The organism is Inquilinus sp. 2KB_23, assembly GCF_052115705.1.
Lineage (GTDB): Bacteria > Pseudomonadota > Alphaproteobacteria > DSM-16000 > Inquilinaceae > Inquilinus > Inquilinus ginsengisoli_A.
Genome location: NZ_JBFRHF010000004.1, coordinates 168,446 through 371,791, shown reverse-complemented (window position 1 = coordinate 371,791; position 203,346 = coordinate 168,446). Strand labels below are relative to the sequence as shown.

184 protein-coding genes, 2 tRNA genes and 2 other RNA genes are annotated in these 203,346 nt (G+C 69.2%); 96 read left to right on the top strand and 92 right to left on the bottom strand.

Annotation, left to right across the window (positions count from 1 at the left end; all coding sequences use genetic code 11):
- Positions 1-717: alpha/beta hydrolase (locus tag AB4112_RS07685; RefSeq protein ID WP_441718309.1), on the top strand; the 717-nt coding region annotated here is incomplete at its 5' end.
- Between the two features lie 103 nt (positions 718-820).
- Here AB4112_RS07685 and denD read toward each other — a convergent pair.
- The gene (gene denD / locus AB4112_RS07680) at positions 821-1,819 is read right to left on the bottom strand and encodes a D-erythronate dehydrogenase (protein WP_309792515.1); all 999 of its coding nucleotides are present in this window, start codon (positions 1,817-1,819) and stop codon (positions 821-823) included.
- Positions 1,820-1,956: 137 nt separating this feature from the next.
- Positions 1,957-3,462, bottom strand: a complete 1,506-nt coding sequence (locus AB4112_RS07675) for an amino acid permease (RefSeq protein ID WP_441718306.1) — start codon at positions 3,460-3,462, stop codon at positions 1,957-1,959.
- 330 nt (positions 3,463-3,792) lie between these two features.
- On the opposite strand from AB4112_RS07675, the gene AB4112_RS07670 reads away from it, so the two are divergent.
- From AB4112_RS07670 to AB4112_RS07645, 6 genes are all read left to right on the top strand, one after another.
- Positions 3,793-5,190, top strand: a complete 1,398-nt coding sequence (locus tag AB4112_RS07670) for a glutamine synthetase family protein (RefSeq protein ID WP_441718303.1) — start codon at positions 3,793-3,795, stop codon at positions 5,188-5,190.
- A gap of 129 nt (positions 5,191-5,319) precedes the next feature.
- Positions 5,320-6,096: an SDR family oxidoreductase gene (locus AB4112_RS07665; RefSeq protein WP_441718300.1), complete on the top strand. Its 777-nt coding sequence runs from the start codon at positions 5,320-5,322 to the stop codon at positions 6,094-6,096.
- Positions 6,096-7,001 (top strand): DMT family transporter, encoded by a 906-nt coding sequence (locus AB4112_RS07660; protein ID WP_441718297.1) that lies wholly within the window; start codon positions 6,096-6,098, stop codon positions 6,999-7,001. The genes AB4112_RS07665 and AB4112_RS07660 overlap by 1 nt, the downstream gene beginning before the upstream one ends.
- Before the next feature lie 87 nt (positions 7,002-7,088).
- Positions 7,089-7,607 (top strand): redox-sensitive transcriptional activator SoxR, encoded by a 519-nt coding sequence (soxR, locus tag AB4112_RS07655; protein WP_441718295.1) that lies wholly within the window; start codon positions 7,089-7,091, stop codon positions 7,605-7,607.
- Positions 7,608-7,717: 110 nt separating this feature from the next.
- Positions 7,718-9,052, top strand: a complete 1,335-nt coding sequence (locus tag AB4112_RS07650; protein ID WP_441718292.1) for an epoxide hydrolase family protein — start codon at positions 7,718-7,720, stop codon at positions 9,050-9,052.
- A gap of 68 nt (positions 9,053-9,120) precedes the next feature.
- Positions 9,121-9,732: a VOC family protein gene (locus tag AB4112_RS07645; protein ID WP_441718289.1), complete on the top strand. Its 612-nt coding sequence runs from the start codon at positions 9,121-9,123 to the stop codon at positions 9,730-9,732.
- A gap of 49 nt (positions 9,733-9,781) precedes the next feature.
- On the opposite strand, the gene AB4112_RS07640 is transcribed toward AB4112_RS07645, so the two are convergent.
- Positions 9,782-12,226 carry a GcvT family protein gene (locus AB4112_RS07640; RefSeq protein ID WP_441718286.1) on the bottom strand — a complete coding sequence of 815 codons (2,445 nt, stop codon included), beginning with the start codon at positions 12,224-12,226 and terminating at the stop codon, positions 9,782-9,784.
- A 4-nt stretch (positions 12,227-12,230) separates the two neighbouring features.
- Positions 12,231-13,094 (bottom strand): phosphotransferase, encoded by an 864-nt coding sequence (locus tag AB4112_RS07635; RefSeq protein ID WP_441718283.1) that lies wholly within the window; start codon positions 13,092-13,094, stop codon positions 12,231-12,233.
- A 237-nt stretch (positions 13,095-13,331) separates the two neighbouring features.
- On the opposite strand from AB4112_RS07635, the gene AB4112_RS07630 reads away from it, so the two are divergent.
- Positions 13,332-14,102 (top strand): DeoR/GlpR family DNA-binding transcription regulator, encoded by a 771-nt coding sequence (locus AB4112_RS07630; protein WP_309792526.1) that lies wholly within the window; start codon positions 13,332-13,334, stop codon positions 14,100-14,102.
- Here the strand turns inward: AB4112_RS07630 and AB4112_RS07625 are convergent.
- Positions 14,099-14,701, bottom strand: coding sequence for a TetR/AcrR family transcriptional regulator (locus tag AB4112_RS07625; RefSeq protein WP_309792527.1), 603 nt, complete (start codon positions 14,699-14,701; stop codon positions 14,099-14,101). The two genes, AB4112_RS07630 and AB4112_RS07625, sit on opposite strands and share 4 nt — an antisense overlap.
- Positions 14,702-14,781: 80 nt before the next feature.
- On the opposite strand from AB4112_RS07625, the gene AB4112_RS07620 reads away from it, so the two are divergent.
- From AB4112_RS07620 to AB4112_RS07610, 3 genes are all read left to right on the top strand, one after another.
- Positions 14,782-15,699: an alpha/beta fold hydrolase gene (locus tag AB4112_RS07620; RefSeq protein WP_309792528.1), complete on the top strand. Its 918-nt coding sequence runs from the start codon at positions 14,782-14,784 to the stop codon at positions 15,697-15,699.
- Positions 15,700-15,807: 108 nt separating this feature from the next.
- A complete protein-coding gene (locus AB4112_RS07615) occupies positions 15,808-16,296 on the top strand; it encodes an AAA family ATPase (RefSeq protein WP_309792529.1) in 489 nt (162 codons plus the stop codon).
- Positions 16,297-16,309: 13 nt separating this feature from the next.
- Positions 16,310-16,453, top strand: coding sequence for a hypothetical protein (locus AB4112_RS07610; RefSeq protein WP_309792530.1), 144 nt, complete (start codon positions 16,310-16,312; stop codon positions 16,451-16,453).
- A gap of 6 nt (positions 16,454-16,459) precedes the next feature.
- On the opposite strand, the gene hisN is transcribed toward AB4112_RS07610, so the two are convergent.
- Positions 16,460-17,236 carry a histidinol-phosphatase gene (gene hisN / locus AB4112_RS07605; RefSeq protein WP_309792531.1) on the bottom strand — a complete coding sequence of 259 codons (777 nt, stop codon included), beginning with the start codon at positions 17,234-17,236 and terminating at the stop codon, positions 16,460-16,462.
- 220 nt (positions 17,237-17,456) lie between these two features.
- Here hisN and AB4112_RS07600 point away from each other — a divergent pair, with 220 nt between their 5' ends.
- The 4 genes from AB4112_RS07600 (at position 17,457) to AB4112_RS07585 (ending at position 24,886) form a co-directional block, all read left to right on the top strand.
- Positions 17,457-18,839: an aldehyde dehydrogenase family protein gene (locus AB4112_RS07600; protein ID WP_309792532.1), complete on the top strand. Its 1,383-nt coding sequence runs from the start codon at positions 17,457-17,459 to the stop codon at positions 18,837-18,839.
- Between the two features lie 150 nt (positions 18,840-18,989).
- Positions 18,990-20,147 (top strand): iron-containing alcohol dehydrogenase, encoded by a 1,158-nt coding sequence (locus AB4112_RS07595; RefSeq protein WP_309792533.1) that lies wholly within the window; start codon positions 18,990-18,992, stop codon positions 20,145-20,147.
- 310 nt (positions 20,148-20,457) lie between these two features.
- The gene (locus AB4112_RS07590) at positions 20,458-21,717 is read left to right on the top strand and encodes an efflux RND transporter periplasmic adaptor subunit (protein WP_441718277.1); all 1,260 of its coding nucleotides are present in this window, start codon (positions 20,458-20,460) and stop codon (positions 21,715-21,717) included.
- Between the two features lie 22 nt (positions 21,718-21,739).
- Positions 21,740-24,886: an efflux RND transporter permease subunit gene (locus AB4112_RS07585; protein WP_441718274.1), complete on the top strand. Its 3,147-nt coding sequence runs from the start codon at positions 21,740-21,742 to the stop codon at positions 24,884-24,886.
- Positions 24,887-24,889: 3 nt separating this feature from the next.
- Here AB4112_RS07585 and AB4112_RS07580 read toward each other — a convergent pair whose 3' ends face one another.
- Positions 24,890-26,392, bottom strand: coding sequence for a M81 family metallopeptidase (locus AB4112_RS07580; RefSeq protein ID WP_441718272.1), 1,503 nt, complete (start codon positions 26,390-26,392; stop codon positions 24,890-24,892).
- Between the two features lie 111 nt (positions 26,393-26,503).
- Here AB4112_RS07580 and AB4112_RS07575 point away from each other — a divergent pair, with 111 nt between their 5' ends.
- From AB4112_RS07575 to AB4112_RS07550, 6 genes are all read left to right on the top strand, one after another.
- Positions 26,504-27,832, top strand: a complete 1,329-nt coding sequence (locus tag AB4112_RS07575) for a YbiU family protein (protein WP_441718269.1) — start codon at positions 26,504-26,506, stop codon at positions 27,830-27,832.
- Positions 27,833-27,881: 49 nt separating this feature from the next.
- Positions 27,882-28,469, top strand: a complete 588-nt coding sequence (locus AB4112_RS07570; protein ID WP_309792538.1) for a methyltransferase domain-containing protein — start codon at positions 27,882-27,884, stop codon at positions 28,467-28,469.
- A 254-nt stretch (positions 28,470-28,723) separates the two neighbouring features.
- Positions 28,724-28,900 carry a hypothetical protein gene (locus AB4112_RS07565; protein ID WP_309792539.1) on the top strand — a complete coding sequence of 59 codons (177 nt, stop codon included), beginning with the start codon at positions 28,724-28,726 and terminating at the stop codon, positions 28,898-28,900.
- Between the two features lie 214 nt (positions 28,901-29,114).
- Positions 29,115-30,296, top strand: a complete 1,182-nt coding sequence (locus AB4112_RS07560; RefSeq protein WP_441718266.1) for an efflux RND transporter periplasmic adaptor subunit — start codon at positions 29,115-29,117, stop codon at positions 30,294-30,296.
- A 5-nt stretch (positions 30,297-30,301) separates the two neighbouring features.
- Positions 30,302-32,260, top strand: coding sequence for a MacB family efflux pump subunit (locus AB4112_RS07555; protein ID WP_441718263.1), 1,959 nt, complete (start codon positions 30,302-30,304; stop codon positions 32,258-32,260).
- A gap of 97 nt (positions 32,261-32,357) precedes the next feature.
- Positions 32,358-32,870: a DUF1643 domain-containing protein gene (locus AB4112_RS07550; RefSeq protein ID WP_441718262.1), complete on the top strand. Its 513-nt coding sequence runs from the start codon at positions 32,358-32,360 to the stop codon at positions 32,868-32,870.
- Here the strand turns inward: AB4112_RS07550 and AB4112_RS07545 are convergent.
- Positions 32,860-33,840, bottom strand: coding sequence for a quinone oxidoreductase family protein (locus tag AB4112_RS07545; RefSeq protein WP_441718259.1), 981 nt, complete (start codon positions 33,838-33,840; stop codon positions 32,860-32,862). The two genes, AB4112_RS07550 and AB4112_RS07545, sit on opposite strands and share 11 nt — an antisense overlap.
- 30 nt (positions 33,841-33,870) lie before the next feature.
- A complete protein-coding gene (locus tag AB4112_RS07540; RefSeq protein ID WP_441718256.1) occupies positions 33,871-34,785 on the bottom strand; it encodes an alpha/beta fold hydrolase in 915 nt (304 codons plus the stop codon).
- 135 nt (positions 34,786-34,920) lie between these two features.
- On the opposite strand from AB4112_RS07540, the gene AB4112_RS07535 reads away from it, so the two are divergent.
- Positions 34,921-35,889 carry a GlxA family transcriptional regulator gene (locus tag AB4112_RS07535; protein WP_441718253.1) on the top strand — a complete coding sequence of 323 codons (969 nt, stop codon included), beginning with the start codon at positions 34,921-34,923 and terminating at the stop codon, positions 35,887-35,889.
- A gap of 124 nt (positions 35,890-36,013) precedes the next feature.
- The gene (locus AB4112_RS07530; RefSeq protein ID WP_309792546.1) at positions 36,014-36,436 is read left to right on the top strand and encodes a hypothetical protein; all 423 of its coding nucleotides are present in this window, start codon (positions 36,014-36,016) and stop codon (positions 36,434-36,436) included.
- A 195-nt stretch (positions 36,437-36,631) separates the two neighbouring features.
- Here the strand turns inward: AB4112_RS07530 and AB4112_RS07525 are convergent.
- From AB4112_RS07525 to AB4112_RS07500, 6 genes are all read right to left on the bottom strand, one after another.
- Positions 36,632-36,707, bottom strand: a tRNA-Lys gene (locus AB4112_RS07525).
- 67 nt (positions 36,708-36,774) lie between these two features.
- Positions 36,775-38,634, bottom strand: coding sequence for a penicillin-binding protein 2 (gene mrdA / locus AB4112_RS07520; RefSeq protein ID WP_309792547.1), 1,860 nt, complete (start codon positions 38,632-38,634; stop codon positions 36,775-36,777).
- 3 nt (positions 38,635-38,637) lie between these two features.
- Complete coding sequence (gene mreD, locus AB4112_RS07515) at positions 38,638-39,156, bottom strand: rod shape-determining protein MreD (protein ID WP_309792548.1); 519 nt, start codon at positions 39,154-39,156, stop codon at positions 38,638-38,640.
- On the bottom strand, positions 39,153-40,022 hold the full coding sequence (gene mreC / locus AB4112_RS07510) for a rod shape-determining protein MreC (protein WP_309792549.1): 870 nt from the start codon (positions 40,020-40,022) through the stop codon (positions 39,153-39,155). The genes mreD and mreC overlap by 4 nt, the downstream gene beginning before the upstream one ends.
- An 85-nt stretch (positions 40,023-40,107) precedes the next feature.
- On the bottom strand, positions 40,108-41,145 hold the full coding sequence (locus AB4112_RS07505) for a rod shape-determining protein (RefSeq protein ID WP_309792550.1): 1,038 nt from the start codon (positions 41,143-41,145) through the stop codon (positions 40,108-40,110).
- 150 nt (positions 41,146-41,295) lie between these two features.
- Positions 41,296-42,864: a hypothetical protein gene (locus tag AB4112_RS07500; RefSeq protein WP_309792551.1), complete on the bottom strand. Its 1,569-nt coding sequence runs from the start codon at positions 42,862-42,864 to the stop codon at positions 41,296-41,298.
- Between the two features lie 197 nt (positions 42,865-43,061).
- Between AB4112_RS07500 and AB4112_RS07495 the strand changes: the two genes are divergently transcribed.
- The 6 genes from AB4112_RS07495 to AB4112_RS07470 all read left to right on the top strand — a co-directional run bounded on the left by AB4112_RS07495 (position 43,062) and on the right by AB4112_RS07470 (position 46,755).
- Positions 43,062-43,625 (top strand): sigma-70 family RNA polymerase sigma factor, encoded by a 564-nt coding sequence (locus AB4112_RS07495; protein ID WP_309792553.1) that lies wholly within the window; start codon positions 43,062-43,064, stop codon positions 43,623-43,625.
- 5 nt (positions 43,626-43,630) lie between these two features.
- On the top strand, positions 43,631-44,386 hold the full coding sequence (locus AB4112_RS07490) for an anti-sigma factor family protein (RefSeq protein WP_309792554.1): 756 nt from the start codon (positions 43,631-43,633) through the stop codon (positions 44,384-44,386).
- Positions 44,387-44,432: 46 nt separating this feature from the next.
- Positions 44,433-45,149: a Bax inhibitor-1/YccA family protein gene (locus AB4112_RS07485; protein WP_374710594.1), complete on the top strand. Its 717-nt coding sequence runs from the start codon at positions 44,433-44,435 to the stop codon at positions 45,147-45,149.
- A gap of 3 nt (positions 45,150-45,152) precedes the next feature.
- The gene (locus AB4112_RS07480; protein ID WP_309792555.1) at positions 45,153-45,749 is read left to right on the top strand and encodes a DUF2076 domain-containing protein; all 597 of its coding nucleotides are present in this window, start codon (positions 45,153-45,155) and stop codon (positions 45,747-45,749) included.
- A gap of 63 nt (positions 45,750-45,812) precedes the next feature.
- Complete coding sequence (locus tag AB4112_RS07475) at positions 45,813-46,481, top strand: DedA family protein (protein WP_309792556.1); 669 nt, start codon at positions 45,813-45,815, stop codon at positions 46,479-46,481.
- A gap of 16 nt (positions 46,482-46,497) precedes the next feature.
- The gene (locus AB4112_RS07470; RefSeq protein WP_441718243.1) at positions 46,498-46,755 is read left to right on the top strand and encodes a hypothetical protein; all 258 of its coding nucleotides are present in this window, start codon (positions 46,498-46,500) and stop codon (positions 46,753-46,755) included.
- A 39-nt stretch (positions 46,756-46,794) separates the two neighbouring features.
- Here AB4112_RS07470 and AB4112_RS07465 read toward each other — a convergent pair whose 3' ends face one another.
- From AB4112_RS07465 to miaA, 11 genes are all read right to left on the bottom strand, one after another.
- Positions 46,795-47,052, bottom strand: a complete 258-nt coding sequence (locus AB4112_RS07465) for a hypothetical protein (protein WP_441718240.1) — start codon at positions 47,050-47,052, stop codon at positions 46,795-46,797.
- Between the two features lie 75 nt (positions 47,053-47,127).
- Positions 47,128-47,595 (bottom strand): GNAT family N-acetyltransferase, encoded by a 468-nt coding sequence (locus tag AB4112_RS07460; RefSeq protein WP_441718237.1) that lies wholly within the window; start codon positions 47,593-47,595, stop codon positions 47,128-47,130.
- On the bottom strand, positions 47,592-48,569 hold the full coding sequence (locus AB4112_RS07455; RefSeq protein ID WP_441718234.1) for a DUF4189 domain-containing protein: 978 nt from the start codon (positions 48,567-48,569) through the stop codon (positions 47,592-47,594). The genes AB4112_RS07460 and AB4112_RS07455 overlap by 4 nt, the downstream gene beginning before the upstream one ends.
- A 196-nt stretch (positions 48,570-48,765) precedes the next feature.
- Positions 48,766-48,969, bottom strand: a complete 204-nt coding sequence (locus AB4112_RS07450; protein ID WP_309792561.1) for a DUF1127 domain-containing protein — start codon at positions 48,967-48,969, stop codon at positions 48,766-48,768.
- Positions 48,970-48,979: 10 nt separating this feature from the next.
- Positions 48,980-49,843 carry an alpha/beta fold hydrolase gene (locus AB4112_RS07445; protein ID WP_441718231.1) on the bottom strand — a complete coding sequence of 288 codons (864 nt, stop codon included), beginning with the start codon at positions 49,841-49,843 and terminating at the stop codon, positions 48,980-48,982.
- A gap of 3 nt (positions 49,844-49,846) precedes the next feature.
- The gene (locus AB4112_RS07440; RefSeq protein WP_309792563.1) at positions 49,847-49,996 is read right to left on the bottom strand and encodes a hypothetical protein; all 150 of its coding nucleotides are present in this window, start codon (positions 49,994-49,996) and stop codon (positions 49,847-49,849) included.
- 97 nt (positions 49,997-50,093) lie between these two features.
- Complete coding sequence (locus AB4112_RS07435; RefSeq protein WP_441718227.1) at positions 50,094-50,939, bottom strand: helix-turn-helix transcriptional regulator; 846 nt, start codon at positions 50,937-50,939, stop codon at positions 50,094-50,096.
- A gap of 137 nt (positions 50,940-51,076) precedes the next feature.
- On the bottom strand, positions 51,077-52,096 hold the full coding sequence (gene ilvC / locus AB4112_RS07430) for a ketol-acid reductoisomerase (RefSeq protein WP_309792565.1): 1,020 nt from the start codon (positions 52,094-52,096) through the stop codon (positions 51,077-51,079).
- An 89-nt stretch (positions 52,097-52,185) separates the two neighbouring features.
- Positions 52,186-52,710, bottom strand: coding sequence for an acetolactate synthase small subunit (ilvN, locus tag AB4112_RS07425; RefSeq protein ID WP_309792566.1), 525 nt, complete (start codon positions 52,708-52,710; stop codon positions 52,186-52,188).
- 90 nt (positions 52,711-52,800) lie between these two features.
- Positions 52,801-54,573 carry an acetolactate synthase 3 large subunit gene (locus tag AB4112_RS07420; protein ID WP_441718223.1) on the bottom strand — a complete coding sequence of 591 codons (1,773 nt, stop codon included), beginning with the start codon at positions 54,571-54,573 and terminating at the stop codon, positions 52,801-52,803.
- A 116-nt stretch (positions 54,574-54,689) separates the two neighbouring features.
- The gene (gene miaA, locus AB4112_RS07415; RefSeq protein WP_441718220.1) at positions 54,690-55,655 is read right to left on the bottom strand and encodes a tRNA (adenosine(37)-N6)-dimethylallyltransferase MiaA; all 966 of its coding nucleotides are present in this window, start codon (positions 55,653-55,655) and stop codon (positions 54,690-54,692) included.
- 87 nt (positions 55,656-55,742) lie between these two features.
- Here miaA and serB point away from each other — a divergent pair, with 87 nt between their 5' ends.
- Together serB and murJ are read left to right on the top strand one after the other, a co-directional pair.
- Positions 55,743-56,642 carry a phosphoserine phosphatase SerB gene (gene serB / locus AB4112_RS07410; protein WP_309792569.1) on the top strand — a complete coding sequence of 300 codons (900 nt, stop codon included), beginning with the start codon at positions 55,743-55,745 and terminating at the stop codon, positions 56,640-56,642.
- Positions 56,643-56,644: 2 nt separating this feature from the next.
- Positions 56,645-58,183 carry a murein biosynthesis integral membrane protein MurJ gene (murJ, locus tag AB4112_RS07405; protein ID WP_441718217.1) on the top strand — a complete coding sequence of 513 codons (1,539 nt, stop codon included), beginning with the start codon at positions 56,645-56,647 and terminating at the stop codon, positions 58,181-58,183.
- A gap of 265 nt (positions 58,184-58,448) precedes the next feature.
- Here murJ and AB4112_RS07400 read toward each other — a convergent pair whose 3' ends face one another.
- The 3 genes from AB4112_RS07400 to hflK form a co-directional block, all read right to left on the bottom strand.
- Complete coding sequence (locus tag AB4112_RS07400; protein ID WP_374710603.1) at positions 58,449-59,981, bottom strand: DegQ family serine endoprotease; 1,533 nt, start codon at positions 59,979-59,981, stop codon at positions 58,449-58,451.
- A gap of 105 nt (positions 59,982-60,086) precedes the next feature.
- Positions 60,087-61,088, bottom strand: a complete 1,002-nt coding sequence (hflC, locus tag AB4112_RS07395; RefSeq protein WP_309792573.1) for a protease modulator HflC — start codon at positions 61,086-61,088, stop codon at positions 60,087-60,089.
- 1 nt (position 61,089) lies between these two features.
- On the bottom strand, positions 61,090-62,235 hold the full coding sequence (gene hflK / locus AB4112_RS07390; RefSeq protein WP_441718214.1) for an FtsH protease activity modulator HflK: 1,146 nt from the start codon (positions 62,233-62,235) through the stop codon (positions 61,090-61,092).
- Between the two features lie 114 nt (positions 62,236-62,349).
- Here hflK and apbC point away from each other — a divergent pair, with 114 nt between their 5' ends.
- The 5 genes from apbC (at position 62,350) to AB4112_RS07365 (ending at position 67,691) form a co-directional block, all read left to right on the top strand.
- Complete coding sequence (apbC, locus tag AB4112_RS07385; RefSeq protein WP_309792575.1) at positions 62,350-63,510, top strand: iron-sulfur cluster carrier protein ApbC; 1,161 nt, start codon at positions 62,350-62,352, stop codon at positions 63,508-63,510.
- 102 nt (positions 63,511-63,612) lie between these two features.
- Positions 63,613-63,945, top strand: a complete 333-nt coding sequence (locus AB4112_RS07380; protein WP_441718210.1) for a hypothetical protein — start codon at positions 63,613-63,615, stop codon at positions 63,943-63,945.
- A 103-nt stretch (positions 63,946-64,048) separates the two neighbouring features.
- Entirely contained in the window at positions 64,049-66,676 is a 2,628-nt protein-coding gene (locus tag AB4112_RS07375) for a S8 family serine peptidase (RefSeq protein ID WP_441718207.1), read from the top strand.
- Between the two features lie 9 nt (positions 66,677-66,685).
- Positions 66,686-67,037: a transfer-messenger RNA gene (ssrA, locus tag AB4112_RS07370) on the top strand.
- 105 nt (positions 67,038-67,142) lie between these two features.
- Positions 67,143-67,691 (top strand): SspB family protein, encoded by a 549-nt coding sequence (locus tag AB4112_RS07365; protein WP_441718204.1) that lies wholly within the window; start codon positions 67,143-67,145, stop codon positions 67,689-67,691.
- A gap of 112 nt (positions 67,692-67,803) precedes the next feature.
- On the opposite strand, the gene AB4112_RS07360 is transcribed toward AB4112_RS07365, so the two are convergent.
- Positions 67,804-68,496 (bottom strand): COQ9 family protein, encoded by a 693-nt coding sequence (locus AB4112_RS07360; protein WP_309792580.1) that lies wholly within the window; start codon positions 68,494-68,496, stop codon positions 67,804-67,806.
- Between the two features lie 9 nt (positions 68,497-68,505).
- Positions 68,506-69,039, bottom strand: a complete 534-nt coding sequence (def, locus tag AB4112_RS07355) for a peptide deformylase (RefSeq protein ID WP_309792581.1) — start codon at positions 69,037-69,039, stop codon at positions 68,506-68,508.
- Between the two features lie 320 nt (positions 69,040-69,359).
- Between def and ald the strand changes: the two genes are divergently transcribed.
- Positions 69,360-70,481: an alanine dehydrogenase gene (gene ald / locus AB4112_RS07350; protein ID WP_309792582.1), complete on the top strand. Its 1,122-nt coding sequence runs from the start codon at positions 69,360-69,362 to the stop codon at positions 70,479-70,481.
- A gap of 61 nt (positions 70,482-70,542) precedes the next feature.
- Here ald and AB4112_RS07345 read toward each other — a convergent pair whose 3' ends face one another.
- The 8 genes from AB4112_RS07345 to AB4112_RS07310 all read right to left on the bottom strand — a co-directional run bounded on the left by AB4112_RS07345 (position 70,543) and on the right by AB4112_RS07310 (position 78,850).
- Positions 70,543-71,754 carry an aminotransferase class V-fold PLP-dependent enzyme gene (locus tag AB4112_RS07345; RefSeq protein WP_441718199.1) on the bottom strand — a complete coding sequence of 404 codons (1,212 nt, stop codon included), beginning with the start codon at positions 71,752-71,754 and terminating at the stop codon, positions 70,543-70,545.
- 12 nt (positions 71,755-71,766) lie between these two features.
- Positions 71,767-72,234, bottom strand: coding sequence for a RidA family protein (locus tag AB4112_RS07340; RefSeq protein WP_441718196.1), 468 nt, complete (start codon positions 72,232-72,234; stop codon positions 71,767-71,769).
- 2 nt (positions 72,235-72,236) lie between these two features.
- Positions 72,237-73,244: an ABC transporter ATP-binding protein gene (locus AB4112_RS07335; RefSeq protein ID WP_441718193.1), complete on the bottom strand. Its 1,008-nt coding sequence runs from the start codon at positions 73,242-73,244 to the stop codon at positions 72,237-72,239.
- Positions 73,241-74,254, bottom strand: coding sequence for an ABC transporter ATP-binding protein (locus AB4112_RS07330; RefSeq protein WP_309792588.1), 1,014 nt, complete (start codon positions 74,252-74,254; stop codon positions 73,241-73,243). Before AB4112_RS07330 ends, AB4112_RS07335 begins: the two co-directional genes overlap by 4 nt.
- Entirely contained in the window at positions 74,251-75,411 is a 1,161-nt protein-coding gene (locus tag AB4112_RS07325; protein WP_441718189.1) for an amidohydrolase/deacetylase family metallohydrolase, read from the bottom strand. The genes AB4112_RS07330 and AB4112_RS07325 overlap by 4 nt, the downstream gene beginning before the upstream one ends.
- Complete coding sequence (locus AB4112_RS07320; RefSeq protein WP_441718186.1) at positions 75,411-76,280, bottom strand: ABC transporter permease; 870 nt, start codon at positions 76,278-76,280, stop codon at positions 75,411-75,413. The genes AB4112_RS07325 and AB4112_RS07320 overlap by 1 nt, the downstream gene beginning before the upstream one ends.
- Positions 76,280-77,221, bottom strand: coding sequence for an ABC transporter permease (locus AB4112_RS07315; protein WP_441718183.1), 942 nt, complete (start codon positions 77,219-77,221; stop codon positions 76,280-76,282). Before AB4112_RS07315 ends, AB4112_RS07320 begins: the two co-directional genes overlap by 1 nt.
- 105 nt (positions 77,222-77,326) lie before the next feature.
- Positions 77,327-78,850 (bottom strand): ABC transporter substrate-binding protein, encoded by a 1,524-nt coding sequence (locus AB4112_RS07310; protein ID WP_309792592.1) that lies wholly within the window; start codon positions 78,848-78,850, stop codon positions 77,327-77,329.
- Positions 78,851-79,078: 228 nt separating this feature from the next.
- Between AB4112_RS07310 and AB4112_RS07305 the strand changes: the two genes are divergently transcribed.
- Positions 79,079-79,876 carry an IclR family transcriptional regulator gene (locus AB4112_RS07305; RefSeq protein ID WP_309792593.1) on the top strand — a complete coding sequence of 266 codons (798 nt, stop codon included), beginning with the start codon at positions 79,079-79,081 and terminating at the stop codon, positions 79,874-79,876.
- 9 nt (positions 79,877-79,885) lie between these two features.
- On the opposite strand, the gene AB4112_RS07300 is transcribed toward AB4112_RS07305, so the two are convergent.
- Positions 79,886-80,122, bottom strand: a complete 237-nt coding sequence (locus AB4112_RS07300) for a hypothetical protein (protein WP_309792594.1) — start codon at positions 80,120-80,122, stop codon at positions 79,886-79,888.
- A 502-nt stretch (positions 80,123-80,624) separates the two neighbouring features.
- Here AB4112_RS07300 and AB4112_RS07295 point away from each other — a divergent pair.
- Both AB4112_RS07295 and AB4112_RS07290 read left to right on the top strand, forming a co-directional pair.
- A complete protein-coding gene (locus tag AB4112_RS07295; RefSeq protein WP_309792596.1) occupies positions 80,625-82,664 on the top strand; it encodes a calcium-binding protein in 2,040 nt (679 codons plus the stop codon).
- A gap of 160 nt (positions 82,665-82,824) precedes the next feature.
- Complete coding sequence (locus AB4112_RS07290) at positions 82,825-83,556, top strand: trypsin-like serine peptidase (RefSeq protein ID WP_309792597.1); 732 nt, start codon at positions 82,825-82,827, stop codon at positions 83,554-83,556.
- Between the two features lie 40 nt (positions 83,557-83,596).
- On the opposite strand, the gene AB4112_RS07285 is transcribed toward AB4112_RS07290, so the two are convergent.
- From AB4112_RS07285 to AB4112_RS07275, 3 genes are all read right to left on the bottom strand, one after another.
- Positions 83,597-83,839, bottom strand: coding sequence for a hypothetical protein (locus tag AB4112_RS07285; RefSeq protein ID WP_309792598.1), 243 nt, complete (start codon positions 83,837-83,839; stop codon positions 83,597-83,599).
- 299 nt (positions 83,840-84,138) lie between these two features.
- The gene (locus tag AB4112_RS07280; RefSeq protein WP_309792599.1) at positions 84,139-84,993 is read right to left on the bottom strand and encodes an NAD-dependent epimerase/dehydratase family protein; all 855 of its coding nucleotides are present in this window, start codon (positions 84,991-84,993) and stop codon (positions 84,139-84,141) included.
- Between the two features lie 44 nt (positions 84,994-85,037).
- Entirely contained in the window at positions 85,038-85,757 is a 720-nt protein-coding gene (locus AB4112_RS07275; RefSeq protein WP_309792600.1) for a glutathione S-transferase, read from the bottom strand.
- 293 nt (positions 85,758-86,050) lie between these two features.
- On the opposite strand from AB4112_RS07275, the gene AB4112_RS07270 reads away from it, so the two are divergent.
- Entirely contained in the window at positions 86,051-87,778 is a 1,728-nt protein-coding gene (locus AB4112_RS07270; RefSeq protein WP_309792601.1) for a peroxidase family protein, read from the top strand.
- A 59-nt stretch (positions 87,779-87,837) separates the two neighbouring features.
- A complete protein-coding gene (locus AB4112_RS07265) occupies positions 87,838-88,233 on the top strand; it encodes a hypothetical protein (RefSeq protein WP_309792602.1) in 396 nt (131 codons plus the stop codon).
- On the opposite strand, the gene AB4112_RS07260 is transcribed toward AB4112_RS07265, so the two are convergent.
- Together AB4112_RS07260 and AB4112_RS07255 are read right to left on the bottom strand one after the other, a co-directional pair.
- Complete coding sequence (locus AB4112_RS07260; protein WP_441718173.1) at positions 88,195-90,279, bottom strand: BTAD domain-containing putative transcriptional regulator; 2,085 nt, start codon at positions 90,277-90,279, stop codon at positions 88,195-88,197. The genes AB4112_RS07265 and AB4112_RS07260 overlap by 39 nt on opposite strands.
- Before the next feature lie 225 nt (positions 90,280-90,504).
- The gene (locus AB4112_RS07255) at positions 90,505-91,443 is read right to left on the bottom strand and encodes a DMT family transporter (RefSeq protein WP_309792604.1); all 939 of its coding nucleotides are present in this window, start codon (positions 91,441-91,443) and stop codon (positions 90,505-90,507) included.
- A gap of 153 nt (positions 91,444-91,596) precedes the next feature.
- On the opposite strand from AB4112_RS07255, the gene AB4112_RS07250 reads away from it, so the two are divergent.
- The gene (locus AB4112_RS07250) at positions 91,597-92,937 is read left to right on the top strand and encodes a YcaO-like family protein (RefSeq protein ID WP_309792605.1); all 1,341 of its coding nucleotides are present in this window, start codon (positions 91,597-91,599) and stop codon (positions 92,935-92,937) included.
- 43 nt (positions 92,938-92,980) lie between these two features.
- On the opposite strand, the gene AB4112_RS07245 is transcribed toward AB4112_RS07250, so the two are convergent.
- Both AB4112_RS07245 and AB4112_RS07240 read right to left on the bottom strand, forming a co-directional pair.
- Positions 92,981-96,160 carry a UvrD-helicase domain-containing protein gene (locus AB4112_RS07245; protein ID WP_309792606.1) on the bottom strand — a complete coding sequence of 1,060 codons (3,180 nt, stop codon included), beginning with the start codon at positions 96,158-96,160 and terminating at the stop codon, positions 92,981-92,983.
- A 106-nt stretch (positions 96,161-96,266) separates the two neighbouring features.
- Positions 96,267-97,139 (bottom strand): sigma-70 family RNA polymerase sigma factor, encoded by an 873-nt coding sequence (locus AB4112_RS07240; RefSeq protein ID WP_441718168.1) that lies wholly within the window; start codon positions 97,137-97,139, stop codon positions 96,267-96,269.
- A 136-nt stretch (positions 97,140-97,275) separates the two neighbouring features.
- Between AB4112_RS07240 and AB4112_RS07235 the strand changes: the two genes are divergently transcribed.
- Positions 97,276-97,629 carry a hypothetical protein gene (locus tag AB4112_RS07235; protein ID WP_309792609.1) on the top strand — a complete coding sequence of 118 codons (354 nt, stop codon included), beginning with the start codon at positions 97,276-97,278 and terminating at the stop codon, positions 97,627-97,629.
- Between the two features lie 7 nt (positions 97,630-97,636).
- Here AB4112_RS07235 and AB4112_RS07230 read toward each other — a convergent pair whose 3' ends face one another.
- A complete protein-coding gene (locus AB4112_RS07230) occupies positions 97,637-98,431 on the bottom strand; it encodes a helix-turn-helix domain-containing protein (RefSeq protein ID WP_309792610.1) in 795 nt (264 codons plus the stop codon).
- 183 nt (positions 98,432-98,614) lie between these two features.
- On the opposite strand from AB4112_RS07230, the gene AB4112_RS07225 reads away from it, so the two are divergent.
- Positions 98,615-100,873: a marine proteobacterial sortase target protein gene (locus AB4112_RS07225; protein ID WP_441718163.1), complete on the top strand. Its 2,259-nt coding sequence runs from the start codon at positions 98,615-98,617 to the stop codon at positions 100,871-100,873.
- Entirely contained in the window at positions 100,870-101,559 is a 690-nt protein-coding gene (locus AB4112_RS07220; RefSeq protein WP_309792612.1) for a class GN sortase, read from the top strand. Before AB4112_RS07225 ends, AB4112_RS07220 begins: the two co-directional genes overlap by 4 nt.
- On the opposite strand, the gene AB4112_RS07215 is transcribed toward AB4112_RS07220, so the two are convergent.
- The 6 genes from AB4112_RS07215 to AB4112_RS07190 form a co-directional block, all read right to left on the bottom strand.
- Entirely contained in the window at positions 101,540-102,265 is a 726-nt protein-coding gene (locus AB4112_RS07215) for a DUF72 domain-containing protein (protein WP_309792613.1), read from the bottom strand. The genes AB4112_RS07220 and AB4112_RS07215 overlap by 20 nt on opposite strands.
- Before the next feature lie 38 nt (positions 102,266-102,303).
- On the bottom strand, positions 102,304-102,822 hold the full coding sequence (locus AB4112_RS07210) for a MarR family winged helix-turn-helix transcriptional regulator (RefSeq protein WP_309792614.1): 519 nt from the start codon (positions 102,820-102,822) through the stop codon (positions 102,304-102,306).
- Entirely contained in the window at positions 102,819-104,417 is a 1,599-nt protein-coding gene (locus tag AB4112_RS07205; RefSeq protein ID WP_309792615.1) for an indolepyruvate oxidoreductase subunit beta family protein, read from the bottom strand. Before AB4112_RS07205 ends, AB4112_RS07210 begins: the two co-directional genes overlap by 4 nt.
- Positions 104,414-106,567, bottom strand: a complete 2,154-nt coding sequence (locus AB4112_RS07200) for an indolepyruvate ferredoxin oxidoreductase subunit alpha (RefSeq protein ID WP_309792616.1) — start codon at positions 106,565-106,567, stop codon at positions 104,414-104,416. The genes AB4112_RS07205 and AB4112_RS07200 overlap by 4 nt, the downstream gene beginning before the upstream one ends.
- 321 nt (positions 106,568-106,888) lie before the next feature.
- Positions 106,889-109,243, bottom strand: a complete 2,355-nt coding sequence (locus AB4112_RS07195; protein ID WP_441718158.1) for an oxidoreductase — start codon at positions 109,241-109,243, stop codon at positions 106,889-106,891.
- 127 nt (positions 109,244-109,370) lie between these two features.
- The gene (locus tag AB4112_RS07190; protein ID WP_309792618.1) at positions 109,371-109,997 is read right to left on the bottom strand and encodes a glutathione S-transferase family protein; all 627 of its coding nucleotides are present in this window, start codon (positions 109,995-109,997) and stop codon (positions 109,371-109,373) included.
- Between AB4112_RS07190 and AB4112_RS07185 the strand changes: the two genes are divergently transcribed.
- Positions 109,996-110,385 carry a hypothetical protein gene (locus AB4112_RS07185; RefSeq protein ID WP_441718155.1) on the top strand — a complete coding sequence of 130 codons (390 nt, stop codon included), beginning with the start codon at positions 109,996-109,998 and terminating at the stop codon, positions 110,383-110,385. The two genes, AB4112_RS07190 and AB4112_RS07185, sit on opposite strands and share 2 nt — an antisense overlap.
- Before the next feature lie 87 nt (positions 110,386-110,472).
- Here the strand turns inward: AB4112_RS07185 and AB4112_RS07180 are convergent.
- Positions 110,473-110,549 (bottom strand) — tRNA-Arg (locus AB4112_RS07180).
- A gap of 212 nt (positions 110,550-110,761) precedes the next feature.
- Between AB4112_RS07180 and AB4112_RS07175 the strand changes: the two genes are divergently transcribed.
- From AB4112_RS07175 to AB4112_RS07160, 4 genes are all read left to right on the top strand, one after another.
- Positions 110,762-111,199, top strand: coding sequence for a DUF4864 domain-containing protein (locus tag AB4112_RS07175; protein WP_441718153.1), 438 nt, complete (start codon positions 110,762-110,764; stop codon positions 111,197-111,199).
- Between the two features lie 86 nt (positions 111,200-111,285).
- A complete protein-coding gene (gene dapD / locus AB4112_RS07170) occupies positions 111,286-112,128 on the top strand; it encodes a 2,3,4,5-tetrahydropyridine-2,6-dicarboxylate N-succinyltransferase (RefSeq protein WP_441718150.1) in 843 nt (280 codons plus the stop codon).
- Positions 112,129-112,330: 202 nt separating this feature from the next.
- On the top strand, positions 112,331-113,509 hold the full coding sequence (dapE, locus tag AB4112_RS07165; RefSeq protein WP_309792641.1) for a succinyl-diaminopimelate desuccinylase: 1,179 nt from the start codon (positions 112,331-112,333) through the stop codon (positions 113,507-113,509).
- Between the two features lie 3 nt (positions 113,510-113,512).
- A complete protein-coding gene (locus tag AB4112_RS07160; protein WP_441718147.1) occupies positions 113,513-114,094 on the top strand; it encodes a hypothetical protein in 582 nt (193 codons plus the stop codon).
- On the opposite strand, the gene truA is transcribed toward AB4112_RS07160, so the two are convergent.
- The 9 genes from truA to AB4112_RS07115 form a co-directional block, all read right to left on the bottom strand.
- A complete protein-coding gene (gene truA, locus AB4112_RS07155; RefSeq protein WP_441718144.1) occupies positions 114,079-114,825 on the bottom strand; it encodes a tRNA pseudouridine(38-40) synthase TruA in 747 nt (248 codons plus the stop codon). The two genes, AB4112_RS07160 and truA, sit on opposite strands and share 16 nt — an antisense overlap.
- A gap of 8 nt (positions 114,826-114,833) precedes the next feature.
- Entirely contained in the window at positions 114,834-115,757 is a 924-nt protein-coding gene (gene fmt / locus AB4112_RS07150; RefSeq protein WP_441718142.1) for a methionyl-tRNA formyltransferase, read from the bottom strand.
- A 140-nt stretch (positions 115,758-115,897) separates the two neighbouring features.
- On the bottom strand, positions 115,898-116,221 hold the full coding sequence (locus AB4112_RS07145; protein ID WP_309792645.1) for a YbaB/EbfC family nucleoid-associated protein: 324 nt from the start codon (positions 116,219-116,221) through the stop codon (positions 115,898-115,900).
- Complete coding sequence (locus AB4112_RS07140; protein ID WP_441718138.1) at positions 116,218-118,053, bottom strand: DNA polymerase III subunit gamma/tau; 1,836 nt, start codon at positions 118,051-118,053, stop codon at positions 116,218-116,220. The genes AB4112_RS07145 and AB4112_RS07140 overlap by 4 nt, the downstream gene beginning before the upstream one ends.
- Before the next feature lie 88 nt (positions 118,054-118,141).
- Positions 118,142-118,234: signal recognition particle sRNA small type (gene ffs / locus AB4112_RS07135), an RNA gene on the bottom strand.
- 68 nt (positions 118,235-118,302) lie between these two features.
- Positions 118,303-119,088, bottom strand: coding sequence for an IclR family transcriptional regulator (locus AB4112_RS07130; RefSeq protein ID WP_309792647.1), 786 nt, complete (start codon positions 119,086-119,088; stop codon positions 118,303-118,305).
- A 23-nt stretch (positions 119,089-119,111) separates the two neighbouring features.
- A complete protein-coding gene (locus AB4112_RS07125) occupies positions 119,112-119,834 on the bottom strand; it encodes an SDR family NAD(P)-dependent oxidoreductase (RefSeq protein ID WP_441718135.1) in 723 nt (240 codons plus the stop codon).
- Complete coding sequence (locus AB4112_RS07120) at positions 119,831-121,132, bottom strand: MFS transporter (protein ID WP_441718132.1); 1,302 nt, start codon at positions 121,130-121,132, stop codon at positions 119,831-119,833. The genes AB4112_RS07125 and AB4112_RS07120 overlap by 4 nt, the downstream gene beginning before the upstream one ends.
- A gap of 49 nt (positions 121,133-121,181) precedes the next feature.
- On the bottom strand, positions 121,182-121,703 hold the full coding sequence (locus AB4112_RS07115) for a 2,4'-dihydroxyacetophenone dioxygenase family protein (protein WP_309792651.1): 522 nt from the start codon (positions 121,701-121,703) through the stop codon (positions 121,182-121,184).
- A gap of 262 nt (positions 121,704-121,965) precedes the next feature.
- On the opposite strand from AB4112_RS07115, the gene AB4112_RS07110 reads away from it, so the two are divergent.
- The 9 genes from AB4112_RS07110 to AB4112_RS07070 all read left to right on the top strand — a co-directional run bounded on the left by AB4112_RS07110 (position 121,966) and on the right by AB4112_RS07070 (position 130,465).
- The gene (locus AB4112_RS07110; RefSeq protein ID WP_309792652.1) at positions 121,966-122,679 is read left to right on the top strand and encodes a GntR family transcriptional regulator; all 714 of its coding nucleotides are present in this window, start codon (positions 121,966-121,968) and stop codon (positions 122,677-122,679) included.
- Entirely contained in the window at positions 122,679-123,542 is an 864-nt protein-coding gene (locus AB4112_RS07105; protein ID WP_441718128.1) for an ABC transporter permease, read from the top strand. Before AB4112_RS07110 ends, AB4112_RS07105 begins: the two co-directional genes overlap by 1 nt.
- On the top strand, positions 123,539-124,381 hold the full coding sequence (locus AB4112_RS07100; protein WP_309792654.1) for an ABC transporter permease: 843 nt from the start codon (positions 123,539-123,541) through the stop codon (positions 124,379-124,381). The genes AB4112_RS07105 and AB4112_RS07100 overlap by 4 nt, the downstream gene beginning before the upstream one ends.
- Before the next feature lie 52 nt (positions 124,382-124,433).
- Positions 124,434-125,480 (top strand): ABC transporter substrate-binding protein, encoded by a 1,047-nt coding sequence (locus tag AB4112_RS07095; protein WP_441718124.1) that lies wholly within the window; start codon positions 124,434-124,436, stop codon positions 125,478-125,480.
- A gap of 2 nt (positions 125,481-125,482) precedes the next feature.
- Positions 125,483-126,592 carry an ABC transporter ATP-binding protein gene (locus AB4112_RS07090; protein ID WP_441718328.1) on the top strand — a complete coding sequence of 370 codons (1,110 nt, stop codon included), beginning with the start codon at positions 125,483-125,485 and terminating at the stop codon, positions 126,590-126,592.
- 38 nt (positions 126,593-126,630) lie between these two features.
- Complete coding sequence (locus AB4112_RS07085) at positions 126,631-127,326, top strand: RraA family protein (RefSeq protein WP_309792656.1); 696 nt, start codon at positions 126,631-126,633, stop codon at positions 127,324-127,326.
- The gene (locus AB4112_RS07080) at positions 127,319-128,047 is read left to right on the top strand and encodes an HpcH/HpaI aldolase family protein (RefSeq protein WP_441718119.1); all 729 of its coding nucleotides are present in this window, start codon (positions 127,319-127,321) and stop codon (positions 128,045-128,047) included. Before AB4112_RS07085 ends, AB4112_RS07080 begins: the two co-directional genes overlap by 8 nt.
- Positions 128,048-128,061: 14 nt before the next feature.
- A complete protein-coding gene (locus AB4112_RS07075; protein ID WP_441718116.1) occupies positions 128,062-129,669 on the top strand; it encodes a 5-guanidino-2-oxopentanoate decarboxylase in 1,608 nt (535 codons plus the stop codon).
- A gap of 196 nt (positions 129,670-129,865) precedes the next feature.
- A complete protein-coding gene (locus AB4112_RS07070) occupies positions 129,866-130,465 on the top strand; it encodes a cation transporter (protein WP_441718113.1) in 600 nt (199 codons plus the stop codon).
- A gap of 102 nt (positions 130,466-130,567) precedes the next feature.
- Here AB4112_RS07070 and AB4112_RS07065 read toward each other — a convergent pair whose 3' ends face one another.
- The 4 genes from AB4112_RS07065 to AB4112_RS07050 form a co-directional block, all read right to left on the bottom strand.
- Positions 130,568-133,693 (bottom strand): efflux RND transporter permease subunit, encoded by a 3,126-nt coding sequence (locus AB4112_RS07065; RefSeq protein ID WP_441718111.1) that lies wholly within the window; start codon positions 133,691-133,693, stop codon positions 130,568-130,570.
- Positions 133,690-134,808: an efflux RND transporter periplasmic adaptor subunit gene (locus AB4112_RS07060; RefSeq protein WP_441718108.1), complete on the bottom strand. Its 1,119-nt coding sequence runs from the start codon at positions 134,806-134,808 to the stop codon at positions 133,690-133,692. Before AB4112_RS07060 ends, AB4112_RS07065 begins: the two co-directional genes overlap by 4 nt.
- Before the next feature lie 113 nt (positions 134,809-134,921).
- Positions 134,922-135,449, bottom strand: a complete 528-nt coding sequence (locus tag AB4112_RS07055; protein WP_309792662.1) for a MarR family winged helix-turn-helix transcriptional regulator — start codon at positions 135,447-135,449, stop codon at positions 134,922-134,924.
- Between the two features lie 161 nt (positions 135,450-135,610).
- Positions 135,611-136,468 carry a response regulator transcription factor gene (locus AB4112_RS07050; RefSeq protein ID WP_441718104.1) on the bottom strand — a complete coding sequence of 286 codons (858 nt, stop codon included), beginning with the start codon at positions 136,466-136,468 and terminating at the stop codon, positions 135,611-135,613.
- A 787-nt stretch (positions 136,469-137,255) separates the two neighbouring features.
- Here AB4112_RS07050 and AB4112_RS07045 point away from each other — a divergent pair.
- Both AB4112_RS07045 and AB4112_RS07040 read left to right on the top strand, forming a co-directional pair.
- Positions 137,256-138,209 carry an alpha/beta hydrolase gene (locus AB4112_RS07045; protein ID WP_441718101.1) on the top strand — a complete coding sequence of 318 codons (954 nt, stop codon included), beginning with the start codon at positions 137,256-137,258 and terminating at the stop codon, positions 138,207-138,209.
- A 201-nt stretch (positions 138,210-138,410) separates the two neighbouring features.
- Positions 138,411-139,109, top strand: a complete 699-nt coding sequence (locus tag AB4112_RS07040; protein WP_441718098.1) for a response regulator transcription factor — start codon at positions 138,411-138,413, stop codon at positions 139,107-139,109.
- Positions 139,110-139,198: 89 nt separating this feature from the next.
- On the opposite strand, the gene AB4112_RS07035 is transcribed toward AB4112_RS07040, so the two are convergent.
- From AB4112_RS07035 to AB4112_RS07025, 3 genes are all read right to left on the bottom strand, one after another.
- Entirely contained in the window at positions 139,199-140,104 is a 906-nt protein-coding gene (locus AB4112_RS07035; protein ID WP_309792667.1) for a carbohydrate ABC transporter permease, read from the bottom strand.
- A 19-nt stretch (positions 140,105-140,123) separates the two neighbouring features.
- A complete protein-coding gene (locus tag AB4112_RS07030; RefSeq protein ID WP_309792668.1) occupies positions 140,124-141,110 on the bottom strand; it encodes a carbohydrate ABC transporter permease in 987 nt (328 codons plus the stop codon).
- Positions 141,111-141,210: 100 nt separating this feature from the next.
- Positions 141,211-142,500 carry an ABC transporter substrate-binding protein gene (locus AB4112_RS07025; protein WP_309792669.1) on the bottom strand — a complete coding sequence of 430 codons (1,290 nt, stop codon included), beginning with the start codon at positions 142,498-142,500 and terminating at the stop codon, positions 141,211-141,213.
- Between the two features lie 303 nt (positions 142,501-142,803).
- On the opposite strand from AB4112_RS07025, the gene AB4112_RS07020 reads away from it, so the two are divergent.
- On the top strand, positions 142,804-145,674 hold the full coding sequence (locus AB4112_RS07020) for an ATP-binding protein (protein ID WP_309792670.1): 2,871 nt from the start codon (positions 142,804-142,806) through the stop codon (positions 145,672-145,674).
- Between the two features lie 23 nt (positions 145,675-145,697).
- Here AB4112_RS07020 and AB4112_RS07015 read toward each other — a convergent pair whose 3' ends face one another.
- The 4 genes from AB4112_RS07015 to AB4112_RS07000 all read right to left on the bottom strand — a co-directional run bounded on the left by AB4112_RS07015 (position 145,698) and on the right by AB4112_RS07000 (position 148,453).
- Entirely contained in the window at positions 145,698-146,420 is a 723-nt protein-coding gene (locus tag AB4112_RS07015; RefSeq protein WP_309792672.1) for an SDR family NAD(P)-dependent oxidoreductase, read from the bottom strand.
- Between the two features lies 1 nt (position 146,421).
- On the bottom strand, positions 146,422-146,928 hold the full coding sequence (locus AB4112_RS07010) for a VOC family protein (protein WP_309792673.1): 507 nt from the start codon (positions 146,926-146,928) through the stop codon (positions 146,422-146,424).
- A 111-nt stretch (positions 146,929-147,039) separates the two neighbouring features.
- Positions 147,040-147,504, bottom strand: a complete 465-nt coding sequence (locus tag AB4112_RS07005; protein ID WP_309792674.1) for a hypothetical protein — start codon at positions 147,502-147,504, stop codon at positions 147,040-147,042.
- Between the two features lie 109 nt (positions 147,505-147,613).
- On the bottom strand, positions 147,614-148,453 hold the full coding sequence (locus AB4112_RS07000) for an enoyl-CoA hydratase/isomerase family protein (RefSeq protein WP_309792675.1): 840 nt from the start codon (positions 148,451-148,453) through the stop codon (positions 147,614-147,616).
- Between the two features lie 355 nt (positions 148,454-148,808).
- Between AB4112_RS07000 and AB4112_RS06995 the strand changes: the two genes are divergently transcribed.
- The 5 genes from AB4112_RS06995 to tehA all read left to right on the top strand — a co-directional run bounded on the left by AB4112_RS06995 (position 148,809) and on the right by tehA (position 153,456).
- On the top strand, positions 148,809-150,038 hold the full coding sequence (locus tag AB4112_RS06995; RefSeq protein ID WP_309792676.1) for an epoxide hydrolase family protein: 1,230 nt from the start codon (positions 148,809-148,811) through the stop codon (positions 150,036-150,038).
- 38 nt (positions 150,039-150,076) lie between these two features.
- Positions 150,077-150,802: an SDR family NAD(P)-dependent oxidoreductase gene (locus AB4112_RS06990; RefSeq protein WP_441718089.1), complete on the top strand. Its 726-nt coding sequence runs from the start codon at positions 150,077-150,079 to the stop codon at positions 150,800-150,802.
- Positions 150,803-150,813: 11 nt separating this feature from the next.
- Positions 150,814-151,284, top strand: coding sequence for a RidA family protein (locus AB4112_RS06985; protein ID WP_309792678.1), 471 nt, complete (start codon positions 150,814-150,816; stop codon positions 151,282-151,284).
- Between the two features lie 26 nt (positions 151,285-151,310).
- Positions 151,311-152,213: an alpha/beta fold hydrolase gene (locus AB4112_RS06980; RefSeq protein WP_309792679.1), complete on the top strand. Its 903-nt coding sequence runs from the start codon at positions 151,311-151,313 to the stop codon at positions 152,211-152,213.
- Positions 152,214-152,454: 241 nt separating this feature from the next.
- Positions 152,455-153,456 carry a dicarboxylate transporter/tellurite-resistance protein TehA gene (gene tehA / locus AB4112_RS06975; RefSeq protein WP_441718086.1) on the top strand — a complete coding sequence of 334 codons (1,002 nt, stop codon included), beginning with the start codon at positions 152,455-152,457 and terminating at the stop codon, positions 153,454-153,456.
- A gap of 26 nt (positions 153,457-153,482) precedes the next feature.
- On the opposite strand, the gene AB4112_RS06970 is transcribed toward tehA, so the two are convergent.
- Together AB4112_RS06970 and AB4112_RS06965 are read right to left on the bottom strand one after the other, a co-directional pair.
- Positions 153,483-154,595, bottom strand: coding sequence for an MFS transporter (locus AB4112_RS06970; protein ID WP_441718083.1), 1,113 nt, complete (start codon positions 154,593-154,595; stop codon positions 153,483-153,485).
- 147 nt (positions 154,596-154,742) lie between these two features.
- Positions 154,743-154,970, bottom strand: a complete 228-nt coding sequence (locus AB4112_RS06965; RefSeq protein ID WP_441718080.1) for a DUF1127 domain-containing protein — start codon at positions 154,968-154,970, stop codon at positions 154,743-154,745.
- Positions 154,971-155,107: 137 nt separating this feature from the next.
- Between AB4112_RS06965 and AB4112_RS06960 the strand changes: the two genes are divergently transcribed.
- Positions 155,108-156,616 (top strand): winged helix-turn-helix domain-containing tetratricopeptide repeat protein, encoded by a 1,509-nt coding sequence (locus AB4112_RS06960; protein ID WP_309792684.1) that lies wholly within the window; start codon positions 155,108-155,110, stop codon positions 156,614-156,616.
- A gap of 15 nt (positions 156,617-156,631) precedes the next feature.
- Here the strand turns inward: AB4112_RS06960 and AB4112_RS06955 are convergent, their stop codons facing one another.
- From AB4112_RS06955 to AB4112_RS06930, 6 genes are all read right to left on the bottom strand, one after another.
- Positions 156,632-158,017: an amidase gene (locus tag AB4112_RS06955; protein ID WP_441718077.1), complete on the bottom strand. Its 1,386-nt coding sequence runs from the start codon at positions 158,015-158,017 to the stop codon at positions 156,632-156,634.
- 159 nt (positions 158,018-158,176) lie between these two features.
- Entirely contained in the window at positions 158,177-160,732 is a 2,556-nt protein-coding gene (locus AB4112_RS06950) for a hypothetical protein (protein WP_309792686.1), read from the bottom strand.
- 29 nt (positions 160,733-160,761) lie between these two features.
- Positions 160,762-162,828 carry a calcium-binding protein gene (locus AB4112_RS06945; protein ID WP_441718074.1) on the bottom strand — a complete coding sequence of 689 codons (2,067 nt, stop codon included), beginning with the start codon at positions 162,826-162,828 and terminating at the stop codon, positions 160,762-160,764.
- Positions 162,829-163,026: 198 nt separating this feature from the next.
- A complete protein-coding gene (locus tag AB4112_RS06940; RefSeq protein ID WP_441718071.1) occupies positions 163,027-164,535 on the bottom strand; it encodes a tripartite tricarboxylate transporter permease in 1,509 nt (502 codons plus the stop codon).
- Positions 164,536-164,538: 3 nt separating this feature from the next.
- A complete protein-coding gene (locus tag AB4112_RS06935; protein WP_309792689.1) occupies positions 164,539-165,000 on the bottom strand; it encodes a tripartite tricarboxylate transporter TctB family protein in 462 nt (153 codons plus the stop codon).
- Between the two features lie 57 nt (positions 165,001-165,057).
- Complete coding sequence (locus AB4112_RS06930) at positions 165,058-166,032, bottom strand: tripartite tricarboxylate transporter substrate binding protein BugD (RefSeq protein ID WP_309792690.1); 975 nt, start codon at positions 166,030-166,032, stop codon at positions 165,058-165,060.
- 91 nt (positions 166,033-166,123) lie between these two features.
- Between AB4112_RS06930 and nudC the strand changes: the two genes are divergently transcribed.
- Positions 166,124-167,089 carry an NAD(+) diphosphatase gene (gene nudC, locus AB4112_RS06925; protein ID WP_441718067.1) on the top strand — a complete coding sequence of 322 codons (966 nt, stop codon included), beginning with the start codon at positions 166,124-166,126 and terminating at the stop codon, positions 167,087-167,089.
- A 15-nt stretch (positions 167,090-167,104) separates the two neighbouring features.
- Here nudC and AB4112_RS06920 read toward each other — a convergent pair whose 3' ends face one another.
- From AB4112_RS06920 to AB4112_RS06910, 3 genes are read right to left on the bottom strand one after another with little or no spacing between them, the layout of a single operon-like run.
- On the bottom strand, positions 167,105-167,464 hold the full coding sequence (locus tag AB4112_RS06920) for a hypothetical protein (RefSeq protein WP_309792692.1): 360 nt from the start codon (positions 167,462-167,464) through the stop codon (positions 167,105-167,107).
- Positions 167,457-168,323 carry a prephenate dehydratase gene (locus AB4112_RS06915; RefSeq protein ID WP_309792694.1) on the bottom strand — a complete coding sequence of 289 codons (867 nt, stop codon included), beginning with the start codon at positions 168,321-168,323 and terminating at the stop codon, positions 167,457-167,459. Before AB4112_RS06915 ends, AB4112_RS06920 begins: the two co-directional genes overlap by 8 nt.
- Positions 168,320-169,087 (bottom strand): 3-deoxy-manno-octulosonate cytidylyltransferase, encoded by a 768-nt coding sequence (locus AB4112_RS06910; protein ID WP_441718063.1) that lies wholly within the window; start codon positions 169,085-169,087, stop codon positions 168,320-168,322. Before AB4112_RS06910 ends, AB4112_RS06915 begins: the two co-directional genes overlap by 4 nt.
- Positions 169,088-169,280: 193 nt before the next feature.
- On the opposite strand from AB4112_RS06910, the gene AB4112_RS06905 reads away from it, so the two are divergent.
- From AB4112_RS06905 to AB4112_RS06880, 6 genes are all read left to right on the top strand, one after another.
- Entirely contained in the window at positions 169,281-169,886 is a 606-nt protein-coding gene (locus AB4112_RS06905) for a c-type cytochrome (RefSeq protein WP_441718060.1), read from the top strand.
- Positions 169,887-170,034: 148 nt separating this feature from the next.
- A complete protein-coding gene (locus AB4112_RS06900; RefSeq protein WP_441718057.1) occupies positions 170,035-171,891 on the top strand; it encodes an extracellular solute-binding protein in 1,857 nt (618 codons plus the stop codon).
- A gap of 2 nt (positions 171,892-171,893) precedes the next feature.
- On the top strand, positions 171,894-173,762 hold the full coding sequence (locus AB4112_RS06895; protein ID WP_441718325.1) for an extracellular solute-binding protein: 1,869 nt from the start codon (positions 171,894-171,896) through the stop codon (positions 173,760-173,762).
- A gap of 58 nt (positions 173,763-173,820) precedes the next feature.
- Positions 173,821-174,930 carry a microcin C ABC transporter permease YejB gene (locus tag AB4112_RS06890; RefSeq protein WP_309792698.1) on the top strand — a complete coding sequence of 370 codons (1,110 nt, stop codon included), beginning with the start codon at positions 173,821-173,823 and terminating at the stop codon, positions 174,928-174,930.
- Positions 174,923-176,065 (top strand): ABC transporter permease, encoded by a 1,143-nt coding sequence (locus tag AB4112_RS06885; protein ID WP_374710597.1) that lies wholly within the window; start codon positions 174,923-174,925, stop codon positions 176,063-176,065. The genes AB4112_RS06890 and AB4112_RS06885 overlap by 8 nt, the downstream gene beginning before the upstream one ends.
- Positions 176,062-177,723: an ABC transporter ATP-binding protein gene (locus tag AB4112_RS06880; protein ID WP_441718053.1), complete on the top strand. Its 1,662-nt coding sequence runs from the start codon at positions 176,062-176,064 to the stop codon at positions 177,721-177,723. Before AB4112_RS06885 ends, AB4112_RS06880 begins: the two co-directional genes overlap by 4 nt.
- A 39-nt stretch (positions 177,724-177,762) precedes the next feature.
- Here AB4112_RS06880 and AB4112_RS06875 read toward each other — a convergent pair whose 3' ends face one another.
- A complete protein-coding gene (locus AB4112_RS06875) occupies positions 177,763-178,344 on the bottom strand; it encodes a biotin transporter BioY (RefSeq protein WP_309792701.1) in 582 nt (193 codons plus the stop codon).
- A gap of 81 nt (positions 178,345-178,425) precedes the next feature.
- Positions 178,426-180,201 (bottom strand): B12-binding domain-containing radical SAM protein, encoded by a 1,776-nt coding sequence (locus tag AB4112_RS06870; protein WP_441718050.1) that lies wholly within the window; start codon positions 180,199-180,201, stop codon positions 178,426-178,428.
- A 150-nt stretch (positions 180,202-180,351) separates the two neighbouring features.
- On the opposite strand from AB4112_RS06870, the gene AB4112_RS06865 reads away from it, so the two are divergent.
- Both AB4112_RS06865 and AB4112_RS06860 read left to right on the top strand, forming a co-directional pair.
- Positions 180,352-181,125, top strand: a complete 774-nt coding sequence (locus AB4112_RS06865; protein WP_441718047.1) for a LamB/YcsF family protein — start codon at positions 180,352-180,354, stop codon at positions 181,123-181,125.
- Positions 181,126-181,311: 186 nt separating this feature from the next.
- Positions 181,312-182,340, top strand: a complete 1,029-nt coding sequence (locus AB4112_RS06860) for a BMP family lipoprotein (protein ID WP_309792705.1) — start codon at positions 181,312-181,314, stop codon at positions 182,338-182,340.
- Between the two features lie 45 nt (positions 182,341-182,385).
- Here the strand turns inward: AB4112_RS06860 and AB4112_RS06855 are convergent, their stop codons facing one another.
- On the bottom strand, positions 182,386-183,648 hold the full coding sequence (locus AB4112_RS06855; RefSeq protein WP_441718043.1) for an RNA polymerase sigma factor: 1,263 nt from the start codon (positions 183,646-183,648) through the stop codon (positions 182,386-182,388).
- Complete coding sequence (locus AB4112_RS06850; RefSeq protein ID WP_309792707.1) at positions 183,645-184,004, bottom strand: YciI family protein; 360 nt, start codon at positions 184,002-184,004, stop codon at positions 183,645-183,647. Before AB4112_RS06850 ends, AB4112_RS06855 begins: the two co-directional genes overlap by 4 nt.
- 131 nt (positions 184,005-184,135) lie before the next feature.
- On the opposite strand from AB4112_RS06850, the gene dusB reads away from it, so the two are divergent.
- The 13 genes from dusB (at position 184,136) to AB4112_RS06785 (ending at position 196,837) form a co-directional block, all read left to right on the top strand.
- Positions 184,136-185,146, top strand: a complete 1,011-nt coding sequence (dusB, locus tag AB4112_RS06845; protein WP_309792708.1) for a tRNA dihydrouridine synthase DusB — start codon at positions 184,136-184,138, stop codon at positions 185,144-185,146.
- A 70-nt stretch (positions 185,147-185,216) separates the two neighbouring features.
- The gene (locus AB4112_RS06840; RefSeq protein WP_309792709.1) at positions 185,217-185,600 is read left to right on the top strand and encodes a cupin domain-containing protein; all 384 of its coding nucleotides are present in this window, start codon (positions 185,217-185,219) and stop codon (positions 185,598-185,600) included.
- Positions 185,601-185,685: 85 nt separating this feature from the next.
- Positions 185,686-186,141, top strand: coding sequence for a MarR family winged helix-turn-helix transcriptional regulator (locus tag AB4112_RS06835; protein WP_309792710.1), 456 nt, complete (start codon positions 185,686-185,688; stop codon positions 186,139-186,141).
- A 52-nt stretch (positions 186,142-186,193) separates the two neighbouring features.
- The gene (locus AB4112_RS06830; RefSeq protein ID WP_309792712.1) at positions 186,194-186,595 is read left to right on the top strand and encodes a hypothetical protein; all 402 of its coding nucleotides are present in this window, start codon (positions 186,194-186,196) and stop codon (positions 186,593-186,595) included.
- Between the two features lie 93 nt (positions 186,596-186,688).
- The gene (gene uvrB / locus AB4112_RS06825; protein ID WP_309792713.1) at positions 186,689-188,935 is read left to right on the top strand and encodes an excinuclease ABC subunit UvrB; all 2,247 of its coding nucleotides are present in this window, start codon (positions 186,689-186,691) and stop codon (positions 188,933-188,935) included.
- Between the two features lie 549 nt (positions 188,936-189,484).
- Complete coding sequence (uvrC, locus tag AB4112_RS06820) at positions 189,485-191,401, top strand: excinuclease ABC subunit UvrC (RefSeq protein WP_374710604.1); 1,917 nt, start codon at positions 189,485-189,487, stop codon at positions 191,399-191,401.
- A 48-nt stretch (positions 191,402-191,449) separates the two neighbouring features.
- A complete protein-coding gene (gene pgsA, locus AB4112_RS06815) occupies positions 191,450-192,070 on the top strand; it encodes a CDP-diacylglycerol--glycerol-3-phosphate 3-phosphatidyltransferase (protein ID WP_309792717.1) in 621 nt (206 codons plus the stop codon).
- Positions 192,071-192,082: 12 nt separating this feature from the next.
- A complete protein-coding gene (gene mobB / locus AB4112_RS06810) occupies positions 192,083-192,586 on the top strand; it encodes a molybdopterin-guanine dinucleotide biosynthesis protein B (RefSeq protein WP_309792718.1) in 504 nt (167 codons plus the stop codon).
- 3 nt (positions 192,587-192,589) lie between these two features.
- Positions 192,590-193,861: a molybdopterin molybdotransferase MoeA gene (locus AB4112_RS06805; RefSeq protein ID WP_441718037.1), complete on the top strand. Its 1,272-nt coding sequence runs from the start codon at positions 192,590-192,592 to the stop codon at positions 193,859-193,861.
- Between the two features lie 155 nt (positions 193,862-194,016).
- Positions 194,017-194,616 (top strand): hypothetical protein, encoded by a 600-nt coding sequence (locus AB4112_RS06800; protein ID WP_309792720.1) that lies wholly within the window; start codon positions 194,017-194,019, stop codon positions 194,614-194,616.
- On the top strand, positions 194,613-194,864 hold the full coding sequence (locus tag AB4112_RS06795) for a MoaD/ThiS family protein (protein ID WP_309792722.1): 252 nt from the start codon (positions 194,613-194,615) through the stop codon (positions 194,862-194,864). Before AB4112_RS06800 ends, AB4112_RS06795 begins: the two co-directional genes overlap by 4 nt.
- 1 nt (position 194,865) lies before the next feature.
- On the top strand, positions 194,866-195,315 hold the full coding sequence (gene moaE / locus AB4112_RS06790) for a molybdopterin synthase catalytic subunit MoaE (RefSeq protein WP_309792723.1): 450 nt from the start codon (positions 194,866-194,868) through the stop codon (positions 195,313-195,315).
- 109 nt (positions 195,316-195,424) lie between these two features.
- Complete coding sequence (locus tag AB4112_RS06785; RefSeq protein WP_309792725.1) at positions 195,425-196,837, top strand: MFS transporter; 1,413 nt, start codon at positions 195,425-195,427, stop codon at positions 196,835-196,837.
- 1 nt (position 196,838) lies between these two features.
- Here AB4112_RS06785 and AB4112_RS06780 read toward each other — a convergent pair whose 3' ends face one another.
- A complete protein-coding gene (locus AB4112_RS06780) occupies positions 196,839-197,732 on the bottom strand; it encodes a branched-chain amino acid aminotransferase (RefSeq protein ID WP_309792726.1) in 894 nt (297 codons plus the stop codon).
- Between the two features lie 79 nt (positions 197,733-197,811).
- Here AB4112_RS06780 and AB4112_RS06775 point away from each other — a divergent pair, with 79 nt between their 5' ends.
- The 4 genes from AB4112_RS06775 to AB4112_RS06760 are packed head-to-tail and all read left to right on the top strand — an operon-like array spanning position 197,812 to position 200,804.
- Entirely contained in the window at positions 197,812-198,336 is a 525-nt protein-coding gene (locus tag AB4112_RS06775; RefSeq protein ID WP_309792727.1) for a MarR family winged helix-turn-helix transcriptional regulator, read from the top strand.
- Positions 198,337-198,346: 10 nt separating this feature from the next.
- A complete protein-coding gene (locus AB4112_RS06770; protein ID WP_309793155.1) occupies positions 198,347-199,039 on the top strand; it encodes a response regulator in 693 nt (230 codons plus the stop codon).
- Positions 199,036-200,394: an ATP-binding protein gene (locus tag AB4112_RS06765; RefSeq protein WP_309792729.1), complete on the top strand. Its 1,359-nt coding sequence runs from the start codon at positions 199,036-199,038 to the stop codon at positions 200,392-200,394. Before AB4112_RS06770 ends, AB4112_RS06765 begins: the two co-directional genes overlap by 4 nt.
- A 26-nt stretch (positions 200,395-200,420) precedes the next feature.
- Positions 200,421-200,804 (top strand): VOC family protein, encoded by a 384-nt coding sequence (locus tag AB4112_RS06760; protein WP_309792731.1) that lies wholly within the window; start codon positions 200,421-200,423, stop codon positions 200,802-200,804.
- Here AB4112_RS06760 and AB4112_RS06755 read toward each other — a convergent pair.
- The gene (locus AB4112_RS06755; protein WP_441718029.1) at positions 200,741-201,709 is read right to left on the bottom strand and encodes a LysR substrate-binding domain-containing protein; all 969 of its coding nucleotides are present in this window, start codon (positions 201,707-201,709) and stop codon (positions 200,741-200,743) included. The two genes, AB4112_RS06760 and AB4112_RS06755, sit on opposite strands and share 64 nt — an antisense overlap.
- Before the next feature lie 147 nt (positions 201,710-201,856).
- On the opposite strand from AB4112_RS06755, the gene AB4112_RS06750 reads away from it, so the two are divergent.
- Positions 201,857-203,281 (top strand): MFS transporter, encoded by a 1,425-nt coding sequence (locus AB4112_RS06750; protein WP_441718026.1) that lies wholly within the window; start codon positions 201,857-201,859, stop codon positions 203,279-203,281.
- The last annotated feature ends 65 nt before the right edge of the window (positions 203,282-203,346 follow it).

Genomic DNA, 203,346 nt, shown 5'->3' with positions numbered 1-203,346 from the left:
GGCCCCGCCCGCGCCGCGACCCCGGCCGCGGCCCCGCGCATCCGCAACGTGGTGCTGGTCCATGGCGCCTATGCCGACGGGTCGTGCTGGCTGGACGTGATCCCCCGGCTGCAGCAGGCCGGCCTGAACGTGGCGGCGGTGCAGAACCCGCTGCAGTCCCTGGCCGAGGATTGCGCCTTCACCCAGCGCACCCTGGACCTGCAGGACGGCCCGACCGTGCTGGTCGGCCATTCCTACGCCGGCGAGATCATCACCCAGACCGGCGTCGACCCCAAGGTCGCGGCCCTGGTCTACTGCTCCGCCCGCGGGCCGGACGCCAATGAGGACTACACGGCGCTGGCCAAGACCTACCCGACCCCGCCGGCCAGCGCGGGCCTGGTCCATGCCGGCGGCTACATCCAGCTCAGCGAGGAGGCGTTCCTGCGCGACTTCGCCGGCGATGTCGACCCTGTGAGGGCCAGGGCGCTCTACGCCGTCCAGGGCCGCGTCTCCGAGACCCTGTTCAGCGCCAAGGTCACCCAGGCGGCATGGCGGTCGAAGCCGTCCTTCTACCAGGTCTCGACCCAGGACCGGACGATCAACCCGGACCTGGAGCGGTTCATGGCCAAGCGGATGAACGCCAAGACCATCGAGCTGCCCTCGAGCCATCTCGGCATCGTCTCGCACGCCAAGGAGATCGCGGATTTGATCATCGAAGCCGCGAACACCCCGGCCTGATAGGTCTCCGGCGGATAAGCCAGCCTGCGCAAACCCATTCCCATCTGTCATTGCCCGGCTTGACCGGGCATTGACAGCAAGGGGCAGATGACAGGTCGAGCCTTCAGTGCCTGGAGGGCAGGAAGTCCTCGATGTAGTCCTCGACCACCCGGTCGATGCTCTCGTCGATCGGCAGGCCCAGCGCCTTGGCGCGGTCCCAGCTGGCGTCGGTGGCCCAGCCGTCGACGATGGCCTGGATCACCGGGTCCGGCTTGGTGGTGATGGGCCCGAGCTTGATCTGGTACTTCTCGGCCACCCGCTTCACCGAGGCCACCATGTCCTCGACCGTGTAGGCCCGGCTGGGCAGGTTGACGGCGCGGTCATCGCCCAGCGCCGATGCCGGCGCCTCGTGCAGGCCGATGAAGCTGGCGACGCAGTTGCGGTAGCCCAGCATCGGCAGCTGCGCCCGGGTCACCGGCAGCACGCACTCCACGCCGTTCAGCGGCTCGCGGAACACGCCGGAGCAGAAGCTGGAGGCGGCGGAGTTCGCCTTGCCCGGCCGCACGAAGATGGTCGGCAGCCGCGCCGACCGGCCGTCGAAGAAGCCCTTGCGGCTGTAGTCGTTGATCAGCAGCTCGGTGATGGTCTTGGTGACGCCGTAGGTGGTCTGGCTGGTCTGCTTGGTGGAATCGGTCACCGTCTTCGGCATCACCGACCCGCCGAACACCGCGATCGAGCTGGCGGCGACCAGGCGCTGCGCCCCGCCCTTGCGCGCCCGCAGCGCCTCGAACACGTTCAGGCCGCCGTCGAGATTGACCTTCAGCGCCAGGTCGAAATCCTTCTCGCCGCCGCCGGACAGGATCGAGGCGAGGTGGAACATCGAGACGTCGTCGCGGTCGACCAGGCCGAAGACGGTGGCGCGGTCGGAGATGTCGCCGGTGACGATCGACACCCGGTCATCCAGCCCGTCCGGCCGCTCGTCGGGGGCGGCCATGTCGAACAGGGTGATGGCGTCGATCGGCTCCGGCCCACCGGAGATGCCGGTCAGCGTGCCGCGCTTCAGCAGCGCCCGCGCCAGGTTCAGCCCGACGAAACCGAGACCACCGGTGATGACGACCTTCATCCTGCGTTTCCTCTGATCCCGCTGCCTCCTGTGGAGGCAAGCGTATTGTATGACTTATAAGGTTTAGAGCGCCCCCAACCCGGCGGCAAGAAAAAGGGGCGCCCCGCGGAGCGCCCCTGTCCCGAAGTTCCGGCCGATCAGGCCTTGCCGGCCTCGCCCAGCGCCTGTTCGGCGGCGGCGATCTCGGCCTGGCGGCGACGCACCGCCTCGCCGACCGGCGGCCCCTGGAAGCGCCGGTTTTCCAGCGCGACCCAAAAGATGCCGAGCACCACGATCATCGCCACGGTGATGATCAGCACCTTGTCGTTCGGCGGCTGGATGCCGATCCAGAACAGGACGAAGGTCCCGATCACGGCCAGGAGGGCGATCGGCTTGTACGCGGCGCCCAGGCTGAACGGGCCGAAGGTGGTCCAGGTCTTGCCATGGGCCAGGATGCCGGCGGAGATCGGCATGGCGTAGGAGATGTAGAGGAACACGGCGCAGGCCGTCGCCAGGGTGGCGAAGGCCGGGGTGTAAAGCGTGACCAGCACCGACAGCACCGCCGTGGTCCAGATCGCGACCGCCGGCGTCCGGAACTTCGGGCTGACCGAGCGCAGCGCGTTCGAGAACGGCAGGCCGCCGTCGCGGGCGAAGGCGTAGGTCATGCGCGAGGTCGAGGTCAGGCCGGCCAGGGCGCACAGGTAGTTCGCCAGCACGATGCCGATGAACAGCAAGGTCCGGGCCCAGCCGGGCATCACCGAATCCATCAGCCAGTAGAAGACGTTGCCGCCCTGCGCTGCGCCGGCCGTCGGGTCCGGCATGGCCAGGACGAAGGCGCAGATCATGACGTAGCCGAAGATGCCCGACCAGATCACCGACTGCAGCATGCCGCGCGGCACGTTGCGGGCGGCGTCGACCGTCTCCTCCGAGGTGTGGGCCGAGGCATCGAAGCCGGTCACCGTGTAGACCGGCAGCAGCAGGCCGAGCAGGAAGGCGACGAAGATGCTGCTGCGCACCTCCGGGATCACGCCGCCGCCGAGGTCGCCGGTGTTGTTGGTGAAGGTGAACAGCCGGCCGAATTCGAGCGGGCCCGGGGCGTAGGCCAGCATGGCGATGGTCAGCACGATGGCGACGGCGAAGATCAGGTAGCCGCTGAAATCGGTCAGCAGCGTCGTCGCCCGGATGCCGAGATGGTTGAACAGCGCCTGGGTCAGCGTGATCAGCGAGATGCCGATGACCTGGTGCGTCACCGTCAGGGTGGCCGGGTCGATGCCGAAGATCGGGCCGAGGCCGTTCACGAACAGCACATAGGTGCCGACATTGACCGAGGCCACGACGAAGAGCAGGCCCAGCAGGTTGAACCAGGCCGTCACCCAGCCCCAGAACCGCCCGCCCAGGATCGAGCCCCAATGGTAGAGGCCGCCGGCGGTCGGGTAGGCCGAGGCGATCTGCGCCATGGCCAGGGCGACGATCAGGGCGAACAGGCAGCCCACCGGCCAGCCGATGCCGATGCCGGCGCCGCCGACGCTGCTGAAGGCGAGCTGGAACGACGTGATGCCGCCGGCCAGGATGCAGATGATCGAGAAGGAGATGGCGAAGTTCGAGAAGCCGCTCATCCGCCGCAGCAATTCCTGGGCATAGCCCATGCTGTGCAGAATCTTCACGTCGTCGGAGACGTCTTGCGCGCCTCCGGCCTGACGGTGACCGTCGTGGGACATGATGAACCCCCTGTTGCCGGTTCTGATGTGCTTCTTGGGCCGCCCCCTCGCGCGGCGGAAACGGGCACGATCCCACATCGATCGGCCCATATCTGGTAGAAACTGTCTCACCGAACCACAATCTCGGCAAGAGCGTTGCGGAAATGACAGTCGTGTGACGGCCGCCGCCGCGGCCTCTCTTGCCGCCGCTTCGCCGGACGTGCTCAGAATACCGCCGCAACGACCCAGCCGGCGCGAGCGGCGGGGTGACAGGGAAACGGGAGACTTCAGCACATCATGGCGCAACCGACCGCCCGGGGTCCGGCCCCTTCGACCAGGGCCCCCTTCACCGCCGCCGACGCCCGCAAGCTCGTGGAAGAGAGCGACTACAGTCATATCAAGGTGGCGCTGACCGATGTCGACGGCATCCTGCGCGGCAAGTACATCTCGCGGGAGAAGTTCTTCTCGGCGCTGGAGAAGGGCTTCGCCTTCTGCGATGTGATCGTCGGCTGGGACAACAACGACCAGCTCTACGACAACACCCGCTACACCGGCTGGCACACCGCCTATCCCGACGCGCCGGTGCGCATCCTGCCGGAGACGATGCGCCGGCTGCCGTTCGAGAACGACCTGCCCTTCTTCCTGTGCGAGCTGGCCGACCAGGCCGAGGCGGTGTGCCCGCGCGCCGTGCTGCGCCGCATGCTGGACAAGGCCAAGGGCATGGGCTTCAGCCTGAAGGCGGCGTTCGAATACGAGTTCTTCATGTTCGACGAGACGCCACATTCGGTGCGCGAGAAGAACTACCGCAACCTGACCAGCCTGACGCCGGGCTTCTTCGGCTATTCCGTGCTGCGCAACTCGGTGTGGTCGGACCTGTACCACGAGCTGCTGGGCACCATGCAGGCGATGGACTGCGAGATCGAGGGGCTGCACACCGAGACCGGCCCGGGCGTGCTGGAGGCGGCGATCGCGGTCGATGACGGCCTGGCCGCCGCCGACAAGGCGACGATCTTCAAGACCTTCACCAAGGTGATTGCCCAGCGCAACAACCTGATGGCCACCTTCATGTCGAAGTGGTCGAACGCCTGGCCGGGGCAGAGCGGCCACATCCACATGTCGCTGCTCGACGCCAAGGGCAAGGCGGTGTTCCACGACCCGAAGGACCCGCATGAGATGAGTGCGACGATGCGCCATTTCGTGGCCGGCCAGGTGGCGCTGCTGCCGGAGTTCCTGGCCATGGTGGCGCAGACGGTGAACGCCTATTCCCGGCTGATCCCGGGCTATTGGGCGCCGACCTCTTCGACCTGGGGGGTGGAGAACCGCACCACCGCGCTGCGCGTGATCAAGGGCGGGCCGAAGAGCCAGCGGGTCGAGTTCCGCATCGCCGCCGCCGACGCCAACCCCTACATCATCCTGGCCGCGGCGCTGGGCGCCGGGCTGTGGGGCATCGAGCACAAGCTGGAGCCGGGGGCGCCGGTGAAGGGCAACGCCTACGACAAGACCTTCCCGCGCAAGACAGAGCTGCCGCGCACCCTGTGGGATGCGTCGCAGCGGCTGAAGACCTCGAAGACCGCGCGCAGCCTGTTCGGCGACGACTGGGTCGACCACTACGCCGCCACCCGCGAATGGGAGGAGCGCGAATTCCGCAAGCACATCACCGACTGGGAACTGGCACGGTACTTCGAGATCATCTGACCCGAACCGTCATTGCGAGCGTAGCGAAGCAATCCACGGCCGCTTCCACCGGCCCGATGGATTGCTTCGTCGGCTTCGCCTCCTCGCAATGACGGTGGAGGGTCGGGTCCTGTCACAGAGGAACCACCCATGGATCTCGGCCTGAGCGGAAAGACGGTGCTGGTCACCGGCGGATCGAAGGGCATCGGCCTGGCTTCTGCCCGCGCCTTCCTGGCGGAGGGCGCGCGCGTCGCGATCACCTCGCGCGCCCAAGCCAATCTCGACCGCGCGGCGGCGGAGCTGCCCGGAGTCTTCGCCATCGCCGCCGACCTGATCGACGACGCCGCCGCGCTGCGGGTGGTCGAGACCGTTGAACGCGAATTCGGCCCGATCGACGTGCTGGTCAATTCCGCCGGCGCCGCGAAGCGGACCCCGGCCGAGGAGCTGACGCCGGCGGCGTGGCGGGCCGCGCTGGACGCCAAGTTCTTCTCCTACATCAACGTCATCGACCCTGTGGTGAAGCGCATGGCCGCGCGGGGAGCCGGTGTCGTCGTCAACGTCATCGGCAATGGCGGCAAGGTGCCGTCGGCGGTCCACATCGCCGGCGGCGCCGCCAATGCGGCGCTGATGCTGGCCACGGCGGGCCTGGCCACCGCCTATGCGGCGCGGGGCGTGCGCGTGGTCGGGCTGAACCCCGGCCTGACCGAGACCGAGCGGGTGGCCGAGGGGCTGCAGGCCGAGACCCGGCTGCACGGCATCTCGCTGGACGAGGCGCGGCAGCGGGCGATCTCGCGGATCCCGCTGGGCCGTGCGGCGCGGCCGGAGGAGATCGCCGACGCCGTGCTGTTCCTGGCCTCGGCCAAGGCCAGCTACATCACCGGGGTCAACATCACCATGGATGGGGCGCAGTCTCCGGTCGTGGTGTGATGAGCGGTGCGGCGTCGACGTCCCGGCCGGGGGTTTCGGTGCCGGGCCTCGGCCTGCTGCTGGTGACCAGCCTGATGTGGGGCCTGAACTGGCCCTTCGTGAAGTACCTGCTGACGGCGCTGCCGCCCTTCTCGATCCGCGCCGCCAGCGGCCTGATCGGCACCGCGCTGGTGCTGGGGATCGCCCTGGCGCGCCGCGAATCCCTGCGGCCGCCGGCCGGGCAATGGGGCCGGCTGTGCCTGGCCGCCGGCCTGAACGTCAGCGCCTGGATGGCGCTGACCACCCTGTCGCTGCTGTGGCTGCGGGCGTCGGAGACGACGATCCTGGCCTACACCCTGCCGATCTGGTCCGCGCTGTTGGCCTGGCCGCTGCTGGGCGAACGGCCGACCGCCGCCCGGGTCTTCGGCCTGCTGCTCGGGCTGGCCGGCGTCGGCCTGCTGGTGGCGCATGGCGCGCCCGGCGAGGCCGACCCCTGGGCCAAGCTGCCGGGCGTGGCCTTCGCCCTAGCCGCGGCGATGCTGTTCGCGCTGGGCACCGTGCTGGCCAAGCGCGCGCCGGTGGCAATGCCGCCGACGGCGCTCGTGGCGTGGCAGACCGGGCTGGGCCTGCTGCCGCTGCTGGTCCTGTGGATGCTGCTCGAACGGCCGGATTTCACCGGGCTGGACACGCGCAGCTGGCTGGCCCTGATCTATGGTGGGGCGCTGGCCTTCGGCCTGGCCTATGTCACCTGGTTCGCGGCGCTGCGCCGCCTGCCGGCCTCGGTCGCCACCATCGGATCGCTGCTGGCGCCGGTGGTCGGGGTGGTGGCCTCGGCCATGCTGCTGGGCGAACCGCTCGGCCTGCGCGAGGTCGGCGCCCTGGCCCTGACTCTGGGCGGCGTCGCCCTCGCCGCCTTCGCCCGCTGACCTGGTTTCGTGGGCCCGAGCCCTGGTTTGCCGTGACGCGCGAGGCGCGCTAGGATCTCAACCAATGTTGAGGTCTGGAGAAACGTCATGGCGCTGCCGGAACGTCCGATCATCCGCAGGGACCTGTCGGTGGGCGAGGTCGCCGGGCGCAGCGGCGTCGCCGTCTCCGCCATCCATTTTTACGAGGCCGAGGGCCTGATCGCGGGTTGGCGCACCGGGGCGAACCACCGCCGCTATGGTCGCGACGTGCTGCGCCGCATCGCCGTGATCAAGGTGGCGCAGCGCGCCGGCATCCCGCTGCGCGAGATCGGCGAGGCGCTGGCGACGCTGCCGGACGGGCGCAGCCCGACGGCGGAGGACTGGCGCCGGCTGTCGGCCGGGTGGAAGGCCAGCCTGGACGACCGCATCGACCGGCTGACCCGGCTGCGCGACCAGCTGGCCAGCTGCATCGGCTGCGGCTGCCTGTCGATCGGCGACTGCCCGCTGCGCAACCCCCTTGACTGGCTGGGTGAGGAGGGCGCCGGGCCGCGGCTGCTCGACCCGGTCGAGCAGCCGCAGGACGGACCGGACCGGCATGATGCACGGCCGGTACGGGAGGCGAGCTAACAACGCCTCACAACGGATATCGAGCAAGATCCCGGCCGCGGGATAAAATATAGTCCCGGCCAATCGTCGCTTCAGAAAGCCCGGTGAGCCTGACGCAAGGAGACTTGTCGATGCGCGAGACCGAACGCACGGACGCCGTCAACCAGGACCGGCGCAGGCTCCTGACCACAGCCGCGATGGGTCTCGCCACCGCAAGCGCGGCCGGCCTGTTCCCCTCGCAGTCGGCGACGGCTGCCGCGAGTCCGGCGCCGGCCGCCGCGGGCGACGCCATCCGCCCGTTCCGTATCGATGTTCCTGAGGCCGACGTCGTCGATCTTCGCCGGCGCATCGCCGCGACACGCTGGCCCGACCGGGAGACGGACCCGTCGCAGGGCATCCAGCTCGCGAAGCTGCAGCCGCTCGTCGCCTATTGGGGCACCGGCTACGACTGGCGGAAGGCGGAGGCGCAGCTGAATGCCCTGCCCCAGTTCATGACCGAGATCGACGGCCTCGACATCCACTTCATCCATGTCCGCTCGAAGCATCCCGGCGCCCTGCCCGTGATCATCACCCATGGCTGGCCGGGTTCGGTGTTCGAGCAGCTCAAGATCATCGGTCCGCTCACCGATCCGACCGCCCATGGCGGCGCCACCGCGGACGCCTTCGACGTGGTGATCCCCTCGATGCCGGGCTACGGTTTCTCGGGCCGGCCGACGGACACCGGCTGGAACGCCGACCGCATCGCCCGGACCTGGGCGGTGCTGATGCAGCGCCTCGGCTATGTCAACTACGTCGCCCAGGGCGGCGACTGGGGCTCCCCGGTCTCCAGCGCGATGGCGCGCCTGGCGCCGGCAGGCCTGCTGGGCATCCACATCAACCTGCCGGCGACGGTGCCGCCGGAGATCATCAAGGCGCTGGCCGATGGCGGCCCCGCGCCCACCGGCCTCACCGACAAGGAGAGCGCGGCGTTCGACACGCTCAGCACGGCCGCCAAGCAGGGGAACCGGTCCTACGCCACGATGATGGGCACCCGGCCGCAGACGATCGGCTACGGCCTGACGGATTCCCCGGCCGGCCTGGCGGCGTTCCTGCTCGGCCATCCCGGCTTCTCGAACTGGACCTACGGCAACAGCGATCCCGAGAAGTCTCCGGACGAGGTGCTGGACGACATCACCCTGTACTGGCTGACCAACACCGCGGTCTCCGCGGCGCGGCTGTACTGGGAGGTCGGCGGCCGCAGCGTCGTCTCCGCGGCCGCGGAGCAGACCGCCGAGATCGCGCTGCCGGTGGCCATCACGGTGTTCCCGGGAGAGACCTACCGGGCCCCGGAGACATGGGCCCGGCGCGCCTACCGAAACCTGAGCTACTTCCACGAGGTCGACAAGGGCGGCCACTTCGCCGCGTGGGAGGAGCCGGAGCTGTTCTCCGCCGAGATCCGGGCCGCTTTCCGGCCCTTGCGCAGCTGATCTGCCATGAAGCGGTCGGCCGGATGTGCGCTGCCCTTCCCAAGGCAGCCAAACCAAAGGAGCAAGACATGACCAGTGCGGACAACACCCAGGCAGCCAAGCCGATCGGGCTGAAGCTCGAAGTCGTCACCATCCCGGTTTCGGACATCGATCGCGCCAAGCGCTTCTACAGCGGCCTGGGCTGGCGGGTCGACGCCGACATCTCGGGCGACAATTTCCGGGTCATCCAGGTCACGCCTCCGGGCTCGCCGGCCTCGGTCATCTTCGGCAAGGGCAACGTGGTGGCGCCCTACTTCATCGTGTCCGACATCGTGGCGACGCAGGCCGCGCTCGCCGCCCGCGGCGTCGATGTCGGCGAGGTCTATCACTTCGACGGAACCGGACAGCGCCGCAGCGGGCCGGAGCCGACGCGGCGCAGCTACGCCTCCTGGGCCTCGTTCAAGGATCCGGACGGCAACCCCTGGCAGATCCAGGAGGTCACCAATCGCCTGCCCGGGCGCGTCGAGGCGGGCGACACGAAATTCACCTCTTCGACCGAGCTCGCGGCGGCGCTGCGCCGTGCGGCGGCGGCGCATGGCGAACACGAGAAGCGGAACGGCGGGCAGCACGATGCCAACTGGCCCGACTGGTACGCCGAGTACATCGTCCGGGAGCAGGCCGGCCAGGAGCTGCCGCTGTAGGCAACGTCGTCACGGGTAGCGACGGCATAGGGCCGGCCTCGGGGCGGCCCTATGCCTTCACTCGCGCCATGGCCGGATCGTAGAGCGGCTCAAGGTGCAGGGTGCAGGGCACCCGCTCGGCCGCGACCTCCAGCTCGTAGGTGCCGGCCCTGACCGCGTCCGGATCCAGCCCGGCGGGGTCGCGGACATAGCCCAGGCCGATCGGCTTGCCCAGCGTGTGGCCGAAGCCGCCGCTGGACAACCAGCCGGCCGGCTTGCCGTCGCGCAGGATGGTCTCGCGGCCGAGCAGCACCACGTCGGGGTCGTCGACGGTGAAGGTGGCGAGCAGCTTCTTAAGCGGCCGGCCGCGCTGCGCCTCCAGCGCCTCGCGACCGAGGAACGGGATGGCGGTCTTCAGCTTCACCGCCCAGCCGAGCCCGGCCTCCAGCGGCGTGTGGTCCGGCCCGATGTCGCTGCCCCAGGCGCGGTAGCCCTTCTCCAGCCGCAGCGTCTCGATGGCGCGGTAGCCGGCATTGGCGATGCCGAATTCCGCCCCCGCCGCCATCACCGCCTCATAGACCCCGACGGCGAATTCGGTCGGGATGTGCAACTCCCAGCCGAGTTCGCCGACATAGGTGATGCGCAGCGCGATGACCGGGGCGCCGGCCAGCGCCAACTGCCGCACCCGGGCGAACGGGAAGCCGGCGTTGGAGACGTCGTCGCGGGTCAGTTTCTGCAGCACGTCCCGTGCCCTGGGCCCCATCAGGCTGAGCACGGCATAGGCCGAGGTGACGTCGACCAGATGCGCGTCCGCACCCGCCGGCAGGTTGCGGTTGATCCAGTCGAAATCATGGGTGGCGAAGCCGGTGCCGGTGGTGATGTGGTAGCGGTCCGCCGCCAGCCGGGCGACGGTGAGGTCGCATTCGATGCCGCCCTTGGCGTTCAGCATCTGGGTGTAGGTCAGCGTGCCCGGCGGCCGCGACACGTCGTTGGCGCAGATCCAGGACAGCGCTGTCTCCGCGTCGCGCCCGACCAGCAGGAACTTGGCGAAGGAGGACTGGTCGAACACCGTCACCGCCTCGCGTGTCGCCCGGTGCTCGCGGCCCACCGCGTCGAACCAGTTCGGGCGGCCGAAGGTCGGGATCTCCTCCGGCGTCTCGCCCGCGGCGGCGAACCAGTTCGGCCGCTCCCAGCCCAGCTTCTCGCCGAAGCAGGCGCCCTGCGCCTTCAGCCGGTCGTAGAGCGGCGAGCGGCGCAGCGGCCGGGCGCTGGCATGCTCCTCGTTCGGCCAGGCCATGGCGTAGTGCTTGCCGTAGGATTCCAGCGTCCGCCTGCGTACCCAGTCGACATCGGCCTGGGCCCGGCCGAAGCGCCTGATGTCGACCGGCCACAGGTCGTAGGGCGGCTGGTTGCCTGCGATCCATTCCGCCAGCGCCTTGCCGGCGCCGCCGCCCGAGGCGATGCCGAAGGCGTTGAAGCCGGCGCCGACATAGAAGCCGCGCAGCTCCGGTGCCTCGCCCAGGATGAAGTTGCCGTCGGGGGTGAAGCTTTCCGGCCCGGCGATCAGTTCCTTGATCCCGGCGGTCTCCAGCGCCGGCACCCGGCCTATCGCCAGTTCGACGATCTGCTGGAAATGGTCCCAGTTGGGCTGCAGCAGCTGGAAATTGAAGCCTTCCGGGATGCCGTCGACCGCCCAGGCGAGCGGGTTCGGCTCATAGCCGCCCATCACCAGACCGCCGACCTCCTCCTTCCAATAGGTCAGCCGGTCGGGGTCGCGCAGCGTCGGCAGGCTGCGCGGCACGCCCGGGATCGCCTCGGTCACCATGTACTGGTGCTCGACCGACACCAGCGGCACGTTGACCCCGACCATCCGGCCGAGCTCGCGCGCCCATTGCCCGGCGCAGTTCACCGCCACCTCGCAGGCGATGCGGCCGCGGCTGGTCAGCACCGCCGTCACCCGCCCATCCCTGGTCTCGATGCCGGTGACCTCGGTGTCCTCCCAGATCGTGACGCCGCCCATGCGGGCGCCCTTGGCCAGGGACTGGGTGATGTCGGACGGGTTGGCCTGGCCGTCGGTCGGAAGGAAGGCCGCGCCGACCACGTCCTCGACCTGCATCAGCGGCCACAGGTCCTGAGCTTCCTTGGCCGACAGCAGGTGCATCTCCAGCCCGAAGCTCTTGGCCGTGGTCGCTTGGCGCTTCAGCTCGGTCCAGCGCGCCTCGGTGCAGGCCAGGCGCAGCCCGCCATTCATCTTCCAGCCGGTGGCCAGGCCGGTCTCGCGCTCCAGCTCGGTGTACAGCCGCACCGAATGGCCCAGCAGCTGCGTGATGTTGGCGTTGGAGCGCAGCTGGCCGACCAGGCCGGCGGCATGAAAGGTGGAGCCGGAGGTCAGCTTGTGCCGCTCGATCACCACGGTGTCGGCCCAGCCCAGCTTGGCCAGGTGATAGGCGGTCGAGGTGCCGACGATGCCGCCGCCGATGACGACCGCGCGCGCCTGGGTGGGGAATTCGCTCATCGGCTCATAGTCCTTGGAAATCGTCCCAGGCGGCTTCGAAGCGCCGCGTGTTGGCTTGGGTGTAGGCGACATAGTCGACGTCGAGGGTCGAATGGATCTCGGACACCATACCCCACAGCACCTCGCGCAGCGCCGCTGCGGCCTTCATCGCGGCATAGCGCCGGCGCAGCTCGGCCGAGGCCGGGGCGCCGAAATAAGCCTCCAGCATCACCGCTTCCTCCGCCGCGGAGAAGCCGTTGTTCGAGGCCAGGCCGCCGAGGTCGAACAGCGGGCTGTTGAAGCCGGCATAGTCCCAGTCGACCAGCCACAGCCGATCACCGTCATCGATGAAGTTGGCGGCCAGCAGGTCGTTGTGGCCGAACACCAGGTCGACCGGCCCGACCGCCGCCTCCAGCCGTGACGCCTTGTCCAGCAGCGCCGCCAGCTCGGCGGCCGGCTGTTTGCCCGCCAGAACGTGGCCGTAGTCGCGCAGCACGTGGAACACCCAGAACACCAGGGCCGGGCCCCGCAGATGCGACGGGATCTCGCGATGCACCCGGCGCACCAGGTCGAGCGCCCGCGGCAGCTCCTGCCGCACCCGGTCGGCCGTCAGGGTCTCGCCCTCGATGAAGCGGGTCACCAGGATGCCGGGCTGGGCATGCTCCACCGCCGGCGAGATGCCGGCCTCGGCTGCGGCGCGGCTGGCCGCCAGCTCGTTGAAGCGCAGGATGTGATGGTGCGGGATGTCGTCGCCCAGCCGCACGACATGGCGCCCGGCGGCATCGTCGACCCGGTAGTTGCGGTTGGTCAGGCCGCCGGCCAGTGGCGCGATGGCGATGCGCCCGCTCCAGCACCCCAGCCCGGCGATGATGTCCGACGCCTCCGGCATCCTGGTCCCCCCGCCCGGTTTCCTGGGAGTGTCGGCGGACAGGCCGCGGCCGTCAATCCAGAACCACCACAAAACCACGTATAGCCACGCGATACTGTGGCTCTGTGCTGCAAATCGACCCTGATGTGCGACAATCAGGTCCGTTTTGGCGGCCGGATGCGATCGAAGCTGGACACCGCGGCCGGTCCCGCCGATATGCTAGGCAACCCTAGGGACCGAGGAAACGCCGCAACGCCGATGTTGTCCAACCGTTGGCAGGGCGAGATCCTGCAGGCCGTGCGCGAGACCGGCAGCTGCAGCATCACCGACCTGGCGCGTCGCTTCGACGTCTCGACCGAGACCGTGCGGCGCAGCGTCAAGCCGCTGATCGAGGCCGGCGCCGTGATCCGCTTCCATGGCGGCGTGATGCTGCCCGACGGGCTGGAGGAGCCGCCGTTCCAGCGCCGGATGCAGCGCAACCGCGAGGCCAAGCAGGCGGTGGCCGCGCTGGTCGCGGCGCGGATCGCCGACGGCGACCCCATCATCCTCGACAATGGCACCACCTCCGCCTATGTCGCCCAGGCGCTGGCGCATCATTCCCGGCTGGTGGTGGTGACCAATTCGGCGGAGATCGCCTGCCGCCTGGCGCCGCGCAACGACAACCGCGTCTTCCTGGCCGGCGGCGAGGTCAATGGCGACGACGTCGCCGCCTTCGGCCCTTCTGCCATCGCCTTCGTGCGCCAGTTCCAGGTACGCTGCGCCGTGCTGTCGGTCGGCGGCATCAACGGCCGCGGCGAGCTGGTCGATTTCCACCTGTTCGAGGCAGAGTTCTCGCATGCCGCCATGGCCCAGGCGGCGGAGACCTGGGTGATCGCCGACCACACCAAATTCGGCCGCGAGGCGCCGGTGAAGGTGTGCAACCTGGCCGATGTCGACCTGGTCGCCACCGACCGACCGCCCCCGCCCGACTTCGCCCGCCGCTGCGAGACGGCCGGGGTCAGGATCGTGCTGCCGGGGCACAGTCCCTAGCCGAAAGACCGCGCGGCGACGCCCGCGACCACATCCTCGATGATCTCCTGCAGCTCCGCCGGCGTCGCGCCGTCCCGGGCCTGGATCGAGATGCCCTGCATGACCGCCGCCAGATGCCGGGCCAGGCGGCGCCCCTCCTCCGCATCGGCGAAGGGTCGCAGGGCCTGCGCGATCCGCTCGCGCGTGGCATCGCGCCGAACGGCGAGGTCGCGGGCCAGCGCGGCGTTGTCCGGATGGCAGGCGATCATGCCGCTGGAGACCATACAGCCGCGCTCGCGATCCGGATGGGTGACGGCCGCGGCCGCCGTCTCGAGCAGCCGCCGCACCGCCTCCGCCAGCGTCGTGGCCGAACCGATCGACGTCACGTCGACCGAGCCGAGGCCATGCTCGTAGCGGTCTAGCGCCTCGCGGTAGAGGCCGGCCTTGCTGCCGAAGGCCGCGTAGAGGCTCGGCGGCGCGATGCCGATGGCCTTGGTCAGGTCGCCGACCGAGACGCCTTCATAGCCATGCCGCCAGAACAACCGCATGGCGGTCTCGACCGCGCTGTCGCGGTCGAAGCTCCACGGGCGGCCGCCGCGCGATTTTTCATCCGGTTCCATATCGACCACTAAACAACATCTTGACGGCCGGCGTCAAATAAGTTGATTAGCGATCGATAAACAACATGGATGATGTTCTCATGGTTCCCTCACGACGCAGCTTCCTGGCCGGCGCGGCCAGCCTCGCCGCCCTGGCGGTGCAGGCCAAATTCGGCATCGCGGCGACGCCGGCACGGGAGACATTCTCTGTCCGGTCATCGGACGGGACGATGCTGACAGGAGACGCGCAGGGCGACCCGCAGGCGCCGGAGATCCTGTTCATCCACGGCCTGCGCCAGAGCCGGCTGAGCTGGGACAAGCAGTTCTCCGACCCGGCCCTGTCCGGCTTCCGCCTGGTCCGCTTCGACCTGCGCGGCCACGGCGATTCGGACAAGCCGCCCTCGCCCGATGCCTATGCTGATGCCGATCGCTGGGCCGACGACGTCGCCGCCGTGATCGCCGCCGCGAAGCTGCGCCGCCCCGTCCTGGTGGGCTGGTCGCTCGGCGGCTACGTGGCCGGCGCGTATCTCAGGAAATACGGCGGCGCGGGGGTGTCGGGGATCAACCTGGTCGACGCGGTCACCAAGCTGTCGCCGGACCTGCTGACGCCGCTGGCGGGGACCTTCGCCCGCACCACCACCTCGCCCGACCTGGCGGAGCGGACGGCCGAGACCGCGCGCTTCCTCGAGGCCTGCTTCCACCAGCCGCCGACCGGCGTCGAGCTGCAGCGCATGCTTGTCGTCAACGGCATGACCGCGCGCGCCGTGGCCGAGGGCTTCGTCAAGACCACGACGCCCGATCTCGAACCGGTCTTCCAGGCCTATGCCGGCCCGATCCTGCTGACCCATGGGGCGCATGACCGGCTGGTCCGCCTAGCCATGTCGGAACGGATCCAGGCGCTCCGTCCCGGCAGCCGCCTCTCGGTCTATGCCGACAGCGGCCACAGCCCCTTCTACGAGGAGCCGGCGCGCTTCGGACGCGAGCTCGCCACCTTCGTGACGGCCTCGGCCAGGGGTTGATCGCCGGTTAACGGCCGGGTGGCGCGCCTGCGCCATCCGGCAGGGCCCTGGGGCATGAACGAGCTCCGATGGTATAGATGCCTGCCGATCGGCCGGGGGGAGGCGAACATGAAGCGCGTGCTGATCACGGGCATGTCCGGAACCGGGAAGTCCGCAGTGATCCAGGAGTTGGCCGCGCGAGGCTGTCGGGCTCTCGATCTCGACACGCCGGAATGGTCGCATTGGGTCGACGCCGCCCCCCCGGACGGGCTGACCCCGGCCGAAGGTCAGGACTGGGTGTGGCGGGAGGACCGCGTCCGCGACCTCCTCTCCACGCCGCGGGACGGGCCCCTGTTCATCAGCGGTTGCGCCGAGAACATGGGCCGGCTGTTCCCCCTGATCGAAACGGTGATCCTGCTCTCCGCCCCGGTCGACACCATCATGGCACGGCTCACGGCACGATCCGCCGACGGCTATGGCAGCACCGCGAAGGAACGGCGGAAGGTCGGCGAGCTGATCGCGATGATCGAGCCGCTGCTGAGACAGGCCGCCCATCACGAGATCGACACCACCGGGCCGGTGCCGGCGACGGTCGATGAGATCCTTCGGCTGGCGTAGCGGAAGGTCCCCCATGCTCTTCCAGTTCGCCAAGCTGCTGACGCCACTGGCCACGCCCTGGGATCTGGTGGTCGCCGGTCCGGTCCACTTCGCCGGCTACGTCCTGCCCTGGGGGCAGCTCTCGTTCTGGGCGGCCCATCTGCTGCCCGGCTCGTGACCTGGCTCAGCCGTTCAGCAGCCCCAGCGCCTCGTCCAGCAGCTCCTGCGTCGCCGCGGCGATGACGCGGGGGCCGGAGGCGATGGTCAGCGGGCGCCCCTCCCAATCCGTGATCACCCCGCCCGCACCTTCGATCACCGGCGCCAGGGCCATGAAGTCGTAGGGCTGCAGCGAGGCTTCGATCACCAGGTCGCAATGGCCGGAGGCGAGCAGCCCGTAGGGGTAGCAGTCGCCGCCGAAGCGCCGGAACGCGGCCTTGCGGCTGAGCGCGTCGTAGCGCGGCCAGGTCGCCGCATCGAAGAAGTCCGGCGAGGTGGTGTAGAGCCGCGCCTCGGCCAGGCTGCGGCAGCCGCTGGCCCGCGCCGGCGCGCCGCCGAAGCGGGTGCCGGCCGCGGTGCCCACCCAGCGCTCGCCGGTCGCCGGGGCGTCGATCACGCCCAGCACCGGGCGGCCGGCATCGGCCAGCGCGATCAGCGTGCCGAACAGCGGCAGGCCGGTGATGAAGCTCTTGGTGCCGTCGATCGGATCGATCACCCAGGTGTAGCGGCCGGAGCCTTCCTGCCCCCGCTCCTCCCCCAGGATGGCATGGTCGGGATACGCGGCGCGGATGCGGGCCCGCAACTCGTCCTCGATCGCCCGGTCGGCGATGGTGACCGGGCTTTCGTCGCCCTTGCGCTCGATGTCGAGCGGGGTGCGGAACCAGTGCAGCGCGATCGGCCGGGCGGCGTCGGCCAGCTCCGCCGCGAAGCCCGCGGCCGCGTCGAGGTCGATGGTGTCGGACATCTGCGTCTCCCGGTTTTCCCCGCGGTAGGCCCGCCGGCGCGGATCTGTCAATCCGTCTCCCGCCGGCATGAGGGATTCTGTGGCATCGCCTGTGGCTTCATCCGGCCATGCGCCGCGCGCCGTGCACGCCATGCCCGGATCGCTCTTGGGAAATCCGGGGCGATGGCCCCAAGATGCGCGCCGCGCGACCTCGTCGAGATGACCGCCCGAGAGTGACTGAATGACCATGATCCTGAAGACCATCACGCCGGTGAACGGCGGCGTCTATGTCGAACGCCCCCTGGCGACCGAAGCCGAGGCGGAAACGGCGCTGGCCCGCGCCCGCGCCGCCCAGGCCGGCTGGCGTGCCGTGCCGCTGGCCGAGCGGGCGCGCCTGCTGTCGGCCGCGGTCGACGCCTTCGTCGCCGCCGGGCCGGAGATCGCGACCGAGATCACATGGCAGATGGGCCGGCCGATCCGCTACACCCCCGGCGAGGTCCGCGGCTTCGAAGAGCGGTCGCGCTACATGATCGGCGTGGCCGAACAGGCGCTGGCCGACATCGATGTCGGGCCGAAGGAGGGCTTCCGCCGCTTCATCCGGCGCGACCCGCTGGGCACCGTCTTCGTGGTCGCGCCGTGGAACTACCCCTATCTCACCGCGGTCAACGCGGTGCTGCCGGCGCTGCTGGCCGGCAACACGGTGATCCTGAAGCATTCGCACCAGACCCCGCTCTGCGCCGAGCGCTTCGGCGAAGCTCTGGCCGGACTGCCGGCCGGCGTGTTCCAGCACATCCATGCCGACCACCAGACCACGGCCAAGATGATCGGCAGCGGCGCGGTCGACTTCGTCGCCTTCACCGGATCGGTGCCGGGCGGCCGCGCGGTCGAGGAGGCCGCGGTCGGCCGCTTCATCGGCGTCGGGCTGGAGCTCGGCGGCAAGGACCCGGGCTATGTCCGCGCCGACGCCGACCTGAGGCATGCGGTCGAGACCCTGGTCGACGGCGCCTTCTTCAACTCCGGCCAGTCCTGCTGCGGCATCGAGCGGATCTATGTCCATGAGGCGGTCTACGATGCCTTCGTCGAGGGCGCGGTCGAGCTGACCCGGCAATACGTCCTGGGCGACCCGACCGAGGAGGCGACGACGCTGGGGCCGATGGTGCGGGCCGCCGCCGCCGATTTCGTGCGCGGCCAGACCGCCGAGGCGGTGCGCCAGGGCGCCCGCGCCCTGATCGACGCCAAGGGCTTCGCCGCCGACAAGGTGGGCACACCCTACCTGGCGCCGCAGATCCTGACCGGCGTCGACCATTCGATGCGGGTGATGTCGGAGGAGAGCTTCGGCCCGGTCGTCGGCATCATGAAGGTGGCGTCGGACGACGAGGCGGTGCGGCTGATGAACGACAGCCCCTACGGCCTGACCGCGTCGGTCTTCACCCGCGACGTCGACGCCGCCATCGCCATCGGCGACCGGGTCGCCACCGGCACCTGGTTCCTGAACCGCTGCGACTATCTGGACCCGGCCCTGGCCTGGACCGGCGTCAAGGATTCCGGCCGCGGCTGCACCCTGTCGGCGCTCGGCTACGACTACCTGACCCGGCCGAAGTCGTTCCACCTGCGGCTGCCCTGAGCGGCGCCCTCCCCTCTCCTGTCATGCTCGGGCTTGACCCGAGCATCCAGGGGCGGCAAGCACCGCTCTCAATGGCCCCTGGATCACCGGGTCAAGCCCGGTGATGACGACAAAGGGGGCTTTCACAACCAAGTCCGAGCGAGTCCACCGATGCTCAAAGGCAACTGGAACTACCCGACCGCGATGAAGTTCGGCCCCGGCCGGATCAAGGAACTGCCAGATCTGTGCAAGGCCTATGGCCTGAAGAAGCCGTTGCTGGTGACCGACCCCGGCCTGGCCAAGCTGCCGATGATCATCGACGCCGTCGCCGCCAACGAGGCCGCCGGCATCCCGACAGCGGTGTTCAGCGACGTGAAGCCGAACCCGACGGGCAAGAACGTCGCCGACGGCGTCGCGGCCTACCGCGCCGGCGGGCATGACAGCGTCATCGCCTTCGGCGGCGGCAGCCCGCTGGACGCCGGCAAGGCGGTCGCCTTCCACGCCGGCCAGTCCCGCCCCCTATGGGATTTCGAAGATATCGGCGACTGGTGGACCCGCGCCGATGCGTCGAAGATCGCCCCTGTCATCGCCATCCCGACCACCGCCGGCACCGGCTCCGAGGTCGGGCGCGCCGGCGTCATCACCGATGAAGACGCGCATGTGAAGCGCATCATCTTCCACCCGAAGATGCTGCCGGTCGTGGTCATCGCCGATCCCGAGCTGACAGTCGGCCTGCCGGCCAAGGTCACCGCCGCCACCGGCATGGACGCGCTGGCGCATTGCCTGGAGGCGCTGTGCGCCCCCGGCTTCCATCCGATGGCCGACGGCATCGCGCTGGAGGGCATCCGCCTGATCCGCGACTGGCTGCCGGTGGCGGTCAAGGACGGTCGCAACATCGAGGCGCGCAGCAACATGCTGGTGGCCGCCAGCATGGGCGCCACCGCCTTTCAGAAGGGACTGGGGTCGATCCACTCCCTCGCCCACCCGCTGGGCGCGCTGTACGACGCGCATCACGGCCTGCTGAACGGCATCCTGATGCCCTATTGCATGGTGCACAACCGCGATGCCATCGAGGACAAGATGGTGCGGCTGGGCCGCTATGTCGGCATGTCCAAGCCGGGCTTCGACAGCGCCCTGATCTGGATGCTGGACCTGCGCCGCGAGATCGGCATCCCGCACACGCTGAAGGAGATCGGCATCGGCGACAACCGGGCGGAGGAGATCGGCCGCATGGCCGAGGCCGATCCGTCGACCGGCAGCAACGCCAAGCCGGTCGATGCCGAGGGCCTGCGCGCCGTGTTCGTCGACGCGGTGAACGGCCGGCTGTAAGCCCGCCCTTCACGGCGCGAACCAGCCCTCGCACCTTGTCATGCCACGGCTCGACCGTGGCATCCAGGGGCGGCCAGAACAGCTCCCCGTGGCCCCTGGATTGCCCGGTCAAGCCGGGCAATGACAGAGGGGGAACATCGGGATACGGCTGCGCCGGTATCCCTTACTCGTGCGACACTTTGCATTCCGTCGAATGTGCCGCATTGAAAATTATTAACTGCAGTGCAGTGCACAAAAGCCGTACATGTCTTGCAGGCACCGGGGTGGGACACGATCTCCTGTGGTGCGCCCGGCTGCTGGGAAACAAGCCATGAAGCGCTCGGTTGTGGGGGTCGTCGCGGTCCTCGGCATTGCCATTGCTGCCGTTGCGTGGCAGCGCTTTGGCAACGCGGACGCGATCGAGCGCAGCGGCAGGACCGCCGACGCCGGCGGCAGCGCCCAGGCCGGGTCGAAGACCGCGGCCGGCGGCCGCGCCATCCCCGTCGTCACCGTCGCCGCCGTGCAGAAGCCGGTCGCCACCAGCATCGAGGAGATCGGCACGGTCGAGCCGATCTCGACCGTCCTGGTCACCTCCCGCATCGACAGCCAGGTGATGCAGGTCCATGTCGCCGACGGCCAGACCGTCCAGTCCGGCGACCTGCTGTTCACCCTCGACGACAAGCCGGCCAAGGCGGCGGTCGCCCTGGCCCAGGCCAACCTCGCCAAGGACCAGGCCGACCGCGACCAGACCGCGGCGGATGTCGAGCGCGACCGGCCGCTGGTCAAGACCGGTGCGGTGTCGCAGCAGGCCTTCGACCTGGCCATGGCCGCGTCGAAGCGGGCCGAGGCCAGCGTCGCGGCCGACCAGGCCAATCTCGACCAGGCCCAGCTGACTCTGTCCTACACCCAGATCAAGGCGCCGATCACCGGCCGCCTGGGCGTCGTGTCGGTGACCGCGGGCAACCTGGTCAAGGCCAACACCACCAACAGCAACGCCAACAGCGGCGCGGTCACCAGCCTGGTCACCATCACCCAGATGACGCCGATCCGCATCGCCTTCACGGTGCCGGAGCGGAACCTGGACGCGGTGCGCACGGCGATCACCAGCCCGACCCCGCCCAAGGTCGATGCCTTCGACAATGACGGCAAGACCCATATCGCCAGCGGCCAGCTGACCTTCATCGACAGCACGGTCGACACCAAGTCGGGCACCATCCCGCTGAAGGGCACCTTCGCCAATGCCGGCTTCGCGCTGTGGCCGGGACAGTTCGTCCGGGTCCAGTTGCAGCTCGGCACCCAAGACGACGCCATCACCGTCCCCACCGTCGCGCTGCAGGCCGGGCAGAATGGCGCCTTCGTCTTCGTCGCCCGGGCGGACGGCACCGCCGAGGTGCGGCCGGTGACGGTGGCGCGGACGGTCGGCGACACCGCGGTGGTCGCCCAGGGGCTGAAGCCCGGCGAGAAGGTGGTGACCGAAGGCCAGCTGCGCCTGATGGAAGGCAGCCGGATCACCGAGAAGGATGCCGCGGGTGCGGCGCATCCCACCACCCCGCCCGCCAACGGCGTCGCCTCGGCTTCCAGCCCGACCTGAGCCCGGCTCCGGAGATACGGCCATGAACCTGTCCGAGCTGTGCATCCGCCGCCCGGTGATGACGACGCTGCTGACCGCGGCGATGGTGCTGGCGGGGGTGTTCGCCTTCGGCCAGCTGCCGATCGCGGCACTGCCGAACACCGACTTCCCGGTGATCAACGTCTCGGCCAGCCTGCCCGGCGCCAGCCCGGACACCATGGCGAGCTCGGTCGCCACCCCGCTGGAGAAGCAGTTCGAGACCATCTCCGGCATCCAGTCGATGAGCGCGACCTCGACCCAGGGGTCGACCACCATCACCCTGGAATTCGACCTGAACCGCGACATCGACGCGGCCGCGGCCGACGTCCAGTCGGCGATCACGGCAGTGCAGCGCAAGCTGCCGATCGAGATGACCTCGCCGCCGAGCTACCGCAAGGTCAACCCGGCCGACGCGCCGATCATGCTGCTGTCGATCAGCAGCGACACGCTGCCGCTGTCGACCCTCGACGCCTATGCCGAGCAGGTGATCTCGCCCAGCCTGTCGACCCTGACCGGCGTCGCCCAGGTGCAGATCTACGGCAGCCAGAAATACGCCGTCCGCATCCAGATCGACCCCGACGCGCTGAACCACCGCGGCATCAGCCTGGACGACATCCAGAAGGCCGTCGCCGCCGCCAACGTCAACACCCCGGTCGGCACCCTGCAGGGGCCGCATCAGCAGCTGATCCTGCAGGCCGACACCCAGATGTACGACGCCAAGGCCTTCGCCGACCTGATCGTGGCATCGCCCAACGGCATGCCGGTGCGACTGGGCGACGTCGCCAAGGTCATCGATTCCGTCGAGAACGACCAGACCGCCAGCTGGTTCGGCCAGAACCGGTCGATCGTGCTGGCGGTCCAGCGCCAGCCCGATGCGAACACCGTCGCCATCGTCGACGCGGTCAAGGACCTGCTGCCGAAGTTCACGGCCGACATGCCGCCCTCGGCCAAGATCAACGTGCTGAACGACCGGTCGACCTCGATCCGCCAGGCGGTGACCGACGTCCAGTTCACCCTCGGCCTGACCATCGCGCTGGTGGTCATGGTGATCTTCATGTTCCTGCGGCGGCTGTCGGCCACCATCATCCCAACGGTGACGGTGCCGATCTCGCTGGTGGCGACCATCGCCGGCATGTACCTGTGCGGCTTCTCGATCGACAACATCTCGCTGCTGGGCCTGACCCTGTCGGTCGGCCTTGTGGTCGACGACGCCATCGTCATGCTCGAGAACATCGTCCGCTACATCGAGGAGGGCATGAAGCCCTTCGAGGCGGCGCTGAAGGGTAGCCGCGAGATCGGCTTCACCATCCTGTCGATCACCCTGTCGCTGGTCGCCGTGTTCATCCCGGTGCTGCTGATGGGCGGCGTGGTCGGGCGCATCTTCAACGAGTTCGCCGTGGTCGTGACCATGTCGATCGCGGCGTCGGCCTTCGTCTCGCTGACGCTGACACCGATGATGTGCTCGCGCTTCCTGCACACCCATGACGAGGAGAAGCCGGAGGGCCTGATCGGCCGGACTCTGGAGCGCGGCTTCCAGGCCATCCTCGGCGGCTATTCCCGTACCCTGCGCTGGTGCCTGGCGCACCGGCCGGTGATGCTGCTGGTGTTCTTCGGCACCATCTTCGCCACCTGGTTCCTGTTCACCAGCATCCCCAAGGGCTTCTTCCCGACCGAGGACCTCAGCCAGATCTCGGTGACCACCCAGGCGCGCCAGGACGTGTCCTTCGACGCCATGGCCGGGCTGCAGAGCCAGGTCCGCGACGTGTTCCGAAAGTCGCCCTATGTCCAGGACGTGGTATCCAGCATTGGCACCAACGGCTATGGCGGCACCATGAATTCCGGCCGGCTGTTCGTGCAGCTGAAGCCGAAGGAGCAGCGCCCGCCGCTGGACACCGTGATCTCGGACCTGCGCCGCCAGCTGGGCCAGGTCTCGGGCATCGACAGCTACATGGTGCCGGTGCAGAACCTGCGCGTCGGCGGCCGCTCTTCCTCCAGCCAGTACCAGTTCGTGATGCAGGGCCTGAACCAGCAGGAGCTGTACAACTGGGCCGGCAAGATGACGACCGAGATGCGCAAGTCCTCGGTGCTGCAGGACGTGGTCAGCGACCTGCAGCTCAGCGCCCTGCAGGCCACGCTGAACGTCGACCGCGACAAGGCGGCCCAGCTCGGCGTCACCAGCGACGCGCTGCGCTCGACCCTCTATGGCGGCTTCGGCACCGAGCAGATCTCGACCATCTTCACCGCGGTCGACAGCTATGAGGTGATCCTCGAGCTCGACCCCGCCTTCCCCTGGGCGGCCGACTCGCTCGACAAGATCTATGTCCGGTCCTCGAACGGCAGCCTGGTGCCGCTCGGCGCCTTCGCCACGGTGGCGCGCACCGCCGGGCCGCTCTCGGTCAACCAGCAGGGCCAGCTGCCGGCGGTCACCATATCGTTCAACGTCGCCGGCGGCAAGTCGCTCAGCGACGCGACGGCGCAGATCGACCAGATCATGAGCGAGATCCGGCTGCCGGTGACCATCACCACCGCCTATGCCGGCAACGCCCAGGTGTTCCAGCAGTCGCTGCAGAACCAGGGGCTGCTGCTGCTCGGCGCGGTGCTGACGATCTACATCGTGCTCGGCATCCTGTATGAGAGCTTCACCCACCCGCTGGTGATCCTCTCCGGCCTGCCCTCGGCGGCGATGGGCGCCCTGGGCACGCTGATGCTGTTCCGCACCGACCTGTCGGTGATCGCGATCATCGGCGTGCTGATGCTGATCGGCATCGTCAAGAAGAACGCGATCATGATGATCGACTTCGCCCTGAACGCGCAGCGCACCGAGGGCATGCCCGCGCGCGACGCGATCTACCGCGCCTGCACCCTGCGCTTCCGCCCGATCATGATGACGACGATGGCGGCGCTGATGGGCGCCCTGCCGATCGCGGTCGGCCAGGGTGCCAGCGCCGAGCTGCGCCAGCCGCTGGGCCTGGCCGTGGTCGGCGGCCTGATCGTGTCGCAGATGTTGACGCTCTACATCACCCCGGTCCTGTACCTCTATGTCGAGGACCTGACCCACGGCGCCCTGTCCTTCGGCCGCTGGGTCCGCCGCGGCGGCAAGGGCAGCGCCGTCAAGGGCGGCCCGGTCCCCGGCCACGCCCCGGCGGAATAGGCCTCAGCCCCGTCGGAACACCGGCCCCAACGGCCGCAGCCGGACCCCGTCGCGCAGCCGGGTGAAGGGCTGCGCCGCCGGGTCGGCCAGGTTCGGGCCCGGTGCTTCGACCACCAGCACCGCCTCGGCGATCGGCCCGAAATCGGCGCGGAAATGGACCGAGCTCTTCAAGGCCAGGATCTTCTGCGCCGAGGGCTCCACCCCGAGATGGCGGAACATCGCCTGGTCGGCCGCCTGCTGCTTGCGGCTGGACACCACCACCCGGACCCCGCCGGGATGATGCAGCAGCGCCATCGGGCCCAGCTGCATGCGGTTGCCGCCATAGAACGGCCCGGTGCCGGTGAAGCGGCCGTCGCCCAGCGCCTCGACCGTCCACCGCCCCTGCAGCGGCTGCTGGCCGCCATAGGCGCTGCCGGCGCCGATGCCGCGGTCCAGCACCGCGCCGATGCCGGCGGCATGCGCCGCCGCGGCCGTCGCGGCATCGGCCAGCACGCCCAGCACCGCGCCCTGCGCGTCGCCGCGGATCAGGGCGTCGAGCAGCACCACGCCGTCGGATTCGGCGCCGCCGCCGGGATTGTCCTGGGTGTCGGCCAGCACCACCGGCCGCCTTGCGCCGGCGGCAAGCCGCCGGGCCTCCGCCACCGCCGCATCGGGCGGCAGCAGGGCCGGCACGAAATCGGGCTCGGCCGCGGCGATCGCGGCCATCAGCTCATCGGTGGCCGCGGCCAGGGCGGCGGCATCAGCGCCGTAGCCGACCAGGCTGGGCCCGCAATCGGCGAAGTCGGCGGCCGGGAAGCCCATGGAGAAGCCGAGCGAGACGCCGTGGCGGTGCTCGAGATCGGCCAAGAGCTCGTAGAGGTCCCGGGCCGGCGCCGCCAGCGTGCACTGCGCCACCAGCGAGATCAGGAACTCCGTCTGCCGGAACGCCTTGCCCGGCCGCCATCCCGCCAGCATGCGGTCGAGCAGCGCCGCCGCTCGCGCCCCGGTCTCGGCCATGTCGACATGCGGATAGGTGCGGTAGGGCACCAGGATGTCGGCCAGGTCGACCATCCGCCGGGTGACGTTGGCGTGCAGGTCGAGGCTGGCCACGACAGGCAGGTCCGGCCCCACCACGGCGCGGATCCGGGCCAGGATCTCGCCCTCCCCGTCCGGGATGCTCTCGGTGACCATGGCACCGTGCAGGTCGAGATAGACCGCGTCGACCGGCCCGGCGGCGCGCAGATCCGCGGCCAGCATCGCCGTGATCCGCTCGAACGCGTCGTCGGTCACCGGGGCCGAGGGCGAGGCCGAGCACCACAGCAGCGGCGCGATGCTGTGGCCGGCGGCGGTGGCCGCGTCGAGGAAGCCGGCGGCCGGCAGGTTGATCCCGGCCAGCGCCGGCTCCAGCGCCGCGCCGCGCGACAGGCCGGGCCAGCCATCGGCGGTTTCGAACTGGGTGAAATCCGCCTTCACCGCGGCGAAGCTGTTGGTTTCGTGCTGGAATCCGCCGACCGCGATGCGCGCCATGATCCACCCTCCCCCGGACATGCAGCCCCCTTATAGACCGCCTCTTTACCCGGACGACAGCCGCGTGCAGGCTGCGCCGTCGATGGGACCCTCCGGCAAGGCAGTGGCAGGATGATCGAGATCGATGACGCCACCCAGATCCGCTCGGCGAAGCGGGAGATCCGGGCCGCGATCGGCGACGTTGCCGGGGTGTGGGCACGGCTGGACGAGGCGGTGCGGCGCGAGGCCGATGCGATCCGCGAGGCCGACGCCAAGGGGCAGCCGACCATCCCCGTCGTGCGCTTTGCCGACATCGTCGAGAACCGCGTCCCGGCCGCGCAGGTGGCGGATATCCACCGCCGCGGCGCCGCGCTGATCCGCGGCACCGTCGACCGCGACCAGATCGCCCGCTGGAACGAGGCCGTCGCCGGCTACATCGACAGCAACGGCTACGCCGCCCAGAAGGACGACGGCAACCTGCAGAAATATTTCGGCGGGCTGAGCGCCAAGACCCCGCAGATCTTCGCCATCTACTGGTCGCGGCCGCAGGTCGAGGCCCGGCAGCATCCGAACATGGCGGCGGCCCGGCGCTTCCTGAACCGGCTGTGGCGCTTTGCCGACACCGGCGACGAGGCGACGGCCGGCAAGCTGTTCTTCGACCCCGACCGCGAGGTCGCCTATGCCGACCGGGTGCGCCGCCGCCAGCCGGGCGACACCACGCTGGGCCTGTCGCCGCACATGGATGGCGGGTCGGTCGAGCGCTGGCTCGACCCCGGCTACCGTCGCGTCTACCGCCGCATCTTCGCCGGCGACTGGGAGCGGCACGACCCGTTCGACGGCGAGTTCCGGGTCGAGGCGCGCGAATTCCCGGCGCCGAACACCAGCACCTTCTTCCGCTCCTACCAGGGCTGGCTGGCGCTGACCGGCCAGGGCAAGAACGACGGCACGCTGCAGGTGGTGCCGATGATCAAGCATTCGGTCGCCTACCTGCTGCTGCGGCCGCTGCTCGACGACGTGCCGGAGGATGTGATCTGCGGCGCCGGCCGCGGCAAGGCGCAGGCGATCCTGCCGCAATGGCACCAGCCGCTGATCGACGCCCAGGTCTCGATCCCGCACGCCGAGCCGGGCGACACCGTGTGGTGGCACCCCGACTGCATCCATGCGGTCGGCGACGAGCATCGCGGCACCGACTATTCCAGCGTGATGTTCATCGGCGCCGGCCCGCTCTGCGCCAAGAACGCGGAGTATGCGGCGCGGCAGCGGGGCCGCTTCCTGGCGGGCGAGACCCCGCCCGACTTCTCGCCGGAGCATCGCGAGAAGGCCTATCGGGGCCGCGGCGGCGAGGCCGATCTGACCGATCTCGGCCGCCGCCAGCTCGGGCTGGAGCCTTGGCCGACGGATGGCGCCTCCCCCGCCCGAGCCACGCTGATCAAGGAATGCGCTGCGGCGGCGGCCGGCTGACCGCCTTGCGCCGTCCCGGACAGAAACCAGACTTGGAGGCCACGGGCCGATGGCGGATTGGGCGGAGGATCGCGATGGCGAGGAGCGGCGCCGGGCGACGATCGAGGCGGCGAAGCGGCGGGCCACGCTGATCGACCGCTGGGCGCAGGAGGATCTCGGCAAGCTCGACTCCTGGACCGAGCGGGCCCGCGCCGCCGTCGCCCATGCCCGCCCGGGCATGCGGGTGCTGGACATCGGCTGCGGCAGCATGGCCCTCGAGGCCCTGCTGCCGGAGGGCTGCGCCTACCTGCCGCTCGACTGCGTCCGCCGCGACGAGCGGACCATCGTCTGCGACATCAACAAGGAACCCTTCCCCGCCGTCGACGCCGACATGGCGTTCGGCCTCGGCGTGCTGGAGTACATCTACGACCTGCCCCGCTTCCTGCGCCGCCTGCGCCTGGCGGTGCCGCGCGCCCTGCTGACCTACCATCCGCAGGACCGCAACATCGGGCGCGACCGCTGGAAGCTGGGCTGGGTGAATTCGCTGAACTCGGTCGAGCTGGCGGCCCTGCTGCGCCATGCCGGCTTCAAGACGGTGCAGGTCATCCCCTACAAGCCCAAGCTGCTGTTCTACCTGGTCGACCGGGCCAAAGCGTAGAGTCACCGCTGGACGCCCTGACGGTCCGGCCTCGGGGTTGCGGTCCGCCCTCTCCGATCGTTCTTTCGGCAGCCCTGCCCGGCGTTCTCCGGACTCGACTCCGGCCGCCTTCTTGTATAGAACAAAGAGAGAACAAAAACCCAGCGAGAGCCCCGATGGTCGCGAGATACGCCGCGTCGATGCCGATGGATTCGCTGCGTCGAATCCCACCGCGAAGCAGTCCCCGTCCCGAAGCCAGAGGAGCCGTCCGCCCCATGCGTCCGATCCGGGACATCCGGTCCGAAGCCGACCTCGAAGATGCGGTGCGGCGCTGCGAGCTGCGCTGGCGGGCCCTGGAGCAGGGGCTGCGCGAGGAGGAGATCACCGCCCTGCTGTCGCTCGGTCTGGACCGGGCGGAGGCGCAGCTGTGGTCGCTGGGCCCGGATGAGTGAGGCGGGACGGGGCGCGGGATACATCGGGTTACAAAAATTCCGACTTCGGCAACGCTGAGACATACGCGAGCGTTCGATCCCGGATATAAGGGCCCGCCCACCGCCCGGCCTGCACGGGCCTTGTCACCGGATGCGGAGCGTACCCATCGTTACCGGCACCACCACGCCCCCGCCCCGCCCTCGCCGCAAACGAGGGCGGCTCGTCGCCATCGCCGTGGTTCTGGCCCTGCTCGCCGCCGGTGGCCTGGCGGCGCGGCACTGGCTGTCGCCGACGCCTGCCGCCCCCCAGATGACGGCGGTGGCCGCGATCGGCGACGTCGAGAATTCCGTGCTGGCCACCGGCACGCTGAAGCCGGCGCGGCTGGTCGCGGTCGGCGCCCAGGCATCCGGCCGCATCACCTCGGTCAAGGTCGCGCTGGGCCAGAAAGTGGCCAAGGGCGACCTGGTGGCGGAGATCGACAGCCTGACCCAGCAGAACGCGCTGCGCACGGCCCAGGCGTCGCTGGCCAACCTACAGGCGCAGCGCACCGAGAAGGAGGCGACGCTGACGCTGAACCGGTTGACCCTGGCCCGGCAGAAGGCGATGACCGCACAGCGCGCGGCGTCCCAGGCGGATCTCGAATCGGCGCAGGCAGGCGTCGATGTCACCCAGGCCCAGATCGAGCAGCTCGACGCCCAGATCGTCGAGGGCCAGGTGGCGATCGAGACCGCGCAGGTCGACCTCGGCTACACCCGGATCACCGCCCCGTCGGACGGCACCGTGCTGGCGATCGTCAGCCAGGAAGGGCAGACGGTGAATGCCGTCCAGTCCACCCCGACCATCGTCGTGCTCGGCGACCTCGACACCATGATCGTGCGGGCGGAGATCTCGGAAGCCGACGTCGTCGCCGTGCGGCCCGGCCAGCCGGTCTACTTCACCATCCTGGGCGACCGCGAGCAGCGCTACGAGACGACGCTGACCTCGATCGAGCCGGCGCCGGAATCGATCCGCAACGATTCCAGCTTCAGCACGACCACAACCTCGTCCTCCAGCAGCAGCTCGTCGTCCTCGACCTCCTCCGCGATCTACTACATCGGCACCTTCGACGTGCCGAATGCCGACGGCCACCTGCGCACCTACATGACCGCCGAGGTGCACATCGTGCTGGGCCGGGCCAAGGGCGTGGTGACCATCCCATCCGCCGCCCTGGGCGCCCGCGCCGCCGACGGCAGCCAGACCGTCCAGGTCGTCGGCGCCGACGGCACCACCCAGCCACGCCAGGTCCGGATCGGCCTGAACGACAAGACCATCGCCGAGGTGCGGTCGGGGCTGGCCGCGGGCGAGCGGGTGGTGACCGGCGGGCTGGAGCCGGCCGCCGCCGGCTCCTCCGGCCCTCCCGGCCCGCCCGGGGGTTGATCGCGATGGCCGAACCGCTGATCGTCCTGCGCGGCCTGTGGCGCGAGTTCCCGTCGGGCGACGGCACGATCGCGGCGCTGCGCGACATCGACCTGACCATCGAGGCGGGCGAGATGGTGGCGATCGTCGGCGCCTCGGGTTCCGGCAAGTCCACCCTGATGAACATCCTGGGCTGCCTCGACCGGCCCACCGCCGGCAGCTACCGAATCCGCGGCCGGGAGACCGCGGCGCTGGAGCCCGACGAGCTGGCGGCGCTGCGGCGCGAGCATTTCGGCTTCATCTTCCAGCGCTATCACCTGCTGGGCGAGCTGACGGCGCTGGGCAATGTCGAGATTCCCGCGGTCTATGCCGGCTATCGCGTGGGGGAGCGCCACACCCGGGCGGCCGCGCTGCTGGGCCGGCTGGGCATGGCGGACCGCATCGGCCACCGGCCGGGCCAACTGTCGGGCGGGCAGCAGCAGCGCGTGTCGATCGCCCGGGCGCTGATGAACGGCGCCGACGTGGTGCTGGCCGACGAGCCGACCGGCGCCCTGGACCGGCACAGCGGCGAGGAGGTGCTGCGCATCCTGGCCGAGCTGCAGGCCGAGGGGCGGACGGTGATCATCGTCACCCATGACATGGCGGTGGCCAGCCGGGCGCAGCGCATCATCGAGATCAGCGACGGCGCCATCGTTTCCGACAGCCGGACCCCGGCCGAGGGCACCGCCGCAGCAGCGCCCCGGCTGCGGGCGCAGGGCGCACCGATGCGCCCGTGGCGGGCCTTCCTGAACCGGCTGCGCGAGGCCTTCCGCATGGCGCTGCTGGCGATGAACGCCCACCGCCTGCGCACCGTGCTGACCATGCTGGGCATCATCATCGGCATCGCCTCGGTGGTCTGCATGGTGGCGCTGGGCCAGGGCACTCAAGCGCGGGTGCTAGCCGAGATCTCCAACCTCGGCACCAACACGCTGGAGGTCTTCGCCGGCAAGGATTTCGGCGACGTCCGGTCGGCCAAGGTGACGACGCTGGTGGTGGCCGATGCCGACCAGCTGGCGCGCCAGCCCTATGTCGCCGGCGTCACCCCGACGGTGTCGACCAGCAGCACCGTGCGCTATGGCGCGCGGGAATCCACCGCCCTGGTCAACGGCGTCGGCGCCCAGTACTTCACGGTGCGCGGCACCAAGCTGCTGCGCGGCCGGCTGTTCGATCCCGACGGCGCGCGGTCGCTGTCGCAGGACGTGGTGATCGACGAGGAGACGGCCCGGACGATGTTCCCGGACCCGGGCGAGGATCCGCTCGGCCAGATCCTGCTGATCGGCAAGGTGCCGGGCCGGGTGGTCGGCGTGGTCGAGACCCAGCAGGGCGGCTTCGGCGGCAGCCAGAACCTGTCGCTGTACCTGCCCTACACCACGGTCCAGGCCCGCTTCATGGGCAACACCTCGCTGCGCAGCATCACCGTCCGCGTCGCCGACGACGTGAGCACGGATCTGGCGGAGGCGGCAGTGACCCGGTTCCTGACCCAGCGGCACGGAACCAAGGACTTCTTCATCCTCAACACCGACGACATCCGCCGGACCATCAGCGGCGCCACCCAGCTGCTGACGCTGCTGATCGCCGGCATCGCGGTGATCTCGCTGATGGTCGGCGGCATCGGGGTGATGAACATCATGCTGGTGTCGGTGTCGGAGCGGGTGTCCGAGATCGGCGTGCGCATGGCGGTGGGTGCCCGGCAAGGGGACATCCTGCAGCAGTTCCTGATCGAGGCGGTTCTGGTGTGCCTGATCGGCGGCGTGCTGGGCATCGCCCTGGCCCTGGGCCTGGGTGCGCTGGTGAGCGCCGCCGTCCCGATCGTCGGGCTGATCTACTCCCCCGCCTCGATCGTTGCCGCCTTCCTGTGCTCCAGCCTGATCGGCGTCGTCTTCGGCTATTGGCCGGCCCGCAACGCCTCGCGCCTCGACCCGGTGGTGGCGCTGGCGCGCGACTAGGCCTCGGCGGGGGCAACGCGCCCGCGGCCCCCACGATTAAGGCAGGACGGCGCCGGGTGGCTGGGCTAAGAACGGCCGATCCCGATCGGAGACCGTCATGGCCGAGCCCGACCTGTTCATCGACCGCGGCGCCACCTTCAGCGCCTGCGGGCGCTATCGCACCCTGCTGTGGCGGCGCTGGGACCGGTCGGTCGCGCCGGCCAACTTCCTGCTGCTGAACCCGTCCACCGCCGACGAGATCAAGAACGACCCGACGGTCGAACGCTGCGAACGCCGGGCCCGGGCCATGGGCTATGGCGGGCTGATCGTCACCAACGCCTTCGCCCTGCGCTCGACCGACCCGAAGGCGCTCTACGCCGAGCCCGACCCGGTCGGCCCCGGCAACCCGGAGGCGATCGTGGAGGCCGCCCGGGCCGCGGCGCTGGTGGTCTGCGGCTGGGGCCGGCATTGCGAGGCCGTGCGCCCCGGCTGGGGCCGGTCGCTGCTGCGGATGCTGACGGAGGCCGGGGTGGTGCCCCATGCCCTCGCCATCACCGCCGACGGGTCGCCCAAGCATCCGCTCTATGTCGGCTACGCCACCCAGCCGGCGCCGGTGCCGGCTACATCCTGAACAGGCGCTTGCCGCGATCGGGACGGTCCCAGCTTTCGGCAATGGCCTGCCGGACATCGTCGAGCGGGTGGACGCCGCCGAGCGGGACCAGGAAGTCGGGCCGGCCGAAGACCTCGACCACCTCGCGCAGCATCGCCGCGTCGTCGGCGACCGGCGGCGAGAAGAAGTAGCGGTAGACGCTGGCCCTGATCGCCGCGCCCTTGAGCAGCAGGTCGAAATTGTGCAGCTCGAACCGCTCCGCGCTCATGCCGCCATTGACCACCACCTGGCCGCCGAAGGCGAGGCTGCGGATCAGCGCGCCGGTCGCCGGGCCGCCGACATTGTCGATCACGCCATGCAGCCCGGCCCCGCCGGTGATCGCCCTCACCCGCGCCTCGAGATCCAGGGCCGGTTCCGACAGGTCGATCACCGCGGCCGCGCCGAGGTCCCGCAGGTCCCGCCCGGAATGGATGCGCCGGACCACGGCGATGACGTTCGCGCCGCGCCGCCGGGCGAATTGCAGCGCCAGGGTCGAGATGGTCGAATAGCCGGCCGTGACCGCCAGCCATTGGCCGGGCCGGACGCCCGATTCCGTCACCAGGTCCCAGGCGGTGATCGGATTCATCAGCTGGCCGGCCCGCTCGGCCGGATAGTCCGGCGGCAGCGGGATCAGCCATTCCGCGGGCACCGCCGCATACTCCGCCCAGACCTTCTCATGGCTGAACGCCACCAGGGTGCCGGGCGCCAGCGCCACGTCGCGCCCTGCCGCCTCGATGATGCCGGCGCCGTGGTTGCCCGCGATCTGGCGCGGGAAGTGCGGCTTCTTCGGCTCGGGATAGAGGTTCTGGATGAACAGGAAGTCGCCGGGATTGATCGAGGCCGACACCATCCGCACCAGCGCCTCGCCGTCGCCGATCGCCGGCATGGGCACATCGGCCAGAAACAGCACCTGCTTCGGCGGCCCGATCTCGTCGAACACGATCGCCTTCATGGTCTTCTCCGCCAACGGGATGGGGGGTGGTCATTCGCCGTCGATGAAGCCGCGCACCAGCGCGACGGTTGCGTCGGAGGCCTCCTCCATCAGCCAGTGGCCGGTGCCCGGCAGCACCACCGCCTTCACATCGCTGGCGACGCTGCGCATGAAGGCGGCGGGATAGGCGCCGAAGGCCTTCTCCCCACCGACCGCCAGCACCGGCATGGCGAGCGTCCCCTGCCCCGGCATCGCGTTGTCGCGGGCGTCCTGGCCGAAGGCGGCGAACTGGGCGAAGGCGGCGCGCATGCCGCCCGGGGCCGCGTATTGCGCGGCGTAATGGTCGCGGGTGTCGTCGCCGATCTTCGCCGGGTCGGCGGCGAAGGCGTTCCAGAAATGGTCGAAATAGATGCGTTCGCGACCCGCCACCAGGCGCTCGGCGTCGGGCCCGCCGAAGTTCCAGTGCCACAGGGCCGGGATCGCCAGCACCTCATCCCAGGGACCGACGCCGGGGATCGGCGCCTCCATGAACACCAGTCGGCTCACCGCATCCGGATACCGCACGGCATAGGCATAGGCGACGATGCCGCCGAGGTCGTGGCCGACCAGGACGGCGCGGTCGAAGCCCAGTGCCTGGACCACCGCGCGGATATCCCCGGCCTGGGTCCGGGCGTCATAGCCGCCCGCCGGGCGCGAGGACCGGCCGAGGCCGCGGAGGTCGGGCACGATGACGGTGTGGTCCCGGGCCAGCACAGCGGCCAGCGGTCCCCACATGTCGCCGCTTTCGGGATGGCCGTGCAGCAGCACCACCGGATCGCCGGCCCCGCCGGACTGGACGAAGATCTCGGCGCCCGGGACGGCGATCATCCGGCTCTCGAACCCGGCCGGAAGCCCCGGCGGCTCGGCGGCGGCCGGCGCTGCGGCGGCCAGGGTCAGGGCGACGGCGGCAAGGGCGAACCTGGTCATGCGAACCTCGACAGGGGGACGGCCGGAGCCGGATGCCGAGACCCTAGGACGGTCGAAGACGTCTCTGAATTGGCAGATCTGACAATCTCCATGCTAAACTTGCCACCCTTCGCGAAGACGGGACAGCGGGCCGGGATGTCGAAATCGATCCATGTCGTGATCTGGCTACCCTCGACCTTCTATTCCGCGGTCGCGGCGACGCTGGTCGAGATGCTGGAGCTGGTGAACAGCCTCCGGCGGGCGCCAGTGTTCTCGGTCGAATTCGTGGCCCGGACGCCGGTCTCGACCGCCACCTCCGGCATCTCCTTCGCCACGGTGGCCGCCCCCTCGAAGCCGATCGACGTGCTGGTGCTGCTGGCGATGCCCGGGCTGGAGGTGCCGGCGCTGCTGCGCGCGCTGGCGGCGGAGAGCCCGGACGCCCAGCCCGTGATCGCCCAGGCGCTGCAGCAGGGCGCGATCATCGCCGCCCATTGCGGCGCCGGCTATTTCCTGGCCGATGCCGGCCTGCTGGATGGCCGGCGCGCCACCATCTCCTGGTGGCTGAAGACCGACGCGCTGCGGCGCTTCCCCCGGGTGCGCTGGGACCCGTCCCGGCTGCTGGTGCGCCAGGGCCGGGTCTACACCTGCGGCGGCGGCTTCTCGGGGCTGGAGTTGGCCAAGGCCCTGCTCAAGGATCTCGGCTTCGTCAAGGAGGAGCGGATCGTGCGCAAGCTGCTGGTCCTGCCGCCGTCACGTCAGTTCCAGAGCCCCTATGAGTTCCCGCTCGAGGACATCCCGCATACGGGCGAGCAGCCGTTCCGGGACCGGCTGGCCGCCTTGGCCGAGGGGAATTTGCCGACGCTCGACCTCGGTTTCCTCGCCGCCCGGCTCGGGCTGTCGCCCCGGACGCTGTCGCGCCGCTTCGTCGAGGAGCTGCAGACCACACCGGGGAAATGGATCCAGGACCGGCGGTTGGAGGCGGCCAAGGACCTGCTGGAGGGAACCAAGCTCGGCGTCGCCGAGATCTGCTACCGTGTCGGCTACCAGGACCCGGCGTCCTTCAGCCGCCTGTTCTCCCGCACCACCGGCCTGTCGCCCGGCGAATACCGGCGCCAGGGCGCCTGACCCGGCGGGCCAGCCCCCTCAAAACCCGAATGCGCGGACGGGCGGCGCACCTTACACTCCGACTGACGGCCGGGGGCTGTCGCTGGCCCGCCATCCCCTGCGGCGGGCCGATCGGGGGGGATCGATGCTTCAAGCGTCCAAGGACCGGCGCCCGCTGACCAGCCGCGACCCCGCCGAGGTGCGCATGCCCGGCCTGGCCGTCGCCCTGCACGCCATCGGGGCCATGCTGTTCATCGCGGGGGCGCTGGTCGGCTACGTCTTCGCCGCCCGGCTGCTGGGCACGGCCGACATGCTCGGCCAGTTCGCCGCCCTGATCCCCGACCGGCCCGCCGACATGCTGGCGATGCCGGACGCCCGGATCACGGCCCTCGCCGACATGATCGGCGACGGGCCGGGGCTGCGCCGACATCTGGTGGTCCAGGCCTGGACCATCGCCGTCGCCGCGGTCCTGTCGGGCCTGATCCTGTGGCTGCTCTGCGCCACCCTGGCCTCCGCGCTGAGCCGTCTGCAGCGCATCGAGGCGGCCCTGCAGCGGCGCCCCGGCTGAACCATCAGCGGACGCCGATCCCAGACTGGGAGTCACGGAGATCTGCTTCATGCCAACCCGATCGCGGTCCGGGCGCTGACCCTGGAGGAGATCGACCGCATCCGCGGATGCCGCTGCGGATCATCCGCGGCGGCACGAGACCCTGAAACGACGAAGGCCCCACAATCTGTGGGGCCCCGGTCATGTTCCGCAAGCTGGTGGGCGCAGTAGGGCTCGAACCTACGACCCGCTGATTAAGAGTCAGCTGCTCTACCAACTGAGCTATGCGCCCGCTTGCTTGGGACGGCCGGTGATATAGCTGCCGCCCGGCCGGGTTGCAACCCTTTCTTCACGAAAGCTCAGCCTTTGTCGTCGGCCTCGCCCGGCGTGCCCGAAACCAGCCGCCGTCCGGACTCCCGCTTCTGGCATTCCTGCAGGATGTCGCGGGCGATCGGCGCCGCGTATTCGCTGCCGCCGCCGCCATGTTCGACCAGCACCGAGCAGGCGTAGCGCGGCGCGCCCAGGGGAGCGTAGGCGACGAACCAGGCGTGGTGGCGCTGGGCCCAGGGCCAGTCGTCGCCGGTGGCGCCGGCGGCGCGCTCGGCCATGGTGATGCGGCGGACCTGGCTGGTGCCGCTCTTGCCGCCCATCTCCATGCCCTTCTGCTTGATCTGCGACCGCTTGCCGGTGCCGCGGCTCATCACCGCCACCGTGCCGTCGATCACCGTGTCGATATGGCCTTTGGCGAAGCCCATCGACGGGAAGTCCGGCGCCTCCGGCGTGGCGTTGGCGCCGATCCCCACGGTCAGCCGCGGCACCACCGCCTTGCCGCCATTCACCAGCCGGGCGGTCATGGTGGCGAGTTGCAGCGGCGTCGCCAGCACATAGCCCTGGCCGATGCCGGCGATCAGCGTTTCGCCCTGCTGCCAGGAGGTGCCCATGGCCCCTTCCTTCCACGCCTTGTCCGGCATCAGCCCGGGGCGTTCGTTCGGCAGGTCGATGCCGAGCCTCTCGCCGATGCCGAACTTGCGGGCGCCCTCGGCCAGCCGGTCGATCCCCAGTCGGCGGGCCATCTCGTAGAAATAGACGTCGCAGGACTGGGCCAGCGCATCGACCACGGTCATGCCGCCGTGGCCGCCGCGCTTCCAGCAATGGAAGCGGTGGTCGCCGAGATCGACATAGCCGGGGCAGTTGACCCGCTGGTCGGGGCTGGTCACCCCGGCCTCCAGCGCCGCGGTGGCCACCGCGATCTTGAAGGTGGACCCCGGCGGGTACTGGCCGTTGACCACCTTGTTGCTGAGGATGCCGTAGGGGTCTTCGACCAGCCGCCGCCAATCGGTCGAGTTGATGCCGTTGGGGAACAGGTTGGCGTCGTAGGACGGGTGCGAGGCCATGGCCAGCACGTCGCCATTGTGCACGTCCATGATCACGGCGGCGGCGCTGAATTCGGTCTTCAGCCGTTCCAGCACATAGCGCTGGAGGTCGAGGTCGAGCGTCAGCCGCACCTCCTGGCCCGGCTTGCCCTCCTCGCGGTTCAGCTCGCGGATCACCCGGCCGACGGCGTTGACCTCGACCTGGCTCGACCCGGCGGCGCCGCGCAGGTCGCCCTCATACTGCCGCTCGATCCCCGACTTACCGACCCGGAAGCCCGGCAGGCCGAGCACCGGCTCGCCGGTCAGGTCCGCCTCGGCCACGGCGCCGACATAGCCGATGATGTGCGCGGTCTCGACCCCGTAAGTGTAGCGGCGGGACTCGCCGACCTCGATCGACAGGCCGGGCAGCTCCGGCCCGTTGACGTCGATCCAGGAGACCTGCTCCCAGCTCAGATTCTCCTTCACCGTCACCGGCACGAAGGCGCGGCGGCGCTTGACGTCGCGGGTGATGCGGACGAAGTCGGCGTCGGTCAGCGGCACGCTCTGCTTCAGCCGGCCGAGCACGGCCTGGAGGTCCTTCGCCTCCTCCGGCACCATCACGACGCGGAAATTCTGGTCATTGACGGCGAGCGGGGTGCCGAACCGGTCGGTGATCAGGCCGCGTGACGGCGCGATCAGCCGCATATTGATGCGGTTGGATTCCGCCAGCACCTTGTAGCGGTCGCTCTGGTTGACCTGCAGGTAGTACAGGCGCCCGCCGAGCACGCCCAGCAGGCCGAGCTTCAGCCCGCCGAGGGCGATGGCGCGGCGGGTGAACCCGCGGGAGCGATCGGCGTCGCGATCCATCGCCTAATCCCCTGCGCGCAGGAAGCCGCGATGCACCTGGATGAACAGCCAGGCCAGCGGCGGAAACAGCGCGATGGTCAGCACGGTCCGGACCAGCACCGGACGGGCCGGCGCCACCGCGAGGTCGTAGAGGCCGGTGCCGATCCATTCGACCAGGCTGACGCCGACGGCGACGGCGGCATAGCCCCCCCACAGCACCACGAAGGGCCGCCCCACCAGGAAGCGGCGCTGGCGCAGCAGCACCCACTGGCACAGCAGCAGGATCGCGGCATGCAGCCCGATCGGCGAATCGGTCAGCACGTCGTGCAGCAGCCCGATGGTGAAGATCAGCCACATCGGCATCAGGTCGGGCCGGTGGACGCCCCAGTAGTAGATCGAGGCCAGCGGCAGCATCGGCGCGATCGCGCTGTAATAGGGCAGATGCGTCGGCGTCACCCCGACCAGCACCAGGATCATCGTCACCGCACCGGGGGCGGCGTGGCGGGCGGCGAGGTCGAGCTTGTGGAGGAGGTCGCCGGTCATTGCGCGAACCCCGGGGCCGGCTGCATCGCCATCCCGGGATCGAGCGCGTGGAAGTCGACGATCTTGACGTAGTTGACCGCCTCGAGCGGCTCGATCGGCTGGACCCGGATGATGCTGTCCTGGGCGGCGGCGACGATGCCGATCGGCAGGCCGGCCGGGAACATGCCGCCGCTGCCGGAGGTGACGATGCGATCGCCGACCCGGATCGACGCGTCGGGCGGCAGGTACAAGAGCCGCGGACGGTCGGTGTTGTCGCCGCCGATGATGGCGCGCTGCTGCGTCCGCTCCACCAGCACCGGGATGCGGGCGTTGAGGTCGGTGATCAGCAGCACCCGGGCGGAGTGCTCGCCGGTCTGCACGATGCGGCCGATCAGGCCGCGGCCGCCCAGCACCGCCTGGCCGTCGCGCACGCCGTTGTCGTAGCCGAGATTGATGGTCAGGCTGCGCACGAAGGCGCCGCCATTGTCGGCGACGACCCGGGCGCTGAGGAAGGAATGGGCCGAATCCGGGGTGTAGTTCAGCAGGTTGCGCAGGGTCAGGTTCTCGGCTTCGAGCCGGAAGGCGACGTCCTGGTACTGCTGCAGCGCCACCAGCTCCTGCTTCAGCCGGGCGTTCTCGCTGCGGATGTCGGACAGCGACTGGAACTCCGACACCAGCTGCGCCACGCTGGCGGCCGGGCGGGACATGGCGTCGAGGATCGGGGCCACGGCATCGACCACGCGGGCGCGGACGCCGTCGACCAGCACCGCGTCGATCTTGCCGACCATCAGCAGGCTGACGGCGGCGAACAGCAGCAGGCCGAAGGAGAATCGGTGCGCCACGGCCCTCAGCGCCGCGATGCGTACCGCCGGTCTGCTCCGTTGCATCACCCGCATGTCCCGTCCGTCGAAGACCGGATTCCCAGAGGGCGGAGAACCGCCCTTTTCGTTATCACCCCAATGCCGTAGCCGATCAATACATGTTGATCAGCACGTGCTTCAGAGTCTTCATCTCTTCGAGAGCGCGGCCGGTGCCGAGCGCGACGCAGGTCAGCGGGTCGTCGGCGATCGAGACCGGCAGGCCGGTGGCGTGGCGCAGCACCAGGTCGAGATTGCCGAGCAGCGAGCCGCCGCCGGTCAGGACGATGCCCTTGTCGACGATGTCGGCCGCCAGTTCCGGCGCGGTGTGCTCCAGCGCCACCTTGACCGCCTCGACGATCTGGCTGACCGGCTCGGCCAGGCTCTCGGCGATCTGGCGTTCGGAGATCAGCAGTTCCTTGGGCACGCCGTTCAGCAGGTCGCGGCCCTTGATCTCCATGTAGCGGCCCTCGCCATCCTCCGGCGGGGCGGCGGAGCCGATCTCCTTCTTGATCCGTTCGGACGAGCCTTCGCCAATCAGCAGGTTATGGTTGCGGCGGATGTACGCGATGATCGCCTCATCCATCTTGTCGCCCCCGACCCGCACCGAGCGCGAATAGACGATGCCGCCAAGCGACAGCACCGCGACCTCTGTGGTGCCGCCACCAATGTCGACCACCATGCTGCCGGTCGGCTCGGTCACCGGCAGCCCGGCACCGATCGCCGCCGCCATCGGCTCCTCGATCAGGTAGACCCGGCGGGCGCCGGCGCTCTCGGCCGATTCCTGGATGGCGCGGCGCTCGACCGCGGTCGACCCCGAGGGCACGCAGATGATCACCTCCGGCGCCGCGAAGCTGCGCCGGTTGTGCACCTTGCGGATGAAATGCTTGATCATCTCCTCCGCCACCTCGAAATCGGCGATGACGCCGTCGCGCAGCGGCCGGATGGCGGTGATGTTGCCGGGCGTGCGGCCCAGCATCTGCTTGGCCTCGTCGCCGACCGCCAAAACCTGTTTCTTGCCCCGGATATTGGCGATCGCCACGACCGACGGTTCGTTCAGGACGATGCCCCGTCCCTTGACGTAGACGAGCGTGTTCGCCGTGCCGAGGTCGATGGCCATATCGGCCGAAAGGAACCCGAAGAAATTGAACATGCGGCCGTGACTTCCTGTCAGCCAAGACTCGGCTGGGAGGCTCCAGAGCGAGAGGCGGAGACGACGGGCCGATCCCGCCGACGCGTTGCTTTAGACCAGCACGGTCCGAGTCTCAAGCGGAGAGTAGGCCGTCGGACGGGTCGCCCGATATCACATTCCGCGCTCGGCCATCGAGCCGCTGACGGTGATGTCGGCGGGCGGCGAGCACTGCCCCGGACGGCGGTAGAGGCAGATCTCGCTGGGGCAACTTTCCAGCCGGTACCCGGTGTTCGGCGGCATCTGCTCGGGACGGGCCATGACGTAGTTGAAGGTCCGGGCGGAGCGCCACAGCCGGCGGGTGTCGTCACCGAACCAGAACACCGGCACGTCGCGATGCAGGGTGGTGTAGCCGGGCAGGTCCCACCATGGCGTCAACAGGCCCAGGCCGCACAGCGCCTCGCGGTCGTGCAGCGCCGTGGTGGTGGCGATGCCGGGGGCGACCTGGAACCATTCCGGCCGCCAGCGGTCGCTGACCGACAGCAGGCCCGAGGCCAGCACCCAGGCGGCGCACAGCACCCCGAGCGCCGCCCAGCGCGGCCCCGGGAACAGTTCACCCAGGCGCCGGGCCAGCCGCTCGGTGCCCAGCGCCGCGAGGATCAGCAGGAAGGGCAGCGCCGGCAGGACGAAGCGGTATTCCTTATGGGCGACGAAGCTGTGCGACAGGATGATGGCGACCGGTACGGCGACCAGCATCGGCTGGCCGCGCACCCCCATCAGGATCAGCGCCCCCATCGGCAGCAGCCACCATGACCAGACCCGGGCGTATTCCTCGAAGTAGAAGCCCCACGGCATGACGCCGAAGCTGCGGCTCTTCTCCTCGACGATGTTGATCCAGAAGTTCTTCAGCACCGACTGGAACGGCCAGCCCAGCGTCGCCCAGTCGAGCAGCCCGTTGCACAGCAGGATCGGCGCCAGCCCTGCCAGCAGCATCGGCCGCAGCCGGCCGCGCCAGTCGCCCCGGCTGGCGACGACGGCGGCGGTCAGGATCGCCGGCAGCAGGTGGAAGCGGAAGACGAAGACCAGCCCAAACAGCAGTCCGGCGGCGATCAGGCGCCGGCGGTCGACCGTCTCGGCGGTCCAGGCCAGCCAGCAACCGATCAGCAGCAGGCTGGTGGCGATCGATTCGGTCAGCGCGGTCGGCGCGTAGTAGATCAGCTCGAACCACACCGTGGTGATGAAGGCGGCCGTCAGCCCCGCCGTCAGCCCCGAGGCGCGCCGGGCCCACAGGAAGGCGGTGACCGGGATGCTCAGCGACAGCGCCGACCACAGCGTCTTCGACACTCCGAGATAGGCGGCCGGGTCGTCGCTGACCCACGACACCGCCTTCATCAGCCCGGCAAGCATGCCCGGCAGCAGCCAGGAGCGGATGCCCTCGCGATACTCCCAGGGCACCATGCCCTGGCCGAAGGCCAGACGGTGCGCCTGCTCGTAGTATTGGAACAGCTCGTCGGCATGAGGAATGCGCGGGAAGGCCAGGCCGAGGGCGACCCGCAACAGCACGCCGAAGACGATCAGCGCGGCGAGTCCGATGGCCCAGCCGGGCCAGCGATCGAGGAGTCCCGGCCGGGACGGATAGGGCAGAGCGACCGAGGCTGCGGCGGCGCCGAGGGGGAGACCCGTGTAGCGATCGGACACAGACGGGTCGACCGATCGGCTTTGCTCCACAGTGTCGTCGGTCATGTCGATCCGAATCGCGGCGAGAAATAATGAAGTGTCGCTGCCTATAACACCGGCAGCGCGGCTTTCGTCTGAAAAAACCTGCCAAAAAGCATCATAACCACAATCTTGTTGAGACTTTGTCCTCATGCGCCGGAACGGTCACGTGCTTGTGCGGGAGGCCGTGGGATGAAAACCGGCATCGGCTGCGTATACTGATCATGAAACGCCGCAAAGACGATTTCGACGTCATCGCCGAGCTGCCGGGGCTGAAGCGCTATGCGCTGGTCCTGACGCGCGATGCCGCCGAGGCCGAGGACCTGCTGCAGGACACCCTGCTGAAGGCCTATGAGGGCCGGCGGAAATGGCAGCCGGACCGGGCGCTGCGCCCCTGGCTGTTCGCCATCATGCACAACGCCCATGTCTCGCGCCTCCGCGGCCGCCGCGCCGAGGACGCCCGCATCGTCCAGGCGACGCAGTTCGCGCCGCAGAGCGGGGCTCCGGTGCAGGATTCGCGCGTCCAGCTGGCCCAGGTGCAGCGGGCGATGCTGGGCCTGCCGGAGGAGCAGCGCGAGGCCCTGCTGCTCGTGGCGGTGGAGGAGTTCCGCTACCAGGAGGCGGCCACCATCCTGGACATCCCGATCGGCACGCTGATGTCGCGCCTGGGCCGCGCCCGGGCGGCGCTGCGCGAGGCCGCCGGAGCGGCCGCTGACGAGACCGCAACCGACCACACCGCACCCGGTCCCGGCGGCCCGGCCTCGCCGCGGCTGCGGCTGGTGGAGTGACGCCCATGACCCACCCTCCCCTCACCGAAGCCGAGATCCAGGCCTATATCGACGGCGAGCTGGACCTGCCTCGCCGGATCGAGGTCGAAGCCTATCTCGAGGCCAACCCGCCGGTGGCGGCGCAGGTGATGGCCGACCTGCGCATGCGCGACGCGCTGCGCCTGGCCTTCGCCGAGGATGGCGGCGTCCGCGTCGCCAGCTACGAGAACGCGAGGGCGCTGGGCCGCGCCGTGCGCTGGCGCCGCCTGACCGTGCGGCTGCGCCGGGTCGCGGCCGTGGTGCTGCTGGTCGGGCTGGGCTGGGGTGCCCAGTCGGTCCTGGGCGTGACCCGGATCGACCCCGCCGCGGCCACCATCCCGGCCTATGCCGACGAGGCCGGCGACGCCTACCGCACCGTGCTCTACCGCCACCTGGTCGACCCGGCGGAGCCCAAGGGCGGCATGCCCGCCGACGCCCTGGCCGAGGCGCCGATCTCGCTGCCCGACCTGCCGGCAGGCTGGTCGATCCGGTCGATCGAGGTGGTGCCCTGGGACGGCGGATCCGGCTTCGAGGCAACCATCGACACCGACCGGTTCGGGCTGGTGACGCTGTTCGCCGCCGCCAGCGACGGCTTCGACGTGCAGCAGCCGCAGGCCCAGCGGGCGAAGGACGTCACCGTCGCCTACTGGCAGGTCGGCCCGGCGGTCTACGCGCTGTGCGCCGAGGCGCCGGCCGCGGACCTGCTGGGCGCCGCCAACACCCTGGCCGAGACCCTCTACTGAGATTGCCTCCCCTCTTACTGACTTTGCTTCAAGGAGCGAGCAAGCCATGAACATGCAACAGTACCAGTGGCAAGGAACGGCGCGCGCCACAGCCGCCGAACTCGATGCCGGGCTGCGCCAGCACATGCTGCGCGTCTTCAACTACATGGGCCTCGGCCTGGTCCTGACCGGCGTCGTCGCCTATTTCGTTGGCAGCAGCCCGGCGATCTACATGCCGATCTTCACCACGCCCCTGAAATGGGTGGTGATGCTGGCGCCGCTGGCCTTCGTGTTCTTCCTGTCCTTCCGCATCCACGCCATCTCGTCTTCCACGGCGCAGGCGGTGTTCTGGGCCTTCTGCGGCGTGATGGGCCTGTCGATGGCGTCGATCTTCCTGGTCTTCACCGGGACCAGCATCGCCCGCACCTTCATGATCACCGCGGTCATGTTCGGCTCGATGAGCCTGTACGGCTACACCACCAAGGCCGACCTCTCGCGCTTCGGGTCGTTCCTGATGATGGGCCTGATCGGCATCATCATCGCCAGCGTGGTCAACATCTTCCTCGGCTCGACGGCGCTGCAGTTCATCGTCTCGGTCGCCGGCGTGCTGATCTTCACCGGCCTGACCGCCTGGGATACCCAGCGGATCAAGGAGGAATACGCCGAGCACTACGACAGCGAGAGCCTGAACAAGATGGCGGTGATGGGCGCGCTGTCGCTGTACCTGAACTTCATCAACATGTTCCAGCTGCTGCTGAACCTGACCGGCAGCCGGGAGGAGTAAGGCGTGTACGACACCGAAAAGAGCGCGATCGACGACCTGTTCGTCAAGCTGGCCCGGGCCGAGCGTGACGGCGGCCCGCGCGACGAGGGCGCCGAGGGCCTGATCCGCCGGCGCCTGGGTGAGCAGCCCGCCGCGCCCTACTACATGGCCCAGGTCATCCTGGTGCAGGAGCAGGCGCTGGAGGCGGCGCAGCAGAAGATCAACGAGCTGGAGCGGCGCGCCGCCCAGCCGGCGGCCGGCGGCTTCCTGGCCGGGCTGTTCGGCGGCGGCCAGCCGCTGCGGCCGCGGTCGGCGCCGCAGCCGGGCTGGGGCCAGGGCAACCCCGGCGGGCAGGGCTATGGCCGCCAGGGCTATGGTGGTCAGGGCGTCGGCGGCCAGGGCTTCGGCGGCCAGGGCGCCCCGCGCGGCGGCGGCTTCATGGCCGGCGCGATGCAGACCGCCATGGGCGTCGCCGGCGGCCTGGTCGTCGGCAACCTGCTGATGGACGCGTTCTCGTCGGACATCGGCCAGGTGGCCACCGACGTCACCCAGGGCGCCACCGACGCCGCATCCGATCTGGCGGCCGACGCCGGGTTCGATATGGGCGACGAAATCCTGTAAACTCGGGCCGGGGGCGTTCGCGCCTCCGGCCTCCCCCATTCCGTGAGCCGATCGGACCGCACGTTGGAAACCTTCGTCGCCCAGGTCACGCAGTTCATCGCCGACAACCAGGCCTGGGCCGGGCCGATCCTGTTCCTGCTGGCCTTCGGCGAATCCATGGCCGTGGTCGGCCTGTTCGTCCCCTGCACCGCACTGATGCTGGCCACCGGCGCGCTGGTCGGCGGCGGCCTGCTGCATCCGGCGCCGGTCATCCTGTGGTCGATCGCCGGGGCCGTGCTGGGGGACGCCGTCTCCTACTGGCTGGGGCAGAAGCTGGGCCCGAACGCCCGCAATGTCTGGCCGTTCTCGCGCGACCGGGCGATGATCGCCAAGGGCCGGCTGTTCTTCCGGCGCTGGGGCACCGCCTCGATCTTCCTCGGCCGCTTCCTGGGGCCGCTGCGCGCCGTGGTGCCGCTGATCGCCGGCATCATGCGCATGCGCCCGGTCCGCTTCCAGGTCGCCAATGTGCTGTCGGCGATCGTCTGGGTGCCGGCGATGCTGGCGCCCGGCTGGCTGGTGGCGCAGGGCGTCGGCGAGCTCAGCGGCATCGGCGAGACCCAGTGGATCCTGTTGACCGGCGGCCCGCTGCTGGCCGGGGCCCTGACCCTGGCCGCCTTCGCCAAACTGGCGTCGCGCCGAACGGTTCCTGCCCGGGCGCGCCGCAACCGTGCTACGGTCGGGGATCACGGCTGACCGAGGACATCCCGCCATGGGTTTGAGCGGCATCAAGCTTCTGATCATCGCCGCGGTCGTCGGGATCCTGTTCCTGCCGATGCTGCTGCGCCAGGCGCGGGCGATTCCCGCGCTGCTGGACCAGGCGCGCACCGCCTTCGGCGGCGAGGACGAGCCGGATCCGTCCGGCCAGCAATCCCGGCCGGCCCCCGCCCCACAGCCGGTGCCGCCCTCCAGCGTCGCCGAGCGGTTGGGCCGCGGCATCGGCCGGACGCTGCAGCGCCTCCGCCGCTGATCCCATCTCGATGGGGTAGCTGCGCCGACGTCCCGCCGCTCAGGCGTCCTGGGTCGCGTCGGCCTGGGAGCGGCGGTCGTAGAGGTCCAGCACCATGTCGCGGCCGGACGGTCCCAGCAGTTCGAACGCCGCCAGCGGGTGGCTGTAGGGCTGCGGCAGCTGGTCCAGGCGGTTCAGCAGCAGCGCCACCGCGCAGGCGTCGCGGGGCGAGAGCAGGCGCAGGTTGTCCGGGTCGGATGTCGCCAGCTGGACCAGCCGGGCGAGGTGGGCCACGTCGTCGTCGCTGTAGGTCGGCATGTCATGTCCCGGAGATGAGGTCGGCCGGCGCCGATCCTACGGCCAATGTTGACCTTGGACCAGGGAACCGCGGGATCAGGCGGTGAGCTCGGCCTTCATCCGCGGCAGCATGCGGCCGGGGATGGCGTCGGACGGCGCCTGGCCGACCGTCGTCGCCCCCATCGCCCGGTAGAACGGCTCGGCCCCGGGATCGGCGAGGATCCAGAGGGTGCCCGCCCCGCCGGCGCACGCCAGGGCGACGGCATGGCGGTACAGGGCGCGGCCGGCCCCCTGCCCCATCGCCGCCGGGTCGACGAACAGCAGTTCGAGCTCCGCCGTGCCGTCCGCGATGCTGACGCTGCCGATCCCCAGCGGCCGGTCGCCGCCGTCGACCGCGACGAAGACGCCCCCCGCGCGGATCGCCTCGGGCGTCACCCGCAGCACGTCCCGCACCTGCGCCATGAAGGCGGCGTCATAGCCCCAATGCGCCTTGGACCGCAGCACCAGCGCGGACAGCGCCGCCGCCTCCTCCGGCCGCGCCGGCCGGATCGCCGGCGCCGTCACTTCCCGCCCCCCTGGTCGCCGGGGATGGGGTTCGGATAGCGCCGGCCGGAGCACCGCACCGCCCCGTCGCACGCCCCGTATTTGTCGACGCATTGCTTCGTCGCCTTGGCCCCGGCGACGGCGGGGTCCACGTTCATCGCGATCTCGTAGACCGGCCGCTTGTCGCTCGGCCACGCCATCCCGGCGCAGCTGCTTTCGAAGGTTCCAGCGATCTTGCAGCCCTGGCATTTCGACAGCGCGACCGTCTCGGCGGCCCTTCGGCTGGGGTGGCCGTAGCTGGTCTGGATCTGGTCGCCGTCGGAGGCCAGGGCGCCCCAGTACTCCCGGTCGTCGAGTTCGGCGGACAGCTGCTCGATCTCGTCGACGGTCGCGGTCTTGGCGCTCTCGTTGTCGGCGGCGCTGTATGCCGGGCCGGAGCAGATCGGCGGCACCCAGAGGCGGCAGATCACATAGCTGTCGGCGCCCGCCTTCTCGCAGGCGTCGAGGGCCTGCCGCGCCGCACCGCGCCAGGAGGTGTCGTATCCGGCGGTCGTCTGCCCGTTCTGGGTGAGCGCGATGGCGCCGCATTGGTTGCCGAACCAGCCGAGCGACTGGCAGTCCTTTCCGGTCGCCTTGCCGCAGGCCTCGATCGCGCCGGCTTCGGCCGCCTCGTGGCTCTCGTAGAAGGTCGACCAGAACAGCTGCCGATACTCCGGATCGGTGGCGTAGGCCCCGTACTGATCCGGCGGCGGTGACGGCGGCGCATCGTCGGGGGCCGGCTCCTGATAGTCGGGCTGGGGATACCGGCTGCCCGGCATGCAGCTGGTCCTGAGCTGCAGGGTGCCGTTGGCGGGGTCGGTGAACTGCTCCTGGTAGGGCATCATCCCGTCCGGGCAGCCATCCTCCGCATGCGCCGGATGGCCGGGACCGAACAGCCCGATCAGAAAGACCGCCGGAATGAGGAAACAGCCCGCCAGCGTCCGGTGACCCACCATCCCCACCTCCTGCGCCATCCCGATCGGCATGGCGCCATGCGACATCGGGGATTCCACCTCCACCTACCGCGGGATCGTGGCCGACGGAAGGCATGTTCGCCCAAAAGAAAAGGGCCCCTCACGGGGCCCTCTTCGTTTCGCCGGACCGATCCCGGGCGGGGTCTTCGCCTTATGGTCCGGCGGTGGAGACGAAGCGTCAGCCTTTCCAGAACGGCCTGGCCGATTCGTGGAAGGCGGCGCTGCGATCCAGCCCGAGATCCCGCAGCTCGTGGTCGCTCAGCGTGTCGAGCCGGCGTCGGGTTCGCGACCGCCGCAGCCACAGCGCCGCGGTTTGCATCAGGCCCTGGATCAGGCCGGGGCGAAGGACGGAACCAGGACGTTCCAGAACGCGTGTCGACATCACCAACCTCCTACAGGTCCAGCCAGTGCGCGCGCAGTTCGCGATTGAACTCCTCCGCACGCTCCTCAGGGAAAAACAGCCGCGCGCCCTTCAGTTCGACGCGCCGGCGGGTGCCGGGGATCGCCTCGGCCAGCCAGTGCGACCATTGCACGCCGAAATAGATGTCGTCCGTGCCCCAGACGATCAGCGTCGGCGCCGTCAGCGCCCGCAGCTGTGCTTCCACCGCCAGCGTGTGCCGGCTGTCGAAGGCGGCCAGGAAACGCTGGAAGTCACGCGTGCGCTGCTCGGTGCTCACCAGCGGGCGCAGATAGGCTTCGATGGCGTCGTCCGGCAGGGTTTCGGGATGCTCGTAGGCCGGACCCAAGGCCTGGGCCGAGCGGTAGAAGCCCTTGTCCACCAGCATGGCGTTGAGCGCGCCGCGCAGCCCGCCGGCCGCCGCCATCTCGAGGAAGGGTTTGAACGCCTCCGGCGGCCAATTGTCCTGCGCATCGCAATCGGTGAGGGTGAGGCTGCGCACCCGGGCGGGGTTCAGCGCCGCGAAGATCTGGGCGATGCCGCCGCCGCTGTCGTTGCCGACCAGGTCCACCTGGTCGATCTGCAGGGCGTCGAGGAACTCCCGCAGCATGGTGGCGTTGGCGGTCACCGACACGTCCTGGTCCGGCGCGATCTCGGTGTCGCCATGGGCCAGCAGGTCGACCGCGATGCAGCGGCGCAGATCGGACAGCTGCGCCAGCTGGTGGCGCCACAGATGCCCGTTGAGCAGGACGCCGTGCACGAACAGGGCGACCGGGCCGGCGCCCGCCTCGGTGTAGCTGATGCGGCCCGACGGCGTCACGATGCTGCGCCGGGTCACGGCCGCGTGATCGAAATCCATCGCTCATTCCCCGCCCGAGGTCGAGGCGTCGGCTTCCCGCAGCGCTTGCGCGCAGTCGTCGCAGCACACCTCCACCGTCTGGCCGCCGATCTTCACCTTGATGGTCTCGGCATCCAGCTCGCAGTCGCAGGCCGCACAGGTTCTCTCGGTCATCGCGGACATCTCCTGATCTGCCCGACGTCCGGGCAGACACAGAAAGAGCATTTTCGCGATCGCGGCCGCTGTCGGATTCTTTAGTGACTTGAAGCCGTCAGCGCAGATGGACCGAGCGCTGGAACTCCGCCGGCGTGCGGCCATAGGCCTGCCGGAAGGCGGAGCTGAAATGGCTGTGGCTGGAAAAACCCAGATCCAGGCCCAGGGCGGTGAGGTCGCCGTATTCGCCCAGCAGGTCCAGCGCGCGCGCCAGCCGCAGCCGCAGCTGGTAGCGGTACAGCGGCATGGCCTCGACCTGCTGGAACACCTGCGTCAGATACACCGGCGAGACACCGACCTCCGCCGCGATCTCGGCCAGCGTCCAGCGCCGCGCCAGGTCGGACGACAGCACCAGTTTGGCGCGGTCCACCAGCTTCTGCCGGCCCTGGCTGGCCCCGGCGGCATGCGAGGTCCGCTCGCCCATAGCACGCCGCACCAGCGTCAGCGCCAGGGTTTCAGCTTCGAGCGTCTCGGCCGCCCCGCGGACCAGGCTGTGCCGCAGCAGCGCCACCAGCGCCTGGGTGCGGGCATCGACGCGCAGGCGCTGCCGGCGGAACGCCAGCACCCCGCCCTCGCGCAGCTGCGCCTTGGGCGCCAGCTCCTGCAGAAAGGTCTCGCCGATCACCAGATCCAGGCTGGCGTCGCCGCCCTCGACGGGATGGCTGACGCGATAGGCTTCCCCCTGGTTGAAGAACAGCACCTGGTTGGCCTCAGCCACCGCATCGTCCTGGCCCTGGTGGCGCACATAGACGCCGCGATAGGGAAACACCAGGTGGGTGGAGTTCGGGCATTCCTCGGCGCTCTTGTGCCGGCACTCGCCACGGCAGGCGATGTCGCGGATCGCGACGGTCCCGGTGTCCAGAAGCTGCTGAACGGAGAATTCCGCCGTGGAGTCCGCGGCCATCCGATGTCTCTCGACCCATTCTCCAGTCGCAGGCGCCTGCGCTGGCGCCCCATCATACCCTGTCGGACACCGCCCGCCGCACAAAAGAAAAGGGCCCCTCGCGGGGCCCTCCTCGTTTCGCCGGACGGGCGTCCGGATCAGTTCTTGGCCTTGTCGACCAGCTTGTTCTTGGCGATCCACGGCATCATCGCGCGCAGCTTCTCGCCGACCTTCTCGATGTCGTGCTCGGCATGGCGGCGGCGGGTGGCCTTGAAGCTGGCCTGGCCGACCTTGTTCTCCAGCATCCAGTCGCGGGTGAAGCGGCCCGACTGGATGTCCTCCAGAACCCGCTTCATCTCCTTCTTGGTCTCTTCGGTGATGATGCGCGGGCCGGTCGAGTAGTCGCCGTATTCCGCGGTGTTGGAGATCGAGTAGCGCATGTTGGCGATGCCGCCCTCATACATCAGGTCGACGATCAGCTTGACCTCGTGCAGGCACTCGAAATAGGCCATTTCAGGCGCGTAGCCGGCCTCGACCAGGGTCTCGTAGCCGGCGACGATCAGGGCGGTCAGGCCGCCGCACAGCACCGCCTGCTCACCGAACAGGTCGGTCTCGCACTCTTCCTTGAAGGTGGTCTCGATGATGCCGGCGCGGCCGCCGCCGATCGCCGAGGCGTAGGACAGGCCGATGTCGAGCGCGGCGCCGGTGGCGTTCTGGTCGACCGCGATCAGGCAGGGCACGCCGCCGCCCTTCTCGTATTCGGAGCGCACGGTGTGGCCCGGGCCCTTCGGCGCGACCATGAACACGTCGAGGTCCTTGCGCGCCTCGATCAGGTTGAAGTGCACGTTCAGGCCGTGCGCGAAGGCGATGGCGGCGCCTTCCTTCATGTTCGGCGCCAAGTCGCGGGCATAGATCTCGGCCTGCAGCTCGTCCGGCGTGCACATCATCAGCACGTCGCCCCACTTGGCGGCGTCGGCCGGCGACATCACCGTGAAGCCGGCAGCCTCGGCCTTCTTCACCGTGGCGCTGTCGGGACGCAGCGCGATGCGCACATCCTTGGCGCCGCTGTCGCGCAGGTTGGCGGCATGGGCATGGCCCTGGCTGCCGTAGCCGACGATGACGACCTTCTTCGACTTGATCAGGTTCACATCCGCGTCGCGGTCATAATAAACGCGCATAACTCTGTCCTCTCACACGATGCCGGGGCGGCCCGGCCTTTCCTACACGACGATGGGAGCGGCCGGTCAAGAGCCGGCCGCGATGGGAGTTAGTCGGCGTTCAGGAGCCCTTCGGGCCCCCGAGCGATGGCGACCACACCGGTCCGGCTGACATCGACCAGGCCGAGCGGGATCATCAGCTGAATGAAGGCGTTGATCTTCTGCGACGATCCGGTGACCTCGAACACGAAGCTCTCGGTCGTCGAATCCACGGCGCGGGCCCGGAACACGTCGGCGATGCGCAGGCTTTCGATGCGCTTGTCGCCGGCGCCGCGGACCTTAACCAGGGCGAGCTCACGCTCGACCGCCGGCCCGTCCAGGGTCAGGTCATGGACGCTGTGCACCAGCACCAGCCGGTCGAGCTGGGCCTTGATCTGCTCGATGATCATCGGCGTCCCTGATGTGACGACGGTGATGCGGGACAGGTTCCGCGCGGCCTCGACCTCGGCCACGGTCAGGCTTTCGATGTTGTAGCCGCGGCCGGAGAACAGGCCGATGACGCGGGCCAGCGCGCCGGGCTCGTTGTCGACCAGCACGGCGATGGTGTGGGTTTCGATATGGGTCTGCGGGGTCATGCGATGGGTCCGGGGGTCACGAGACGAGGGTCGAGGCCGGCCTCGGAAGCATAGTGCGAGCCGGCCTCGGCGAAGTGTGTCGTCCGCGACTTATACCAGCACCATCCCCTCCTCCGAGGTCGGCTTGGCGGCCTGGTCGGACGGCCCCAGCAGGATCTCGTTGTGCGCGGCGCCGCCCGGGATCATCGGGAAGCAGTTCTCCAGCTTCGAGACCTGCATGTCCACCACCACCGGCCCGTCGATCCGCAGCATCTCGCGGATGACGTCGTCGGCCTCGCCCATGCAGGTGGCGCGCAGTCCGGTCAGGCCGAAGGCCTCGGCCAGCTTGACGAAGTCCGGTAGCGCCTCGGAATAGCTCTCCGAGTAGCGCTCGCCGTGCAGCAGCTCCTGCCACTGCCGGACCATGCCCATCCAGAAGTTGTTGACGATGAAGATCTTCACCGGCAGCCGGTACTGGGCGATGGTCGACAGCTCCTGGATGTTCATCAGCGTGGAGGCCTCGCCGCCGACATCGATCACCAGCGCCTCGGGATGGGCGATCTGCACCCCGACCGCGGCCGGCAGGCCGTAGCCCATGGTGCCGAGGCCGCCGGAGGTCATCCAGCGGTTCGGCTTCTGGAACGGGATCAGCTGCGCCGCCCACATCTGGTGCTGGCCGACCTCGGTGGTGATGAACACGTCGTCGCGATCGGCGGTCAGCTCGGCCAGACGCTTGATCGCATATTGCGGCTTGATCACCGCGTCATGCGACTTGTCCTGGCTGAAGTGCAGGCAGTTGCGCGCCTGCCACTGCTTGATCTGGCTCCACCAATTGGCCAGCGCCTTTTCGCGCGGCTTCAGGCCGCGGCGCTTCCACGCCTCGACCATCGCCCGGATCACCTTGCCGGCGTCACCGATGATCGGCAGGTCGACATGTACGTTCTTGTTGATCGAGGACGGGTCGATGTCGACATGGATCTTGGTCGCACCCGGCGAGAAGGCGCTGATCTTGCCGGTCACCCGGTCGTCGAAGCGCGAGCCTAGCGCGACCATGAGGTCGGAACCATGCATCGCCAGGTTGGCCTCGTAGGTGCCGTGCATCCCGAGCATGCCCAGGAACCGCGGGTCCGAGGCCGGCAGGGCGCCAAGGCCCATCAGGGTCGAGGTGCAGGGGAAGCCGGTCAGTTCGACCAGCTCGCGCAGCGCCTCGGACGCCGCCGGGCCGGAGTTGATGATGCCGCCGCCGGTGTACAGGATCGGCCGCTCGGCCTTGACCATCAGGTCGATCGCCTGCTCGATCAGCGCCGGGTCGGGCTCGGTCCGCGGCCGGTAGGTGCGGTGCTCGACATGCTCCGGCGGGGTGTAGACGCCGTCGGCGAACTGCACGTCCTTCGGCAGGTCGATGACGACCGGGCCGGGCCGGCCGCTGCGGGCGACGTAGAACGCTTCATGCACCGTGCGGGCCAGGACGTTCACGTCCTTCACCAGGTAGTTGTGCTTGGTGCAGGGCCGCGTGATGCCCGTGGTGTCGGCTTCCTGGAACGCGTCGTTGCCGATCAGATGCGTCGGCACCTGCCCGGTCAGGCAGACGATCGGGATCGAATCCATCAGCGCGTCGGTCAGGCCGGTCACCGCGTTGGTCGCGCCCGGGCCGGAGGTAACGAGGACGACGCCGACCTTGCCGGTCGAGCGGGCATAGCCTTCCGCCGCGTGCACCGCCGCCTGTTCGTGCCGGACCAGGATGTGGCGGATCGCGTTCTGCTTGAAGATCGCGTCGTAGATCGGAAGGACAGCCCCGCCCGGATACCCGAAGATTACCTCTACGCCCTGGTCCCGAAGGGCGCGCAGAAGGATTTCGGCTCCGGTCAGCGTTTCTGTCGACATCGCATCCTCTGGTGCGGCCTCTGGGGCCGCGTCTCTGAATGCGGCCCCCTCCGGCCGCGGCGTTCAACGTTGGGGATCAACGAGGGTCGGCAAGCTAGACGGCGGAATCCGGGAGGTCAATCGGAAAGACGAAGAAAAGAGAAGATTTCAGCCGTAATTTTTTCCGAATATTGCGCGCCGGCGACATGGCAGCGTTGCACCCTTGCGTTCGGATCCACGGCGGACGCCACGGGCTGCTGGTTGCGGAACCAGGTGCTCTGGCGCTTGGCCAGGTTGCGCGTCGCCTGCTGCGCCCTGGTGATCGCCGTCTCCAGGTCGGTCTCCCCGCGCAGATGGGCCGCCAGCTCGGGCACCCCGACCGCCTTCATCGCCGGCAGCGCCGGGTCGAGGCCCAGCGCCAGCAGCGCCCGCGCCTCCTCCACCGCCCCGGCCGCGACCATGACCCGGAAGCGGCCGTCGCAGGCGGCATAGAGCGCGTCGCGCGGCGGCGCCAGCACCACCATGTCGAACACCATGCCCGGCGGCGGGCCGGACGCGGCGTCCAGCTGCCAGTCGGCCAGCGAGCGGTTGGTCGCCACCATCACCTCCCAGGCCCGGATCAGCCGTTGGGTGTCGCCCGGGGCCAGGCGCTGGGCGATCTTGGGGTCCCAGCGCATCAGCTCGGCATGGAAGCCCTCGCCGCCCAGGGTTTCGTGCAGCTCGACCGTGGCGCGGCGGATCTCCTCCGGCACCGGTGGGATCGGGCTCAGCCCCTCGGTCAGGGCGCGGAGATAGAGGCCGGTGCCGCCGACCACGATCGGACGCTTGCCGGCCTTCTGCGCCAGCCCGATCTCGGCCAGCGCCATGTCGCACCAGGCCGCGGCGGAGCAGCGCGTCGCCGCCGGCAGCACGCCGTACAGCCGGTGCGGCGCCCGGGCCAGCTCCGCGGGGCCGGGCCGGGCGGTGAGGATCGCAAGCTCGGCATAGACCTGCATGCTGTCGGCATTGATCACCACGCCGTCCAGCGCCTCGGCCAGATCCGTCGCCAGCGCCGATTTGCCGCTGGCCGTCGGGCCGCCGATCACGATGACGCTGGCGGTCATGGGCGCCACCCGCCCCCGTTCGCGCGTAGACAGAGGCTGCCGCACTGCGGCATAGACGGTCGCTGGGCCTCGGAGCTGCGCCGCATCATGGATCTCGTCCTCACCCTCACCACCGCCCCCGATCAGCCGATCCTCGACGATTCGCTGACCCGCCACCTGCGCAACGCGCTGGCGATCGCGGGCGGGTCGCCAGGGGCGGTCGATTGGCTGGCCCCCGGCATCGCCTGCGATATCGCATTCGCGGGCGCCGATGCCAAGGCGGCGCAGGCCGCGGCGCGGCTGGCGCTGGCCGGACAGCCGGTCGACGTCAATGTCGGGCCGGCCCTGGGCCGCCGCAAGCGGCTGCTGGTGGCGGACATGGACGCCACCATCGTCGAGGCCGAGACGCTGGACGAGCTGGCGGCGCTGGCCGGCGTCGCCGACCGGGTGGTGCCGATCACCGAGCGGGCGATGCGCGGCGAGCTGAACTTCCGCGAGGCGGCGATCGAGCGGGTGGCGCTGCTGGAGGGCCAGCCGGCCTCGATCATCGACCGTGCCCTGGCGGGGCTGCGCTACACCCCCGGCGGCAGGATCCTGGTGGCGACGATGCGGGCCAATGGCGCCTATTGCGCCCTGGTCTCCGGCGGTTTCGACGCCTTCACCGGCCCGGTGCGCGACGCGGTCGGGTTCGACCGGTCCGAGGGCAACCACCTGATCCTGGCCGACGGCAGGCTGACCGGCCGGATCCGCGAGCCGATCCTGGGCAAGGACGCCAAGCGCACCCTGCTGGAAGAGATGGCGGCCGCGCGCGGCATCGGCCTCGACGCCGCGGTCACGGTCGGGGACGGCGCCAACGACATCCCGATGCTGCAGGCCGCCGGCCTGGGCGTCGGCTTCCATCCCAAGCCGCTGGTGCGGCAGTCGGTGCCGGTGTCGGTCGACCATGGCGACCTGACCGCCCTGCTCTACCTCCAGGGCTACCGCGCCACGGAGTTCGTGACGGCCTAGGCATGTACAGAAAGATCGCCTCCGTCGGCGGGCTGACGCTCGCCAGCCGTGTGCTCGGCCTGGTGCGCGACCAGATGATCGCGGCCGTGCTCGGCGCCGGCCCGGTCGCCGACGCATTCTTCCTGGCCAACCGGCTGCCGAACCACTTCCGGTCGCTGTTCGCCGAGGGCGCGTTCAACATCGCCTTCCTGCCCACCTTCACCACCCTGCTGCAGCGCGAGGGCAAGGCCAAGGCGCTGCGGCTGGCGGAGCAGGTGCAGTCGATCCTGATCGCCAGCCAGATCGTGGTGCTGGTCGCGGCGCTGGCGGCCATGCCGTGGCTGATCGACCTGATGGAGCCGGGCGGCACCTCGGCGGCGCAGACCGCGCTGAAGGTCGAGCTGACCCGGATCACCTTCCCCTATCTGCTGTTCATGTCGCTGGTGTCGCTGCAGGGCGGGGTGCTGAACGGGCTGGGCCGGTTCGGCGCGGCGGCGGCGGCGCCGATCCTCTTGAACCTGTTCATGATCGGCGCGCTGCTGGGCCTGACGCCGTTCCTGCCCACCGCGGGCCATGCCCTGGCCTGGGGCGTGTTCCTGTCCGGCATCGCCCAATTCCTCTACCTCGCCTGGGACATGCGGCGGGCCGGGGCGCCGCTGCGGCTGGTGTGGCCGACCCTGTCACCCGGCGTGCGCCGCTTCTTCCGCGCCCTTGGGCCGGCAACGCTGGGCGCCGGCATGGCCCAGATCAGCGTCTTCGCCGACACCATCATCGCCCAGGCGCTGCCGACCGGCGCGCAATCCTACCTGAACTACGCCGACCGGCTGAACCAGCTGCCGCTCGGCGTCATCGGCATCGCCGTCGGCACCGTGCTGCTGCCGGAGCTGACGCGCCGCCTGGCCGCCGACGACGCCGCCGGCGCCCAGGCCAGCCAGAACCGGGCGATCGAGCTGACCCTCGCCCTGACCCTGCCCTTCGCCGTCGCCTTCCTCGTCGCGGCCGAGCCGTTGCTGGCCGCGATGTTCGAACGCGGCCGCTTCACCGCGCTGGATTCCCACCAATCGGCCCTGACCCTGACCGCCTACGCCTTCGGCCTGCCGGCCTTCGTGCTGGTGCGCTGCCTGCTGCCCGGCTTCTACGCCCGCGGCGACACGGCGACGCCGGTCAAGATCGCGGTGGCGACCGTGGCGCTGAACGTCGGGCTGAAGATCGCGCTGATGGACCAGCTGTCGCAGGTCGGCCTGGCCATCGGCACGTCGGCCGGGGTGTGGCTGAACATCGCCCTGCTGACCTGGGTGCTGCACCGCCGCGGCCAGTTCCGGCTCGACGCCGCGGCCCGGCGGCGGCTGCCGCGCATGGTGCTGGCCGGGGCGGTGATGGCGGCGGCGCTGTGGGGGCTGCTGGTGCTGGCCGCCCCGGCCCTGGCCGGCCGGTCGGACCTGCTGGCGGTGGTCACGATCCTGGCCGTTCTGGCGCTGGCCGGCCTGCTGTACCTCGCCGCGCTGTTCGGCCTCGGCGCCATCCGGCGCGAGGATTTGCGGCGGCTGCGCCGGCGGGGATGAGGGGCGGAGTGTAGGTTGGGTTCGCGAACCCGACCTAGGCACCACTTCCATTGTCATGCCACGGCTTGACCGTGGCATCCAGGGGCGGCCAGAACCGCCCTTGATGGCCCCTGGATTGCCCGGTCAAGCCGGGCAATGACAATGAAGCGGGCTGCGTGGGACGTAGGTTGGGCTCGCGATCCGTGAACCCCGCATCAGGCTCAAAGAAAAGGGGCGTCACCTCCAGGTGACGCCCCGACGCCCTTTACGATGATGCCTAGCGGCCTCAGCCCTGCCCGACCGGCAGCGCGACGAAGCGCAGGTCGGCACCGCTCTGGACCAGCAGCAGCACCGATTTGCGGCCGCCGTCGCGGGCCTCCTTCACCTTCTTGGCGACATCCGCCGGGTTGGCGACCTCGGCCTGGCCGACCTCGACGATGACGTCGCCGGCCTTCAGCCCCTTCTCGCCCGCCGGCGACCCGCCGGTGACGGCGGTGACGACCACGCCCTTCTGGTCGTCGGCCAGCGAGTACTGCTTCTTCAGCGCGTCGGTGATCGCCGACAAGGTCACGCCGAGCGCGTCGAGCGATTCCGGCTTGGTGGCCTCGCCCGGGCCGTCCGGCGTGTTCGACGCCAGCAGCCCGGATTCCTCGGCCGCCTCGAGATCGCCCAGCGTCACCGGCAGCTCCTTGCGCTGGCCCTTGCGCCAGACCACGACCGGGACCTGCTTGTCGACCGGGGTGTCGGCCACCACGCGCGGCAGGCGCCGGCTCTCGCCGATCGGCTTGCCGTCGAAGGTCAGGATGACGTCGCCGGTCTCGATGCCCGACTTCGCGGCCGGGCCGCCATCGGTGATGCCGGCGACCAGCGCGCCCTCGGCCTTCTCCAGGCCCAGGCTCTCGGCGATCTCCGGCGTCACCGACTGGATCCGCACGCCGAGCCAGCCGCGCTTGGTGCGGCCGAACTGGATGATCTGGTCGACCACGCCGCTGGCCAGCGCCGAGGGGATGGCGAAGCCGATGCCGACCGACCCGCCCGAGGGCGAGTAGATCGCGGTGTTGATGCCGATGACCTGACCGTCCATGTTGAACATGGGGCCGCCGGAATTGCCGCGGTTGATGGCGGCGTCGGTCTGCAGGAAGTCGTCATAGGGCCCGGCGTTGATCTCACGCGACCGGGCCGAGATGATGCCGGCCGTGACCGTGCCGCCGAGGCCGAACGGGTTGCCGATCGCCAGCACCCAGTCGCCGACCCGCATCTTGTCGCTGTCGCCGAAATCGACGAAGGGCAGCGGCTTCGCGCTCTCGACCTTGAGCACGGCGAGATCGGTCTTCTCGTCGCGGCCGATCAGCTTGGCGTCCAGGCTGGTGTTGTCGTGCAGGACGACGGTGATCTGCTCGGCCCCCTCGATGACGTGGTAGTTGGTCACGATGAAGCCGTTGGCCCGGACGATGAAGCCGGAGCCGAGCGCGGTGGCGTTGTGCGGCGTCGGGCGCTCGCCCTGGCCCTGGCCGCCCTGGCCACGCCGGTTGAAGAAGTCGCGAAAGAACTCCTCGAACGGCGATCCCGGCGGGAACTGCGGCATTTCCGGCAGGTCGGCGCCGTCCTCGACCTTCTGCGTGGTCGAGATGTTGACCACGGTCGGCAGCAGCTTTTCGGCAAGGTCGGCGAAGCTGTCCGGCGCCGGCGCGGCGCGGGCGGCGGCGGCGAGGCCCAGCAGCATCGCCGCGGCGATCAGCACCGTCGCGGCCCAGCGCAACAGGGCGGTCTCATCCCTGGCACGGGCCAGGGCGATCGGGCCGGAAGGACGGCGGGCCATCGGTCTGCTCACGAAAGCTCTCCTCGCTCAAAGCAGGACGCCGGCCCCGTGCGGGGGCCGGCGTCCGTCATCATACACGCGATCGCGGCGGCATTGTGGGCCGCATCAGCCCGGGCTGCCCGGCGCGGGCACGGGGGCCGGTGCGGGTGCCGGCGCCGGTTCCACCGGTGCGGGCGCGGGGGCCGCCGGAATCTCCGGCACCGCGCCTTGCGGCGTCGCCTGGGTCACCGCCGGCACCAGGCCGCGGCCGGTGGCGTCGTTGAAGTACTTGAAGAAATCGCCCTTGGGCGACAGCACCAGAGTGGTGCCGGTCGACCCCAGCGCGTTCTGGTAGGCCTGCAGGCTGCGGTAGAAGGAGAAGAACTGCGGGTCGGCGCCATAGGCGGCGGCCTGCACCTTGATCGCCTCGGCGTCGCCCTGGCCGCGCAACTCCTGCGCCTTGCGCTCCGCCTCGGCCAGCAGCACGGTCACGTCGCGATCGGCGCGCGACCGGATCTGCAGCGAGTATTCCTGGCCCTGGGCGCGGTACTGCGCCGCCTCGCGCTCACGCTCCGAGGTCATGCGGTTGTAGACCGACTGCACCGTGCCTTCCGGCACGTCAGCCCGCACGATGCGGACATCGACGATTTCGATGCCGAGCGGCTTGGCGTTGGCTTCGACGCTGTCGCGGATCGCCCGCATGATCGGCCCGCGCTGTTCCGACAGCACGTCGAGCTGGGTGTAGTTGCCCAGCACGTTGCGCAGCGCGTTGTTGACGAAGCTGTTGATTCGCGTGCCCGCGATGGTTTCGTTCCGCACCGACTGGAAGAACAGCAGCGGGTCGGCGATGCGGTAGCGGGCATAGCTGCCGACATCGAGGCGGCGCTGGTCGGACAGGATGACCTGCTCGACCGGCGGATCGACGTCGAGCACGCGCTTCTCGTAGAGCTGGACGTTCTGGACCAGCGGCAGCTTGAACTTCAGTCCCGGCCCGGACTCGATCTTCACCACCTCGCCGAACTGCAGGACCAGGGCCTGCTCGTTCTGGTTGACGGTGTAAAGGGAGTCGGCCAGCACCAGGCCGATGACGACGATCGCGGCGCCGAGGGCTGCGAGCTTGGCATTCATGTCACTGGCCCCCCTTCGTTGCGGCGGCCGGGGCCGGCCGGTTCATCAGCTCGTTCAGCGGCAGGTAGGGCAGAACCCCCTGCCCGCCGATAGCATCGTCGATCAGGATCTTGTTCGAGCCCTTCAGCACGCTCTCCAGAGTCTCGAGGTAGAAGCGCTCGGCCGTGATCTCGGGCGCCAGCCGGTAGGATTGCAGCACCGAGGTGAAGCGCGCCGCGTCACCCTGCGCCTTCGCCACCACCTGCTCGCGATAGGCTTCCGCCTGCTGCGAGATCTGCTCCGCATGACCACGGGCGGTCGGAACCACGCCGTTGCGATAGGTCTCGGCGTCGTTGCGCAGCTGGTCCTGGTTCTGGCGCGCGCTCTGCACGTCGTCGAACGCGGCGATGACCTGCTGCGGCGGCGCCACCTTCTGCAGCTGCACCTGGTCGATCACCACGCCGGCGCCGGGCTGGCCGGTCGTGCCGTAGCTGTCGAGGGTGGCCTGCAGCAGCACGCGGGCTTCCTGCTCGATCTTGCCGCGGGCCTCGTTCAGCGCCGGCTGGATCTCGGTCCGCCCGATCACCTCACGCATCGCGCTCTCGGCCGCGACCTTCACGGTGGCGTCCGGGTTCTTGATGTTGAAGAGGTAGGCGACCGGGTCGGAGATGCGCCACAGCACGACGAAATCGATGTCGATGATGTTTTCGTCGTTGGTCAGCATCTGGCTCTCGTCCGGGATGTCCCGGGGGACAGCCCGTCCCTCGCCGCTGGAGAAGCCGATCTCGATGCGGTTCTGCGTCGTCACCGACGGCTTGGTCACCGTCTCGATCGGCGCCGGCAGGTGATAGCGCAGGCCGGGCTGCTCGGTGCGGACATAGGCGCCGAATCGCTGGACCACGCCGAGCTCGTCCGGCTGGACCCGGTAGATGCCGGTCAGCAGCCACCCGATGATGATCACGACGATCGCGATCAAAATGCCCCGGCCGCCGCCGAAGCCCTTGGGCATGACCTGCCGGAAGCGGTCCTGGCCGCGCCGGATCATGTCTTCGATATCGGCTTGGCTTGGCCCCCCGCCGCGTCCCCAGGGGTTCTGCCCGCCGCCTTGCGGTGGACCGCCCCACGGGCCACCGCCGCCGCCGCCACCCCCTTGATTACTCCACGGCATCCAGATCCCTTCCCCATCGACCGCCCTGTCATCCTGGGCGCCGGATGCTATATCTCGGCGCGTCAGGCGACAAATGGAGCCTGTCATATTGGACAAAGGTCAGGAAGTTCAACCATGGCGACTGGGCGCATCACAGTGACCGAGGCCGCGGTGCTCGACGCGCTGCGCGGGGTTCGGGACGAGGAGCGCGGCGGCGACCTCGTCGCCCTCGGCATGATCACCGGCGTGACGCTGCGCGACGGCCACGTTCTGTTCTCGGTCGAGGTCGACCCCAAGCGCGGCCCGACGCTGGAGCCGCTGCGCCAGGCCGCGGAACGGGCCGTGGCGGCGCTGCCGGGCGTCCTGTCCGTCACCGCCGTGCTGACGGCGCATCGCGGCATGGGCCAGGGTGCGGCCCCGGCTGCGGCGCCTGCCTCCGGGCACGCCGGGCATGCCCATCCGCCGGCCGCGCCCGGCGGGGCGCAGAGCCGCAAGCTGCCGGTCACCGGCGTCGGCGCCATCATCGCCGTCGCCTCGGGCAAGGGCGGCGTCGGCAAGTCGACCACCGCCGTCAACCTCGCCCTCGGCCTGTCCGCCAACGGGCTGAAGGTCGGGCTGCTGGACGCCGACATCTACGGCCCGTCGGTGCCGCGGATGACCGGCATCACTGGCAAGCCGGCCTCGCCCGACGGCAAGACCATGGACCCGAAAGAGAATTTCGGGCTGAAGGTGATGTCGATCGGCTTCCTGATCGACGAGGAGACGCCGATGATCTGGCGCGGCCCGATGGTGCAGTCGGCGCTGTCGCAGATGCTGCGCGACGTCAACTGGGGCACGCTCGACGTGCTGGTGGTCGACATGCCGCCCGGCACCGGCGACGCCCAGCTGACCATGGCGCAGCAGGTGCCGCTGGCCGGCGCCGTGATCGTCTCGACGCCGCAGGACATTGCCCTGCTGGACGCCCGCAAGGGCCTGAACATGTTCCGCAAGGTCGACGTCCCGGTGCTCGGGATCATCGAGAACATGAGCTATTTCTGCTGCCCGAACTGCGGCCACCGCTCCGACATCTTCGGCCATGGCGGCGCCCGCGCCGAGGCGGAGCGGCTGGGTTGCGACTTCCTGGGCGAGATCCCGCTCGACATCGCCATCCGCGAGACTTCGGACACCGGGCACCCGATCGTGGTCTCGGCGCCGGACGGCGCCCATGCCGAGGCCTATCGCGCCATCGCCGCCCGGGTCTGGGACAAGGTCCAGGCCGGCTCCGGCCACGCCGCGCCGCGCATCGTCATCGAGTGACCGGCCACTGCGTCACCTCGTCGCCACAAATCGATCCGATAAGAAGGAAAATTGAGTGGCGCCCGGGCATGACCGGGCGCCACCCGACGGAGTCACAGATTGATGGYGCGTACCTGCCGGATCGCTGTCCTCGCCGCCCTCGCCGCGAGTTTTGCGGCCGGGGCCGCGGCGCAGGCATTGCCGGATTCGGTCCAGGTCCAGAACCGGCGGGCCAGCGCGATCGAGGATCTTCGCCTCTCGCCCGATTTCGAAAGCTCCTGGGGCTACAACCGGCTGCGGTCGACGCCGCTGCCGCCCGGCGAAACCGCCCGGATCCCGACCGACGACCTGCGCGGCGGCTGCTATTTCGACGTGAAGGTGCGTGCGCATGACGGCGCCGAGGCGGAGTATTGGAGCCTCAACCTGTGCAGCCAGCCGGTGATCGACCTGGATTGATCGGTGGCCTGGTCGCCCGCCGAATCTGCTCGACCTGACCGCAGAACAGCCTCAATTTTCCTGGTCACTAGAGGCTGCTCATTTCAGATCGGGATATTTCATCATGGCCGCACCGACCGATCCGCTCTACGCCCAGCAATGGCACCTCACCGGCCCCTGGGGGATCAATCTCGGAAATATCTGGGACGAGTTCACCGGCGACGGGGTGGTGGTGGCGGTCCATGACCAGGGCATCGATTTCAGCCATCCCGACCTGAACGACAACATCGACACCGCGCACAGCTTCAACGCCTATACCGGCGGCGCGGGCGGTGCGCCGCAGACCAGTGACGACAACCACGGCACCTCGGTCGCCGGCATCATCGCGGCCGAGCGCAACGGCGTCGGCGTGGTCGGCATCGCCTATGACGCGACGCTGCTCTCTTATTACGATCCGCTGTTCTTCGACACACTGCGGACGGCGGTGGTCGCAGCACGGAACCATGCCGCCGCGGACGCCGACGTCCTCAGCAACAGCTGGGGCTACGGCAACGCCTTCTACGACGACCCGAACTCGGCCTTCCTCGACAATTTCGCGGATGCCGGATTCGCCGCCGCCGGGACCGCGACTCTGAACGCCGCGGCCAACGGCCGCGACGGGCTGGGCACGGTCATCGTCCAGTCCGCCGGCAACACCCGGGACTACGGCGACGACACCAACCTGCACAGCTTCAGTGCCAACCGCTGGACCATCGCCGTCGGGGCGACCAACCAGGATGGCACCCTGTCCTCCTACTCCACGCCGGGCGCCAGCATCCTGATCGGGGCACCGGGCAGCCCGATCTCGGGCACCATCGTCACCACCGACCGGGTCGGCAGCGCCGGCTACGCCGCCGGGGACTACACCACCAGCTTCAACGGCACCTCGGCCGCCGCGCCGATGATCTCGGGTGTTGCCGCCCTGATGCTGCAGGCCAATCCGCATCTCGGCTGGCGTGATGTGCAGGAGATCCTGGCCTATTCCGCCCGCACCGCCCCGGCCGCCGCCGGCGACCAGACCAACGGCGCGACCAACTGGAACGGCGGCGGCCTGACGGTCAACCACGACATCGGTTTCGGCCTGGTCGATGCCCATGCCGCGGTGCGCCTGGCCGAGAGCTGGACCGGCACCGCCCACACCAGCGCCAACGAGGTCCACGTCTCCGCCTCGGCGTCGCCAAGCCTCGCCATTCCCGACGGCAACGCGACCGGCGTGACCACCACCCTGGCGATCGGCACCGGCATCGAGATCGACCATGTCGAGGTGACGCTGAACCTCAGCCACACCTGGATCGGCGACCTGCAGATCGTGCTGACCTCGCCGGACGGGACGCACAGCACCCTGCTGAACCGTCCCGGCCTGAGCAACCAGACCGGCGCCACCGACGGGTCGAACCAGGACGACATCGCCTTCACCTTCGGCACCATCCAGGATTGGGGCGAGAGCGGCCAGGGCACCTGGTCGCTGACCATCCGCGACCTCACGGCCGGCGACACCGGTACCCTGAATTCCTGGAGCCTCCACCTGTATGGCGACGCCGCCAGCCCGAACGACACCTATGTCTACACCGATGAGTTCGCCACTATCGGGACCGCGGCCGGGCGCCAGACCCTGGCCGATTCCGGCGGCACCGACACGATCAACGGTGCCGCCCTGACCGGCATCGCCCTGTTCGACCTGTATCACAGCTTCGCCACCGTCGCCGGCCGGCAGGTGACCTTCACGGCTGGAACCGTCATCGAGCACGCCATCGGCGGCGACGCCAACGACAAGATCCTGGGCACCAACGGCGACAACCACCTCAGCGGTGGGCGCGGCGCCGACATCCTGATGGGCCGCGGCGGGGCGGACGTGCTCGACGGCGGCGCGGGGATCGACGTCGCCTACTACAACGAATCATCGGTCGGCGTGACCGTCGACCTTGGCCGGGGCACCGGATCGGGCGGCAACGCCCAGGGTGACGTGCTGATCGCCATCGAGGCCGTCGTCGGCTCGCTGGGCAATGATTCCCTGATCGGGACGACCGGTGCCAACACGCTGTGGGGCCAGGCCGGGAACGACCTGCTCAGCGCCGGCGCCGGCAACGATGTCGTCTCGGGCGAGGACGGCAACGACCAGGTGCGGGGCGATCCCGGCAGCGACCAGCTGTCCGGGGGCAACGGCAACGATTCCGTGCTCTATTCCAACAGCACCGTGGGCGTCTCGGTCAATCTCGCCACCAACACTGCCAGCGGCGGCGACGCCCAGGGCGACCGGCTGTCCGGCTTCGAGAACGCGGTCGGCTCCGCCTTCGCGGACACGCTGACCGGCGACGGCCAGACCAACATCTTCTATGGCGGCCAGGGGAACGACGCGCTCACGGGCGGCGGCGGGCGGGACCATCTGCAGGGTGATGCCGGGGCTGACCGCTTCGTCTATCTCGCCACGGCCGACAGCACGGTGGGTGCCGGCGCCGACAAGATCCTGGACTTCAGCCACGCCCAGGGCGACCGGATCGACGTCGCAGCCATCGACGCCAATGCCGCCGTCGCCGGTGACCAGGCCTTCGCCTTCATCGGCGCGGCCCTGTTCAGCGCCGCCGGGCAACTGCATTTCGTGGTGGCGGGGGTGCAGACCCTGGTCGAGGCGGATGTGAATGGCGACGGCCAGGCCGATCTGCAGATCGCGCTGGTCGGCGCCATCGCCCTGGTCGCCGCCGATTTCGTGCTGTGATGGGGTTCAACCCTTCCATCCGGGGCGGCTTGCCACTACATTAGAAGGGTCGGGCAACCGACTATGATGATAAACGCCTTTTGGAATAGACGCAGCGGACCCGGGGGCGGTACCCGGCGCCTCCACCAAATCTCCGGTGTTGGACGGAGCATGGGGGCGAAATAGGATCGACGCGTGTAGTAAAGGAAAGGTTTTCATCCGGCATGGTTCCGCCGTTATCGGGCCATCGCAATAGTTGCCAACGACAACTTTGCTGAGGTTCGCGCGGCCGCGTAAGCGGCTTAGCGTCCTCTACTAAATCCCTCGGCGGTTAGCCCCGTCGAGGTGGGGCTTGGGGCACCCAGCAACAGAACGCCCCACTTTCCCTCCCCAAACGCGCCTCCTTCCGCCGAAGAATGTCGGATCGGACGGGGTTCCCGCATTCGTCTCCCTTTTCAACCCGCCGGGCCCGGTCTAGTGTGGCCGGATGGACGACGAACTTCGATACGACCGCATGGTCGAATCCGCCCTGCGGGGCGTGGTCAGGGAAGCTTTGACCCAGGCGGGCGAAACAGGCCTGCCGGGCGAGCACCATTTCTACCTGACCTTCATGACAAATCATCGCGGGGTCGCGATCCCCGAGTATCTCAGGCAGAAGTACCCGCAGGAGATGACCATCGTCCTGCAGCACCAGTTCTTCGGGCTGGAGGTGTGCGAGGACCGGTTCTCGGTCTCGCTCAGCTTCTCCAGCAAGACCGAACGACTGGTGATTCCGCTGGCGGCGATCACCACCTTCGCCGACCCGTCGGTCAACTTCGCCCTGCAGTTCCAATCCGCCAAGGAGGATGGGGCCGAGGACGAGGTGGAGGATGGCGAGGCTGCGGCCGAGGACGGCGCCGAGACGCCGCGGGCCGAGACTCCCCGCAACGACGCCGGCGGCAACGTGGTCCAGGGCCCGACCGGCCGCGGCCAGACCGAGAGCACGCCGGCCGAGGGCGGCAAGGTCGTGACGCTGGACGCCTTCCGCAAGAAGTAGCGGTCGCTCTCACAATAGGGTCCAGCTTGCCGTAGGTTGGGTTCGCAGCTGCGAACCCAACAAAAGCATTGGCATGATGTTGGGTTCGCGACCGCGAACCCAACCTACGAAGCTAGCCGGCGGCCGTCCCCCGCCCTTCACGCAACCGGGCGGCCAGGCGGAACGGCGCTTCGGCGAGGTCGCCCAGCCGCTTCAGCCCCGAGATCTGGCGGCCGATGGCCAGGACCTCGCCGATCCGGCGCTCGAGGAAGGCCTGTGTCGTCTCCTGCCCGTCCGACCGGTCGTCCAGCCAGACCAGCAGGGTCGAGGCGTAGACCCCGGCCAGCAGCCCGCGCTTGCTGTAGAAATTGAGGTCGGTCGACCGGTCGCCCGCCGCCCGCCACATCGCGTCGACCGTGCCGTAGAGCTGGCGCAGACCCCGCCGCGACAGCGGCCGCGCCGCCCGCCGCGCCAGGTCGCGGCGGACCGCGTCGCGATAGGGCAGCAGCAGGTCGAGCCGGGTCAGCACGGCCTGCGCGATCTTCTCGCGCACCCGCAGCCCGGTGAAGGCCTCGCCCTCCGCCGCCAGCCGCTCGACCATCGCCCGGTCGGCCCAGTCGTGCAGCAGGTCCGCCAGTTCGGCGACGCCGCCCGGCAGCAGCACCGCGACCTCGTCGGCGCCGAAGCCGGCCTCCTCGGCGCCGAGGCGCAGCGCCTGGCGCGTCCAGCCGTCGAACGCCACATGCGGCAGGGTGGCGAGCAGCAGGGCGTCGCGCTCGGCGGCCCTGCCGGTTCCGGACATGTCGGTCAAGCCGCGGTCGGTCATCGGTGCTCCCTAGACTCGGTCGGTGAGATAGCGGGCCTCGCTGTCGGAGGCCAAATCGTTCAGGTCGCGCAGCCGGTCGAGATAGAGCACGCCGTCGAGATGGTCGACCTCATGCTGCACCACCCGGCCGTGCAGCCCCTCGGCCTCACGCTCGATCACCTTGCCGTCCAGCCCGAGCGCACGATAGCCGATCCGCCGCCAGCGCGGCACCAGGCCGCGGAAGCCCGGGATCGACAGGCAGCCCTCGAGCCCGACCACCGTCTCCTCGTCCAGCGGCACGATCTCCGGGTTGACCAGAACGGTCGGCCCGTCGGGCGCCGGCGGCTCGCCCTCCTCCTGCCGCGCTGCCGGCACCTCGAACACGATCAGGCGCAGCGGCCGGTAGATCTGCGGCGCGGCCAGGCCGATGCCCGGCGCGTCCCGCATCGTCTCGATCATGTCGGCGGCGAGCCGCGCGATCTCCGGATCCGTGGGATCGGCGACCGGATCCGCCAGGCGGCGCAGCACCGGATGCCCCATGCTGACGATCTTCAACAGCGTCACGTTTCCGTCTCCCGATGAATCCCTCAACCCGGCTGAAGAAGATGCAGCGCCAAGACATCTTCCGGGAGATGAAGCTTCGTCGCAACCACGAGCCCCCGGAGAAGCGGTCCGTTAGCAGGTGAAGGCCGGACGATTCCGCAACCGACGAGCCGATTTGCAGCTCACCGAGGGCATGGCCCGCCTGCGGTGTTCTCGTTTGTGCGGGAGGCAGGACGGACCCGGCGCCGACAGATGGTGTCATTCCACGCGGGCTTGCGGTAGGAATCGGGGACAGGCTTCGCCCGCAGGGCGGACGCCAAGAATGAAAACCCGGGGGAACCATGCTCATCGGCGTGCCGAAGGAAATCAAAACCCACGAGTATCGCGTCGGCCTGACCCCGAGCTCGGTCCGCGAACTGGTGCATCACGGGCATAGCGTCATCGTCGAGACCCTGGCCGGCGCCGGCATCGATTTCGGCGACGACCGCTACCGCGCCGCCGGCGCCGAGATCGTCGGATCGGCCAAGGAGGTCTTCGACCGGGCCGAGATGGTGGTGAAGGTCAAGGAGCCGCAGCCCGACGAATGCCGCATGCTGCGCCGCGGCCAGGTGCTGTTCACCTATCTGCATCTGGCGCCCGACCCGCGCCAGACCGAGCTGCTGATGAAATCCGGCGCGGTCGCCATCGCCTATGAGACCGTCACCGACGCCCGCGGCGGCCTGCCGCTGCTGGCGCCGATGAGCGAGGTCGCCGGGCGGATGTCGATCCAATGCGGCGCCCATTGCCTGGAGAAGATCCAGGGCGGGCGCGGCATGCTGCTGGGCGGCGTGCCGGGCGTGCCGGCGGCGAAGGTGGTGGTGCTGGGCGGCGGCGTGGTGGGCACCAACGCGGCGCGCATGGCGATGGGGCTGGAAGCCCATGTCACCGTGATCGACAAGTCGCTGCAGCGGCTGAAGGAGCTGGACCTGCAGTTCGGCGCCGAGCTGAACACGATCTATTCGACCGTCGACGCGATCGAGGAATACGTCACCGGGGCCGACCTGGTGATCGGCGCGGTGCTGGTCCCTGGCGCCGCGGCGCCGCGGCTGGTGACTCGGGCCATGATCGCGAAGATGAAGCCGGGTTCGGTGGTGGTCGACGTTGCCATCGACCAGGGCGGCTGCTTCGAGACCTCGAAGGCCACCACCCATGACGACCCGACCTATGTCGTCGACGGCGTGGTGCATTACTGCGTCGCCAACATGCCGGGCGGTGTGGCGCGGACCTCGACCGTGGCGCTGAACAACGCCACCCTGCCCTTCGCCCTGGCGCTGGCCGACAAGGGCTATCGCCGCGCCTGCCTCGACGACGCGCATCTGCGCGAAGGCCTGAACATCCATTCCGGCCAGGTCACCAACAAGCCGGTGGCCGATGCGCTGGGCCTCAACTACGTCCCGGCCGAGGTGGTGCTGCGCGCCGCGTAGGCGGGCCCGGACGCGCGTGTCCCTCTCCCGCCACGCGGGAGAGGGACACATTCGAAAGTCTCTACCGCGGAAACCGCAGCAACGACTCCAGCCCCTTCTGCGCCCGGGCCGCCAGCCGGGCGCGGGCGTCGCCCTGGGGCGGGTCGCCGGCCGCGCCGCGCAGCACCGCCAGCAGCCGGTCCAGCACCACCTGCGCCTCGCCGTCATGCAGGTTGCAGGGGTCGAGATAGATGAAGCCGTGCTCGGCCTCGTGGTCGCGGATGATCACCGGCGGGTCGCCGGCGGCCAGGCGGTCGGCGACGTCCCAGGCGGCCAGGCCGCATTTGGCCGGATCGAAGGTCACCCGCAGCCGGTCGAGCGGGTTGTCGGTCGGGTCCGGCTCGATCACCGCCGTCACGCCCGACAGCCCGGCCAGGCCCTCGTGCCACAGTTTCAGATGGCCGTCCTCGCGGGCCCGCGCCGCGGCGTGGTCCCGCCGTTCCCAGGCGTCGAGCGCGGCGATGGCGCCGACCACGCCCTCCTTGCCGACCTTCATGCCGCGGCCGATGCCCCGGTTCTGCAGATAGGCGGCCCGCACCAGGTCCTCGCGGCCGGCGACGATGCCGGCGGTCGGCCCGCCCAGGAACTTGTGGGCGCTGTAGATCACGACGTCGCCGCCGCGGGCCAGGAAGCCGGTCAGGTCGTATTCCGACGCGGCGTCGACGATCACCGGCACGCCCTTGGCGCGGCAGATCGCGGCGAACTCCTCGAGCGGGATCTGGCCGTACTGCACGACGTGATGCGAGACTACATAGAGCGCCGCCGCCGTGCGCTCGGTGATCGCGCCGTCCAATTGATAGCCCGACGCCTGGGTGGCGGTGCCGACTGGCACCACCGTGGCGCCGGCCAGGCGCACCGCCTGGTCGACCGGGGCGCCATAGCTGACCATGTGCCCGACCTGCAGCAGCACCTCGGTCTTCGCCAGGCCCGGCGTGTCGGGCAGCCGTTCGATCGCCAGCAGGTCGGTGCCGGTCATGGCGCCGGCCACGGTCAGGCTGATCCCGGCCGAGGCCGAGGCGGTGACGAAGCCGGCTTCGGTGCCGCAGGACTTCGCGATGCGGGCGCTGGCCTTGCGCTGCAGGTCGTTGATCTCGACGAATTGCGGCAGGATCTCGGACACGGCCTGCACCGCCTCGGGCACCACGATCGAGGCGCCCAGCGAGGTCATGGTGCCGGACACGTTGATCACCGGGCGCAGGCCCAGGCGGCGGCGAATATCCTCGTTCGACTTCATCTCACAATCCTCTCAGCGCGCGAATTCGACGACGGCTTCGATCTCGACCGTGATCTGGCCGGGCAGCGACCCCATGCCGACGGCCGAGCGGGCATGGCGCCCGATCTCCGGCCCGAACAGGTCGACGAACAGGTCGGAGCAGCCGTTGATGACAGCGGGATGATGCTCGAACTCCGGCACCGCGTTGACCATGCCCAGCAGCTTGACGATGCCGGTGACGCGGTTGAGGTCGCCCAGCGCCTCATGCATCACCGCGATCAGGTTGATCCCGGTCAGCCGGGCATGGCGATAGGCGGCCTGCTGGTCGACGGCGGCGCCGACCTTGCCGCGGTGCTGGAAGCCATCCGGCTCGGACGGGCCCTGGCCGGACAGGAACAGCAGCTGGCCGGACACGCGGTGCGTCTCGAAATTCGCGACCGGTGGCGGCGCCTTGGGCAGGGTGATGCCGAGCGCGGCAAGGCGGTCGTAGACGTTGGGCATGGTCAATCCGGCTTCGGTTGGTCGTTCAGTTCGGCATCGCGGATGCAGGCGACGAAGCGCCCGGGCTCGCGTTCGGTCAGCGGCGGGACGGCCTGGGCGCAGGCGTCGACCGCCAGCGGGCAGCGGGTGCGGAAGACGCAGCCCGAGGGCGGGTTGATCGGGCTGGGAATGTCGCCCTTCAAGAGGATGCGGTCGCGCTTCGCCCGCGGGTCGGGCACCGGCGCGGCCGACAGCAGGGCCTTGGTGTAGGGGTGGCGCGGCCGGTCATAGACCAGGCGGGTCGGCCCCTTTTCCATGATCCGGCCGAGATACATCACCACGATCTCGTCGCAGAGATAGTCGACCACGGCGAGGTCGTGAGCGACGAACAGCAGGGTCAGGCCGAGGTCGCGCTGGATGTCCTGGATCAGGTTCAGCACCTGGGCCTGGACCGAGACGTCGAGGGCCGAGACCGGCTCGTCCGCCACGATGAAGTCGGGCTCCACCGCCAGGGCCCGGGCGATGCCGATGCGCTGGCGCTGGCCGCCGGAGAATTCATGCGGGAAGCGACGGCGATGGTCGGCGCTGAGGCCCACGCGCTCCAGCAACTCGCCGATGCGCTCGGTGCGGCGGCCCTTGGCCAGGCCGTGAGTGTCCAGCGCCTCGCCCAGGATCTCGGCCACGCTCATGCGCGGGTTGAGGCTGGCATAAGGGTCCTGGAACACGATCTGCATCCGCCGGCGCCAGGCGCGGAACGCCTTTTCCGGCAGGGCGGTGACGTCGGTGCCGTCGAACATGACGCGGCCGCCGGTCGGTTCGATCAGGCGCAGGATGGCGCGGCCGGTGGTGGTCTTGCCGGACCCCGACTCGCCGACCAGCCCGACGATGCTGTTGCGCCGGATCGACAGGCTGACATTCTCGACCGCGCGGACCACGCGGCCATGGCCGATCGGGAAATGCACCGACAGGTTCTGCACATCCAGCAGCGGCGCGGCGGGATCGATGTCCGGGCGGAGGGCGGCGGCGGTCATAGCTGGTCCGTCCTGCGGCAACGGGAGCGATGGCCGGCCTGCACCGCGGCGAGGTCCGGCACCGCCGCCTCGCAGGGGCCCTCGGTCAGCGGGCAGCGCGGCGCGAAGGCGCAGCCGGGCGGCAGGGCCATGACGCTGGGCACCGTGCCGGGGATCGGCTGCAGCCGGGCGTCGTCGTGCCGGCCACCGGTGCGGGCGTTGGGGATGCAGGACAAGAGGCCACGGGTGTAGGGGTGGCGCGGCCGGTCGAACAGGTCGAGCACCGGCGCCTCCTCCACCACCCGGCCGGCATACATTACGGCGACGCGCTGCGCGATCTCGGCCACCACGCCCATGTTGTGGGTGACGAACAGGATCGACATGCCGATCTCGGCCTGCAGCCGGCGCAGCAGGTCCAGGATCTGGGCCTGGATGGTGACGTCGAGCGCCGTGGTCGGCTCGTCCGCGATCAGCACCGACGGGTTGCAGGACAGGGCCAGCGCGATCATCACCCGCTGGCGCATGCCGCCCGACATCTGGTGGGGGTAGTCGTTCAGCCGCGACGCCGCAGCCGGGATCTCGACCAGTTCCAGCATGCGCTGGGCGCGCTTCATCGCCTCGCCCCGGCCGACATGCTCGTGCAGCTGCACCGACTCGGCGATCTGGTCGCCGACGGTGAACAGCGGGTTCAGGCTGGTCATCGGCTCCTGGAAGATCATTGCGATCTCCCGCCCGCGCAGCTGGCGCAGCAGCGTGGGCTTGGCATGGGCCAGGTCGTGGGTGGTGCCGGCGCGGTCGCGGAAGCGGATGGTGCCGCCCATGATCCGCCCGGCCGGCTTGGGCAGCAGCCCCATGATCGACAGGCTGGTGACCGATTTGCCCGAGCCGGATTCGCCGACGATCGCCAGCGTCTCGCCCCGCGCCAGGTCGAAGGACACGCCGTCGACCGATTTGGCGATGCCGTCCCGGCTGTGGAACCAGGTCTGCAGATCCTCGACCGCGAGGACGATGTCGCGGCTGCTGGCGCTCATCCGTGGACCGTCGGGTCGAACAGGCGGGCCGCCTTGACCGACCTGGTGCCGAGGATCGCGTGGCGCGGCGCGAACAGCCGGTCGAGGGTGGCGCTGTCGCCGGAGGAATCCGGCAGCGTCACCGACGCATCCTCCAGCTCGAAGATGGTGAAGTCGGCCTCGGCCCCCGCCGCCAGCCGGCCTTCGGCCGGCAGCCCGATCACCGAGCGCGGCCGGGTGCTGGCGGCGGCCACCACCTCGGCGAAGGGCATGCCGACGGCGAGCAGCTTCGACATGGTGGTCGCCATGTCCCAGACCGGGCCGTCGATCGAGCGCAGATGCAGGTCGGTCGAGATCGAGAACGGGAATAGCCCGCGTTCGATCCCGGCCCGCGCCACCTTGAAGGAGAAGGACGCGCCGCCATGGCCGACATCCAGCCGCACCCCAGCCGCCGCGACCTGCCTGGCGATGCCGAACAGCTCCTCATCCTCCAGGATGTTGCCGCCCGGCTTGCCGTGGAAGCAATGGGTCAGCACGTCGCCCGGGGTCAGGATCTCCAGCACCTCTTCCAGCAGCGGCGGCGGTTCGCCGACATGGACCATCAGCGGCAGTTTGGCGATCTTCGCCACCTTCTTGGCGATCTTGACCGGGGTGATGCCCCAGGCGCCGGTCACCGTGCTGCAGGCCCGGCACTTGATGCCGCGGATGATGTCGCGGTTGGCCTCGATCACCGCCAGCGTCCGGGTGATGTCGATCGAGCGCTGGTCGATCAGCTCGCTGACCCGGTTGCAGGCGACCAGTCCGATCGAGCCGATGTTGAGGAAGGCGACCACCCGCTCCGCCGCCGGCTCGGCGATGAATTCGCGGAAGCCGACGAAGTTGCCTTCGCCGGAGGAGCCGGCGTCGACGATGGTGGTGACGCCATGCGCCAGCCCGCCCTGGGCCGGCCGGATCGAGATGTCGGTGCCGCCATGGTAGACATGGGCGTGCAGGTCTGCCCAGCCGGGCGAGATCCAGGCACCCCTGGCGTCGATCACCTCGGCGCCGGCCGGGGCGTCGATCCCCTGCCCTGCGGCCGTGACGCGGCCGTCCTCGATGCGGAGGTCGATCGGCCGGTCGTCGGCGTGATCGGGGAAGCCGACCGGGCGGGCGGCACGGATCAGCAGCGATTGGGCCATTACAGCTCCTTGCGCAGGCGGGGGTCGAGGATGTCGCGCAGGCCGTCGCCGACCATCTGCAGCGACACCACGGACAGGACGATGGCGAGGCCGGGGAACACCATCATCCAGTCGGCCGAGCCCATATATTGCTGGCCGGAGCTGATCATGGTGCCCCAGGTGGGGATTTCGGGCGAGACGCCGACGCCGAGGAAGGACAGGCCGGCCTCGGCCAGGATGGCATAGGCGAAGATGAAGGTGCCCTGCACCAGGATCGGCGACCACAGGTTGCGCAGCACATGTGCGGTGACGATCCGCCAGGTCGACACGCCCAGCGCCCGCGCCGCCTCGACGAAGGGCAGCTCGCGGATCACTAGGGTCGAGGCACGGACGATGCGGGCCAGGCGGGGGGTGTAGACGATGCCCAGCGCCAGGATGACGTTGACCAGCGACGGCCCCAGCGCCGCGACCAGCGAGATCGCCAGCAGGATGTCGGGGAAGGCCATCATCGCGTCGATCAGCCGGGCCACCACCCGGTCGGCCGGCTTGAAGAAGCCGGCGACCAGCCCGAGGATCACCCCCAGCACCGAGGACAGGATCACCACGGAGAAGCCGACGAACAGCGACAGCCGGCCGCCATAGACGGCGCGGGTGAAGACGTCGCGGCCGAATTCGTCGGTGCCGAACCAATGGGCGCCGCTGGGCGGCTTCAGCCGGTTGACGATCGACAGCTTCTGCGGGGCGTAGCCGGTGATGTAGGGCGCGAAGGCGGCGGCCAGCACCAGCACCACCAGCACGATCAGCCCGATCAGCGCGGTCTTGCGGCGGACCAGCAGCCGGGCGAGCTTCATGCGCTCGCCGGCCACCGAGACGGAAGCGGTGGCGGCCATCAGTAGCGCACCCTCGGGTCGACGACGAGATACAGGAGATCGATGGCGAGGTTGACCAGGACGTAGAGCGCGGCGATCACCAGCAGCGCCCCCTGGATCACCGGATAGTCGCGCCGCAGCACGCCGTTGACGACCAGGTTGCCGACGCCGGGCAGGCCGAACACCGTCTCGGTCACCACCGCGCCGGAGATCAGCAGGGCCGTGGTCAGGCCGATCACGGTCAGGATCGGGATCAGCGCGTTCTTCAGCGCGTGCTTCAGCACCACCCGCCGCTCCGGCAGCCCCTTGGCGCGGGCGGTGCGGACATAGTCGTCGCCCAGCACGTCGAGCATGCTGGCCCGGGTGAAGCGGGTGATCAGGGCCGAGTTGACGATGCCGAGCACGCAGGCCGGCAGCACCAGATGGGTCATGCGGTCGAGGAAGCTGGCCCCCGGCCCGCCATAGCCCGCGACCGGGAACCAGCCGAGCTTGACCGCGAACAGCTGCATCACCAGCAGGCCCAGCCAGAAGCTGGGGATGCTGGCGGTGAACATCGACACGGTCAGCGTCGCCTGGTCGAGCAGCGATCCCCGCCACACCGCCGAGGCGATGCCGATCGGCAAGGCGATGGCGACGGCGATCAGCATCGACATCACGGTCAGCATCAGGGTGGGCTCGGCCCGGTCGCCGATCGCGCTCAGCACCGGCTGGTTCAGGAAGATCGACTGGCCGAGGTCGCCGATCGCGATCTGGCCCAGCCAAGTGACATATTGCACCGGCAGCGGCTGATCGAGCCCGAGCTTGGAGCGCAGCTCGACGATATCAGACGGCTGGGCGTCCGGCCCCAGCATCACCGCGGCAGGATCGCCCGGCGTGACCCGGATGATGACGAACACGACCGTCGCCACGATGAACATCACCGCGACCATGCCGATCAGGCGATTGACGATGTAGGAGAGCATGGGCGGCCGGTCAGTAGGTTGGGTTCGCGACAGCGAACCCAACGCAGTGCGGGGCGGCGAGATGTTGGGTTCGCGAATGCGAACCCAACTTACGGGTCGCCTTTGTCACTTCTCGACGTAGGCGTTCCAGAAATACGGCCACGGGGCCGGCGTCACGCCCTGCAGCGTCTTCGACTTCGCCGACAGGGCGTTGAAGTCGCCGACCTTGATCAGCGGCACCTCGTCGGCCATCACCTGCTGCACCCCGGCCCACAGCTTCACCCGCTCGTCCTGGGTCAGCGCCTGGTTGAAGGCGCCGACCGCCTTGTCCTTGGCCGGCGTGTCCCACCAGCCGGGCGAGCCCTTGGCCAGGGCGCCGATCAGCGCCGGCTCGGGCAGGAACGGGCTGTGGCTGATGTAGATGTCCCACAGCGCGGGGTCGGCGCGGCGCTGGGTCAGCGTCGCCCAGTCGGTGACGTCGAGGGTGACCTGGAAGCCGGCGGCCTTGAGGTACTCCGCCGCCACCAGCGCCATCTTGTAGTGGAACTCGTACTGCCGGCTGGTCAGGATCCGGATCGGCTTCTGCCCGTCATAGCCGGCCTCGGTCAGCAGCTTCTGGGCGCCTTCGGCATCGCCCTTGTTGTAGACCTCGGTGCCGACATCGGAGCGCCAGGGATAGCCCTCCGGGTACATCGCGCCGTCGAGGGCGTAGAAGTCGGTGCTGCCGAAGGCGGCAGCCAGCATGTCCTCCTCGTTCAGCGCCAGTTGCACGGCCTTGCGCAGCTTGAGGTCGCTGAGCAGGCCTTCCTTGGTGTTCATGACGAAGACCGGCCAGCCGAACGGCTTCAGGATGATCGGCTCCGACGCCCCGGCCTTGACCTTGTCGAAGGCTTCGACCGGCAGGGAATCGGTGTAGTCGAACTGGCCGGCGACGGCGCCTTCGACCCGGGTGTTGGCGTTCGGGATCGGCACGAAGCGGATCTCGTCGAGATACTGCTTGCGGGCGCCGCCATAGCCGTTGGGGTCGCCCTCGCGCGGCTTGTAGCCCTCGAAGCGGACCAGCTGGATGTACTGGTCGGGCACGCGGGCCTTCAGCATGTAGGGGCCGCTGCCGACGATGTCCTTCAGCTCCGGCGCGATCTTTTCCGACGGCAGGATCACGGCGGCGCTGTTGTTGAAGGCCAGCAGCGCCAGCAGCGGCGCGAAGGGCTGCTTCAACGAGATCCGGATGGTGAAGCCGTCGACCTTCTCGATCTTGTCGATATTGGCGGCGGCGAGCTTGCCGCGCGACGCCACCTCGGTCCAGCGCTTGAGCGAGGCCACCACGTCGTCGGCGTCCAGCGCCGAGCCGTCGTGGAAGGTCAGGCCCTGGCGGATCTTGATGGTGTAGACGCGGCCGTCGGCGCTGACATCGGGCATGGCGTCGGCGACCAGCGGGGTGACGGCCCAGTTGGCATCGAAGGTGTAGAGCGTCTCGAAAATGTGCTGGGTGATGATGCCGACCAGGTCGGCGGTGCTGACCATCGGGTCCAGCGTCGGGGGCTCGCCCACCGTCGCCACCGAGATCGATCCCCCCTTGGCCGGCGCGGCCACGGCCCCGGTCGCGCCCATCACTGTCGCCAGCGCGATCAGGCACAATGTCTTCAGCATTCCCCTCTCTCCCTGTCTTGAGGTCGCCGATATTCCATTATAAGGAAGCAACGTCTTCCGTTATGGAATACGCTAGTGCGATCGTCGCGGCGGCGTCAACCCATTCGATCGACCGCGACGGCTGGAATCGGCAGAGATTGACCGGAATGTCCGGGGGAGCTTAGCTTGGCTGGAATACGGGCTATACCACTCGGCCGGAACAAGGGCCGGGCAGATCGGGACCAGGACATGACGGCAGAAGCGGCAGCGGCCAAGGCCGGACCGGCGGGCGAGCGCAGCCGGGTCAGCGGCATCGAGCGCGCGGTGCAGATCTGCGACCACCTGCTGGCGGCCGGGCGCCCCCTCACCGCCTATGACGTGTCCAAGGCGCTGGGCGCGCCGATGTCGACGATCTACGGCGTGGTCGATTCGCTGCTGCGCCAGGACCTGCTGTCGCGCGACCGCGACGGGCTGCTGTGGTTCGGGCCCCGGCTCTACCATTACGGCTTGGCCTATGGCCGCACCCTGAACCTCTTGGAGACCGCGTCGCAGGAGATGCGGGAGCTGAGCCGGCTGCTGGGCGAGACGGTGCAGGTCTGCGGCCGCGACGACGGCCACATGGTGGTGCTGGCGATGGCCGAGCCATCGGGGCATTTCCGGGTGTCGTCCAAGGTCGGCACCCGGGTGCCGCTGAACTGGACCGCCTCGGGCCGGCTGCTGATCGGCCACCTGCCCTGGGCCGAGCGCACCGAACTGATGCGCCGGGTGGCCCAGCCCTCGCCCACCGGCATGGCCGAGACCGATCCGGAGGTGCTGTGCCGGGCCGGCGAGGCGGCGCTGGCCGAGAAGCTGGCGATCCAGCTGAGCGAATCCGATTTCGCCGTGGCCTGCATCGCCGCGCCGATCTGCACCCCCAACGGCGACTGCGAGGCGACGATCAGCGTGGTGCTGCCCGAGCAGAAAGCGCGGGACCGGGAGCGGACCTACAGCGTCGCGGTGCAGGAAGCCGCCAGCCGGATCGAGCGGCTGCTGGGCTGGACGGCCTGATCAGAGCGGTCAGCGGCGCCGCGCGGCCAGGTCGCGGGCGACCGGATCGACCGCATGAGGGAAGGCTGACGCCTCCGCCACCGCGGCCTTGAGGCTGCGCCGGCGCCCCACGACATAGGTCGCGCCGGCCGTAGGCAGATGGCCCGCTTCCGCCGCGCCGTCACGGCGAATGGCTCGTTGCACCAGGCTGGCCGCCTTCGCGGCGCCCCTCGCCCGCGCCATTTGGCGCCCGAAATCCCGATCCATGGTGATCACTCCCTAGGCATTCGGGACCGGCCGACGCGACGGCCCGGTCCCTGTCTTTTTTGAACGAAGCTGGTGGACCGAACAACGTCCGCACCATGCCTGCGGTTCCCGGCCAGCCCGAAATCGGCACCGCTGCGGCGGCACCGGCCCGCTTCTGTCGTGACAGTTCCGTCGCGTTTTAGGAAAATTTACATAGGCAAATAAGCTCAGAAATGTACAATAAAATGCGCAATAACAGATAGTTAATTTTGAAAGGTGGAATCAATCTCAGACAGGACCTAAGCCGCCTTTCGGCTACCCGAAAAACATATCGATAGTATTTTATTTTTCCAGCAAATTTATCAGAATATAGTCTTTTATCGGATGATAAATGTAGGAAAATAATCTATTTATTTCCATAAATCTGCGATTACTCGACGTAAGATCTGGATATGCCTATTTTTGTTGGACATCTTCTCAGGAACTGCCCAACTATGAAGCTCTCATTCTGGGGAGGATATTGATGGCTACTTTTACTGGTACCAACGGCGCAGAAATCCTGCCGAATCTCATCATTGGCCCTGTCCAGGGCATCGGAAACGACTTCATCGATGCCCTCGGCGGCGACGACATCGCGATCGGCTGGTCCGGCGATGACGTGATCCGGGGCGGCGCCGGCGCAGACGTGATCATCGGCGGCCTGCTGAATGCCGCCGGTGTCATCACCCTGTCGGGCACCGACGCGGCGGACTACACCACCTCGGTCGACGGCGTGACCATCGATCTTTCTGTGATCCTCAGCCTCACCCTGCCGATCCTGGGCATCAACGTCCAGTTGACCGGCGCGTCCCAGGGTTTCGGCGGCGATGCTCAGGGCGACTTTCTGGTTGGTATCGTCAACCTGCTGGGCTCCGATACCGGCGCCGACAACCTCTCCGGCAGCGCCGCCGCCAACACGCTGAACGGCCAGGGTGGCGACGACCGCCTCGATGGCCAGGGCGGCAATGACATCCTCCTCGGCGGTGCCGGAGACGACACTCTGATCGGCGGCGGCGGGGCCGATTCGCTGCAGGGCGGTGCCGGCACCAACGACACCGCGGATTATTCCGGCTCTGCCGCGCCGGTCACCGTCAACCTGACCACAGGCACCGGCACCGGCGGCGACGCCCAGGGCGACACCCTGACCGGGATCGAACGCGTGATCGGGTCGACCGGTGACGATTCTCTTACAGGATCGGCCGGCAACGACACCCTCGTCGGCGGTGCCGGGGCCGACGCCCTCACGGGCGCCGGCGGCATCGACACGGCCGACTATTCCGGCTCCGGCGCCGGCGTGACCGTCGACCTGATCGCCGGCACCGGCACCGGCGGTGACGCCGAAGGCGACACGCTGACCGGCATCACCAACCTCACCGGCACGGCCTTCATCGACCACCTGTTCGGGGACGCATCGGACAACACCATCCTCGGCCTCGACGGCAACGACACGCTTCGCGGCGGTGCCGGCGCCGACATCATCGACGGCGGCAACGGCTCCGACATCGCCAACTACCAGGGCTCGGCGGCCGGCGTGAATGTCGACCTGCTGGCCCACACCGCCTCCGGCGGCGACGCCACGGGCGACGTGCTGACCAACATCGAGAACCTGTACGGATCGAGCAACAACGACGTCCTGACCGGCGACAACAACGCCAACGTCCTGGGCGGCGAACTCGGCGACGACACGCTCAACGGGAATGGCGGCAACGATGCCCTGAATGGTGAGGCCGGCAACGACATCATCGACGGCGGCGACGGCGACGACCGTCTCGTCGGTGCCGCCGGCACCGACACCATCACCGGCGGCGCCGGCAACGACTCCATCGACGGCGGTGACGACAACGACACGGTCAACGGCGGCGACGGCAACGACGTCGTCTATGGCGGTGCCGGCGACGACACCCTGAACGGCAACAACTTCAACGACGTCCTGACCGGCGGCGTCGGCGCCGACCATCTCGACGGCGGCGCCGGCATCGACACCGCGGCCTATTCCAGCAGTTCCGCGGCGGTCAACGTCAACCTGCTGACCGGCGCCGTGTCCGGCGGCGATGCCGTCGGCGACACGCTGACCGGCATCGAACAGCTCAGCGGCTCGGCCTTCAACGACGTCCTGACCGGGGACGACGGTGCGAACCGGCTGTTGGGCCGCGGCGGTGACGACGTCCTCACCGGCGGTGGCGGGGCCGACACCTTCCAGGGCGGCGCCGGCAACGACACCTTCGTCTTCAACGCCGTCAGCGACAGCACCGTGGCGGGATCCGGCCGCGATGTGATCGAGGACTTCTCCACCGGCGACAAGATCGACCTGTCGCCGATCGACGCCAACGGCGCCGGGGCCGGCGACGGCGCCTTCACCCTCGGCACCGGCGCCTTCACCGGCGTCGCCGGCGAACTCCGCGTGCTCGCGCTGCCGAACGGCTACCAGGGCGTCTTCGGCGACACCAATGGCGACAAGGTCGCCGATTTCGCCATCACCGTCCTGTCCGACCACACCCTGACCGCCAGCGACTTCGTTCTCTAACTCTCTGATACGCCAACCCCACCCTGCGATCCGCAGGGTGGGGTCTTTTTTTGCTCATCCGCAGCCGCGGCGATATGCGCCCCTTGGCCTGGGCCGGAGCGGCGTCGATACTGGCGGGCGAGAGCGGCATGGCCCGGTCTCCGGGACAGGCGGACACAGGATGCGGCTCACATCAGCCCTGGTCGCGGGCATGCTCCTCGCCGCTGCCGCGGCGCCGGCCGCTCCGCCGCCATTGCCCGGCCTCGGGCTTGCAGACCGGCGCGTTCCGGTCGACGGTACGGAGGCGCCCTGGCGCAGCCTGGCCAAGGTGCAGACCAATATCGGCACCCGCTGCACCGGCGCCCTGATCGCGCCCCGCCGGGTCCTGACCGCCGCCCATTGCCTGTTCAACCCGCGAACCCGGCATTTCCTGCAGGCATCGTCGCTGCATGTGCTGTTCGGCTATGAGCGCGGGCAATATCTTGAGCACACCCTGGTCACGGATGTGATCCGGTCCGACGCCTACGACCCGCTGCGCCCGCGGGAGGAGTTCGCGGCCGACTGGGCGGTTCTGGTGCTGGCCGAGGATGCCCCGCCCCAGGCGCCGCCGCTGGCGGTCACCGATTCGGTGCCGCCCCCCGGCACCGCGCTGGTCCTCGGCGGCTACAGCCAGGACAAGGCCCAGATCATCACCGCCGACACCGACTGCACGGTGCTGGGCACCGACCGGGTGGCGAACGGGCTGGTGCTGGTGCATGACTGCAACGGCACGCGCGGCACCAGCGGCAGCCCGCTGCTGACATTGCGGGACGGACAATGGCAGGTGGTGGGGATCGCCGTGGCCGGCTCGATCGACCGCCTGGCGCTGAACCTCGCGGTACCGGCCACGGCTTTCGCGGACGCCCTGCGTTGAGAGCCGCCACTCCACGGGCAGAAGCGCGGGCGGCACAGGCTCAGGGCAGGCGTGCCTGACTTTGGGCGCGCTGCCGGTCGATGCACAGGACCTTGAGATAGCGGCCTTCGCCCAGTTCCGGGCCGAGCGCGGTGCTCGCGAGCATCGCCTGGCCGCCGAAGCCGCAGCCGAGAGGCGAGCTTGCCGCCGGGCCGGCGACGACATCGACGGCGGTGTCCCTGTTGCAGTCCCGCTGCGGCAGCGCCGCGGCGCAGACCAGAATGACGGTGGCAAACATGTCCATCTTCCGCTCCCTGGTTGCGCACAGTCCAGGGGCCCCTCCCGCAGGCCCGGCCGGACCGGCATGGCCGGCCCGAACGAGCAGAGGCTTTTTGCGATGCACAAATTCCGGAGTGCTGGCGGCATGCCGTGGAGCCAGACCTCCTGTGCGCACCAAGACTTTGTTCTATATTGAAAAATTTAGAACGCCAAGGACCGCCTCGGATGGCAGTATAGCGCGGAATTCTGTGCAGGCATCAAAAAATTGTGCGCCGCAACATGACGCTGCGGCGCGTGGCCCCAGATCGGCCTGCCGGCCGCGCCCTACCCCGGCTGCTGGCCGCGCCAGCTGTGGCGGGGCTCGTAGCCGAGCACCCGGCGCGCCTTGTCGATCGACAGCAGGGTCTCGTTCGGGCCAAAGCCGTGCTTGCGCGGCACGCCGGGGAAGACGGCATCGAGCAGCGCGTCGTTCGGTGTCGTCATCACCGTGTCGGCATTGGCGATGACGAAGACGTCGGCCCCGGTCAGCTTGGATTCGAGCGCCAGCCGGATCGCCTGGGCCGCGTCGCGCGCGTCGATGTAGCCCCACAGGTTCCACTTCCGCTTGCGCGGGTCGTCGTCGAAGCCGGGGAATTCGGCGTAGCGCTCCGGGTCCATCACGTTGGACAGGCGCAGGCCCAGGATCTTCGCCTGCGGGTCCCAGCGGCAGAACTGCTTCGCCATCTCCTCGCCCATCAGCTTGGACAGGGAATAGGCGCTCTCCGGCCGGCCGGGATAGTCCTCGTCGACCGGGACATAGGGCGGCGGCGAGTCGAAGGGCAGGCCCAGGACGGTCTCGCTCGACGCCCAGACCACGTTGCGGATCCGCAGCTGCCGCGCCGCCTCGAACACGTTGTAGGTGCTGACCGTGTTGGTGGCGAAGGTGACGTGGTTCGGCGCCAGGCCGGGGGCGCGGATCGCCGCGAGATGGACGATGCCGGTGACCTGCGACACCCGCTCGTCGATGCCGGAGAAGGCGGCCATGGTCTGGCCGAAATCGGTCAGGTCGACCCGGCTGTGCCGCACCGCCGGGTCGGCCGGCGGCGCCAGGTCGACCGAGGTCACGTCATAGCCATGCGCGATCAGGTCCTTCAGGCAGGCGCGCCCCGCCTGCCCGCTGCCGCCCGTGACGACGATCATGTGCTGTCCCTCCCGCGATCGATCCTATTGTCCGACAATATACGTCAGGGATCGAGCTCGGGATAGCGGCGGAAGATGCCGTCCTGGTTGAACGGGATGCGCCGGGGCGAGGCGAGATAGGCCTTGATCCGCGGCAGTGCCGCCACCCGGTCGTGCAGGGCCACCAGGCCCGGATGCTGCGGCTCGATCCGTGCCATCGCCTTGGGGAAGGCATAGCGCAGCCCGGCGATCATCTGGAACATCGAGAGGTCGGCGGTGGTCACGTCCTTTCCGACCAGAAGCCCGGTCCCGGCGGGGTTGCGCGCCAGCACCCGCTCGAAATAGCCGAGGAATTTCGGCACGCGATGGGCCAGGAAATCCGCGGCCCGGCGCTGCGCTTCCGGCTTCTGGTCCTCGTAGTACAGGCCGCTGCCGATCGGGTGGTGGGTGTCGTGCGCCTCGACCAGGAAGTCGGCGACGGTCAGGTCCAGCTGGTGGGTCCACAGCCGCCCACCCTCCTCCGCCGGCGCCAGCCCGTGGCGACCGCCCAGGAACAGCAGGATGTTTGCGGTCTGGCCGATCAGCAGGTCGCCGGCCTTGAGATAGGGCGGCGCGAAGGGCGGCTCCGGGACCGACTTGTCCTTCATGAAATGCATCAGCCCGGGCAGATCCTCGCCTTCGCCGCGGGCGACGTCGACGTAGTCGGCACCGGCCTGCTCGAGCGCCAGGCGGATGAATTCGCCGCGGCCCTGGATTTCCGGCCAATAGTAGAGCTCATAGGTCATCGGTCTGCCCTCTGATGTCTGGTGCAACCGGCCGCGATCGGGCCGTCCTTCAGGCAACGGGACCATTTCACGCTGGGTTCACGTCGCCCCCATACGGTGCGGTCGCCATCCTGCCCGGGATGGTGCGACCATCGAGCCCCCGCTTCGGCCCATAGCATGATTTGCCGGACTCCATCATCTTGCATTGTCGAACAGGGATTTCCGGTCTCGGCCAAAGCCGTCGGGCCGATGGGCAATCGTCGTATTCCGGGCGCGCGGTCGGGGCATGAAGCGGTGACAAGAAGGGTCGGATAATGGCGCAACATGGGGGGTTGGACTGCCCGTTCTTCTCGGGGCAGGACCGGAAGCGGCCCGGCTCGGGCGGGATGACCGGCGTGACGATGCAGGCGGCCACGACCGAGGGCTTCCGCAATTTCGGGTCGGTCACGCCGCCATCGGCGGACGAGATCCACAGCCGGGCGGAGGAGCCGCTGGCGGCGCAGATGCTGATCGGCAAGCTGATCCGGCGGATGAACGAGCCGCACCGCTACGACGACGCCAAGGCGCATGACGAGTCGCCAGACAATCCCAGGATTCCGGCCGGCTACACCTATTTCGCCCAGCTTGCCGGCCATGACATCGTCTATGGCGCCATGACCGCCATCAACCTGGCGAACGGCAACCTGCCGCGCGTCAACCTGCGGGCCCGCCCCCTGGTGCTGGACACGGTCTATGGCCGTGGCCCGACCGACGATCCGATCAGCTACGAGATCCCGGCGGCGCCTGGTGAATGCCGCGAGAAGCTGCGCCTCGGCCATATTAGGATCACCCAGACCCACCGCCCCAACCCGGCCTGCCCGGTGCACACCGCGCGCGACATCCCGCGCGCCCGGATCGAGGGGCTGAGCGATGCGGTGAACGAAGGCGCCGCCGACACGCTGCTGACCGATCCGCGCAACGACGACAACGTGAACCTGTCCCAGGTCACCACGCTGTTCCTGATGTTCCACAACGCCGTCATCGACATCCTGCGCGACCGCAACCCGTTCCCGGCCGAGGTCAGCGCCGCGACCGAGCTGCTGAGCTTCTCGCGCTTCGGCCTGGCGCGGCAGATCACGGCGGCGGTGTTTCGCGGCATCGTGGTGCACGACCTGCTGCCGCGGCTGATCCGGCCGCAGGTCTGGGCGCTGTACAACCAGGACCGGCCGCGGCCGCTGGCTGACACCCCCGACGGCCGGCTGCCGATCGAGTTCTGCGACGCCGCCTACCGCCTGGGCCATGCCATGGTGCGCATGAGCTACCGGATGAGCCGGCAGACCGACCTCGAAGGCGTCGCCGACGTGATCGCGACCTCGTCTGCCCGCCGCCCGCGCGAGACGCCGATCCGCGACATCTGGGTCGCCGAATGGTCACGCTTCTTCTCGATCGACGGATCCCGGCCGCAGCTCAGCCGCCGCATCGGCCCGTCCTTCAACCCGATCATGCAGAAGGACACCCTGTTCCGGAACGTCTATGTGCCGGGCACCCAGGACGGCAGCTGGGACACCAACCTGTCGGGACTGCTGTACCGCGACCTCGTCCGCGGCTCGCTGAGCGGCCTGCGCACCGTCAACTCCCTGGCCGAGCTGCTGCCGGCCGCGGTGCTGGACCAGTCGCCGCTGCTGGCCGACCGCGAGCACCGCACCGCCACGCTGCGCGCCTGGCTGGACGCCGGCACCACGGTCGCGTTCACCGCCGATGAGCGCGACGCCATCGCCCAGGACCCGCCGCTGCTGTTCTACCTGCTGTTCGAGGCGGCGCACGAGACCGACGGCAAGAGCTTCGGCACGCTGGGCTCGATCATCGTTGCCGACGCCTTCGCCGGGTCGCTGGAGCAGTCGCGCGACCTGATCGAGGACGGCATCGACCCGGTGGCCGGCATCACCACCGACCAGGCGGTGAGGCACGTGTTCGGCAGCACCGTGCCGGGGACGATGAGCGGGCTGATCACCTTCATCGCCAAGGCGCTCAAGCTCGAATCCGTCGAGCCGCCTTTCATCTGATCCACCCGATCGCCGCGCCCCCGCCGGGGGCGTCCGATGACCACCAGGAGGGGACGTTCATGCCGACTAAAGACGAACTGAAGCCGATGAAGATTCTGGACTACGAAGCGGCCGGCCGGAAGGTCGTGCTGTGGGCCCAGAAGCCGGAGACGCGGCCGGCCGACATGGCGGAGTTCCGCCAGCAGCTGAAGGGGCTGGTCGACATTCCCGAGCGCTACGAGACGCTGGAGATCTGCCAGGGCGACGACCACCACTTCATCCTGCGCCTGCCGCCCAACCGCCAGGTCTCGGAATCGGAAGCGCGGGCCAAGAAGCAGGCCAAGGAAAACCCGGGCGTCGCGTCCTACGACCCGCCGCATTTCTATCTCGACATGCTGACCGGCGAGAAGCCGTTCGACAATATCGAGTTCTACTACTCACGCATCTCGGATTACACGATTCGAGGCTGCCGCTGACCGCAGCGCCGGTGTGAACGGGGCGTCCATCGCCTGCCTGGCAACCAGGCCGGCGATGGCGAGCCCGCTTCGCAAAGCCTCCCAGACCTTGCGGTCGGCGATCGGAAAGCAATGCAGCAGCCAGTTCGCGATCACCGTCTCGTCCGGCTCGGGTTCGCCGAACCAGGAGCCTTGGACCATCTCGACGAAGCGCGCGCCTTCGGTCCGGGCTGCTTCGCGGTCGCCGGCAAGCGCATGGGCGGCCGCCTTCCAGCCGCCGAGATAGTAGAGAACATCGCCGGCATTCTCCGCGGCGGCGATCGCCCCGTCATAGTCGCCGAGGATGAAGCGCACGCCGGCCTGATAGCCCCAATGCAACCGCGAGATGCCCAGGCCGAGGTCCAGCGCCATGTCGGCGGTCGCCGCAGCCTGGGCCACGTCGCCGCAATAGGCGAAGCCGAGGGACGAGGACGCCAGGGTCAGGGGGTCGTTGGGATTGAGATCCAGGGCGAGCTGGTAGCTGAGCGGCGCCTTGTCGAAATGCGAGCTCATCGCGTAGGCCCAGGCCAGGCAGAGATGCGAGCGCGTGTCGAGCGGGTCGAGCTGGACCGCCATCTTGGCGAATTGCAGCGCCTCCTGGTGCCAGGCCGCCGTCCGGAGCGTCCCGGGGAAGATCAGATGGCGCGAGTTGAGGATCTGCGACAGGCTCGTATAGGCCGGCGCGAAGCTCGGCGCCTCCTCGACCAACGACCGGAAGATCGATTCGGCGCGCGCCTCGTCCTGGGGCCGCCACTGCAGCATCATCGCGTGTCCGCGCAGCCAGCGGTCATGGTGCGCCAGCGACAGCTCCGGGCTGCCGGAAATCTGCGTCAGCCGCTCGGTCGACAGGTTGATGTCGAGGGCGCCGGCGATACGGCGGATGATGCGCTGCTGCGCCGGCCGCCAGCCATGCTCGACGATGGTGAAGCGCTCGCTCCAGATGAAGCGCCCATCCGCGGCATCCTTGAGTGTCAGGATGAAGCGGGTTCCGGACTCGTCCTCCAGGGCGGTGCCATCGATACGAAAGGCGTTCGGCACCTGGGCCAGGGCCACGGATTCGCTGCCGTCGATGATGCTCCAGCCGCGGAACCGGACTAGCGAGGCGATGAGTTCGTGCCGGAACGCCCGAGCCATGCCCTGGTGGTCCTGGGCGATGTCCGTGGTGTCGAAATCGGTGACCACGATGGCCTGGCCGCGGCTGGCCAGGGCCGCCGGCAGGGACATCGACGAGACGGGCGCAGGGACCGGCGCCGAGGTTTCGCCCGGGACGCTGACCGCCTGCGCCGCGCCCTTCGCGTCGCCGAACTCCCCGCCCTTGACCCGCAGGATCAGGTCCAGGGTCTCCTGCGACGGCTCCATGCCGAATTCCTGGTCCAGCAGGTCCCACAGCTCGCGATAGGCGCGCAGAGCCCCGCCCATGTCGCCGAGGCGGGCGCAGGCCTCGATCACGGCGCGGCAGCCGACCTCATGGGTCGGGTCCAGGTTGACGATGGCGGTGCCGATGCGCTTGACCACGCGCGGGTCGGACGTGGTCGGCAGCCGGTCTTCGAGCTCGCGCAGAAACCGCTCCTGCAGGATCTGGCGCTGCACCAGCAACCAAGCGCGGAAGGCCGGGTCGATGTCGTCGAGCCCGGCCAGGAAGCTGTCCGGCAAGCGCTTCTCCGACAGCAGCACCGCGGGAATGTTGCCGGCCTCGAGATCCCTCAGGATGGCGAGGCAGTCGACATGCAGCTGGCTGAGGTCGACATTGATGGTCAGGCGGTCAGCCGAGAAGAAGGACGAGCCGTGGGTGGCGACGGCGCGACGCAGGTCGGCGATGGTCTGGCGCAGCGAGGCGCGGGCCTTCTCCTCCTCATACTCGCTCCACAGCAGCCCCGCCGTGCGCTCACGGCTTTCGCGGCCGTTCAGGGTGGTCGCCAGATAGGCCAGGAGCGCCTGGGACTTGCGGTTCGCGATGGTGATCGGCGCGCCGTCGGCACGAAGCGAGACCTGGCCCAGCGTGGTCAGGCTCACCCGGGCGTCGCTCAAGGGTCCTATCGGCTGTATTTCCATCACCCGCCCACGGACACGCGCCAATGCGCGACTTCATGTCTCAAAATGGCACTAAACCGCAACAAACTTGATGCAGATCGATACCACGATCCTGCCGCGGATGCCGCCTGTTGTTTTCCTGTCCTTGGGCCTCCCAAGGGCGGGCAAACAGCCGCAGGCCCGATGACCGCCGCCATCGGGCCACAGGCGGTTGCCGTCTTGCTATGGTGCGGACACTCGCAGCCGCCGGACCGGGGTCCGGCGGGGCCACGCCAGCACCGCCGGCCTCCCGGATCTGCGCCACTTCCCGAATGCTCTGTAGGCGCCGCTGGCCGCGATGAGGCCGGCCCCGACCAGCCCGGCGACGGAGAGGGTCTCCTGGAAGACCAGGACGCTGAAGGCCGCGGCCCAAGCGAAGATCGTGTAGTCGATCACCGCGACCTCCGAGACCCGGCTCATCCGCAAGCCCGCGATATACAGGATGTTGGCGACGCCCCCGGCCAGCCCCATGCCCAGGATCGGCCACCAGTCGCCCGCCGTCGGCCACACCCACCCGGTCGGAATCACCAGGGCGGCCGCGACCACCAGCATGGTGGTGTTGCCCCACAGCGCGGTCACGATCGCGGGATCCGACTGTCCCAGCCTCCGCGTGGCGACGGCGGCGAGCGCATAGAATACCGCCGACGCCAGCGCCGCCACGGCATAGAGGCTCAGGCTGTCGGCATAGGGGCGGACGATCAGCAGGCCCCCGACCAGGGCGATGGCGATCGCCACATACATCTCCCTGCTCGACGGCTCGCGCAGGACGTAGACGCCGAACAGCACCATCAGAAGCGGCGCGATCAGGGAGATCGCCGTCGCATCGGCCAGCGACAGCTGCGACAGGCTGAGGAAGAAGGTCGCGGAGGCGGCCAGCATCAACCCGCCGCGCAGCAGCTGCAGCCCCGGCGCCTGCGACCGGACCGCGCGCCGGCCCCTGGTCGCGCCCAGCTGGTACTGAACCAGGATCGGCAGGTAGCCGAGCACGGCACGCAGCAGGACGATCTCGACGATCGGATAGCCCCGGCTCAGATGCCGGGCGAAGGCGTCCATGGTGGCGAAGGCGCCGACGCCGAGCGCGTAGAACAGCACGCCTCGGATCTGGCGGCGAGAGGTCGACATGGGATGACACCTCCACAGAGGCCGGAAGACCTCGCAACCACCGGCACGGGAACCCTTTTGAGGTAGCGTCCGATTGCGGTTTAATCGCGCCCGGCCGCGGACCGTCCGTGGCGAATTGCGGCATCGGCGTGGTGGTTTCGAGGGAGTGCCTGCGTGCGGAACGGATGGAACGGCCCGCCCTATCTGGAGGCAGCCGAGGCCCTGGCCGGCGGCGATGCCGGGTCGTCGCCGGAGGCTGCGCAGTTCCTGGCCTCGCTGGGCTATGCCCGGGACCAGCTTTCGCCCGCGGAGATCGACAACCGGGCCGGGCTGCTGCGTTTCGCGGCGCGGATGGGCACGCTGCTGCCCTATCGCGGCCCCGATGCGCCCGGGCTGCTGTTCTTCCTGGGGATGTTCGATGCCCGCGCCATCGACGGCCGGGATGGCGAGGCGGCCCCGGTCAGCACCATCGGGGCGGCGCTGGAACCCGGCCGCGCCTTCGAGGCCAGCGTCGGAGAGGCCGTGGAATACGCCTCGCAACTCGAGCGCGGCGACGAGGCCCTCGCCCGCCCCGACCCGGCCATGCTCGAAGGCTTCACCCCAGCCGAACGATCGGCGCTGGCGGCCTCGCTGTGCCTGGACGACGCCTCATCGCTGGCAACGCTGCCCTGGCTGCCCGCCCGCCGGCTGGGCGACGGGGCCGCGACCATCCTGCCGGCCGATCTGTGCCTGCGCCGCCCGTCCTCGCCCGATGCCGCCCGCGCCGCCGCGCCGCTCAGCATCGGCTGCGCCGCCGCCCCGACGCTGGAGGAGGCGGTGCTGCGCGGCCTGCTGGAGCTGGTCGAGCGCGACGCGGCGGCACTGTGGTGGCATGGCGGGCAACCCGCCGCCGTCCTGCCGCTGGACGGCATCGCGTCGCTGCAGGCGTCGGAGCTGCTGCGCGAGATCCGGCGCGGCTCGGACCGCCGTGCGACCTGGCTGCTCGACGTCACCACCGAGATCGGCATCCCTTGCGTCGCCGCGCTGTCGGTCAACCGCGACGGCCGGCGGATCGCCTGCGGCCTGGCCGCAGCCCTGTCGCCGGACCGGGCCGCCGGCTCCGCCATCCGGGAGATGTGCCAGTACGAGCTGGGCTATCACCTGATCGACGTGAAGCGGCACGCCAACCCGGACCATGAGCTGAGCGAGCAGGAGATCGAGCAGTTGCGGCGCGGGGCCGAGATCCTGCCGGACACGCAGCCGCTGCTGCATTCGGCCCTGGGCCCGCGGCGGCATCCCGCGACAGATGAACTCGATCCCGCCGAGGCCGTCGACTGGGTCGTGAGCCGCCTTCAGGCCGCCGGCTTCCAGGCCCGCTTCGCCGATCTGACCCGCGCCGAGTTCGGGATCCCGGTCGCCAAGGTCGTGGTCCCCGGGCTGCAGCTGGACCCGTCCGACGCGATCACGCCGCGCCTGCGGGCGGCCATGCGCCGCAGCGGCGTGGCGGAGGGCGTGCCCCGGCTGTCACTGCATTGAGTGCATCGTAGGTTGGGTTCGCCCTTGCGAACCCAACATACGCCTAGAACAGGGTCAACTGCCGGTCGGGCGCGCGTCGTGGCGCCGGATCGGTGCGGCGATGGGCCAGCAGCTCGGCCTCGATCTCGCCGAGGAAGGGCGACGGCTCGAACCGGACCATGCCGCCACGCCAGCGCCGCTCGCGGGCCCGGCACAGGAACAGCCGGTCCATCGCCCGGGTCATGCCGACATAGAACAGCCGCCGCTCCTCGGCCACCGCCGCCGGGTCGGATTCGCCGAAGCGCAGCGGCAGCACCCCGTCCTCCAGCCCCAGCACGAACACCACCGGGAATTCCAGCCCCTTGGCAGCGTGCAGGGTCAGCAGCGAGATCCGGTCGGCGCGCGGGTCCCAGAAATCCGCCTCGGTCGCCAACGCCACTGCGGCCAGGAAGCCGGCGCGGTCGGCCTCCCGCTCATCCAGCCGCGCCGCGATCAGCGCCAGCCGCTGCAGCGCGGCGGTGGCCGAGGCCGGGTCGGCGCCCTCGTGCCGCAGCCGCTCCGCCGCCCGCTGCAGCTGCTGCGGCAGGTCCGCCTCCTCCGCCTCCTGCTCCAGCGCCGCGAGCAGCGCCCGCACCGCCGGGTCCTCGGCCAGCGGGGCCAGCGAGCTGCGCTTGAACGGCATGCCGGCACGGGCCAGCGCTTCGGCCACGACATCGGCCTGGGCATCGGTGCGGTACAGCACCGCGATATCGGCGAAGCCGATCTCGCCGCGGGCCGTGCCGTCCGACCGGCCGCTGTCGATCGAGAAGAAGCTGTGGCCGCCCAGCAGCGCCTCGACCTCCGCCACCACGAACTCGGCCTCGGCCTTGTCGCTGGGCGCGGCATGGGCGGAGATGCGGTCCTGCATGGCGCGGACGATCTCGGCGGCCGGCTCGACGCGCCCGTCGGCGCCGATGAAGCGGGAGGCGGCGGTGACGATGGTGCCGGTCGACCGGTAGTTGCGCTTCAGCCGGGCCACCGCGGCTCCGGGATGGTCGTGGTGGAAGCGGTCGAAACAGGAGGCGTCGGCGCCGCGGAAGCCGTAGATCGCCTGGTCCGGATCGCCGATGACGCAGAGATTACCGCCCGGCGGCACCAGCAGCGACAGCAGCCGCACCTGGCTGTCGTCGACATCCTGGAACTCGTCGACCGAGACGTGGCGGAAGCGGTCGCGATACAGCGCGACCAGGCCGGGATCGGCCTCTAGCGCCGCGATCGGCTTGCCGATCAGGTCGTCGAAATCGATCCAGTTGCGCAGGCCCAGCGCCTCATCGTAGCGCGCCAGGGCCTCGGCGGCATCGAGATCGGTGGCCGCGCCGGTCCGCTTGGTCCGCGAGATCGCGCGCAGCAGCCGCTCTGCCTTGCGCTGCGAGAGATCCAGCACTTCGACCAGCAGCGCGGTCCGCTCGGCCTCGCCCGCCACCTTGAAGTCGCGGTGCAGCCCCGCCGCCTCGCCATGCTCGCGCAGGATGGCGAGGCCGAGCGAATGGAAGGTGTGGATCGGCATCCGCCCGGCCCGCCCGGGCAGCAGCGCCTCCAGCCGCTCCCGCATCTCCGCCGCCGCCCGGCGGGTGAAGGTGATGGCGAGGCAGGCTGCGGGCGCCACACCGTGGTCGGCGACGAGATGGGCGATGCGATGGGTCAGGGTGCGGGTCTTGCCCGAGCCCGGCCCCGCGACGATCAGCAGCGGCCCATCCACCATCGCCGCAGCGGCGCGCTGGTTGGGGTCGAGGCGGTCGAGAAGGCCGGGGGCCAAGGTCGTTGCGCTGGGGACGCTTGGAACCTCTGCTCCCTTCCCTTCATCGTCATTCCCGCGAAAGCGGGAATCTTCCTCCGATTCAGCCGCCAGGAGATCCCCGCTTTCGCGGGGATAACGGGGTATGGGTTGGGACGAGGGCGTCGCCCGCAACTGCGGCAGGTCGAACAGCAACCCTCCCGCGGTGCGGCTCTTCAGCTCCTGCGGCTCGAACAGGCGGATCACGCCGTATTCGCCGTCATAGCCGGCGTCGCGGATCACCTGGCCGCGGCGCAGCCGGGTCACCGCCTCGGCCAGCAGCTCGGACTCCGCGCGGGCGATGTCCTCGACCGGCATCTCGCCCAGGATCGACAGCTCCGACCCCAGCGTGCCGATCACGCGGTCGTAGCTGCGCTCCACCGCCTTGGTGGCCGGGCCGCTCGACAGCAGCTCGGACAGGATTTCCGGTAGCGGCACCAGGCTGGTGACCTCGCCCGCCGTGGCTGGCGGCAACGCCTCCGCTTCGGTGCGGTCGGCCAGGCGGTCGATCCGGTGCGACACGCCGATGGTCAAGGGCTGGCCGCAGACCGGGCAGCGACCGCCCAGCGCCAGCGTCTCCTGCGGGCTCAGCCGCACCTCGCATTTGCGGTGGCCGTCGGCGTGGTACTTGCCCTCCTCCGGGAAGAACTCGACCGTGCCGACATAGCCGTCGCCGGTCTCCAGCGCCCGGCGGATGGCGTGGTAGTCCGGGTCGCAGTCGAAGGCCGTCGCCTCGCGCCCCAGCTTGCCCGGCGAATGCGCGTCGGAGTTCGAGGTCAGGCGGTAGCGGTCGAGGAACGACACCCGCCAGTTCATCGCCGGGTCGGAGGACAGGCCGGTCTCGACCGCAAAGATGTGGTCGGACAGGTCGCCGTAGCAGTCGGCGATGGAATCGAAGCCGGATTGCGACCCCAGCGCCGCGAACCACGGCGTCCAGATATGGGCCGGCACCAGATAGGCATCCGGGCCGGAGGCCAGCGTGACCTCCAGCAGGTCTCGGGAATCGAGGCCCAGGATCGGCCGCCCGTCCGAGGCGATGTTGCCGATCCGCGCCAGGCTGGCCTGCAGCCGGTCGATCGTCGCGAAATCCGGCCCGTAGATCAGGTGGTGGATCTTCCGGGTGCGGTCGCCCTTCTTGTAGATGGTCGAGATCTCGGTCGACAGCATGAACCGAACCGGGGTGCGGCACGGCGCCGGCAGCGTCGCCATCACCGCGGCTTCGAGATCCGGTCGCAGGCGGAACAGGCCGGGCGTGTCCGGCACCAGCTTGTCCTTCAGCTCGGCCAGCCAGACCGGGTGGACGCAGTCGCCGGTGCCGACCACGCCAATGCCCTTGCGCGCCGCCCAATGGGCCAGGTGCTCGAGGTCGAGGTCGCGGCTGGTCGCCCGCGAATGCTTGGAATGGACGTGCAGATCGGCGTGAAAGCGCATCGGGACCCCGTCTCTCCCGCGCCCGCCGAGGCGAGACTCGGGCGCCGCTCCGACGATCATAGGACGGAGGCCGATGACCGCAAACGCCGGTGGGCGGAGGTTCGGTCTAGAGACGCGACAGGACCATGCCCTCGGTCGCATAGGCCGCATGGCGGAAGTCGCGGATCGTCGCGATCCGCCCATCGGCCCAGCCGAGCAGGATCACATAGCGGACGGCGCCCGCTGGATCGGCCGGATCGCCGACCAGCAGCGCCGGACGGCCTTCCGCCAGGCCGGGCGAGAGATGCCAGTCGGAGACCGCGGCGTAGCGGCCGAAATAGGTCGAGACCTCCCGACCAGCCAGGCGGGTTCGATTGACCAGCTCGAGCCGCACATCCTCGGCCAGCAGGTCGCGCAGGGCTTCGAAGTCGCGGGCGTTGAACCGGTCGGCGTAAGCGCGCAGCCGGGCCCGATCCGCCACCGCCAGCACAGGTGCCGGCGCCTCGGGGGCGTCGGCGAGCCCCTTCAGCCGGACACGGGCACGGTGCAGCGCCGCCTTCACCGCAGGGACGCTGAGGCCGAGGATGTCGGCCGTCTCAACCAGGGAATGGCCGAGCACGTCGATCAGCACCAAGCTCGACCGCTGCGCCACGGGCAGGTGCAGCAGGGTCGCCAGGCTGGCGGTCGCCGCCACCCGGGCATCGGCGCCGGCACCGGCTTCCGCCAGCCCGGCCAGAGCGACATCGGACCCGATCTCCGCCCGCCGTCGGCGGCGCCGCAGGGCGTCGAGCGCCGCGTTGTGGGCGATGCGGAACAGCCAGCTGTCCGGCCGTTCGATCGGCCCGGCGGCCGGGAACGCCTCCGCCGCCTTGGCCAGCGCCTCCTGCACCACATCCTCGCCGTCGATCGCCGATCCGACCATGCGGGCGCAGTAGCGATGCAGGCGCGGCCGCAGCTCCGCCATCAGCCGGCCGAAGGCCTCCGAGCTTCCATCGGGCATGCCCGCCCCTTCCCGTTCGGCTCCGCCGGGTGACGGAGCCCCGGCCCTGAGACGCCGGACATCGGCCGAAGGATGCGCCGCCGCGAAAATAGTTCCGGCGGGAATCCTTCCGGCCCGCCCGGGCGTCCTGGACCCGATGGCGCGCATCCTGCGCGCCGCCCGACGGAAGGACCAGACCATGCAGAGGCTGACTTTGGTGCGCTACACGACCAGGCCGGAGCACGCCGCCGAGAACGAGGCCCTGGCCCGGGCGGTGTTCGCCGAGCTGCGGGCCGTGCGGCCGGACGGCATCGCCTACCTGCTGTTCCGCGACGGGGACGAATGGATGCACCTGTTCGTCAACACCCGGGCCGACGACGCCGCCGCCCTGACCGAGCTGCCCAGCTTCAAGGCCTATGGCCGGGATGTGAGCGCGCGCTGCGTGGCGCCGCCGGAGCCGCAGCGGCTCGGCCTGCAGCTACTCGAATCCTATGGCCTGATCTCGGACTAGACAGCCCTCAGTCGCCCACGATCGGCAGGAACCGCGCGAACGGCTCCTCCACCGTGCGCCGGAGATAGTCGCGGTAGCGCGGATGGCAGGCGTGGCCGGCGGAGATGCGGCCGAATTCCGCCGCGCCCGCCGCTGCCATCGGCACGAACACGATCGGCGCCGCCACCGGCGTCAGCTGCGATCCCGGCCCGGCCTGCAGCGTGGTCAGGATGCCGTGCATCTCGCCGGCGATGGTCGGGCGGCCGACGATCGCCAGCCGGTACTGCCCATGGGTGTTGGTGACCAGGTAGATGTGGCCGGACTGGTTCGGGATCGAGATCGCGCCGTGCTGGGTGAAGGCGGCGTCGACCCGCTCGGATTCCCGGAACGACAGGTGCGAGGCCGCATCGTCCCAGAACACCTCGGTGCGGTAGGCGTAGATCGCGCTGCGGTCGCCGAAGGACGGCCGCAGCGTCAGGTACACGCCTTCGATCCAGGACACCGCCGGCCGCACATAATAGCCGAGATCCGCCGGCGCCACCCCGACCGGCGGGGGCGGCGGCACGGCGGCGACGGGGGCGGCCGGGCGCGGCTCGGCGTGCCGCAGCTTGACGCCCAGCGCCTCCTCCAGCCGGATCAGCGTGGCCAGGGTGAAGGGCCGGCGTCCGGACAGCGCCTTCTCCAGCGTCGAGATGCTGATCTTCGCCTGGTCGGCCAGGAACTGGCGCGAGATGCGGCGGCGCGCCAGCTCCTCCCGCACCAGGGCGGCGACGGCGTGGCTCTGCTCCTCCGACAGCTCGTGGTCCGCCGCGTGCGTCGACAAGCCGACCAAACCGCCCTCCTCCGGACAAATCCGCACCGATCCGCACAGCACGGTGCGGAGCAAGACCTATCCCGACCACGCCCTGCCGAACAAGCCGGATCATCACCGTGGCCGGACAAAGCCCGCCGGACCGACAAAAGACCACGGCCTCCGGGGAGGAGGACAGGGGTTCAGGAGGGTTTCATGGCACCAACGACGCAAGCGACGACCACAGGTCTGTGGCCGTCTTTCCAGGCCCTGTTCGGCCACGCCGCACCGCTGCTGCTGCTGTCTGTCCTGCTGGCGGTGGCGACGCTGCTGGTCGCAGGGCACCCGGCGCGGGCCGAGATCGGGCCCAGCCTGGTGACACCGGGTGAGATGCAATCCGGCTCGCTGCTGTTCCGCGCCACCGAGAAGGGCCGCTATGTCGAGGCGCCGCGCCTGGGCACCGATGTCGACCTGACGGTCAGCGGCCCGACGGCGCGGGCCCGCGTCACCCAGCTGTTCCAGAACCCGACCGATGGCTGGGTCGAGGCCGTCTACGTCTATCCGCTGCCGGAGGACGGGGCGGTCGACACGCTGAAGATGGTGGTCGGCGATCGCGTCATCACCGGCGACATCGCCGCCCGCGAGGAGGCGCGCCGGACCTATGAGGCGGCGAAGCAGGCCGGCCAGACCGCCGGCCTGGTCGAGGAGGAGCGGCCGAACCTGTTCACCACCTCGGTCGCCAATGTCGGCCCGGGCGAGACCGTGATGATCCAGATCGAGTACCAGGAGAGCGTGCACCAGTCGGGCAGCGCGTTCTCGCTGCGCGTGCCGCTGGTGGTGGCGCCGCGCTACAGCCCGGCGCCGGTGGCGCAGACGGTCGACCTTGCGCCCGGCGGCAACGGCTGGGGCCGGACCGCCGACCCGGTGCCGGACCGCGACCGCATCACCCCGCCGGTGGCGGATCCGCGCCGCAGCGCTCCGCTGAACCCGGTGACGCTGACGGTGCGGTTGCAGGCCGGCTTCCCGCTGGGCGAGGTGGTCAGCGCCAACCATGCCGTCGACATCGATGCGCCAGGCCCGGACAGCCGCGTCATCCGGATGAAGGGCCCGGTGCCCGCCAACCGCGATTTCGAGCTGAGCTGGACGCCGGCCGCCGGCACCGCGCCCTCGGTCGGGCTGTTCCGTGAGACCGTGGCCGGCGACGACTACCTGCTGGCCTTCGTCACCCCGCCGGCCCTGGCCCAGGCGGAGGACAAGCGGCCGCGCGACGTCGTCTTCGTCATCGACAATTCCGGCTCGATGGGCGGCACCTCGATGGCCCAGGCCAAGGCCAGCCTGCTCTACGCCCTCGGCCGGCTGTCCCCCGCCGACCGCTTCAACGTGGTGCGCTTCGACGACACGCTGGACGTGCTGTTCCCGGACGCGGTGCCGGCCGACGCCGAGCATATCGGCACCGCCCGCGGCTTCGTCTCGGGCCTGCAGGCGTCGGGCGGCACCGAGATGGTGCCGGCGATGCGGGCGGCCCTGGCCGATCGCAGCACCGATGGGGCGGCCCGGCTGCGCCAGGTGGTGTTCCTGACCGATGGCGCGATCGGCGACGAGCAGCAGCTGTTCGACACCATCAGCGCTCTGCGCGGCCGGTCGCGCGTGTTCATGGTCGGCATCGGCTCGGCCCCCAACTCCTACCTGATGAACCGCGCCGCCGAGCTGGGCCGCGGCACCTTCACCCAGATCGGGTCGACCGAGCAGGTCGAGGAGCGGATGCGCAGCCTGTTCGAGAAGCTGGAGAGCCCCGTCGTCACCAACCTGTCGGCCCGGGTCTCGGCCGGCGACGCGGATGTGACGCCGGAGAGCCTGCCCGACCTGTATCGCGGCGAGCCGGTGGTGCTGGCGGCGAAGCTTGCCACGCTGTCCGGCACCATCGAGATCAAGGGCATGATCGGCGACCGGCCCTGGACCGTCACCCTGCCGGTGGCGCAGGCGGCCGAAGGCGCCGGGCTGTCGAAGCTGTGGGCCCGGCGCAAGATCGCCGACGCCGAGGTGGCGCAGACCCTGCGCCAGATCACGCCGGAGCAGGCCGACGAACGCATCCTGGCCCTGGCGCTGCAGCACCACCTGGTGACCCGGCTGACCAGCCTGGTCGCGGTCGACAAGACCCCGCGCCGGCCGGACGGGGCACCGCTGAGCCGCAGCGACATCCCGCTGAACCTGCCCTCGGGCTGGGATTTCGAAAAGGTGTTCGGCGCGGACAAGGCTTCGCCGCCCGCCGAGTTCCGCGAGGCCGCGCTGCTGCTGCCCGCCGCGGCCCGGTCCACCGAACCCGCGGCGGCCCACAAGCCGACGCCGGTCGAGGAGGTCGTGCTGCCGGTGACCGCGACCGATGCCGAACTGCGGATCCTGGCCGGCGCCCTGCTGCTGCTCGCCGGCCTGGCCGTCTTCCGGTTCAGCCGCCGGTCGACGGGAGGCCGGGCATGAGCGCGACCCTGCCGCTGTCCCACCCCCTGGCCGGGCAGCGCCAGGCCCGGCCGCAGCGCCAGCCGCGCCCGCGGGGCCGGCCCCGGCTGCGGGTCATCGCCCTGCTGCTGATCCTGGCCGGGCTGGGCCTGGCCGGCCAGGGCGTCTGGATCCACGCCAAGGCGACGCTGGCCCAGTTCCTGCTCGACCGCGCCTTCGCCGAGACCCTGGCGACCGGCGAGGCGGCCAAGCCCTGGCCCTGGGCCGACACCTGGCCGGTGGCGCGGATCGACCTACCGCGGCTGGAGAAGAGCGCCATCGCCCTGGCCGGCAGCAGCGGCCAGGCCCTGGCCTTCGGCCCCGGCCATGTCGAGGACACGCCGGAGGCCGGCGAACCCGGCACCGCCGTCTATGCCGCCCATCGCGACACCCATTTCCGCTTCCTGGCGGATGTGAAGGTCGGCGACGAGATCGATGTCACCCGCCGCGACGGCCGCCGCGTGGCCTTCCGGGTGACCGGCACGCGGGTGGCGACCTGGGACGTCTCGGGCATCGATCCCCAGGCCCCCGGCCGCAACCTGGTGCTGGCCACCTGCTGGCCGTTCAACGCCACCACCCCGGGCCCCTACCGCTACCTGGTGGAGGCGGAGGCGGTGAATCCGGCCCCGAACGCGGTAGCGGAGGCGGCTACCGGCCCGCGACCGTGAGCGCGTTGCCCAGCGCGGCGAAGGCCGCGGTGTTGTCGAAAATGCACCAGGCGGGGATGCCCGCTTGGCGATGCCCGGCCAGCCGCCGCCGCATCGTGGCAAGCAAGGTGTCGTCGTAGTCCGAGACGTAGATTTGCGGCGATCCGTGCAGCCGATAATAGACCAGCCCGCCCCAGCCGCCCGGTTGGTCCGCCCCTGCGGCACGGGGCGGGTCGGCGGCGACCCGGGCGACCTCCAACGCCGCAAGCCGCGCCTCCGCTTCCGGCACGAACCAGCTGGGGTGGCGCGGCTCGCAGGCCGTCGGCGCATCGATTCGGCGACGCAGGGCGGTGAAGAAGGCCCCGACCGCATCGGCCTTGAACGGCAGGCTGGGCGGCAGCTGGACCAGCAGGCCCCCGAGCTTCGCGCCCAGCCCTCCGACCTCGGCCGCGAAACGGTCGATCAGGTCCTCGCCATCCACCAGCCGGCGCTCATGGGTGAGGGTCCGCGGCAGCTTCACCGCGAAGCGGAAATCCTCGGGCACGCTGGCCGCCCAGCGCTCATAGGTGGTCCGGCGATGCGGGCGGTAGAAGGAGGTGTTGATCTCGACCGCGTTCAGCCGCTGCGCATAGCGCTCGAGATGCGAGCCCTCGGCCGGAAACCGGTCGGCGTAGCGCGACGGCACGCTCCACCCCGCCGTGCCGATGAAGGTTGGTGCTTCTGTCATCTCAAGGGTAACGCGCCTGGACGGATTCCGGCCCGCCCTCAGATCTGATGCTGGCGGATGTTGAGCAGAACCTTGCGCAGGGTAGCGATGAAACCCTGGTACTCGGCCTCGCCGACGCCTTCGAACATCTGGCCGAACATGTCGTGCATCGTTGGCCACAGCAGGTCGAACAGGCGCCGCCCCTCCTCGGTGATCGAGATCTCGCGCACCCGGAGGTCGCCGGCCCGCTGCTCGCGTCGGATCAGCCCCTGCCCCTCCATGGCGTCGAGGGTGCGGCTCATGGTCGAGGGCTCGGTGACCGCGAACACCGACAGCTCGTTGATGGTCAACCCGCCGGTGACGCTGAGCACCGCCAGCACCCGCATCTTTGCCGTGCTGACGTCGTGGCCCTTCAGCGCCTCGGCCAGGTTGGCGTTCCAGCGCGCGATCACCCGGTTCATCAGATAGGGCGCGAAGTGGTTCAGCCCGATCTCGCCCATGGTCGGGCGCGCCGCGCCCTTGTCCGGACCGGGATCGGGGCGGTGCAGGACGCCGGTGCTGTCGCGCGGCCCGGTCAAGCCGCCCTCCCCCCGGCGTCGCCGGCGAAGCCGGCAGGAGCCGCCTCGCCGGCGAAGCTGGCGATGGTCTTCAGCGCGCCGTCCAGGGCGGTACCCTCCTCGTCCAGCAGCGCCGCCTGCTTCAGCCGCCCCAGCCACGCCGCCGCGTCTGCCCGGCCCTGCAGCATGGGCAGGGCCGCCAGCACCCGGTCGAATTTCGAGGCGCCGCGGGCATGGGTGTCGGAATAGCCCTTCACCAGCCGTCGGCAGCCGACGATCTCGACCGCCAGCTCGTAGTCCCGGGCCAGCGCCGCCTCGGCCGTGGCCAGCCAGGCCTGGAGATGCGCCATCTCGCGGGCGTGGCGCAGGGTGGAGCGGCGGATGCGGCGCAGGCCGCCCAGCAGGTACAGCGCCAGGAACCAGCCGATCGTGCCGGTGCGCACCCGCCGGCCGCGGTCGAGCCGGGGCCCGAAGGTGCGGAACACGCCGGGATGGCGTTCGAGCCAGAGGCCGAGCCGCCGCGGCAGGGTGCCGGCCACCTCCTCGAAGCGCGGATGCATGAATTCGGTGGTGGTGACGACCTGGCCGGGCTTGAAGCCGACTTCGGCCTTCACCCGGTCGAAGCGGCTGCCGCGGGTCTTCAGGTCGGCGACGCGGATGACATCGTCATAGGCCAGGGCCACGGCGAGATACTTGGCGCAGGCCTGCAGGAAGGCGAAGTCGCGGGCCGCGCCGCCGGCAGTCTCATCAGCCGCCCGCAAGCGGCGGAGCTCGTCCAGATAGGCGGCGGCATAGGCCGGGTCCTGGAAGTCGACCAGCTGGCGGATGCCGGCGAAGGCCATGGCATGGGCCGCCGGCGGCAGCTCGTCCCGGATCCGCCCGACCAGCCGGTCGAGCTCGGCATGGCCGGTCGGCCCGGGCAGGCCCGGCAGGCGCTTCGCCGGGGCCTTGGCCACCGGTTCGTGCGGGGCCTCGACGGCGCGGGCGAAGCCGGCGGCGAAGGCACGCAGGCTGGGCTCGACGCCCTTGCCGCCGGCCCTCACCGCGGCCTCGAAGGCGGCACGGTCGAAGGGCAGCGCCTCGGCCGCCGCCAGGGCGCCGAACAGCACGGCCGAGACCACGCTGCCGGCCTTCTCGGCCACCGCCTGCATGTCGAAGGCGATGGTGCGGCGGGCGGCGAATTCGGTGGCGTCGATCACCGTGACGGGATCGCCGATGCCGTCGCCCGGGGCCTGCTTCTCCACCACCGCATAGGACCGATGGGTCGAGGCCACCAGGACCGTCTTATCCGGCGTCACCAGCCCGCGCAGCACCGACCGGCCGGCCTCCATCAGCTCGGCGGCGATGACGATGTCGACGTCGCCGGGGGTCGGCATCAGCGACAGGACGGGCGCCTGCCCGTCCTTCGCCGGCAGCAGCTCGAGATAGTAGATGGTGGCGCCGGTGCGCTGGGCCACGCCGGGGACGGAGCTGGACTGCGCCACCCAGCCCTGCTGTTCGGCGAGTGCTACGATCCAGTCGGCCAGCACGCCGCCGCCCTGCCCGCCCATCGCCAGGATCGCCACCGACAGCGGCTTGTCGGTCGACAGCCGGGCCTTGGTCTCGGCGCCGCTCATACGTCGAACGCCAGGCGATGCCGCGCCCGGCGCCGCTGCAGCGCGCCGATCACGGCGCCGCGGATTTTGGCCAGGGTGCGGTCGAACCAGGTCGGGTTCTGGATGATGTCGGCGCGGTAGAAGGACGGGCACAGCACCGCTGCCTCTGACACCTCGCCGCAATTGCCGCAGCCGACGCAGCTGTCGTCGATCGCCGCGACCGGGTCGTCCTTCAGCGGGTCGTCGGTCTGCTTGACCGACAGCGAGGGGCAGCCGGACAGGCGGATGCAGGCATGGTCGCCGGTGCAGACATCCTCGTCGACGCCGAAGCGCTGCTTCACCACCCGCTTGCCTTCCTGCACCGCCTTGGCCAGGGCCGGCTTCACCCGGCGCTGCTTGTTCAGCATGCATTCCGAGGAGGCGACGATGATCTTCGGCCCCTTGGCCGCGGTGGTCAGCGCTTCGCGCAGCGTGTCGCGCATGCGGGCGACGTCGTAGGTGCGGTCGATGTGCCGGACCCATCTGGCGCCGACGCCCTTCACCGCGTCGACGATCGAGTTCTGGGTGGCCCGGCCGGGGTTGTCGGCGCGCGAGGACAGGATGTCCTGCCCGCCGGTGGCGGCGGAGTAGTAGTTGTCGACCACCAGGATGACGCCGTCCTGCTTGTTGAACACGGCGTTGCCGACCGAGCTGGCCAGGCCGTTGTGCCAGAAGCCGCCATCGCCCATCACCGAGATCGACCGCTTGTCGGATTCGACGTTGAAGGCCGAGGCGGAGGCCGGACCCAGGCCATAGCCCATGGTGGTGGCGCCGATGTTGAACGGCGGCAGGATCGAGAACAGGTGGCAGCCGATATCGGCCGAGACGTGGTGCGGCCCCAGTTCCTTCTCCACCAGCTTCATCGCGGCGAAGATCGGCCGTTCCGGGCAGCCGGTGCAGAAGCCGGGCGGCCGCGCCGGCACCACCTCGGCCAGCGCCTTGACCTTCGGGTGGTTCAGCACCGGTGACGGGTCGGGCAGCGGCGGCCGGTTGCCCAGCAGCACCGGGTCATGCAGCTCCAGGAAGCCGGCGATGCCCTTGACCAGGACCGGCGCGGTGTATTCGCCGCCCATCGGCAGCATGTCCTTGCCGGCGATCCGGGTCTGGATGTCGCGGCGGCGCAGCAGGGTGTTCAGCGCCTGCTCGATGAACTCCGGCGCCCCCTCCTCCACCATCAGCACCGCCTTCTTGCCTTCGCAGAACTCCGCCACCTCCTCGTCGATCAGGGGATAGGTGACGTTGAGCACGTAGAGCGGCACCGCCGAGTTGCCGTAGACATCGGCCAGGCCCAGCAGTTGCAGCGCGCGCAGCACGTTGTTGAACATGCCGCCCTGCAGGATGATGCCGACATCGCCCTGCGCCGGGCCGAAGACCTCGTTCAGCTTGTGCGCCTTGATGTATTCGACCGCGGCCGGCCAGCGCCGCTCCAGCTTCTCCTTCTCATGCAGGAACGAGGCGGGCGGCAGCACGATCCGGCTGGTGTCGCGCTTCGGGTTCTCCAGCGCCTGGCGCAGCGTGGTGGCGGGCCGTCGGTTGTCCTTGGCCGCGAACTGGCCGTGGACATGGCAGGTGCGGATGCGCACCTCCAGCATCACGGGCGTGTTCGACGCCTCGGACAGCTCGAAACCCTGTTCGACCGCCCGCACGATCGACTCCAGGTTCGGCCGCGGGTCGAGCAGCCAGATCTGCGACTTCATCGCGAAGGCGTGGCTGCGCTCCTGCATGATCGAGGAGCCTTCGCCGTAATCCTCGCCGATCACGATCAGCGCGCCGCCGGTGACGCCGCCCGAGGCCAGGTTGGACAGGGCGTCCGAGGCGACATTGGTGCCGGCGGTCGACTTCCAGGTCACGGCGCCGCGCACCGGATACATCACCGAGGCCGACAGCATGGCCGCGGCCGCCGCCTCCGACGCCGAGGATTCGAAATGGACGCCGAGGTCGTCGAGCACGTCCTTGGCGTCGGCCAGCACATCCATCAGATGCGAGATCGGCGCGCCCTGGTAGCCGCCGACATAGGACACGCCGGACTGCAGCAGTGCCTTGGTGATGGCGAGGATGCCCTCGCCGCGGAACACCTGGCCCTGGCCGAGCTTGAGATCCTCGACCTCCCGCGCAAATGACCGTTCGGCCATAGTTTAGCCCCCCAGAGGACCGGCGCCGGCCGCCCCGGCTCTCCGGCCGGGTGCGGCGCGCCGTCCGCATCGAAATCAATATATCTGCAAATGCATGCTTCTCCTGAAGCGAGGCGCCGTCAAGCCCGCTTGCAGGTGATGCGAGTCATGTGCAACTGCATTCATTGATCGAAGAGCATGAGCCCCTGCCCCTTTTTGTCATGCCACGGCTTGCTCCCGGATCAAGTCCGAGGGGTGGCATCCAGGGGCGGCCAGAGCGGCTCTTGGTGGCCCTGGATTGCCCGGTCAAGCCGGGCAATGACAGGTTAAGGGACTCGTCCGCTACCGAGCGTGCCGCCGCGGCCGGGCCTTCACCTGCAACTCGGCCTGCTTCTCGGCCGCCTTCGACACTTCCCGGAAGGCTTGGTCGCGGCCGGGCCAGTAGGGCTTCGGCCAGGCCTGGGTCTTGGTGCCGTACCAGGCCTCGGCCTGGCGCGTGAAGGCCGGGTTCCACAGATGCGGCCGGCCGAGGGCCACCAGATCGGCGCGCCGCGTGTGCAGGATGGTGTTGATCTGGCCGGCCTCGGTGATGGCGCCGACCGCCATGGTCGCGATCTTCGGCACGTTGCGGATGGCCTCGGCGAACTGGACCTGGAACATGCGGCCATAGACCGGCTCCTGGTCCGCCACGGTCTGGCCGGCCGAGACGTTGATCAGGTCGCAGCCGGCGTCGCGGAAGGCCTCGGTGATGGCGAAGACGTCGGCCTCGGTGATGCCGCCCTCCTTCCAGTCGGTGGCGGAGATGCGGACCGACATCGGCCGGTCTTCCGGCCACGCCGCCCGCATCGCCCGGAACACCTCCAAGGGATAGCGCAGCCGGTTCTCGACCGACCCGCCATAGCCGTCCGTCCGCGTGTTGGTCAGCGGCGACAGGAAAGAGGCGAACAGGTAGCCATGGGCGCAGTGAAGCTCGAGATGGTCGAAGCCGGCCCGCGCCGCCCGCTGCGTCGCCCGCACGAACTCGGCGGTGATCCGGTCCATGTCGGCGCGGTCGATCTCCTTCGGCACCGGGCTGATGCCGTCGAGCCAGGGCAGCGGCGAGGCCGAGACCACCGGCCAGCCGGCCCCGGCATCCACGATCGGATGGTCGGCCTTCTCCCAGCCCAGCTGGGTCGCCCCCTTGCGCCCGGAATGGCCGAGCTGCATCGCGATCTTCGCCTCGGTGCTGCCGTGGACGAAATCGACCAGCCGGGTCCACTGCGCCTCCTGCGCGTCGGTCCACAGGCCGGGGCAGCCCAGGCTGATCCGCGCGTCGGGCGACGGGCAGGTCATCTCGACGAACATCAGCCCCATGCCGCCGACGGCGTGCGAGGCGTAGTGCACGAAATGCCAATCGGTCAGGTTGCCCTCGGCATCGGCCGAATACTGCGCCATCGGCGCCATCACCACCCGGTTGTTCAGCTCCATGCCGCGCAGGCGGAAGCGGGTGAACATCGGCGTCGGCCGGCTGCGGCGGTAATCGTCGCCGGTCTCGCGCAGCAGCCGGTCGTAGAAGGCGTCGTCGGCCCGGCGCACGAACTCCGGATCGCGGATGCGGAGGTTGTCATAGGTGATCGACTTGGCCCGGCACATCACCACCATGGCGAACTGCATCGGGTCCATGTCGAAGGACCGGTTCATGTGCTCGAACCAAGCCAGCGACACGTCGGCATTGTGCTGGGTGACCTGGCACGGGGTGCGACGGGCGCGGTCATAGGCGGCGAAGGCGTCCGGCACGCTGGTCTCGGCCTGGGCCACCACCGCATCCGACAAAGCGATGGCGCATTCCATCGCCAGCTTGGTGCCGGAGCCGATCGAGAAATGGGCCGAGGCCTTGGCGTCGCCCAGCAGCACGATGTTCCCATGCGACCAGCGCTCGCAGAAGATCCGCGGGAAGCGCCGCCACATCGACCGGTTCAGCAGCAGCGGATGGCCCTCCAGCTCCTCGGCGAAGATCGCGGCCAGCCGGTCGCGCGATCCCTCCTCGTCGGCCTCGGTGAAGCCGTGGCCCTGCCAGCAGGCCTCGTCCATCTCGAACACCCAGGTCGACCGGCCGGCCCCGTCGCCGCTTTCGTACTGGTAGGTGTGGGCGCAGATCACGCCGTGTTCGGTCTGGCGGAAGAAGTAGTTGAACTCGCCCATCGGCCGGGTCGAGCCCATCCAGCAGAAGCGGTTGGCCTTGAGCGAGACCTCGGGCTGGAAGGCGTCGCGGAAATGCCCGCGGATCGGCGAGTTGATGCCGTCGGCGGCGACGATCACGTCGGAATCGGCGAAGCGCTCGACCAGCGTCGCCGGGTCGATCCGCTCGGCGAAGGACAGCTCGACCCCGACCTCGCGGCAACGGCCCTGCAGGATCTGCAGCAGCGTCATCCGCGAGGTGCCGCAGAAGCCGTTGCCGCCGCAGCGGATGGTCTCGCCCCGGTAGTGGATGGCGACATCGTCCCAATAGGCAAAGCGGTCGCGGATGCGCTCGTAGGATTCGGGGTCGCGCGACAGGAACTCGTCCAGCGTGTCGTCGGAGAACACGACGCCGAAGCCGAAGGTGTCGTCGGCGCGGTTCTGCTCATGCACCGCGACCTGCCAGTCCGGCCGCGCCTTCTTGGTCAGAAGGGCGAAGTACAGACCGCCGGGGCCGCCGCCGACAACCGTGATCCGCATCAGTCCGTCTCCCTGCGAAGGCCGGAGGTCGCGGTCCCGGCCCCATGGCAGGGAGCTTAAGCCGAATTGTTTTATACTTAAAGCATTTTGTGACGAAGGAGCCGCCACGGGGAACCGCGGCGGCCCCTTATGCTGGCGGGATGAAGGGCTGCTGGATCGCCTGGAAGGCCGGCAGCAGCTCCAGCCGCGCGGCATGGGCGGCCAGGGCCGGGAAGCCCGCCATCGGCACCAGGCCGGGATGGGCCTCGGCCAGGAAGCGCAGCATCGTGGCCACGGCGATGTCGGCATGGCCGATGCGGTCGCCGAACCAGTGGTCGCCGGCCCTGCCGGCGCGATCGGCCTCGAGCACCGCCAGGGCCTCGGCGATCTGGGCGCCGCAGCGCGAGACCCAGACATCGGACACCTCGCGATGCAACCGCAGCTCATAGAACAGGCTGACCGCCTTTTCCGCCGCCCCGGTCGCCAGGGCCGCGACCTTCAGCGCCTGGCGCCGGGCCGGCTCGCCACGCGGGAACAGCGCGCGTTCGGCGGGCACCAGGCTGTCGAGATGGTCAATGATGCTGTGGCTCTCGATCAGCACTTCGCCGCCGTCCAGCACCAGCGTCGGCACCCGCAGCAGCGGGTTGTAGGGCCGGATCTTCTCCGGGTCGCCGAACACCGACCACGGCCGGTGCTCGAACGGCAGGCCGTACAGCGTCAGGGCGATGCCGACGCGGCGGACGAAGGGCGAATCATATTGGCCGATCAGGATCATGGCGAACGCCTCCGGTCAGGACGAAGCCGGCGCTCTCCGCGGGCTTAGATCTGCTCATACAACACCACCTGCCTCTGCCGATCTGGCCGAACTCGCGGCAAGCAACACGAGATCGCTGCGGGCGCAGCCCGGCGGTGAGGCGCTCATCACCGACGGGCCACACCTGGGGTCCAAGGAATACATGGGCGGTTTTCAGGCGCTGGAAGCCGCTGACCTGGACACCGCGGCGGCCCGCCGCAACGCCACCCTCCATGTCCCCGATCCCAGGCCGATCCGCGATGGCCTCATCGCCGCCACCGCGCTCGTCCACGGCCTGACCGTGGTCACCCGGAACACGGCGGATTTCGACCCCACCGGCGTCCGCACGCTCAATCCCTGGCTGCCGTGACGCGGATGGGTGGCCGGCCGACACCGGCCCCAAAAGCAAAAGCCGCTACGCGGCGGTAGCGGCTTCCCGGGGGAGACTTGCAGAGAATGGCGCGCCCGAAGAGATTCGAACTCCTAGCCTTCTGATCCGTAGTCAGATGCTCTATCCAATTGAGCTACGGGCGCGTTCTGCGGGGCGTTTGCGGCGCCCCGTCTGCAAGCGGGCGGAACCTAGTCGATGCCCGCCCCCGATTGCAAGCCCCATTTTCATCGATCCGACATGTAGCGAGTCATGCGCCCCGCACATGCGCAGGGCCAGGCCGCCTGCGCCGGCTTGCCGCCACATCCGCCGGGGCCATCTCTCTCGTAGAGCCGGGTACACGGCTGGGGAGGTTGTCATGCGGCTGGTGCTCGGCGCCCTCGGGCGCGTCCTTATCCTGCTTCTCCTGTTCGCCCCGCCGGCGCTGGCGCAGGCCATGCCCGGCGACGCCGACAAGCAGGCCATCGTCGGCATCATCCGGAAACAGCTGGACGCCTTCCAGGGCGACCGCGCCGCCGAGGCCTTCGGCTACGCCAGCACGAACATCCAGCACATGTTCGGCACGGCGGACAACTTCCTGGGCATGGTCCGGACCGGCTATCCCGCGGTCTACCGGCCGCGGTCGGTGGATTTCCGCGAGCTGGTGACCACCGGGGGCCGGATCGTGCAGAAGGTGCTGTTCGTCGGGCCGGACGGGGTGCCCGTCATCGCCGAATACTTCATGGAGCGGCAGCCCGACGGCAGCTGGCGAATCGACGGCTGCCGGCTGGACCGCAGCGGCGACACATCGGCATGATACCTAGTCTGAGGGCGACGTTGACAAGGCCGACGGGGGCGCCCCATCGTGCGGTCCCCGCCATGTAAGACTGCCGAACCCTTGTCATGACCGACATCGCGCTGAAGACCACCATCGAGCAGGCCTGGGCCGGCCGCGACAGCCTGACCCCCGCCACCCGGGGCCCGATCCGCGACGCCGTCGAGGCGGTGTTGGAAGGCCTCGATTCCGGCACGCTGCGCGTCGCCGAGAAGGTCGACGGCGCATGGCACGCCCATCAATGGCTGAAGATGGCGGTGCTGATGTCGTTCCGCCTGTCCGACAGCCAGATCGTCGAGGGCGGCCCGGGCGGCGCCGTGTGGTACGACAAGGTGGCGCCGAAGACCCTGGGCTGGGGCGAGAACCGCTTCCGCGAGGCCGGCTTCCGCAGCGTGCCGGGCGCGGTCGTCCGCCGCAGCGCCTACATCGCGCCGGGCGTCGTCCTGATGCCGAGCTTCGTCAATGTCGGCGCCCGGGTGGACAGCGGCACCATGGTCGACACCTGGGCCACCGTCGGATCCTGCGCCCAGATCGGCAAGAACTGCCACCTCTCGGGCGGCGTCGGCATCGGCGGCGTGCTGGAGCCGCTGCAGGCCAACCCCGTGATCATCGAGGACGACTGCTTCATCGGCGCCCGGTCCGAGGTGGTCGAGGGCGTGATCGTCGAGCGCGGCGCGGTGCTGTCGATGGGCGTGTTCCTGAGCGCCACCACCAAGATCGTCGACCGCGAGACCGGCACCGTCAGCTATGGCCGGGTGCCGTCCTATTCCGTGGTGGTACCGGGCGCCCTGCCGGGCAAGCCGCTGGCCGACGGGTCGCCGGGCCCGTCGCTGTCCTGCGCCGTCATCGTCAAGCGGGTGGACGAGCGCACCCGGGCCAAGACCTCGATCAACGAGCTGCTGCGCGACTGACGGTGGTCGAGGGAATGCAAAATTTTCAATGTCATTGCCCGGCTTGACCGGGCAATCCAGGGGCCACCAAGGCCCGCTCTGGCCGCCCCTGGATGCCACGGTCAAGCCGTGGCATGACATTGAAAATTGAGACCTGTGGGCCAAGCCCGGGCATGACAGACCGGGGGGAGCCTTTCGAGCTTCGACAGAGACGTCCAGAGCCATGCCCGTCCCCGATCCCGTCGCCCTGACCCAGGCCCTGATCCGCTGCCGCAGCGTTACCCCTGCCGATGACGGGGCGCTGGCGGCGCTGGAGGCGGCGCTGGCGCCGCTGGGCTTCCGCTGCGAGCGGATGCGGTTCGAGGCGCCGGGGACGGCGCCGATCGACAATCTCTACGCCCGGATCGGCACCGGGGGCCCGCATCTCTGCTTCGCCGGCCACACCGACGTGGTGCCGCCGGGCGACGAATCCCGCTGGCGCTTCCCGCCCTTCGAGGGCCGCATCGAAGAAGGCCGGATCTGGGGCCGCGGCGCCTGCGACATGAAGAGCGCGGTCGCTGCCTTCGCCGCCGCCGCCGGACGCTTCATCGCCGAACGCGGGTCCGCGTTCGGCGGATCGATCAGCCTGCTGATCACCGGCGACGAGGAAGCCGAGGCGATCAACGGCACGGTGAAGGTGCTGCAGGCCCTGGCGTCGCGTGGCGAGACCATCGACGCCTGCATCGTGGGCGAGCCGAGCAGCAGCGAGACGGTCGGCGACACCATGAAGATCGGCCGGCGCGGCAGCCTGACCGGCCGGCTGACCGTGCGCGGCGCCCAGGGCCATGTCGCCTATCCCCACAAGGCCGACAACCCCCTGCCCCGGCTGGTGCGGATGCTGGCGGCGTTGAGCCCGGGAGGGCCTGAGGCCCCGGGGCCGGAGATCGACGGCGGCAGCACACATTTCGACCCGTCGACCCTGGCCGTCACCACCATCGATGTCGGCAACCCCGCCACCAATGTGATCCCGGCCGAGGGCCGCGCCGTGTTCAACATCCGGTTCAACGACACCTGGACGGCGGACAGCCTGGGCGCCTGGCTGCGCGACCGCTTCGACGCGGTCGGCGGCGATTACACCCTCGACCTGCGCCACGGGGCCGACAGCTTCCTGACCGCGCCGGGCGAGCTGACCGGTCGCGTCGCCGGCGCGGTCGAGCGGGTGACCGGGCGGCGCCCGGCCTTCAGCACCTCGGGCGGTACCTCCGATGCCCGCTTCGTCAAGGATCATGCCCCGGTGGTCGAACTCGGCCTGGTCAACGCCACCATCCACAAGACCGACGAGAACGTGCCGGTCGAGGAGATCGAGACGCTGACCCGGATCTACCGGGCGGTGATCGAGGACAGCTTCCCGGAGAGGGGCTGAGCCATGGCCGTCTCTTCCGGCGACATCATCCGCGGCGTCTGGGGCGCCTGGCGCTTGGCGCGGCGCGACACCAGCGGCATGGCGATGTTCGACGTCTCGCCGGACGGCGCGGCGAAGAGCTTCGTCGCCGCGGCGCTGGCCTTCCCGCCCTACATGGTCATCCAGGCCTTCCTGCTGGGCGAGAAATGGCCGCTGCTGCTGCAGCCCGGTCCGCTGCTGATCGAAACCCTGGGCTTCATCGCCGGCTGGGCGCTGATGCCGGCCGCCATGACCTGGATCCTGCCGCAGCTCAACCGGGGCCCACGCCTGCCCCAGGCGATCGTGGCCTACAACTGGGCGCTGCTGCTGATCACCCTGGTCCAGCTCTTGCTGACGCTGCTCACCGTCGCAGGCCTGTTCCCCAGCGTGCTCGGCCTCATCGCCAGCGTCGCGGTGGCGGTCGCCTGCTATCTCTACGAGGGCTTCGTGCTGCGCACCGCGGTCGAGGTCGATGTCCCGATCGCCGCCGGGCTGGTGGTGTTCGACGCGGTGCTGTCCTACCTGCTGGGCACCTGGGTCGACGTGATCGCTCAGGCCGCGATGTAGCGCACCCACAGGAAGCACAGCCCGTCGGGCGGCGCGGTGGGGCCGGCGGCGGCGCGGTCGCGGGCGGCCAGCGCCTCGGCCACCCAGCCGGGCGGGCGCTTGCCCTCGCCCACCAGCTTCAGCGTGCCGGCGATGTTGCGGATCTGGTGGTGCAGGAAGGACCGCGCCTCGGCCTCGATCTCGACCGCGTCGCCGCGGCGGATCACGTCCAGCCGGTCGATCGTCTTCACCGGCGATTTGGCCTGGCATTCGGCGGCGCGGAAGCTGGTGAAGTCGTGGTGCCCGACCAGGTGCTGCGCCGCCGCGTGCATCGCCGCGGCGTCGAGCGGCCGCATCACCTGCCAGGCCCGCCCGGCCTCCAGCGCCAGGGGCGCGCGGCGGTTGACGATGCGGTAGCGATAAGCGCGCTGCACCGCCGACATCCGGGCGTTGAAGCTGTCGTCGACCAGCTCCGCCTCCAGGATCGCGATCGGCAGCGGCTTGAGGTGCTGGTTGACCGCGTCGCGCACCGTGTCGGGCATGGTCGGCCTGGCGATGTCGACATGCGCCACCTGCCCCGCCGCGTGCACCCCGGCATCGGTGCGGCCGGCGGCGGTGGTGCGGACGTCCTCGCCGCAGAACTTGAAGATCGCCTCCTCCAGCGCCTGCTGCACCGACAGGCCGTTGGCCTGGCGCTGCCAGCCGACGAAGGGGCGCCCGTCATATTCGATGGTGAGCTTGAACCGCGCCATGCGCCGCCTCAGACCATCCCGAACCGGGTGCCCGGCGGGATCGGGAAGCCGTTCAGCAGGTCGCGCACCGCGACCGGCGCCTTGCCCGGGCGCTGCAGCCGGACCAGGCGGATGGCGCCCTGGCCGCAGGCGACGGTAAGCTGGTCGTCCAGCACCGTGCCGGGCTCTCCCCGGCCCGCCACCGGCGCCGCCGCCAGCACCTTGATGCGCTCGCCCGCATGCTCGAACCAGGCGCCCGGCTTCGGCGTCAGCGCCCGCACCTGGCGGTCGACCACGGCCGCGTCGGCCCAGGCGATGCGGCCATCCTCCGGCCCGATCTTGGCGGCGTAGGTAACGCCCTGCTCCGGCTGCGGCGTCTCGACCGCCCGGCCCCCGGCCACATCGGCGATCGCCGGCACGATCAGCCGGGCCCCGAGGGCGGCGAGCGCGTCGTGCAGCTCCGGCGTCGCGGTCTGCGGCCCGATCGCCACGCGCTCGGCCAGCAGCATCGGGCCGGTGTCCAGCCCGGCCTCCATCCGCATGATGGTGACGCCGGTCTCGGCATCGCCCTCCAGGATGGCGCGGTGGATCGGCGCGGCGCCGCGCCAGCGCGGCAGCAGCGAGGCGTGGATGTTGAAGCAGCCGAGCCGCGGCGCGTCCAGCACCGGGCGGGGCAGGATCAGCCCGTAGGCGGCGACCACCGCGGCGTCGAGGCCCAGCGCCGCGAACTCCGCCTGGGCCTCCGGCGTGCGCAGGGTGACGGGATGGCGGACCGGCAGGCCCCGCTCCTCCGCCGCGCGCTGCACCGGCGAGGGCTGCAGCTTGTGGCCGCGGCCGGCGGGGCGCGGCGGCTGGCTGTAGACGGCCGCAATCTCATGCCCGGCATCGATCAGGGCGAGCAGCGCGGGCACCGCGAAATCCGGCGTGCCCATATAGGCGAGGCGAAGAGGCATCAGGGCTCGGAGTGTCTTCTCAAACTGTCATTGCCCGGCTTGACCGGGCAATCCAGGGGGCCACCAAGAGCTGCTCCGGCCGCCCCTGGATGCCACGGTCAAGCCGTGGCATGACGGAAAGGAAAAGCGGGCGGAACCGCTCAGAACGGCAGCTTCATTCCCGGCGGCAGCTTCAGGCCGCCCATCAGCTTCGAGGTCTCTTCCTGCACCGCGGCCTCGACCTTGCCCTTGGCGTCGCTGAAGGCGGCGACGATCAGATCCTCCAGCACCTCGACCTCGGCCGGGTCGACCAGCGCGGGATCGATCTTGAGCGAGCGCAGCTCGCCCTTGCCGTTCAGCACCACCGAAATCATCCCGGCGCCGGCCTGGCCCGGGACTTCGATCTCGCCCAGGCGCCCCTGCATCTCGGCCATCTTGGCCTGCATTTCCTGCGCCTGCTTCATCATCTGTCCGAGATTCTTCATGCCTCTCGCGGCTCCTCTTCATCGGGGGCGGAAATCGGTTCGGACCCCGGGATCGTCCCGTCATCCTGTTCCAGCGGGTTGCGCAGGTCGCGGATCACGGCGCCGGGGAAGGCCGACAGCACCGCCTTGACCATCGGGTGCTCGGCCGCCTGGGCCAGGGCGTTCTCGCGATCGGTGCGCGCCTGCTGGGTCATGGTCGGCGCGCCGTCGGAGCCCGAGATGTCGACCACCCAGCGCTCGCCGGTCCAGTCGCGCAGCGCGGTGCCGAGCCGGCTGGCGAGATCGGGCGGCGCCGATTCATGCGGCCGGAACTCCAGCCGTCCCGGCTCGAAATGCACCAGATGCACCGCGCTCATCAGCTGGCCGTGCAGCACCACGTCGCGGGCGGCGGCGATCTGCACCAGCTCGTCGAAGCTCTTCGGCGCCGCGCGCAGCACCGGCTTGGGCGCGGCCGGGACCACGACCAGGGCGGGGGCCTGGACCGGCACCGGATTCGACGCCGCCATGACCACCGGGGCCGGCTCGCTCGCCACCAGGGTCAGTCCGCCCCCCGCCGCCATCCGCGCCCCGCCGCCGGGGCCTGGCGACGGCGCCGGCGTCACGACGCCCTGGCTCTGCAGATCACCGAAGCGGCGGATCAGCTCGCTTGGGCTGGGCAGATCGCTCATATAGAGAAGGCGGATCAGAACCATTTCCAGCGCCGCCTGCGCGTTCGGCGCCGCCTGCACCTCCCCCGCCCCCTTCAGCAGGGTCTGCCAGGCCCGGGTCAGGGCCGGCAGCGACAGCTTCTCGGCCAGGGCGCCGCCGCGCAGGCGCTCGACCTCCGGCACCGCCGCATCCTCCAGCACCGCCGGCACCATCCGGGCCCGGGTGACGAAATGGACGAAGTCGAGCAGGTCGCCCAGCACCGCCTGGGGGTCGGCCCCGGCCCGGCGCGCCGCCTCCAGCCCGTCGAGCATGCGCGGGCCGTCGCCGGCGAAGGCGGCATCCAGGATGTCGACCACGCTGGAGCGGTCGGCCAGGCCCAGCATCTCGCGCACCCGCGCCGCGGCGATGAACGGCTTGTCGCCGACCGGAGTGCCCTGGGCGATGGCCTGGTCCAGCAGCGACAGCCCGTCGCGCGCCGACCCGTCGGCGGCCCGCGCGATCATGCCCACCGCCTCCGGCTCCGCCGCCACGCCTTCCTTGTCCAGGATCTCGCCGAAATAGGCCTGCAGCTGGTCGGCGCCGATGCGGCGCAGGTCGAAGCGCTGGCAGCGCGACAGCACCGTCACCGGCACCTTGCGGATCTCGGTGGTGGCGAACACGAACTTCACATGCGGCGGCGGCTCCTCCAACGTCTTCAGCAGCGCGTTGAAGGCGTTCTTGGAGAGCATGTGCACTTCGTCGATGATGTACACCTTGTACCGCGACGACACCGGCCCGTACCGCACCCCGTCGATGATCTCGCGGATGTCGTCGACGCCGGTGCGGCTGGCGGCGTCCATCTCCATCACATCGACATTGCGGTCGGCCAGGATGGTGCGGCACGGCTCGCACACGCCGCAGGGATCCGCGGTCGGCCCGCCCTTGCCGTCCGGCCCGATGCAGTTCAGCGCCCGCGCCAGGATCCGCGCCGTGGTGGTCTTGCCGACGCCGCGCACCCCGGTCAGCACGAAGGCATGGGCCAGCCGTCCCGAGGCGATGGCGTTGGTCAGGGTGCGCACCAGCGCGTCCTGGCCGATCATGTCGGCGAAGGTGGTCGGGCGGTACTTGCGGGCGAGCACGCGATAGGCCGCCGGCTTGGCCGGCTGCGGCGTGTCGATCAGGGGCAGGGCTGCGTCATCGCTCATGGCGCGCGATCATAGGGAATGGAGCCGGCGGTCGAAAGGCCGAAGCATCGCCATGAGGCGATGAATGATCGTGGAGCGCGGGGAAGGTGGGAGACCGGCAAGCGACCCGCATCGAAACTCGTTACGGCTGCTTCCTTCCGGATCTGACCGGGTTGGCGAGGGACACGTCCACCGCCGATCTCCCGCGCCCTATATCGGAGTTCCGGGCGCAGGAGGCAAGACCAGATTTACACGCCGCGTGCATCCGCCTCAGCGTACCCCGTCCGCCACCAGGGCGGCGATGCGGCGGCAGCAGGCCAGCAGCGGCCCGGTGTAGCGGTCGGGATCGTCGGTGGCGGCACGGTATTTCGGGATGCTGACGCTGACGCAGCCGATCGCCCCGCCCCCCGGCGCCGCGATCGCCGCGCCGTAACACCAGATGTCGGTCTCGTTCTCCTCGGCGTCGGTGGCGTAGCCGCGGGCCCGGATGCGGTCGATCTCGGCCTGCAGCGCCGGCAGCGTGGTCAGGGTGTGCGGCGTCATCGCCACCAGGTCGAGCCGCGGCAGCAGCGCCGCCGCCTCGGCGGGAGCCAGGGCGGCCATCCAGGCCTTGCCGACCGAGCTGGAATGCAGCGGCATGCGGGTGCCGATGCGCGAGGCCATGCGCACCGCCTGCGGGCTTTCCAGCTTGTCGACGACGATCATCTCGGCGCCGCTGCGGACGGCGAGATGCACGGTCTCGCCGGTGGCGTCGCGCAGCCCTGCCAGTTCGGCCGCCGCAAGGTGGCGCAGCTCGAACCGGTCCCAGGCGCGCCCGGCCAGCGCCATCAGCCGCGGGCCGAGGCCGAAGGCGCCGCCGCGCGGGGTCTCGAACACCATGCCCTCGGCCGCCAGCGCGGCGACGATGCGGTGCGCGGTCGGGCGCGGCAGGCCGGTGGCGCGGGCGATCTCGGCGACCGAGACCGGGTCGGGCGCATCGGCCACCGCCTGCAGCACCGCCATTGCCTTGCCGAAGGCGGCCGCGCCCTGCACCGATGTCGAATCGCCCTGCCCCATCGCGCCTTGCCTGCCCTGCCCGTTCAGACCGTGAGATAGCCGCCGTCGACCGGCAGCGCCACGCCGGTGATGAAGCCGGCGGCCGGGCTGCACAGGAAGGCGACCGCCCGGGCCACATCCTCCGGCTGGCCCCAGCGGCCCAGCGGGGTGCGGCCGAGAATGGCGCCGGAGCGCGCCGGGTCGTCCTGCAGCGCCTGGGTCAGCGGCGTGGCGATCCAGCCCGGGGCCACCGCGTTGACGCGGATGCCGTCCTCGGCATAGGCGATCGCCAGCGACTTGGTCAGCTGCACCACGCCGCCCTTGCTGGCGCTGTAGCCCGGCACCAGCCCGCCGCCGAAGAAGCTGAGCATCGAGGCGGTGTTGACGATGCAGCCGGCGGTCTGGCGCAGCAGCGGCCGCGCCGCGCTGCACAGCCGCATGGTGCCGGTGAGGTTGACCGCCAGCACCTGCGCGAACACCGCCGGGTCATGCTCCTCGACCCGCCGGATCACCCCGGCGCAGTTGACCAGGATGTCGAGCCTGCCGAGGCCGCCGACCAGCCGGTCGACCGAGGCCTGGTTGGTGACGTCGAGTTCGGCGACGTGGGCGCCCTGCGGCGCCTCGGCCCCCGCGGCCGGGGCCAGCCCGGCGGCGATCACGGTGGCGCCCAGCCGCGCCAGCTCGGTCGCCACCCCGGCGCCGATGCCCTGGGTGCCGCCGGAGACCAGCGCGGTGCGGCCGGCGAAGAGATCGGTCTGGAAGGTCATGCGTACTTCTCCTCCCGGCTGGCGGCGCCACGATCCGCGACCGGCTTGCGCACCAGGACGACGAGGGCCAGCGCCCCGATGCAGGCCACCGCCGCGCTGATCAGCAGCGCGTTGACGAAGGACCCGGTCTGGTCGAGCACGAAGCCGGTGATGATCGGCGCGAAGGATCCGGCGAAATAGCCGCCGAAATTCTGGATGCTGCCAAGCGACGCCACCTGGCGCGACGGCGCCGCGACGCTGACCAGCATCCAGGCGGTGGAGCTGGCGTAGTTGATGCAGAACATCGCCAGCGAGATGTAGACCACGGCCAGGGTCAGGTCGGGGGTGTAGGCGGCCGGCAGGGTGAAGATGGCGCCGCCCACCAGGCCGGCCGCCATCGGCCATTTGCGGCTGGCGATGGCGCCGACGCCGCGGGCCAGCAGGAAATCCGCCACCCGGCCGGAGCACAGCATGCCCAGCGCGCCGAAGATGTAGGGGATGATGACGACCCAGCCCGTCTTGGCGATGCTGAGATGCCGCTCATGCTCGAGATAGCCGGGCAGCCAGGTCAGGTAGAGCCAGACCATGTAGACCACGCCCATGAAGCCCAGCACCATGCCCCAGGTGGTGCGATTGCCGAACAGGCTGATCCAGTCGGCGAAGCTCTGCCGCGGCACGATCCGGGCCGGGCGGCCTTCGTCGAGATAGGAGCGTTCGGGCTCGGTCAGCGCCACTTCGCTGCGGTTGCGGTACATGAGGTACCAGCCGATGGCGACGATGATGCCCAGCGCGCCTATGATCAGGAACATCGGCCGCCAGCCGAAGGCCAGCATGACCACGGTCAGGATCGGCGGCGCGATCGCCGGCCCGATGCAGGAGGAGGCGACGAAGATGCCGGTCGGCAGACCGCGTTCCCGCGGGGTGAACCATTCGCTGATCACCTTGGCGCCGGCCGGGAACTGCGGCGCCTCGCCGACGCCGAGCACCGCCCGGGTGGTGACGAGCTGGGTCAGGGACTGGGCCAGGCCGCCGGCGAACTGGGCCAGCGACCAGAAGAACATGCCGGCGCCGAGCATGACCCGGGCGCCGAAGCGGTCCAGCAGCGCCCCGACCGGCAGCTGCGAGAAGGCATAGGTCCAGGAGAAGGCGGAGAGCAACAGCCCCATCTGCAGGCCCGACAGGCCGAGCTCGCCGGCGATGTCGTGATTGGCGATCGAGAGGGTGCTGCGGTCGAGATAGTTGACGATGCCGGCCGTGGTCAGGAAGGCGACGGCGGTCCACTGGATCCAGCGGATCCGCGGCGGCTTGCCGGATGACATGAGAAATCTTCCTCAGAACGCTGTATTTGCTATCTTTTCTGCGAAGGCGTCAGCGGATGAACTGCTTGACGTAATCCTCGCCCAGCCCGACCGCGGCATAGTGCTTGCGGCACATGTCGAGCTTGGTGAAGACGTCCTCGTAGCCGGTGTGCTTGCCCCAGGGGTCGACGTAGTACATGACGCCGTTGACCTGGAAATAGGTGATCATCTCCTGGACATCCTCGTCGACCACCAGGGTGTGGGTCTCGCCCGGCGGCTCGAACACGTAGCTGCCTTCGGTGGCGACCCAGTCATGCTCGAGATAGCGCCAACGCCCCTTCAGCACGAAGCCGTGGACCGGGCCGGGATGGCGGTGGCGGCTGAGCACGCCGGACTTCCGAACCCGCAGCAGGTTCATCCAGTAACCGCTTGAGATGTTGAGGCAAAGTGGCCGGAACCAGACGTTCTCGGCCTGCGGCACCCAGACCCGCTCATCCACCGGGATGGCGTCGGGCACGACGATGTCCGCCAGCGCTTCGGGCGGGTTCGGATACTGGTAGGGCATCCGGGACGTATCGGCATCGGCTGGCATGGCGTCCTCTCCATTTTGTCCACATTATGGACATTTATTCCATATTGTGGATAGAGTTGAACCTCTCCGCGCCGCCTGTCAATGGCCGGACAAATCAGCGCGATCTCGAAAGCGGACGCTCGCTGGGCTGACCGCACGCGGCTGAGGCCGGGCGCGGAGACCTTCCAAGCCTCCCGGGCATTTCGCCTATGCCATCGACCTTGACTCCAAGTGGCGTTTATAAAATCCTATAAATATATTTGTAAGATCCTATGAGGATGCGATGACCCTGCCGCCGGCCCGACGGATGAGCGATGTGGCCTATGAGAAGCTGCGCCAGGCGATCATCCGTGCCGAATTCGAGCCGGGTGTGCCGATCGAGGAGAAGAGGGTGATGGAGCGGCTGGAGGTCGGCCGCACCCCCTTGCGCGAGGCGCTGCAGCGCCTGTCGCAGGAGGATCTGGTCAAGAATGTGCCGCAGCGCGGCTATTTCGTCTCCACCACCTCGGCCACCGACCTGTTCCAACTGATCGAGTTCCGCCAGCACGCCGAGGTGCTGGCGGCCCGGCTGGCGGCGGCGCGGGCCAGTGCCGGCCATCTCACGGATTTCGGCCTGATCCTGGCCGAGGCGCGGGCCGGCGCCGCCGCCGGCAACCAGGACCTCGCCTGGAACATCGAGATCGACGAGCGGATGCACCGGCTGGTCGCCAAGGCCAGCGGCAACGGCTACCTCGCCCAGGCGCTCAATCGCCTCTATGCGCTCTCGGTCCGCAGCCTCTACCTGTCGCATGTGCCGATCACCCTGATCCGGGACGAGCTGGAGACGATGCAGGCGCTGCACGACGCGCTGGCGTCGCGCGACGCGGACGGCGCCGAGGCGGCGATGCGCAGGCATCTCGACTTCAACGTCGTCAATCTCGTGGCCTCGGGCACCCGCCCGGCGCCGCATCCGGTCCCGGCGGCGGTGCCCGGCGACGGCCAGGGGCCGGGACGCTGATGGACGCGATCCGGCGCCGGCCGTTTCTGGTCACGTTGCTGCTGCTGTCGCCGGCGACGGTCCTGATGGTCGCCTTCCTGATCGCGCCGATGCTGATCGTGATCGCCGACAGCCTGTCCGGCCGCGACGCCTATGGCGGCATCGTGCCCGGCTTCAGCCTGGCCAGCTATGCCGAGCTGCTGCAGCCGATCTACATCCCGATCTTCTGGAACTCGCTGCAGCTCGCCGCGGTCAACACGCTCCTCTGTCTCGCCATCGCCTATCCGGTCGCCTGTTTCATCAGCTTCCGCGCCGGCCGGTGGGCGCCGATCCTGCTGGTGCTGATGCTGGTGCCGTTCTGGATCGACTTCCTGATCCGGATCTCGGCCTGGGTGGTGCTGCTCGGCCGCAACGGGCTGATCAATGCCGGGCTGTCCTGGCTCGGGATCATCGACGAACCGCTGCGCATGCTCGGCAGCTACGGCGCCGTCCTGGTCGGCATGCTCTACGCCTTCCTGCCCGCGGCCGTGTTCCCGATCTATGCCGCGCTCAACCCGATCGACCGGACCTGGCTCGAGGCGGCACGCGATCTCGGCGCCAGCCCGACCGAGAGCTTCTGGCGCATCACCTTCCCGCTGTCGCTGCCGGGCGTGATGGCGGCGGTGCTGTTCGTCTTCGTCCCGTCGATGGGCGTCTTCGCTATCCCGGTGCTGCTCGGCGGCGGCAAGAGCATCATCATCGGCAATCTGATCGTCCAGCTGTTCCTCGACTTCCGGAACGTGCCACTGGGCTCGGCGGTCGCGGTGGTGCTGCTGGTCTTCTCCTCGATCGCGATCCTGCTCTACATGCGCCTGCTGCGCCGGGTCGAGGGGCAGCGGGCATGACCGATGCCCTGCCCTTCCCCGCGGCCCGGTCCGCCGGCCCGGTCCGCCGCGCCGCCGACGCCGCCCTGTCCCGCTTCACGCCGACGGTCACGATCGCCGCCTACCTCTTCCTGTTCGTGCCGATCGCGGTGCTGATCGTCTATTCCTTCAACGCCTCGCGCTCGACCGTTGTCTGGACCGGCTTCACCCTCGACTGGTACCGCGAGGTGCTGGCCGACCGGTCGCTGCAGCGCGCGCTGTGGGTCAGCGCGGTGGTGGCCGGGGCCTCGGCCCTGCTCAGCACCGTCATCGGCACACTCACCGCCCTCGTCCTCGCCCGCCGGACCTTCCGGGGCCGGGACGGCTTCTCGACCCTGGTGCTGGCGCCGCTGGTGCTGCCGGAGATCGTGCTGGCGGTCGGCTTCCTGGTGCTGATGGCGGCGGCCGGCATCCCGCTCGGCTACTTCACGCTGATCGCCGGGCACACGCTGATCGCGGTGCCCTTCACCACCCTGATCGTCCGCGCCGCCGCCGCCGCCCTCGACCGCAGGCTGGAGGAGGCGGCGGCCGATCTCGGCGCCGACGGCCGCCAGACCTTCTTCCGGGTCACGCTGCCGCTCCTGCTGCCCGCCATCGTCACCGCCTTCCTTCTAGCGGCGACCCTGTCCTTCGACAATTTCGTGATGTCGACCTTCACCTCGGGCGTCGGCACCACGACGCTCCCCTTGCGGATCTATTCGATGCTGAAGACCGGCATCACGCCCGAGATCAACGCGCTCGGGACGCTGCTCGTCGCCGCCAACATCCTCGTCGTCGTCGCGGTGGCCGGCCGGCATCTGAAGCTGCTGCTCAAGAGATAAGCGCCGTCCAAGGCGTGTCCGATCCAATCAACCCAAGCATTCAGGAGGCTTCATGCAACAGGATCTTCGCCGCTGCGCCCTCGCCGGATTGTCGGCGGTCGCCCTGTCCCTCTCCCTGGCCGCCCCCGCCATGGCGGAGGAGCTGCACATCTACGCCTGGTCGTCCGAGCTGCCGGACGAGGTGGTGCAGGACTTCGCCAAGGCGACCGGGATCGACGCGACGGTCGACACCTTCGACAGCAACGAATCCCTGATCGCCAAGCTGGAGGCCGGCGCGTCGGGCTACGACATCATCAACCCGTCGCAATATGCGGTGCAGATCCTGGTCAAGAAGGGGCTGGTCGAGCCGCTCGACCACACCCGGCTGCCCGGCCTCGCCAACCTGTCGGAGGTGTTCCGCACTCTCTCCTACGACAGCGGCAACCAGTACAGCCTGCCCTACATCTGGGGCACCACCGGCTTCGCCTACAACAGCGACTGCGTGACCGAGCCGGTCACCAGCTGGAAGGCGCTGTGGGATCCGAAATACAAGGACCGGATCTACATGCTGGACAACATGCTCGCGGCCTACATCGCCGCGCTGCAGATCAACGGCTACAGCGCGACGTCGGCCAACCCCGACGAGATCGCCAAGGCGACCAGGTCCCTGATCGAGCAGAAGCCGATCCTGGGCGGCTACAACAGCACCAATTTCGCCGACCTCGTCTCCTCCGGCGAGGCCTGCCTGGTCGAGGCCTGGAGCGGCAACGTGATCCAGGCGATGGCCGACAATCCGAAGGTGCACTACGTGCTGCCGGACGAAGGCGGGACGATGTGGATCGACGGTTACTCCGTGGCCAGGAACGCGCCGAACCGCGACGCCGCCTACAAGTTCCTGGACTATCTGCTGCAGCCCGAGGTCGCGGCCAAGGTCACGCGGCTGGTCAAGGTGGCCAACACCAACGCGAAGGCCAAGGCGCTGCTGCCGCCTGAGATCACCGGCAACCCGGCGATCTATCCGCCGGAGGAGCGGCTGAAGAAGGCCGAATTCATCCTCGACCATGGCGAGGCGATGAAGTTCTACCAGGATGGCTGGACCCAGGTGAAGGCGGCGCAGTGACCATGGAGTTCGCGGTCGAGCTGCGCGGCATCGCCAAGCGCTTCGCCAAGGTCGGCACGGTCGAGATCAACGCGGTGCGCGACATCGACCTGTCGATCGGGTGCGGCGAGTTCTTCACCCTGCTCGGCCCGTCGGGCTGCGGTAAGACCACGACGCTGCGCCTGGTCGCCGGGTTCGAGCAGCCGACCGCGGGCGAACTGCGGATCCAGGGCCGGTCGATGGTCGCGGTGCCGGCCCATCTGCGCCCGGTCAACACCGTGTTCCAGAGCTACGCCCTGTTCCCCCATCTGACCGTCGAGGACAATGTCGGCTTCGGCCTCGCGGTCAAGCGCGTGCCGCGACGCGAACGGGCCGAGCGGGTGCGCGAGGCGCTGGCGCTGGTGCGGATGGACGGCCGGGCCGGGCGCAAGCCGTCGGAGCTGTCCGGCGGGCAGCAGCAGCGCGTGGCCCTGGCCCGGGCCCTGGTCAATCGGCCCGCCGTCCTGCTGCTCGACGAGCCGTTCGGTGCGCTCGACCTCAAGCTGCGCCGCGAGATGCAGATCGAGCTGAAGCAGATGCAGCGGCGCCTCGGCATCACCTTCGTCTTCGTCACCCATGATCAGGAGGAGGCCCTGACCATGTCCGACCGAATCGCGGTGATGCATGACGGCCGCGTGCTGCAGGTCGACGATCCCGTCGGGATCTACGAGCGCCCGACCAGCCGCTTCAGCGCCGGCTTCATCGGCGAGATGAACTTTCTCGCCGCCACCGTGGCCGAGGCCGGACCGGACGGGGTGGCGCTGAAGGCGGCACACACGACCATCCGGCTGCCGCGGGGCGACCATGCCCTCGCCCCCGGCCAGGCGGTGACCCTGGCGATCCGGCCCGAAGCCCTGGCCTTCGCCGACGCCACGGAGGACGGCCCGGCGGAAGAGCGGGTCCGGATCGAGGGCCGGGTCCGCGACGCGATCTATATCGGTACCGACCGCCGCTACGCCGTCGACCTCGCCTCCGGCGAAACCATGCATGTGCGCCAGCAGAACTCGGCCGCCCGCCACCGGAGGGCGCCGGTCGTCGGCGATGCGGCCACCCTCTTCACCTGCGCCGGCGCGGTCCGGGTCCTTCTGGATTGACCGCGCCGGTGCCGACTTTTCAACGCAGGAGCCTTTGAATGGCCGTCCGCTCGTATCGCCTCGAGGCGATGCCGCCGCAGATCCCGGCGCCGATCCTGGATCGCTTCCGCGGCGTGGAGACCGCGACCGTCGGGCACTATCTCCATGACCGTTTCGTCGCCCCGGCGCTGCGCCCGCTGATCGACGGGCCGCGCATCGCCGGCACCGCCGTGACCGTGTCGATCCCCGGGCCGGATTCGACCCTGCTGTACCATGCGATGGACCGCGTGCGGCCGGGCGACGTCGTGGTGATCGACCGGGCCGGCGACCGGCAGCATGCCTGCTGGGGCGGCTTCATGGCCGCGGTGGCCAAACTGCGCGGCGTCGCCGGCGTGATCGTCGACGGCGCCGTGACCGACCCGGCCGCGATCCGCGAGGCTGGCGTCCCGACCTGGGCCCGCAGCATCTCGCCGATCACGACCAAGCTGCTCAATCTCGGCGGCGGCTTCAACATCCCGATCGCCTGCGGCGGCATCGCGGTCGCGCCGGGCGATGCCGTGCTGGCCGATGATTGCGGCATCCTGGTGCTGCCGCGCGACCAGGTCGAAGGGGTCAGCGACACCGCCCTCGCCGACCAGGCCGAGGAAGGGGAATGGCTGGCCAAGCTCCGCGGCGGGATGGCGCTGCAGGACATGGTCGACGTCGCCGCGATGCTGGCCGAGCGCGACCGCAAGGACGGAGGCGTCCATGGCTGAGCTGGATCTCAGCCGGCTGGCCGTGTGGCTGTCGACGCCGCACCAGGCGATGCTGGAGATCGCGCATGACGTCGGCTATCGCCGCGTGGTGCTGGATGTCGAGCACGGGCTGTTCGATCTCGACGCCACCGACAAGCTCGTGGCCCTCGCCCGGGCCCTGGGTATGGCCATCTTCGTCAAGGTGCTGGGCCCCGAGACGATCCCGATCCAGCAGGCGCTCGACATGGGCTGCGACGGCGTGATCATCCCGCATATCGAGGATGTGGCGCAGGCCGCGCGGGTGACCGCGGCGGCGAAGTACCCGCCGCTGGGCGGCCGCAGCTTCAGCGGCACCCGCCCGGCGCGCTATGGCGGGGCACCGCAGAGCTACTACGATGGCGAGAACCGCCGCACCCGCTGCTTCCCGATGATCGAATCCGCCGCGGCGCTCGCCGATGTCGAGGCGATCCTGGCCCTGCCGACGGTCGACGGCGTGTTCATGGGACCGAGCGACCTCTCGCTCAGCCGCGGCCGCGGCGCCTACCGCAATGGCCCGGAGGACCAGGCCGACCTGCGCCGCGTCGCGGCCGCCGCGACCCGCGCGGGCAAGCCGTGGATCATGCCGGCCTGGAGCGATGCGGAGCGCCGGCTGTCCGAACAGCTGGGCGTCGATTTCATGGTCGTGATCGACGAATTCGGCGCCCTCAGATGGGCGCTGACCGAAGCCGCCAAACCCGTCTGACCCGAGGCACCGCCATGACCATTGTTCCGTCCTGCGGCACCCAGCTGATGCACCTGCTGCGCGCCTATGGGGTCGACACCGTTTTCGGCATGCCGGGGGTGCACACGCTCGAGGCCTATCGCGGCATCGAGGCGGCGGGCATCCGCCACGTCGGCGTCCGGCACGAGCAGGGCGCCGGCTTCATGGCCGATGGCTATGCCCGCATCTCCGGCAAGCCCGGCGTGTGCCTGCTGATCTCCGGCCCTGGCGTGACCAATGCCGCGACGCCGATCGGCCAGGCCTATTCCGATTCCCAGCCGATGCTGGTGCTGTCGAGCGTCGCCGCGACCGAAGACCTGGGGATGGGGCGCGGCCGRCTGCACGAGATCACCGACCAGGCTCGGGTGACCGAGCCGCTGACCGCCTTCTCCGCCGTCGCCCACAGCCCGGCGCAGCTGCGCGAGCTGGTGGCCCGCGCCTTCGCCGTCTTCGCCTCGCAGCGCCCCCGCCCGGTCCACATCTCGATCCCGCTCGACGTCCTGAAGATGCCCGATCCGGCCGCTCCCCGCCGCCGGCAGGTCCCGGCCGCGGCGCGGCCCGATCCGGCGGCGGTCGAAGCGGCGGCCGGGCTTCTGCGCGGTGCCCGGCGGCCCCTGATCATCGCCGGCGGCGGCAGCATCGGCGCGGCGGCGGAGATCGTCGCCCTGGCCGAGGCCATCGGCGCCGCCGTCATCCCGACCATCGCCGCCAAGGGCGTCATTCCCGACGCGCATCCTCTGGCCCTCGAGGCGACGCTGGAGCGGCCCCTGACCCAGGCCTTCGTCGAGGCCGCCGATGTCGTCCTGGCCATCGGCACCGAGCTGGCCGAGCCGGATCTGTGGCGCGACGGGCCACTCGCCCTCGGCGGCCGGCTGATCCGGATCGACCTCGACCCGGCCGCGCTGACCCGCGACTACGATGTGGACGTGCCGATCCTCGGCAATGCCCGGTCGGCGGTTGCGATGATCCGCGCCGCCCTGGGGCCGACGGGGGCCGGGCACGGCTTCCACGGCACCGCCGAGATCGCCGCCCAGCGGGCGCGCGAACGAGCGACCCTGACGCCGCTGGAGCGCAAGCACCTTGCGGTGCTGGACGCGCTGCGCCGGGCCTTGCCGCCCGAAGGCGTGGTCTTCGCCGACATGACCCAGATCACCTACACCGGGTACTGCTACTTCCCCTGCCCCGCCCCCAAGCGGTGGATCTTCCCGGCCGGCTACGGCACGCTTGGCTTCGCCCTGCCGGCCGCGATCGGCGGCCAGATCGCGGCGCCGGGACAACCGACCGTGGCCCTGGTCGGGGACGGCGGCTTCCTGTTCACGCTGCAGGAGCTCGGCACCGCGGTCGAACTGAAGCTGCCGCTCGCGATCGTGCTGTGGAACAACGACAGCCTGGCTCAGATCCGGGACGGCATGACGGCCCGCGGCATCCCGACGATCGGCGTCAACCAGCGCAACCCCGACTACCTCAAGCTGGCCGAGGCTTTCGGCTGCCGCACCGCGCGACCCGACGGGCTGGCCGCATTCGAACACAGCCTGGCCGAGGCCTTCGCGGCCGAAGGGCCGACGGTGATCGAGCTGCGGGAGGACGCGTCGTTCCTGCCCTGACGATCCGGCGGTCGGGGCCGCGGTCGGACTGATGGACGTTCGCCGCGTCGGGCGGCGACCGTCTTGAGCCCTCTGTCGATCAGGGCTGGAGCAGGATGAATTTAGCTGGGATCATCTTCGGGCCGGGGTGAAGAAGTTTCGGCATCGCTGCGGGGTAGCGAAGCGGCGGGCGGCCTTGCAGATGGGAAGCGGCAGAATGGATGCTGTGGCCACCGAAATTGGCTTGCGTCGGGTCGTGCGCCGGGTCGCGGCGCTCAACCTCGGCTATTTCGGCATCGAGTTTGCCGTCGCTGTGGCCATCGGCTCGGTCTCGCTCTTCGCCGACAGCATCGACTTCCTCGAAGACGCATCGGTCAACCTGCTCATCATGCTGGGGCTGGGTTGGAGCGTGAGACAGCGGGCCAAACTCGGCATGGCGCTCGCCCTGATCCTGCTGGTTCCGGGAATCGCCACGCTTTGGGCGGCTTGGGAGAAGTTCATGGTACCCGTGCCGCCCGCGCCGGCGGCACTGACCCTTACCGGGACGGGTGCCATGATCGTCAACTTCACCTGCGCCCTGATGCTGGCACGTTTTCGCGAACATGGCGGCAGCCTGACCCGGGCCGCCTTCCTGTCCGCACGCAATGACGTCCTGGCCAACATCGCAATCATTCTCGCCGGAGTCGTCACCGCCTATCTCTGGTCGACCGCCTGGCCTGATCTCATCGTCGGGCTTGGTATCGCCGCGATGAACGCAGATGCAGCCCGCGAGGTGTGGCAGGCCGCCCGCGAAGAACATCGCGCGGCTTCTGCCTGAGGCCGCCGCGTCGAAACCGGTGGCATCCATTCCGATGGGCGTCGTCGCAGTCGCAGCTCGCCGGCAGGCCGGCGTGCCGTCCTGATCCTGTCGGTGCGTCTGTCACTCGGCGCCGGCCGGCGCGGGGATTGCCTCACGGTGTCCGCGACCCAAGCCGGTCCTGGCTTCAGGCGAGACGGCATCCGCCGGCTTCACGCGGAACCAGGCGGCGTAGAGCGCCGGCAGGAAAAGCAGGATGAGCACGGTGCCGATGGCCGTCCCGCCGATCAGCGTGTAGGCCATGGACCCCCAGAACACCGAATGGGTGAGCGGGACGAAGGCCAGCACGGCGGCGAGCGCCGTCAGGATCACGGGACGGGCGCGCTGCACGGTCGCCTCGACCACGGCGTGGTAGTCGTCGAGCCCGGCATCCTTGTTCTCCTTGATCTGCCCGATCAGGATCAGGGTGTTGCGCATCAGGATGCCGGCGAGCCCGATCAGCCCCAGGATGGCGTTGAAGCCGAAGGGCTGGTTGAAGGCGAGCAGGATCGGCACGGCGCCGACGAGGCCGAGCGGGGCGGTCAGCATCACCATGGCGGTCGCCGAGAAGGAGCGGACCTGCAGCATGATGAAGACCAGCATCAGGGCGACCATGATCGGGAACACGGCGGCGAGCGCGGCATTCGCCTTGCCCGCCTCCTCGATCGAGCCGCCCATCTCGATGCGGTAGCCCGCGGGCAGCGAGGCGATCAGCGGCTGCAGGGCCTGCATGACATGCTTCGAGACTTCGGGCGGCTGGGTGGCCTCGCCGATGTCGGAACGGACGGCGATCGTCGGGGTCCGGTCGCGCCGCTTCATGATCGGGTCTTCCATGCGCACCTCGGCGTGGCCGATCTGGTCGAGCGGGATCAGCCGCCCGTCGCGGCTGGTGAGCGAAAAGTCGGTGAGGCGGGCGGGGTCGAGCCGCTCTCCACCGGCGCTGCGGGCCACCACGTCGACGGTGCGGATGTTCTCGCGGACCTGGGTGACGGTGACGCCGGTGAGCAGGAACTGCAGCTGCTGCGCCGCCTCCGCCGGCGACAGGCCGATCAGGCGCAGCCGGTCCTGGTCGAGGACATAGCGCAGGGTCGGCACGCGGTTGCCCCAGTCGCGATTGGCCTGCTGCACGTCGGGCACGCCCCGCATGACGGCGAGGGCCTGCTCGGAAATCCGGCGCAGCTCTCCGGCGTCCGGCCCCATGATCCGGAACTCGACCGGGAACGGCGTATAGGGGCCGAACACCAGCTGGGTGATGCGCAGATGGGCCTCGGGCGCCAGCCCTTCGGCCACGGCCATGCGCAGCCGGTGCTTCAGGGCCTCGCGGGCCTCCGCGTCCGGCGTCAGGATGACGATCTTGGCGAAGGCAGGGTCGGGCAGTTCCGGGGACATGGCCAGGAAGAAGCGCGGCGCGCCCTGGCCGACATAGCTGGTGACGATCTGCGCCTCCGGCTGGTCCGCCAGCCAGCGCTCGACCGTCTCCACCGTCCGCTCCGTCGCCTCGATGCTCGTGCCTTCCGGCATGCGCACCTCGACCAGGACCTCGGGACGATCGGAGGTCGGGAAGAATTGCTGCTTCACCGCGCCCATGCCGATGACGGAGAGCATGAAGACAATCGCCACCGCGCCGCAGGTCAGGAATTTGTGGCGCACGGCGAAGGCGATGACCCGGCGCAGGCGCCGGTAGTTCGGCGTGTCGTAGATGGCGTGGTGCCCGCCTTCGACCGGCTTGATCTCGGGCAGCAGCTTCACGCCGAGATAGGGCGTGACGGCGACCGCCACGACCCAGGAGGCGATCAGGGCGAAGCCCACGATCCAGAAGATGTTGCCGGCATATTCGCCGGCGGTGGAGCGCGCGAAGCCGACCGGCATCAGCCCGACCACCGTCACCAGCGTGCCCGACAGCATCGGCGCCGCCGTATGGCTCCAGGCATAGGCCGCGGCCGCGATCCGGTCCATGCCTTCCTCCATCTTCACCACCATCACCTCGATGGCGATGATGGCATCGTCGACCAGCAGCCCGAGCGCGAGGATCAGGGCGCCGAGCGTGATGCGGTCGAAGAAGCGGCCGGTCTCCAGCATGACCAGGAAGACGACCGCGAGGGTGAGGGGAACCGCGGCCGCGACGACGATGCCGACCCGCCAGCCGAGGCTGAGCAGGCTGACCAGCAGCACGACCCCGAGCGCCATGAAGAACTTCAGCATGAACTCGTCGACCGACTCCGTGATGTTCACGGCCTGGTCGGTCACCTTGGTCAGGCTGAGCCCGAGCGGCAGGGCGCCGGCAACCTTCGCCGTTTCCGCCTCCAGCGCGCGGCCGAGGTCGAGGCCGTTCCAGCCGCCCTGCATCACCACGGACAGCATCAGCGCCGGCTCGCCCTGATGGCGGATGATGAAGGTCGCCGGGTCCTCGTATCCGCGCCGGACATCGGCGATGTCGGAGAGCTTGAGCGTGCGGCCGCCGGCGGCGATCGGCGTGTCGGCGATCTTCTGAAGGTCGTCATAGGCGCCGTCGAGGCGGATGAAGACCTGCGGTCCCTCGGTGTCGATCGAGCCCGCCGGGGTCACCGCGTTCTGCCGCTGCAGGGCGACGAAGATGTCCTGCGCCGAGACGCCGAGCGTGACCAGCTTGGCATAGGAGAACTCGACGAAGATGCGTTCCGGCCGTTCGCCGAGAATGTCGATCTTCTTGACCCCGGGCACCTGGAGCAGCTGCTGGCGGATCGCTTCGCCCTGCCTGACCAGCGCGCGCATCGGCATGCCCTTGGCCTTCAGCGCGTAGAGCGCGAAGCTGACATCCGAATATTCGTCGTTGACGAACGGGCCCATGGCCCCGGCGGGCAGGTTCCGGGCCTCGTCGCCCAGCTTCTTGCGGGCCTGGTAGAACTGCTCCTGCACCTCGGCCGGCGGGGTGCTGTCCTTCAGGGTGAGCGTCATGAAGGCCAGCCCGGGCCGCACCGTGGTCTCGACCCGGTCGTACCAGGCCAGCTCCTGGAGTCGCTTCTCGAGCGGCTCGGCGACGAGGTCCTGCATCTCCTGCGCCGTCGCGCCCGGCCAGGCGGTGGTGACAGTCAGCGTCTTCACGGTGAAGGCGGGATCCTCGGCGCGGCCGAGCTCGAGGAAGGCGAAGGCGCCGGCGATCGCGATCGCGATGATGAAGAACAGCGTCACCGCGCGCTCGCGGACGGCGAGCGCCGAAAGATTGAAGCTCATGGCGATTCCGCCTTTGCCACCACAATGCGGACGGTCTCGCCGTCATGGAGAAGATGGGCGCCCAGCGCTGCGATCCGCTCGCCGGGTTCGACGCCCGACACGATCGCCGTCTCCTCGCCGAGCCGGCGTATCGTCACCGATCTGAAGCCAACCGTGGATTTGTCCTGGTCGATCACCCAGACGCCGGTCTTGCCGCCGTCGTCCAGAATGGCGCCGATCGGGACCTCGACGTCCTGGGCGGCATCGGCATCCGCGATCCACAGCGTCACCGTCGCACCCAGCGGTGCCGATGCCGCATCGCCATCCAGCACGTAGCGCGCCTCATAGGTCCTGGTCTGCGGGTCGGCTGAATCCGACAATTGCCGCAGGCGCGCGGGCCAGCGCCGCTTATCGAGGCCATAGACGGTCGCCTCGGCCTGCGAGCCCAGGATCGGCCTGACCGTCTCGGGAAGTGCCACGATGGCCTCGCGCGGCCCGGCATGGGCGAGCCTCACCACCACCTGTCCGGCCGAGACGACCTGGCCGGGCTCGCCGAGCGTCTCCACGACGACGCCGTCCGCGTCGGCCTCGAGGGTGGAATAGCCGGCCTCGTTCGCGGCGACCCTGGCCTCGGCTTCGGCGGCGGCGAGCTGCGCCTCGGCGGAATCCAGCGCCGCCTTTGCCTGCTCGTGGCGCTGCTTCGTCGCCCATCCCTTCGCAACGAGATCGGCGTATCTCTTGTCGTCCGCGCGGGCCTGCACGGTGACCGCGCGGGCGGCGGCGGCCGCGTTCTGCCTGGCGGTCAGGGCGAGGCGCAGGTCATTCTCGTCGATGCGCATGAGCGGCTGGCCGGCGGCGACGCGCTCGCCGATGTCGACCATGCGTTCGACGATCTTGCCGGGCACGCGGAAGCCGAGATTGCTTTGCACCCGCGCCGATATCGAGCCGGTGAATGCGCGCTCGACATGCCCGAGCGTCTTGGCCTCGGCGATCGCGATAATCGGCGGAACGCTGCGCGGATCGCCATCGTCCTGCGCCCTCCGCTCTTCGGCCGCTCCGGAGACCACGAGGAGGCTCACCCCGCCTGCAGCCAGCAACGGGAAAGCCACGAAGAGCAGAAGGTGCATCTTTTTCATGAGCGGATTTCCGATGGCAGGAACCGGCATTGCGGGAGGCTGGATCGGCCGCGTGCCGCCATTTCAGTGTATATGCACCTATATGCCGGACCTTCGAGGTTCGCGCCCATCGTTCAGCCCCTGCCCACAACCTGGAAGCGCTCCAGCGAGGAGGTCAGTTGCGCGAATTCTTCCGGCGGGAAGCCCGCAGTAACCGCCCGCTGAGCCTGATGCCAACCTTCTTCGGCACCGGCGAGAATCTCCTCGCCGGCCTCCGTCAAGGTGATGCGCCGCGCCCGCGCATCGTGCTCGTCGGTGTATACGCGCAGAAGCTCGCGCCGGGACAACGGCTTCAGGTTCTTGGTCAAGGTTGTGCGGTCCATCCCGAGCGCCTCCGCCAATTCGCCGATGGTCGGGGACCGGAGATGCTTGAGCGTGATGAGGACGGAGAACTGCCAGTTGTTGATCCCGAGCGACCGGAACGCTTCGTCGAAACGACGACCGATGATCCGCCCTGCCCGCTGGATGCGCCGGCACAGGCAGGTGCGGGCGATCAGGTCGGCGGTTTCGTCGTCGAGAGCTTGCGAAGGTGACATGCCGCCCAAAATAGGTGCATACGAACCTATCGTCAAGAGCGCGATCCGGCCGGCCGTGCTGTCCAACCGGCCTGGCTCGGATGCAGGCCAACATGGCATGAATTGTCCGCGGGCGGTTTTGCCCCGTGGCGTTGAAACGGGCTACGGAGACTTGGGGCACCTGACCCACACGCGGCCGCTGCGCGGCAGGAGAGCCGAGTGTCGGGAACCGGAGCGGAGGCTCGCATCTAGCTGGCAACGACGCTGTAGATCCCGCGCCGATATGCCACTCCGATTGCCTCGCTTCGAGCTCCGTCGACACCAGCCGGGCCAGCAGGATGGTCGGGAACAGCTGGCCATACAGCCCCCCCGGATTGGCGCGCGCTCCCGCGCATCTCGGCTGGCAGCGCTTCCCAGACGCGAACGAGTTCGGCGACGGACCTCAGCTGCATCTTGCGCATGGCGTTGCCGCGGTGGAGCTTGACGGTGACCTCGCTGATCCCGAGGTCATAGGCGGTCTGTTTGTTGACACGGCCTTGCGCCACGGCGCACATCACCTGCCGCTCGCGCAGCGTCAAGGTCTTGTAGCGGTCGACATGCAACCGGACGATCCGGGCCTTGGCGCGCTGCGCAGCATCCATCGCAACGCCCGCGATCACGGCGTCCAGCAGCGCCTGGTCCCGCACCGGCTTGGTGAGAAAATCAACGGCGCCGGCCTTCATCGCCTGAACCGTCATGGGGATGTCGCCATGGCCGGTGAGAAAGATGATCGGCTTGGCGTTGCCGTTCTGGGCGAGATGTCGCTGCAGATCGAGGCCGCTCGTCCCCGGCATCCGCACTTCCAGGATCATGCAGCCGGGGGCGTCCAGCAGATCTGCGTCGAGGAATTCACGGGCCGATGCGAAGCAGACCGGTCGGAAGCCCGCCGACAGGATCAACTCCGACAGCGCCTCTCGAACCGACGCTTGGCCATCGACGATGATGACGAGCGCTTGGTCCGCTTCGCTCCTCCGCTGGGGCGACAACGGTGCCGATCTCGCCAGGAGCAGCTGGCCGACGTGCATGATCACCTCCATGTCTCGGTTTGCTTGAAGCGTCGTCGACATCGGGGCCGGGTCCTGATCCGCAATTTCCGATCAGCGGCACGGGCGATTCCGGACGCGCCTTGCGGCGCTGAACCGGGCCTGCGGCTCCCGGACGGTGAAATGGCCGCCCCTCTCGCGCCTGTCGCCGTGGATCAGCTTCAGATGCCCTGCTCCGACGAGCTCTTGTTTGCTGTCTCGACTTTGACGCCGATCCGCAGAATTCTCCCAGTTAGAATTCGTTAAGCCAGGTTAATCGGCGTCGTCGAAGTGGCCGCCTCGCGCGAATTCGTCCGTCCCTCGGCATAACCGGCGCTGTAATGCACACCGATACCAACATATTATTTATGGACATCGAGGCATGGACTATTGTCGGTTTCGCCGCGATTTCTCCCCCCAAACGCGGCATGTGGCCTAGCCTTCATTCCCCCCCATGAAGCAGCCACAAACTCGACGCGCTGTCTTTCCCCCCAGCAGCGCTGGCGGCCCGGCCACGCGAGTTGAAGCCTCGCCCGCGGCCGGGCCGCATTTGTCTCAGGCTTGCAGCACCGCTCGCCGCCAGTCCGTGGCATCCGACCGCTCGTCCGTCGGGTTGCCACACTGCTCCGAACCCGGATTTACCAGTCTTAACTCGAACCGGCGTTCGAACAGGCGCAGCTTTTCTTCAGTCAGGCGCCTTCGGGAGTCCGCCGCCGATGCGCGATCCGGTGCATAGACCACTGCAGAGAATGTTGGACAGGCGGTCCGCGCGAGGCTGCGGCGGATCCGTCCCTGAACTCCGATATCGCGCGAGCCGAGCCGAGGTTACAGAATGAATGACGCCAGTTGGATTCTCGAGCCGATAACGCAGGACTTTCTCGATACGATCGGCGGGAACCCCGACCTGTGCCGCCTGTCGCCTGAGGAAGCACGCCGCGCGCTGGTCCGGATTCAGGCCGGCGCCGTCGGACGGCCCTCCGCTCGGATCGAGGACATGTCATTTCCGGTCGGGCCGACCGGATCGGTGGCCGTCAGGATCGTCCGGCCCAGTGATGCTCAAAAGATCTTGCCGGTCATCGTCTACATCCATGGCGGCGGCTGGTGTCTCGGAGATGCCGACACTCACGACCGGGTCGTACGGGAGTTGGCCGTCGCCGCGGGCGCGGCGCTGTTCTTTGTGGACTACGACCGCTCACCCGAGGCGCGGTATCCGGTTGCCCTGGAGCAGATCTATGCGGTCACCGCTTATGTCGCCGCTCACGGGGAGAGCCTCGGTGTGGACCCCACCAGGCTTGCAGTCGTCGGAGACGGCGCGGGTGGCAACATGGCCGCCGCGGTCACGCTCCTCGCGATGCAACGCCGCGGTCCGAAGATCGATCTGCAGATCCTGTTCTATCCGATCACGGATGCCGATTTCACCACATCCTCGTACCAAACCTTCGCAAACGGACCGTGGCTGACGAAGGCCGCCATGGAACGGTTCTGGGATGCCTATCTTCCCGACGCCGCGTTGCGAAACGAGATCACCGCGGCACCCCTGCGGGCCTCCGTCGACCAATTGCGTGGATTGCCCGATGCACTGATCATCGTCGCGGAGAACGATGTTCTTCGCGACGACGGCGAAGGCTACGCCCGCCTGCTCATCAGGGCCGGCGTGAGGGCGACCTCGGTCCGCTACAGCGGCACCATTCACGGGTTCGTCGTGCTGAATGCGTTGGCGGACACGCCGGCAACGCGAAGCGCCATTGCTCAGGCGGTCGCCGCTCTGCGCTCCGTCCTGGATTGAGGCCCGGTCCACCAGCAATAGCGACATCCGAGACGCTCCGCGCAACAAACAGTGGAGGAACAAATGATATCACATTCATATCACGTAAGATCCGCACAAATCCGTTGCAGCCCTCTCCCGGAGATCGGTCTTGCACGGAGCAGATCCACTGAGCCAGCTCGCATCGACTTCCCGGAACGCCGCAGTTTGCTTAACCCGGGCTTGGATCGCGACGCGCCGTCGAACCCTGTCGTCGCGAACGCTCCGTCGTCATCGGATGCCGGCTGCGCGCCGACCGTCTTCATCGTCGACGACGACATATCCGTCCGCGAGTCTCTCGCGGAACTCGTCCGGATTTCGGGCTGGCGCGCAGAGGCCTTCGGATCCGCATTCGAGTTCCTGGAGCGTCCCCATGCATCGGTCCCGAGTTGCGTTGTCCTGGACCTTCGGCTTCCCGACTTGAGCGGTCTCGAGCTTCAGAGACGCATCGCGGCGGAGCGCAGCGAAATGCCGGTCATCTTCCTGACCGGCCACAGCGACGTTCCGGTCGCGGTCCAGGCCATGAAGGCCGGAGCGATCGAGTTCTTCATGAAGCCGTTTGACCACGAGGAACTCCTGACAGCGATCGATCGCGCATTGGAGGTCAGCAGGACCAGGCTGGAACATGAGGCGGGAGTGCTTGCCCTCCGCAGGCGCCACGAAACGCTCAGCGGTCGCGAGCGCGAGGTCATGGCGTTGGTCGCCACCGGGCTCCTCAACAAGCAGGTCGGCTTCGAGCTGGGCATCAGCGAAATCACCGTGAAGGCCCATCGCGGCAGGGTCATGCGGAAGATGAAGGCGTGTTCCCTGGCTGACCTGATCGCGATGGCGGCAAGGCTTAGCTTGCCAACACCGCTGGGACGCGATCGCGCCTTCATCTGAGAGCCGCCACGGCGACATCCGGCGAGGTCGGGAAGCCTGGGGGTCTGCCCCGGGCGATAGGATCCCGCCTTCCTTTGTCGGCAACACCGCTACAGCTTCGTCACGCCTTCAGCCAGACCCTTGAAGAACAGTTTCTGGGCGAAGGCGAAGGCGACGATGCCGGGCGTGGTCACAATGATGTACACCGCCGCGAGATTGGGCCAGGACCAATGGCCCTGCCCGCCTTGAGCCACGGCCAGGACAACTGGCATCGTGCGCCGTGCCTCGTCGTCGATCAGCGTCACGCACAGCAGATACTCACCCCACGCCGCGACGAAGTTGACGATGAAGATGACCACGAGACCGTTGCGCACCATGGGCAGGCCCACCATCCACAGCGTCCGCCAGGGACCGGCGCCGTCGACTCGCGCGGCGTCGATGACCTCACGCGGAACAAGCTGGAACATGCTGCGCATGATCAGCACGCTGATCGCCAGCTGAAGGGTGACATAGGGCAGGATAAGGCCGGCGGTGCTGTTGATCAGCCCGAGCCAGCGCTGGGTCTCGTAGATGCTGATCAGCGACACGACGCGAACCGGGAAATAGAGCGAGACCAGCAGAATGGTGATCACCAGCCCGGTGCCGCGCGGCCTCAGATGCACGAGCGCGTATCCGGCCATGACGGAGCAGCACATGGTGATCAGCACCGTGCTGAAAGTGACGTACACGCTGTTGAACAGGTTGATCGGCAGCGTGGTGATACGCTCGAACACGTAGGAATAATGAGTGAAGTCAAGCTGCCTCGGGAAGAGATCGCCGCGCATCGCGTCGGGCAGCGTCTTCACCGACATGAACAGCACCCAGACCAGCGGCAGCAGGATGATCAGCAGAAAGAGATTGATCACCAGATGGCGGGCGACCGCGGCCCGCTTGCGCCTGGACCAGCCCGGCCTGGCTTGCCCGCCGATCGCCCGCTTTGCCGCGACCCGGCTGCGATGAATGGCTTCAAGGCTCATTGGCAGCTCGATCCCACCGTCAGTCCTTGGCCCGGAACAGCCGAAGCAGCAGCACCATGACGAGCATCATGGCGAGTGCCCCGATCATCCCGATCGCCGCGGCGTAGCCTTGCCTCCACAGGCCGAGCTTGAAGGCCTGGTCATACATGAAGATCGTCCAGGTGTAGGTCGGCGAGGCCCGGTTGAAGCCGCCGAAGATCAGATACTCGTCGATCACCGCCATCGCGGTTCCGAAGCGCAGGACGACCAGCACCATCATAATCGGCGCAAGCCGAGGCCGGGTGACATACCAGAAGATCTGCCACTCATTCGCCCCGTCGATGCGCGCGGCTTCCGGCAGATCCTTGGGGATCGCGGCGAGGCCGGCGAGAAAGAAGATGGTGTGGTAGCCCAGCCCCCACCACACTTCCATGATGGCGATCGAGGGCAGCGTCAGCGGCGTCCCGCCCAGCCACTGCGGCGCGTTCTGCAAGGTGAACAGGCCGACCGTCTCGACCAGAAAATGATTAATCGGACCCGCCTGGTAGTTATACATCCACTTCCACAGCACGAAGATGAGCGTGCTCGGGATAACCGCCGGAATCAGCAGGACGACGCGGTAGAAGGTCGCCACGCGCGCGTTCGTCACCCGATCCACGAGGATTGCCAGGAGCAGCGGCAGAATGATCGTCCCGGGCAGGAACATGATGGTGAACAGCGCGGCACGCCCGAGGCCGGCCCACAGCAGGGGATCCTGCAGGGCATCGGCATAGTTCCCGAGCCAGATCCATTTGGCGGGCTGATTGGACAGGAATTGATAGTCGGTGAAGCTGATCCAGAGGACGCGCAGGATCGGGTAGATCTGATACAGGGCGAAGAACACCAAGGCCGGCAGCAGGAACAGCCACGGACCGGCGGCCCGGCGCAGCTGGACCGCCTGGCGGCGCAAGGGAACCGCCGCTGCGGGCCGGTATAGGGTCATATCGTCCTTGCCTGAAGAATCCGCTCGAAACTCGGCGCGCATCATCCGCAAGGCCCAAGGACCCCGCGGCTTCTAACCCTTACTGACGGCCAGGCGCTACTCCGGCGGCAGGCCGCATCCGGCAAGCCTGTCCGCCGGCCGTGCGTCAGCCTTTCTTGACCTCGGCATTGACCGCTTCGGCGACCTTCTGCATGGCGACCTTCGGGTCGGCCTCCTCACCCTTCAGGTAGGCCTCCCAGATCGGCTTGCCGATGACGAACTGCTGCAATCCGAACAGGTGGTTGCTGATCGCCTTGGCCCTGTCGAGCTGGTCGCGAACCAGGGTCACGAAGTCCGGCATCCAGTCGGGCTTGTTGGCGCGCCATTCGGCATAGATGGATTTGTAGGGCGGCAGCTGCCCCGGATGGCCGCTCGGGGTCCCCACGATCGAGTCTTTCCAGATCTGCCTGTCGTAGGTCAGGGCCTTGACGTATTCCGCTGCCTTTTCCTTGTTCTGGCCGTGCTTGAACAACGCGCAGCCGGTGGTCCAGAACACGGTCGAGCCTTCGCCGTTGGCGAATTTGGGCAATGGCCCGAGGTGCAGGGCGTTGGGATCGTCCCAATTCGTTGCCATGCGCAGCGGCGCGTTGAAGTACTTGAAGTAGAGGCCGACGCGTTGAGCGGCGAAGGCGACCTCGTCCGGGGTTCCATTGACACCGGCATCCGATGCGCCTTCGAGCAGAACATCGGGATTGGCGACCGCCATGATCTGCTTCATCAGCTTCAGCGCTTCGATCGCCGGCTCGCTGGTGAAGTCGAACAGGCCCTCCGGCGTATAGACATGGGAGCTCATGCTGTGCGCGATCGGCGCCAGCGAGCGCCAGCCGTGGCTGTCGAAGGTGGCCCCCCATGGCGCCGCCTGCTTGTCCACGATCGTCTTGGCCGCGGCCAGGACATCGTCCCAGGTCGCCGGCGCGGCATCGGCCACCCCTGCCTTGCTCGTCAGGCCCGAATGCCATCCCGTGCCGATGACATCCAGAAGAAACGGCCAGCTGTAGAGCTTCCCGTCGATCGTGCATTCCTCGCGGATCGATGGAAGGAGATCATCGATCACGTCCTTCGGGATGTACTTGTCCCACGGCTCAATCACGCCGGCCTTGACCAGGGCCGACATCTCCACGAAGGGAGTCTGGCCGACATAGACGTCCCAGGTGCTTTCGTTGTTTTTCGCTTCGGCGACAAAGCGTTCGATGCCGAACCCCTCGACCGGCGCAACCTGGCTATTGATGCCGGGAAACTTGGCGTTCACCTCCGAGATCGCAGGGTGGAAGTTCTGGATCCACTGGTAGACGGTGGGTGTCAGCGGACGGTCTGCCGCATAGGCTGCGCCAATACCCATCTTCGCGACGGCTCCGACCCCGGCCAAGCTCAGCCCCGCCGTGATGCTTCGCGTCATGAGATCGCGTCTGTTAATACTTCCAAAATAAAGAGGAGTACATTCCGCTGTCTGGAGGAATTTTTGCCTCTGCCGGACGGTCATTGGACGTCTCCGGATTATGCTCTTTAATCGAACAGCAAAGTTTTCCATGATTCCGGGGGCAGAGCAATACGGACCTCGCCCCTTTGTTTGTCAGTACCGGGCGTTGACCGTGCCCGTCGATCGCGGGACGATATGCGAGGCCAGCGAGGACAGCGCCCGCATGGCTTGGATGGGGCTTCTAGCAGGCGCCATCAGATTCACGAGCCGAAGGGGCGAAGAGTGACCGGGTACGAGGCTGAGAAGCCGAGCGAGATCTCCTTTGGCGCTTTCCGACTGCTGCCCGCGCAACAGCTGCTGCTCGAAGGCGACAAGCCGGTTCACCTCGGCAGTCGTGCCCGCGACATCCTCGTCGCCCTTCTCGAGCGGCCGGGCCAGGTCCTGAGCAAGCAGGAGCTGCTCGACCGCGTATGGCCCAACACCTTCGTGGAAGAGGGCAATCTGAAGGTCCATGTCGCCGCCCTGCGCCGCGCCCTCGGCGACGGACAAGCCGGCAGGCGCTTCATCGCGAACATCCCGGGACGCGGCTACAGCTTCGTAGCACCCGTCGATCGCGGTCTCGTGCTCGGCGATGTCGACCGGCAGATCGAGGCGATTGAGGCGCGGCAGGATCTGCCGATGCCGCTCACGCGCATGGTCGGCCGTTCCGACACGGTGGCCGCCCTGTCCGCGCAAGTCACCCGGCAGCGCTTCGTCACCATCGTCGGCGCCGGCGGCATCGGCAAGACGACGGTCGCGGTTGCCGTCGCCGACACCCTGGCCGGCAGCTTCAAGGACGGTGTCCGCTTCGTCGACCTCGCCCCTCTCTCCGATCCGCTGCTGGCGCCGGGCGCGCTGGCGACCGTCCTCGGGGTCGGCGTGGGGTCGGAAAGGCCGCTGCCGAACGTGATCACCTTCCTGCGGGAAAAGCACCTGCTGATCGTGCTCGACAACTGCGAACACGTCGTCGAAGCCGCAGCAAGGATGGCGGAGGACGTGCTGAAGGGAGCCCCGCGGGTCCATATCCTGGCGACAAGCAGGGAAGCCCTCCGTTCCGAGGGCGAGCGCGTGCACCGGCTTGCGCCGCTGGCCTTTCCGCAGAGCGGCACCGAGCTTACGGCCGCCGAGGCCCTGGCGTTTCCCTCGGTTCAGCTGTTCGTCGAACGGGCCGCCGCATGCCTCGACGCCTTTGAGCTCGGCGATGCCGAGGCGCCGCTCGTCGCCGAGATATGCCGGCGCCTCGACGGAATCGCGCTGGCCATCGAGATCGTCGCGGGGCGTGTCGACACGTTCGGCATCGCCGGGCTCGCGGCGCGGCTGAACGAGCGCTTCAGCTTGCTGTTGCGTGGTCGCCGCACCGCCCTGCCCCGCCATCAGACACTGCACACGACGCTCGACTGGAGCTACGACCTGCTGCCGGAGCTGCAGCAGGTCGTGCTCCGCCGCCTGGCCGTATTTGCCGGCATGTTCACGATGGAATCGGCGAGCGCCGTTCTGGCCGACGGCGATACGCCTCCGTCCGAGATCGTCGATGCGATCGCCGATCTGATCGCCAAATCCCTGGTCACGGCCAGCCTGGATGCGGCCGTGGCGCTCTACCGCCTGCTCGACACCACCCGTGCCTATGCGCTGGTCAAGCTCGACGAATGCACCGAACACGACCGGTTCGCGCGGCGCCACGCCGAGCACTATCGGGCTTTGCTCGAACAGGCCTATGGGAAATGGGAGCGCGAGCCCGCAACCGATTGGCTCCCACGTTACCGGCACAACATCGACAATGTCAGAGCCGCGCTCGACTGGACCTTTTCGCCCATCGGCGATGTGGCCACGGGCGTCGCATTGACGGTCCTCGCCATCCCGCTCTGGTTTCATCTTTCGCTCACCAGGGAGTGCGAGGAACGGGTCGACCGCGCTCTGGCCGCGCCCGAGACCAGCCGGACTCTGGACCAGGAGATGCGCCTGCACGCGGCGCGCGCCTGGTCCTTGATGCAGACGAAGGGCCTGGGGTCGGAGACTATGGCTGCATGGCACCGGGCTCTCGAAACCTCCGAGCGGCAGGAAAATCGCGACTACCAGTTGCGGGCCCTGTGGGGCCTGTGGGCTGGCTTGCTGAACAAGGGCGAGTTCCGCGAGGCGCTGGCGCTCGCGAGGAGGTTTTCCGAGCTTGCCGCCAGCGCAGGCGACAAGCTCGGCATCCTGGTCGGAGACCGGATGGTCGGCTACATCCTGCATCTCCTGGGCGACCAGGCCGAGGCGCGCCACACCATCGAACGCATGCTGGGCAGATACGAGGTTCCGGTCATCGGCGCCCAGCTGAACCGCTTTGTCTTCGACCAACGCGCCATGGCCCGGTGCTTTCTTGCGCGGATCCTTTGGCTGCAGGGCCGGCCGAAGCAGGCCGTGCTCCTGGTCAAGAGCATTGTCGACGGCGCCGCCTCTGGGAACGATACCCTAACCCTTTGTCAGGTCCTGGTTCACGCCGCGTGCCCCGTTGCCCTGTTCGTCGGCGATCTGCCGCTGGTCGAGCACTACGTCTCGATGCTGATCGACAATGCGGCCGAAGGGCTCGGTTTCTGGCAAGGCTGGGGCCGGTGCTTCCGAGGCGTCCTGCTCATCAAACGCGGTGACCTCGATGGCGGGCTGGCCGAACTCGAGGCCGCCCTGGCGGAGTTCCGCGAGATCCAGTACGGCGTCTATTACATCGTCTTCCAGAGCGAGTTCGCCTCCGCCCTCGGGCGTGCCGGAAACATCGCCGAGGGATTGGCGGCGATCGACGAAGCCCTGGTGCGATCCGAGCAGAATGACGAGCGATGGTACTTCGCCGAGATCCTCCGGATCAAAGGCGAGCTGATCCTGTCCTACAGTGCGCCCGATGGGTCGCGCGAGGCCGAGTTGTACTATCACCGATCGCTCGAATGGGCCCGCCGGCAGCAGACGATCGCGTGGGAATTGCGAACGGCGGCGAGCCTCGCGCGGCTGTGGAAGGATCAAAATCGAGCCGGCGAGGCGCTCGCGCTCCTCGCGCCTATCTACGATCGCTTCGCCGAAGGGCAGGACACGCACGATCTCATGGTCGCGCAGGAGCTGCTGCAGGAGCTCCGGGCAAGCAGCTGACACCGCCGATGCCGGTCTCGGGACTACCATCTGTCGACGGGCGCACAATCGACGTGCAGCACCTTCCCGGTGATCTGCGGCGCCTCGGTCAGGAAAACGACAGCATCGATGATCTCCCTCGCGATCGAGGTGCTGCGCATCGCCGGCAGTGCCTCGAGCAAAGCTTCCGGGCTGGCCGTCTGAAACGACATGGCGTCGATGCCGGGCGCCACGATGTTGACGCGAATTCCATCCCGCTCATATTCCATCGCGATGGTCTTGGATGCCGCCTCGACACCGCCTGAGGTGATGATGGCGACCGAGGCGGCGACCCCGGGGGTTGCCCGGTCGGTCGGCGGCCAGGTGACGGTGACGATGCTGCCGCCGGTCCCTTGCGCCAGCATTTGCCGGACGACCAGCTGCGTGAGGTGCAGAAACCCGTCGAGGTTCGTCGACACAAGATTGCGATAGTCTTCGACGGTATAGTCGACAAACGGCTTCGTGACGAAGATCCCGGCACTGTTGATCAAGGCGTCGATCCTTCCGAAGCGCGCCATCGCGGTCTTGGTGACGATCTTGGCCGTGTCCGGATCCGCGATGTCTCCGGCCACACAGGCCAGCCGGTCCGAATGCAGGTTTCCCGAAGATCGGCCGATCTCCGAAGACGTCGCGACGACATTGTAGCCGCGATCGAGGAAGGTGCCGACGAGGCTCGCGCCGATCTCCTCCGAGGCGCCGGTGATGACGATCGTTCTATCGAGATCCATTTTACCCTCCGGTTGCGGTGTGTCGGACCGCGTTCACGACCTCGCTGGTGAATCGCGCGTCGCCCAGTTCGACATCTCCGGACAATCGCGCGGTCACTTCCTGGAAGACCCAGCCATTGCCGTCGGGATCGCTGAACGAGGCGTAGGAGGCGTAGCTTCTTCGTTGCGGATTCGGGCCGATGGCCACGCCCTTTCCGTCGGCATGGTGGAACACGCCTCCGGTGTCATGGAACGGCTCGCTGATCTCGACGCCACGACGGAGCAGGTCCTCGCGAGCGGCCTCGATGTCGGAGACGATCAGGTGCAGCCCCTGCATCGAGCCGGGTGCGGCGGCGGTGACGTTCTTGCCGAAGATGACAGAGCATGCGGAGCCAGGCGGCGTGAACTGGATCACGCGGTAGTCGTCCCTGGCCGCATGGTCGATATCGAGCCTCCAACCCAAATCGCCATAAAATCGCTTGGCGCGGTCCACGTCCGAGACAGGAATGATCACGATCTCGAGCCGCATGTCGACTTTGCCCGCCCACGAACTCTCGACCGCGGGTCTGATCCCAACTTCTGCACTTCCCATGTCTCTTTCCTTTGAAATCTTGTGGAGCGCGATCTTCGCATTCAAAAATTACTGCGGTCTTCCCAAGCCCTTGCTGCGGCGCGATAGGCAATCCGCACCGTGCCTGATCCTCTTCGCGAACCAGGAAAGCGTGTGCTGTATCTTGGCGGCGTTTCGGCCAATCGCGTCAGCCGGCAGCAGCGAAGCGCTGCGCCTCCATTCTTCCGCCGAGGCCGGGGTCCAGCTTGCGGGCGCGGGCAGATGCCCACCGCCCGGGGGCTTCGCGAGATGCCGCACTCGATCGACAACCGGGTCCTCGCCGGCCACCGGCACCAGGTCGACCGAGAATCCCCGCGTGGCCGGCACGACGTCCAGTAAGCCTGTCCTCGGCCAACAGGCGACCCGATCGCCTCGAAGGCCGGCCGACCGAAATTCGACATAGGGGTCCGATAGCCGCCGCGGTGACAGAACCGCCGGGTTGCGCGGAACGATGGCGTCGTGGAAGCCGCTGTCTTCGCCGATGCTGAATTTCATGGCTGCCACCCAAGAGCACACGCGGGAATCGAACGCCGCGTGAAAGAAATTGTCTGCCGCTGGCGCCTGACGGGACGGAACATCCTGACATGGCCGACCGAGGAGGCTGTCAGCGGCCGAGCTGCCCGACATGGTGTCCGAGGCGCGTTTCGACGTCGCCCGGCTTGTGGAAGCCGCGCTCCATCAGCGCCTTGATCCGCATCTGGGCGGCGGGGCGGGCCAGCGCCGCCATGAACGCCTCCCATTCCGGCGCGATTTCAGCGTCGGGCGGCAGGCTCGCCACGTCGACCAGGCGCTTCGTCTCCGCGATGGCCTGCTTGTCGAACGACGCGATCCTCCTTGCCAGCGCGTCGACGAAGGCGTCGAGCTCCGCATCCGGCAGTGCGCGGTTGACATAACCGTAGCGCTCCGCGAGATCGCCCGGAATGTCGTCCGCCCCGAGCAGCACCTCCAGCGCGCGGCCACGGCCCATGAGGCGGGGCAGCCTTGCCATCGGCCCGCCACCGGGCACCAGGCCGGCGCCGACCTCCCACTGCGAGAGGATCGCCTTCTCGCGGCTGGCGAAGCGCATGTCGCTGGCGAGGGCGAGTTCGCTTCCCACGCCGGTCGCGCGCCCCCGGATCGATGCGATCGATACGACGGGAGCGCGGCTCAAACGCACCAGCATGTCCGGCAGCTGCTGCAGACCGGTCGGGCCTGGCGGCAGCCCAAGCGTGTCCTCCGGGTTTGCCAGAAAGTCGTAATGGGTCAGGAAGAAGCCCTCGATGGCGCTGTCGAAGACGACGACCTTGACCTGCTCGTCACCCTCGAGCGCCGCGACGACGGCGTTCAGCTGCGACATGTTCGCCGGCCCGAAGATGTTCAGAGGCGGCAGGTCGAAGGTGACGCGCCAATAGGCCGGTGAGCGGCGATCGACGCGGATCCGGCCGACGTTTGCGATGGCGTCCATATCAATCTCCGATGGTCGCGGGGACAGTCCCGGTGTCATCGAAATGCCAGAGCTCAACGCCCCCATCTATCAAACAAAGGTATCGGCGATACCTTGGTATCGTCCGGAATTGAAAATATTCGAGCAATCAAAGCGGCGTAATCTTGTCTCGATCCCGCGGTTCGGCCGAGCTTCCGCATTCCGATACCAAGGTGTCGGCGATACCAACGTGCAATCGCGCGGCCCCAGGCCTCGTCGCAGTCTGTCGTGGCGCTTCGCTGCCACTGAGACCACCCGAGAGGATTTCGCCATGCTGGAAGGTTTTTCACCCACGCGCCGTGACCTCCTCATAACGTCAGCCCTGACGAGCGTCGCCATGATGATGCCGATGCCGCTGGGTGCGGCCACGGGCGACGCCATCCGCCCCTTCAGCATGACCTTCCCGCAGGAGCAGCTCGACGACCTGCGACGCCGCGTGGCCACCACCCGCTGGCCGGACAAGGAGACCGTCGCGGACGACACGCAGGGCGTGCAGCTCGCGACGATCCAGAAGCTCGCGAAGCATTGGGCGACGGACTACGACTGGAGCAAGATGGCGGCGCGGCTCCAGGCCCTACCGCAATTCGTCACCGAGATCGACGGGCTGGACATCCACTTCATCCACGTCCGCTCGCAACACGACAACGCCCTGCCGGTGATCGTCACCCATGGCTGGCCCGGCTCGATCATCGAGCAGCTCAAGATCATCGGGCCGCTGACCGATCCCACGGCGCATGGCGGGACCGCGTCGGATGCGTTCCATGTGGTGATCCCCTCGCTGCCGGGCTACGGCTTCTCCGGCAAGCCCACGGCGCCCGGCTGGACCCCGGTCCGGATCGCGCAGGCCTGGGCGGTGCTGATGCAGCGGCTCGGCTACACCAGATACGTCGCGCAGGGCGGTGACTGGGGCAATGCCGTGTCCGAGCAGATGGCGCTGCAGCAGCCGCCGGGACTGCTCGGCATCCACACCAACATGGCGGCCACCGTCCCGGCGGATGTCGCGAAAGCGCTGGCGGCCGGCGGCCCGCCGCCCGCCGGCCTCTCGCCGGACGAGAAGCGCGCCTGGGACCAGCTCGACGACTTCTATAAGAACGGGCTGGGCTACGCGATCGAGATGAACAACCGGCCGCAGACGCTATACGGGATCGTCGACTCTCCGGTCGGCCTCGCGGCGTGGATGCTCGACCACGACATCCGCAGCTACAGGCTCATCGCCCGCGTCTTCGACGGCGAGACCGAGGGCCTGACGCGCGACGACATCCTCGACAACGTCACGCTGTACTGGCTGACCAACACGGCGATCTCCTCGGCGCGCCTCTACTGGGACAATGCGCACTTCCCGTCGGGTGGCTTCTTCGACCCCCGGGGCATCAAGATCCCGGTCGCCGTGAGTGCCTTCCCGGACGAGATCTACCAGGCGCCCAAGAGCTGGGCGGAGCAGGCCTATCCGAAGCTGATCCACTACAACAGGCCCGACAAGGGCGGGCACTTCGCCGCCTGGGAGCAGCCGGCCCTGTTCAGCGCCGAGTTGCGCGCCGCCTTCCGGCCCCTGCGCCAGACGACCTGATCGCGTCGTCGGCTTCGCATCACAGTTCGGAGATGATCATGCACGCTGAGAAGACAGTGATCGTCACCGGTGCCTCCCAGGGCATCGGTGCAGGAATTGCCAATGCCTTCCTCGACCGCGGCTACAACGTCGTCGCGACATCCCGGCAGGTCAGCCGGTCGAGGGAGATCCCCGATTCCGATCGCGTCGCCCGCGTGGACGGCGACATCGCGAACCCGGCGACGGCCAGGAACGTCACCGAGATCGCCCTGGCACGGTTCGGCGCGATCAACGCCCTGGTCAACAATGCCGGGATTTTCTTCGCCAAGCCGTTCATAGACTACACGGTCGACGACTACCGCAAGCTCGCAGCGACGAACACCGAGGGCTTCCTTCACCTCACGCAGTTCGTGATCCGGCAGATGCTGGCGCAGAAGTCCGGCGGCAGCATCGTCAGCATCACCACCCCGCTGGTCGGTCATCCGATCGCGGGCGTCGACGTCTCGGTCGCGATGATGACCAAAGGCGGCATCGAGGCCGCCTCGAAGAACATCGCGATGGAGTATGCTAAGGCAGGGATTCGAGTGAACACCGTGGCTCCCGGCATCGTCGACACGCCGCTCCACAAGGACGATCCGAAGGATTTCCTCAAGACGCTGTCGCCGATGGGTGTCATCTCCACCGTCCAGGATATCGTCGACGCCGTCGTCTTCCTGACCGAGGCCCCGCACATCACCGGGGAGGTGCTGCACGTCGATGGCGGCGCCCATCTGGGCAGATGGTAGCTCTCGACACAGTGCCGGCCGCCGGCGCGGAACGGCGGCTGAAGACCCTGGGCATCGAACTGCCGCCGGCGCCCATACCGCTCGGCGCCTATGTCGAAGCGGTGGAGATCGGCAACCTGCTCTTCCTCAGCGGGATGCTTCCTGTCATCGCCCGAACCCCGCAATTCATCGGGCGGCTCGGCGCGGAACTGTCGGTCGAGGAGGGGCAGGAGGCGGCACGGATCGCCTGCCTCAACGCGCTGTCCGCGGCCAAGGTGCACCTCGGCACGCTCGACAAGGTGACCGGCGTCGCAAAACTCGCCGTCTACATCGCGACCGCAGGCGATTTTCGGGACCATCCCCGGGTTGCCGACGGCGCGTCCGAGATCCTGGTCAAGGCCTTCGGGACCGGGATGCTTTCGCCGCGCATTGTCCTGGGCGTCGCCAGCCTGCCCCTTGGCATGCCGGTCGAAATCGAGATCATCCTGCAGGTCGGAGATTGAGTCCCACAGGCATACGGGAGCCCCGCATGAAACACCCGGTCCGCTACCGCACCATCGACCTGGACGGCCTGTCGATCTTCTACCGGGACGCCGGCCCGGCGGATGCGCCGGCGATCCTTCTGCTGCATGGGCTGCCGTCGTCGTCGCGGATGTTCGAGCCGCTGCTGCAGCGGCTCTCGGACCGCTACCGTCTCATCGCCCCGGACTATCCCGGCTTCGGCCACAGCGACGCGCCGAAGCCGAAGGACTTCTCGTACACCTTCGACCGTCTCGCCGACGTCGTCGCCCGCTTCACGCAGAAACTGGTGCTCTCCCGCTACAGCCTCTACATGCAGGATTACGGCGGCCCGGTCGGCTTCCGGCTCGCGCTGGCCCATCCGGACCGCGTCGAGAGCCTCATCATCCAGAACGCCGTGGCGCACAATGAAGGCCTCGGCAAACCCTGGGCGGCCAGGCGGGCCTTCTGGGCGGACCGCGCGACGCACGAAGCGGCCTTGCGGATCAACCTGCTGTCGTTCGAGACCACGCGCACCCGCCATCTCGGCAGCGACCCGAGAATCGACCGCTACGATCCGGACCTCTGGACCGATGAATTCGCCTTCCTCAACCGGGAAGGCCAAGCCGACATCCAGACCGAATTGTTCTTCGACTACCGCAACAATGTCGCCTCCTACCCTGCCTGGCAGGCATGGATGCGTGAGAACCAGCCGCCGATGCTGGTGCTGTGGGGAAAGTACGACCCGTCCTTCGACCTCTCGGAGCCGGATGCCTACAAGCGCGATGTGCCCGAAGCGGAAGTCCATATCCTGGACGGCGGCCATTTCGCGCTCGACACGTCGGCAGACGAAATCGCCGACCTGACGGATGCCTTCCTGAAGAAGAACCGCAGCTCCCGAACGCTCAAATCCGCCCTGCGCCATCTCCCGTGACGAAAAAGGGCCACGGCACACATCCCGGGCGGCTTCCTTCCGATCTCGCGGCACCCGATCCGCGCTGCGGGTCATCTCCACGCCGGCGGAAGGATCGACGGCCGGCTGCACACGATGATCGCGAGCAGATTCGAAGCGACGACCTGGAGCCGGGCTGGCCGTTCAAGAGGTCCTGAGCCAAGGTGCGGACCTATCATGGTGGGCGGGACCTTCCCGCCGGGGCTGTCGGGGGATTGCTCAAATGACCGTTCGACTGATCGTGCCGGTGATCCCGGCCTCCTTCTTCGGCATCGTGCTGGGGCTGGCCGGGCTCGGCGGCGCCTGGCGCTCGGCCCACCGGCTGTGGCAGCTGCCGACCGTCATCGGCGAGGCCGTGATTGCCCTGGCGGTCGTGGTCTGGGCCGTTCTGGTCCTGCTCTACGGCCTGAAATGGCTGGTGGCCCGCGATGAGGCGCTGGGCGAGGTGGCCCATCCGGTGGCGTGCTGCTTCATCGGGCTCGCCGGGGTCGCGACGCTGCTGGTCGCCGGCGGCGTGCTGCCTTATTCGCAGCCGATCGCGACGGTGCTGTTCGCCATCGGCGCCGCCGCCACGCTGCTGTTCGCGATTTGGCGCACCGGCGGCCTGTGGCAGGGCGGACGCGACCACGGAACCACCACGCCCGTCCTCTACCTGCCGACCGTCGCCGGCAGCTTCGTCACCGCCGCCGTGGCGGCGGCGCTGGGCCATCCCGACTGGGGGCAGATGGCCTTCGGCGCCGGGCTGTTCTCCTGGCTGGCGATCGAATCGGTGCTGATCCACCGGCTGCTGACCGCCGCCACGCTGCCGCCGGGACTGCGGCCGACGCTGGGCGTCCAGCTGGCGCCGCCGGTGGTTGGCGGGGTCGCCTATCTCGGCATCACCCAGGGGCCGCCCGACCTGGTCGCCCATGCTCTGCTCGGCTACGGCGTCCTGCAGGCGCTGGTGCTGCTGCGGCTGCTGCCCTGGATCCGGGAGGAGCCGTTCAGCCCATCCTACTGGGCCTTCACCTTCGGCGTGACCGCGCTGGCGGTGGCCCCGATGCGCATGGTCGAACGCGGCGACGCCGGTATCGTGGCGGTGCTGGCGGTGATCCTGTTCGTCGCCGCCAATGTCGTCGTCGGCCTCATCGCGGCCGGGACGGTCTGGCTTGCAGCGCGACGGCGGCTGATCGCCAAATCCGTCACCATCCCGCTCGGCCGGACAAAGCCGACAGGGGCGGCGTAGGCCCCTTGGACGAGGCAAATGCCCGGTCAGACCCGCCGTCTCTCCGCCACCAGCAGCGCCGCCAGGACACAGCACAGCAGGCCGAGGGACGATGGCAGCCCTTGATGTCCGATCAGTTGCATCGCCAGCCCTGTCGCGGGCGAGCCGACGATGCCGCCGATGCCCCAGGCGAACGCGAAGGCCGCGTTGCCGGCGATCAGGGCCTGGCCGTCGAATCGCTCGCCGAGCTGGATCAGCGACATGGTGTAGATCCCGAACGAGACGCCGCCCCAGAGGAGGACGAGCGGCCAGATGAGCCAGGAGTCGAAGATCGCCGGCAGCAGCAGGCAGCCGGCCAGCGATGCCAGGGCACAGAACAGCAGGGTCCGCGCCGAGCCGAACCGTTCGGCCAGGCGCCCGAGCAGGATCTGCAGCACGGCATTGCCCGCGATGAAGCAGGTGATGAGCGAAGCGATGCGCTCCTCGCCGCTGCCGAGCGCTGTGCCATAGACCGCGAACAAGGACAGCAGGATCTGCTCGAAGGCGGCTGCTGCGAAAACCCCGAACAGCAGGAGCGGCGCCAGAGCGAAGAAGCCGGCGACCGATGTCGCCTCGCCCTCTTGCGGCATCTTCGGCAGGCGCGGCACCACCGCGACCACGATCAGGCCGCAGATCAGGAAGGCCGCGATGCCGATCATAAAGGGCGGCCAGCCCTGCGTGCCGACCAGGCCGAGCGACAGCGGGCCGATGGCGAACCCACCCGAAACGATCGATGTATAGAGGCCCATGATGCGGCCGCGGCGTGGCGCGGGGGTGATCGTGATCAGCCAGGTTTCGCTGATCACGTAGAGTGGATTGGCAAAGAAGCCGAGGAGGAAGCGCAGCGGCATCCAGGCCATGACGTCCTGCGTCCAGGCGATCGCGATCAGGGCGAGCGCGGCCAGGATCGAGCACAGAATCGCCAGCCGGGCCCCACCCAGACGCCGCACCAGCCCGGGAATGAAGGGCGCGGAGACGATGAAGCCCAGCGGCGTCATTGCCGCCGACAAGCCGATCAGGCCGGGCGTCGTCCCCTGCCGATCGAGGATGAAGCTGAGCAGCGGGTAGGTCAGTCCCTGGGCCACGGCGAACACCGTGACGGTCGCGATGATGCCCGCCATCGCGGCCCAGGGGATCCGATCCGCTCGCGGTAACGTCGTGCTTTCGGCAGTCATGCGGACCTCGAAGCAGGACCGGCAAATTCCGGCAGGTGCTGAAGAAACACGACGGCACGCGGAAACGGTCGATACGTCATGGCAACCTTCGCCCTAGTCCTGCCAGAAGGGCTTGGCGACCTCCGCCTCGACCTGCCGTTTCGTCAGACCGATATCGTCGATCAGGTACGGATTGGCCTTCGACATCCGCCTGAGGGCCTGGCGAACGCGTATCCGCCCGCGCCAGGTCGCGATCATGCTCAGCAGGGCCGCCAGGCCGTGGGGCCGACACGACGCTTCCGCCTGACGCAGAGTCGCCCCGAGGGTGCGCGTATTGGTCATGACAGCCTCCATAGGAGCTGAGGGGCCAGAGGGCCCCTCGACCTGAAAGAGGCTGAAGTCTGCAGGATGCCGGCGGCGCCGTACTTAAGCCCTCCCAAATAGTTCTCAAAAACTTCCAAACGGACTATGGATGCCGCATGCAGGGATCGCGCTTCGCCTTTGGTCCGTTCGTGCTGGATCCCGATGCGGGAACGCTGCTTCGGGATGATGTCCCCGTCGCCGTCGGCCATCGCGGGCTGAAGCTGCTGGCGGCGCTGGTCGGACGGCCCGGCGACATCCTTGACAAGGCCGAGCTGATGGACGCGGCGTGGCCGGGCATGGCCGTCGAGGAGGGCAATCTCACCGTTCAGATCGCGTCGCTGCGGAAGCTGCTGGGGCCGGCCGCCGACGGAGGCCAGTGGATCGCCACGGTTCCGCGGGTCGGCTACCGCTTCACGGCCGCCGTCGAACCGCTCGGCGGCGCGAAGCGAGCCCCTCTGCCGCTGCCCGACAAGCCGTCGATCGCCGTGCTGCCCTTCGTCAATGTCAGCAACGATCCCGACCAGGACTCCTTCACGGACGGGCTGACCGAGGACCTGATCACCGACCTGTCCAGGATTCCGGGCCTGTTCGTCATCGCCCGCAACTCGGCCTTTGCCTACAAGGGCAAGGCGATGGACGTGCGCGGGATCGCACAGGACCTTGGCGTGCGCTACCTGCTGGAGGGCAGCGCCAGACGCGCCGCGGGGCGGGTGCGCATCAACGCCCAGCTGGTCGACGCGGTGAGCGGCGATCACCTCTGGGCGGAACGCTTCGATCGCGGCCTGGACGACATCTTTGCCGTCCAGGACGAGGTCACCGGCAAGATCATGGAGGCGCTGCTCGGCCGGCTACGCGCACCGCCGCCGCGCCATCGGCCCCAGAATTTCGAGGCCTACGATCTCTGCGTGCGGGCGCGCCGGCTGATGGATGATTCCCCGCAGGCGGCCAGGGAAGCGCATCTGATGCTCACGCGCGCGGTCTCGCTCGATCCGGGATACGCCGAACCCTATCGCTGGCTGGCCATGAACCACTGGATGGGATCGGTGCATTCCGGCGGACCGACGGACTCGTCCCGCAGCGTTGCCCTGGACCTGGCGCGCAAAGCGGTGGCGCTCGATCCCAACGATGCCGGCTGCCGCTGGGTCCTGGCCTACCTGCTGGCCTATGAGCGCAGCTTCGCCGAGGCGGATGCGGAATTCGCCAGGGCGATCGAGCTCGACCCCAACGAGGCCGATGCCTGGGCGGCCTTGTCCGACATCGCGGTCCTGGCCGGGCGGGTCGAGGACGGCCTCGAGCACGTCCGCAAGGCGTTCCGGCTGAACCCGTTTCCGGCAAGCTGGTACTATCTCACGCTCGGCCAGGCGCAATACGCGGCCGGCGACTACGAAGCCGCCGTCGAGACGCTGCGCCGGGACGAGACCTATCGCACCAGCTCACGCCGTTTCCTGGCGGCAAGCCTGGCCCAGCTGGGCCGGCTCGACGAGGCGCGCGCGGAGGTCGAGCTGTTCCTCGTCGGCAACCCGGATTTCACGACCCGCCACTGGGTGGCCAGGGAGCCGTTCCGCGACGCGGCGACGCTCCAGCACTTCGTCGATGGCTACCGCAAGGCCGGCCTTCCGGAGTGACAGGCCCTTCCTGCGTCAGAGCACAGGCCAGGGCCGCTGCGGGCCGCGGCGGTCCTCATAGGCCTGGGCCAGGCGCAGCACGCCGAGGTCGTCGAAGCGGCGGCCGACGATCTGCAGGCCGATCGGCAGCCCGGCGGCGGTGAAGCCGCAATTGATCGACACCGCCGGCTGCTCCGACATGTTCCACGGCACGGTGTAGCCGATGTGCTCGAACGGCTTCTCCGGGTCGTTCAGCGGCGACGCCCAGTCCGCCGGGAAGCCGGCGACCGGCGCCGTCGGCGACAGCACGAAATCCAGCGATGCGAACAGCGCCGCCGCCGCCTTGCGGATCTCCATGGTGCGGTTGAAACCGCGCATCACCGCCAGGCCCGACCGCTCCGCCCCCGATTCCGCCCAGGCCCGGATATAGGGCAGGATCTTCGCCCGGTCCGCCGCGGGCAGCTTCGACACGTCGTCCCAGGACCGCACCCGCCAGAAATCGTCCAGCCCATCCAGCATCTCGCGGGTCAGGATCGCCGGCACCGGCTCGACGATGCCGCCGGCTGCCTCGAGCAACCGGGCCGCGGCCGTCACCGCGTCGCCCACCTCGGGGTCCAGCGCCATGCCGGCGCCGATGTCCATCATCAGGCCGATGCGCAGGCCCTTGGGATCGATGGCGAGGTCGGCCCAATCGATCTCGGCCGGAGGCAGGTTCATGCCGTCGCGCCCGTCGGGCCGCGACAGCACCGCCATGGCCAGGGCGGCATCGGCCACTGTCCGGGTCATCGGCCCGGCGACGCGACCGACATAGGACGGGTCGATCGGGATCCGCCCCAGGCTGGRCTTCAGCCCGACGATGCCGCACCAGGCGGCCGGCAGGCGGACCGAACCGCCGATGTCGGTGCCGAGATGGATCGGACCGTAGCCGGCGGCAGCGGCCGCCCCTGCCCCGGCGCTGGAGCCGCCCGGGTTCTTCGACAGGTCCCACGGGTTGCGCGCCAGCTTGTGGAAGCTGGAGAGGCCGGAGGACAGCATCCCGTAATCCGGCATGGTGGTCTTGGCCAGGATCACGGCGCCGGATTCGCGCAGCCGCGCCGCGGGCGGGGCGTCCTCGGCGGCCGGCACCAGCGGCGTCGCCGCGGTGCCCACCGGCACCGGCACGCCCCTGGTGGCGATGTTGTCCTTGACCGTCGCCGGCACGCCGTCGACCGGCCCAAGCGGCCGCCCCTCGGCCCAGCGCGCGGCCGAGGCCGCGGCGGCGGCGCGGGCGCCGGCGGCATCGAGCGCCCAGAGGGCCTGCAGCTTCGGCTCCCACGCCTCGATCCGGGCCAGCACCGCCTCGGTCACCTCGACCGGCGACAGGCTGCGGTCGCGGTAGCGGGACACCAGGTCGACGGCCGAGAGGTCAGGGAGCGAGGTCATGCGTCACCGGCTGTGTTCGGGCAAGACAACGGATGTCCTGCCGCGGCAGGACAATGGACGTCCTGCCAGGGCAGGACACGTCCTGCCGGGATAGCCGGAATTATCGGCCGCACCAAGGCGAATTGCCCGACCTTTCTGCGGATCCGCCGGGCGCCGTCGCTAGAGCAGGAAATCCGCCGCGACGAAGGCGATGGCGCCGGTGCAGCGGATCTGGAGATCGGCCACGCCGTCGCCGTCGACGTCGCCATAGAGGCTGGTGACGCCCCCCACAGTCTCGGCCCGCAGCTGGCCCGCGACATGGCCGAAGGCGGCGGCGCCGATGAAGGCGAAGGCCTGGTCGCCGGCCACGGTGGTGTTGGCGTCGATCAAGGCCAGTTCGATCCGGTCGGCCTCGGCGTGCTTGAAATCCGCGATCAGGTCGGCCCCGGCGCCGGCCGGGCTCTGGCCGATGCTGCCGTAGAGGAAGCGGTCCGACCCGGCACCACCGGCAAGCGCGTCCCTGCCACCATACCCCACCAGGACGTCATTGCCGGCATTGCCGACCAGGATGTCGTCGAGGGACGACCCCACCAGCACATCGTTGCCAGAGCCGCCATAGACGCCTTCGACCGACGTCAGGGTGTCGCCCTGCGCCGTGCCGCCGACCCCGGTGCCGGAGTCGAGCCTCACCGTCACCCCGGCGGCGCTCTCGGAGTACATCGCGATGTCGATGCCGGCGCCGCCGTCGAGATGGTCGGCCCCACTGCCGCCGCGGAGCACGTCGTTGCCGTCGCCACCCCTGAGCGTGTCGCTGCCGTCGCCGAGCAGGGACGTGATGAGGGCGCCGGCGCCGCCGCCGTTCAGGCTGTCGGCCCCGGCACCGCCATCCAGCACGTCATCGCCCTGGTAGCCTTGCAGGGTGTTGGCACCGCCATCGCCGGTCAGCGTATCCGCGAGGCGACTGCCATCGACGTTCTCGACCCCGGAATAGGTGTCGCCGAGGGCAAAGCCGCCGCCGAGTCCGGTCGCCAGGTTCACGGTGACCGCGAACTGCCGGGTGGCATAGGAGACGGTGTCCACCCCGGCGCCGCCGATCACGATGTCGCCGTGCTCGGAATCCCCGCCGATCTGAGTCGAATAGACGCCCGGCTGGAGGATGTCGTTGCCGTCGCCGCCATCCAGCGTGTCGCTGCCGGTGCCGCCATCCAGCGTGTCATTTCCACCGAGGCCGTGCAGGACATCGGCACCCGCCTGGCCCGTGAGCACATTGTCCGCGAACGAGCCGGTCAGGACATCAGCGCCGCGCCCGCCCTGGATGTTCTCAAAATCCGATCCGATGATGTCGTTCTGAGCATCGCCGCCGACGCCGACCTCGGCATCGAGCCCCACGGTCACGCCGCCGATCGACCCGGTATAGGCAAGGGTGTCGATACCGGCGCCGCCATAGAGGATGTCGCCCCCGACACCGCCCTCGACGACGTCGTTGCCGGCACCGCCGCTGAGGAAGTCGCCGCCCGCACCCCCGGTCAGCCGGTCATTGCCGTCGCCACCTTCCAGCGAATCGTTGCCGTCGCCGGCATCCAGCATGTCGTTGCCGCCCAGGCCGGCGAGGGCATCGTCACCCGCCGCGCCCACGAGGGCGTTGTCCGCGGCCGATCCGGTCAGCGTGTCGTCGCCGGCCGACCCCAGGAGGTTCTCCACATCGGCGGCGATGCTGTCGCCCTGGGCGTCGCCACCCGATCCGGAGCCGCCGATCACGGCGGTCACGCCGGCCGCGCTGGTGCTGTAGTCGGCCGTGTCGACCCCGGTGCCGCCCTGCAGGGAATCGGCCCCGGCACCGCCCCTGAGGGTGTCGTTGCCGTCGCCGCCATCCAGCGAATCGTTGCCGATGTCGCCCAGAAGAAAGTCGGTGCCGGCGCCCCCTTGCAGCACGTCGTTACCGGCCTCGCCCAAGAGCGTGTCGTCGCCGGCGCCGCCCTGCAGGGTATCGCCGCCCGAGCCGCCGTAGATGTCGTCGCGGCCGGCGCTGCCGACGACGAAATCGTTCCCCGAACCGGCGAGGAACCGAATCTCCTCGACATTCAGCACCTGCGACCCGTCGGCCGCGATACGGCCGTCAAGGTAGTAGACGAGCCCCAGCGTGGTGGTGTGGCGGTCGACGGTCATGCTGTCGTTGCCGATGCCGCCATCGACCCGGATCTGGCCGTCGCCGGGGTCGAGGACATCGTCGCCGTTGCCGCCATACAGCGCATCGTCCCCGCTGCCGCCTTCGAGGATGTCGTTCCCGTCGCCGCCGTTCAGCGTATCGGCGCCGGAATCGCCGATGAGACGATCGTTGCCGGCGAGTCCCGTGAGCACGTCGTCGCCGACAAAGCCCGAGAGCTGGTTGTCCGCCGACGACCCGGTCAGGTGGTCGGCATAGGCCGAGCCCCAGAGGTTCTCGACATCGTCGGCGATGTAGTCGCCCTGCGCGTCGCCGCCCGAGGCGTAGTCGCCGATCACGGCGGTCACCCCGGCCGTGCTGGCGAGATAATGCACCGTGTCGATGTCGGCGCCGCCGAACATGAAATCCGCACCCGCCCCGCCTTCGAGGAGGTCGTAGCCGGCATCGCCATAGAGCACATCGTTTCCTCCCTGGCCGTGCAGGCTGTCGTCGCCCTCGAGGCCTGACAGGATGTCGCTGCCGGCTCCGCCCTGCAGGTAGTCGTTGGCGGAGGTGCCGTAGATGGTCGTCATGATCGGCCTACCGGTGAAAGGGTGAAGATCTACAGCACGAGATCCGCTGCGACGAAGGCGATGGCACCAGTGCAGCGGATCTGGAAGTCGGCCGCGCCGTCGCCGTTGACGTCGCCATAGAGGCTGGTGACGCCGCCGGCGGTCACCTCTCGCAGTTGCCCCGCCACATGGCCGAAGGCGGCGGTGCCGATGAAGGCGAAGGCCTGGTTGCCCGCCAGGACGGTGTTGGCATCGATCCCGGCCACGTCGACCCGGTCGCCCTGAGCATGACTGAAATCCGTGATCAGGTCGGACGCGGCGCCGACCAGGCTCTGGCCGACGCTGCCATAGGTGAAGCGGTCCGCCCCGGCGCCGCCGGCCAGCGCGTCCTTGCCGGCCAGGCCGGCGAGGACATCGTTGCCGCCATTGCCGACCAAGGTGTTGTCGCCATTCGACCCCTGCAGCGAATCATTGCCGGCCCCGCCATACGCGCCTTCGATCGAAAGCAGCGTGTCGCCCTGTGCCGTCCCGCCGACCCCGGTGCCGGCGGCCAGGTTGATCGCCACCCCCGCCGCGCTCTCGGAATACATCGCGATGTCGAAGCCGTTGCCGCCGTCGAGGTTGTCGCCCTCGCCGCCGCCGCGGAGAACATCGTTGCCGTCGCCGCCGTGCAGATCGTCGCCGACGCCGCTGCTGTCCCCACCCGTCAGCCGGTCATTGCCGGCATTGCCCTCAAGGGAATTGTAGCCGGCGGCGCCGGTGATGGCATCGTCGCCGGAGCCGGCGCGGTAGAACATCTGGTCGAAGTTGACCGCCCGGGTGCCGTCGCTGCCCGCGGCACCGTTCACGGTGAAGGTGATGCCCAGCGTGGCGGCGGTGCGGTCGATCTCGACCATGTCCATCTCGCCGGTGCCGCCGTCCATCGTGTCCACCCCGGCGCCGGAGACGAGGTAGTCGTCGCCGACCCCACCGCGCAGCGTATCGTTGCCGGCGCCGCCCAGGAGGGCATCGTTGCCGGTGCCCCCGGTGAGCGCGTCGTTGCCCGAGCCGGCGTAGTAGCTGAGCTGCTCGATGTTGCTGACGCTGGACCCGTCGCTGCCGGTCCCGGAGGTTCCGGTCATGGTGAATGTGACCGCCGCGGTCGTGGCCGTGTGGTCGATGAACACCTGGTCGAAGGTGCCAGCACCGCCGTCGACGGTGTCGATCCCGGTGCCGGTGGCGATGTAGTCGTCGCCGCCGCCACCCTTCAGCGTGTCGCTGCCGGTGCCGCCATAAAGGATGTCGTAGGCGTCGCCGCCGGTGATCACGTCGTTGCCGGAACCGGCGAGATACTGCAACGACTCGACATTGACCGCTGTGGTCCCGTCGCTGCCGGTCCCGGTGGTGCCGCTGAGGGTGAAGGTGGCCCCGGCCGTGGCCGTGCGGTGGTCGATAATGAGTGAATCGGCGCCGGCACCGCCGTCGACCGTGTCGGCCCCAAAGCCGGTGAACAGAAAGTCGGTGCCGTCTTCGCCGCGGAGCGTGTCGTCGCCGTCGCCGCCCTTCAGCGTGTCGTTGCTGGCGCCGCCTTCCAGCACGTCGGCGCCGACATCGCCGTTCAACGTGTCGCCGCCGTCGCCGCCGCGGAGGGTGTCGTTGCCGTCGCCACCGAACAGCGTGTCGATGCCGATGCCGCCCTCCGCCGTGTCGTCGCCGTTGCCGCCATAGAGCTTGTCGTTGCCGTCCAGCCCGAACAGCGAGTCGTTGCCGGCGGCGCCGCTGAGCTCGTTGTCCGCCGCCGATCCGGTCAGGCTGTCGCCGAGGGTCGAGCCCCAGATGTTCTCGACATCGCTGCCGACCAGGTCCCCCTGGGCGTCCCCGCCGGCGCCGAAGGCGTTGATCTTCACCGTGACGCCGGCCTGGCTGCCCCAATAGTCGATGGTGTCGATGCCGGCGCCGCCGCTCAGCAGGTCGGCGCTGGTGCCGCCGTAGAGGTAGTCGTTGCCGCCACCGCCGAGGAGCTGGTCGATGCCATCCAGGCCGTAGAGGAAGTCATTGCCGCCGAGGCCACTGATCGAGTCGTCGTCGGGCGTGCCGACGATGGTGTTGTCACCGTTGTCACCGGTCAGGGTCGCCATTGGGTCGTCCCTCAAGGCGCCGGCGTGTCCATCGCTGCCCGATTCCAAGCAATTCGGCGAAAATCCCGATCATCCGGCGAAGGAACGGGAAGCGTGCGGGCAGCCTCGAGTATCGGAGCCCGGCCGCGCCGCGGCAATCCCCTCAATTTGCGGGACCTTGACAAACCATCCAAACGATGGTTCGGGCGGAACGGCGTCCTACCCGGCCTCCTCCTGGAACGCCTCCTCGCGCTTGCGGCGGATCGCCGGGCTGATCATGACCAGCAGCACCAGCGCGGTCAGCACCAGCAGCACCGCGCTGATCGGCCGGGTGGCGAACACCGTCGGGTCGCCGCGCGACAGCAGCATGGCGCGGCGCAGGTTCTCCTCCATCATCGGCCCCAGGATGAAGCCCAGCAGCAGCGGCGCCGGCTCGCAGTCCAGCTTGATCAGGACATAGCCGACCAGGCTGAACACCACGGTCAGGTAGACATCGAACACGTTGTTGCTGAGGCTGTAGACCCCGATGCAGCAGAAGGCGAGGATCGCCGGGTACAGCAGGTGGTACGGCACCTTCAGCAGCCGGACCCAGATGCCGATCAGCGGCAGGTTCAGCACGATCAGGAAGAAGTTGCCGATCCACATCGAGGCAATCAGACCCCAGAACAGGTCCGGCTGCTCGGTCATGACAAGCGGGCCGGGCTGGATGCCCTTGATGATCATGGCGCCGACCATCAACGCCATCACCGGCGTCGGCGGGATGCCCAGCGTCAGCATCGGGATGAACGAGGTCTGCGCCCCGGCGTTGTTGGCGGATTCGGGCCCGGCGACGCCCTCGATCGCGCCCTTGCCGAAGCGCCCCGGCGTCCGCGAGATCTTCTTCTCCAGCGAATAGGCGGCGAAGGAGGACAGGATCGACCCGCCGCCCGGCAGGATGCCGAGGATCGAGCCCAGCGTGGTGCCGCGCAGGATCGGCGCCACCATGGCGCGGAGGTCGGCGCGGGTCGGCATCAGCCCGGTGACCTTGCTGACCATCACCTCGCGCTGATGCTCGTTCTCGAGGTTGCGGATGATCTCGGCGATGCCGAACAGCCCCATCGAAATGGCAACGAAGTTGATGCCCTGGGACAGTTCGGGGATGCCGAAGGTGTAGCGCGCCGTGCCGGTCTCGACATCCTGCCCGACCATGCCGAGCAGCAGGCCGAGCGCGATCATGCCCAGCGCCTTGAGCAGCGAGCCATGGGCCAGCGCCACCGAGGCGACCAGACCGAGCAGCATCAGCGAGAAGTATTCCGCCGGGCCGAACTTCAACGCGATGCCGGCCAGCGGCGGGCCGAACAGCGCGATCAGGAAGGTCGCGACCGTGCCGGCGAAGAACGAGCCGATGGCCGCGGCGGCCAGCGCCGTGCCCGCCCGCCCCTGCCGCGCCATCTGGTAGCCGTCGATCGCGGTCACCACCGAGGCCGATTCCCCCGGCAGGTTGATCAGGATCGCGGTGGTCGAGCCGCCGTATTGCGACCCATAATAGATGCCGGACAGCATGATCAGGGCCGAGATCGGCGGCAGCACGAAGGTCGCCGGCAGCAGCATGGCGATCGTCGCGGTCGGGCCCAGGCCCGGCAGCACCCCGACCAGCGTGCCCAGCAATACCCCGGCGAAGCAGTAGCTGAGATTGGTCAGCGTGAAGGCAACGCTGAAGCCGAGGATCAGGTTGTCGAACAGCTCCATCGTTCAGCTCCCGAACCAGCGGCCGAGGATCTGGATCGGCAGACCCAGGCCCAGCACGAACACGCCGACGCAGAAGGCGGCCAGGCCGACCGCCAGCGCCGCCGCGACCTGCCAGCGGAAATGGACGCTGGCGGCGGCGCTGGTCGCGACCAGGACCAGGATCGCGACCACCAGCCCGCCGCCGCGCAGCAGCAGGCCGAACAGCACCATCGCCCCCAGCACGATGGCGATGCCGCGGAAGGTGAAGCGGCTGACCGCCTCACCTTCCAGCACGAAGGAGCGCAGGAAGGTGATCAGCCCGATCAGGGCCAGGATCCCGGCCAACACGGTCGGGAAGTAGCCGGGCCCCATCTTGACCGCCCGGCCCATGGCGTAGCCCTGGGCCATCCAGCCGAAGCCGGCGGCCAGGGCCAGGAAGATCAGCCCGGACCAGAAGTCCTTGGGGTGGCGGATGGAGAATCGCATCGCGGCTCCTGACTCCGAGGAAAGCCTGATTCCGGGGAAGACGCCGGGCCGGACCGGTCAGTCGGCGTAGATGCCGGCGGCCTGGATCACCGGCTGCCACTTGGCGATCTCGGCCTTGAGATGGGCGTCGAGCGCCGCCGGCGTCGCCTGGTCGAGCGCCACCGGCTCGGTGCCGAGATCGGCGAAGCGGGCGATCACGTTCGGGTCCTGAAGCGCGCCCTGCAGCGCCGCCTGCAGCTTGTCGATGACCGGCTGGGGCGTGCCCTTCGGGGCGTAGAGCCCGTGCCAGATGCCGATCCGGAAATCGGGCAGCCCGGCCTCGGTCGTGGTCGGCACGTCGGGCAGCGACGGCACCCGCTTCTCGCTGGTGACGGCGTAGACCTTGATCTTGCCGGCCTTGATCTGGCTGGTGGTGTTGGTGGTCTGGTCGCACATGAAGTCGAAGACGCCACCCAGCAGGTCGTTCATCGCCGGCCCGGTGCCCTTGTAAGGCACCGTCGTCAGCGGCGTGCCGATCGATGACATGAACAGCATGCCGCAGAGATGCGAGGCCGAGCCGATGCCGGCATTGGCGACGGTGACGGTGTCCTTGTGAGACTTGGCGTACGCGACCAGCTCGGGCATCGACTTGGCCTCGAAGTCGCCGCGGGCGACGAAGGTCATCGGCACGTCGGTGACCAGGCCGATGCCGGCGAAATCCTCGCCCGGCTTGTAGTCGAGGCTGCGGTACAGCGTGGCGCTGGTCGCCTGGCCGATATGGTGCAGCAGCAGGGTGTAGCCGTCGGCGTCCGCCTTGGCCACGCGGCCGGCGCCGATGGTGCCGCCGGCACCGCCGACATTCTCGACGATAACCTGCTGGCCGAGCGTCTTGCTCATCGGGTCGGCGATCAGCCGCGCCACCGTGTCGGTCGGCCCGCCGGCGGCGAACGGCACGATCATGGTGATGACGCGATTCGGATAATCCTGGGCGGCGGTGGGCAGCGCAAACGCCATGGCGGCGAGAACGCCGAGGCCGAGCCGGCGACGGTTCATTGACGTGACCCCCTTCGTGTCGTCACAAGCGGCCGGCTCTTGGAGGCCGGTCCGTGGACTCAATCTAACCCGTCCTTCCGGGATGGCACAGTTGCTTTTCCGGCCCCTGGTGCCGCGGCCGGGCCCGTGCCAGTGTCGCGCCATGCTGCGCCCCAATTTCTACATCCATCCGACGCTCGACCGTGCCGGCCGCTACCGCCGCGACACCGAGTGGATCGCCCGCATCACCGCCAGCGAACAGACGCTGATCGTGCCGGTGTGGCAGGGCCGCAACCTGATCGCCGGCCCGCAGGAGGCGCCGCACGCCGCCTTCCTGCCAGCGACCGTGGAGTGGTGGCGCAGCGCCGCGGCCGAGACCGTGATGCTGGGCGTCCATGGCGACGTCACCTACCTCGCCGTCGATGTCAGCGGCCTGGCCGACCCCGCCGCCGACCCGACGCTCGCCGGCTTCGGCAGCTTCCTCGACCTGCGCGCCGTGGGGCCGCTGCTGCCGCATGACGAGGGCGCCCTGCTGGCCTATGCCCGCGGCATGATGTGGTGGCATTCGCGCCACCGCTTCTGCGGCGTCTGCGGCCATCCCACGGCCAGCAGCGACGCCGGCCATCGCCGCGACTGCACCAATCCGGAGTGCCGCACCCAGCATTTCCCGCGCACCGACCCGGCGGTGATCATGCTGGTGCATGATGGCGACCGGGCGCTGCTGGGCCGCCAGAAGGTCTGGCCGACCGGCATGCATTCGGTGCTGGCCGGCTTCCTCGAGCCCGGCGAGAGCCTGGAGGACACGGTCAAGCGCGAGGTGCTGGAGGAGGCGGGCATCCTGGTCGACGACGTCACCTACCAGTCGAGCCAGCCCTGGCCGTTCCCGCAGTCGCTGATGGTCGGCTTCACCGCCCGTGCCGTGACCACCGATCTCAAGGTCGACCAGGACGAGCTGGAGTCGGCGGCGTGGTTCGACCGTGACTGGCTGCGCACCCATGTCGACGACGAGGCCTTCCGCCTGCCCCGCCGCGACAGCATCGCCCGGCGGCTGCTGGAGGATTGGCTGGCGGAAGGCTGAGGCGGAGCGTCCGCGTCAGCCGATCAGGTGCTGCTGGCTGATGCCCGCCGCATCGAGGATGATCGCTACGGCGATGCCAATCGCGGCCAGCACCAGCCCGGCCAGGAACAGGTTCTTGGCGCGGTTGTAGTTCGCCAGCTGCAGCGACGCGATCGACAGCAGGTCCGCCAGGGCCTTCAGCTGCAGCATGATGCCGGCGACGATCGGCACGACCGGGAAGAGGTCGACCGCGCTCCATCCTGCCGGATTGGTGGCCCAGCGGCTGAGAAAGCTGAGGGAAAAGCCGATGATGATGCCGACCGCGGTGATCGACCCGTTGCGGAAGGCCGGGTCGATCCGGTCCTGGTCCTCGCGCCGGGGCGCGGGGTCAGGCATCCACGGCGGCCTGGCTGGGGTCGCGGCGGAAGGGGTGGGCCGGATAGACGCCGAGGAGGCGGAAGTTGCGGGTGAAGAACTGCAGCTCCTCCAACGCGAAGCGCAGCCCCGAATCATCGGGATGGCCGTCGACATCGGCGTAGAACTGGGTCTGGTTGAAGCGGCCGCCGAGCATGTAGCTCTCGAGCTTGACGATGTTCACGCCATTGGTGGCGAAGCCGCCCAGCGCCTTGTAGAGCGCGGCCGGGACCGACCGCACCTCGAACACGAAGCTGGTCATGACAGGGCCATTATCCGGCTTCGGCCGCACCGGGTCGCGCGACAGCACCACGAAGCGGGTGGTGTTGTGCTCGGCATCCTCGATGTCGGTGGCCAGGATCTCCAGCTTGTAGATCTCCGCCGCCAGCCGGCTGGAGATCGCGGCGATGCCGGGGTCGCCCAGTTCCGACACCATGCGGGCCGCGCCGGCGGTATCGGCATGCACCACCGGCTTCAGGCCATGAACCCGCAGCCACTGCCGGCACTGGCCCAACGCCTGGACATGGCTGTGCACCTCGCGGATGCCGTCCAGGCTGGCCCCGGGCAGCGCCACCAGCTGGTGGTTGATGCGCATGAAGTGCTCACCGACGATGTGCAGGCCCGATTCCGGCAGCAGGTGATGCATGTCGGCGACCCGGCCGGCGATCGAGTTCTCGATCGGGATCATCGCCAGATCGGCTCGGCCGTCATGAACCGCCGCCAGCGCCTCCTCGAAGGACGGGCACGGCACCGTCTGCGCGTTCGGATAGACCTGGCGGGCCGCCATGTCGGAATTGGCCCCCGGCCAGCCCTGGAACGAGATCGTCGGCGCGCGGCTCATCGGGTGGCTCCCGGGTTGGGCTGGGGGGGCGAGAGCAGGCCGCGGGCCCGCTCCAGCTCGTCCTGGGTGTCGACGCCGAGCGGCACGGTGTCGACGATGGCGACGTCGATCCGCATCCCCGCGGTCAGCGCGCGCAGCTGCTCCAGCTTCTCGCGCCGCTCCAGCGCCGAGGGCGGCAGCGTCACATAGCGTTCCAGCGCCGCCCGGCGGTAGGCATAGAGGCCGATATGGTGCAGCAGCGGCCCGTCACCCCAGGGCGCGGTGGTGCGGGTGAAGTAGTAGGCGCGGCCGGTCCGGGCCCCCTCCTCCCGCTCGACGATCGCCTTGACGATCGCAGGGTTGGTCTTCTCCTCCTCGCGCACGATCACCGCGGCCAGCGTGCCGATGTCGACCGCAGGGTCGTCGAGCAGCGCCACCGCCGCCCGCGGCAGGGCCGGGTCGAGCGTCGGCAGGTCGCCCTGGATGTTGATCACGACGTCGTGGCGCCCGTCCGGGTCGATGCTGCGCAGGGCCTGGGCGATGCGGTCGGAGCCGGAGGGCAGGCCCGGGTCGGTCAGCACCGCGATGCCGCCCGCCGCCTCGATCGCCTCGGCGATCGGCCGGTCGCCGCAGGCCACGATCACCGGACCGAGATTCGCGGCCAGCGACCGGCGCCAGACATGGACGATCATCGGCTCGCCATGGATATCGGCGAGCGGCTTGTTCGGCAGGCGGGTCGCGGCCAGGCGCGCGGGAATAACGACGACAGGATTCGAGGCACTCATGGTGTCGCGTCATCCTCTCTTGCCGCGATGACGTCAAGAGATCACGAAAAGGGTGTCGCAGGCGGACATCCACCCCTTGCCAGACCGATTGGAACGACTCTACAAGACCCCGGACCCGCCCGTCGGAATCGCCAGTTCCGGCGGTGTCGTGTGTTCGGCTGGGCTGCAGTCGCGCTTCGGAGTGAGATCCGGCATGGAATTTAATAAGATCTTCGCCGCCGTCCTTCTGGCCGGCATCATCGGAATGGCGACCGGCATCGTCGCCGATATGCTGGTTTCGCCGGAGCCCTTGAAGGAAAACACGTTCAAGGTCGACACCAGCGCGATCGCCAGTGCGGCGCCCGCCGCCGGCCCGGCCGCCGCGGCGATCCCGCCGATCGCGCCCCTGCTGGCAACCGCCGACCCGACCGCGGGCCAGGCGCTGTCCAAGGCCTGCGCCGCCTGCCACACCTTCGACAAGGGTGGCGCCAACAAGGTCGGCCCGAACCAGTGGAACCTGGTCGGCGCCCCGATGGGGCACAAGGACGACTTCAACTACTCCGCCGCCATCAAGAAGAAGCACGAGGAAGGCGCCCACTGGACCTATAAGGAGCTGAACGAGTTCCTCGCCGGCCCGAAGGCGCACATCCCGGGCACGACCATGACCTATGCCGGCATGAAGAGCGAGAAGGACCGGGCCAACCTGATCGCCTGGCTGCGCACCAACGCGGACACCCCGGAGCCGCTGCCGAGCCCGGATGCTGCCGCCCCGGCGGCCCCCGCTGGCGGCGCCGAGCCGGCGCCGAAGAGCGGCGGCTGATCGCCGCAACCCACGCCGAATCGAAGCGGGACCGCCCAGTGCGGTCCCGTTTTCGTTTATGTCTGGCTTTATTCCGACCGCCGAGATTTCCTAGACTCCCGAAGTCGCCCGGCGCTGTCCGGCGCCCGTGATTCGGCAAGGGAGTTTCATGCGTCTCGTCCCCGCCCTCCTGATCGCCCTCACCCTCGCTGCGCCGGTCGCGGCCGGGACGGAGGATCCGGCGGCGAGCCCGGCGCTGGCCCTGTTCGGACAGCCGAAATATCCGGCCGATTTCAACCATTTCGACTATGCCGACCCGGATGCCCCCAAGGGCGGCACCCTGGTGCTGAGCACGGTCGGCAGCTTCGACACGCTCAGCCTGATCCCGATGGAGGGACAGCCGCCGCGGTCGCTGCCGCTGCTGTATGATTCGCTGATGGTCGAGAGCCAGGACGAGCTCGGGGTCTATTACGGCCAGCTGGCCCGGACCGTGACGGTGGCCGACGACGCCTCCTGGGCGGTGTTCGCGCTGCATCCGGAGGCGCGCTGGCATGACGGCGTGCCGGTGACATCAGGGGATGTGGTGTGGAGCTGGGAGACGGTCCGCGACAAGGGCGAGCCGTTCCTGAAGTCCTTCTTCCGCGACGTGACCAGCGCCGAGGCTCTGGACGACCACCGGGTGCGCTTCACCTTCGCCACCCACGACACCAGGAAGCCGATCGGCCAGATCGCGACCGCGCTGCCGATCCTGCCCAAGCACTGGTGGACCGCGAACGGCCGCGACATCACCCGGGGCACGGTCGAGCCGCCGCTGGGCAGCGGCCCCTACCGCATCGCCGCGGTCGACCCCGGCCGGTCGCTGAGCTGGGAGCGCGTGCCCGACTATTGGGGCCGCGACCTGCCGGTGAATCGCGGCCTGTGGAACTTCGACCGCATCCGCTACGACTACTACCGCGACCGCGACGCCGAGTTCGAGGCGTTCAAGGGCGGCAATGCCGACTTCCGGCAGGAATTCACCTCGCTGTTCTGGGCCACCGGCTACGACATTCCGGCGGTACGCGATGGCCGCCTCCTTCGTGCCGAAATTGCCAGCGAGGATCCCCGCGGCATGCAGGGATATTTCCTCAATCTGCGCCGGGCGCCCTTCTCAGACCCCAAGGTCCGCGAGGCGCTGGCCTGGCTCTACGATTTCGAATGGGTGAACAAGACCCTGTTCTCGGGGCTGTACGACCGGCTGACCAGCTATTTCAACGCCGAGGGCTTCCGCTCCTCGGGCGTGCCGGAGGGCCTTGAGAAGGATCTGCTGGAGCCGTTCCGCGGCCAGGTGCCGGACGCGCTGTTCGACACCCCCTTCGCCCTGCCGAAGACCGACGGCAGCGGCACCATGCGCGACAACATCCGCACCGCGCTGCGCCTGTTCAAGGAGGCCGGCTGGGAACAGCGCGACGGGGTGATGGCCAACACCGCCACCGGCGCGCCGATGACGTTCGAGATCCTGTCGAACCAGCCCGTGATCGAACGCGCGACCCAGCCCTTCATCGACCGGCTGCGGCAGGTCGGTATCCAGGCGACGATGCGCACGGTGGATTCGGCGCAGTACCAGACACGGTACCAGGCCTTCGATTTCGACATCATCGCCTTCGCCTACACCTTCTTCCCGCCGCCGGGGACGGAGCTGCGCAACTATTTCGGCTCCGAAGCCGCGGGGATCGACGGCTCGGCCAACCTGATGGGCATCCGCAACCCGGTGGTCGACGCGCTGATCGAGAAGGTCGCCACCGCCCGCGACCTGTCGTCGCTGCAGGCGGCGACGCGCGCGCTGGATCGCGTTCTGCTGTGGAACAGCTACGCCATCCCGCAATGGGGAAAGACCGACGCCTGGATCGCCTACTGGAACCGGTTCGGCCTGCCGGCCAAACAGCCGTCCCACCGGTTCGGCGATGCGAATGGCATCGGCTTTCCCTCGACCTGGTGGATCGATCCGGCGAAAGATGCGGCACTGAGCCGACCAAACGGACAGAGGTAGGGATGATCACGCGGCGCCAATTCTCCATCGGTTCGATGATCACCATGGCGGGGGCCTCCCTGCCGCTGCCGCGCGCCTTCGCCCAGACGGCGGCGGGCGAAGCAGGCTATGGCGCGCCGACCTACTACCTGCCGATGCTCGACCTGAAGGCGGCCTATCCCAAGGACTTCCCGCATTGGAACTATGTCCGCCCCGACGCACCGAAGGGCGGCAAGATCATATTGGGGGTCTTCGGCACTTTCGACACGCTGAACAACCTCACCACCGACGGCACCGAGGCAGCCGGCCTCGGCGCCATCAATGACGCGCTGATCTCCACCAATCTCGATGAACTCGACACCTATTATGTCGATACCGCGGAGGCGCTGGAGGTTTCCTCCGACAAGCTGTCGATCATCCTCACCATGCGCGAGGGCCCGCGCTTCCACGACGGGCACCCGATGACCGCGGAGGATGTCGCGTTCACCCATCAGTTGCTGCGTGAGAAGGGCGCGCTGCGCCTTCGCGCCCGCTTCTACGACGATATGGACGGCATCGAGGCGCTGGACGGCCGCAGGGTCCGGTTCACGGCAAAGACGCTGAAGAATCCGCAGCTGCTCAAGGCCGTCGCCAGTTTCCCGATTCTGCCCAAGCATTGGTGGGAAAGCCGCGACTTCGGCGGCCTGACGATGGAACCGCCACTCGGCAGCGGTGCGTACAAGATCAAATCGGTCGACCCGGGCCGGGCGATCACGCTGGAGCGGGTCGCGGATTACTGGGGCAAGGATCTGCCGCAGAATATCGGCTCGGCCAATTTCGACGAGATCACCTACCAGTACTATCGCGACCAGGACGTTCTGTACGAAGCGTTCAAGTCGGGCGAGTTCGACTTCCTGGCCATCGGCAGGCCCCAGCAATGGGTGACCGGCTTCAAGTCCGTATCAGCGGTCCAGACCGGAGCGCTGAAGCTCGAAGAAATTCCGGATGCGTCGCCGCAGCCCTATCGCGGCCTGATGTTCAATCTACGCCGTCCCTATTTCTCGGATGTGCGGGTCCGGCGGGCGCTGAACTATCTCTATGATTTCGAGACGACGCAGAAGACCAGCTATTACGGGCTGTACAGCCGCATCCACAGTTATTTCCCGAACACGGACTTTTCGTTCAGCGGGCTGCCCGAGGGCCGGGAACTGGAAATCCTGGGCCAGTATCGCGGAAAGATCCCCGACGAGATCTTCACCACCGAGTTCAAGCAGCCGACGACGGATGGCAACGGCAACATCCGCGCCAATATGCGCGCGGCACTGGACCTGCTGAAGCAGGCCGGCTGGGAATCGCGCAACGGCAAGCTGACCAATGCCGCAGGCGAGGCGATGGCGTTTGAGATCGCCTATTTCACGCCGGAGATCGAGAAGACGATCCTACCCTTCGCCGAGAATCTGCGGCGGATCGGAATCCAGCCCTCGCCCCGGCTGCTCGACGTGCCGCAGTTCCGCAACCGCATCAACAATTTCGAATTCGACCTGATGCCGGCCGCCTTCACGCCGTTCTTCCCGCCGGGCGAAGCCCTGCGCGGCGGCTGGAATTCCCGCTACGCCGACCGGCCGGGCGACGAGAATTCGCAGGGGATCAAGGATCCCGTGATCGACGAACTGGTCGAGATGATCATCGCCGCCCAGACCTATGACGAGAAGGCGGCCACCTGCAAAGCCTTCGATCGCTACGCCACCTGGCAGTTCTATTCGATCGCCCTGTACGAGGACCCGGTCAACCGGGTCGGCTATTGGGATGTCTTCGGCCGCCCCGACACGCGCCCCAAAAACGATGTCGGCTTCCCCAGCACCTGGTGGTCCGATGAGAAGAACCCGAAAGCCGCGCGGGGGCAGCGCCGGTGACACGATTCCGTAGCGCACCCCCTCGCCGCCTTGCCCAGTTCCGGGCAGAAGGCTGACCATGCTGGCCTACATCATCCGGCGCCTGCTGCTGATCATCCCGACCCTGTTCGGGATCATGGTCGTCAACTTCGTCATCGTTCAGTTCGCGCCGGGCGGCCCGGTCGAGCAGATGATCGCCCAGATCCAGGGCACCGCCACCGATGCCACCAGCCGCATCAGCGGCGGCGGCAGCGACTTCAACCGCGCGCCCGATAGTTCGCAGCTGGGCGGCGGCGCCGCGGCCAGCAAATACCGCGGCGCCCAGGGGCTGGACCCGAAGTTTATCGCCGAGATCGAGAAGCAGTTCGGCTTCGACAAGCCGCCGCTCGAACGCTTCACCATGATGATGCGCGACTACCTGACCTTCGATTTCGGCCGCAGCTACTTCAAGAGCGCGCGAGTGGTCGACCTCGTCGTCTCCAAGCTGCCGGTGTCGATCTCGTTGGGAGTGTGGACCACGCTGCTGACCTATCTGATCTCGATCCCGCTGGGCATCCGCAAGGCAGTGCGCGACGGGTCGCGCTTCGACATCTGGACCTCCGGCGTGGTCGTCATCGGCTACGCCATCCCCAGCTTCCTGTTCGCCATGCTGCTGATCGTGATGTTTGCCGGCGGCCGCTACTTCGCCTGGTTCCCGCTGCGCGGCCTGGTGTCCGACGGCTGGGCCAGCCTGTCCTGGTGGCAGCTGGTGCTCGACTACCTCTGGCATATGGTGCTGCCGATTACCGCCATGGTCATCGGCGGCTTCGCCACCCTGACCATGCTGACCAAGAACTCCTTCCTCGACGAGATCGGCAAGATGTACGTGCTGACCGCCCGGGCCAAGGGGCTGACCGAGGGCCGGGTGCTGTACGGCCATGTGTTCCGCAACGCCATGCTGATCGTGATCGCCGGCTTCCCCAGCGCCTTCATCGGCGTGCTCTTCACCGGCGCCCTGTTCATCGAGGTGATCTTCTCGCTCGACGGCCTCGGCTACCTCGGCTACGAGGCCGCGATCCAGCGCGACTATCCCGTGGTCTTCGCCACGCTCTACGTCTTCACCCTGCTCGGCCTGGTGATGAAGCTGGTGCAGGACGTAACCTACACGATGATCGACCCGCGGATCGACTTCGAGGCCAGGAATGTCTGAGGCCGCGTTGTCCCACGAAAAGGATTTCGCGCATCCCCGGGTGCTGGGTATCCGGGTGCGGCCGATCACCGCCCGCCGCGTCGCCAATTTCCGCGCCAACCGCCGCGGGCTGATCGCGCTATACCTGTTCCTGGCGCTGTTCCTGGTGACCCTGTTCGCGGAGTTCCTGGCCAACGACCGGCCGCTGCTGGTGAAATATGAGGGTCACTACTTCGCCCCGATCTTCGCCACCTATCCCGAGACGGCGTTCGGCGGCGAGTTCGAGACCGAGGCCGACTATCGCGACCCCTATGTCCGCGACCTGATCAGCGCCAAGGGTTGGGCGGTGTGGCCGCTGATCCCGTTCTCGTACCGCACCATCAACTACGATCTCGGCCAGCCCGCCCCCTCCCCGCCCTCGGCCGTGAACTGGCTGGGCACCGACGACCAGGGCCGCGACGTGCTGGCCCGGCTGATCTACGGCCTGCGCATCTCGATCCTGTTCGGCCTGACCCTGACATTCTTCGCCTCGATCATCGGCATCTTCGCCGGCGCCGTGCAGGGCTATTTCGCCGGCTGGACCGACCTGATCTTCCAGCGGGTGATCGAGATCTGGTCGGGCATGCCGCAGCTGTACCTGCTGATCATCATGTCCTCGATCTTCGTGCCCGGATTCTGGACCCTGCTGATCATCTTCCTGCTGTTCGAGTGGATGAGCCTGGTCAGCGTGGTGCGGGCCGAGTTCCTGCGCGCCCGCAACCTCGACTATGTCCGCGCCGCCCGGGCGCTGGGCCAGCCGGACCGGGTGATCATGTGGAAGCACGTGCTGCCCAACGCGGTGGTGGCGACCATCACCTTCCTGCCCTTCAACCTGACCGGCGGCATCAGCCTGCTGACGGGCCTGGACTTCCTCGGCCTCGGTCTGCCGCCCGGGTCGCCCTCCCTGGGCGAGCTGGTCAGCCAGGGCAAGGCCAACCTGCAGGCGCCGTGGCTGGGCTTCACCGCCTTCTTCTCGCTCGCCATCCTGCTCAGCCTCCTCGTCTTCATCGGCGAGGCGATGCGCGACGCTTTCGACCCACGCAAGGCGATGGCCCCCTCCGCCCCGGCCCCGGCGGCCGCCCCGCCGCCCCTCGACAGCAAGGCCCAGACGCCATGACCGACGCCATCACGTCCGGCGCCCCTGTATCCGGCGAAAGGCTGCTGGAGATCAGCGACCTGGCGGTGGAGTTCCAGGTGCCCGGCGGCGCGGTGCCGGCGGTCCGTGGCGTGTCCCTGCATCTCGACCGCGGCGAGACCCTGGCCCTGGTCGGCGAGAGCGGATCCGGCAAGTCGGTCACCGCCCTGTCGGTGCTGCAGCTGCTGCCCTATCCCAGTGCCCGCCATCCGCGCGGCAGCATCCGCTATCGCGGGCAGGAGCTGCTGGGCGCTCCGGAGAAGGTGCTGCGGACCGTCCGCGGCAACCGCATCGCCATGGTGTTCCAGGAGCCGATGACCTCCTTGAACCCGCTGCACACCATCGAGAAGCAGGTCGGCGAGGTGCTGTCGATCCACAAGGGCATGGGCAAGGCCCAGGCCCGTGCCCGGGTGCTGGAGCTGCTGTCGCTGGTCGGGCTGCCCAACCCGGAGCAGCGGCTGAACGCCTATCCGCATGAGCTGTCGGGCGGGCAAAGGCAGCGGGTGATGATCGCGATGGCGCTGGCCAACGAGCCCGACATCCTGATCGCCGACGAGCCGACCACGGCGCTGGACGTCACCATCCAGGCCCAGATCCTGGAGCTGATGAAGAGCCTGCAGGCCCGCTTCGGCATGGCGCTGCTGCTGATCACCCACGACCTCGGCGTGGTCCGCAAGATGGCGGACCGGGTCTGCGTCATGAACAAGGGCGAGATCGTCGAGCAGGGCGAGACCGAGGCGGTGTTCCGGGCGCCGCAGCACCCCTACACCCAGCGGCTGCTGGCGTCGGAGCCCAAGGGCAACCCGGCGCCGCCCCCGGCCGACGCCCGCACGGTGGTCACGGCCAGCGAGATCAAGGTCTGGTTCCCAATCAAGGCGGGGGTGATGCGCCGGGTGGTCGACCATGTGAAGGCGGTCGACGGCATCGACGTCACCGTGCGCGAGGGCCACACCGTCGGCGTGGTCGGCGAAAGCGGGTCGGGCAAGACCACGCTGGGCCTCGCCTTGCTGCGCCTGATCTCGAGCAAGGGGTCGATCCGCTACGGCGACAAGGAGCTGCAGGGCCTGCAGTTCCGCGACATGCGCCCGCTGCGGCGCGAGATGCAGATCGTGTTCCAGGATCCCTACGGCTCGCTCAGCCCCCGCATGTCGGTGGCCGAGATCATCGAGGAGGGGCTGCAGGTCCATCATATCGGCGGGTCGGCCGCGGAGCGCGAACGGATGATCGTCTCGGCGCTGGAGGAGGTCGGTCTCGACCCGGCCAGCCGGCACCGCTACCCCCATGAGTTCTCCGGCGGCCAGCGCCAGCGCGTGGCCATCGCCCGGGCCATGGTGCTGAAGCCGAAATTCGTGGTGCTGGACGAGCCGACCTCGGCGCTGGACATGTCGGTCCAGGCCCAGATCGTCGACCTGCTGCGCGGGCTGCAGGAGAAGCACCGCCTGGCCTATCTGTTCATCAGCCACGACCTGAAGGTGGTCCGCGCCCTGTCGGACGAGGTGATCGTGATGAAGGCCGGCAAGGTGGTCGAGCACGGGCCGGCGCAGCAGATCTTCGACGCGCCGCAGCACCCCTACACGCAGGCGCTGCTGAAGGCCGCCCTCGAGCTCAAGGCGGCGGACACGCCCGAAGTGGCGAACTGAACCGCTGGGTTCGCGAGAGCGAACCCAGCCTGGGATGGATCAGCCCTGCCGCCCCGCGCGGCGGTGGATGGCGGCGAGGGTGGCGACGCCCAGCGCGGTCTTCAGGGCCGTGCCGAACAGGAACGGCGTAACGCCGGAGTCCAACGCCACGTCGGAGCCGAACAGCGCCGTCAGCCAGGTCGCGCCCAGGGCCAGGATCAGCGCATGGCCGAACAGCAGCGTGGCGGTCGACCGCAGGACGTCGCTGGTCCAGCCGCGTTCGGACAGCCAGCCGATGAGGCCGGCCGCGATCGGAAAGGCGAAGAGATAGCCGGCGGTCGGGCCGACGAAATGCACCGCGCCGCCGGCGCCGCCCGACAGCACCGGCAGGCCGATCGCCGCTTCGGCCAGCCAGGCAAGGACGGTGGCGGCGCCCAGGCGCCAACCGCACAGGGTGCCGACCAGCAGCACCGCGAAGGTCTGCATGTTCATCGGCACCGGGATCATCGGGATCTCGATCCAGGACGACGCGGTCAGCACCAGCGTGCCGACGGCGACCAGCACGGCCTTGGTCGCCAGCGACGCCCCGTGGAGCCGGAACGGAACCAGCGCCGAGGCCGGCAGGGTTTCACGGGAGGACATCGGAAGACTCCGCAGACTCATCATGACGAGACAGCGGCATAGCCGAACGGGGCCGGGTGCACCATCCGGCCCCGTTCGGGGTCAGACCAGCGCGTCCTGCGGCTGCGGCGCCGGCCTCGTGTGCGCCCGGGCAGCCGCCGCCTTGGCGCCCTGGGTCACCGAGAACATCTCCAGCGTGTCGAGCTCATCCTCGGTCACCGGCGTCAAAGCCAGGTCGTGATAGGCCTTGCGGTTCGGGTCGGCCTTGATCTGCCGCCGGATCCGGTTGAAGCGCCACCACAGCCGCAGCAGCGCCCAGTGCTTGGCCACGGTCTCGCCGGCATAGCCGAGATAGAACGGGATAGCCGCCTCGCGCGGCAGGCCGGGGCGGCGGTCGGTGCGTGCCTTGCGGCGGAGATAGCCGCCTTCCAGCGGATGCAGCTTCTCGACCGAGATGCAGCTGTAGAACCACAGCAGCAGGAATAGGATCTTGCCGACGCTGATGCCGGTCGCCGCCGCCCGGCGCATCACCGTCTCCATATGCGCCGGCGAGTAGTAGGTGTCCCAGGCCAGCTGGTAGACCCGTTCCCACTCCGCCCGCGGCATCAGCGGATGGCCGGTGGTGGTGTGGTTCAGATCGTAGCGGTTCATGTCGGCATCCATGGCGATGCCGGACTGGAACAGGTTCTTGTGGTCCTCCGACCCCGGCAGCGGCGTCAGGAAGAAGAATTCCAGCAGGTCGACCGGCAGCTCACGCTGGATGATGCCGATGTCGCGGACGATGGTCTCCGCCGTGTCGGTCGGGAAGCCAAGGATGTAGCCGGCATAGGTCATCGCCCCGATCGACTTCCAGGCCAGCAGCATCTTGCGGTATTCGGTGATCTTGTTCTGCCGCTTCTTGGCGCCGACCAGGCTGTCCGGGTTGATGTTCTCCAGCCCGATGAACACCCGCGTCACCCCGGCCCGCCCCGCCTTCTCGATGAAGTGCGGGATGCGATGGCACATGGTGTCGACCTGGATGATCATGCGGAACGACAGCTTCTCCCGCTCCCGCAGCTCGATCAGCCGGTCGAAGATCGGCTCCCAATCCTTGTTGCGGGCGAAGTTGTCGTCGGTGATGAAGAAACGGCTGATGCCGTTCCGCACATTCTCGCGGATGATCTGTTCGACATCGTCGGGCGACCGGCGGCGCGACTTGCGGCCCTGCACGTTGATGATGGTGCAGAAGGAGCATTGGAACGGGCAGCCGCGACCGGCGTCGAAGCTGGCATGCTGGCCCGCGGTGCGACGCACCCGCGCGATCGGCAGCACCGGCATCGGCACGCCTTCGATGTTCGGCAGGTCGTCCATGAAGTTGTAGAGCGGCTGCAGCCGACCGGCGAAGGCGTCGATCAGCACCGCATCGAGCCGCCCCTCGGCCTCACCGGCGAACAGCGAGATGCCCATCGCCTGGGCGGCCGCCACCTCCGGCTGCAGCCCGGGCAGCATGGCGATGGTGCCGGAGACGTGGAAGCCGCCGATGCCGACCTGGAGACCCGCATCCCGCAGCGGCCGGGCGATGTCGACGGCCCGGGGAAACTGGTTCGACTGGACCCCGACCAGCGCCACCATCCCGGCCCCGGCGCGCCGGATGCGGCGGATGATGGCCTGGGGCCGGACCCGGGTGTTGGTCTCGTCGATCGCGGTGATCGCGATCTCGACATCGGGGCCGAGGATGTGGCGCTCGGCGCAGTCGCGGGCGAGGCCGTACAGCACCGCCAGCGTGTTCGACGGAATCGCCGACCGCAGCCATTGGATGACATAGCCGTCATCGTCGTAATGCGACGGCTTGATCAGAATCAGTTCGAAAATCCGTTTCGCGCTCGTCCCAGCCGCCATATCGGGCGTCCCCCTTTGTGGGTCGTGCTGGACCTGAATACCACGATCCGAGGCCAGAGGGCGACGGCGCGTCCACCGATTGCCGCCGCCGCCGCCGAAGTTCATATAGGGGAGAGGCACCACCGCGATGGCCGTTTCGGGATTCATATGATGGCGAGCGTCGATCTGAACTGCGACATGGGCGAAGGCTTCGGCGCCTGGGAGATGGGCGACGACGCGGCGATGCTGGAGATCGTCACCTCGGCCAATGTCGCCTGCGGCTTCCATGCCGGCGACCCGACGGTGATGCGGCGGACCCTGGTGCTGGCCCGCGACCGGGGCATCGGCGTCGGCGCCCATCCCGGCTTCCTGGACATCTTCGGCTTCGGCCGGCGCGCGATCCAGGGCCAGACGGCGGAGGAGATCGAGGCCCAGACGGTCTACCAGATCGGCGCCATCCAAGGCATGGCCAAGGCCGTCGGCCACCGGGTCACCCACGTCAAGGCGCATGGCGCGCTGAGCAACATGGCGATGGTCGACGACGCCATGGCGCTGGCCATCGGCCGGGCGATCCGGTCGATCGACCCGGCGCTGGCCTACATGGTGCTTCCCGGCACCGCGCTGGAGCGCGCGGCGGTCGAGCTCGGCCTGCCGGTGGTGCGCGAGGTCTTCGCCGACCGCACCTACGAGGATGACGCCACCCTGACCCCCCGCAGGATCGCCGGATCGGTGATCCACGACCCCGACCTGGCGGCCGAGCGGGTGCTGCGCATGGTCGAGGAGCAGGCGATCACCAGCCGCGACGGCAAGCGCATCCCGGTGCCGGTCGACACCGTCTGCGTCCATGGCGACACCCCGGGCGCGGTCGGCATCGCCCGCCGCATCCGCGACCGGCTGGAAGCGGCCGGCATCAGCCTGGTCGCGCTCAAGGACCGGCCGGCGTGAGGCAGACGCCGCCCGGCGGCGCAAAGAATTCGGCTCGATTATTCCAGATGAATCCACATCGCGCCGGCACATGACCCTTGCCGAAAGGGCTCTTGTAACCGAACGTTCACGCGTCCATCTCCGGAACCGCAGACTGCCAGTCCTGAGGGCAAGCCCGATGCCGCCCCTGCCCGTCCGGAGACGGAAATGATCCTCGATCGACGCCGCCTACTCGCCAGCGTCAGCCTCGCCCTCGCCGGCCTCTCCGTGGCCGCGGCCGCCGACCCGGACGGCGTGATCCGCAGCGCCGAGGGCGAGGCGCCGGTGAAGCCGGGCATCGTCTATGCGCTGGGCGAGAAGCGGGATGGCGGCTTCAACGAGGGCGCCCTCCACGCGCTCGAATTCTTCCGCAACGAGACCAGCGAGCCCTTCCTCGAAGCCGAGATCCACCAGGTCGAGGAGTTCGGCCCGGCCGTGGCCGGAATGGTGCAGCAGGGCGCCAACCTGATCATCGCCGTCGGCTTCTACTACGCCGACCCAGTCGCGACCGCCGCCGCGGCGAATCCCGAGCTGCGCTTCGTCCTGGTCGACGGCGTCGCGGAGGGGCCGAACATCCGGTCGATCGTGTTCCGCGAGCAGGAGGGCGCCTATCTCGTCGGCGTGCTGGCGGCCCTGGCATCGAAGACCGGCACCATCGGCTTCGTCGGCGCCATCGACGTTCCGCTGATGCACAAATTCGTCGACGGCTTCGCCGCCGGCGCCAAGGCCACCCGGCCCGAGATCGCCACCCTGGTCGACTATATCGGCACCGACGCCACCGCCTTCCACGACAAGACCCGGGCCTCCGAGATCGCGCATGGCGAGATCGACCGGGGCGCTGACGTGATCTTCGCCGTCGCCGGCGAAGCCAATCTCGGCGTGTTCCAGGCGGCGCGGGCGGCCGAGAAGCTGGCGATCGGCGTCGACAGCAACCAGAACGGCGTGGTGCCCGGCACGATCCTGACCTCGATGCTGAAGCGCGTCGACATCGCGGTGCTGCGGGCGCTCGACGATATGCGGGCAGGCACCTGGACCCCGGGCGAGATGACGCTGGGCGTGCGCGAACATGGCGTCGGCTGGGCAATCGACCAGAACAACCGGCCGCTGGTGACCCGGTCGATGGAGGACGCGGTCGAGACCGCCCGCCGCGCCATCGCCGACGGCACCATCAAGGTGCCGGACCCGACTTCGCCCTGACACCGGGCCGACCGGTCTCGTGATCTCTCTCCGGGAAGAGCAAGGTCAGGGCTCGTCCGGCAGTTCATCCAGGCGGCGCTGCAGGAACCGGCGTTCCGGCTCCTGCAGCGCCAGGTCGAGCGCGCGCCGGTAGGCGATGCGCGCCTCGGCCGTCCGCCCCAGCCGACGGCACAGATCGGCCCGTGCTGCATGGGCCAGGTGGTAGTCGGCGAGGTCGCCCTCCGCCAGGATCGCGTCGATCAGGACGAGCCCCGCCGCCGGGCCGTCGCGCATCGCCACCGCCACGGCGCGGTTGAGCGCCACCACGGGCGATGGCTCGATCTCCGCCAGCAGGTCGTACAGCCCGGCGATCTCGGCCCAATCCGTGGCCGCGGCCTCGGGAGCGTCGGCATGCACCGCGGCGATCGCGGCCTGCAGCGCGTAGGGCCCGGGCGGGCCGGAGGACAGCGCCTGCACCACCAGTGCCGCCCCCTCGGCGATCTGGTCCCGGTTCCACAGCGACCGGTCCTGGTCCGGCAGCAGCACCAGGTCGCCCGAGGGCGAGCTGCGCGCCGCCCGCCGAGACTCCTGCAGCAGCATCAGGGCCAGCAGCCCGATCGTCTCGGGCTCCGCCGGCAGCAGTTCGACCAGCAACCGGCCCAGGCGGATCGCCTCACCCGACAGGTCGGCGCGCGTCAGCGCCGGCCCGGATGACGCCAGATATCCCTCGTTGAACACGAGGTAGATGACGCGCAGCACGCTGTCCAACCGCTCCGGCCGCTCGGCCGGCGGCGGCACCTGGTAGGGAATGCCGGCGTCGCGGATCTTCGCCTTCGCCCGCACGATGCGCTGGGCCATGGTGGACGGCGCGGTCAGGAAGGCGCGCGCGATCTCCTCGGTGGTCAGGCCGCACATCTCACGCAGCGTCAGCGCCAGCTGGGCGTCCGGCGACAAGGCGGGGTGGCAGCAGGTGAAGATCAGCCGCAGCCGGTCGTCCTCCACCTCGCCCTCCTCCCGCTCCTCCGGCTCGGCCGCCTCGCCGTCCAGCTGTTCGGCCATCGCGGCCAGCGCCGCATCGAAGCGGGCGCGGCGGCGCAGCCCGTCGATCGCCTTGAACCGCCCGGCCGAGACCAGCCACGCCCGCGGGCTGGCGGGCACGCCGGTCCGCGGCCATTGCTCCGCTGCGGCGCGGAAGGCCTCGTGCATCGCCTCCTCGGCCAGGGTGAAGTCGCCGAGCAGGCGGATCAGCGTGGCCAGCACCCGGCGCGAGTCCGTCCGGTAGACGGACTCGATCGTCTGCTGCATCGCCCGGGCGGGATTCACGGTCATCGGTCGCCACAGAACTCCCGCACCGGCCGGACTTCGATGCTGCCCATCCGCACCATCGGGATGCCGGCCGCGAGCTGCAGCGCCTGGTTCAGGTCCCGCGCCTCGATCATGATGAAGCCGGAGAGATGCTCCTTGGTCTCGGCGAAGGGCCCGTCCGTGGTGGAGAGCCGGCCGCCGCGGATCCGCAGGGTGGTGGCGGCGCTGGTCGGCTGCAGCGCCTGGGCGGCGACGTAGTGGCCGCGGCGGCGCAGCTCCTCGTCATTGGCCAGGGATTCGCTGATCAGCGCGTTGAACTCCGTGGGCGACATCGCGTCCAGGGTCCGCTGCTCCATATAGACCAGGCAGAGATACTTCATCGCCGTCTCCTCTCGGGTTCGCTGGATTGTGGACGGGAGTGGTCGTCCGGCGAAGGCCGGAATCGACATCCGGTCCTCGCCTTTTCGCCGTCGCGGTTTACGGCGCGGCGCCGTGCGCCTAGAAGAACGCCATGGCACAGACGCTCGATATCGGTTCCGTCGCGGTTCCCGGACGGGTCTGGATCGCCCCGATGACCGGGGTGTCCGACCTGCCGTTCCGCCGCGCCGCCTCGCGGCTGAGCGCGGCCTATGTCGCGACCGAGATGGTGGCCTGCGCCGAATTCGCCCGTGGCCGGCCGGATGTGCTGCGGCGCGCGGCGGTGGGCGACGGCCTGCCGTTGATGGTGGTGCAGCTGGTCGGCCATGAGGTCGCCGCCATGGCCGAGGGCGCGCGCCTGGCCGCCGCCGCCGGGGCCGAGATCATCGACCTCAATTTCGGCTGCCCGGCGCGCGAGGTGACCGGGGTGCAGTCCGGCTCCGCCCTGATGCGCGACCCGGACCTGGCCGAGCGCCTGGTGGCGGCCGCCGCCAACGCCGTGGATGTGCCGGTCACGGTCAAGATGCGCCTGGGCTGGGACGATGCCAGCCGCAACGCGCCCGACTTCGCCCGCCGGGTCGAGGCGGTCGGCGCCCGCGCCATCACCGTGCATGGCCGCACCCGCTGCCAGTTCTACAAGGGCGTGGCCGACTGGGCCGCCGTGCGCGACGTGAAAGACGCGGTGTCGGTCCCTGTCATCGTCAATGGCGACATCGTCGACGGCGCCACCGCCGGCGATGCCCTGGCGCGATCCGGCGCCGACGGGGTGATGATCGGCCGCGGCGTCACCGGCAAGCCCTGGATCGCCGCGGCGGTCGAGGCTGCCCTCGACGGCGGTGACGGATTCCGGGAGCCTGACCGCGACCAGCGGCTGGCCATCGCGCTGGAGCATCTGCGCGAGACCCTGGCCTTCTACGGCGACGGCCACGGGCTGCGCATCTTCCGCAAGCACCTGGCCGCCTATATCGAGGCCGCGCCCTGGCCGGCCACGGCGGAGGATCGCCGTGAGGCCCGCCGAGTGCTGTGCCAGGCCGATGCGCCGGGCGCGGTCGAAGCCGGCCTGACCGCCCTGTGGACCGATCCGGGACACCGTCTGGCCGCCTGACAGCAGGCCGGTACAAGACGCCGGCCCCCTTGCAGCCCACAACTCCGGTCCCGAGACACGGAGTTGCCCGATGCCATCCCATCCCGCCAAGCCCTGCACCGCCATCAACTTCACCGAGAAGCTCTCCCTCTTCTCCGAACAGTGGCAGCCCAAGGTCATCGCCGAGCTGAACGACATGCAGTTCAAGATCGTGCGGATCGAGGGCGACTTCCTCTGGCACGACCATCCAGATACAGACGAGGCGTTCATCGTGCTCGACGGCGAGCTGCGGATCGACTTCCGGGACGGATGGATCACGGTGCGCCCGGGCGAGATGGCGGTGGTGCCCAAGGGCGTCGAGCACAAGCCGTTCGCCGAGAAAGAGGTCCGGATGCTGCTGATCGAGCCGCGCGGCACCCTGAACACCGGCCAGGCCGGCGGCGAGCGGACGGCGCAGAACGACGTCTGGATCTGATGCACCGAGCCTGAGCATCCGGTGCAGCGGCGAGGCATTCGCTAACATATAGATATCGAATGATTCGATATCTATATGTTTGCCCATGAGACCATCCCAGCCGCCCATCGGGCTCCTGCTCGCCCGCACCGCCAAGGCGGTCAGCCGCGCCTTCGACGACGCACTGACCGCGGCCGGCGGTTCTCTGCCGACCTGGCTGATCCTGATGTCGCTGATGCGCGACGGCCGGCTGAGCCATGGCGAGCTGGCGGAGCGCGTGGGGGTGCAGGGCCCGACCCTGACCCATCATCTCGATGCGTTGGAGCAGCGCGGCCTGGTGCGCCGCGAGCGCCTGCCCGACAACCGGCGGGTCCAGCTGGCCAGCCTGACCGAAGCAGGCGTCGCTCTGTTCCACCAGCTGCGGCAGGCGGCGCAGGCGCATGACGCCCGGCTGCGCGACGGCATCGCCGCCGACGACCTGGACCGGCTGCGCGAGGTGCTCGCCCGGCTGGCCGCCAATGCCACCCGAACCGATGAGGAGGACCCGTCCCATGACCGCTGACAACGCTGTTGCCCAGCTCTGGCGGCGCTGGCCGATCCGGACGGCGGCCTGAATGGCGGCGCTCCGTGTCAGCGACGGCCGCTCCCGCGCCATCGGCCTTGTGCGCCCGGTGCTGGCCATCGAGGCGCTGGCCTTCACCCTCGCCTCCCTGGTGCATCGTGGCTGGATCATGGCCGGCTATGCGCATGGGGCGGCGGCGACCGCCGAGACCGTCATCGCCGCGGCCCTGCTGACAGGGCTCGCGCTGAGCATGATCCGGCCGGCGCGGGCGCAGGTGGTCGGGCTCGCCGTGCAGGCCTTCGCCCTGCTCGGCACCCTGGTCGGCCTCTTCGCCGTTCTCCGCGGCTTCGGCCCGCAGACGCAGGCCGATCTGGTCTATCACGGCGTGATGGTGGCGGCCCTGGTCGCCGGCCTTGCGGCCGTTGCCCGGGCCGGCCGGCCGGCGGCGGCTTGACCCCTCGTTCCCTCTCTGTTCTTATGTCAGCTATGTTCGACCGCGCCGCCGCTGCCCCTTCCCCTCCGCCCCTGCCGGGCCGATATTGATGCCATGACCTCGGCCACCCGCCCCGCCCCCGACGCCGCCCCGTCCTCCCCCGTCGTGATCCATCGCCCGGCCCTGCCGGAGAAGGACCGCTCGACCCCGTTCAAGATCGTGTCGGACTACACGCCGGCGGGCGACCAGCCCGAGGCGATCGCCGAGCTGATGGCCGGGCTGGAGAAGGGCGAGCGCGACCAGGTGCTGCTCGGCGTCACCGGGTCGGGCAAGACCTTCACCATGGCGCATGTGATCCAGAAGCTGCAGCGCCCGACCCTGGTGCTGGCGCCGAACAAGACCCTGGCCGCCCAGCTGTACGGCGAGTTCAAAAGCTTCTTCCCGGAGAACGCGGTCGAGTTTTTCGTCAGCTACTACGACTACTACCAGCCGGAAGCCTACGTCGCCCGCACCGACACCTATATCGAGAAGGAAAGCCAGATCAACGAGCAGATCGATCGGATGCGCCACGCGGCGACCCGGGCCCTGCTCGAGCGGCACGACTGCATCATCGTCGCCTCGGTCTCCTGCATCTACGGCATCGGCGACGTCGAATCCTACAGCGAGATGACGATCCCGCTGGAGACCGGGCAGCGGCTGAACCGCCAGGCCCTGCTGAAGCATTTGGTCGACATCCAGTACCGCCGCAACGACACCGCCTTCGCCCGCGGCACCTTCCGGGTGCGCGGCGACACGGTCGAGATCTTCCCGGCCCATCTGGAGGACCGCGCCTGGCGCATCTCCTTCTTCGGCGATGAGATCGATTCGATCCACGAGTTCGACCCGCTGACCGGCGAGAAGTTCGCGGCCCTGAAGATGGTCCGCATCTACGCCAACAGCCACTACGTCACGCCCAAGCCGACGTTGCTGCAGGCGATCAAGGGCATCCGCGAGGAGCTGAAGGAGCGGTTGGCGGAGTACAACGCCACCGGCCGGCTCTTGGAGGCGCAGCGGCTGGAGCAGCGCACCCAGTTCGACCTCGAGATGATGGAGGCGACCGGCGCCTGCGCCGGAATCGAGAACTATTCCCGCTACCTGACCGGCCGGGCGCCCGGCGAGCCGCCGCCGACCCTGTTCGAATACCTGCCCGAAGACGCCCTGCTGGTGGTCGACGAGAGCCATGTGATGGTGCCGCAGATCGGCGGCATGTTCCGCGGCGACCGGGCGCGCAAGGATATCCTGGCCGAATACGGCTTCCGCCTGCCCTCCTGCCGCGACAACCGCCCGCTGAAGTTCGAGGAGTGGGAGGCGATGCGGCCGCAGAGCGTGTTCGTCTCGGCCACACCCGGCCCCTGGGAGATGGAGCGGACCGGCGGCGTCTTCGCCGAGCAGGTGGTGCGCCCGACCGGACTGATCGACCCGATCGTGCTGGTCCGCCCGATCGCGAGCCAGGTCGACGACGTCATGGCCGAATGCCGCGAGGTCATCGCCCGCGGCATGCGCATCCTGGTCACCACCCTGACCAAGAAGATGGCCGAGGCGCTGACCGAATACATGACCGAGGCCGGCATCAAGGTCCGCTACCTCCATTCCGACGTCGAGACGCTGGAGCGGATCGAGATCATCCGCGACCTCCGGCTCGGCGTGTTCGACGTGCTGGTCGGCATCAACCTGCTGCGCGAGGGGCTGGACCTGCCCGAGGTCGGGCTGGTCGCCATCCTCGACGCCGACAAGGAAGGCTTCCTCCGCAGCCGCACCTCGCTGATCCAGACCATCGGCCGCGCGGCCCGCAACATCGAGGGCCGCGCCATCCTGTATGCCGACACCATGACCGGCAGCATGACCGCGGCGCTGGAGGAGACCAATCGCCGGCGCGAGAAGCAGCAGGCCTACAACGTCGCCAACGGCATCACGCCGGAGAGCATCAAGAAGCAGATCGGCGACATCCTCGACAGCGTCTATGAGCGCGGCGACCGGGTCACGGTCTCGACCGGCGACAGCGGCGCCAAGCACCTGACCGGCAAGTCGCTGAAGGAGCATATCGGCGACCTGGAGAAGCGGATGCGCGAGGCCGCCGCCAATCTGGAATTCGAGGAGGCGGCGCGGATCCGCGACGAGCTGCGTCGGCTGGAGGCCGCCGAGATGGGACTGGGCGGCCCGGGGCAGGTGGGAGACCCCAGACATGTGGGCGGTGCCGGGCTGATCGTCCATGCCCGGGTCGGATCGCACGGCCATGCCGCGGCGCTGGAGGGCATCCCGATGTCGATCGCCAAGCCGACCGAGCGGCCCAAGAAGGGCGGCCGCCGCCGCAAGGGACCGTGATGTCCTGCCCAGGCATGCGGGCCGGTGAGATGCGCGGCGCAACCACCATCGCGGCCGGGCAGATCGTCTCAATCCTGGGAGCGATGATGCTTGACCCTGGCACCCCGGCGCGCCAGGGGGCGATATCCCCGTCCCTGCGCTTGGTCGCCGCACCAGGACGGCTCTGCGGTAGCCGCTACCGCGTTGACATTCCTGGCGTCGCCGCTTCGTTGCGACCGGCAGTTGTGCACAGGCGAAATACGAATCGGAGATGGCGGCAATTTTCTAGCGCGGACATATCGTGTGATGCTTCTGTTTCAACTTGACTTGGAATTTATCCAGTATTTTCAGAAGCTTAGATTTTTTGCCTAGTTTTTGGGCAACGATGATGACAATTAGGCGGCGCCTCGGTTACGGGACCTTCTCAGGCACTTCCCCACAATGTTATCCACAGATTCGGTGGATATCATCGAAGCGTCATGGCGCGGCGAACAGCGACTCATGGGCCCTCCGACGATGTGCCTTGAAGCCGGGGCCGGACCGTCCGAAATTGCGGGGATGAGCGACACTCTGACGGACGCCCCGCCCAGTTCCCCGCCGGACAACCCGAAGCCCCCGGGCCGGGCGAAGGCGCGGGTGCGCAACGTCGCCGAGGGCGTGGCGGTGATCCAGGCGCATCTCCGCACCCTGCCGAGTTCGCCGGGCGTCTACCGCATGCTCGACGACGCCGGCAACGCCCTCTATGTCGGCAAGGCGCGCAACCTGAAGAAACGCGTCTTCGCCTACACCCAGACCGGCAAGCAGCCCGCCCGTCTGCTGCGCATGATCGCCGAGACCATCACCATGGAATTCGTGGTGACCCGGTCCGAGGTCGAGGCGCTGCTGCTCGAAGCCAACCTGATCAAGCGGCTGAAGCCCCGCTACAACGTGGTGATGCGGGACGACAAGACCTTCCCGCACATCATGATCTCGGGCGACCACGCATTCCCGCGCATCGCCAAGCATCGCGGCGCCACCGGTGCCAGCGGGCAGTTCTTCGGTCCCTTCGCCTCGGCCGGATCGGTCAACCGCACCATCACTGCGCTGCAGCGCGCCTTCCTGCTGCGCAACTGCACGGATTCGATCTTCTCCACCCGCAGCCGGCCGTGCCTGCAGTACCAGATCAAGCGCTGCACCGCCCCTTGCGTCGGCTACGTCACCGAGGCGCAGTACGCCGAGCAGGTGGCGAGCGCGGTCGACTTCCTCAGCGGCCGCAGCCAGGCGGTGCAGGGCCGCTTCGCCGAGCAGATGATGGCGGCCAGCGAGCAGCTGGACTTCGAGCAGGCGGCGCGCTGGCGCGACCGCATCCGCGCCCTGACCAATGTCCAGTCGCACCAGGACATCAATGTCGAGGGCATCGGCGACGCCGACGCGCTGGCGATCCACGAATCGGGCGGCCACAGCTGCATCCAGGTCTATTTCTTCCGCGGCGGCCGCAACTACGGCACCCGCGCCTATTTCCCCAGCCATGACAAGACCGCGGAGCGGGCGGAGATCCTGGCTGCCTTCCTGAGCCAGTTCTACGACAGCCACCCGCCGCCGCCCTTGGTTCTGCTCAGCGACGAGGTGGCGGAGACCGAACTGCTGTCTGAAGCCCTGACCCTGAAGGCCGACCGCAAGGTCGAGATCGCGGTGCCGAAGCGCGGCGACAAGCGCCGGCTGATCGAGCATGCGCTGAACAACGCGCGCGAGGCGCTGGGCCGGCGCATGGCCGAAAGCTCGAGCCAGGCGGTGCTGCTGGAGGGCGTGGCCCGGGTGTTCGGGCTGGACGCGCCGCCGCGGCGGATCGAGGTCTACGACAACAGCCATCTGGGCGGCACCAACGCGCTGGGGGCCATGATCGTGGCCGGGCCGGACGGGTTCAACAAGGCGCAGTACCGCAAGTTCAACATCAAGGGCCCGGTCACCCCCGGCGACGACTACGCGATGATGCGCGAGGTGCTGACCCGCCGCTTCGCCCGCGCCCTGAAGGAGGACCCGGACCGCGAGCAGGAGGGCTGGCCCGACCTGGTGCTGATCGACGGCGGGCAGGGCCAGCTGACCATCGTCCGCGAGGTCTTCGCCGAGCTCGGCATCACCGACGTGCCGCTGGTGTCGATCGCCAAGGGGCCGGACCGCGACGCCGGGCGCGAACGCTTCTTCATGCCCGACCGGCCGCCCTTCAGCCTGGAGCCGAAGGACCCGGTGCTGTACTTCCTGCAGCGGATGCGCGACGAGGCCCACCGCTTCGTCATCGGCGGCCAGCGCATCCGCCGCGCCGGCGACATCGCCCGGTCGCCGATCGACGAGATCGGCGGCATCGGCCCGCGGCGGAAGAAGGCGCTGCTGCTGCATTTCGGGTCCGCCCGCGCCGTCAGCCGGGCCAGCCTGCAGGACCTCGAGGCGGTCGAAGGCATCAGCGGCACCGTCGCCCGCCTGATCTACCAACATTTCCACCCCGACGCCTGAGGCGCCATGTGCTAGCGTTTCCCTGCCCCTGAAGTCAGTGTCGTCGCCATGGTCACCAGCCTCCCGAACCTCCTGACCTACTCGCGGATCGCGGCGATTCCCGTGCTGATCGCGCTGTTCTACGTGCCCGACGCCTGGGCCTCCTGGACCTGCCTGGTGATCTATGCCGCGGCGGCGATCACCGACTATCTCGACGGCAAGCTGGCGCGCGCCTGGGGCGCGACCTCGATGATCGGCCGGCTGCTGGACCCGATCGCCGACAAGATGCTGGTCACCGCGGTGCTGTTCATGCTGGCCGCCTTCGGGCGGCTGCAGGGCTGGTCGGTCCTCCCGGCGGTGATCATCCTGCTGCGCGAGGTGCTGATCTCGGGCCTGCGCGAGTTCCTGGCCGGCATGAACTCTCGCGGCCTGCCGGTGACCTCGCTGGCGAAGTGGAAGACCGCGATCCAGATGCTGGCGATCGGCTTCCTGATCGTCGGCGAGACCGGGACCCGCGCCTTCGACGGCCGGCTGCCGGTGACCGAGATCGGCATCGCCGGGATCTGGATCGCCGCGGTGCTGACCCTGGTGACCGGCTGGAGCTATCTGCGCGAGGGCGTGCGCCAGGCCATCACCGAGGACGATCCCCGTGCCCCCCCGCCGGCAAAGGCCGCGGGCACCTTCGGCTGAGGGACGCGGACCGTGCAGGTGCTGGGCATCGCCGGCTGGAGCGGCAGCGGCAAGACCACGCTTCTGGCGAAGCTGATCCCGGTGCTGATCGGGCGCGGGCTGCGCGTCTCCACCATCAAGCACGCCCATCACGAATTCGACGTCGACCAGCCGGGCAAGGACAGCTGGCGGCACCGCGAGGCCGGGGCGACCGAGGTGCTGGTGTCGTCCAGCCGGCGCTGGGCCCTGATGCATGAGCATCGCGGCGCGGCGGAGCCGTCGCTGGACATGCTGCTGGCCAAGCTGGAGCCGGTCGATCTGGTGCTGGTCGAGGGCTTCAAGCGTGATCCGCACGCCAAGCTGGAGGTGTGGCGGGCCGAGACCGGCAAGCCGCCGCTCTATCCCGAGGACTCAGCGATCATCGCCGTGGCCAGCGACCGCCCGATCAGCGATCCGGCCCGGCTGCGGCTGGCGATCGACGACATCGAGGCGATCGCGGATTTCGTCGTCGCCTTCGCGCGCCGCAAGGCGGCCTGAGCCATGGGCCGGCTGCCTGACGCCTCGTTGCCCGACGACTGCTTCGCCGTCGGCGACCGGCTGCTGTCGATCGAGGAGGCCCTGGCCGAGTTCCAGGCCCGGCTGGCCGTGGTCACCGGCGTCGAGACCGTGCCCCTGGCCACGGCCGAAGGCCGGTTCCTGGCCGAGGATCTGGTGGCCAGCCGGTCGGTGCCGCCGCACGCCAACGCCGCGGTCGACGGCTATGCGGTGCATTTCGACGACCTGCGGCCCAACGCCCCGGTGACGCTGACGGTGACCGGCCGGACCGCCGCGGGTCATCCGCTCGGCCGCGCCGGCGGCCGCGGCGAGGCGATCCGCATCTTCACCGGCGCGCCGATGCCCACCGGGCCGGACACGGTGGTGATGCAGGAGGATTGCGCGGTCGCCGGCGACGCCGTGACCATCCCGCCCCGCCTGCCCCGCGGTGCCAATGTCAGGCAGGCGGGCGAGGACATCCGTGCCGGCGACACGGTGCTGACCGCGGGCTGCCGGCTGGGGCCGGCAGAGATCGGCCTCGCCGCCTCGCTCGGCCGTGCCGGCCTGCCCGTGCGCCGGCCGCTGCGCGTCGCCCTGTTCTCCACCGGCGACGAGGTGCGCGACCCCGGCATGCCGACCGCCGACGGCCAGATCTACGACGCCAACCGCTTCGTCCTCGCGGCCCTGCTGCGTCGCCTTGGCTGCAGCGTCGACGACCGCGGCATCCTGCCGGACCGGGCGGCGGCCATCCAGTCGGCGCTGGCCACGGCGGCAGGCGCGGCCGATGCCATCGTCACCTCCGGCGGCGTGTCGGACGGCGACGAGGACCACGTCAAGGCGGCGCTGGAGGCGGCCGGCGGCCGGCTGCACCATTGGCGCCTGGCGATCAAGCCGGGCCGGCCGGTGGCGCTGGGCCAGATCGGCGGCGTGCCGCTGCTGGGCCTGCCCGGCAACCCGGTCGCGGTGATGGTCACCTTCCTGCTGGTGGCCCGGCCGATCCTGCTGCGCCTGGCCGGCGCCGAGATCCCGCCGCTGCGCCGCTTCGCCGTCGCCGCCGGCTTCACGCACAGCAAGAAGCCGGAGCGGCGCGAATTCATCCGGGCGGTGCTGGAAACCGATCCGGCGGGCACCCTCGTCGCCCGCCGCCACGGCGGCGAGGGCTCGGCCGACCTGACCTCGATGGCCGGGGCCGAAGGGCTGGTCGAACTGGGCGAAGACCTGACCCGCGTGGCACCGGGCGATGCGGTGGCCTTCATCCCGATGGCCACGCTGCTGTAACGTCCATGATCAAGCACACGGGCTCGCACTCGTCCCCCGAGACTCCGAGCCAGGAAGGGCGCCCGCTCGAGGTGGACTCAGCGGCATGGACCGGAATGCTCCCGCCCCACCCGCCGGAGCCTTCGCCCGCACCCCGGCCGCTGCCGCGGATTCCCGTGGCACCGCAGGTGAAGCGAGCCGGTTTGCTGACCCTCTCGTGCTTCGCGGCGCTGGTGGCCTACACGGCCCTGATCGGCGGCATGGATCCACCCTCCGCGCTTGCCCTTGCGGACTGGTTGGCACCGCTGACACGCCTGATGAAGCGACTCGTGCCGGCGGTCTCGATGGTCGAGACCGGCCTGCAGGATGAAGGGCTGCCGGCGCGCGCCACCATCATCGCCCACGCCTATGCCATGCAATGGTTCCTGGCCTACGCCAGCCTGCTACTTCCCCTGCCCGATCTCTGGCGCGGGCGCGGCTACCTGAAGGCGCTGGTTGCACGCGTCGGCAGCGCACCGGGCGCCCAGCGGCCCGGATTGCGCGTCTGGGCCGGCATCATTTTGGTTCTCGCCCTGTTTGCCTTCCTTCCGTTCTTTGGCCCGTCAGCGGCCGACGGGCAGTACGAGTTTGATCTTGCGCTGTCGAACGCCCATCTGTTCGAAAGGCTGCTCTTCCTCAGCCTGTGGATCATCACCGGTTTCGCGGCCTGTGTGGCCGTTATCTGCAAGCTCACCCGTCCCGACGCCATGCCCCGTCCAGAGTCATCCGCCCCATGAAGCTCCTGTATTTCGCCTGGGTCCGCAGCAAGATCGGCATGGCCGGAGAGACGGTGTCGCCGCCGGAGACGGTGCGCGACGTCGCCGGGCTGCTGGACTGGCTGAAGGGCCGCGGCCCCGGCTATGCCGACGCGCTGGCCAACCCGGCGGTGGTCCGGGTCTCTGTCAACCAGCGCTTCGCCAGGCTGGCCGACCCGATCGCGCTGAGCGACGAGATCGGGCTGTTCCCACCGGTCACGGGGGGCTGAGATGACCGTCCTGGTCCAGGAGGCCGATTTCGATCCCGGCGTGGAGATGGCGGCACTGTCCGCCGGCCGCACCGATGTCGGCGGCGTCGCCTGCTTCGTCGGACTGGTGCGCGACATCGCCGGCGGCGCCACCGTCACGGCGATGACGCTGGAGCACTATCCCGGCATGACCGAGCGCCAGCTGGAGGAGATCGAGGCCGAGGCCCGGTCGCGCTGGCCGCTGCAGGAGGTGCGCATCCTGCACCGCCATGGCCGGCTGCTGCCGGGCGACCGCATCATGTTCTGCGGCGTCGCCTCGGCCCATCGTGGCGCCGCCTTCGAGGCCTGCGCCTTTCTGATGGACTGGCTGAAGACCAAGGCCCCGTTCTGGAAGCGCGAGGAGACGCCCGAGGGCGAGCGCTGGGTCGAGGCCAAGGCCGAGGACGACGACGCCGCGGCGCGCTGGCGCTGACGGCCGTCCTTCCGACAGCAGTCCTGCTGACGGCAGTCCTGCGGACTCCGCGCTTCCCACCGTGCCGGCGGCGGTGTAGCCCCGACGGCAACGATGGGGGAAACGCGGCATGGTGCAGGCATCGGCACAACCGGCGGCTGGCTGGGCGGATCTGCTCGCCGAAGGACGGCTGCCGCAATTCGCCATGGTCTGCCTCGGCATCTGGCTGAACGCGGCCGATTCCCTGGTCACCGCCACCATCATGCCCAGCGTCGGCGCCGACCTCGGCGGCTACGCCTATTTCAGCTGGGCCACTGCCGGCTTCCTGATGGGCGCCATCCTGGCCGGTGCCAGCGCCGGGCGGCTGGCGGAGCGGTTCGGGCTGCGCTGGGCCTCGGCCATCGGCGGCCTGGCCTTCGCGCTCGGCTGCGTGCTCAGCGCCGCCGCCCCAACCATCGGCGTGTTCCTGGGCGGCCGGCTGCTGCAGGGCATCGGCAGCGGCTGGGTGGCCGGCTTCTCGATGGTCGCGATCGCCGTGCTGTTCCCCGAGCGCCACCTGGCCCGGATGTTCGCCGTGGCCTCGGGCATCTGGGGCATCGCCACCATCCTGGGGCCGCTGGTCGGCGGCCTGTTCGCCCAGGCCGGCGACTGGCGCGCCGTGTTCTGGCTGTTCACGGCGCAGGCCCTGGTCTTCGCCGCCGCCTCGCCCTGGCTGCTGAAGGGCACGGTCCGCAGCGGCGGCCAGCCGGGCGTGCCCTGGCCGCAGATCGGCGGGCTGGTGCTCGGCGTCGGCGCCATCGCCATGGCGGATGTCATCCCGAGCCCGGCCGCCGCCCTGGCGCTGGTCGCCGCCGGCCTGGGCATCCTGGTGCTGGTGATGCGGATCGATGCGCGCGCCGCGACGCGCCTGCTGCCGCGCCAGGCCGGCAATCTGCGCACGGTCTGCGGCACCGCCTATGCCGCCCTTTTCGCCCTGATGGCGACATCGATGGGGCTGAACGTCTACGGCCCCGCCATCCTGCAGACGCTGCACGGCCTGTCGCCGCTGTGGGCCGGCTATGTCGTGGCGGGGATGGCGCTGTCCTGGACCCTCGCCGCCTTCGTCGTCGCCGGCGCCACCGGCGCCGGGGAACTGCGCTGGCTGCTGCGCGGCGCCGTCTGCATCCTGGCCGGCGCGGTGCTGCTGGTGCTGGTGATGCGCGACGCCTCGCTGGCTTGGATCGTCGCCGCGTCGCTGCTGATGGGCGCGGGGTTCGGCTTCTCCTCCAGCCTGCTGAACCGGCGGCTGATCGGCACCCTGGCCGATGACGACAGGGCGATCGGCAGCTCTGCCCTGATCGCGGTGCGCCAGACCGGCGGCGCGGTGGGCGCGGCCATCGCCGGCGCCACCGCCAACCTGGTCGGCTTCGGCGCGGGCCTCACGGTCGAAACCGCCCGGGCGGCGGCGCTGTGGGTGTTCGTCACCGCCTTGCCCCTGGCCGTGTTCGGCGCCTGGGCGGCCTGGCGGCTGACCGTCGCGGCCAGCCGCCCCTCTTCTCCTTAGATCAGGCCGCCACAGCCTTCGGCGCCTTCCGCACTTCGTCGGAATACGCGTCCATCACGGTCTTGCAGATCTGCGCCGGGGCGAAACGGTGCTGCCCGATCTCGCCGACCGGTGTGATCTCGGCGGCGGTGCCGGTCAGGAACACCTCGGTCGCATTCGCCAGCTCCTCCGGCTTGATGTGGCGCTCGACCACCTCGATGCCGTTGCGGCGCGCCAGCTCGATCGCGGTCTGCCGGGTGATGCCGTTGAGGAAGCAGTCAGCGGTCGGGGTGTGCAGCTTGCCGTCGATGGCGATGAACACGTTGGCGCCCGTCGCCTCGGCGATGTAGCCACGGTAGTCGTACATCAGCGCGTCCTGGTAGCCCTCGGCCTCCGCCTTGTGCTTGGCCAGGGTGCAGATCATGTACAGCCCGGCCGCCTTGGCGTGCACCGGCGCCGATTCCGGCGACGGGCGGCGCCAATCCGACAGCGTCAGCCGGATGCCCTTCATCTTGGCTTCGGCCGAGAAGTAGCTGGGCCATTCCCACACCGCGATGGCGACATGGATGGTGTTGGCCTGGGCCGAGACGCCCATCATCTCCGACCCGCGCCACGCCACCGGGCGCAGATAGGCGTCGGTCAGCCCGTTCTTCTCCAGCGTCAGCTGCTTGGCCGCGTCGAGTTCCGCGGTGCTGTAGGGCAGCTTCATGCCGAGGGTGGTGGCCGAGAACTCCAACCGCTTGGAATGCTCGGTGCCCTTGAAGATGCGGCCGTTGTAAGCGCGCTCCCCTTCGAATACAGAACTGGCGTAGTGTAGCCCGTGAGTCAGGACGTGGATGTTGGCGCTACGCCACTCGACCAGCTTGCCGTCCATCCATATCCAGCCGTCGCGGTCATGGAAGGGAGTCGTCGACATGATGGGGCCTTTCCCGGATTGTCGTTATGTGTCGTTGTCGGACCGCGAGCGGTAACATTCGGGGCCAAATCAAGTCAACATGGCTGACATAAAATCACCCGTAAACCCGCTCTTCCTCCGCGAGGAGGAGATCCGCCAAGGCATTGAATTGCTATTCTACGCCTATCGCGGCTTCACTGCCGAGCCCGATGCGCTGCTCGCAACCCTGGGTCTCGGCCGGGCCCACCATCGTGCGGTTTATTTCATCGGACGGCACCCGGAGATCACGGTCAGTGCGCTGCTGGCGATTCTGCGCATCACCAAGCAGAGCCTGGGCCGGGTCCTGAACGACCTGGTCGAGCGCGGTTACGTCGAGCAGCGGCAGGGCCAGCGCGACCGGCGCCAGCGGCTGCTGGCCCTGACCGGCAAGGGCGCCGACCTGGAGCGCCAGCTGTTCGAGAGCCAGCGCCGGCTGATCGGCCAGGCCTACCGCAACGCCGGTGCGGATGCGGTCGACGGCTTCCGCAAGGTGCTGGACGGGCTGATCGCCCTGAGCGAGCCGGCCGACGCGGCGGAGGAGCCGGAAGCGCCGGTCCCCGCGCCCCGCGTCGCCAGCCGGAGGTAGGCCCATGGCGATGACCGCGGACGAGGCGGCCCACATACTGGTCGTCGACGACGACCGGCGGCTGCGCGAGCTCTTGCGCAAATACCTGGTCGAGAACGGCTTCCTGGTGACCGTCGCGGTCGATGCCGCGGATGCGCGGGAGAAGCTGGCGGCGATCGCGTTCGACCTGATCGTGCTGGATGTGATGATGCCGGGCGAGACCGGGCTGCAGCTGACCGGGGATCTGCGCCAGCGGCTGACCACCCCGATCCTGCTGCTGACGGCGATGAGCGAACCGGAGGACCGGATCGCCGGGCTGGAGAGCGGCGCCGACGACTATCTGCCCAAGCCGTTCGAGCCGCGCGAGCTGGTGCTGCGGATCAACAGCATCCTGCGCCGCCTCGCGCCGCCGCCGCCGCGCACCGCCGGGACCATCCGGCTGGGCAGCTTCACCTTCGATATCGAGCGCGGCGAATTGCAGCAGGAGGGCGAGCGCATCCGCCTGACCACCGGCGAGGAGAACCTGCTGCGCCTGCTGGCCCAGCATGCCGGTGAGACCGTGTCGCGCGAGGCCCTGACCGAATCCGGCATGATCGACGGCGGCGTCCGGGCGGTCGACGTGCAGGTGACACGGCTTCGGCGTAAGATCGAACCCGATCCGCGCCTGCCCCGCTACCTCCACACCGTGCGCGGCGAAGGCTATGTGCTGAGACCGGACGGATGATGCGTGCCCCTGCCCTGCCCCGGCTGTCGACCCCGTTGCGGCTGCGGGCCCGGCTGAAGCGGTTCCTGCCGCGCACCCTGTTCGGGCGGACGCTGGTCATCATCGTCACGCCGGTGATCCTGGCCCAGGCGATCGCGACCTACGTCTTCTTCGGCCGCCACATCGACGTCGTCACCTTCCGCTTCGCCCGCACCGTCGCCGGCGAGATCTCGCTGACCCTGGACGAGATCGGCGAGGGCGTGTCGCCCACCCGGCGCGAGGCGATCTTCAACCGGGCGCAGAAGAACACCGCCCTGTCCTACGTCTTCACCCCCAATGCCGAGCTGGGGTCGACCAGCACCCCCGGCCTGGACGACAGCCAGCGCGCGCTGGCCCAGGCGCTGCGCATGCGCCAGTCCTACGACTTCACCATCGCCAGCACCGAGGACGACGACAACGAGATCGTCACCATGCAGCTGCCCAACGGGGTGCTGGCCGTGACGGTGCCGTCGACCCGGCTGACCAACTACACCACCACGGTCTTCATCGTCTCGATGCTGGGGTCGACCCTGATCCTGTTCGCGGTCGCCATCGTCTTCATGCGCAACCAGATCCGGCCGATCCGGCGGCTGGCGATCGCCGCAGACCGCTTCGGCAAGGGTCGCGACCTGCCGGGATTCCGGCCGCATGGGGCGGAGGAGATCCGGCAGGCGGCCGAGGCCTTCATCGGCATGCGCGACCGCATCCGCCGCCAGATCCAGCAGCGCACCGAGATGCTGGCCGGGATCAGCCACGACCTGCGCACGCCGCTGACCCGGATGAAGCTGCAGCTGGCCATGCTGGGCGACGGCCCCGACATCGACGAACTGCGCGCTGATGTCGATGAGATGCGCCAGATGATCGATGCCTACCTCGCCTTCGCCCGCGGCGAGGGCACCGAGGAGACGGTGCCGACCGACCTGACCGCCTTCCTCGAGGAGGTGGTGGTGGCGGCGCGCCGCGAAGGCGCCGACGTGGTGTTGGACGCGCCGGAGAGCCTGGTCCTGCCGCTGCGGCGCGAGGCGATGCGACGCTGCCTGATGAACCTGCTGTCCAACGCCCGGCGCCATGCCGACCATGTCTGGCTGTCCGCGGTGCACGACGCCGACGCCGCGTCGCTGGTGGTGGATGATGACGGCCCCGGCATCCCCGCGAAGCAGCGCGAGGAGGCGATGAAGCCGTTCGTCCGGCTGGACGAGTCGCGCAACCAGGACACCGGCGGCACCGGCCTCGGCCTCGCCATCGCCCTCGACGTCGCCCGCAGCCATGGCGGCGACCTGGTCCTGTCGACCTCGCCGATGGGCGGGCTGCGCTGCACCGTGCGACTGCCGCTGTAGCCGCATCCGGCAAGGGAGAGGAGCCGATGGGGACGCTCAAGGAGATCGTGTTCGACTGCCGCGCGGCGCCGGCGCTGGCCCGGTTCTGGGCCGCGGTCCTCGACGGCTATGCGGTGCGGGACTACGACCGGGCGGAGATCGACCGGCTGGCCGCGCTGGGCCTGACGCCGGAGACCGATCCCACCGTCATGGTCGACGGCCCCGGGCCGAGCCTGTGCTTCCAGCAGGTGCCGGGCCGCAGCCGCGAGAACAACCGCGTGCACCTGGACATCGCGGCCGCCGACCGCCCGGCCGAGGTGCGGCGGCTGCTGGCCCTGGGCGCCACCGTCGAGCGCCAGGCGCCGGGCTACACGGTACTGCTGGACCCGGAAGGCAATTCGTTCTGCGTCGCCGAGGCCCCACCCGGCTGACCCGCCTGCGCCAGCATCCATTCGCGAAAGGCGAGGATGCGGGGGTCCTGGGCGAGGTTGTCGGGGTAGACCAGGTGGTAGGTGGCGCCCCGCGCCACGCCAACGCCGATGTCGAACAGCCGCACCAGCCGGCCCTGGGCCAGGTCACCGGCGATCATGGCGAGGTCGGCCAGGCCGACGGCGCCGGCCTCGGCAACCGCCTGCACCACCTGGCTGGTGTCGGAGAACGCCACGCACCGGCTGTCGTCGAAATCGTCGATTCCGGCCGCCGCCATCCACATGCGCCAGTTCGGCCAGACCATGTCTCCGGTCTTCCAGTCCCTGTAGCACAGGGTGTGGCGGACCAGGTCCCGCGGCTCCTCCAGCCGGGGGCCGCTCTCCAGCAGCCTCGGGCAGCAGACCGCGACGACGACGGTGTCGAACAGCCGGTCCGACCGCGCATGGTCGTGGCGTCCGGTGCCGAAGCGGATCGCGACATCGATATCGTCGGCCTCGAAATCCCGGATCTGGTCGGTGATGTCGAATGTCAGTTCCAGGGTTGGGTTCGCGGCCCTGAACTGCGACAGCCTGGGCAGCAGCCAGTTGGTGGCGAATCGCGCGCCCAGCGACACGCGCAGTTGCGCCGACCCCCGCACCATCCGGCGGGCGCGGCCGGCGGCGCGGTGCAGCGTGTCCAACGCCTCGGCGGTCGCCTCGAACAGCACGGCGCCGGCCGGCGTCAGCCGGATGCTGCGGCTGGTGCGGGTGAACAGCACGACGCCCAGCTGATCCTCGATGTCCTTGATCTGGTGGCTGACCGCCGCCGGCGTCAGCCCCACCTCCTCCGCCGCCCGCGTGAAGTTCAGATGCCGCCCGGCCGCCTCGAACGTCCGGAGGGCTCGCGTTCCGGGCAGCATGCGGTTCATCGATCTTCAAATCCAGCTTGATGATCCGTCGAGAATTACTCGTTTTTTCAGCGGTCGGTCAACGCGGGATGATTGCCCGAATTGACAATCATGCCTGCCGGGACATGGCCATCGCCGCGTCCCGGGCCGGCCCCCTGGAGTGAAGCGATGTCGGCGAGCCTGACCCCATACGAAGAGCGACCGGAGGGAGGCGCCCTGGCGGCCCCCGCCGGCCGCAAGGATCCCCTGCGCTGGCCGGCGCGGTCTTGGGTCGCGCTGCTGATCTTCAGCGGGGTGATCCTGCTCGACGGGCTCGACATCTCGATGATCGCGGTGGCGATCCCGGAGATCCAGCGCGAGTTCGGGATCAGTGCCGCCGCCGCGCAATGGCTGGTCAGCGCCTACATCCTGGCCTTCGGCGGCTTCTTGCTGCTGGGCGGGCGGTGCGCCGACCTGTTCGGCCGGCGGCGGGTGCTGGTGACGGGGCTGGCCGTGTTCGCGCTGGTGTCGCTATTCGGCGCCTTCATCGGCGATGCGGTGCTGCTGATCGTGTCGCGCTTCCTCAAGGGCATGAGCGCGGGGTTCACCGGGCCGGCCGCCATGTCGCTGCTGGCCACCACCTTTCCCGAAGGCCCGCACCGCAACAAGGCGTTCGGGATCTTCAACCTGTTCGAAGCCTCGGGATACTCCTCCGGCCTGTTGATCGGCGGCCTGCTGGCGGCGCTGGACTGGCGCTACATCTTCCTGCTGCCGGCCCCGATCGCCCTGCTGCTGCTGACCGCCGCGCTGCGCTTCCTGCCGCCGGACCCGCCGCGCAGCGAGCGGCTGCGCATCGACCTCGGCGGCGCCGCGACCCTGGTCGCCGGGATGCTGCTGCTGGTCTTCACCGTGGTCTCGGCGGCGGATGCCGGCTGGACGTCGCTGCGGACGATCGGCGGATTCGCCTTGTCCGGGCTGCTGCTCGCCGGCTTCCTGGCGATCGAGCGTAGCGTGAAGCAGCCGCTGATCCGGCTGGGCATCTTCCGCAACCGCAGCCTGGTGGCGGCCAATGTCAGCGCCGCCCTGCTGTATGGCGGCGCCATGGGCTTCCAGTTCCTGATCGCCCTGTACCTGCAGAACCTGCTGGGCTGGCAGCCGCTGCAGATGGCGCTGGTGCTGCTGCCGGCGGGGCTGATGGTGGTCGTCCTCGGGCCCAAGCTCGGGCCCCTGATCAGCCGCTTCGGGGTCACCCGGGTGCTGCTGGTCGGGCTGGTCGCCTTCGTGCCCTGCTACCTGCTGATGCTGCGCATCGGCCCGACACCGGACCTGTGGACGGTGCTGCTGCCGGCCTCGGTGCTGTGGGGCGTGGGCTTCGCCCTCAGCATCTCGGCGCTGATGGTCGCCGGCACCAGCGGGGTCGACGACCACGAGCAGGGGCTGGCCGCCGGGCTGCTCAACAGCTCGCTGCAGGTCGGCGGCGCTTGCGGCCTCGCGGTCGTCACCGCGGCGATCGTGCCCGGCACGGAGCTGGAGATGCTGACCCCCGGCGTGGTCGCCATCCTGGCCTTCGCGGTGCTGACGCTGCTGGCGCAGCTGATCCACTGGCGCCGCTGACCCGCCGGCAAAGGCGGCCGCGCCGCGTGGCCGCGCCAGGGAGGGCCCGCTTGACAATCCCGCAG

Bases quoted from the DNA above. Each gene is read 5' to 3' on its own strand.
- AB4112_RS06805 (WP_441718037.1), top strand. From the start codon at position 192,590: ATGGGCCGGCTGCCTGACGCCTCGTTGCCCGACGACTGCTTCGCCGTC.
- AB4112_RS07295 (WP_309792596.1), top strand. From the start codon at position 80,625: ATGGCTACTTTTACTGGTACCAACGGCGCAGAAATCCTGCCGAATCTC.
- AB4112_RS07540 (WP_441718256.1), bottom strand. From the start codon at position 34,785: ATGACCAGGTTCGCCCTTGCCGCCGTCGCCCTGACCCTGGCCGCCGCA.
- AB4112_RS06865 (WP_441718047.1), top strand. From the start codon at position 180,352: ATGGCGAGCGTCGATCTGAACTGCGACATGGGCGAAGGCTTCGGCGCC.
- AB4112_RS07465 (WP_441718240.1), bottom strand. From the start codon at position 47,052: ATGCCGACCTACAGCGACGACGACGTGGCCCACCTCGCCCGGCTGGTC.
- AB4112_RS07640 (WP_441718286.1), bottom strand. From the start codon at position 12,226: ATGAGCGAATTCCCCACCCAGGCGCGCGCGGTCGTCATCGGCGGCGGC.
- AB4112_RS07445 (WP_441718231.1), bottom strand. From the start codon at position 49,843: ATGGATTTCGATCACGCGGCCGTGACCCGGCGCAGCATCGTGACGCCG.
- AB4112_RS07645 (WP_441718289.1), top strand. From the start codon at position 9,121: ATGACCAGTGCGGACAACACCCAGGCAGCCAAGCCGATCGGGCTGAAG.
- AB4112_RS06835 (WP_309792710.1), top strand. From the start codon at position 185,686: ATGAGACCATCCCAGCCGCCCATCGGGCTCCTGCTCGCCCGCACCGCC.
- AB4112_RS07665 (WP_441718300.1), top strand. From the start codon at position 5,320: ATGGATCTCGGCCTGAGCGGAAAGACGGTGCTGGTCACCGGCGGATCG.
- AB4112_RS06770 (WP_309793155.1), top strand. From the start codon at position 198,347: ATGACCGCGGACGAGGCGGCCCACATACTGGTCGTCGACGACGACCGG.
- AB4112_RS07270 (WP_309792601.1), top strand. From the start codon at position 86,051: ATGGCGCAACATGGGGGGTTGGACTGCCCGTTCTTCTCGGGGCAGGAC.
- AB4112_RS06970 (WP_441718083.1), bottom strand. From the start codon at position 154,595: ATGGCGGGCATCATCGCGACCGTCACGGTGTTCGCCGTGGCCCAGGGA.
- AB4112_RS07225 (WP_441718163.1), top strand. From the start codon at position 98,615: ATGGCACCAACGACGCAAGCGACGACCACAGGTCTGTGGCCGTCTTTC.
- AB4112_RS06840 (WP_309792709.1), top strand. From the start codon at position 185,217: ATGCCATCCCATCCCGCCAAGCCCTGCACCGCCATCAACTTCACCGAG.
- AB4112_RS06910 (WP_441718063.1), bottom strand. From the start codon at position 169,087: ATGAGTGCCTCGAATCCTGTCGTCGTTATTCCCGCGCGCCTGGCCGCG.
- truA (WP_441718144.1), bottom strand. From the start codon at position 114,825: ATGGCGCGGTTCAAGCTCACCATCGAATATGACGGGCGCCCCTTCGTC.
- AB4112_RS06935 (WP_309792689.1), bottom strand. From the start codon at position 165,000: ATGCGATTCTCCATCCGCCACCCCAAGGACTTCTGGTCCGGGCTGATC.
- AB4112_RS07275 (WP_309792600.1), bottom strand. From the start codon at position 85,757: ATGACCTATGAGCTCTACTATTGGCCGGAAATCCAGGGCCGCGGCGAA.
- AB4112_RS07130 (WP_309792647.1), bottom strand. From the start codon at position 119,088: ATGGGGCAGGGCGATTCGACATCGGTGCAGGGCGCGGCCGCCTTCGGC.
- AB4112_RS07575 (WP_441718269.1), top strand. From the start codon at position 26,504: ATGATCGAGATCGATGACGCCACCCAGATCCGCTCGGCGAAGCGGGAG.
- AB4112_RS07325 (WP_441718189.1), bottom strand. From the start codon at position 75,411: ATGGCCCAATCGCTGCTGATCCGTGCCGCCCGCCCGGTCGGCTTCCCC.
- AB4112_RS07400 (WP_374710603.1), bottom strand. From the start codon at position 59,981: ATGGCCCGCCGTCCTTCCGGCCCGATCGCCCTGGCCCGTGCCAGGGAT.
- AB4112_RS07620 (WP_309792528.1), top strand. From the start codon at position 14,782: ATGGTTCCCTCACGACGCAGCTTCCTGGCCGGCGCGGCCAGCCTCGCC.
- AB4112_RS07125 (WP_441718135.1), bottom strand. From the start codon at position 119,834: ATGACCTTCCAGACCGATCTCTTCGCCGGCCGCACCGCGCTGGTCTCC.
- AB4112_RS06905 (WP_441718060.1), top strand. From the start codon at position 169,281: ATGGAATTTAATAAGATCTTCGCCGCCGTCCTTCTGGCCGGCATCATC.
- pgsA (WP_309792717.1), top strand. From the start codon at position 191,450: ATGGTCACCAGCCTCCCGAACCTCCTGACCTACTCGCGGATCGCGGCG.
- moaE (WP_309792723.1), top strand. From the start codon at position 194,866: ATGACCGTCCTGGTCCAGGAGGCCGATTTCGATCCCGGCGTGGAGATG.
- AB4112_RS07450 (WP_309792561.1), bottom strand. From the start codon at position 48,969: ATGTCGACACGCGTTCTGGAACGTCCTGGTTCCGTCCTTCGCCCCGGC.
- AB4112_RS07030 (WP_309792668.1), bottom strand. From the start codon at position 141,110: ATGATGCGCGCCGAGTTTCGAGCGGATTCTTCAGGCAAGGACGATATG.
- denD (WP_309792515.1), bottom strand. From the start codon at position 1,819: ATGAAGGTCGTCATCACCGGTGGTCTCGGTTTCGTCGGGCTGAACCTG.
- AB4112_RS07080 (WP_441718119.1), top strand. From the start codon at position 127,319: ATGGCTGAGCTGGATCTCAGCCGGCTGGCCGTGTGGCTGTCGACGCCG.
- AB4112_RS07215 (WP_309792613.1), bottom strand. From the start codon at position 102,265: ATGACAGAAGCACCAACCTTCATCGGCACGGCGGGGTGGAGCGTGCCG.
- AB4112_RS07330 (WP_309792588.1), bottom strand. From the start codon at position 74,254: ATGAGCGCCAGCAGCCGCGACATCGTCCTCGCGGTCGAGGATCTGCAG.
- AB4112_RS07420 (WP_441718223.1), bottom strand. From the start codon at position 54,573: ATGTCGACAGAAACGCTGACCGGAGCCGAAATCCTTCTGCGCGCCCTT.
- AB4112_RS07205 (WP_309792615.1), bottom strand. From the start codon at position 104,417: ATGAGCGGCGCCGAGACCAAGGCCCGGCTGTCGACCGACAAGCCGCTG.
- AB4112_RS07660 (WP_441718297.1), top strand. From the start codon at position 6,096: ATGAGCGGTGCGGCGTCGACGTCCCGGCCGGGGGTTTCGGTGCCGGGC.
- AB4112_RS06855 (WP_441718043.1), bottom strand. From the start codon at position 183,648: ATGACCGTGAATCCCGCCCGGGCGATGCAGCAGACGATCGAGTCCGTC.
- AB4112_RS07160 (WP_441718147.1), top strand. From the start codon at position 113,513: ATGGCCGTCTCTTCCGGCGACATCATCCGCGGCGTCTGGGGCGCCTGG.
- AB4112_RS06960 (WP_309792684.1), top strand. From the start codon at position 155,108: ATGCAGGGATCGCGCTTCGCCTTTGGTCCGTTCGTGCTGGATCCCGAT.
- AB4112_RS07010 (WP_309792673.1), bottom strand. From the start codon at position 146,928: ATGCGGCTCGAGATCGTGATCATTCCTGTCTCGGACGTGGACCGCGCC.
- murJ (WP_441718217.1), top strand. From the start codon at position 56,645: ATGTACAGAAAGATCGCCTCCGTCGGCGGGCTGACGCTCGCCAGCCGT.
- AB4112_RS06885 (WP_374710597.1), top strand. From the start codon at position 174,923: ATGTCTGAGGCCGCGTTGTCCCACGAAAAGGATTTCGCGCATCCCCGG.
- AB4112_RS06920 (WP_309792692.1), bottom strand. From the start codon at position 167,464: ATGCCTGACCCCGCGCCCCGGCGCGAGGACCAGGACCGGATCGACCCG.
- AB4112_RS07190 (WP_309792618.1), bottom strand. From the start codon at position 109,997: ATGATCCTGATCGGCCAATATGATTCGCCCTTCGTCCGCCGCGTCGGC.
- AB4112_RS07635 (WP_441718283.1), bottom strand. From the start codon at position 13,094: ATGCCGGAGGCGTCGGACATCATCGCCGGGCTGGGGTGCTGGAGCGGG.
- AB4112_RS07530 (WP_309792546.1), top strand. From the start codon at position 36,014: ATGCTTCAAGCGTCCAAGGACCGGCGCCCGCTGACCAGCCGCGACCCC.
- AB4112_RS06775 (WP_309792727.1), top strand. From the start codon at position 197,812: ATGGCTGACATAAAATCACCCGTAAACCCGCTCTTCCTCCGCGAGGAG.
- AB4112_RS07240 (WP_441718168.1), bottom strand. From the start codon at position 97,139: ATGCCCGATGGAAGCTCGGAGGCCTTCGGCCGGCTGATGGCGGAGCTG.
- AB4112_RS07435 (WP_441718227.1), bottom strand. From the start codon at position 50,939: ATGGCCGCGGACTCCACGGCGGAATTCTCCGTTCAGCAGCTTCTGGAC.
- AB4112_RS07280 (WP_309792599.1), bottom strand. From the start codon at position 84,993: ATGATCGTCGTCACGGGCGGCAGCGGGCAGGCGGGGCGCGCCTGCCTG.
- AB4112_RS06875 (WP_309792701.1), bottom strand. From the start codon at position 178,344: ATGTCCTCCCGTGAAACCCTGCCGGCCTCGGCGCTGGTTCCGTTCCGG.
- AB4112_RS07005 (WP_309792674.1), bottom strand. From the start codon at position 147,504: ATGAAATTCAGCATCGGCGAAGACAGCGGCTTCCACGACGCCATCGTT.
- AB4112_RS07550 (WP_441718262.1), top strand. From the start codon at position 32,358: ATGGCCGAGCCCGACCTGTTCATCGACCGCGGCGCCACCTTCAGCGCC.
- AB4112_RS06915 (WP_309792694.1), bottom strand. From the start codon at position 168,323: ATGAGCCGCGCGCCGACGATCTCGTTCCAGGGCTGGCCGGGGGCCAAT.
- AB4112_RS06785 (WP_309792725.1), top strand. From the start codon at position 195,425: ATGGTGCAGGCATCGGCACAACCGGCGGCTGGCTGGGCGGATCTGCTC.
- AB4112_RS06995 (WP_309792676.1), top strand. From the start codon at position 148,809: ATGATGATGCCGATGCCGCTGGGTGCGGCCACGGGCGACGCCATCCGC.
- AB4112_RS07545 (WP_441718259.1), bottom strand. From the start codon at position 33,840: ATGAAGGCGATCGTGTTCGACGAGATCGGGCCGCCGAAGCAGGTGCTG.
- AB4112_RS07220 (WP_309792612.1), top strand. From the start codon at position 100,870: ATGAGCGCGACCCTGCCGCTGTCCCACCCCCTGGCCGGGCAGCGCCAG.
- AB4112_RS06750 (WP_441718026.1), top strand. From the start codon at position 201,857: ATGTCGGCGAGCCTGACCCCATACGAAGAGCGACCGGAGGGAGGCGCC.
- serB (WP_309792569.1), top strand. From the start codon at position 55,743: ATGGATCTCGTCCTCACCCTCACCACCGCCCCCGATCAGCCGATCCTC.
- AB4112_RS07610 (WP_309792530.1), top strand. From the start codon at position 16,310: ATGCTCTTCCAGTTCGCCAAGCTGCTGACGCCACTGGCCACGCCCTGG.
- AB4112_RS07105 (WP_441718128.1), top strand. From the start codon at position 122,679: ATGGACGCGATCCGGCGCCGGCCGTTTCTGGTCACGTTGCTGCTGCTG.
- mreC (WP_309792549.1), bottom strand. From the start codon at position 40,022: ATGCAACGGAGCAGACCGGCGGTACGCATCGCGGCGCTGAGGGCCGTG.
- AB4112_RS07650 (WP_441718292.1), top strand. From the start codon at position 7,718: ATGCGCGAGACCGAACGCACGGACGCCGTCAACCAGGACCGGCGCAGG.
- AB4112_RS07115 (WP_309792651.1), bottom strand. From the start codon at position 121,703: ATGCCAGCCGATGCCGATACGTCCCGGATGCCCTACCAGTATCCGAAC.
- fmt (WP_441718142.1), bottom strand. From the start codon at position 115,757: ATGCCTCTTCGCCTCGCCTATATGGGCACGCCGGATTTCGCGGTGCCC.
- uvrB (WP_309792713.1), top strand. From the start codon at position 186,689: ATGACCTCGGCCACCCGCCCCGCCCCCGACGCCGCCCCGTCCTCCCCC.
- AB4112_RS07495 (WP_309792553.1), top strand. From the start codon at position 43,062: ATGAAACGCCGCAAAGACGATTTCGACGTCATCGCCGAGCTGCCGGGG.
- AB4112_RS07015 (WP_309792672.1), bottom strand. From the start codon at position 146,420: ATGGATCTCGATAGAACGATCGTCATCACCGGCGCCTCGGAGGAGATC.
- AB4112_RS07335 (WP_441718193.1), bottom strand. From the start codon at position 73,244: ATGACCGCCGCCGCCCTCCGCCCGGACATCGATCCCGCCGCGCCGCTG.
- AB4112_RS06830 (WP_309792712.1), top strand. From the start codon at position 186,194: ATGGCGGCGCTCCGTGTCAGCGACGGCCGCTCCCGCGCCATCGGCCTT.
- AB4112_RS06850 (WP_309792707.1), bottom strand. From the start codon at position 184,004: ATGAAGTATCTCTGCCTGGTCTATATGGAGCAGCGGACCCTGGACGCG.
- AB4112_RS07485 (WP_374710594.1), top strand. From the start codon at position 44,433: ATGAACATGCAACAGTACCAGTGGCAAGGAACGGCGCGCGCCACAGCC.
- AB4112_RS07535 (WP_441718253.1), top strand. From the start codon at position 34,921: ATGTCGAAATCGATCCATGTCGTGATCTGGCTACCCTCGACCTTCTAT.
- AB4112_RS07365 (WP_441718204.1), top strand. From the start codon at position 67,143: ATGGACGACGAACTTCGATACGACCGCATGGTCGAATCCGCCCTGCGG.
- hisN (WP_309792531.1), bottom strand. From the start codon at position 17,236: ATGTCCGACACCATCGACCTCGACGCGGCCGCGGGCTTCGCGGCGGAG.
- AB4112_RS07195 (WP_441718158.1), bottom strand. From the start codon at position 109,243: ATGCGGATCACGGTTGTCGGCGGCGGCCCCGGCGGTCTGTACTTCGCC.
- ald (WP_309792582.1), top strand. From the start codon at position 69,360: ATGCTCATCGGCGTGCCGAAGGAAATCAAAACCCACGAGTATCGCGTC.
- tehA (WP_441718086.1), top strand. From the start codon at position 152,455: ATGACCGTTCGACTGATCGTGCCGGTGATCCCGGCCTCCTTCTTCGGC.
- AB4112_RS06880 (WP_441718053.1), top strand. From the start codon at position 176,062: ATGACCGACGCCATCACGTCCGGCGCCCCTGTATCCGGCGAAAGGCTG.
- AB4112_RS07245 (WP_309792606.1), bottom strand. From the start codon at position 96,160: ATGCGCTTTCACGCCGATCTGCACGTCCATTCCAAGCATTCGCGGGCG.
- apbC (WP_309792575.1), top strand. From the start codon at position 62,350: ATGGCGACTGGGCGCATCACAGTGACCGAGGCCGCGGTGCTCGACGCG.
- AB4112_RS06765 (WP_309792729.1), top strand. From the start codon at position 199,036: ATGATGCGTGCCCCTGCCCTGCCCCGGCTGTCGACCCCGTTGCGGCTG.
- AB4112_RS07235 (WP_309792609.1), top strand. From the start codon at position 97,276: ATGGCGCGCATCCTGCGCGCCGCCCGACGGAAGGACCAGACCATGCAG.
- ilvC (WP_309792565.1), bottom strand. From the start codon at position 52,096: ATGCGCGTTTATTATGACCGCGACGCGGATGTGAACCTGATCAAGTCG.
- hflC (WP_309792573.1), bottom strand. From the start codon at position 61,088: ATGAATGCCAAGCTCGCAGCCCTCGGCGCCGCGATCGTCGTCATCGGC.
- AB4112_RS07035 (WP_309792667.1), bottom strand. From the start codon at position 140,104: ATGAGCCTTGAAGCCATTCATCGCAGCCGGGTCGCGGCAAAGCGGGCG.
- AB4112_RS06980 (WP_309792679.1), top strand. From the start codon at position 151,311: ATGAAACACCCGGTCCGCTACCGCACCATCGACCTGGACGGCCTGTCG.
- AB4112_RS06950 (WP_309792686.1), bottom strand. From the start codon at position 160,732: ATGACGACCATCTACGGCACCTCCGCCAACGACTACCTGCAGGGCGGA.
- mreD (WP_309792548.1), bottom strand. From the start codon at position 39,156: ATGACCGGCGACCTCCTCCACAAGCTCGACCTCGCCGCCCGCCACGCC.
- AB4112_RS07555 (WP_441718263.1), top strand. From the start codon at position 30,302: ATGGCCGAACCGCTGATCGTCCTGCGCGGCCTGTGGCGCGAGTTCCCG.
- AB4112_RS07145 (WP_309792645.1), bottom strand. From the start codon at position 116,221: ATGAAGAATCTCGGACAGATGATGAAGCAGGCGCAGGAAATGCAGGCC.
- AB4112_RS07120 (WP_441718132.1), bottom strand. From the start codon at position 121,132: ATGTCATCCGGCAAGCCGCCGCGGATCCGCTGGATCCAGTGGACCGCC.
- AB4112_RS07505 (WP_309792550.1), bottom strand. From the start codon at position 41,145: ATGTTCAATTTCTTCGGGTTCCTTTCGGCCGATATGGCCATCGACCTC.
- AB4112_RS07600 (WP_309792532.1), top strand. From the start codon at position 17,457: ATGACCATGATCCTGAAGACCATCACGCCGGTGAACGGCGGCGTCTAT.
- AB4112_RS07490 (WP_309792554.1), top strand. From the start codon at position 43,631: ATGACCCACCCTCCCCTCACCGAAGCCGAGATCCAGGCCTATATCGAC.
- AB4112_RS07375 (WP_441718207.1), top strand. From the start codon at position 64,049: ATGGCCGCACCGACCGATCCGCTCTACGCCCAGCAATGGCACCTCACC.
- AB4112_RS07140 (WP_441718138.1), bottom strand. From the start codon at position 118,053: ATGAGCGATGACGCAGCCCTGCCCCTGATCGACACGCCGCAGCCGGCC.
- AB4112_RS06780 (WP_309792726.1), bottom strand. From the start codon at position 197,732: ATGTCGACGACTCCCTTCCATGACCGCGACGGCTGGATATGGATGGAC.
- AB4112_RS06930 (WP_309792690.1), bottom strand. From the start codon at position 166,032: ATGAACCGTCGCCGGCTCGGCCTCGGCGTTCTCGCCGCCATGGCGTTT.
- AB4112_RS06990 (WP_441718089.1), top strand. From the start codon at position 150,077: ATGCACGCTGAGAAGACAGTGATCGTCACCGGTGCCTCCCAGGGCATC.
- AB4112_RS07630 (WP_309792526.1), top strand. From the start codon at position 13,332: ATGTTGTCCAACCGTTGGCAGGGCGAGATCCTGCAGGCCGTGCGCGAG.
- AB4112_RS07045 (WP_441718101.1), top strand. From the start codon at position 137,256: ATGAATGACGCCAGTTGGATTCTCGAGCCGATAACGCAGGACTTTCTC.
- AB4112_RS06965 (WP_441718080.1), bottom strand. From the start codon at position 154,970: ATGACCAATACGCGCACCCTCGGGGCGACTCTGCGTCAGGCGGAAGCG.
- miaA (WP_441718220.1), bottom strand. From the start codon at position 55,655: ATGACCGCCAGCGTCATCGTGATCGGCGGCCCGACGGCCAGCGGCAAA.
- AB4112_RS07070 (WP_441718113.1), top strand. From the start codon at position 129,866: ATGGATGCTGTGGCCACCGAAATTGGCTTGCGTCGGGTCGTGCGCCGG.
- AB4112_RS06755 (WP_441718029.1), bottom strand. From the start codon at position 201,709: ATGAACCGCATGCTGCCCGGAACGCGAGCCCTCCGGACGTTCGAGGCG.
- AB4112_RS07440 (WP_309792563.1), bottom strand. From the start codon at position 49,996: ATGACCGAGAGAACCTGTGCGGCCTGCGACTGCGAGCTGGATGCCGAG.
- AB4112_RS07320 (WP_441718186.1), bottom strand. From the start codon at position 76,280: ATGGCCGCCACCGCTTCCGTCTCGGTGGCCGGCGAGCGCATGAAGCTC.
- dusB (WP_309792708.1), top strand. From the start codon at position 184,136: ATGGCACAGACGCTCGATATCGGTTCCGTCGCGGTTCCCGGACGGGTC.
- AB4112_RS07305 (WP_309792593.1), top strand. From the start codon at position 79,079: ATGACGGCAGAAGCGGCAGCGGCCAAGGCCGGACCGGCGGGCGAGCGC.
- AB4112_RS07065 (WP_441718111.1), bottom strand. From the start codon at position 133,693: ATGAGCTTCAATCTTTCGGCGCTCGCCGTCCGCGAGCGCGCGGTGACG.
- AB4112_RS07670 (WP_441718303.1), top strand. From the start codon at position 3,793: ATGGCGCAACCGACCGCCCGGGGTCCGGCCCCTTCGACCAGGGCCCCC.
- AB4112_RS07580 (WP_441718272.1), bottom strand. From the start codon at position 26,392: ATGGCGCGCATCGCGGTCGGCGGATTCCAGCACGAAACCAACAGCTTC.
- AB4112_RS07470 (WP_441718243.1), top strand. From the start codon at position 46,498: ATGGGTTTGAGCGGCATCAAGCTTCTGATCATCGCCGCGGTCGTCGGG.
- ilvN (WP_309792566.1), bottom strand. From the start codon at position 52,710: ATGACCCCGCAGACCCATATCGAAACCCACACCATCGCCGTGCTGGTC.
- AB4112_RS07310 (WP_309792592.1), bottom strand. From the start codon at position 78,850: ATGCTGAAGACATTGTGCCTGATCGCGCTGGCGACAGTGATGGGCGCG.
- AB4112_RS07615 (WP_309792529.1), top strand. From the start codon at position 15,808: ATGAAGCGCGTGCTGATCACGGGCATGTCCGGAACCGGGAAGTCCGCA.
- mrdA (WP_309792547.1), bottom strand. From the start codon at position 38,634: ATGGATCGCGACGCCGATCGCTCCCGCGGGTTCACCCGCCGCGCCATC.
- AB4112_RS07315 (WP_441718183.1), bottom strand. From the start codon at position 77,221: ATGCTCTCCTACATCGTCAATCGCCTGATCGGCATGGTCGCGGTGATG.
- AB4112_RS07175 (WP_441718153.1), top strand. From the start codon at position 110,762: ATGCGGCTGGTGCTCGGCGCCCTCGGGCGCGTCCTTATCCTGCTTCTC.
- AB4112_RS07185 (WP_441718155.1), top strand. From the start codon at position 109,996: ATGGCGAACGCCTCCGGTCAGGACGAAGCCGGCGCTCTCCGCGGGCTT.
- AB4112_RS07455 (WP_441718234.1), bottom strand. From the start codon at position 48,569: ATGGTGGGTCACCGGACGCTGGCGGGCTGTTTCCTCATTCCGGCGGTC.
- AB4112_RS07360 (WP_309792580.1), bottom strand. From the start codon at position 68,496: ATGACCGACCGCGGCTTGACCGACATGTCCGGAACCGGCAGGGCCGCC.
- AB4112_RS07200 (WP_309792616.1), bottom strand. From the start codon at position 106,567: ATGGCCGAACGGTCATTTGCGCGGGAGGTCGAGGATCTCAAGCTCGGC.
- AB4112_RS07625 (WP_309792527.1), bottom strand. From the start codon at position 14,701: ATGGAACCGGATGAAAAATCGCGCGGCGGCCGCCCGTGGAGCTTCGAC.
- AB4112_RS07060 (WP_441718108.1), bottom strand. From the start codon at position 134,808: ATGAAAAAGATGCACCTTCTGCTCTTCGTGGCTTTCCCGTTGCTGGCT.
- AB4112_RS07095 (WP_441718124.1), top strand. From the start codon at position 124,434: ATGCAACAGGATCTTCGCCGCTGCGCCCTCGCCGGATTGTCGGCGGTC.
- AB4112_RS06870 (WP_441718050.1), bottom strand. From the start codon at position 180,201: ATGGCGGCTGGGACGAGCGCGAAACGGATTTTCGAACTGATTCTGATC.
- hflK (WP_441718214.1), bottom strand. From the start codon at position 62,235: ATGCCGTGGAGTAATCAAGGGGGTGGCGGCGGCGGCGGTGGCCCGTGG.
- AB4112_RS06940 (WP_441718071.1), bottom strand. From the start codon at position 164,535: ATGGAGCTGTTCGACAACCTGATCCTCGGCTTCAGCGTTGCCTTCACG.
- AB4112_RS06945 (WP_441718074.1), bottom strand. From the start codon at position 162,828: ATGGCGACCCTGACCGGTGACAACGGTGACAACACCATCGTCGGCACG.
- AB4112_RS07290 (WP_309792597.1), top strand. From the start codon at position 82,825: ATGCGGCTCACATCAGCCCTGGTCGCGGGCATGCTCCTCGCCGCTGCC.
- soxR (WP_441718295.1), top strand. From the start codon at position 7,089: ATGGCGCTGCCGGAACGTCCGATCATCCGCAGGGACCTGTCGGTGGGC.
- AB4112_RS07565 (WP_309792539.1), top strand. From the start codon at position 28,724: ATGCGTCCGATCCGGGACATCCGGTCCGAAGCCGACCTCGAAGATGCG.
- AB4112_RS06890 (WP_309792698.1), top strand. From the start codon at position 173,821: ATGCTGGCCTACATCATCCGGCGCCTGCTGCTGATCATCCCGACCCTG.
- dapE (WP_309792641.1), top strand. From the start codon at position 112,331: ATGCCCGTCCCCGATCCCGTCGCCCTGACCCAGGCCCTGATCCGCTGC.
- dapD (WP_441718150.1), top strand. From the start codon at position 111,286: ATGACCGACATCGCGCTGAAGACCACCATCGAGCAGGCCTGGGCCGGC.
- AB4112_RS07110 (WP_309792652.1), top strand. From the start codon at position 121,966: ATGACCCTGCCGCCGGCCCGACGGATGAGCGATGTGGCCTATGAGAAG.
- AB4112_RS07090 (WP_441718328.1), top strand. From the start codon at position 125,483: ATGGAGTTCGCGGTCGAGCTGCGCGGCATCGCCAAGCGCTTCGCCAAG.
- AB4112_RS07340 (WP_441718196.1), bottom strand. From the start codon at position 72,234: ATGCCCAACGTCTACGACCGCCTTGCCGCGCTCGGCATCACCCTGCCC.
- AB4112_RS07100 (WP_309792654.1), top strand. From the start codon at position 123,539: ATGACCGATGCCCTGCCCTTCCCCGCGGCCCGGTCCGCCGGCCCGGTC.
- AB4112_RS06895 (WP_441718325.1), top strand. From the start codon at position 171,894: ATGATCACGCGGCGCCAATTCTCCATCGGTTCGATGATCACCATGGCG.
- AB4112_RS06900 (WP_441718057.1), top strand. From the start codon at position 170,035: ATGCGTCTCGTCCCCGCCCTCCTGATCGCCCTCACCCTCGCTGCGCCG.
- AB4112_RS07590 (WP_441718277.1), top strand. From the start codon at position 20,458: ATGAAGCGCTCGGTTGTGGGGGTCGTCGCGGTCCTCGGCATTGCCATT.
- AB4112_RS07050 (WP_441718104.1), bottom strand. From the start codon at position 136,468: ATGTCGACGACGCTTCAAGCAAACCGAGACATGGAGGTGATCATGCAC.
- AB4112_RS07285 (WP_309792598.1), bottom strand. From the start codon at position 83,839: ATGGACATGTTTGCCACCGTCATTCTGGTCTGCGCCGCGGCGCTGCCG.
- AB4112_RS06795 (WP_309792722.1), top strand. From the start codon at position 194,613: ATGAAGCTCCTGTATTTCGCCTGGGTCCGCAGCAAGATCGGCATGGCC.
- AB4112_RS07500 (WP_309792551.1), bottom strand. From the start codon at position 42,864: ATGACCGACGACACTGTGGAGCAAAGCCGATCGGTCGACCCGTCTGTG.
- AB4112_RS07025 (WP_309792669.1), bottom strand. From the start codon at position 142,500: ATGACGCGAAGCATCACGGCGGGGCTGAGCTTGGCCGGGGTCGGAGCC.
- AB4112_RS06860 (WP_309792705.1), top strand. From the start codon at position 181,312: ATGATCCTCGATCGACGCCGCCTACTCGCCAGCGTCAGCCTCGCCCTC.
- AB4112_RS07345 (WP_441718199.1), bottom strand. From the start codon at position 71,754: ATGAAGTCGAACGAGGATATTCGCCGCCGCCTGGGCCTGCGCCCGGTG.
- AB4112_RS07300 (WP_309792594.1), bottom strand. From the start codon at position 80,122: ATGGATCGGGATTTCGGGCGCCAAATGGCGCGGGCGAGGGGCGCCGCG.
- AB4112_RS07000 (WP_309792675.1), bottom strand. From the start codon at position 148,453: ATGGACGCCATCGCAAACGTCGGCCGGATCCGCGTCGATCGCCGCTCA.
- AB4112_RS07265 (WP_309792602.1), top strand. From the start codon at position 87,838: ATGCCGACTAAAGACGAACTGAAGCCGATGAAGATTCTGGACTACGAA.
- AB4112_RS07570 (WP_309792538.1), top strand. From the start codon at position 27,882: ATGGCGGATTGGGCGGAGGATCGCGATGGCGAGGAGCGGCGCCGGGCG.
- AB4112_RS07085 (WP_309792656.1), top strand. From the start codon at position 126,631: ATGGCCGTCCGCTCGTATCGCCTCGAGGCGATGCCGCCGCAGATCCCG.
- AB4112_RS07595 (WP_309792533.1), top strand. From the start codon at position 18,990: ATGCTCAAAGGCAACTGGAACTACCCGACCGCGATGAAGTTCGGCCCC.
- AB4112_RS07255 (WP_309792604.1), bottom strand. From the start codon at position 91,443: ATGTCGACCTCTCGCCGCCAGATCCGAGGCGTGCTGTTCTACGCGCTC.
- AB4112_RS06760 (WP_309792731.1), top strand. From the start codon at position 200,421: ATGGGGACGCTCAAGGAGATCGTGTTCGACTGCCGCGCGGCGCCGGCG.
- AB4112_RS07585 (WP_441718274.1), top strand. From the start codon at position 21,740: ATGAACCTGTCCGAGCTGTGCATCCGCCGCCCGGTGATGACGACGCTG.